Source organism: Paenibacillus sp. J22TS3, assembly GCF_018403205.1.
Classification (GTDB): domain Bacteria; phylum Bacillota; class Bacilli; order Paenibacillales; family Paenibacillaceae; genus Fontibacillus; species Fontibacillus tuaregi.
Map to the genome: position 1 here is coordinate 57672 of NZ_BOSF01000006.1, position 230686 is coordinate 288357.

Below are 230686 nucleotides of genomic sequence, written 5' to 3' on the forward strand. Positions count from 1 at the left end.
CATTAATGAATCGCGGATTTCCGATTATCTCAAGTCGGCAGGGTGCACACGAATTGTCATCGCCCACCGTCTGTCAACCATTAAAGATTCTGACCTCATTGTGGTCATGAAGAATGGGGAAATTGCCGAGCGGGGTACACATGCGGAGCTAATGATCCTGGGTGGTGTCTACTCGGAGTTGTACCGGACCCAAGCCGGTATGGAGAATGAAGCCTTAATGCTAACCTAGAATGGAGGAATTAAGATGCGGACGAAAAAAGGCTTGACGATGGTGGTATGTGTGGCGCTGGGACTCGTGATTGGCCTGATGATAAACCAGTTGTTGTGGGGTCTGCTTGCGGGACTGGTCATCGGGGTGATCCTGGAATTCTCCGCGAATAAGAACGCATAGCTTCGGAAGATGGGGGGATCACTTTGCCTGATTATATATTGAGGACACATCAATTAAGTAAAATATATAAGCAAGATCAAGTACTGAGGGACCTCAACCTGAATATCCGTAAAGGGGATATCTATGGGCTCATCGGCATGAATGGGGCAGGTAAAACGACACTAATCCGCATTCTAGCCGGGCTGATTCCAAGCTCTGGCGGGACGGTAGAGCTGTTCGGCGAGACCGATCCCCGGCGGATCGAACAGCTGCGTGCGAAGATCGGGTGGCTGATTGAGACCCCTGCGCTTTACCTGAATCACACCGCATATGAGAATCTGGAGATGGAACGGATTCATAAGGGAATTCAGGATCGGCGGGAGATTGACAAGGTGCTGGAGATTGTGGGACTTAAGGAAGCTGGCAGCAAGAAGACGGCCGACTTCTCTCTGGGCATGAAGCAGCGGCTGGGGATTGCCATGGCGCTGCTTGGTGACCCGGAACTGCTGGTGCTGGATGAGCCGATTAATGGCCTTGATCCGGTCGGGATCGCCCAGATGCGGGAGCTGCTCCTGGAGCTGAACCATAGATACGGAATCACGATCCTGATATCCAGCCATATTTTGACCGAGTTAGCCCAGATAGCGACTACGTATGGCATTATCAATAAACATACACTGATTGAAGAGATTTCAGCTGAGGAGCTGAATAAGCGCAGCAAGCAGTATTTGGCGATCAAGTCGAGGCCGATGGAGGATACCCTTAAGGTGCTAACTACCAAGCTGAATACCAACCGGTTCGAGGTCGTCGGCAGTACAGTGCTGTTATATGATTATTATGCGGAGTCCGGCAGGGTGGCCTCCGTCCTGTATGAGAACGGAATCTCAGTAGAGGAGATCTCCTGTAAGGGACAGGATTTGGAGCATTACTATATGGGACTGCTTGAAAGGAAATGAAGCCATGGGAAATCTAATCCGAGCTGAACTGTACAAGCTTAAATCGTCCAAAATTCTCTATATTATGGTGATTCTTCTGACGCTGCTGTCGCTGGCGATTTCATATTGGTTCAGAACTTATTCCGGGCAGCGGATGATGCTGCTCGTATTTGAGATTCAGCTCATGTTCCCGCTGATTATTGTGATCGGGCTGCTGGGAGCCAGCTTTATCTCGGGGGAGTACAAGTCGGGCGGGTTTAAGAAATATATTTATTTTGGCCATAACCGGGGGCGGATTCTTCTGTCCAAAAGCATTGTGTACCTGCTGGTGATTCTTCTGCTGAGTGTGATCATGCCTCTGCTCACCACCCTCATTAATTCGGGGTTGAACGGATTTGGGGGAACGGCCCAGGCAAGCGCGGGGGTTATGGTATTCAGAACCTTTGCGCTCAGTCTGCTTGTTTACGTGGGCGTGGGGGCGGTGGCTTTTCTGATCTCTATGCTGTTCAAGAACAGTCTGGCTACCATAGGGGTGTTCTTCGGACTATACAACCTGTATGTCATCCTGCAGGCGGTTGCGATGAAGAGTGAGTTCTTCCGGATCATTTACGAGAAGACGATTCTGGGCCAAATCGCAGTTGCATCATCGCCGAACATTACGGCATATCAAATCTGGCAGTTGATTGTGGTGGCGCTGCTGACCATTGCGTTGTCTTTGCTGCTCAGCGTATATTGGTTCAGACGCACGGAAATCAAGTGAGGGAAATCAGGTGAATGGAAGAAAAGGAATATGAATATGGAATAAGGCCTCTGAACCTATGAGCTGTATGCTGGTTATGGTTCGGAGGTCTTTTTTTTTGCGGCATGATTCCTGCTGAAATCGGGTAATACGGGGTAGGAGAGTACCTCGTCCATTTTAGTAAAAAGTATACAGAAATTAATCCTATAAATTTAGTCGAGATTATGTTACAATAATCCAGCAGTTTCTTCTTCAAGCCATGGGAGGGGCTGAAAGGCCCGGGTTTGAGGACGAATACACCACGAAATGGTGATGGGCTGAGGACAGGTAGACGGAAAGTCCCTGTTACAGTTCACCTTGGTTCAAGCCATACAGAAGATTATATTTGAAGAGGGGGAGCGTAAATATGACTACATTCTGGGTCATTATTAACGTAGTTGTCATGCTGGTTCTGGTCGGAATTCTACTCTGGCTTCAGAAGAAGCACGTATCATTTACCAAGCGGGTATTTACTGGCCTTGGTCTTGGGGTTGTGTTTGGGGTTATTCTGCAGCTCGTATCCAAGCCGGATTCCGACGTGGTTTCGAAGTCTGCGGACTGGTTCAATATAATTGGTTACGGTTATGTCGGATTGCTGCAGATGGTGGTTGTACCGCTGATTATGGTATCTATTATCTCGGCCATTATGAATCTTAAAGGGAAGCAGAATCTAGGTAAGATCAGTGCTTCTATTATCGCAGTGCTGCTGATTACTACAGCAATTGCTGCTTCGGTAAGTATTATAACGAGCCTTAGCTTCAATCTTAAGGCTATCGAGATTCAAAAAGGCGACAAAGAGCAGCAGCAGGGAGTTAAGCTGGAACAGAAGCTGGAGGATGTTAAGGATCTTACGATTCCGCAGCAGATTTTGGAGTTTATCCCTACGAATCCGTTCGAGGATATGACTGGAGCACGCCGTACCTCCACCATCGCGGTGGTTATCTTCTCCGCGTTTATCGGAGTGGCGGTGCTTGGACTGGATAAGAAGAAGCCTGAGCAGGCGGAAACTTTCCGCAAGCTGATTGATGCTGTGTATGCTGTTGTTATGCGGATTGTGACCTTGGTGCTCAGATTGACGCCTTACGGTATTCTGGCGCTGATGACCAAGACGATCGCTACCACAAACGCCGACTCCATTGTGAAGCTGATCAAGTTCGTGGGCGCTTCTTATGTGGCTCTCATTGTTATGTTCATTATTCATCTGATTCTGCTTGCCCTGTTTGGTTATAATCCGGTGCGCTATGTTCGCAAAGTGCTGCCGACTCTGGTATTTGCCTTCACTTCACGCTCCAGCGCGGCTACAATACCGCTCAATGTGGAGACACAGACGAAGAAGCTTGGGGTATCCTCAGGGATTGCCAACCTTTCCGCTACCTTCGGGGCAACTATCGGTCAGAACGGCTGCGCGGGGATTTACCCAGCTATGCTGGCGGTAATGATCGCGCCAACTGTGGGTATTGATCCGTTCAGCTGGGATTTCATCCTGACTCTGATTCTGGTGGTCACCATCAGTTCCTTTGGGGTTGCGGGTGTCGGCGGTGGAGCTACCTTCGCCTCCCTGATTGTGCTGTCCACTATGAACCTGCCGGTAGCACTTGCGGGTCTCCTGATCTCGGTTGAACCGCTGATCGATATGGGACGTACTGCTCTGAACGTGAACGACTCCATCACCGCAGGCGTGATCAGCGGTAAAATCCTCGGCGAGAACGACAAAGATGTCTTCAACAGCGATGTGGATCTTGACGTGGCTCACGCGTAAGAAGATAGTTCGTGTTCCATATAGTATTCCATATTCCATATAGGTAGAGAAATCCCGGTCTGCATTTGCAGGCCGGGATTTTTTGTATTTAACGAAGACAGGAGGAAGCAGTTTACATTTTGTTTTCCATTAATATCTAGCCAACACTACCATGACATGATTAGACAGTATTCGGCCAGTTCCTTCACATAGTCAAGCGACACGCCGTAATCCCAACCGGCATCAGCCGGGACTTCTGGCCACCGTGTCCGGGCCAGACGGAATTTAAGATCATCGAGGGAATCTTGGAGGATGTCAATACGAAATGGACGGATGCCCGTGCTGCCGATCGTGCTGGAGTGTGGATACTTTAACATGGTAAAAAACCTCCTTGAATTCTGGATTGTGATACTTCCTGATTTGATATCAACAGCATAAACCAAGAACCCTGACAGCATATTGTCAGGGTTCTTGGTTTATAAAAAAGTATTTTGGGTACCTCCTCAAATAATATTTGATAAAAACAGTCATAATTATGATTGTAATTATCATTATTATGAACTAATATATCATTAACGAAGGGAATAAGGAGCGTGTCACGATGAACAGAGGGCAATTGACGTATCCGGAAATCGGCCAGCAATCGGTAGCTATAGCCGCTGCCTGGGAACATCTGCAGCGGCAGAAGGATTGGATGAAGCGCTATATCGGAAACCCGGAGTTTGATGAAGTGGTATTCATTGGTTCGGGCTCATCCTATTATCAGGCACAGATCATGGCCTCTACCTTTCGTTCATGGCTTAGGCGTCCGGCGAGCGCCCATCCTTCCTCGGAGGTGTTCCTGTTTCCGGGTCAGACAGTGGCGGCCGGACGCAAGATGCTGCTCGTGGGTGTATCCCGGTCTGGGGAATCCACGGAAATGCTGCTGGCGCTCGATTCCGTTAAAGACCTGACGGATTGGACCACCTGCGGTATAACGTGCTGCGGGGACAGTGGGATGACGCAGCGGACGGAATGCCTGATTTCTCCGCTCGGTCAAGAGAAGAGTACGGTCATGACAAAATCATTCACCAGCATGACCTTCCTCATGCAGGCCGCTATTGCCGAGGCAGCGGGAGCACCCTTCCGCCAGGAGATGGCTTTGGTGATGAATCATTCCGGGAGCAAGCTTGCAGAGGCCGATACGTTCGCGAAGCAGTTGACCGGGAGCCACAGCTTCACCAAGACTATATATCTCGGTATGAGCGGGTTATTCTGGATTGCTCAGGAGGCCTGCCTTAAGCTGAAAGAAATGTCTTACGTCTGGACGGAGAGTTATGGAACGTTGGAATTCAGGCACGGCCCCAAGTCGGTCGTTGAGCAGGGCACGCTGGTCGTTCTGCTGGTGTCTGAAGCCGCAAGGGGATACGAACTCAAGGTTGCTGAAGAGATGCAGGCTTATGGGGCGTTTGTGCTTCTGGTTACGGCGGCCGCAGCTGAGGACACGGCTTTTGCCGATGCCGTATTTGAGATTGGAGAAGCTGGCGTCAGTGATGAGGCACGGGCTGTGCTCTACTTGCCGGTTGTTCAATACTTAGGCTACTGGACAGCGATGAATAAAGGAGTTAACCCGGATGAGCCGCGTAATCTGACCCAGGTGGTTAAAATCTGACGGCGGACGGGGCAATTTTATATCTAATAATTAACGGAGGGATCACATTATGGCATTGGTATCGTCAACCCCACTATTAGAAACGGCCCGCCAAGGCGGCTACTGTATCGGGGCCTTTAACGTCCACACTCTGGAAATGCTGCAGGCTGTCGTTGAAGCCGCGGAAGAGACACAGTCCCCACTCATTCTTCAATCTACCGTAGGCACCGTCAAGCACCTGGGACCGGATTATATTGCGAAGGCTGCTCTTGTGGCATCGAACCGTTCGAGCGTCCCGATTGCACTGCATCTGGACCACTGCTCGGATTTCGACATTATCATGCAGTGTATCCGCGCAGGCTATACCTCGGTCATGATTGACGCCTCCCACGAGGAATTTGATGTCAACGTAGCTATGACCCGGAAAGTGGTTGAAGCCGCACGTGCCGTTGGCATTAATGTGGAAGCCGAGCTCGGACGGGTAGGGGGAGTCGAGGATGATATCGTGGTGGATGAACAGCATGCGAATTTGGCTGATCCGGATGAGTGTGCCGAATTCGTAAGGCTCACTGGTGTGCATACCTTGGCCCCGGCTATCGGAACGGCTCACGGGATCTACAAAGGAGACCCGAACATTGACTTCGACCGCATTGAGCAGATTGCCGCCAGAGTATCGGTGCCTCTGGTTCTGCACGGAGGTTCGGGTATTCCCGATGAGCAGGTCAGACGCTGCGTCATTGCGGGGATGTCCAAGATGAACGTGGCTACCGAGCTTCGGATTGTATTCTCCAATGCGATCAAGGAGGTTTTTGACAAGAATCCGGACGAGAACGATCCCCGTAAATACATGGTGCCCGCTAAACAGGCGCTTAAGGCGGCGGCAATTGAGAAAATGCGGCTCTGCGGCTCCTTCGGCAAAGCCCGGGATTATCTGCAATGACTCCACGTATTCTTACCGTCACCCTGAATGCGGCAATTGACAAAACCTATTATATGAACGGCTGGTCCGAAGGAGAGGTGATGCGGGCGCTGGAGGTCAAGTCCAGAGCAGGTGGAAAAGGGATTAATGTCGCTCGTGTTCTTCACCAGCTCGGGCAGGGTCAGGTCACGGTAACTGGCTTCGCAGCCGGGTATAACGGACAGTTCATTATGCAGGCAGCCAGGCAGGATGGGCTGATCCCGGATTTTATCACCGTGAATGGGGAGTCCAGACTCTGTCTTAACTTCATGAATAAGCAGGATTATAGTTCCACGGAAGTGTTGGAGCCGGGCCCTTTGATTACACTGGATGATGAAGAGGCTATGAAAAAGAAGTTTGCGGGACTCGCCCAAGCGGCAGACTTGGTCATCATCTCAGGCAGTGTGCCGAAGGGCTGCCGTCCTCAGCTGTACACAGAGCTGATCAGCCTGGCCAAGTCCTCGGGGACTGAAGTGTTCCTGGATGCCAGCGGGCAGCCGTTAGTTGAGGGGATGAAGGCGGCCCCGGCATTAATTAAGCCTAATGAGGATGAAATCAATGCTTGGCTATGCCAAACATCCGGTGGAAATGCTGAGGCAGCTGCCTCGAACGAACCGAAAGCCCGTACGGCTCAGCATTATGCCGAGGCGGCACAATTGATGGTCACGAGAACGGGGATATCCCGGGTGATCGTGACCATGGGGGCGCAGGGCGCCTTGGCTGCTGCAGGCGGCAGGCTGTACCGTATCCGGATTCCGCGGGTGGAAGCTGTGAATCCGGTGGGCAGCGGAGATGCGTTTGTTGCTGGGTATGCTTACGGATACGTAAGGGACTGGCCGGAAGAGGAGTGCCTGCGCAGCGCAGCCGCAGCTGGAAGCGCCAATGCGCTGAACCCGGAGGCAGGCTGCCTCACCCTCTCCGATTACGAGCATCTGCTGGGAGAGGTGACCGTGGACATATGGACAGATACAGATACAGAGGAAGCCTAAATCATTAGCTAAATTTAGAGGCTTCCCTGCCTCATCTGCCGATTGGACCAGCGTGCTCCTGAGAGCTGCTGCCCGCATATACCCTGAATCTATCGTCCCGGGCAGGCTGCCTGGCCGGGATACATAGCAGCCTTAAGTGAAATAACACCGGGGTCTGGTGTTATTTTTTGTATTTTGGAGGGATAAAGATGATTGTTATAATTTGCTTCAATACAGTAGAGGTCCTTTCGCAAAAGCGAATGATACACTTCTCCAAAATCACTTCATTCTTTTGTCCATCTCTTAGTCTTTCGGTAGCTCAACCTCTAACCTCTAACCTCTGTAACCAAATTAATCAATCAGCTCTTACTGACAGGGTGAGCGGTCCCCTGGATACGTGGTATCATAGAGATACTATGAGATGGACTAAAAATTAGGGTGCAGGGCACTACCCGATCGGAAAGGAAATATTATGGCGCGAATCGGAAATAAGACGGAACGGCAAAATCAAATACTGAAGGATCTTGAGCAAAAAGGGGACATGACGCTGCAAGAGATCGTGAGTACTTATGGCTGCTCGGAGGCTACAGCAAGGAGAGACCTGGAGGAGCTTGAGCTAAGCGGACTCATTGTCCGGACCATCGGAGGCGGGGCCAAATACTTGAGGCCCGAACAGGTTCGGGAGGTTCCCTTCCGGGAGAAGCAGCAGGCCTTGTACCATGAGAAGATGGCTATCGCCCGAACAGCTGCTTCCCTGGTTCATGAAGGCGATGTGATTGGCCTTACCGGGGGAACAACTACTTATCTGATCGCGAGAGAACTCAAGCATCACCGGAATATTACCGTGGTCACCAATGCGGTTAATATTGCCATGGAGCTGTCGGATAATGAGGGAATTCAGGTTGTTCTTACAGGCGGAGTGCTGCGCAACAAAAGCTATGAGCTGTGCGGGCCGCTGGCGGAGCAGACGGTGAAGGCTGTGAACATCCACACGATGTTCATGGGGATTGACGGCTTCACGGGGGATGGGGTCAGCACCTATTCCGAGCTTGAAGCCAACATTGCCCGGATGCTGATGCAGCGCGCTGACCGGACAGTGGCTGTGTTCGATCATACTAAGATCGGGCGTTCCTCCCTCTTCAACGTGGCTGGTCTTAGCGAACTGCATGGCTGCATTACGGACGGGCCGATGCCCGCTTCTTTGGCCAAAGCCTTGGCGGATTCCCATGCGGCCTTACATCTCGCCGAGCTCGGGTAAGCTGGCGGAGGAGAAGGGGTAAACCACGGGTGGATGGCGTGGCCTAGTAGCTGTTCACCCAGTGATCACTGTTCTATCTCTGTGTAGCAGGCCGAGCATAGACCTGACTGCTAAGCCAGGAAGTGTGGCGGTGGGAGGTTTGCAGTTGGGGTGTACATCTCCCCTGAATAGCGGAGCGGACGTAACGATTCCGAAGAAGCGAAGTGTTCGCCTTTGCCCCCGGATTCCTTCTCTGCATATTTAATCAGGGAATCTGGGGCAACAGCGATCGCAGGAACGTTACGGCAGCGGAGCTCCTCCAAGTAAGCCTTTTAAGCTCTTAGACCCTTCAAGCTCTTGGACTCTTCAAGCTCTTAGGCTCTTCAAGCTCTTAGGCTCTTCAAGCTCTTAGGCTCTTCCGGCTCTTAACGCTCTTCAGCTCTTCAAGCTCTTAAGCTCTTCATGCCCTTAAGCTCATCAAGCCTTTCTTCAATGAGTCACCTAAAAGTATTTATCCCCATATGCCCCAACCTTTTATGCAACAACTCAAAAAAGCGCCTGAAAGCCATCAGCCCAGGCGCTTCTTAATTATCCCCCACCCAACAATGCGATGGGAGGCTTGCAGTTGGGGTGTACATCTCCCCTGAATAGCGGAGCGGACGTAACGATTCCGAAGAAGCGAAGCGTTCGCGTTCGCCCCCGGATTCCTTCTCTGCATATTCAATCAGGGAATCTGGGGGCAACAGCGATCGCAGGAACGTTACGGCAGCGGAGCTACTCAAAGGGTTGTTACGCTTCCGCGGAGCTCCCTTCTTACGCTTCTAAAGAAACCATCGCATTCTCCACCTGGATCATGCCCAGTCCGCTTACAGTATAGTCGCGGTCGTAGATCCGAATTGCCGCAGGAGTCTCAGTTTCGTTGGAAACCGTGATGTCTCGGTCGGATACGCTGACTTTCAGACGGGCACCGCGGAACATAACCTTGAACGAGAAGGACTTCCAGTGGCCTGGGATGAACGGCTTGAGCACAAGCTCGTCATTTTGCACACGCAGGCCGCCGAAGCCATGGACCACAGACATCCAGGTGCCGGCCATACTTGTTGTGTGACAGCCGTCCTCGGTGTCATTGTTGTAGTTGTCCAGGTCCAGACGTGCTGTCCGCAGGTACATTTCATAAGCTTTCTCCTGATAACCAAGCTCACACGCCAGAATAGAGTGCAGACATGGGGAGAGGGAGGACTCATGCACCGTCAACGGTTCATAGAAATCAAAGTTGCGTTTCTTCGTATCCAGATCGTACAAATGTCCAAGGAAGTAGAGCCCTTGAATCACATCCCCCTGCTTGATGAAGCAGGAGCGGAGAATACGGTCCCAAGACCAGTTCTGGTTGATTGGAAGGTTCTCAGGCGCAAGCTCTTTGACTGGAATGATCTCCTTGTCAAGGAAGCCGTCCTGCTGCAGGAAGATTCCGCGCTCTTCGTCGATCGGATAATACATTTTGGCGATAATATCCTTCCATTTAGCTGTCTCTTCCGGCTGCAGATTCAAAGTCTCTACCAGTTCATTGTAACGGGCAGGCTCGTTCTCCTTCAGGTAATCCAGCACCTCAAGCGTGTACTCAAGCGTCCATACAGCGATGCGGTTCGTGTACCAGTTGTTGTTGACGTTGTTCTCATATTCGTTCGGTCCGGTAACGCCGAGCATCACATATTTATCCTTCAGTGGCGCGTAATTGACACGCTCTTCCCAGAAGCGGGAGATTTCAGCCAGAACCTCAAGGCCATATTGGCCGAGATAGGATTTGTCGCCAGTATAATTCACATAGTTATAAATAGCATAAGCAATGGCGCCGTTCCGGTGAATCTCTTCAAAAGTAATTTCCCACTCGTTGTGGCATTCTTCCCCGTTCATGGTCACCATCGGATACAGCGCGCCCTTCTTGAAGCCGAGCTTGCGCGCGTTCTCTTTGGCCTTCTCCAAATGTTTGTAGCGGTAGATCAGCAGATTGCGGGCGATCGAAGAGTCCGCGGTGCTAAGATAGAACGGCACGCAGTACGCCTCGGTGTCCCAATAGGTGCTGCCGCCATATTTTTCCCCGGTGAAGCCCTTCGGTCCGATGTTCAGGCGGTCGTCCTCACCACTGTAAGTCTGATTCAATTGGAAAATATTAAACCGGATCGCCTGCTGCGCGGACACATCACCTTCTATGATAATGTCGCTTTCCTTCCATTTCTCTGCCCAGGCAGCTACCTGCTCGGAGAGAAGAACATCGAATCCCGCTGTTCTGGCCGCCTCAAGTGCCTGGGTACCGGCTTCCACCAGCTGTCCCAGCCCATGGTTGCGGGAAGTGACGTTAGCCACATATTTATAAATGGTTACCTCATCACCCTGCTCAGCCTGGACGGTGATATCGTTGCCGACGTATTTCTCCTTCTCTACAGTAGAAGGGGTGATATCCAGCTTCCCGCCGTTCTTGAATACATCGTAGGTCATTACAGACGTAACGTGAAAATCAAGTTTTTTGGTCTTGAGTGTCAGGTTAGCCGTTCCAACAGCCACCTCTTTGCTGACTTCGCTCCAGAACTTCTCTTCATAGTTCGAGTCTTTGTTCTGCACATCCCCATCCAGATAAGCCGTGAAACGGATAGGTGCGGAGAAGTTCAGCGGGGTTACCGAGTAACGGATGGCTCCAATCTCATGGCGCGTCACACTTACGAAGCGGGTGGAGTCGATTTTGATCATTTTGCCATCTTCCATTTCAGCAACGGCACTGCGGATTAGAAGGCCTTCCTTCATATTGAGCTCACGGCGGAACTCGGTCACTTTACACTTGGCAAGATCCAGCGCGTTTCCCCCTACATAGACATCAATGCCGATCCAGTTGGTGGAGTTCAGGACTTTGGCAAAATACTCCGGATACCCGTTCTTCCACCAGCCTACACGGGTTTTGTCCGGGTAGTAGACTCCGGCCATGTAGCTGCCCTGAAGGGACGGGCCGCTGTACTGCTCCTCAAAGTTTGCCCGCTGGCCCATAAATCCGTTGCCGATACTGAATATGCTTTCGGAGATTTCGTGGTGATTCGGGTCAAAGCTTTCTTCAATGATAGACCATTCGTCAACTTTTAAATATTGTTTCACGTATACCGACTCCTTTTTACGTCGAACTGGAAATTTGTGAACTGATATAGCTATATGGGTTAAGCCGGAGACTGGTTCAGCCAGCCCCCGATCATGCTGCCTATAGACGGTTTACTGGTTGGTTTACAGCTCACCCAACCGGTCGATTGTCATTTGCTGAAGAGAAGGAACAACCAGGTTGGCACGGCTTAAGTTCTCAGGGCTTCCAATACCGACACTGCGCATGCCCGCACGTATGGCGGCCTCGATACCAGCCTCGGCATCTTCGAACACTACGCAGTTCTCAGGAGGCACACCCACTTCTTCGGAACCAAGGACGAAGACTTCAGGGTCCGGCTTGGCAGCGGAGGTTTTGGTTCCGTCGATAATGGCGTCGAAATAAGGCGTAAGGCCGGTATTGTTCAGAATAAGCATGGCATTCTTGCTGGCGGAACCGAGAGCAACCTTGATTCCTTTGCTGCGGCATGCCCTGAGGAAATCAAGGGCACCCGGCAAAATTTCGGATTCGTCCATCCGGCTGATGGATTCGACGTACCAAGTGTTCTTGCGCTCCGCTAGCTGCTGCTTGGCCTCTTCATCCAGCTGAAGTCCGCCGATTCCAAGCAGAATCTCGAGCGAGGCCGTCCGGGATACCCCTTTGAGCCGCTCATTGTCCTGCTCGGTGAATACGAAGCCAAGCTCTTCGGCAAGACGTTTCCAGGCTAGATAATGATATTTCGCCGTGTCGACCAGAACACCGTCAAGGTCGAATAAACAAGCTTGAATTGATGCCATAATAAATTCCTCCCCTTATTAGCGCAAACGTTTGAACAAAAGACCAAAAATAAATGAAGCATTTCAGCTTCAATTATTTTTGTACTCCTTCAGATCACCTTTTTGGAAGTGACAGCATGGAGGATTCCCGTATCATCAGACGGTGTGGAATGATCTGACGGGTCTGGTACGTGGCATCTTCACCATTCTGGATCTTTTGGATCAGCATTTGGGATGCCGTATAACCCAGGTGATAGATCCCGATATCAATACTGCTGATCGGTGGTGTGGAAAGCTCCGATAACGTAATGTTATTGAAACTGACCAGACATATATCATCCGGTACTTTAAAGTTCAGTTCATGAAGGCCCCGCAGTACTCCAAAAGAGACCATATCGTCAACTACCACCAGGGCGGTTGGCCGATTAGGAAGACTCATAATGAAGGACATGGCGCGGTAGCCGCTGTCCTGAAGGAATTCACCCTCTACGATCCAATCGGAGCGAATCTCAAGATTTGCGTCCGCCATCGCGTTCTGGTAACCTTTCATCCGGTCTTGAGAGACCGTAAGGTTAGGGGGACCGCTGACAAACCCGATGCGTTCATGTCCCATGGAAATCAGATGCTTGGTGGCATCATAAGCAGCCTGCACGTTATCCGTATCGACGGATAAGGCATCGGGATGGTCGTTGCTTCTGCCAATAATGACAAAAGGGTATCCGCCCGAATGCAGGAACTCGATAACCGGGTCATCGCTGCGGGAATACAGGAGGATCACACCGTCTACACGACGGCCCTTAAGCAGTCGGGCCACAGCCTCAACCTCTTCCTTCTCGCTCGCGCCGGAACTGATAAGAACATCATATCCGGAACGGTTGGCTTGAGTCACAATCCCTCGAATCAGCTCCATGAAGAACAGATTGGAGAAGAGCTCTTCCGCCGGCTTCGGGAGAATAATACAGATACTGTTGGTTGTCTTCGAAACCAGGCTCTTCGCCATGATATTCGGATGATAACCGAGCTGCTCCATAATCTCTTTGACCTTGTTGGAGGTTTGAGTGCTGATTCGTGGATGGTTGGATAGAACCCGGGACACGGTAGAAGGTGAAACTCCGGCTTTCTTGGCAACATCCTTAATGGTTACAGCCATGGTAACCTCCTTGTGGAACCGTTTGCTTTTTATAGTGTAATCTTAATCGAAAGGTTTTGTAAAGTAAATAGAGAGTCCATATCGCAGCACTAAAAGTGGACAATTTCAGCGAAGTTACAAAAAAAGTTGTTCACTATGGCGAAATTCGTTAGGGTTGACATCCGCCAGGTAACGACACACCGGGCGCTGGAAACGGGGCCGGAGATAGCGCCCATCTGCTGCTTGCCGGATCATTCGCTTGGCGTTAATTAAAGTTTCCATATCCTAAGCCCGCGTCGTCCGGTGTACATATTCATTGGCGTTCATCACCAGCAGGGAACCCGGCTGGTCCGCCTTGCATACTATAAACCATCCGGAGCTGTAAGTGAGCCCATTAAGGAAAATTGCGGCCGCTTGCGGCTCTGCCTGCATAATTTACCCGTGAGGGCGAGTGGGACCGCCGGATTGGCGGAAAGCACGGACTGGGCCAGGCGGATGTCAGGGGGGGGCGGGTTCAGTACTCTCCTATAGCATGAAAAATGCTGATGCTCAGGATTAAATTTCTTACAGGTAAGCGTACTCCACCGCCTGGCGGGGCCGGACAGGATGTGAGCACATGTGGAATGAAAACGTCAATCAATTCAAGCTGCATTATTACCGGTATGACCAGAACCTGGAGAACTGGAACTTGTGGGTATGGTATGACTCTCATGAGGGGAACAGCTATGCCTGGAGCGAAATAGACGGTGACGGTTTCGCCACCGTTTCAATTGAACTTCCGGCTGGGGCGGTCCATGTTATCCCGAGAATGAGTCTTTCTTATAGCGATTGGGCCGATCAGGAGGAGCCCTGGAAGATTGAGCTGCCGGCGGGGCGAGGCGAGGTGGAAGTCTGGCTGCTTCAGGGCGACAAGAACGTATACTTTTCCCGTGGGGAAGTGGACATTTCCCCAAGATTCCACGCCGTACTGGCGGATGCCCCGGACATGCTGACTGTGGTTGCTAGCGGCCCTGTGAACAGGGAGGAGGCAGCTACCCTTGAATTAATGGACCTGGAAAGCAGGCAGCTGGTGCCGGTTGAGACAGAGTTAACCGGAGAGCAGAAACTTACGGTCAAGCTGATTCCTCCGGGCAAATTAGATCCGGCCCGCCTGTATCATGTGTCCAGCAGAACCTATCGTGCTTGTGTGGTCACGATGCGGCATATCCTGGACGACCCACTTTATTATTATGCTGGTAATGACTTGGGCCTGACGTATACACCGTCTGCTTCGGAGTTCAAATTGTGGGCGCCGACTGCCGCCAAGGCAAGTCTCGTGCTATACAGCGATCCCGGGATATATAACGCGGCCGGTTTGGTTAATCAGCATGAAGATGGGCGGAGCTTAAGGATGGAACGTTCTCCCTGTGGGGTATGGAGTGTCCGGGTTAGCGGCAATCTGAAGGGGCGGTACTACTTGTACAGGCTGCATTTTGCGGATGGCACGGCTTCTCTTGCCCCAGATCCTTATGCCAAGGCCGTAACCGCGAACGGGCAGAGAACTGCAGTCATCGATCTGAGGTCTACGGACCCTCCGGGCTGGAACCCACAGGAGAAGCCAGCTCTGCGTCAATGGACGGATGCGGTCATCTATGAGCTGCATGTCCGCGATTTCTCTACGGCCAATGATTCGGGACTCGTGCATAAAGGCAAGTTTAAAGCTTTTACCGAACTTGGAGCATCTACGGCAGGAGGCCTGCCCAGCGGAGTGGAGCACTTGAAGGAGCTGGGGATTACGCATGTCCAGCTGCTTCCGTGCAGTGATTTTGCCACAGTCAACGAGCTGGATGACGAAGAGAAAGGCATATCCGAACAGTCGTATAATTGGGGTTATGATCCGCAGCACTTCAATGTCCCCGAGGGGTCCTATTCCACGAATCCGCATGACCCGGCAGCCAGAATCAGAGAATTTAAGGAATTGGTACAGACCCTGCATCATCAAGGGATTGGCGTAATTATGGATGTGGTGTACAACCACACTTATTCTACGGACGAAGGACCTTTTGACAGGATTGTACCTGGATACTTCTACCGGACAACGGATACAGGCCGCTGTACGAACGGGACCGGGGTTGGGAACGAGATGGCTTCCGAACGGCCCATGGTCAGAAAATACATCCTTGACTCCATCAGATACTGGGCAGCGGAATATGGAATTGACGGCTTTCGTCTGGATCTCATGGGTCTTCTGGATAAGGAAACGGTCAGCGAGGCTGCCCGAATGCTGCATGAGCTGGATTCCGGGATTCTGATTTATGGTGAGCCTTGGGACATGAGCCGGACTCCGCTTCCGCAGGAGCGTAAGACGCTGAAGGGAACGCAGCGCGGCAGGGGGTACAGCGTATTTAACGATAATTTCAGAATGGCCATTAAGGGAGATAGTGACGGCAGTGGTGCAGGGTTTGCGACGGGAGCGCCCGGAAAAGAAGGGGATATCGCTACAGGTGTACAGGGCTCCATCCATACGTTTGCCGCCAGCCCTGTTGAGACCATCAATTATGTTACCGCCCATGATAATTTGATTCTGTGGGACAAAATATTAATAACCCAGGGACTTAAAGACGAGCTTGGTCTGCTTGAAATGCAGGACGGGAAGCTTCGGAATGGAGGTTCGGTTGCGGAGGCTGTTAACTTGTCTGAGCCTTATTGGGGAATCGGCACGGGAGAAGACATGATGCTTCATGAAGCCGTCAGACGCTCGATTCTTGCAAACGCCATCATCCTAACTTCCCTGGGTATTCCGCTGATTCACGCCGGTGATGAGATGTTGAGAACCAAGTTCGGGGACCATAACAGCTATAAAAGCTCCGACTGTATTAATCAGATCAGATGGGGCAATAAGATCAGGTTCCAGAAGGTGTTCGAGTATTACCGAGGACTAATCCTCCTTCGCCGTGAGCATCCGGCCTTCCGGTTGAGTTCAAGGGAAGCTGTGGAGAGCCATCTGCAGATTCTACGGGCAGAAGGAAATATCGTAGCTTTTAGGCTTGGAGAGCATGCAGGAGGAGATTCGTGGCGTAACATTGTCGTAATTTACAACGGAAATCAGGCCGCATGCCGCGTTCTTCTGCCTGCATACTTAGGCCAGTGGAATGTGGTTGTTGATGACAGGGGAGCCGGTACAGAGGTGCTTGCCCGGTTGGAAGCCGCGAGCGACTCGGTGCTGGTATCCGGATTATCCATCATGGTGCTGTATGATGAATAGTGAGGGTGACGACTTTGGCAGCCCGTCAAGATTATTTCAAAAAAAAAGCCCTTCCCTGTACGCCACAGCATGCGGGGAAGGTGCGAAGTTCAGGCCGTATCAGGTGCGGCAACTTCAACTTTTATCCGATCCGGATCTTCAAAATAAACAGCATAGTGCTGAGGACCACCCGCATAAGGATGTTGTCCCCTATAAAGAATGGGAATGTTCTTTTCCTTCAGCTTGGCTGTCAGGCTGTCCACATATTCCCGGGTCGGGGCATGGAATGCCAAATGATTCAGCCCTACCCTGCAGCGATGGTACGGAATATCCAAGAACCTTGTCTGTGCTTGCACAAACACGAGATAAGTCTCATGGTACTTCCAACTGAATCCTGACTCCCACTGTTGGTACAAGGAATAGCCGAGTTCGCTTAGTAACCATCCCCAGAATTCAGAACTTTTGTCTAAATCGGATACATATAGCTCAATATGATGGAGCATTAAAAAATAAGGTGAGGAGCCGTGTCTATTCTCCAGTAGTCGCCAACCTTCGCAAACTTAACCATGATATATTTGGAGCTCACCTTTGCATCCTTAGAAGGCACGTTAACCTTGTATACCCGTTTGGTGTCGGTCATGCTGATCATTTTTGCGGTTGCCCGGTCAAATTCAAGCTGGTTGCCTGCGTCCGCGTTCAGTTGGGCGAGTCTTCCATCATGTTCAATGATGTATTTCTTGATGAAAAATTCACTGGCCTGCTTCGTGTACGTCTTCATCAGATACTTCAGCAATTCTTCCTTGGTATCGATATCCGCGGATAAATAGCGGTATTCCTTCCCGTTGTAATTGAAAGCCTCTTCTTTCTCTCCCGAGCCACCGGCCATCGCGTACAAGTATCTTTTCTCAGCTTCTACCAGCAGGGGGATAGTTGTCTTATGATTAAGACTTTTGATCGAAGTAGGGTCTGTGACTTTTTGGTCTGTAACTTTCTGATCTGCCGCTTTCTTGTCTCCAGCCTTAATTGAAACCGTTGGCGCCTGCTTGGCTGAAGCCTTCGCTCCGCCTGCTGCGGGTGCAGCCATTGCCATACCGGCTGATGTCAATCCGATTGCCAAAGATAGAATGCCAGCTGTAATTTGTTTTGATTTCATGTAAATCGCCTCCATGTAGTTAAACGCAGGCGACTGGTAAAAGTTTCATAAATCGTCATTAAACGACGGGAAACGAGGGTCGTTAGGTGGGCTTCTTTGCGCCGACCTATGAAGGGCTTCGCGGAATGAGGAACAAGGAACAGGGGAGAAGGCTTGTCCAATCGGAGGAGTTTACGTCTGCCTTTGGCAGCCCTTTGCTACTACCTGGTCTAATCCAGGCAAAGGGCGGACAAGAAGCGGCCGGAGATGGACAAGGCGTTCCCCTAGACTTGTTCCACTCTCCCCCCTTATTTCCCGCACCCCAGCCAGCGGTCAACTTCCCGCCCCCTCCCGCCGCAGGCGGACTTCTTTGCGCCAGCCTGAGATGGGTTTGGGGAACAAGGAACAGGGGAGAAGGCTTGACCAATCGGAGGAGTTTACGTCCGCCTTTGGTAGCCCTTTGCTACCGCCTGGTCTAATCAGGCAAAGGGCGGACAAGAAGCGGCTGGAGATGGACAAGCCGTTCCCCTAGACTTGTTCCACTCTCCTTACTCAAAGACGCAAAAAAAGCCGCCCTGCGGCGGCTTTCCACTATTTTGAAGACAGCACAGCGAATCCATAAGCAGGAAGCCTTACAGACAGCTTGCCTCGCTGAGCTTCCAGCGTCTGTCCAGTGAACTCATCCTTCCAGGAGTTCTCATAGACATCCAACTCGATGGATTGGATCGTGCTGTCATTGTTGATCATCACAATGACCGTCTCGCCGTCCAGATAGCGTTCGTAAGCGAGCTTGGACTCACCTTCACCGGCGGAGAGGAACTTGATTGATCCTGACCGCAGAGCCGGGAGGTCTTTTCTGATCTGAATCAGACGTTTGTAGAATGCGAACATGTCATGATCCTGATTCTCCGGCTCCCAGACCATGCACTTGCGGCAGTCTGGATCAGGCCCGCCATCCATGCCGATTTCATCACCGTAATAGATGCAAGGCGTACCCAGGTAAGTGAGCAGGGTAACGGCGGCCAGCTTCATTTTGTCCTTGTTGCCGTCACATAGGGTCAAGAGGCGCGCAGTGTCGTGGCTGTCCAACAAGTTAAAGGCAACTTCGCTGGCCTGCTGCGGATATCGGGACAGCTGTACGGCGAGCGCACTAGCGAAACCGCTGGCATCCAGCGTGCCATTAACGATGAAATCAGTCACAGCGAAGGTGAACGGATAGTTCATGACCGCATCGAATTGATCTCCCTGCAGCCATGGGGACGATTCATGCCAAATTTCGCCGAGGATATAGGCGTCGGGATTGGCTTTTTTCACAACTTTACGGAAATCACGCCAGAAGCTCTGATCCACCTCATTCGCCACGTCCAGCCGCCAGCCGTCGACTCCAACTTCTTTGATCCAGTACTCAGCAACACCCAGCAGATAGTCCCTAACCTCCGGATTCCCGGTATTCAGCTTCGGCATGTGTGGTTCAAATGAGAAGGTGTCATAGGTTGGAATGTCATCTTTGACCTCAAGCGGGAAGCTGTTTACATGAAACCAGTCCTTGTATTTCGACGCTTCGCCATTCTTTTTTACATCCAGGAACGGGGCAAAGGTTCCCCCCGAATGATTAAATACAGCATCCAGCAGAATCTTGATTCCACGCTCATGACACAGCTTTACCAGCTTTTTCAGCGTTTCGGCATCCCCGAACTGTGGGTCAATCTTCATATAGTCCTCGGTGTCGTATTTATGATTGGTGGTGGCCGCGAACAATGGAGTAAAGTAAATCGCTGTGATGCCCAGCTCGCTCAGGTGGTCCAGATGGTCGATGACGCCCTGAAGGTCGCCGCCGAAGAAATTGTCACGCTCCGGTTTACCGCCCCAAGGCAGCGTTCCTTCCGGATCATTGCTGGTGTCCCCATTCGCAAAGCGTTCCGGGAAAATTTGATAAAATACAGCATCCTTAACCCAGGCAGGCGGCGTGAACACATCAGCCGGATTTATGTAAGGAATTTCGAACAGCCGATCCGGGTTAGGCGGCATTTCTGGCGTGAACTCGTATTCAGTCATCCACATCTTCTCGCTGCCCTTTTGCAGCAGGAAGCCGTATTTCAGACGCCGGTATGGAGGTTTGACGTTACATTCCCAGTAGTCAAATAATTCATCTGATGCAAGGACGCGCATAGGTACAAGCTCGCGGGTGCGGTCCCAGGCATATTTATCGCCTGTCCAAGCATATACCTGGGTCAGGTCCCCTTTCTTGGTGCGGATTCGCAGGTGAATGTTTTCCTTGTCGTAGGCATATGCCCAGTTCAGCTTTGGACGGTGATAGACAGCTTCAAGCAACATCCTGATTTCCCCCTCAATAACATAATTAATGTGCAAAATGTACAAAAAAGTACATCCCTGTCTCTACAATCGAGCCGAGGATGTACCTATCGGGTAACAGCGCCTTTTTGTTTTGAAAGAACACAGAGAATCCTTGGGTAGAAAGGCCGCTGTCTTTCAATGCTCAGGATTATAGCATGTCCATATTATTTTAAACAATATGATTTGCTAAGAATCATTCAAACCTTTGCATAAGAGATAGTAAAAAAATCCCTGAAATACCAGGTGGCACGGGCAATTTCAAAGGATAAATCAAAGTAGATTACAATGCTATTATTTTATTTGCACATGAATATAGGGATTTACAGGAATGAATATCAACCATGAATTTAGAGATATACTGTGATATCGAGAGTATTGTGAAGAAAACTAGAGGTAATAAGCAAATTAGCCAGCAAAACGAGTTGTGCAAACGTTTTTACAAAGCCTGACAAGTGATGTATGATGTCTTCAGGGATTAAGCGCTTCCAAGCAAAAGGGCTTGTGAATCACCAAATTCATGTTTAAGGCAAGGCGTGTTATTGCGTTTTGTGGAATCGTTTGCGCTGGCCTTAATTCCTGCAAACTGTTCGCCAAATATGGGAGGGTTATATTTTATGAAGATCAAGAAATTTGCGGTTTTGCTTGCTGCATTCTCCATGGCTGTATCCATTACGGCTTGCGGACCTAAGAAGGCTGCTGAGCAGGTGCAGACACCGGCTGACACAGGTACTTCAACAGAACAGAAAACTACTACAACTGCTGAAGTAAAGCCTGAGGACGGGGCGAAGCTTGTCATTTGGGAAAGTAAGGACGAAAGATCATTCACAGATGAAATTGCTAAGCAATTTACTGCAAAATACAACGTTCCAGTGAAAATTGAAGAAGTGGCACCAACAGACCAGGTAACCAAATTGACACAGGACGGTCCGTCAGGACTTGCGGCTGACGTTGTTATCTTCCCGCATGACAATCTGGGTAGAGCTGCTAGCGCAAACCTGCTTTTGCCAAACGATCTTTTTGCAGAAGAAACCACTAAAAATAACACAGAGAGCTCCATTAAAGGGGTAACCTACGACGGCACACTGTACGGCTATCCAAGAGCAGCTGAGACCTATGCCCTTTACTACAACAAGTCTCTGGTAAAAGAAGCGCCAAAATCGTTCGATGATGTGCTAGCCTTCGGCAAAACCTTTACAGATAAAGCAAAAAAGAAATACGCCTTGATGTGGGAAACGGGCAACATGTACTTTAACTATCCGTTCATCGCTACTACAGGCGGATATATCTACGGTAAAGATGGCACTGACAAGAATGACATCGGTATCAACAACGCAGGTGCTGTTGAAGGCCTGAAAGTATACCAAAGCCTGAAAGAAATCCTTCCGGTGAAGAGCGGTGATATCACTCCAGATATCAAACGCAGCTTGTTCAACGCTGGTGACGTGGCTATGGACATTAACGGTCCTTGGGAACTTGCCGCATATAAGACTGCTCTTGGCGATAAGCTCGGCGTTGCACCGATCCCAAGTATCGGCGGCAAACCGGCGATCAGCTTCTCCGGTATCAAAGCTTGGTATGTCAATGCATACACCAAATATCCAAATGCGGCTAAATTGTTCGCCGAGTTTGCTTCGTCTAAGGATGCCCAGCTTCTCCTGAATGAGAAAGTAGGTTCTGTTCCAACGAACAATGAAGCGCTTGAGTCCGATCAAATCAAGAACAATCCGTTCGTATCCGCTTTTGCTGAGCAAACTAAGAATTCTCAACCAATGCCATCCATCCCTGAAATGGGTAACGTATGGAGCCCGGTTAACGCCGCTCTTCCTGAAATCTGGGATAACGGCAAAGATCCAAAAGCAACCCTGGATAAAGCAGCACAACAAATCAAAGATTTGAATAACGGCGCTAAGAAATAATTGGAATTGTGAATTGGGGATTGAAGTATGACAAGGCCCGCCGCAATAAGCGGCGGGTCATTCCCCGATCGCCGGGAGAGGAGAATTGAAGGCACATGGATCGTCGTCACCGCACCAAAGCCGCTATACTGTCGATACTTAGCTTGGGACTCGGACAAATATATAACCGCCAATATATCAAAGGCGCCATCTTCTTGCTGGTTGAAGTTTTGGGAATTGCCTACTTTATCAATTATTTGAGCTTTGCGTTCTGGGGGATCACCACGTTGGGTGAGACGCCTACAGGATTCGTCAAAGTGAAATCGCCTTCGGGAATTATGGTCTCCAAGCTTATCCAGGGTGACCACTCTATTATCATCATGATTCAAAGCTTGATTACACTGCTCTTCTTTGTACTTTTTATAATTGCTTATTACATGAACATTAAGGATGCTTACCGGACCGGTAAGTTAAGAGACAACGGAAATACACCGAATACATTCAAACAATCGGTTAGATATATTTTGGATTACAAGTTCGCTCAGGTGTTTCTGGTGCTTCCAGCCATTGGGATCCTGTTCTTTACGATCATGCCGATTATCTTCATGGTCCTGCTGGCATTCACGAACTATGCGGCACCAGATCATATTCCGCCAGCTAAGCTTGTGAACTGGGTAGGTTTTGAGACGTTCACCAATCTGGTGTCACTGAGCACTTGGAGTCATACGTTTTATGGGGTACTGACCTGGACCATTATCTGGGCGGTGCTGTCCACGATCACCACCTACTTTGGCGGGCTGTTGGTAGCTCTCCTCGTAAGTCAAAAGGGCATCAAATTCAAGGGGATGTGGAGAACGATTCTGATCATCCCTTATGCGATCCCTCAGCTGATCTCCCTGCTTGTCATGAAGAACTTGTTCAACGGCCAATTCGGTCCGATCAATCAGTACCTCGGGTACTTCGGACTTGGCGGCCTTCCTTGGCTGACGGATCCATTCTGGGCCAAGGTTACGGTTATCGTTGTTAATATGTGGGTAGGTATCCCGGTATCCATGCTCCTGATCATGGGTGTGCTTACGACCATTCCGAAGGACATGTATGAGGCTGCGGAAGTGGATGGCGCGACCGGATTCCAGAAGTTTAGAATTGTCACATTGCCTATGATTCTATTCACTACGGCGCCTACATTGATTACCCAATTTGCGGGCAATATTAATAACTTTAATGCCATCTTCCTGCTGACCGCCGGGAATCCGGTTAACGGGGATTACCAATACGCCGGTTCGACGGATCTGCTTGTGACCTGGCTGTATAAACTTACGCTGGATCAGAATAAGAACAACATGGCCTCTGCGGTAGGCATCATTATATTCGTGATTGTCGCTTCCTTCTCGATATATAACTACCGCCGGACGAAGTCGTTCCAAGAGGAGGATATGATCCAATGATCGGACGTAAACTTGCGAACAAGCTGCGCTTGATTGCCAGCTATATCATACTTGTCATCTTGGCCATCTGTGCCTTGTACCCCGCGCTTTGGGTTGTACTCGCTTCCTTCAGACCGGGTAAATCGCTGTACAGTAAGTCACTGATTCCAGAGACCTTTACACTGGAACACTATAAAGAGCTCTTCACGTCCGATACGTTTATGTTCGGACAGTGGTACATGAACACACTTAAGATTGCCACCTTCTCGATGATTATTGGGGTATTCCTTACCCTGCTGACCAGTTACGCAGTATCCCGGTTCCGCTTCCGGGCCCGGAAGACAGCGTTGTCAACGATACTTGTACTAGGTATGTTCCCTGGCTTTATGAGTATGATTGCCATCTTCCTGCTGCTTAAGGAGCTTAACCTTCTGGATACGCATATTGCTCTAATCATCGTGTATGCCTGCGGGGCTCCGCTGGGTGGAACACTCATCGCCAAGGGCTTTTTCGACACGATTCCAAGATCGCTGGATGAAGCGGCCCGGATCGACGGTGCCAGCAACTTCACGATTTTCCGCCGGATCATCCTGCCGCTGTCCCGTCCAATGCTCACTTACATGGCACTGACCCAGTTTGTAGGCCCTTGGGTGGACTTCATCTTCGCCCGTCTGATTCTGCGGACGAAGGATAACTGGACGCTTGCGGTCGGGTTATGGGATATCGTTAACACAAGCCAGAACAGCAACTTTACGTTGTTCGCCGCTGCTTCGGTATTTATCGCTATTCCGATTATCATTCTGTTCATCTTCCTGCAGCGCCTGCTTGTGGACGGATTGACGTCCGGGGCGAGTAAGGGATAACCCGGTGATTTTGTATAGATTTATAGCGTACTCGGGTTTTACGGTGTAAGAGGAAGTATAACTCCAATTGTATAGGCACAGTCCCGTTTAAGGTACTGTGCCTTTGCTATGAGCAGAAGGTTACATACAATGTAAGTTATTTGCAAATCTAGATAACATTATACAAGTAGATGGAGGGGTCGAATTTGAAGTTCGGAACCAAAGCAGGCTGGAGGTCTGTGGGAACAAAACTATTTCTGGTTGTATTTCTCACCATCGTTGCATTATCTGTGGGTCTTGGCCTGATTTCCTATCAAGTATCCAAAGGCATTATTGAAGACCAGGTTTCTTCAGCTTCTTCAGAGGCTGTTAAGCAGGCTGCGGATAAGCTGGATTTCCTCTTTACCCAGTATGAAGCGCAGTCACGCCAATTAGCGGTGGACCCGATATTAAGGTCTGATCTTGAGACTGTAAGCAAGCCCGATGTTGGCACAGTAGAGAGAACCGGAGCCGAGGAACGCATCAAGAGAAGGCTGGATGGTCTCACGGGGTCGGATGACCGGCTGACCAGTGTGAAGCTGATTGGAAACGGCCAAGGAAACACTTTGTCTTTTCAATCGGGGGCTGCAGGGGTGCGTTCAGACGATGTGGTGCAGGCCAGACTCGACCGGATCAAAAAGGCGGACGGGGAACCGGTGTGGGTTCCGACCTTAAACAAGGGATTCTTCGGGACCACCCGTGAGCCGGAATTTACGATGGGAAGACTGCTCAAGAATCTGCAGCATCCTGAGGCGGAATATATTCTGCTGATCGAGATTAAGGAATCGGCACTGGGTACGGTCCTCTCTAATATGAAGATCGGCAATGCCGGTGAGATTCGGCTTGTAACCCCAAATAACGAGATTGTACATGCCAAGAACAGCAAGCTGCTGGAGAAGCCTTCATTTATTAAGGTAAGCTCTGCCCAGGTTCAAGGGAAAGATAGATCATTCAAGGCAGCGGATGAGCAGGGAACAGAGAATCTGGTTGTATTTCAGCCGCTGGCGACTTCAGGGTGGACGCTTCTTGGCTATGCCCCTGTCAGTGATTTCCTGAGTGCAGCTGACCGCCTGCTAATGATCACCTTAATTGTAGTTATTGCTGCCGTTCTGCTTGCCTTGCTCATTGGTTATTATATGATCCGGATGGTCGGGAAGCCGCTGCGTCAATTGTCCAAGCTTATGGAAGAGGGCGAGAAGGGCAATCTTCAGGTACGGGCCTATTTCCGAAGCCGGGACGAAATCGGTCATGTGGGTCACTCCTTCAATCAAATGATGTCCCGTATTTCCAGCCTGGTGGAACAGACGAATGCGACAGCCCGGAGTGTTCTGGATACCGCTGAGGAGCTAGCGGAGGCTTCCCGAAGCACGTCCCAGGCAGCCGGTGAGATCGCTGCAGCGACCCAGGAGATCGCTCAGGGAGCGGCATCTTTGGCTGCCGAAGCGGACCGGGAGAGTCAAATTGCCGAGGATATAGGAGTGAAGATGAGCAGAGTGGACGCCGCGAACACCTCTATGGAGGCCTCGGCTGGCCGGGCCATTGAAGTCAGCATTAAAGGAACGGAGTATATGAAGGAGTTCGTGCAGAAGACAGGGACCGCTTCTGAGATGACCAGTCTGATTCAGCTCAATTCGGATCGGCTGACCAAGAGCACAGATTCCATCCGGAGCATCTTAGCCCCAATGGTCGAGATGACCAAGCAGACGAACATTCTTGCGATTAACGCATCCATTGAGGCGGCCAGAGCTGGAGAAGCTGGCAAGGGGTTCAGTGTGATTGCGGAGGAAATTCGTACACTGGCCGGACACTCGAATGAGTCCATCCAGTCGGTCTCCCGGATCACCGAGCAAATCCAGCAGGATATTGCGGGTACAGTCGAGGTACTGAACCAGGTCTCCCCGCTCTTTGATGAACAGCTTGCTTCGGTTCAGGAGGCATCATCCTTGTTCACGAATGTTAGAGAAGAGATGGAGCAGTTCTATAAGCATATTGAGCACTCTTCTCTCTCGGTTAAGGAACTAGCCGAGTCCCAGCATATTCTTGGCGACTCTGTCGCCAGCGTAAGCGCCGTGGTTGAAGAGACCAGCGCATCTACCCAGGAGGTCGCTTCCATGTCCTCTGAGCAGTATAGGGTCAGTGAGCAGCTCGTGGCCTTGTCGGCCCGGCTGGAGAGTCTTGCAGAGGAATTAAAAAGATCTCTTGCGGGCCTCACGGTCTAAGTCCAATCAAGTTCCATGAGCGACTATCGGGTGGTATCTGTCTATCTTAACGTCCCCTTGATAAGGGATAACGTGCTCTTTTTGATACTTTTTCCAAGATTACCCGTATATAATGAGTATATTGCGGAAAGGTGGTGGTTCTGCCGTATGCATGCATGGGTATTTTGGCTGATAGCTGCCGGGATTCTGTTTGTGGTGGAAATGATGACGCTGACCTTCTATCTCCTGTGGCTAAGCCTGGGAGCAGCAGCGGCTATGCTGGTGTCCATTGTGGTGCCTGACAACATATTGCTGCAGGTCATCGTAGGGTGTGCGGTCGCACTCGTGTTAACGGTGTTTACCAAGCCGCTGGCCAAAAGGTTTCGCACATCCAGAGGATTCCAAGACACCGGTACCGAGCTTGTCGGCAAGAAGGGGATTGTAATTGAACCTATTGACAAGGGCCAGTACGGCATTGTCAAGATTGGGGGCGACACGTGGAGCGCAGTGTCCGATCAGTTCATCGGCCTGAATGAACAGGTCATTGTAGTGAAGCGCGGCAATGCCATTATTGAAGTGGAACGTTGGGAGGAGACACACTAATGCCTTGGGTAGTAATTGTAATTCTTCTGGTTGTCGTCGTTATATTCATCGCTTTAACAGTCAAGATTGTACCGCAGCAGCGGGTAGGCGTGGTTGAACGGCTGGGGAAATTCCACAGGCTGCTGACGCCGGGGCTTAATATCCTTATTCCGGTGATTGATCATGTTCGCATTTATCATGATTTACGGATTCAGCAGGCGAATGTGCCGCCTCAGACGGTAATTACCAAAGATAACGTGCAGGTACAGATCGACACGATTATTTTCTATCAGGTGGTAGGTCCGGAAGAAGCGACTTACGGTATTTCAGATTATGTCTATGGGGTGCGTAATATCTCGACAGCTACCATGCGCCAGATTATCGGTAAGCTGGAGCTTGACGAGACTCTGTCCGGCCGGGAGAAAATATCTACCGAGATTCGCCTTGCGCTTGATGAAGCCACCGAGAAATGGGGCGTGCGCATTGAGCGGGTAGAGGTTATCGATATTAAACCGCCGCTGGATATTCAGGAAGCGATGGATAAACAGATGAAGGCCGAACGGAGCAAGCGGGCCATCGTGCTGGAAGCGGAAGCGGCCAAGCAGGATATGATCCTTCGGGCTGAAGGGGATAAGCAGAGTAAGATCCTCAAGGCTGAGGGGGATAAGGAAGCGCGCATCCGTGAAGCAGAAGGTCTCGGCCAGGCGCAGGAGCTGGAAGCATTGGGTCAGGCCAAAGCGATTCAGGTGGTTGCCGAAGCGGAGAGAAACCGCATCGAACTGCTGCGGAATGCGGGCTTGGATGAGAACGTGTTAGCCTACTACTCCTTCGAGGCCTTGACCGAAGTGGCCAAGGGGCCAGCCAACAAAGTGTTCCTGCCAACAAGTACAGTGGATGCACTCGGCAGTATCGGAGCAATTGGAGAAGTGTTCAAGGCGGGTAAGAATGAGAAATAAATAACCCTAGGCTGTATTAGGAAAAAGGGCCGGGAAGAGAGCGAACATGGCTCTCTCACCCGACCCTTTTTGTGTATGATGTTAAGCTTGCGATTTTTTGCTCTGCAGGCGGCGGAGTTCTTCCTCAACAGCCGAAGAGTTAACGGCTGGGCTGCTTGTGCCAAATGGGCTGCTGGAAGCCGGATAGGTGCGGCCTGAAGCATCGAGGCTTGCTTCCCACTGGGTAATTTTCTCTTCCATCCGCTCGAAGCCGCGGGCGGCCGTGCCGCTTTCCAATCCGTAGCTGAAGCTTGGACGGATATTCCCGGCTCTTTCTTCCGCCTTCTGAGCCCGTGCGGCCAGCTCGGCCCGTTTCTCTTTGAGGCGCTCATATTCTTCTTTGGCACTTTGGATTTGGAATTCCAGCTCCTGTATGCGTACAGACGCTTCTTGGTGCTGGGCTGTATGCAGTTCAGCCTGCTGCATGAACTGCAGCTTCGCAGCGATCGCTTCGCGGGCAGCGGCTTCATTGCCGCCAGCAAGTGCTTGTTCCGCAGCCTGAGCGGACTGCTCAGCTGAGCGAAGCGCCTCTTCCTTCCGCCATGCCAGCACCTTAACGGCGCCTTGTTGCTCATTCAGGCGGCGCTCGGCGATGCGAATATCTTCCTCCAGATTGCGGAGGTACTGGTTCATCAGCAGAACGGGATTTTCCAGCTTGTTCAAGGCTTCGTGGGCAACAGCTTTGGTCATATTGGCAAGTCTTTCAAAAATACTCATGGTTGATCTCTCCTTTAATATAGTGTTTATGGCTAAGTGAAATTAGTACGTATGGTTGTAGTCATGAAATCCGAAGCCTGCAGGTTCTTTAGGAACAAGAAGACTAGCGATGATGTAGATGGGAACGAAGGTACCGAAGCTGCACAAAGCACCTACCGCTGTCACCAGACGGATTATGGTAGGATCGACACCGAAGTACTGGGCCAATCCGCCGCAAAGTCCGCTGATTTTACGATCTGTTCTGGATCTGTATAATTTATTCATAATGTAAATCTCTCCCTCTCGGTATTGGATTTGGATAGTCAGCCTCAGTTCGTGTGTCGTACGCTGCACCGTTACTGTAACTTATGTCTATATCTTACCTTGCGCACGATTTGTTCAAAACGGCCCTCAGACGGTTTTTGATCTAGACTTAGGTCGGGGAACAGGTTCTGTACAAAGACTGGGTGGCGGGGAGAAATGAAAATAGATTTAATGATTTACCGGGGCAGAATGTTATTGTAATGAAGTGCATAAAGTCGTAGTATATCCATAGGATTATAAAATGGTAATTACTGGAGGTTATTAAAAAATGAGCATTGCAGTACTGCTGGGAAGTACGCGGGCAGGCGGAAATACGGAACAGCTGGTAGATCTGGTGGTAGACGGGGTTAGTCACCATAAGTACGTGCTCAGCGAGAGCCATATCGAGACGATTATCGACCAGCGGCATGACCCGGAGGGCTTTCAGCCGGTACCGGATGATTATGATCGGTTAATCCAGAAGATATTGGAGCACGATATTCTCATTTTTGCCACACCGGTGTATTGGTATGGGGTTTCCGGCACACTAAAGACTTTCATTGACCGCTGGTCTCAGAGTCTTCGGAGTCCGGATTACAACTTCAAGGAGCTGATATCGCAAAAGAAAGCCTATATCGTGGTTGTTGGCGGGGACGATCCACATATCAAAGCGCTGCCGCTTATCCAGCAGCTCAAGTATACCTTTGACTTTGTGAATCTGCCCCTGGAGGGATATCTCATAGGCAAGGGCAGTAAACCGGGTGATGTCCTTCAGGACACCCGGGCAGTGCAAAACGCCAAATGGTTGAACACCCAGCTCAAAGAGCTGTATAGTTAGTCTAAATGGGCAGCGTGCTGGTAAGTTCTTACTAAATTCGGCCGAACAAACCTCCGGGGGTTGACAGCTGCCATGCAACGCCACATCGGGAGCTGGGAGCTTCGTACGGTGTGAAAACTTCTGCTTCCTCAGATTGAAGCAGATCAGGACTTGGAGGCTGGGAGAAGTGGGCCTGCTCCGGCTTGGATGATTAATGACAAAAAAAGAGGTTATCCTGTCATGCCATATGTGGACGGGATAACCTCTTTTATTTTGATGTATGGGACTTGGATTTCCTTCAGCTTAGCGTTTGATTCTCCGGACGAACAGGATGGAGATCCAGAGCGCCGCCAGAGAAACGAGAAGAGCAGCAGCTGACAGGACGATGGAGATCGTCTGGGCGGTGGAAGATCCGCTATTATCTGTTGATGTTGAGGCAGCAGCTTGACCCGTTGCTGCTTCGTTACCGGCGCTGCTTGTGGTGTCCGTGTTGCCCGCCGTGCCGGATGTACCGCCGGACGTGCTGTCTCCGCCTGCGGCATGGTGATCGTCGTGACCGCTGTCTGCAGCGGCGGCTCCTTCCGCCGATTCACTTATCGTGGTCACTGAATGCGGGTTCTCTCCGCCATCACCAGTCCATTCCACTACACTGCCGTCTTTGTAGTATTGATAGGCATCCCAGGCGATGGATGTGTCTTTGGCGGGATTCTTCGCCACAAAGTTGAACTGCTGGAATTGACCTGGCTCAATGCCAGCACCCTCAGCTGTCCAGGTTACCGCTGTAACTTTTCCGGCATTATCCTTCGTCGTCTCCACTTTCCAGCCCGGTTCAGGCTGGTAGTTCTTGAAATCCACATTGGCTGGAATTTTGATGGCAACCTTAGTTGTTGCAATTTCTTTCTCAACCGGAATTTTAATCGTGTAGGTCTCATAAGCTTCCGGCTTCGAGGCTGAAGGCTTAACGGTAACGTGGGCGCTGGCCAGACCGGAGAAGAGCAGGGTTCCGGCTAACGCGGACGTGAAGATGGCAGCAGCTTTGGAGTAGATTCGTTTCATTTTTCAGAAGTCTCCTTATATATGAATTTTCATTTTCACGCAATGGCTGGAGCAGAATCAGCAAATCCTTATTTTGGATTCCCAACGGTGAAGTTAACCAGGCCGTCCAGGGAGTCGAGTGATTTCAACAGTACATGGTATTTGATCTGCCACCGCCCAGCCATAGTGATCAGGTCATCTTTGATAACCGGAGAGGTGTTACCCGGCATATTAATCTCCAGGGTTCCCATCTCCATTTCCAACGAGGTCAACTTAAGCGAGGTCGCCTCAATGCCGTTGACCGGTTTGCCATCAGGGTCTTGAACCGTAACTTTGAACTCGTTCTTGCCCATGATATTCGGGGAGATGTCAATCATTACGGTATGACCGCTTCGTGTCTTATCCTCTAGATGAACAGGGCCCGGATTGGAGAGCGCTGTCGGAAGGTTGGACAGAATGGCAGCAAGGACAAGCGTAACAATCCCCGCCGAGAATTCGATCCATACGGCAGGCCCAAGCTCCCGGTTCATCCGTCTTCCCCGCAGGAATCCGGTCAGGGCAAACACCAGCATAACTATGAACAGTACGATCTTGGCCAGCAGAACTTGACCATAGATCGAGGTGAACAGGGAGGACAGGGTTGGAGTATAAATCTTAATCCCGTATAGTCCGGTTCCGAGCACCAGCAGCACACATACTGCACCGGTAATGGAGAACCGGCGGATTGTCCCCCAATAGAGCTGTTTGCGCGCTGCGGTGTCTGGCTCGCCTGCACCATAAGCAGGAAGCAGGAAAGCCAAGGCAAGCAGCCCGCCCAGCCACAGGGAAGCCGCCGCAAGATGGATGAAGTCGGCTCCGATTGCCACGCTCTCAAGCTCGGCTGCCGCCGCATGTCCCATAAAGGCTTTGGCAACGAACATACAGAGGATAGTTCCGAGGGCAAGCCCTGCAAAAACCGGCTTCTCCCCCTGGCTCCATTTCGGAATCAGAGCATAGGTCAGACCGGCCAGAACAAGCAGAAGCAGCACCTGGGTCCACCAAATCGAACCGAAGCTGGAGTATCTCAAGGCTTCTCCAAGCACATTATTGCTCCACACCTCGCTCCACGTCACCCCTGCGTCAAGCTTGGCTTGAAGAGGCAGGCTAAGGATAACCCCCAAGAAGGTCAGTATAAAGGATACAATGATTGCCGTCTGGCTCCGGCCAAGGTTGTAGGAGTCCTTGCGTTTGGCTTTAGGGAGCAGGAACAGATGGAAAAAGAGTGTGCCCAAATACAAGGACAAACCTGTATACTGCAGCCAGCGGATCAGGGTCTGATCAAGCCCGGGAAGCGCCTTGGCACCGGAATCAGCCTCCTGAACCGGAGCGGTGCCACCGCTTCCTACAATGAACGGAATGACGCCGGATATCGCGTGTCCGTCTGCGGAGACGACCCGCCAGCTCACGGTGTAGATCCCGTCCGGCAGATCCTTCTTGAGTCCGGCGTCAAGCCGTGCCGGATTATTATCATCAATATGGGAGTTGTCGAGATCGACCCTTTCTCCCGCAGTATTCGTCACGGTTAGGGAGTGAAATACCTTCTCGATCGCCTCGTTGAACACAATTGTAACGGTGTCCGGGGATTGATCAAGCGCCTCATTGGCGGCAGGGGTTGATTTGACGATGTAGGCATGGGCGAAAGTACGCCCGGGATACAGAATAAAACACATACAAAGCACAAGAACTGCTGTGATCCATGTCTGTCTAGTCCAAATTTTCAATGCAAATTCACCTTCTCTACAGCTGTAGTTGAGTTCCAAGAAAGGAATGACTGCCTATAAATATCACAAAAAACGGAGGTTAAGCCATTCTGGTGTCGCTACATCCGATCCTTCCGCAGGCTAAACTTCATTCTATCCTAGTATTGCCTAATTAGCATGACTACAACGGGCTATTTATTCTAATCTAGCGGCAGCTTTTTATGTCCAATTTGTGAATCAGAGAATGTGTAAACTATTTAAAATGATTGCTCCTTAAGCTACAATAATAGAAGCTTAATAAATAAGGAGGCTACAAAACTTGTCAGACACTATCAGAGTTGGAATTGTAGGATACGGAAACCTGGGGCGCGGTGTAGAAATGGCTCTGCGTCAAAATCCAGATTTTGAGCTTAAAGCAGTCTTTTCCCGAAGAGATCCAGGGAGCGTCAAGGCCAGTGTGAAGGCTGTACATATGTCTGAAATCAAGAATTACCAAGGTGAGATTGATGTGCTTCTGCTGTGTGGAGGGTCTGCAACGGACCTGCCTGAGCAAGGCCCAGAGCTCGCGGCGCTCTTCAATACAGTCGACAGCTTTGATACCCACGCCAAAATTCCGGAATATTACGCAAGCGTAGATAAAGCAGCCCGTCAGGGTGGCAAGATCAGCGTCATCTCAACAGGCTGGGACCCGGGTCTGTTCTCCTTGAACCGTCTTCTTGCTGAGGCTATTCTTCCTGAAGGGAAGGAATACACTTTCTGGGGCAAGGGCGTAAGCCAAGGTCATTCCGATGCGATCCGCCGGGTAGAGGGTGTGAAGAACGGTGTGCAGTATACGATTCCTGTGGAATCGGCGGTTCAGCGTGTTCGTAACGGGGAGAATCCGGAATTGGCCACACGGGACAAGCACTTGCGCGAATGTTATATCGTTGCAGAAGAGGGAGCCGATCTTGCCCGGATCGAGCGGGAAATCAAAGAAATGCCGAACTACTTCTCTGATTATGATACCACGGTTAACTTTATTTCCGAGGAAGAGTTGAAGGCGAACCACTCGGCCATGCCGCACGGCGGCACTGTGCTGCGCAGCGGGCGGACCGGAGAGAGCAGCACACAGATCATTGAGTTCGGACTTAAACTGGACAGCAATCCAGAGTTTACGGCGAGCGTGCTCGTAGCGTATGCCCGTGCGGCTTATAAACTGTCCAAGGCTGGACAGACCGGAGCCTTAACGGTGTTTGATATTCCGTTCGGTCTGCTGTCACCGAAGTCGCCTGAGCAATTACGCAAGGAATTATTGTAATTTATAAATAGATATAAAAGACCAGGACGCCCGTTCAATTTCTGATTTGAACCAGGCGTCCTTTTGGCATTGACTGGAGACAGAACGAATGGCATACTCACGGTAAGCGGAGATGCCGCTTGAATACCCCTAGGGGGTATGATAAAATAAGCTTACAAACCTGATATGAAGGGTGAGGGACTATGCCAGAACAAGAGAATCCGGTAGTTGAAGACCACTGTTGTGCAGCTGGCGACCATACCCGCCAAAGCCACCATTCTGAGAAGACGAAGAGTAATTTGATTACCCGCCTGAACCGTGTTGAAGGGCAAATCCGCGGAGTTAAGGGAATGATAGAGAAGGATGTTTACTGTGATGATATCCTGAACCAAATCGCGGCGATCCAATCGGCGCTGAACAGTGTGGGACGTCTGCTGCTTGAGGGGCATCTGAAGAGCTGTGTAATCGAGCGGATTCAGGCCGGAGAGACGGAAGTTATGGATGAACTGCTGGTTACGGTGAATAAGCTGATGAAATAACCCAGGAGGAGGAATTGGTATGTCAAGCATTACTCTAAATGTAAAAGGTATGTCTTGTGAGCACTGCGTAAAAGCAGTGGAAGGAGCGCTTCAAGAGGCAGGCGCTTCAGGTAAGGTCAACCTGGCCTCCGGGACAGTTGATGTCAATTACGATGAAAGCAAGGTATCCGTGGATAAGCTGAAGGAAGCGATTGAGGATCAAGGCTACGATGTAGTCTAAGGTATTGAAAAAGCGTAATGCTTACCCCTGAAGCCGTAAGCAGCTTCGGTAAGCAAAACGAGGTTACTCGTTGAAGCTGGGAAGTTTGGGTTGAAGCTGGAATCTTGAAATGGAAGAAGAGGAGCCCTATGTCAAGGCTCCTCTTCTTCTTATTGTTGCAAGGGCGGTGATTCACTGAACCACCTGTCATCAGATTTCAAACTAAGAGCGATTAAGGCTCAATAGCCAGAGCACTGAAGGTGATCGGGCCGATGACCGTAGCCGCTGTGCCAGCGTTCAGAAGCTCAACGGAAAGAACATAGTCATGAGTTCCTGCCGCAACATTGCTATCGATGGCTTGCTGTGTGGTCAAATAGTATTTTTCGAATCCGGCTTCAAAGCCTTGCCGTGCGTAGTAGATTTCACGACCATCACGGAAGATACGGAAAAGTACGCTTCCTGTTCCCGTATCACCACGGAAACCAACAGTGGCCACCAACTCCACACGGTTATTTGCTACTGGAGGAACAGTGATTCTTACCAGGGAGATCCCTTGGCCGGCAGGGGTCAGCGGAATCGTAATTGCCGCGCCATCCGTAATTGGAGTAGGAACGTTTGTACCATAAGCCAATATCTGTGCCATTTAATCTATCAACTCCTTCTTGGAATATACTGCATTGTATGCTAGAAGACAGATTCAGTTTGGACGACTTGAGTGCTGCATTTGCTGATTTTGAAGCAGGCCGGGCCGGTTAAGAGGGAGAGGTGTGCAAAGTAGAAAAGAGAGATTAGAATTTAATTGTTGACAGACCGACGGTCGGTATCGTAAGATCAAATCAGGAACCGACCGTCGGTCTGGTGCCTTTCATCTAGAGAGAAATATCTCCCGAGACCCATCCATTGGATGACATGGTCAAGCTAGCTCAGCAGTTGGTCCTGCTGACTGTGGTTGTGCTGATCACTCACGCATTTTATGGGAAGAATGGAGTTTTAACTCCGGCGGATAATCTTAGAAGATTGTGGGGAGGGAGAGGGGCGCCGCTTCAGCTTGTACAAGAACGGAAGGCAAAAGTTAGGGCATAGGGTAGATGATGTTACCCAATAGTTCGGCATTCCATGCAGAAAAGGAATAAAAAAGTTATAATCCGACTCAGACAAACCGCTGGTCGGTATGGAGTTTGGTTTGAAGAACAATACGATAAACAAGGAGAGATGACAAATATGACACAGCAGCAATGGGATTTAATAGGATATGCGGTATGGGCGTTAATTATCTGGATGACGCTGAAGCAGTTTTTACAAACCAGAAGACCGGTTCAAGGCAGAGGTCTCAAGCTGTTGTTTGGAGACTGGTTGTTGTTTGCCCCCGTGCCTTGGATTGTCTACCGGATGATTGAACGTGGAACCATACAGCAGTTGGTATGGACCTTAGGATTCGGCGTACTGCTTGCACTGCCGTATATTGTGACCACCCGGTTCAAGGCGCTCCCGGATGGCACCGTCCGCTTTCAGTCGAATGTGTTGTTTTATATCTTTCTGTTCACACTGCCTTACATTCGTTACACAGTCCGTGACCGGGTCTTCCACAGTCATCCGATTCTGGATGCGCAGCATCGACCTGATATTGAATTGATGCTTGCGGAGTACGTTGGAGTTCTGGTGCTGCTCACCTTCCTCTGGAGGCTGTATATGTATATAAGCTATCGCAGGGTTGTACGCCGGCAGGGACAAATACAGGAAGATCAGATACCTGCCCTTTAATCAAACCGACCGTTGGTATACAATAAAGGAGAGATAAATTCGATGGATTATGTTTGGATTGCACTTCTGGTTCTGATCATTATGGGCAAAAGACAGCTTGCCCCCCGGCCTGTGTCGGCCCGCATAGTTACAGTTCCCCTGATCCTTGCCTTATACGGCGGATATTTAGCCGCCAAACTCTCGGTTGGCGTGGGTGAAACTGCCTCACTACTGATCGGTCTCGGACTGGGAGCAGCTGTTGGCCTGTACCAAGGAAGATTTGTAAGAGTGTTTGAGCAAGGGGGAGTCTGGATGACGCAGGGCTCCGTGGTGACCCTGGGCATCTGGCTGTTGTCTATTCCGCTGAGGCTGGTCATTAAATACGGATTTACGGAGCTGTTTCATATTCCAGTGAAACTAACGGGAAGTTATATGTTTGTTCCTTATCTGTTCTCACTCTCCGGCATTATGCTGGGAAGAGCAGCTTATCTTATTATCAAATATCCGGATGAATTCCAGCAGGCTGCAGGTATAAGCCGGCAGGAGAAGAATTACATTAACCGCGGTCACCGCTTCTGATTCATCCAATTCTATGGGGGTCATCTGTATGAACGAGTCTACACCACCGAACAGCAGCTTTCAGCTTATTCTTTCCGCGTCAGAGGAACTGATCCGGGAGAAGGGCTGCCGAAAGACAACCCTTCAGGATATTATTGAGCGCTCCGGATTGTCCAAGGGGGCGATTTATCACTACGTATCCGGCAAGGATGAACTGTTCGGTCTGATTTTAAAATCCAAGATGGAGTCGATGAATCTTCAGTTTGAGGAGGCGGTGTCGGAAGCGGGAGAACGGGATGCCAGAACCCCGATCCTCTCGATTACAAAGGGAATGATGGAAAGTACGGATAAGGAGAACGTGACGAACACGATCTTTACCTATTTGCTGAGCCAGGCGGATAATCCCAAAGTCTCTGAAATTCTGCGGGACGTTTATGAATTCTCCCTCAAAACAGCTGAGCGCTGGATTCTGACCGGCCAGCAGGCAGGAGCTATTCCCGCAGGCATCGATGCCGCCAAGATGGCCAGCATGTTCATGATCTTCGGGTACGGGCTCCGCGTCCAGAATGTGGTGGCGGGGGAAGGGGCGGCCTCCTTGGACGCCAAGGATGTATTTGCCCTATTGTTCCGGACCTTACAATAATTGTTTAGCTTGGCGGCAGGGACCTGGATATAATGACAGGAGTAAGATTTCTGACGAATCCGGGTGAATGAATGAATCCTGCTTCCGCTTGGCGGTCATGGGGGCCGCAACTGCTGTTTACACTTCTGCTGAATGCCGTATTGCCTTGGATGGTCTATCTCATCTTGTCCAGCCGTTATTCCAGCTTTACGGCTCTTTCTGTGGCCGCTTTTCTGCCTCTGATTGAAAATGTGATCTATCTGTTCCGTAATCGACGCTTGGACACCTTTGGCGCGCTGATGTTTGGATCATTCGTTCTTGCAGCTCTTCTTGCGCTGCTGGGTGGGGACGAGCATCTGCTGTTAATCCGCGGTTCCTTCGTGACCGGAGCTGTAGGAGCGGTCTTTCTGCTGTCTCTTTTATTCCGCAAGCCTCTGATCTACGGGTTGGCCCGGCGCTTTGTGTCTCCTGATACGGCGGCGCGGTATGAGGCCGGTTTTCAGCATCGGGAGATCCGGCGTGTTTTTAACATGATGACCGCGGTTTGGGGCGTTATACTGCTGCTTGAGGCGGCTGTCAGAACGGTGTTGGTATTTACGTTGTCCACGGCTGTGTTTCTGGGGATATCTAACTTGGTCTTCTATGGCTTCATTGCTGCCGCAGCAGTATGGACTTGGAAATATAGGCGCCGGAGCCGATCTGTTCTAACCAGATTGGACTCTTGCGGAAAGGCTGAATACCGTTGATGGGCAGCCGGTGAGCAGTAGAGTCTGAGCCGGAAGATGTTGTTCCGTGCCAGAATAATTAAATACACCTGAATACGGATAAAAAATGACCTTTAAATCAAGCCAGCAGGCGGATTTGAAGGTTTTTTTGTAAGGTCGCTTGGTTTAGGCCTGCGGTGTCATGCCTCTCCCGATTCCTATGAAGTCATCTCATTATTGAGGGAATGTAAGAAGCTGGCGGCGATTGACGGTGGCGCTAAAGACGTTCAGGGAACGAGGATTAGCGACTGCCAGTCTAGGAACAGACTGTTGACAAGCTTCCTGATTAATGATGGTGATCTTCCTTTGGCGTTCTTTGGTTATATAAGCTGAACTTAAGGATTCCCAATAGACAAGAGGATGAAATGATTCGGGAGACGCGAAGCATTCGCCTTTGTAACTGAACTTCCACCCTTGTACATCTGGTAGCAGCAGCGATCGGATGAAACATTTTCATATGGCTGCCCTACCTTTAAATCAATAGTTAAACTTATTTACATAGCTTGTCCGCTTAAATGACGAACAAGATCAGCCAGAATAGGGATACCCTGCTTCAGCTCTTCCGGTGAGGCATAGGCATAGGACAGCCGGAGACAGTCCGCCGCCTCCGGATCATACAGGTAACCAGGATTCAGAAGCAGCCCTTGTCGGAGGGCTTCTTCGAACAGAACCCTTGGCGCTACTGGCTCAATTAGCCTCATCCAAATATAGAACCCCCCGGCGGGAAGATGCCACTGCGCAAGTCCCTGAAAATGCTTATGCAAAAGAGCCGCTGCCGCATCCCGGCGCTGGGTGAGCTTCCTTCTAAGCTTATCCAGATGCTCTTCGTGCATGCCGCTGGCGAGCCATTCTCTCGCAGCCCACTGGGAGAGCTGGCTGGAGCCGTAATCCGTCAGCATCTTTAAGTCCGCCAGCCTGTCGATTACAGGCTCGGGTCCGGCGATCCAGCCGATACGCAGGCCGGGACTTACCGTTTTGGACAGGCTCCCCATATAGAGGACCAAACCTTTGTCATCGAGGGCCTTGAGCGGCGATGGCGGAGGTGTGTCCAGCCACAGGTCCCTGTACACATCATCCTCGAGCACCGGAAGACTGATCTCGGCACAGGCCTCAAGCAGCTTGCTTCGGCGCTGCTTGCTCATCACGAGCCCTGTGGGATTATGGAACGAAGGGATCGTGTAGAGCAGAGCTCCGCCGGAAGTTTTGGCATAGGGAGCAATCAGCTCGGTGCGTATTCCCTCGGCGTCCATAGGAATTCCGCGCAGCTTTATGCCTGCCGATTGGAAGACGGGGACGGAGTACAAGTAGGATGGACGCTCAAGCAGGACGGACGAGCCAGGTGGCATGAGCCCGATGGAGATGAGCTGCAGAGCCTGCAGGGCGCCCGAGACGATCAGGATGGAGCGGGGCGAGGCTTGAATGCCGAGCCCCCGAAGCCGCGCGGAGAGCAGCTCCCGCAGCTGCGGGTCGCCCCCGGGCTCGCCGTAGCCGAGGCTCGGGCTGGTGCGCCGCGCCATCGTGCGCAGCAGGCGCTGCATCCCGGCCTGCGGCAGCAGCTCTGGCGACAGCTCGCCCGTGCCGAGGCGGATGATCCCGGGCAGAAATTCTGCCCGGTTGATCTCCTGCACCGCCGGCAGGTTCGGGCGGTGGCTGCCGGAGCGCACGTAGGCGTTCCAATCCGGCGACTTCGCCGCAGCCAGAACGCCCCAAGCCCCGCTCACCACCCGCGTGCCACCGCCGCGGTTGCCTTCAAGCAGCCCGGAGGCGGCCAGCTCGTCCAGCGCCGTAACCACGGTGCTGCGATTGACGCCAAAGGCATCCGCGAGGCGGCGCTGGGACGGCAGCTTCGTGCCCGCGGGCCACTCGCCACCGGCGATTTTCTCCCGGATATGCCGTTCAATCTGCACATGAAGCGGGAGCTCGGACTGGCGGTTTGGTTTCCACGGATTTGACTGCATGTTATGCCCTCCATTTCTGATGAGTCTGGTGCGCTCATCCCCTTACGTTTTATTATCGTGGGTTCTTGAGCCTGGTCTTGTTACATCCAGTATACAATTTGGTTGGTATATGTTCCATCCAAATGGATGGAGGCAGGATCAGCAAGAAAGGGTACAATGTGGAGCAGATGGGGGACATACCCGGACATGTATAGTGCCAGGCGGTGTGGCATTGCATGACGGCTGTCAACTAGATCTTGTGTGAGGGTTTGCTCTCAGCTTAAGTATTGGAGGAACAAAAAAGTGATTGAAGCGGTTATTCACGGAATTATTTTGGCTTTGGGGTTGATCCTGCCGCTTGGCGTGCAGAATGTGTTTGTATTTAACCAGGGGGCTGCAGCCGCCAGGTGGCCGTTGGCCCTGCCTGTGGTTGTGGCCGCCTCCCTGTGCGACACTCTGTTGATCCTGCTCTCCGTGTTCGGTGTGTCTTTGCTCCTGTTGTCTGTGGCTTGGCTGAAGCTGCTGCTGTTCGCGGCCGGGGTCATGTTCCTGGTGTACATGGGATGGTCCATATGGAAGAGCGAGCCTAGTCCTTCGGCTTCCCGTGAAGAAAGGCTTCCTGCCCGAAAGCAAATCCTGTTCGCGGTGTCTGTATCTCTGCTCAATCCTCATGCGATCATGGATACAATCGGTGTCATCGGTACGAACGCCCTGGGGTATGAGGGACAGGCAAAGTGGGGCTTTACCCTTGGATGCATTGGTTTATCCTGGATCTGGTTCTCCGCATTGGCTCTGGCAGGACGCTGGGTGGGAAGTCTGGACCGGGCCGGAAAAATTCTTAAGGTGATTAATAAAGTGTCGGCAGTGATTATATGGGCGGTTGCGGTGTACCTGGCGGTTCAATTCATGGAGGCGATCGGGTAAAACAGAGATCCAACTTAGGTTCTCTTGAAATTAGCTCTAGGGCAACAAGAAGCCTGATACATATGCAAATAAATGCGATTAATAGAAGAATGAAAGCTTCGGACGGGGCTCCCCCTTAGTTCCGCGGCTTTTTTTGCTTTTCGGAGGGAATTAAGGTTCCGAGTGTACGTTTTTGCCCATATAACAGAAAAAAAAGATTTGACAGCAGTCGAAATCTGCTCTATATTTTAAACAGTTGTTTTAAATGAATGATTAAAACATATGATTTAAACATTAGATTAAATAGAAACTAAATCATTTATTTTAATCAAATCAAATTTATGTGGAGTAGAGGGAGAGAGTCAATTTATGCTGCAAACTTTCAAGGATTTACTCAAGAAGCCCCAAACGATCGTGGGCATCGTGATGGCGCTGTCGTTCCAGATTATTTTCTGCCTGGTCTGGATGACTGGATATGACGGGGTTAATGAGCGGGTTAAGGATTTCAAAATCGCTTTTGTAAATCAGGATGGGGCATTCGGCCAGTCGCTGGAGAAACAGCTGGAAGGCAAGCTTCCTTTCCGTATTGTGGAGATGGATGGTGTGCAGGCTGCTGATCGTCTGGACCGCCGTGAAGTCCAGATGGTGGTGACTGTACCGGAGCATTTCAGTGCTGAGCTTCAGACACCGGGCAAGAAAGCCGAGCTGAAATACACCATCAATGAATCCAACCCGGTTACGGTAAAGGGCGCCATGCAGAGTGCGGCGAATTCCATTACAGCATCGGTAAATGCAGGAGCCGCTGCCAAGGGAACTCAGGCAGTGCTGGAGCAGCTTAGAATGCCCGCCGAGCAGGCGGGTCAGGCTTCAGCGGCGCTAACAAGCCGCGTAGAATCGCAGATTAATTTTACGAATCCCGTAAGCGGTATGAACAATCAGATGGTTCCTATGATGCTCGTGCTGGCCTCATTTGTAGGGGCTATGATTATGGGTATGAATGTGCAGCAGGGCGTAATGATGATGAAGCCCGGCACTTCCAAATGGAAGCTGTTTGGAGCCCGCCTTTTGCTGAACGTGCTGTCCGCTGTGTTTGTCTCTCTGGTTGGCTCTTCGCTGGTTATGGCCCTTGGCGGGCAGGCTGCTCACGGGTTCCTGACTTTGTGGATGTTCCTTGGTGTGTTCGTGCTGACCTTCATGCTGTTTGCCCAAATGTTCCTGATTGTGTTTGGCATGGCTGGTATGCTCGTGAATGTAACGATGCTGTCGGTACAGCTGGTCAGCTCGGGAGCGATGGTCCCCCGTCAGCTTCTCAGCAGCACGTACCAATCTATTGGAGAGTTTCTACCGGCCTCGTATGCGGTGGAGGGATTGATGAACCTGCAATTTGGCGGGCCGGCTATTGGGCCTGAAGTGCTGGCCCTTCTGGTAATCAGCCTGGTTAGTGTGGGAATCAGCCTGCTGGCAGTTACCCTGAAGCGGGCTCCGAAGCTGGAGCAAAATAAGGAGCTGAGTGCGGAGCCTGCAGTTCCAGCCGTATAAGCTTTCCAGCAAGCCCGAATAGAGTCGTGTCTCCTATATTTGTTAGCCTGTGTTTCTTGGCCGTATTGCCTGGCCAGACGCAGGCTTTCCCTGCATACCGGCCTTGCGAAGGAGGTTTCAAAGTCTCATAATAAGATAAGAATGATTCGAGGGGACTTAAAGTGATGAGCCAAGCGGATAACGATATCAAAACAAGAATTCTATTGTCTGCCAGAAAGCTGTTTGCCAAGCAGGGCTTTGAAGGCACAACGGTAAGGCAGATCTGTGAGGATGCGGGAGCGAATGTGGCTCTCGTTTCATATCATTTTGGCGGGAAGGAGAAGGTGTTTGAGGCGATTTTTCAGCACTTCTTCTCTGGTAATATGATACCCGAGTTAGAGGACCAACTGAGCGATCCGGTGGTCGGACTGCGTACGATCATTGAAGAAACCGTGAACTTCAGCTGTGTGTATGACAAGGAACTCAGCTTTATCATTCAGCAGGAGATGACCATGAATTCGCCGCGTAAGGCAATTGTGAACAAGTATTTGAATCCGGTGTGGACCAAGGTCAAGGAGCTGCTTCAGAAAGGGAAAGATCAGGGAATCTTTCACTTTGACTCCCTGAGCTACACGCTGCTGATGGTAATGGGAGTAGCTCTTGCGCATAAGCGGGAGTACAACTATGACGCAATTATCGGCGAATCGGATATGAATCCGCTGGAGATAGCGGATCAGACTGTAGCGTTTATATTTAAAGGATTGGGTGTGCAGATGACATGAATGAAACGATATCCCTCTTGAAGCGGCACCGTTCTATCCGGAAGTATAAGGATCAGCCGCTTTCCAAAGAGATGGTGGTACAGATTATCAGCGCCGGACAAGCCGCATCCAGCTCAAGCAATGTCCAGGCCTTCAGTGTGATTGCGGTTACGGATACGGAGCGTAAAAGAGTGCTGTCCGAGCTTGCGGGTAACCAAGCGTACATCCGGGAATGCCCGGTCTTCCTGGTCTGGTGCGCGGACCTGCACCGTTTGAAATATACCGCAGAGAAACATCGTCCGGATCAGCAATCCTATGAGGATGTTACCGAGAATTTCATTATCGCTACCGTAGATACGGCACTGGCCGCACAAAATGCGGCTGTAGCGGCAGAGTCGCTGGGCCTTGGCATTGTATACATCGGCGGGGTCCGCAATAAGATTGCGGAAGTGTCCGAGCTGCTCGGCCTGCCGGATCTGGTCTATCCGGTGTTCGGCATGTGCCTGGGGTATCCCGACCAGGAGCCAGGACTTCGTCCGCGTCTTCCAGTGTCGGCGGTACTCCACTGGGACGGTTATGATGCCGAGAAGACGGCTGAGCAGGTCGGCATCTATGATGAGACGATGATCCGCTATCTCCGCGAGCGGACTGGAGGCCAAAAGGACACGGCCTGGTCCGAGCTGATGGCCGAGAAGATGACCCAGCCGCTGCGTCTGCATATGCGGGAGTTCCTGCAGAAGAAGGGCTTTGAACTGAAATAAGCAGGAGAAGCGGTGCCGCCAGGCCCGCTTCTTTGAATTGACAATCTTTTCAAATCCTTCATATAATGAAAGCTGACTTTCAAAACCGCGGATATCGAGGTAGGTACAATGAAAAGTTATGAGACAGAAGAGAATATCCCATTTTACAGACAGTTGAAAGAGATGATTGTTGAGGATATTGAGAGTGGAAGGCTGAATCAGGGGGATAAGCTGCCCTCGGAGCGGGACCTTGCAGAGCAGCACAAGGTCAGCCGCATGACGGCAAGACATGCCTTATCCTTGCTGGAACGTGAAGGGTTCGTTGAGCGCATTGTAGGGGCGGGGACTTTTGTCTCGAACCGTAAGATTCAGATGGACTTCACCTTCAACAGCTTCTCCAAATCCATGCTTGATCTGGGGATGAAGCCAACCACGGAGACTCTGTTCATGAAGGTGGAGAGAGCCAAGCCGTCTGTGGCCAAGATGCTGGATGTCGAAGAGGGCGAGGAGTTATTTTCCTTAAAAAGACTTCGTCTGGCCGACGGCATTCCCGTTGCAATTGAGCTGTCGCAAATTCCCTATCGTTACTGCCGGGGGATTGAGGATTATATGAACGAGAACGTATCCCTGTACAAAGTGCTGGAGGATGTTTATTCCATCAGGCTGCACAAGGCCACGCAGTACACCCGGATTTCCATCAGCGACGAGATGGAGAGCAGACTGCTGAAGATTCAGAATGAAAGCGCCTGCCTGCTGCTAGAGACCGTAGCCTATGATACAGAAGGCCGGAGCATTGAATTCTCCCAGTCCACCACTAGAGGCGATATCGTGAGTTTTTACACAGAATTGACACTGTAAGTCCTTATCCGAAAAATTGGTATATACCAATCACCTGAAAAGTATTGACTTTTTCGGGAGACAGGTACTATACTAAATTCATAAATGGTATATACCAATAAATATGGTATATACCATTAAAGCGATTACATGTAATCTTTATGAATGGATTGATCTATTTAAAGGAGGCAGCTGGGATGTTTAACTTTAGCGAAGAGAATTTCTTGAAGGTCACTCAAGGGGCGGTCGGGCTTAGAGGCCAAATTGAGCAGATTGTGGATGAGGTATCGAAGAAGGGATATAAGAACATCTTCCTGATAGGATCAGGTGGTTCGATTGCCATCATGTACCCGTTCGAATATATGATCAAGACGACATCTACGATTCCTGTTTTTGCCGAGATTGCAGCGGAGTTCGTCCTGTATGACCACAAGCAGTTCGGACCGGATTCCATCGTGATTCTGTCCTCATTGTCGGGAACGACGAAGGAGACGGTGGCCGCCGCCAAGTTCTGCAAAGAGAAAGGCGCCACAACCATTGGTCTTGTTGGGGAGCTGGGCACTCCGCTGGCGGATCTGTCCGATTACAAGCTTGTTAACTATTCGGAAAATGATACCGCTTCCGATTCCATCTATCTTCAGCTCTATCTGTTAGTGTTTGCTCTGATGCATAAGAATGGGGACTTCCCTCAGTACCCGCAGTTCGCGGATCAGCTTCAGACCATGCCAAGAGTGCTGCTTGATGTGAAGGCGGCTACAGAGAAGAAGGCAGAGGCTTTCGCTGAGCAGTATAAAGACGAGAAGTATCATATGCTTGTTGGTTCCGGCAGCGTATATGGAGAGACTTATTCCTATGCCATGTGTGTGCTGGAGGAAATGCAGTGGATCCACACCAAGTCGATCCATGCGGCTGAATTCTTCCACGGCACGCTTGAACTGGTGGAGAAGGATACCAGCATCATTCTGATGACTGGTGAAGATGAGAGCCGTCCGCTGATGGACCGGGTGAAACGGTTTGCGGAGAAATATACGGAGAAGCTTTCAATATTTGATACCAAAGACTATGAGCTTAAGGGGATCGGAGAGGAATTCCGCCAATACTTGTCGCCGCTCATTATTGCTTCCTTGTTCGAAAGAGTGAGTGTCCAGCTGGAAGCCAAGCGCAATCATCCGCTGAGCACCAGAAGATACTATCGTACTGTGGAATATTAAGATCAATTCGTAAATAATGAACTGCACACTCCAAGGGGAACAGCGGGAGCTTCCGTCCTTATCGGCAGCATGACGGTCCACCCCCTGTTCCCGAATGGAGGTAGAAAGAAAGAGGTAGACAGAAAGGGGAATAGACATGCGGGTGATCGGATTTGGAGATAACGTGGTAGATCAGTATCTGCATACCAAAACGTTATATCCCGGAGGCAATGCGGTGAACTTTGCCGTTTACGCCAAACAGCTTGGAATTGACTCGGCTTATCTGGGTGTCTTCGGAAGAGACACCGCGGCGAAAGTAATCCAGGATGCTCTGCGCGATTTGGAAATCGACACTTCGGCTTGTATTAGCCGGGAAGGGGTAAGCGGGTATTGCCAGGTGAATTTGAAGGATGGGGACCGGGTCTTCGTGGACTGGAATGAAGGAGGCATATCGACCGAGCAGCCGATTGAGCTGGATGGGCATTTTCTCAGTTATTTGAGCCAGTTCAAGCTCATTCACTCCAGCTGCTTCTCCCGGCTTGAATCGGAGCTTCCGAAGCTGCGGACTCTAGATGCCGTAGTATCCTTTGATTTCTCGGATGAGGATCAGTTTCATTCGGATGAATACCTGAGCCGGGTGTGTCCACATATCGACTTCGCCCTGTTGTCCTGCAGCGGCCTAAGTACAGAGCAGATTGAGGATATGCTTAAGAAAGTGACTGGATTTGGAGCCAGAGCCGCACTGGTGACACGAGGATCGAAGGGCTCCCTATTCTATGATGGCAGCCGCTTCTATGAAGGCAGCGTTGATTATGTGGTACCCGTGGATACTATGGGAGCCGGAGATGCTTTTGTAACCGCTTTCCTGGTGCATCTGGCAGCTAACGGTTGGACACGCGCCGGTTTTCCGGGAGAAGAAGTGATTCGTGAAGGCCTGCGGAAGGCTTCGAAATTCGCCGCTCAGACCTGTCTGGTCCAAGGTTCCTTCGGATACGGGCAATCTTATCAATAAACGAATTTATACCGGCCAAAAGGGGCGCATATGATGGACAATTCCAAGACGAGAAGGCTCGCTTTCAATAAAAATGCGGTTGTATATTTGGCAATTCTGATTGTATTTATCATCGTAGGCTTGTTTGCGCCGAAAGGTGCGGAAACTTACGGAGCCTGGACTCTGATTCCTCCGGTTCTGATGTTCTTATTCGTGCTTACAACGCGGAAGATTCTTGAGGGATTTCTCTGGGGCAGCATTATGGCTGTGTTTATGAAATATAAAGCACAGACGCTGACCGTCTATAATGACAAACTGGTTGACCAGCTAAAGGACCCTGATAATCTGTCGCTGATTATTATATTTCTGCTGTTCGGATGTCTGATCGCGATCTTTGAGCGAAGCGGTGTTGCGGCGGCATTTGGCGAGTGGGCCTCGAAGAAGGCTAAAGGCAGCAAGATGGGCCTGTTTATTACGTATTTGATGACCCTTGTTCTTTCTATCGATGATTATTTAAGCGCTCTCACCGTGGGCACCTGTATGACCCCGGTTAACGACAAGTTCAAGACGCCGCGTGAAATGAACGCGTTGGTGCTGAGAACCACAGCCGTACCACCCTGTACGCTGCATCCGATTGGCTCCTGGTCGATCTTCGTGGCAGGTCTGCTCGTAGCCAACAAGTTTGCCGCGCCGGACCAGGGCATGGCTGAATATATGAAGATCGTACCGTTTCTGTTCTATCCGATCTTGATCATTATCCTTACGCTGCTTGTTATCATTGGGGTTATTCCGAAATTTGGACCTATGAAGAAGGCTTATGAGCGTGTTGCGGCAGGCGGATCTGTATCCCCTGAGGCAGCAGGAGAAACCGACAGCTCTGTGGAGGCGGCAGATGCCGAAGGGAGTCCTGAAGCTCCCGCAGCCGGGAAGAAGCCGGCAAGAATCATTAACTTCTTCATTCCGATCATTGTGCTGATTGCTTCCACGATTTATTTCGACATGAATATTCAGCTTGGACTTATTACAACAGTCGTGGTTACCGCCATCGTGTTTATCGCCCAGGGCATCTTCAATGCCGAGGAGTATATTGATACGATGATGGTAGGCATGAAGGATATGCTCATGCTTATTATCCTGCTGGTAATTTCGTTTGTCGTGAGCAGCTCTGTAGATGAGATTGGCTTTACTAAATACATTGTGGGCATAACCGGAACGATGGTATCGGCACATCTGCTGCCATTTATTATCTTTGCCGTGTTCGCGGTGACCGAATTCCTCGTCTCTCTGAACTGGGCGCTGTACATTATGGCGATCCCGATTATCATTCCGCTGTGTACGGCAACCGGTGCAAATGTATATCTGACGCTGGGCGCTCTGATCTCAGCTGGGATCTGGGGCAGTAACGCGTGCTTCTACTCGGATGCGGGAATTGTCGTTTCAGCATCAGGCAAAATTGATCTGTACAAGCACGGCATGTCTACGCTGCCGTATGCGATTATCGCGATGGTCTTGTCTGCCGCCGCATTCCTGGTGGCCGGGTTCATATTCTAATAAGGAGCTGACACGGTTATGGAAACTTCAATTTATGCGGATTTTGTTCTAATCTCGAACCATATATTCACCGGTGAAGATGACGCGGTTATTCCAGGATTTGTGGCGGTGAAGGAAGGGCTTATCACAGCAGTGGGACAGAAGGAAGACCGGGGAGCCTGGGTCGGCCCGGACACGGTCGTCAGGGATTTCGAGGACGGTCTGATCACGGCCGGATTCCATGATAATCATACGTTCTTCACCGGCAGTGTGTTAACTACGCTTGGTGTTGACTTGTCTGCCTGCGGTTCTGTTCAGGAAGCGCTGGACATGCTTGAGCAGGAATCCGGGCGTCACGAGGCAGGTGCGGATTTGTATGGCCATGGCTGGGACGCCTCAGACTGGGTGCAGCAGCCGGCTTCCGAGGTTCTGGATGAGCGGTATCCAGACCGTGCCGTTATGCTGTTCAACGCAGACCGGGATTACTGCTGGATGAATACACGGGCGATGGAGAAGTACCACTTCTCGCCGGAAGCCTGCAATCCGGAGGCTGTGGCGGAGCTGCTTCAGGAGCTGGTTCGCCGCAAGGACTTTATCAAGGGCAAATTCACTGAATTCAGCCGGGAGTTGGCCAGCCGGGGAATTACCTCAATCCGGGACATCGCCTTTGATGATTATCTGGGCATGCTGGATGTGCTTGAAGAGCTGGAGGCTGAGGGAAATCTAAAACTGCGGGTTCATTTCTCCTCCCAGCCGAACGCGCGGCCTGTTGATTTTGACTTTGGCGAAACAGCGTCCCAGAAATATCAAGGGGACTTCATACGGTTCGAGGGATATAAGCTGATGACTGACGGGATTATTTCAGCGTTCACCGGAGACCTGCTTGAACCATATACGAACCGCACGGATACAACCAATCTGAAGCCGGTTGATTACGGAAAAATCCAGGATGCTGCACTGGAGGCGGACCGCCGCGGTTTCAAGGTATGCATTCATGCTGAAGGGGATGCCGCTGTGCGTAAAGCGGTGTCGATTCTGGAGGCATGCAGGCAGCAGTCCGGCTGGAAGCTCCGACACTCCATCGCCAATCTGGAGCTCAGCCATCCGGATGACTTGAAGCGGATGGCCGAGCAGGACATCATAGCGGAAGTCTACTCGCAAATCCTGCTGATGAACGATTCTCATGACAGCTCTTATATGAGAGAGTTTGCGGGGGAGGACCGGGAAGGACTGTTTTACAATTACGGATCGATGCAGCGGGCAGGTGTCCGGGTAACGATGGGCACTGATCTGCCGCTGATGTATCCGAGCATTCCTGATTCGCTGTATGCGGTATCTGCCCGGTTGTTCCCGGATGGTTCGCCTGACGGCGGATGGTTCAAGGAGAACGGCATGCCTGTGAAGGATGTGCTGAAGGCCTGGACACTTCATGCCGCTTATCATCATGGCCTGGAAGACAAAGCGGGCAGTCTTGCGGCGGGCAAATATGCCGACATCGCTGTGCTTGATCGAAATCCGCTGGAAGTACCCGAAGAGGACCTGCGGGGGCTTAAGGTGATTTTTACAATGATGAATGGGGAAATCGTGTTTGAGGCTTGAGTGAGCGGGCTGGCCTCATAATATAAGCCCGGCTTCAGCACCGGAATATCCGGCTGAGGCCGGGTTTTGTTATGGGGGCAGCTATAACGCGGGGCCTTCGGGGATGCTGCCGCTCTTATGACAGAACTGTAATCCACCGGATAGGAAGTGCTGCTTCTTCTATGGTATAATCTTTATTATCTCCATAAGGGTTATGGACAGAAGGAGTCTGCCATGAATAAGATGACATCAAATAAGAAGCAAATTCTCAATAAAATATACCGGGCTTTCAAGCTGAATTTCCTTAAGCTGCTTCGTACACCCGGCGGCGTCAAAAAAGTATCTCTCGGATTTTCGATCGGATTCGCTTTAGAGATGATTGTCATCTCTTCGGCTTGTCTGGTGTATCTGATTTTTTACCCTGTAGTTAAGCTTGCAGGCGGCTCGGTCCCAGCTGCAATTATCGGTAATGTGATCGGGAAGCTGACGTTTCTCCCCATCCTGCTGATGCCCTTTGCACGGAAGCTTGGCTCCTGGGTGTATCCGATTCATGGGCCGCGGCATAATAAAGGCGTCATCCATGAGGCTTCGCTGGTGGATATTTTCAAGGGGGATTTCACGGCTGTAAGGGATATTCTGCACGGGGGGCTTCATATTCTGATCGGTATGAGCATTTTCGGGGCGGTGCTTGGGGTTATCTCATATTATGTGATTCAATTCTTGTATAACAAGACAGCCCAGCGCCGGCTGGAGAAACGGCGGAGCAGAATACTGTTATATGAACAAATGGGATCGTGAGCGAGGGCTCCGGTCCTTTTTTTGTCTGTTCTTTTTTGTCATTGGAACATAATGTAAATTCGAATTCATTCGCGCTATAATAGGGGGGACCCTATCCTGGGGCAGCTTTTAATCCCGAGGGTTCTATCAACCTTTCGCACAGAGAGGGAAATAATGAATTTATTAAAAATCAGCCTCGTGCTTCTGTTCATCACATTGCCGCTGTTTGGGTGCAGTGATAGTCCAAGTGCTGCATCTATCTCTATACCAGAGAAGGACCAGGCTTATTTGGCGGATTGGGGTTATGCGGTTAAGGATCGGCTCGGCAACGACTATAAGTATAAACTGTCCCGGAAGCAGTTGGCTCAGCAACCGCAGATGATGATCTGGGGGCTGCAAAAGGCGGACCCCGCAGAGTATGTCGGTAACGAGGTCATCATCAGGCGATACATCGTAAGCAGCCCGGAACAGGAGCGTAAGTTTCAGCTTAAGTCTGGGGAGATGTTGACAGCGGCACTGTTAATTGTCAGGGATAAGATTGTTGGAGGATACATCGCAGCAGAAAGCCAGGGTGAATCTGATAAACCTACTGGAAATGCACTCTATAGCCTAGATGGCCGGACCTTAGAAGAGGTAAGTGGGCAGGATTTCTCTGGGTGGCGTGAAAACTGGCTGACAAAATACAGCGGGAGTGATTAAGGATGAGCATTTATGAAGCGGATGCGTATGTGAGGAGGGTGGAGCTGCTTAGAGACCAGATTCCCACAAATCAGGTGTATCCGTTCAATCTAGGGGCTGTCAGAACGTTAAGCAGCTTGGAGCTTCATCCTAAAGTGACATATATTGTGGGGGAGAACGGAATGGGCAAATCCACCTTGATGGAGGCGGTGGCGGTAGCCTGCGGATTCAATCCCGAGGGGGGAACAAAGAACTTTAACTTCACTACCCAGGCTACCCATTCCCCGCTGCATGAATATATCCGTCTCGTACGTGGGAGGAATAAGCCGAAGGACGGGTTCTTTTTCCGTGCGGAGAGCTATTACAACCTAGCGACGAACATGGATGAGCTGGACAGAGAAGAAGGTAATAGTCCGCCCATCCGGGATTCCTATGGAGGGAAGTCCCTGCATGAGCAGTCCCATGGGGAATCGTTTTTTTCCGCCTTCACCCACCGGTTTGGGGGACGCGGGCTATATATTCTGGACGAGCCTGAAGCTGCGCTGTCCCCGCTGCGGCAGATGGCCATGCTGGCACGGATTCATGAACTGGTACAGAACCATTCCCAGTTTATTATTTCCACGCATTCTCCAATTCTGATGGCCTATCCGGACTCCATCATTTATAACCTGACGGCGGAAGGAATGGAAGTCCGGGCCCTGGAGGAGACGGATCATTATGTTATCATGAAGGAATTTCTGAACAATAAGGACAAAATGATGCGGGAGCTGTTTGACTGATCAGGTCTGGTTCAATTTGCTGAAGGTGGATGAAATGAATTTAACTTCCCTATAATTGGGGTTAGGCCCGGTCACCAGATATCCCCCTGCGTTCTTCAGATGTTTATCGAAGAAATCCAGAACATAACGGTTCACAATCTCGATGGACCGCTCGCCGTCGATGCTTCCTGTAATCCCTAGCAGCCGCGTAATCAACGGGGAGAACAGCTGCTGATCCATAAAATTGTTGTGCTTGGTGCCCTGCACATAGACCACTTCGCCTCCCTGCCGAACGACATGCTGATAATGTTTGAACATCGCCTTCATATTGTCCACATCCCGCTTGTACTGCTCAGGGGTTGTGTCCAGTTCCTTTAGTTCCTGATCGGAGAAATATTGCTTGTCGATCACCCTTTTGTACATGTTGAAGCCCTGATCCGACATCATAAACATAAACGGCTTGTTGAAACCATGTTTGTTCCGGTAATTGAATAGCGAACCATCGAGATCCATTCCCGCCTTGATACGGGGGTCATAGGCAGCATCATAGGAGGCTGCTCCTCCAAGAGAATGTCCGAATACCCCCACATGATTCAGATCGATTTTTCCCTTGAAAATGCTTGGTACGGTGCCTTTATTCATCTTCTCTAGTTGATCCAGCGTAAAAAGAATGTCCTTGGTCCATTCTCCTCCCAGCTTGTCCCTATAAGTGTCCGAAGTATCCAGCATATCCTGCGAAGTGTCCGTATATGTTGTTCTTCCATCCGGAAATACGGTTGCCGCCGTACTATAGGTATGGTCGATGGATGCGACGATATACCCGTGGCTGGCCAGGTTCTCGGCATATGAAGTCTGGTACACCCGGGATGAGCTGAAGCCGTGATTTAGAATAACGAGCGGGTAGGTGCTGTTAATCTTTGCGATGGCCGCATCCTTGTAAGAATTTGAAGGAATATAATTCAGGTGATTAAGTAAAAAAGCTGGCATGCCTATGCTCTGCGCAACGGCCTTGATCATTTTGGACCCGCTGGATATGAAAGGCGCCGGGTCACCAGAGACTGCTTCGGCCGGGTACCACAGCTGGACCATCAGCTCTCTTTTTCGGTTTGGATTTCTGTCGGCCGCAAAAATTTCCTGCCTGGATTTATCAATCAGATGGAGCGTCTGTGTGCCGACACTTAGCTGCCCGGTCGGCTCGGGAAGCTGGAAGAAAGGGAACAGCACCATTAAACCACCGGATATAAAGAGAACGGCGGCTAAAATGCTGCTGATTAATGCCGTATGAACAGGCCGCCTCTTTTTAAGAGGGGGCTTTTTATAGTATTGGTATAAGGACAAGGCCGAGAAGAGCAGAACGATGAAATATAGGGGAAGCAAAGGCCAACGATAGCCTTCGGTAAGAAGATGGACTGCAAGTATGGCCAATGATACCCAGCCCGAAAGAGCTTTGATGGATAGCCTTGTTTTGCCAAAGAAGTAGATTATGATGGAAGAAGCGGTACACAGCAAGAGAATCATCTCAAATAATCTCATATTTGCGCCTCCTAGATCAGGTATATCTTATTAGATATCCCGTATTATTCGGCACTTTTTTAAACTGGATATAAACGGAATCTTACACTGTGTATAAATCGGAGATGGCCAGGACTGAAAAGAAGCCGAATAAGTTGAACTATTGAATTACAAGTGTGACAGCCGTGCGAAATGTTCTTCCGATCATAAAGACGAACACTCCGCTTCTCCAGAATCATTTCACACGCTTGCCTACTGGTAATTCTCAGGTTCAACTTAAATGGGAATGTGAATACCGGCTTCTATGTAATGTCCAGACAACGTTGATGAAGTTGCCACAGCGAATACGGGAAGTGCTATCCGTAAAACCGGCGGGTGTTCTCATACAGCAGCAGCTCTGCTTCTTCCGCAGTCAGTCCATGGATAGCTCCGTAGGCAGCAGCAACATCCCGGGTCATAGCCGGGTGGGTGATCCGCCCTTGGAACGGTCCCTCGAACGGCCACGGCCCGTCGGTCTCAGCCATCACGAGATGGCGGGGATAGACCCTGGCTAGCTCATTAATCTCCTTCTCATACAGGAGATCGGGGGTGAACGAAATGTAATAGCCTGCGTCCGCCATACGTTTGACGGTATGGGAAGCGCCCTTGAACCAGTGGAAATGCGCTTTGCTGATGCCATGCTTCTCCAGAAGATCGCAGACGAGGTCGGCGTCTTCATATACGGCATGGAGCACTACCGGCTTCCCATGCCGGGCGGCAAAAGCAAGCAGGCTGTCCAGCAGCCGGATGTATGGCTCAAGCTCGAAGGTCTCCCCGCGTTCCAACGCCTCCAGGCGGGAATAATAGGGGAGGCCGATTTCGCCGACAGCGGTCATGTCGCCTGCGCGTTCTTCCATCCAGGCCAGCAGCTTGCGGATGTCGCCTTCGGCAGGAACCGGCTGCTCGGGATGATGGCCGTACGCAGGGCGGGCTACGCCTGGATACTGCCTCGCAAGGGCCTCGTTCTCCCGGCACGATTCCAGGTGCATGGATACCGCGATAACGGATTCAATACCACTCGTCGCAAGCTCGCTGAGCAGTCTTTTCCGGTCGGGCTCTTCATATAAATCCAGGTGAATATGGGCATCGATTAGAGGCTGCATCACCCTACGCTCCCTTCGCGCATCTTGCGCTGCTCTTCCCGCATGTAGCCGGTCAGTTCCCGCTTGAGCCGGTTGAAGGCCGGGTCCTCGATCAGCTCCTCCCGGCGCGGCCGGGGGAAGGGAACCTTCACCGAATGCAGGACGGAGGCCGGCCGGCTGGAGAACAAATATACCGTATCGGACAGCAGAAGAGCCTCTTCAATGTTATGGGTGATGAACAGGACGGAGCGTTTGTTCTCCTCCCACATATCCAGCAACCAGTGCTGCATATCGCTGCGGGTCAAGGCATCCAGCGCGCTGAACGGCTCGTCCAGGCACATCACTTCCTGGCGGCTGAGCAGTCCCCGCAGGAAGGAGGCCCGCTGCTGCATGCCGCCGGACAGCTTGTGCGGGTAAGCCTGCTCGAAGCCGCCGAGACCGGCCCGGATGAGCCACTTCTTCGCCTCCTGGCGGGCTTCCTTCAGCGGTACGCCGGCAACTTCAAGCGCAAGAATCACATTGTCCTCGATCGTCCGCCACGGGAAGAGCGCAGGCTGCTGCGGCACATAGCTGATATGCCCTTTGCTACCGGTAACATCGGCCCCTTGCAGCAGAATTTGCCCTTGGTCGGGCTTCGCAAGACCTCCGACAATATGGAATAAGGTGCTCTTGCCGCTGCCGGAAGGCCCCACGATAGATACGAACTCACCCGGAGCCACGGACAGCGAGACATCTTGGAGAACGGGGAGCTGCTGTTTGCGTTCCCGGAAGCTTTTGTAGATGCCCCGGATTTCCAGCGCGGGAGTGTCTGGGCTTCCTTCTTGGATTGTGACATCGCTCATCTTCATAACTCCTTATTTATTTGTTTGGTCGGGTTTGTAACGGATCAGCCATTTCTCCAGCAGAACGATCAGCGTGAACATCAGGAGACTCATCAGGACGATGATCATAATGGCCACAAAGATCCGGTCTGTCCTGAAGGATGACTTCTGCATCATCAGATACTGGCCAATGCCTGTGCCGCTCCCAATCCATTCAGCAATAATCGCTCCCATGACACTATAAGTGGAAGCAATCTTAATCCCGGACAGGATGGAGGGAAGCGCGTAGGGCAGTTCCAGCTTGCGGAAAATCTGTCCCCGGCTTGCGCCAATCATGCGCATGTAATTCAGCATAATATGGTCTGTTCTGGACAGGCCGTCTATGGCGGCCACCGCCACCGGGAAGAAGCAGACCAGAGTGATGATAATCAGCTTCGGGGTGAGGCCGAAGCCGAACCATACAACAAGCAGCGGAGCCAGCGCAATGGTGGGAATGTTCTGGCTGAGAATAATCAGGGGATAGAAGGCTGATTTCAATAACGGAATGAAATGAAGGACAAAAGCAAGAATCAGACCAACCGCCACGCCAATGACCAGCCCTAGAACCGTCAGCTGGAGTGTGGACACCGTCTTCACCCACAGATTTTCGGGATTCACGGCCGCTTCTCTGGCGATGTCGGAAGGAGCCGGGAGCAGCCATTTGTCAATGCCAAGCGTGGAGACCGCCGCCTGCCAGACGATGATAAACAAGATGACCGCCACAAGGGGCGGCCATACAGTTCTAAACCATGATCTCACGGACGGTATTTCTCCGTCAGCTTATCCATACTCGCTCCTTCCGGCGTGTATAGAATCTTGATCTGGGAAATAATGCTTGGGCTGCCGAACTCGATAACAGCCTCATTCATTTTCTTAACGATATCCAGCAGCTCGTCAAGCTCCCCTTCCATCGTCGTCTCCAAGGCGTTAACCTGATGTTTCACACCGGAGGCTTGAATGACTTCAATCGCCCGGTCCACATAGGGGATCACGTCTTCACCGCCTGGAGTCTTCGGAATAATCTGAACACTGAGCAGTGTATTTGCCATTGTAATCTTCCTTCCTGGTTATTTATTTGGCTGCGGGCAGATAATCGTTCGTATAGGCCTTGCTTACCTCAAGCGGCTTGTCGAGCAGCTTGTGCTCATACATCCAGTCGGAATAGTTCTTCCAGACAGATTCCTTCTGCTCTCCCCAGCGCGGCGCATCATCCTTATAGCGGGGGCTGAGCCATTTCTGGCTGGCCATGACCAGCTTCTCATCCAAGTCCGGCGCGGCCTTCAGCAGAATCTTGGCAGCTTCCTCCGGATGGTCAATCGCATATTGATATCCTTTTGAAGTGGCACTCATGAACGCCTTAACCATTTCCGGATCCCCAGAGATCACTTTCTCGCTGGAGGCAATCACCGGAGTGTAGTAATCAAGCTTCTCGGAGTAGTCTTTAACATAGAGCATGTCGAGCGGTTCCCCGCGAAGCTGGGCTTCAATTCCGGTCCAGGCGTAATAAATCCAGGCGAAGTCGATATCCCGCTTCACGGCGGTGAAATAGTCAGCATCCCCCATGTTGATGTTGGTTACCTTGCTGACGTCGGCACCTTGAAGCTCCATAATGGACTTCATCACGGCTTGTTCTACTGGTGAACCCCAGCCGCCGTATTTTTTGCCTTCAAAATCCTTCGGTGACTTGATCTTGCGGTCAACGGGTGCCGCAAAGCCGGACGTATTGTGCTGAATCACAGCCGCCAGGGAGACCAGAGGCACATTTTGCGTTCGGGCCTGGGTAATGCTCTCCTGATAGCTGACACCGAACTCCGCCGCGCCCGAAGCAACCATATTATCCGCAGAGCCGCTTCCCGGCTGAATAATGTCCACATTTAGTCCAGCATCCTTATAGTAACCGAGCTCTTTGGCAACATAGAGCCCTGTATGGTTCGTATTGGGGGTCCAGTCCAGAACCACCTTGATGTTTTTCTGCTTGGCCGGTTCGGTGGATGTTGCGGTCTTGCCGGCGCTGGTGTCCGCATTATCCGTTTGTTTCGAAGCTCCGCAGCCTGCCGCGGTCATCACAATCAGACAGATCAGCAGGAGCAGGCCCCAGGTTTTCTTGTTCAATTGAATCTCTCCTTACCTCAATTTGAATCCCGACTTACTCTCCAACAGCCTAATCAATAACATGAATCTGCATATAGGATTAGAGCGGGGAAGCCGCGTCTAATTCCACATAAATAAAGACAAGGCGCCCTGGACAGGACGCCTTGTATGCGTATGAAAGAATGGGTAACCATACTTTTCTCGTTCCTACGCTGGCATTATCCAGATCAGGTATACGGGTTAGTATCTTTGGGATACACTCTCAGCCGGCCGAATTCCAGCTCCCCGGGTCTATGAAGTTAAGCGGGTGGTACTGCTAGGAGTATTATAGTCCCACCCCTGCGGTCTTGTAAAGGAAGGAAGACGGTTCAGCAGGCTGTGAACAGGGTACACTAACGTTGTGTGGTATATGGATGAAGCTTCCATAGTTATGCCATGTCTTTAATTTACTATAGAAAGGGAGCAGACAATCATGGATCGTCAGCAGTTGGAATCGAAGATCGAACAGGCATTACAGGCTAACAAATTTGGTTCACTGGCAACCGTTGAGAACGGTGGCCCCAAGGTTCGTTATATGGCCATCTACCATGAGGGACTCAGCATATATTTGGCTACTGACCGAAAGACACACAAGGTGGAAGAGCTTAAGAATAACCCGAAGGCAGCCCTGCTGTTAGGCTATGAGCAGGGAGGAACGGGTGACGTGGTGGAGATTGAAGGGGAGGCATCGGTAAGTGATGCTCAGGACTTAAAGTCAAAGGTATGGAGGGATGACTTCAAGCCTTATCTTAGCGGACCGGATGATCCTGATTATGTGGTGATTAAGCTTACTCCATCCAGGATTGAATTTGCAGCCAAGGGTTCGGACAGACAGGTATGGGCAGCGGACAAGTAATACACATAGATCCATCAAGCCCGGGACAATCTCCGGGCTTTTCTTATGTTCTAGCGCTGCAGATCTAGCCTTGAAAAAGGAGGGCTCTGTTCTTAGATTACCTTCGAAAAATAGTTGTCAAGACCTAGGTATTACGTCCTGTGCATGATATAATGAACTCGACATAATTCGGCAAAAAGTGCCAAGGGGGATTTTTATGATCTGTAGCAGCTGCAGCGTTCAGGGGCCAATTGAGGATAAGGGAGTCATTTCACTGCGCCCGGCATCAGCCGAGCTCGTTTCGTTGTTAAGACAAGACGGGTTCACCCCGATCTGTGATCCGGATGCATGCCGGGTGTCTTACTGCTCAAGAGCCGAGCTGCTTCAGCTGCTTCGGTCTGTACGCCGATCTGCGCTGGCGGACAAGACAGAAGTTTACGTGAACATTGAAGGTTCTAGTAAGCAGGGTGACCGATGGGTATGGGCATCCTTGCCTCAAATGGAGGCTCGCTTCAAACATAATGATGTCGTTGATATTATTGTCGGCAAGCGATTCACCAGTCATATGCAGCCCATCGTAAGTGCTGCGGAAGAGGTGATTGGCTTTGAATTTCTCCTACGTCCTTCGCAAATCCAGTATCCATTCAATCCGTTCGAGCTGTTCGAGATTGCGCGGGAGACTGGGCTTCATTCCTTTCTTGACCGGGCCGCCCGTATCTCAGCCATTGAGCTGAGCGCGCAGTATCTTCCCCACGGCTTAAAAAGATTCATCAATTTTCTTCCGTCCTCCATCTATAATCCAAAATACTGTCTTACCCATACCTTTGCAGCAATCGAGAGGCTCTCGCTGAATCCAGCTGACTTTGTGTTTGAAGTAGTGGAGACAGAGCAGATCCATAATATGACGAACCTGCTGGACATTTTCACAGAATATAGGAGAAACGGGATTTCGGTAGCTCTGGACGATGTAGGGTCCGGTTATTCCACACTGGAAGAAATGACCCGCCTTAAACCGGATTACGTTAAGATTGACCGGGGGCTGGTCGGTGGCTGCAGCCGAGATCGCCTCAAACAGCAGGAGATCCTGAATATCATTGAAAGGGCCCAGGATTTTGGCGGTCAGGTGCTCGCTGAAGGAATTGAAGAACGTGAAGATTTTGAGTTCTGCTGTACTTATGGCGCCTCGCTCGCCCAGGGATATCTGTTCGGCAGACCGATGCCGCAGCCCCCGCAGAAGCTGATGCCCAGCTCTGCCTAATCAACGGAGATTCCAGCCGTATGGATAGGATAATCGCACTTCGCTGAAGGGCTCTGAACAGGAGCCTTTTTATTTCCAGTTTTTCCATAAGGTGCGGGTGATTATTTGCTTTTTGCTGGAAAAAGGATTATAATTAGGTTAAGTTAAGTCTTGAAGCGATATTCTCATATTGAAAAGAGTGTCACTTGTTACGGTTGGAACTTTTTTCAATGTGTGAATTTTTTTTTACGGAAAAAAGGAGCATATTAATTTTTTTCTACTTTTAGGGAGGCTACCCCAAATGGAAACAGGTACAGTTAAATGGTTTAATGCTGAGAAAGGCTTTGGCTTCATCGAAGTTGAAGGCGGCAACGATGTATTCGTGCATTTCAGCGCTATTACTGGCGAAGGCTTCAAGACGCTTGACGAAGGACAGCGCGTACAATTCAACGTTGTACAAGGCAACCGTGGACCGCAAGCTGAAAACGTTGTAAAACTGTAACGCAAACCATACTGCCCTTAACGTGTGCGTTGAGGGCAGTTTTTTCTTTTTTTCTTGAGAGGTAGGAAGGAATAAAAGGAGGATAATCATGAATTATCGGAAGAAAACGTTAGAAGAAATTCCTGAGGAGATCACGCCGATTTGGTCCTGTACCAATGATAGTTGCAACGGATGGATGAGGGATAATTTTGCGTTTGACTATACTCCTGCTTGCCCTCTATGTTCGTCTGAGATGGAGAAGAGCACTAAGATGCTTCCCCAACTCGTAAACAACAATGCTGATATGAAATCCCTCAAGAAGGGTGTTCAGATCGATCAATAGGTTATCGTGTGAACACAGCAAGGGGCCGTCAAGTGACGGCCCCTGTTTTTGTGCAGGAGTCCGGTTTGTGTTCAAACGCTTCGAGAGCGAACGTTGCTCCATCGCAGACATGAACGAGACCTGTCAAGCAGTTGGTTTTGGATTTCTTGAGAGCATTCCAGAGCCACCTCGTCTGCGTATTTTAATGTTGTCTCTGTAACTTACAGGTTAACTGCGCTGGAACAGCTCAATCCACTCTCGTTCAGGTCCATAAATAAAGAAGTAGCGGTGTCCGTTGGGTAGAGTTGTTATTTCCGTATCTATAAATTTAACGCCGTCGATCGCCTGAATTCTCCGGAATTCCTCTTCAATATCAGACACTGTGATTGCAAAATGGTGCACGGTTGCCTCCGAAGGCAGCTTGTCGCTATAGCCCTGGATAAGCTCAATTTCGGTCTCCTCACTTCCTCCATAGCCGAGGAAAGCAAGTTTAAATACCCCGTTCGTATGGAGTAATGTGCCCTTTAGCTCCAGCCCCAGCACACTCGTATAGAAACGGGTGGAAGTCTCAATATCCCGCACCACGATTCCAACATGATCAATTCTCCGTTGTCTCATATGTATCCTCCTCCTTGAGCTTATAAATTACTAACGATTATGAGATTTTGAAAGCTTACCTGTCAAGTAGGAATAATCAGATAAGTTTTCCGGTAACCTCTATATACAAAGAGGCGGCTTCTTTTGCTCTGATTTGTTTGTTGTTTGGTGCGGGATTTCGCCAGAGCCGCGGAGAGGCGAACGACCCGCGGTCAAGCGCTAGCGTTCACCTTTGGTTTTGGATTTCATCCGCTGGAAATAATTCGAGAAATCCGAAACCAACAGCGATGGGAGTGGGCGTTCGTTCTCGGAGCCTTTCGAACACAAACAAAACTCCTAAACACAGAACAAGGGGCTATCCATTTAAGGATAACCCCTTGTTTGTATCTATCCGTTACTCCACAGGGATTCGATCCTTGAGGAGGGTCTGATAATGTTTCCACATGAACAAGCGCCAGCGCGTAATCATTCCATAAGCAAGAAGGAAGAAAAGCGCGCCTGTCTGCGGCACCGAGACGTATTGTTCAATAAATTCGTGAAGAAGCATACGGACCGCCAGCAGGCCGAGCAGGACAACGATGAAGCTCCGCGAACGCTGGGCGTATACTTGATCCTCAATAACTTCAAATTTGGTGCTGCGGATGAGTGGGTAAGAGAACAGCAGCCAACCGACGGCAAATGCCGCAATCCCCCACAGCCAAGGAATCCGGACGGCGGGTACAATGAACATGAAGAAACCGGTGGTCATGCCAACCGGAGGCATGATGATCTTCTTAACTGTAACCGGCCGCTTACTGGCCTTAAGCCGGATGAATATAGTTAACAGGGCCATGATTAAAGTGCCCACTGTAGCAGCAATTTGTAAGTATGAAGGACTGAGTTGCATAAATTCAGGCCCCTTTCTCTTTTGGCAAGCTCATGTCTTTATATTATATCACAATCCTATGCCAGGATTGAACTATAAGGAGCCCGGATCATTTCAGATTACTGCGGTTGCTGCGGCATGCGACAGGCCAATCCGGTCACCTGTAGAGGCTTGACTGGCAGGAGCACATGAGGAACGGGCAATTTTCGGGTATATACATTAAGCAGGCAGAAACAAAGACCAGTCCGCTGTAAAGATCAGCTTCACAGCAGCAGGCCGATGGCCCCTAGGTAAGTATCTGGGCACTACTGTAAAAAATAACCTTCTTATATTACAATCACAGAAGGACCTCATGACAAACGCAGGGAAAGCCTAGGGCGGACCAACTGGGGCAGGAGACGTTATAATAGCTTTAATACCCTTGTAGAGTAGTCGAATTTATGTACAAAAAGGAGACTTGAGAAGCATGGCGATTCAGGCGAATGGAAACGAGATTTTGCTGTATGTAGGAAGCTATTCCTCAGCAGAGGATGGCGGAATACACTTGGTGGCCCTGAACAAGGAGAGCGGGGAGCTTCGTCTGGTCCACAGCACAGACGGGATTGAGAACCCTTCTTTTGTCGTGGTCAATGAGGAAGGAACGCGGCTTTATGCCGTTGGTGAGATTGAGGAAGGCCAGATTGCAGCTTACGAAATCGACCAGCAGGATGGACGGCTTCGCGAGCTTAACCGTGAAACGACGGGTGGCCACTCCCCATGTTACATATGCCATGTTCCAGGTGAGGAATCGCAGCTGTATCTGGTCAACTACGGAAGTGCGGAGATCAGCAGCTATCATCTGGATCGGAACGGAGCGATTAAGGGGCTGGCTTCCCGGGTCAAGCACGTAGGCAGGGGGCACCGGGAAGACCGTCAGGAAGCGGCCCATGCCCATTCGGTAGTTGTAGACCGCAGCGGCAAATTTGCATATGTATCAGATTTGGGGCTCGATCAAATTGTGATCTACCGGATTGAGGATGGCAAGCTGGTTACTCACAAGGAAATTAAGCTTCCACCAGGTGCTGGTCCAAGACATTTTAAGATTCACCAAACCGGAAAGTGGGCTTATGGAATTAACGAGCTCAATAATACCGTCACGGTATACTCTCTGAATGAGGCTGGCGGTGATCTGGAGATTCTCCAACACATTTCAGCCGTCCCCGAGGACTTCAGCGGCGAGTCTACCACGGCAGAGGTGGGCATTTCACCTTGCGGGAAATATCTGTATGGTTCCAACCGCGGACACGACAGTATTGTGCGCTACCGGATCGATCAGGAAACCGGTCAACTGTCCGATCCCCAGTGGGTATCCAGCGGGGGAGAAATTCCGCGTCACTTCCTCATTGTCAAAGGCGGTCATCTGATCGCCGCACATCAGAACAGCAACAACCTTGTCAGCTTCCGCCTGGATTCTGAGACCGGTATTCCTAAAAAGACCGGGTATGAGCTTCGCTTAAGCAAGCCGGTGTGTGTGGCTCTCGCGAACAATCCCCAAGTTTAAGCAGCTTTAATTGGCCGCATGGAATTATGGCTTTTGATGTGAAGGTGAATTATAAAAAACACAGTCAGACAATTCTGGCTGTGTTTTTTTGCTGTAGGAGAAAACCTGAAAATATTTTAGCGGATTGACGTAAAAAAGGTTTGACAATGAATGTGTAATGCAATTACAATTACAAACATAACTTACTAAACAGGTAGGAATAATTAAATTAGGTTCTAACCGTACGAACGGAGGAACGCTCTAATGGCCTTGCAGGCACGGGCAGTCGCTCGGTTTGACTTATGGCAAAGAGCGTTTCTTTGTCGTTCATATAACTATCATGAATGGGCAAGGTGACGCGGGTCGAGGTCATTTTTTTAGTAGAGAAGAATACAAGATTACCAAACTAAAGGGGAGTGATGGGATTGAAAAAGGCGCTGAAGAAGGGGATTGTTGTAAGTCTGGTCTTGGCTATGTCTATGGTGACAGCCGCTTGCGGCTCAAGCTCAGGCAAGGGCTCGAATACTGTGGAATTAATGAACGTGTCTTATGATCCGACCCGTGAGCTGTATGAGAACTATAACAAGGCATTCTCTGCCTATTGGGAGAAGGAGAAGGGCCAGAAGGTTACGATTAAGCAGTCGCATGGCGGCTCAGGCAAGCAAAGCCGGGCGGTAATCGACGGCCTGAAGGCCGATGTGGTTACATTGGCCCTCGGATATGACATTGATGCGATTCAGAAGAAGGGCTTGATTAAAGAGGGCTGGCAGACCAAGTTCGAGAAGAACAGTTCGCCTTATACTTCTACGATCGTCTTTCTGGTGCGTAAAGGCAACCCGAAAGGGATTAAGGACTGGAACGACTTGATTAAAGGCGACGTCAAGGTGATCACGCCGAATCCTAAGACTTCAGGCGGGGCGCGCTGGAACTACCTGGCCGCATGGGGGTATGCCCTGCATCACAACAACAATGACACGAACAAAGCGAAGGAGTTCGTCCAGGAGCTGTTCAAGCATGTGCCTGTTCTGGATACGGGAGCCCGCGGGGCGACAACAACGTTCGTGGAACGCGGAATCGGCGACGTGCTCATCGCGTGGGAGAATGAGGCCCTGTTATCGATCAAGGAGCTTGGTCCTGACAAGCTGGATATCGTGTACCCGTCGGAGAGTATTCTAGCGGAGCCGCCGGTTGCTGTGGTTGACACCAACGTGGATAAGAAGGGAACCCGTGAAGTGGCCGAAGCTTATCTCAAATATTTGTACTCTGAGGAAGGTCAGACCATTGCAGCAGAGAATTTCTACCGTCCGACGCTAGAGAGTGTGAAGGAGAAATTCAAGAACAACTTCAAAGACCTGAAGCTCTTCTCCATTGATGAATTTGGCGGATGGGCCAAGGCACAACAGGAGCACTTTAGCGATGGGGGCGTATTTGACCAAATCTACGTGCCCAGCAAATAATACCGACCGGACAACGGAGGGGATGAAACGATCATGAAGACGATAGCTGCCAAACGGGGAGTGCTTCCCGGCTTTGGGCTCACTATGGGTTATACTGTGCTTTATCTCAGCTTGGTGGTCTTGATTCCACTATCAGCCCTGCTGCTGAACTCTACGGGACTAACCTGGGGGAAGTTCTGGGATATTGCCACAGACGCCAGAGTGCTGGCCTCATTTAAAGTCAGCTTCCTGACAGCTGCGGCTGCGGGACTGATTGATGCGGTGCTTGGCCTGCTTCTGGCCTGGGTGCTGGTTCGATACGACTTTCCGGGCAAAAACATATTTGACGCTATGATTGATCTTCCTTTCGCGCTGCCAACGGCCGTAGCCGGAGTTTCGCTGACCGCGATCTACTCCGACAAAGGCTGGATCGGCTCCCTCTTGGAGCCGCTGGGAATTCAAGTGGCCTATACGCCGATCGGCATCACGCTTGCGTTAATGTTCATTGGAATTCCGTTTGTGGTAAGAACGGTTCAGCCAGTTCTTCAGGATCTAGAGGCCGAGGTGGAAGAAGCCGCAGCCACGCTGGGGTCTGGAAGGGTGAGAACCTTTATGTCCGTGATCCTTCCGCAGCTGTACCCGGCTCTGCTGACCGGGTTCGCTCTGGCCTTCTCCCGGGGCATCGGTGAGTACGGCTCGGTGGTGTTCATATCGGGAAATATGCCGATGAAGACCGAGATTGCCCCTCTCCTGATCATGTCGAAGCTGGAACAGTTCGATTATGCGGGAGCTACTGCCGTAGCTCTGCTGCTGCTGTTCATCTCGTTCCTGCTGCTGCTTATCATCAATACGCTGCAGCATCGGCTTCGTAAAACCGCACGTTAACCGCAAACAGACTAGGTGTATAGTCGTCCAAGAGAGGGCAGGCATACACTTTCGAATGAACATATCTGATAAAGGAGGAAGGTAATATGGCCGGTTCTGTACCTATGAGTCCCGCAGGCAGTACCCAAGTAAGAACCCGGTCTCTGAAGGAGACAGGCTGGGTAAAGTGGACGTTAATCGCTCTCGCTTCTCTGGTCCTTCTGTGGCTGATCGTTCTTCCCCTCATTGTTGTCCTGACAGAAGCTTTGAAAAAGGGCTGGGATGTGTATCTGGCGGCGATTGTGGACCCGGATGCGCTGTCTGCGCTAAGGTTGACCTTACTCGTTGCCGTGATTACTGTGCCTTTAAATACAATTTTTGGTGTGGCTGCCGCATGGGCCATTACCAAGTTCCGCTTCCGCGGCAAGCAGCTGCTGATTACCTTGATTGACTTACCCTTTGCGGTATCTCCGGTTATTGGAGGGTTAATCTATGTGCTTGTATACGGGGAACATGGATGGCTTGGCGGATGGCTGGATAAGAACAATATCGAAGTGATCTTCGCTCTGCCGGGGATCGTGCTGGCCACCCTGTTCATTACCTTCCCGTTTGTTGCCCGAGAGCTCATTCCGCTCATGGAGGATCAGGGGCAGCATGAGGAAGAGGCGGCAGTGACCCTCGGTGCCAAGGGATGGCGCGTATTCTGGAAGATTACGCTGCCTAATATCAAGTGGGGACTTCTCTATGGAATTATTCTGTGTAATGCGAGGGCGATGGGCGAATTCGGTGCGGTATCGGTCGTATCGGGACATATTCGCGGAGAGACAAACACCCTGCCGCTGCATGTGGAAATTTTGTATAACGAGTACCAGTTCTCGGCATCTTTTGCCGTAGCTTCGCTGCTGCTGATTCTGGCCTTGGTGACTTTGGTGTTAAAAGGCTGGTTCACACGCAAGAACGCACACTGATAGAATCAAGCGGTGATTGATATATATATATAACGAACTTTAAAAATTAACCCCTCTCAGCTTCGATCCCGAGTGATTCTGTAGAAGCGGAGCGTCCGCCTTGGTCTCCGTAATGCCTCACTGGCTACCTTAGTTCAAGCATTTCGGAGACAACAGCGGTAGTAAGAACACTCGGCATCGCAGCGCCCCATAAGGGTAACCTTTATTAGTTCATTTTATATTGAGAGAAAATTTATCGGGATTAAGGAGGCGCAGGCCATGGCTAAACCATTAAAAGTCGACGATGTGTGGCTGAACCGGATTGCCGATTTGCTAAGCGACATGGAGTTTGGGTCCCTGAATATCGTGGTTCACGAGGGACAGATTGTACAGGTGGAACGCACGGAACGTAAGCGGTATGAGTCGAGTGCCTCCTCTGGAGCGAAGGCTTCGGCAGGAGCTAAAGCTTCCAACAGAGCTTTGCGCGAGTCCGGTCCCGGTAGATAGATAAGCCGTATGAGGGACTAATTAGAAATCTATATAAAATGAACTTTAGAATTCACCGATCACAGCTTCGATCCCGAGTGATTCTGAAGAAGCGGAGCGTCTACCTTTGTCACCGAAATGCCCCTACTTGGATATCTAGTTCAAGCATTTCGGAGACAACAGGGGCCTTAAAGAACACTCGGCCTCGCAGCGCCCCTAAAGGGAAACCTACATAAGTTCATTTTATATAGCGAGCGATGAGTTCCTGATATGAGCAGATATGAATAAAGGGAAATGAAAAGCCCCGCAAGCTTCGAAGAGCCTGATTAGAATCAGGTTCCCGGAGCTGCGGGGCTTTTATGCGTTCTGACAAGTTAACTATATAAAATGAACTTTAGAATTCACCGATCTCAGCGAAGAGGACGAATGGTTCTGAAGAAGTTGAGCGTCCGCCCTTGTCACCGAAATGCCCCTACTTGGATATTTATTTCAAGGATTTTGGAGACAACGGTGGTCATAAGAATACTCGGCATCGTAGCGCCCGAGCCCGAGAAGGTAACCTTCATAAGTTCATTTTATATAACAATCCAATAATTAAGCGGCATGCTGCGCAAAGATATTATAACAATTATGGCATGCCTCAGTTCCTGCCGGTAGGCTCTTCGCTGGAAGAATCAGCCGTATCCGGTTCGGGCAGCTCATCTGCGGCTCCGGCTGAGCCGCCCGAAAGATGGGCTTGTACCACATCATCGTCATAATGGCCGGCGAAGGGCCTGGCTTTGCGGGGCTTCTTGCCGGTGAGGCTGAAGCCAAGCCCGAAGAGCATCAGCTGTACAGCAAGCACGTACAGCGCGGTCTCCAGGCCTGCGAGATGAATCAGCGCCAGCAGGGCGATGAGGATGGAGAGCAGGCGCAGAAGAGCGCCGCCCGGCTCGGGGCGGCGGCTGCCCAGCAGCACGGGGTCAAGCAGCAGCAGCGAGAACAGGATGGAGGCGAAGCGGGCCCAGATGGCCGCGCGCAGCCATCCAGCCTCACTGCTGCCGTCCGCGGGCGCGCTGCCGAGTGCCTGAAGCAGCCAGGCGGTCAGCAGGACCGCCGCGGCTGCGAAGGCGAAGGGCAGCATCGCCCGAAGCTGCAGCCACAGCGAGAGGCCCCAGCCGGGCTGTTCGGTACGGGCCAGCAGCCTGGCGCGCTCGTCCATTAGCCGGGCGGCTTCGCGATCGAACGCCCGGTGCAGCAGGAGCAGACGGGCCTCGTCCCCGTCTGCCAGGTAAGCGCTGATCTGGGCCTGCAGATCAGCGGTCAGGTAGGGCGCAGCCTTGCAGGCCTGCAGGCGGTCCTGAAGCTGCGCCCGCGCTTCCTCGGACAGGCCGCGTCCGCGCTGCTCCGCGGCCCGCTGCAGAGGACTGAGCGCGGCGGCGCTGAGCTCCAGGCTGTGCTGGAGCCTTTCCAGCCGGGCCTGTTCCATACGCCAGGTCCGGTTGCGGAACGCGGAATAGAGTGCTATGTAAATAACGACGGTCAAGGCGGACAGATAAGGCCCTGCGGGATGCCCGGTCACCCATGACCAGACTTGCGTAAGAGACACCAGAGGATCACTCCTTCAACCGGTATAGGGGACATGCTGCCATCGTCCCTCCCATACCCTATTTCTCTACCTCCACTATTGCACAAGACCGGCACATAATACAAGCGGTTCCGCATGTCTCCGTGGGTATATATATAGCAAGTACCTTGGGCCAAAAGTACACCCGGTATTCAAATAGGCTATAATGGAGGAGATCTTGTGGGTATTGAGCATATTACTTTGAAGCTTGTGATCGGTTTTATCGGACTTTGGGCCATGACACGGATTCTGGGCAAGAAAGAGATTTCCCAGCTTACCCCGTTTGATTTTGTTTCTTCGCTTATGCTGAGCGAGCTTGTAGGTAATACCGTTTACCAAGAGGATGTGAAATTCTCTTACCTGCTGTATGCGCTGGCACTGTGGGCCGTGCTTTCCTTTGCCTTTGAGAAAATCACCCAGATCTTCAAGCGGGGCCGCGGGTTTCTGGATGGCAAAGCCTCCATATTGATCCGCCACGGCGAGGTTGATTTGAAGGAGCTGCGCAAGAACAAGCTGGATTTCGACCAGCTGCGGATGCTGCTGCGCCAGCAGAATGTCTTTTTCATGCGTGAAGTGGCTTATGCTATCTTTGAAGCCAACGGTACGCTTAGTGTAATGAAGAAGTCCGACTATGAGCAGGTGACTCGCCAGGATTTGAAGCTGCCCGAGCAGGATGCCTTCTTCTCTTATTGTCTGATCGAGGACGGGGAAGTGGACAAGGAAGGGCTGAAGCTGCTGAAGAAGGACGAAGACTGGCTGCGGGCTGAGCTGCAGCAATGCGGTTATAACAATTTTGACGAGATTGCTTATGCCGAATGGACCCCGGATGAAGGTCTGTATGTGCTCGAGCACCGGTCCAAATCATTTAAGCTTCCGAATGAAGTTAGTTAACGGGAAAGGAGTGAACCGGCATTGAACATGAACTTGAGCTTATCAGAGCTGGAGGTTCGCGAACAGCCGCCCGGGGTGGAAGAGTATCTCGCACTCCGGGCTAGCTGCGGGTTGAGTCCGCGGAGTGGGGAGGGGGCCGCCATCGGCCTTGCGAATTCTTACTTTGCGGTCACGGTCTATGCGGAGGGCGAGCTGATCGGGATGGGAAGAATCATCGGTGACGGAGGCTGTCATATGCAGATTGTAGACGTTGCGGTGAGACCTGACTACCAAGGCAAGGGCATTGGTAAAATGATCTTTGCACGCCTGGTGGACCACCTGAATCAGTCAGCTCCAGACAAAACGTATGTGAGTCTGATCGCCGATGTCCCGGCCGATCAGCTTTACCGGCAATTTGGCTTCGCTTATACCCAGCCGGAAGGCCAAGGCATGTACCTCAGGATCCGGCCCTAGCTTGCCCAGTTTAAAAGCTTGGACCGCAATGCTATTACATACAAAGGAGCTGCGGAATTGACAAGTACAGTAATCGAGATCTTTTTTATTGCTATTCTGGCGGGAGTCGTAGGCTCCATTCTGGGGCTTGGCGGCGGAATTGTGGTCACTCCGGCCTTGACCCTGCTGTTCGGCGTGGACATTAACCATGCGATTGGAGCCAGTATTATTTCTGTTATCGCCACCTCCAGCGGTTCGGCGGTTGCTTATATCCGGGACCGCATCACGAACCTGAGGGTGGGGATGTTTCTTGAAATCGCTACTACGGTAGGGGCGATTACCGGGGCGTTCCTTGGAGCTATCGTTGCTCCCAAATTTCTTTACGTCATCTTTGCTGTTCTTCTGCTCTATTCGGCTTATGCCATGATTAAGAAGGGCAAGCAGGAGGTTCCCCAGAATGTCCCTCTGCATCCGGTGGCCAAGAAGCTGGGGCTTCAAGGGGAATACTACGACAAAGCTATGGGTACAACCGTGGCTTATAACGTGGATAAGGTGCCGCAGGGCTTCAGCGTCATGTACGGTGCAGGGGTTATCTCAGGGCTTCTGGGAATCGGCAGCGGCAGTTTTAAAGTTATGGCGATGGATGTCTTTATGAAAATGCCTCTGAAAGTATCCACCGCAACCAGCAACTTTATGATGGGGGTTACGGCAGCGGCAAGTGCGGGAATCTACCTGCTGCGCGGCGATATTAATCCTGTAATCTCTGCGCCGGTGGCTCTTGGCGTCTTGATTGGAGCTACCATCGGTTCAAGGCTGATGCAGCGGATGAAGAGCAAGACGATCCGTAAGCTGTTTATCCCGGTTATGATTTATGTGGCCGGGCAAATGTTATATCAAGGTTGGAGGGGTTAACATGACGGTTGAGCATCCACATCACGAAGAGACGCCCAGCCGGATTGCCGATGTAGAACTGGCGATAAGCAAAATCTTGAGAATCGGCGTGGTTGTGGCCGCGGCGGTTATCATTGCCGGGCTGGTGAAGCTGCTGGTCACTGGGGTCAGCGGATACCCGGATGATACTTATCCGCTCGGCTTCGCCGCAATCTGGGAGGGGCTGCTTGAGCTTAAGTCGGTGGCGATTATAGAGACAGGACTGCTGCTTCTGATTATGACACCGGTTCTGCGGGTATTCGTCTCTTTGTTTGTCTTTTGGCAGGAGAAGGATTACCGGTTCGTGGCGATTACAGCCACCGTATTTATTATTCTTATTCTCAGCTTTATGCTGGGGAAGGCGGGTTAAATTTAGACCTCGCACCGTATGCCGAAAGCAACGCCCACGGTGTTGCGCTGTATGACGGACTATAGAGATCCAAGCTGTAGGAAAGTAAGAAAACGACTATATCAAATGAACTTTAGAATGTACCGATCTCAGCGGAGAGGATGAGTGATTCAGAAGAAGCGGAGCGTCCGCCTTTGTCTCCGAAATGCCCAACTGGATAGCTAGTTCAAGGATTTCGGGGACAACCGTGGTCGTAAGAACACTCGCCATCGCAGCGCTCTGAATAGGGTAACCTTCATAAGTTCATTTTATATAGATGCACTGTGACAGCTCTGAACCTGGGAGGCAACTGGCACAAGCGGAGAATGGCTCGAAGTCTAATATTAATCACGTAAATGATTAAGAACATGATCCTTTTCCAAGTGGAGAGGGATCTTCTTATTTTGGGGAAAATGAATGGTATGCGTTTTGGATTCACTCTGGGGGATAATTATAATAGAAGGACTCTGCACATGGGTCTGGCCGTGAACAGTGCAGAAATTCACCTGTAAGAAAATAGAGAAGGAGAGATTACATATGCTTAAGATCGCTTTGTTTGGAGCTACGGGGACAATTGGCAAAAGCATTCTGGAGGAGGCGCTCCGCAGAGGCCATGAGGTAACTGCGGTACTGAGGGATATATCTAAGCTGGAGGAGCTGTCCAAGCAGCATGAGAAGCTGCAGCTCAAGACCGGGGATATCCTGGTTCCCGATTCCGTGACGGAAGCGGCGGCTGGCAAGGATGTGGTAATCAGCGCGTTCGGTCCTAAATTCGGGGAGGAAGATGAATTGTCCGAAGTCGCGCGGACCCTGGTTGAAGGCGTAAGACGCGGGGGCGCCGGGCGGCTGATTGTTGTGGGCGGAGCAGGAAGCCTTGAGGTGGAGCCAGGAGTCATGCTCATGGATACGCCCGCTTTCCCGGAGGAATGGCGTCCAATTGCCAGAGCTCATGCTGAAGCCTATGAAATCTACCGGAATTCTGATATTGATTGGACTTATTTCAGTCCGGCGGCAGTTATTGAACCCGGTGAACGCACAGGCAACTTCCGGATTGGAACGAATCAGCTCGTTACCGATGAGCTGGATAACAGCCGCATCTCGGTAGAGGATTACGCGGTTGCCCTGCTGGATGAGGCGGATGAGGGACATTTCATAAGAAGCCGGTTCACCGTAGGATATTGAGCCTGAGGTAGGCTGCTGCCGATAGCAGTGGAATCTAAAATATAGGAACTGGCCCGGGGACTAGCTCCCGGGCCTTTTTAGTTTGCCATATCGGCAGCCGGAGGCGCTCATATTTCACTTGGAAAGGGTATGGTACACTCAAAGAGACAAGAACTACAGGCGGCTTGCAATTTTGTGCAAGAACTGCACGGCTTGGATGAACCGCTTCCGTTATATTGAGAGTGAAAGGGGTCTTACGGTAGATGAGCTGGATTGCGAGAATGAACGAGGCTATTGATTATATTGAGCGTCATTTGATGGACGAGGTGGACTACGCAGAAGCGGCCAGGGTGGCCTGTTGTTCCGTGTATCATTTTCAGAGAATGTTCTCTTTCATTGCGGAGGTCCCGCTCGGAGAATACGTCCGTCGCCGTCGCCTGACTCTGGCGGCATTTGAGCTCCAGCATCAGGATATCAAGATCGTCGATCTCGCTTTGAAGTATGGGTATGACTCCCCAGAAGCGTTTACGCGAGCGTTCAGCAGCCTTCACGGCGTTACACCTACAGCGGCGAGAAAGGCGGGGACAACGCTGAAGGCTTATCCCAAGATTACCTTTCACATTTCGATAAAAGGGGCTGTGGAAATGAATTACCGGATGGTTGAACTTAAACCGTTTCGTATTGTTGGGATTTCAGAGCGGGTAAATACGGAGAATGCATTTAGTATCATTCCTCAAATATGGGACAATGCCCGGAGCCAAGGGGTGTTCGAAGAACTGTGGAACATCCGTCAAGAGGGTCATGAGGTCGGAGGCATTCTTGGCGTATGCGCGAACGGGGAATTCGGGGAGAATGAAGAATTTGATTATATTCTGGCAATTACGTCTGAACATGAGCCAAGGGAGGGCATGGTCAAGTTCGAGTATCCTGCCAGCACCTGGGCGGTGTTCGATGCGCCGGGTCATCCGGGAGGGATTCAGGAAATTTGGAAACGCCTGTATACGGAATGGGTGCCTTCCTCCAGCTACGATCTAGCCTACTTGCCAGCTATTGAGAACTACCTGCCGCCTGAGGAAGGACGTAATGAGCTTTGGGTTCCGGTGGTGGCTAGAAAGGAAGCAACGAGGGACTAACGGAAATTCAGCCTGGCAGTCAATCCGTTAGTCCATCAAATAAATTGGCCGAACTGCTCAACTCAGTTAAAAGAGGAGGGCTTGCGATCAAAGCTTCTAAGGAAACGAGTCTACAGAGAGAATCAGATGGCCAGCCCCTCAAACCCAACAAACCAACTGGGCAACCAGCCTGGTAAATTACCAACTAATAAACCAGTAAGCAGACAAACCGGTTGTACCAGAAGCACTGGGATCATAAACCAATAAGCAGGCAAAACGGTCGTACCAGAAACAAAGGGATCATAAGTCAATAAACTTTTTACCAATAAACCGATCGTATTAAAAACACCGAGATAAAAGGCTAATCCGTGCTACAAATCAGTTATAGCAAATTGTTCCCCTGTCACTGGGCAGCCAGAATGATAGAATCAAATCAAACGAAGATGGGGGACTACAAGATGAGCTGGGAAATTCGCGGGTTTCAAGCTGATGATATGGGAATGCTGGGTCAACTTTATCACACGGTGACCACACATAGTGATGCGGTCTTTTGGTGGGTAGGGGAGGAGTCTAACTGGGATAATGTGATCTGTGCCGTGGAAGATGGCCTCATGATTGCCAAGGGACAGGTGGGAATTATTAGTGTGGTTCCTTCGGACTTTGGCGGTGAGAGCAACCACAGTATCTATGTTAATATCAAAACGCTGCCGGACAGGCAGGAGGATTACGTCCTTCTGGATGCAATCTATACGAAATTGTATCAACGTGCCCTTGAGCTAAAAAGCACCCTGCCGCCGGAACATGGGACACATATCTGTGTGGGCAATTATGATGCGGAGACGGCCAATCTGAAGTTTTTTGAGGAGTACAAAGGCTTCGAACCTTTAACCCGGTTGTACTTGATGGGCTGCAATCTGCAGGAGCCTTCTGCTTCTGCCCCGGCTGATCTTGCGGAGGGCTTCGCCTTCTTCTCTTTATCAAAGCTGGAGAACGGTGAGGAAGAAGAGTATCTGCGTGTGGAAAGCGAAATATGGCCGGATGCCCCTCTCCGGGCGGAGAGACTCGCGGAAGTGATGAAGTATCCGCTATGGACCATGCTGAATGTGCGCCAGCAGGGCGAGCTGGCAGGCAGTGTGATGGTCTGGCAGGACGGGGACAATGGGCGGATAGAGGACGTATTCGTCCGTGAGCCATGGAGACATCAGGGAGTCGCCAGATTTCTGCTGAACCAGGCAGTTCAATATTTAAGGGAACACGGACTTGGTTACGCTGAGCTGGATGTCTTAACAATGAATGAGCCAGCCCTGTCCCTGTATGAGTCTGTTGGATTCCGGGTTGTGAAGGAAGAAATCCGGTTGTATCGGGACTTGCTCTAATGGCTTGTCTGTCAGTGAAGTTACAATTAAAATGTGAGAACCTTTATACAATGAAATGACTCATCAGCATCTAAAGACTAATCTTAGTAGCACTAGGTGATTTAGAAATAAATTTATAAGACCAGAAAGGCCGATGTTCTCTCGAATAGAGAATCGGTCTTTTTACATTTATGAAGCTTGAAAATCGATTACAGCCGTAGATTAGACAAGTTTATTATAAACACGAAAGAATATAAAAAGTTTGGTCAATGGCATGTTTAGGGATGCCTGCTAGATAATAAGGGTGACAGGCATCATTTGCCTGCTGCCCCTGTTTGCCTTGTTATATTCTGTCTTAGACGAATCAAACCCAAAGTTAAATGATGGTGAATTAGCGGGCTTGGTTCTGACGGAAGGGAAGGTTAATATACAAGTAGTGAAGATTATAGATGCTGAGAATAAGCTGTGTTCAAGTGAGAGGGGGAAGAAATTGTGCGCATCGTAAACGCGAAACAGATGAGGGAACTGGATGAGCGAGCCATTCAGGAGGTTGGCATCCCGGCGGTATCTCTGATGGAGAATGCAGGGAAGGCCATTGCGGATGAAGTGATTAGGTGGTGTGTTCGGCAGAGCTTAGGAAGGGAAGAGGCGGGTTCCCGAATGGAACAGCAGGCTTACGGGGAGTGGTCAGCCTTAGTGGGGAATGGGATCGAGGGAGTCGTGAATATCGGGTAAAAGATGACGGAGATGCTTTCCCGGGAGCACTGGCTCATTCTGGTCGGCAAGGGCAACAATGGAGGGGACGGACTTGTGGCCGCCCGGCACCTCATGAACAGCGGGGTTCGGGCTACTCTGCTGTATGCCTCCCCGCCTGGGCAGCTGACGGGGGAGGCAGAGGTACAGTACAAGATTGCAGAGGCGCTGCGCCTTCCTTCTTTCGTATTTGGTCAAGAACCGATCGATTACAGCCGGTATACCGGGATTGTGGATGCGCTGCTTGGAACAGGCTCTTCAGGGGCACCCCGGGGGAGCTATGCCAAGCTGATTGAAAAGGCTAACGCTTCCGGTCTGCCCATCATCTCCGCGGATATCCCAAGTGGACTGGATGCGGATACGGGCGAGGTTTACGAGCCGTGTGTCCAGGCCCGGATGACGGTGTGCCTGGCCTTTCTGAAGGCCGGGCTGACCCAATATCCGGGCGCTGGAGCAGCGGGCAATGTCATCGTTAGAGACATCGGCATCCCGCGCAGTCTGGCAGCAGATCCTGAGTCGCCAGGCAGTTACCTGCTCACGGAGGAAGTGCTCTCCGGTGAGCTGGGGGTTGATCTCTTGCGGAGGCGCGCCCCGGATGGGCACAAGGGCACCTATGGCCATGTGCTGCTTGCCGCCGGCCATGCCCAGATGAGCGGCGCCGGGCTGCTGGCCGCCAAGGCCGCACTGCGGGCTGGCTGCGGGCTGGCCACCTGGGCGCTGCCCGGCGTGGTTGCTCCGCACGTGCTCGGCGCGGTGCCCGAGCTGATGCTGGCCCCTGCCGGCGACGGGGCCGATGGCTGGAGCGCAGCCGCAGCAGAAGAGGTGCTGCGGCTGCTCGAGACGCGCACCGTGCTCGCCGCCGGGCCGGGGCTTGGCCGCTTCAGCGGCGAGCAGGCTTTCCTGCGCGCCCTTTGGGAGCGCGCCCAGCGCCCGTTGGTACTAGACGCTGATGCACTGAACATTCTTGCTGCGGCCGGTGGCCCCGCGGCAATGCCAAGACGGGATGCGGCGGTGGTGCTTACGCCGCATCCGGGCGAGATGGCGCGCCTGGCGGGCATCTCCACGGCCGAGGTCCAGCGGGACCGGATCGGCCTGGCCCGCAGGTACGCCCTTGAGCACGGGGTGACGCTCGTGCTCAAGGGCGCGCGCACGGTCATCGCGGCTGAGGATGGCCGCGTTTTTGTGAACATCACCGGCACCCCGGGCATGGCCACCGGGGGAGCCGGAGATGTGCTGACCGGCATCATCGCCGGTCTGCTGGCCCAGGGCCTTAGCGCCGTGCAGGCTGCGGCGTTCGGCGCATATCTGCACGGCTTGGCCGGAGAACGGGCCGCCGCCGCGAGAAACCACCCGGCATCGCTGCTCGCCGGGGACATCATCGAGCATCTATAGCGGCGGAGGTTGCGGCGCTGCATGGCGAAGCACAGACATGGCAACGGACAGAGGCTATTCACATGCGGTCAACGCTTAATAATCAGGCCAATGTGTAGCCTATCTTGCCTATCTATCTCCTACTGTTGGTTGGGCATTCGGTTAAACTTTGGCTTGAGATGAATGGGCGGAGTGAGAAGTTCCTAGGTTTTGGAGTTAGCGATTCGGTCAACTCTTAACGATCTTGTCTTACGTGTCTTGCCTGTCCTTCATGTTTTCTGCTGTTGGTTGGGCGTTCGGTTAATCATAGACTTGAGGTGAAATGCACGAAGTGAGAGATCTTAAGTTGCTGGAGTTAGCAATTCGATTAACTCCCAACGTTCTTGTCCCACGTGTCTTGTCCATTTAACCTTCATGTCTCTTGCGTGGTAGTGTCCGGATAATCGCAAGCATAAAGTAACCGGGAGTGAGAAGATTTGATAAGGCCTTGCAGATCCTCTGCCTGCTCTCTCGTTTTGCCTAGCAGCAGCCGCTCCTCAGCACTTTTCTCCACCCCGCAAGATGAGCCTGCAGGCGGAAGTGGAACTGAATTGTTCCACGGGCAACAATTAATTAATGGTATAAATTATTAATTCGAGAAATTTTCTTATTCATTAAGCCTGCATTCAGATAGAAGAGGAAAGAGGAAGCTTTGCGGCCTTCGATTGTATCCCTTTACTCTGGATGCGGGCTGTTTGATGCGCATTCTATACCTACAGGTCCTCCGTTTAGCACCGCATAGAGGTGGGCCAAGCCTGGATTTTACCTTCGAAGCTAAGCCACAGGCAGGGGCCTGGAGCTTAGCGTTAGGTTGACATGAGGAAGCCAGAAGTATTACCCAGAAGTTTTACATGGAAGACGGATGGCTTAAGAGGGCCGATCTTAGTTTGGCCTTGCTCTTCGAGGTGAGCCCACCCGGCGGATGCCGTTGGTACAATGTACAGCCTGAGCCATTTACATAAGCGAATCACCCGATCTGTGAGCTTTATGATAGGTTTTTGGTTTTTAACAAGGTCCCCGGTCTGTGAGTTTTATATGGGTCTTTAACAAGGAGATAGGATCATCCATGATCAGGTAGTGACCATATCACCGCCATTGACATGAATAGTCTCGCCGGTTACGTAAGAGGAATCCTGGCTGGCTAAATATACATAGGCCGGGGCAAGCTCATACGGCTGACCGGCCCGCTGCATTGGAGTCTTCGTGCCGAAGGTGGATACCTCCTCCGCAGAGAAGCTGGATGGGATAAGCGGTGTCCAGATCGGACCCGGTGCTACTGCGTTGACCCGGATGCCCTGGTCTACAAGAGATAGGGCCAGGGAACGTGTAAAAGAGACGACTGCCCCCTTGGTAGATGAATAGTCGATAAGCTCCTTTTGCCCCCGATAAGCCGTGATGGAGGCTGTATTAATGATGGCTGCCCCCCTGCGGAGATATGGCAGGGCCGCCTGCACCAGGAAGAAGAACGGAAAGATATTCGTCTGGAACGTATGGTACAGCTGCTGCTCTGTAATATCCATAATGCTGCTTTGAGGGTACTGTACCCCATGGTTGTTCACAAGGATATCGAGCTGGCCAAAATGCAGGATCGTCCCGTCAATAACCGAGGAGCAGTTGCTTTTAAACCTTAAGTCGGTCTCCATCAGAATACAGCGTCTGCCGAGCTGCTCAATCCGGTTTTTTGTTTCCAGCGCATCAGAGGTTTCGTTTAGATAGGCAATGACAATATCGGCTCCTTCTTTGGCAAAAGCATACGCTACGGCACGTCCAATCCCGCTGTCTCCACCTGTGATTACAGCCACTTTACCGAGCAGCTTGCCGCTGCCGCAGTATTCCGGGATTTCGGAGATGGGCCTTGGGTTCATCAGGCTCTCTATGCCTGGCTGAACGGGCTGGTGCTGGGGAGGGAAGCTCAGTTTCTGGTCTATGCACACCGTCTTTTTTCCGTAATAGGGATATACGGGGTTTATCATAGTCAAATAATCTCCTCTACAATTCGTTATTCTCTTGCTCATCCATATGCATCTGCCCATCTGAAGGTTCCTTGGAAAAAGGGAACCAAGCAGGTACAATGGGGAGGTGAAAAGTGATTTTATTGACAATCCGGAGAAAGCTTGATAGCATTTGTTTAAATCATAGTTTGTATGTCGGAATTAAAAAACAGGAAAAGAAAGGAGCATGTTATGATGTTCAAAGTCACGATTATTAACGGAAATCCGTCGTTAACTTCCCGTTTATCGGCAATCATCGGACTGACTGAGGAGATTTTGAAAAAAGAGAACATTGAGGTCCATCACGTTAATGTTGCGGAGCTTCCACCGGAGGATCTGATACATACGAAATTTGAGAGCGAGGCCATCGTTAAAGCCAATGCCCTGGTGGCTCAGGCCGATGCGGTTATTATCGCAAGTCCGGTGTATAAGGCCTCCTATACGGGAGTGCTTAAGACCTTTATTGATTTGATTCCGCAAAAGGGTCTGGCCGGCAAAGTTATCCTGCCCCTGTTCATCGGAGGCAGCCTTGCGCATCTGCTGTCGATCGACTACTCCTTGAAGCCAGTGCTGGCCGCGCTGGGCGCACGCCATATTCTGGGCGGTGTGTATGCTGTCGATAACCAGGTTGCCCGCACAGAGGCTGGCGGCTTTGATATTGCTGAGGATTTGCGTATCCGGCTGGAAGATAACGCGGCTGAGCTCATTAAGGAAACCCGTCTCCGCGTGGAGAACAACCAGCTTCCGAAGGGTCTGGCTTAAGCTGATTTTAAAGCAAGGTGTGAGGTTCTACTGTTAGGGTAGCTCATTTCCTGGGGGTTCCGGGGGCCTAGGATACCAGGGCGAGGTATGGTGTTGATGGTGTGAGGTCTTGCTGTCCGTTTGCCCGAGGCTGTAGCTCCCAGCACCCACGGTGTGCTGTTTGCGATGAGGTCCACAGCGTACCGTTGCAATAATGGTAGTTTTGTGAAGATACAGTGCAGATGTTAAACAGCAGAATGTTCTGAGGGATTTAGCAGGTAATGCTGCACAATTGAAAGGCCCCTGACTTATGTTGGAGTGCATTTCTTAGAATTGATATTCGGAAAAGCCTGGTTATTCCAATGAATTCTAGAGAGGTTCTTGAACATATGAAGACAGGGGCTTTTTGACCCTTTACAAATATTTGGACTACGTCTATGATGATGTTAGTAATCACTAACATCTGTTGCTGACCGGAGGAATTTAAATGGATACTAAATCTTGGTCCAGTAGTGACAGACTGCTTCTGGCAGCTATTGATCTGTTCGCGGAAAAAGGCTACAACGGGGTTACCACTAAGGAGATTGCGGCGGCCGCAAATTTAAGCGAGATGACCCTGTTTAGGCAATTTGGCTCCAAGCAGAACCTGCTGGAGGCTGCGGTGGACCGTTTTCATTATGGACCAGAGATGAAGACTCTGTTTCAGGAGAAGCTCGTTTGGGACTTGCAGACAGATTTGCTTTTGGTCAGCAGGACCTATCACGAAATTATGAACCGTAATACAAAGCTGATTCAGATCGGGGTGAAGGAATCCGCCCGGATTCCGGGCCTGCACGAGAGGCTGCATCAGCACCCCCGGCAGCTTAAGGAGTTTCTTACGAGATATTTCGAAGGGATGTATGAACGGGGCAAGTTGATTCAGACCTCGCCTGAGCATCTGGCACTTGCGTTTATGTGGATGAACCACGGCGCTTTTCTGGATAGTCGTAGACCGGAACGGTCGCTTAGTACGGCACCGCTGGATGAATTTATACAGGAGAGTGTACTGGTTTTCGCTAGGGGATTAACCCCCTAGATTTTTTATCGTATTGATGTTAGTTAGTACTAACTAACAGACAGATGGAGGTCCCTGATGGCTAAGGAGTTGGAGCTTTTGCCCTGAGCCTGGCTGGAGCTGTACGGAGAAGCGAATACGCTGCTCTATAGTCTTAGCCTTCCATTTTAAAGCAGAAAGAAGGAGAGAGAATGAATACTGAACTTAAGCACTCAGCGGGAGAAAAGCTGATTCGGATTTTGGCTTTTACTCTGGTTATTTCGGTTATGAATGCCTCAATATTCAATATTGTCCTGCCGGAAATTGCGCGTGATTTCCAGCTGTCCACTGCCCAGGTAAGTTGGGTAACCTCGATCTATATGCTAATGTATGCGATAGGCTCGGTGATTTATGGGAAATTAGCGGATAAATATAAATTTAAAAACCTGCTCACCTTCGGACTGATTGTATTCGCTCTGGGTTCAGCCATAGGATTGACCGCCAATTCGTATATTATGATTCTGCTTGGGCGTTTGTTCCAAGCGGCCGGTTCCTCGGTAATCCCTGCTGCCGCCATGATTATTCCAGTCAGATATTTCCGGCCTGAGGTCAGGGGGCGGGCCTTGGGTATCTCTGCAATTGGAATGGCCATGGGGAATGCGGCTGCCCCTGTCGTCTCCGGTGTGGTGATGAGTGTAGGGGACTGGCGCTGGTTATTCAGCCTGTCATTGCTGACGCTGCTGACACTTCCTTTTTACCGAAAATACTTGGATGATCAAGGTGGAGTGGTGAAGAAGATGGATCTGCTGGGCGGTGGTCTGCTTGCCGGAATGGTGGCCCTGCTGCTGCTTGCGATCACAAATGGGGGATGGATGTTCGGGATTGGAGGATTGATCCTGCTCTTGTTGTTTATTCTGCGGATTGTTAGTGTATCAGAACCCTTCGTGGAGCCCCGCCTATTCCGGAACAAAAATTATGTATTTGGCTTGTTGATGGTCGTACTTGTTAATGGTTGTGCGATCTCACTGCCTTTCCTGATTCCGCAGCTCTTCTCGCGGGTTAACCATGTTGATCCGGGAATTATCGGATTTCTGATGGTTCCGGGTGCAGCAGCTTCAGCCATCTTGGGACTGAAGGGAGGACGACTCGCGGATCAGAGGGGCAACTCCTTCGTAATCTATGTTGCCTTTGGATTGCTCATTCTATGTTATATGCTGTTGTCCTTCACCGCTGGGAGTCTGCCTTGGCTGATTGGGGCTATAATAATATTTGGAAATGTCGGGGTTACATTTATGCAGATTGGGCTGTCGAATACAATTTCCCGCACGCTGCCCCCTGAACAGACGGGGGTTGGCATGGGACTGATGTCCATGCTGAATTTTATTACGTTTGCCGCAGTCTCTGCGATTTTAAGCCGAATCCTGGATCAGGGGGCTGCAGGCAGCTGGAATCCGCTCCATCCTTACCCCGGGGCGGCGGTGTTCAGTAATATTTATTTGGCTGCTGCAGGGGTAAGCCTAATCTTAACTGTAATTTACACACTACGTAATAAACAAGCCCGGGGCATGGTCAAGGTGGCAGAAGATAAGCAATTGACTGGACGTGGATTGGCAGATTAGTGACCTAGTGACCTTCAGCTTGGGCACCGCGCTACACTTGCTTCCTTCATTGTGTTAAAATGTACAAATGAATATATCAGAACTGGAGGCATAACCATGCAAAAACTGGTTTTCTTTGTAGGAGTAGCAGGTACAGGCAAAACTACGGTGGCCCGCAAGCTGTCCGCACGGATTCAGGCTGCCTTTTTAGATAGAGATACAGTAGGTGGAAGATTTGTGGAAAAGATTTTGGAGATGAATCATCTCGATAAGAATGACCGGGACTCGGAGTTCTACAAAGAGCATCTGCGTGATTTGGAGTATGACACAACCAAAGATATTTGCATTGATAACCTGGCCGCTGGGCAGAGTGTATTCATGATCTCACCGTTCACCTCCGAGCTGAAGAACAAGGCCTGGATTGAGGAAGTGCTGTCAGCTGCCGGACTCAGCCTGGATCAAGTGGATGTTAAGGTGGTTGTGGTGACACTCAGCGATATGGACGTGCAGAAAGAACGGATTATCGAAAGAGCCACGGAGCGCGACACATGGAAGCTTAACCATTGGGATAATTTCAAGAAACGTGTGGAGTTTGTGCCTGAGGTGAACTGGAACATTCCAGCCTCGTCTATCCTGGTGTTTGATAACAGTGGCGACCTGACCGATGAGAAGGTTGAAGGGCTGTACCAATTCATCACTGTCGACCCTAAACAGGACTAGATAGCTCTAATCTCTAGCCTCTGGCTTTTGTACAATAGATTTATTTACAAAAGGCTATGTGCAAAAGGCTATGTGCAAAAGATATACTTCACATAGGTACAAAACAGTAGAGATTATACCGGTAGGTTCTATAACAGAAAGGTTATAAACAAGGGCATACAAAAACTGCATGCACAAAGTACACAAAATGCATACAAAAACTGCATAAACAAAGTCATGCATAAAATTGCATAAACAAAAAAGGCGTACAGCTCTTGCAAGCTGCACGCCTTTTTCTTTATCTATTCAGATCTGTTCAGGAGTTCATACTCCTTCTTACAGATCGTCAAATCCGTTGTCGTCACCAACTTTACCGTAGTTACGGGACTTGGCTTCGAAGAAGTCCGTCTTGGTTGCATTGAGAGCCTCATCGGAGAAAGGCTTGATCCAAGGCATGCAGTTCACATCCACACCTTGATAAGCTTTATCCAGACCCATCAGGGTCAGGCGCTTATTCGCGATGTATTTGATGTAATCAGACAGCTCGTTCAGATCGATGCCTTTTACTTCTTTGAGGGTGTAATGCGCCCAGTTGGTCTCAAGCTCAACCGCACGGTTGATAGTACGGTATGCGTAGTCGATGTTCTCCTTCGTATTCAGCTCCGGATAGTCCGCAAGCAGCTGCTTGAATACCTCTGCGAAGAAATAGCAGTGCTGGTTCTCGTCCCGCTGGATGTAAGAGATCATCTGGCTTGTGCCCATCATCTTCTGGTCGCGTGCCAGGTTGTAGAAGAAGGCAAAGGTGCTGTAGAAGAAAATACCTTCCAGGATCAGGTCGGCAACCAGGGCTTCGAAGAACGTCTGCGGCGTAGCGTTGTCACGGAAGTTCTGATAGATGTCCGAGATGAACTTGTTGCGCTCCAGCAGCACCGGATCATGTTTCCAATATTCGAAGATTTCCTTCTGCTCCTGCTCGGATACGATAGAGGACAGCACGTAGGAGTATGATTGGTTGTGCACAACCTCCTGCTGGCCGATAATCGCGGAGATCGCCTCCAGCGAGGAGTCAGTGAAATAGCGCTTCACGTCGCCCACAAACATGGTCTGCATGGAATCCAGCACAGCCAGCAGAGAGATGTTGATCTTGAACGTGCGCTGCTCTTCACTATCCAGGCGTGCGAACTGCTGCGCATCCTTGGACATTGGGATCTCATCTGCAATCCAGTGGTTGAGAAGAAGAACCTTATACAGCTTATACATATGCGGCATCCGGATATCGTTCCAGTTCAGGATACCCGAGCATTCTCCGCCAATAATGCGCGTAGATTTGTTAGGTGCCTCTGTATTAAAAATTGTTTGTAATTGCATTACAATCATCTCCTTAAAATATTGCGTTCAGCCAGCGAGATAGTGCTTTGGTGCGAGGAGGGGCTCCTTAGCAGCTTGCCACTTTGTGCGTGGTAAACGCTCCGAGAGCGTAACGATCCTCCGATCGCTGTTATCTCCAAGTTTCCTGATTGGAACCACCGCAGCGGTAGAAACTCGGAGATAAAGGCAACCGCTGCCGCTTCTCCAGATTCGTTCTGCCCTCTCCGCTCCCGCTGCAATTGAACCAACAAAACCATTCTCCGCACAGATTCGTGGGCCAATAAGTAGGCGCAGGATTTGTACGTGGTAGACGCTCCGAGAGCGCAACGATCCTCCGATCGCTGTTATCTCCAAGTTTCCTGATTGGAACCGCCGCAGCGGTAGAAACTCGGAGATAAAGGCGACCGCTGCCGCTTCTCCGGATTCGTTCCGCTCACTCCGCTCCCGTTACAGCTAAACCAACAAAACCATTCTCAGCTCTTGCTCTTGCCTCGCACAAACCTAAGCGAATCCGCAGGGAGAGCGCCTCTCAGCACATCCTCAGATCGCCCTGCACTAAGCCTAAGCGTATCCCGCAGGGAGAGCGCCTCACAGCACATCGTCTCAAGCTAAACACAAAAGCAACTCCCAGGCCGCCCTGCACCAAGTCTAAGCGTATCCCGCAGGGAGAGCGCCTCACAGCACATCGTCTCAAGCTAAGCACAAAAGCAACTCCCAGACCGCCCTGCACTAAGCCTAAGCGTATCCCGAAGGGAGAGCGCCTTGCAGCACATCGTCTCAAGCTAAGCACAAAAGCAACTCCCAGACCGCCCTGCACTAAGCCTAAGCGTATCCCGAAGGGAGAGCGCCTTGCAGCACGCCGTAAAGTAAACCCGCCCGCATTCACACCAACATCCAGCCAGGAGCTCTCAAGTAGAGCGTGCCCCGCAGGGGCGACAAGCGGCTCCTAGCACGAATCTCACCCGGGTCATAAAAGCCTGGCTCCCAAGCGATTGAAACAGGTAACTAGACACATCCAATCCGAAAGCGGGTCCCGATAGGGACGGCAAGCGATCCCAGCACGAATTCCCCACACAACCGTCTCTCACACTCTTACGTTCGCCCACCCGGGTGTCCAGAGGGCAAAGCCCTTGGGGCCCTCCCTTGGAAGGGAGGGTTTGGGTGGGTTGGAAAAAGCCTTCAAAGGCTCTTTCGGATTTTACGATGCACACGACTCACATTCTTCAATCGTCAGCGCACGGCTGCGCACATAATACGTCGATTTGATGCCCGCTTTCCAGGCATGCAGGTGCAGACTGAGGAATTCAGTAGCTTTGATGTCAGGGCGCACATACAGGTTGAAGCTTTGCGCCTGGTCCACGTGACGCTGACGGGCCGAAGCCATCTTGATGGACCAGTTCTGGTCAATCAGGAATGCGGTTTTGTAATACCAGATCGTCTTCTCGGACAGGTCCGGAGCCGGATTGGCAATTTTGTAAGTTGTCTTCTCTTCATAGGACAACAGTTCATACAGCGGATCGATACTTGCTGTAGATCCGGCAATGATTGAAGTGGAGCCATTTGGCGCGATAGCGAACATCCAGGCGTTACGCACGCCATGCTCATGCACTTCAGCCTGAAGAGCGCGCCACTCTTCAGTAGTTACATATTTGCCTTCACGGGTTCCGTCGGTGTAATGACGGTAGGTGAAGTAGTGGCCTGTATCCCAGTCGGAGCCTTCGAATTTGGCGTAGCGGCCTTTTTCCTTGGCCAGCTCCATGCTGGAGCGGACAAGCAGGTAGTTGATTTTCTCATATAGAGCATCGTTGTAGGCCACGGCTTCGTCGGACTCCCAACGGATGCCTTCCAGAGCCAGCAGGTGATGCAGACCGAACGTTCCCAGACCGATGGCGCGGTACTGGCTGTTCGTGTATTGAGCCTGCAGCACTTCGATGTTGTTAATGTCGATGACGTTGTCCAGCATGCGGACCTGAATCGGTACGAGACGCTCCAGAACGCCGGCAGGAACCGCACGTGCCAGGTGAATGGAGTTCAGGTTGCAGACTACGAAATCACCCGGAATTTTGGAGATGACAATGCGGGTCTGGCCGTCTTTGGTTACAAGCTCTTCTTGTTCAACCACCGTAGCGGACTGGTTCTGCATAATCTCTGTGCAGAGGTTGGAAGAATAGATCATGCCATGCGCACGGTTCGGATTGGCCCGGTTCACTGTGTCACGGTAGAACATGTACGGGGTACCGGTCTCCAGCTGGGATTTCATAATCCGTTTCATAATATCGATAGCCTGTACGGTAATACGCGGAAGCGTTGGATGAGCCACCGCTTCTTCATATTTCTCACGGAAGGAGCCTTCACCGAAGGACTCATCGTAGAAGTCTTCAAGTCCCAATGGGCGTCCGTTCGCGTCTTTCCAGCCCATGGTCTTCTTCACTTCATGCGGGCAGAACAAGCTCCACTCGTCACGGTTCTCTACTGCCTCCATGAACAGGTCGGGAAGGCAGACCCCGTGGAACACGTCATGCGCGCGCATCCGTTCGTCCCCGTTGTTCAGCTTCAGATCAAGGAAGGCCAGGATGTCCTTATGGAACACATCCAGGTATACGGCGATCGCGCCTTTACGTGTGCCGAGCTGGTCAACGCTGACTGCGGTATTGTTCAGCTGGCGGATCCAAGGGATAACGCCGGAGCTGGTGTTCTTGTGGCCGCGGATATCCGATCCGCGGGCCCGGACTTTGCCAAGGTATACGCCGATACCGCCGCCCATTTTGCTCAGACGGGCCACATCGGTGTTGGAGTCGAAGATGCCTTCCAGGGAATCATCGACCGTATCGATGAAGCAGCTGGAGAGCTGTCCGGCTACTTTTTTACCGGCATTGGACATGGTTGGCGTCGCTGCGGTCATGTAGATGTTGCTCATGGCCCAGTAAGCTTCTTTGACCAGTTCCATACGCGTCTCAGCCGGTTCCTTGTGCATCAGGAACATCGCGATAACCATATAGCGTTCCTGCGGAAGCTCCATAACTCGTCCGTCAAAATCGTTGGCGAGATAGCGCTCAGCAAGGGTAAGCAGCCCGATATAGTCAAACAGCAGATCGCGCGAAGGATCAATCGTTTCGCCGAGTTCTTCAATCTGCTCTTTGGTATAGACTTCGAGCAGTTCCTCTTTATAAATGCCAGCCTTGGTCAGCTCGCTTACGAGGTGATAGAACGATCCGTACGGTTCTTCCGGATACGCTTTGTAGCGGCGGTTGAACGCAGCTTTCTTATACAGTGTCGTAAGCAGGGAACGCGCAGCGGCGAACTTCCAGTCCGGCTCTTCCTTGGTTACAAGCTCCAGCGAGGACATGGTAAACGCGTTGCTGATCTCCTCAGCGGTGACTTCATCACGGCGCAGCTTGGAGGTCACTCCGCGCAGCAGGCGTTCTTTATCCAAAGAAGGGAGCCCTTCGAGAATGCGGTCCGCATAAATACCTAGACGGTTGTTGTCGAAAGCGAGTTGACGGTTGTTCGGTTTAGTGACAAAGGATGGCATAGAAGTAAATCCCTACTTTCTTATTGAAATATAAATTTATAGAGTAAAATTGCAGATTACATCGTTTGAAACTGGCTGCAATGGATCGTCTGTTTTTGGCTGGTTAGGTTTGCCGCTCAAAAAAGGACCACAAGAAGCAATTATACTAGAAAGAGTCATGGCGATAAAGAAAGAATTAAAGACTTTGCTGCCGTTATTTGTATTCATTTCAAGGTGAAAATGGCTCTAAGCCAGAGCTGAAGCGGCTTTTCCAGAGAACAGCTTTTTCTTGGGCAAGACTCTTCGGAACATCAATCAGCCGCTGATTGGAGCTCCCGCAGTAACGCAGGGAAGGATCGCGCAGCTCCTCCATGAAACGCCCGTCGACAAGCACTTCGCAGCGCGACAGCAGTGCGTATTCGGCCGAATCGGGCTGGGCGGTTAACTCCTCAAACGTATAACCGCTGTAAATCCATACCGGGATGGGACCGGCTTTAAGGCGCAGCAGATCCAGAAAGGCGCTGACCTCCTCCGCAGAGAAGAAAGGATCTCCGCCAAGAATCGTGACTCCATTCAATAACGGATTGTTCTTAATTTCATCGATGATCTCAAGCTGCCTGGCCTCCGTGAAGGGCTCGCCGTAATTGAAATTCCAGGTCTTCGGGCTGAAGCAGCCCGGGCAGTAATGCCGGCATCCGCTGATGAAGATGGCGGCCCGGAGGCCCTCGCCCTCATTAATGGACTCCGGGGAATATCCGCAAATATTCATGGGGTATGCTTAACCCGGTCTCTGACTTCGGCCTGCTTGGCCCCGTTGAACCGGGTCTGGAAATCCCCGGTTAGGTAGCCGGTGACCCGGCGAAGCCTGCGGATATGTACATCATTCTCATGGCTTCCGCAGGAAGGGCAGGTGGCCCCGATAATGCCTTCATGCCCGCAGGCGGAGCAGCGGTCAATCGGATGATTGATGCTGAAGTAGCTTACCTGCTGATCCAGGGCATATTGGACGATGCGCAGGAACGCTTCCGGGTTGGCCCGGGCATTCCCGTTCAGTTCAATATAGGAAATGGCGCCAGCGTTGCACAGGTCGTGGAACGGGGCCTCAAGCTTAATTTTGGTGGCCGCGGTCACCGGATAGTACACAGGCACGTGGAACGAATTCGTGTAATATTCCCGGTCCGTTACACCGGGGATTGCCCCATAGAAAGCACGGTCACGCTTGGTGAATTTGCCGGACAGCCCTTCAGCCGGTGTGGCGAACAGGGTGATGTTCAGGTTCAGCCTGTCGCTGTGGCGGTCACAGTAGCTCCGCATGTATTGGATCAGCTGCAGCGCCTTTTGATAGACCTGCTCATCCTCGGCATGATGTTTGCCGTACAAGGCTTTCATGCACTCTGCCAATCCGATGAACCCGATGGACAGGCTTCCGTGCTTGAGCAGATCTCCCACAGGAGCTTCCGGATCAAGCTGCTCGCCGCCCTCCCATACCCCTTCACGCATCATGAAGTCGGATGCCTTGGCTTTCTGGGAGGACTGAATCTCAAAGCGGTGAAGCAGCCCTTCCAGGGCGATATCCAGGCAGCGGTCCAGCTCCCGGTAAAAGCCCGCTTCATCGGCTTTCTTGCGCCGCCCGAGCGCTATGCCATGCTCAATCCCCATCTTCACCAGGTTCAAGGTGTTGAAGGATAGGTTGCCTTTGCCGGACAAGTGATTGCGGCCGAAGCGGTCGGCCAGCACCCGGGTGCGGCAGCCCATCGTGGCGAACTCGGTATCCGGGTTGGCCGGATCGTAGTAAGCCAGGTTGAGGGGCGCATCCAGATTGGCGAAATTCGGATACAGACGATGTGCCGAGCATTCCGCCGCTTTCAGGAAGAGCGGGTAGTTCGGTTCTCCAGGCGCCTGGTTGATGCCTTTTTTACACTTGAAGATTTGGATAGGGAAGATCGGAGTCTCCCCGCTGCCAAGTCCTCTTAAGGTAGCCGCCAGGATGGAACTGATGACAAGCTGCCCTTCAGGTGAAGTGCAGGTGCCGTAGTTAATGCTCGTAAAAGGGATTTGCCCTCCTGCCCGGCTCGACATCGTATTCAGGTTATGGATAAGGCTTTCCGCGCCCTGCAGTGTCTCAAGCTCCGTCTCCTTGAGAGCATAACGGAAGGCCTTTGGATAACGTTCCTGGAGATCCAGGCGGCTCATGTGGACTTCCCCAAGCTCTGCGCCTGTAATGTTTGGATCCTGCTCCTCGAAGTAATCCAGGCCTTTAAGAAAATACTTCGAGAAGGACTTGGCCACATAAGGAGCCAGGTCATGGTCCAGCTTGTTCGCAGATACGCCGCCATACTGGGAGTTCTGCTGGGACTGGAAAATAATCGCCACCAGCGCCATAGCGGTCATGATGGAATTCGGCGGACGGACACTTCCGTTGCCCGTATTGAAGCCCTGCCGAAGCAGTTTAGCAAATGGGATGAATATGCAGTTCGTTGTGCCAATGGCGTATTGATCAAGATCATGAATATAGACCCAATTGTCTTCATAAGCTTGCACAAGCGGTGTTGGCATCACAAAATGCTTTGCATACCACTTGGCATATTCACTGCCGAATTTGCTCATTTTCCCTGAGAAGCTCTCTCCGTTCAAATTGGCATTCTCCCGCAGCATCTCCAGATCGAGGCTGCCCCGAATGTCATCTCCAAGCTGTATAACTTCACTTAGCATACTTTCTTGTCTGCCAAGAACCGGATTCAATAGTGCCATTTACAACTTCTCCCCTCGATATACTTGTATATACGGATGCGAAAGAAGCTCCCATTCCAGCAACACTGCTGATACTTATCGTGCAGGTAGGAAAGCAATCGGGCTTTCGAATTGTTGTATGTAGTGCATCCGGACTCCCGTGTCTTCCCAAGAGAAGGAGGGCGTCGTGAAAACAGGCATATCCTGAAAGCCGAACACTTGCAGAAGAAGTCGGGGAATACGTGGTTTCGGGTAGAATCATGAGATCCTCCAGAACAATAAGCCCACAGAAGCGTCTGGCTTGCCAAAAGCCTGTTCACACTATATTTGGTTTCGATTTATTTACATTACCACAATATATAGTGTTTGAATAGGGTTTGAAAATCCAAAACGCCAAGAAAAAGGGGCTTGACTTTTCGAGAGATAACCGCCTTCCCGCACCCTGCTTGGGATGAGCCGATTCAAAGAAATTTCACAAAAATTTTTTGCGGGATTTTGAAGAAAATTGGTTGTATTTGGGGTGTAAATTTTCATGGTTTTCAGCTTGGTCTTTGGAAAAATGAAAGGGGGATGTTAAAATTAAATAAGAACAAATAGCGGGATAATTCAAATGAGAAGGGAGAAGTTGATTGTGGCTATTGCTGAGGTAACTATTATTCCTATAGGCACAGGTTCCACCAGCCTGAGTGCTTATGTGGCTCAGATGCAGCGGGTGCTGCAGAAGCAGGAAGGGGTAGAGTATCAGCTCACATCCATGAGCACGATTATCGAGGGACCGCTTGACCGCATCCTTGCGGCCATAACGGCGCTTCACGAAGCGACTTTTGAGGCTGGAGCCGGTCGGGTCTCCACATCCATCAAAATCGACGACCGTCGCGATAAGCCTTCCTCTTCAGAGCAGAAGCTGCGTTCGGTGAGAGAGAAGCTGTAAGGGCGGCTCTCTCCTTTGGTTCATCCCTAATAAGGGTTGAAAAAAGGAAGTCGAAGTATATAATTATAAACATAAGCTGGTGTAGCTCAGGGGTAGAGCAACGCACTCGTAATGCGTAGGCCGGGGGTTCAATTCCCTTCACCAGCATGCTTAGCAAGCCTTACAGGACGCGGATTTCCCGGTTTCGGGAACCGCGTCTTTTTGGTGATTTCGGCTGATGTTTTACTATTTTTCTAACCTTTAGTCAAGTGAAAGTGGGTTTTTCGCCATCTCGGGTGTTCATGATGTTTATAAATTGATTACAGTTTTCTCGGGCTTAAGAATGCTAAATGAACGCGTCTAAATATAAATTAACTTAAATAAAGAGGAACAGCTTTCTATAAGCTTGTTCTTTTTTTTGTAAAAAAACAGAGGAAGTGTAGTTGATATGAACATCAGAGTCATACCGATAGATCAAATTAACGAAGCACCATACAACCCTCGGGTGAGACCTTCAGCCCGGAGATCCGAAGGACGAGAAGCTAAAACGTAGTATTGAGGAATTCGGTTATGTGGAGCTGATCGTTTGGAATGAGCGTACAGGGAACATGGCCGGCGGCCATCAGCGGTATAAGATCATAGTTCATGAGATAGAGGTTCTATGGTCACTAATCAAAATGTGAGAGAGCTCCGTTGTTACAGAGGTGGTTCATTTGAGGAAATTGAGCGATTTGATCAATCATTTGTCCATATCCATTAAATTCAGGGACTCATATATATGTTAAAGATTCGTTGATAAAAAAGGAGGAGGCATGAAATGCCCAAAAGAACAGGACTAGGAAAGGTAAATAATACGCTCAAACAACTACGAACAACTAGAAGACAGAACGGAATCCGGGCGAGTAGCGTTGCAAAGGTAATGAGAATGATGATTGCCGCACAAAGATCATTGAATGCACAAAATCAGGTTGTTATTAGTCAAAGAACTAGGAGAATAAGTACGAATCGAAATTGGGTAAATGCACTAGAAATCGAGCGAAATCCGGAATGGGTGGCGCCGCAAGCTGGTGAATCGTACGTTTGGGGAAGGAATGACCCTAACGGTCCTGCTGCTGTGGTCGCCAGAAGATTTACGATTAGAAACGATATTGAGAGAGCTAGTTTGTTCCTGTCCGTGGATAATTTTGCAATCGTTTTAATCAATGGACGGCCGGTAGTTATAGACAATCCGCAAGGCAATGTTTCATTCTTTAATCCGGGAAGAACTTTTAATATTAGACGCTTCCTTCGGAGAGGTAGAAATGATATTGTGATCGCCGCTTTTAACTTCCCGTCAAATGCAAACAGAAGCGGAAATAATCCAGCTGGTGTCCTTGCACGTATCGAAATTGAACTAGAAGATTAGTCCCTTAGTAGCTCTAAGTTCAATCGGTTGCGAACTCGATAACGTTGCCGACGTCGCAATCATCACCGTATTCGACTTTAATTCGCCTTCTGCAGTATGAGCTCGCACTCGTAATGCGTAGGCCGGGGGTTCAATTCCCTTCACCAGCATGCTTTTAAGCCTTTTTCTATTGGCTTTTTCAATTAAAACAGACAGCCGTCTCCAAATTGGAGGTGGCTTTTTTGCGTTCGCCCCTTGGTTGCTTAGGCAATCCCATTGCTAGAAATAGTCATTCTTAGAATTTATAGGACTAAGGAAAGACGGATCTGCCAACCGCTAAAATAGAATCGTTTTAAAACCTAGGACAAAGGTCAGATTAAGCGGATTTATTCGTTGACAAAAACCGACTAAACCTATAAGATATTAAAATAACTGACTGACCAGTCAATCTGGAGGGAGTGATTTCCATCGCAAACGCAAATCAGTCTAGTCTCCGGGATACGAGAAAATCTCAATTAATGGATATAGCGGTTGAGAGATTTGCTAGATATGGATATCAGAACACTAAAATTTCGGACATTGTTAATGATGCCGGAGTTGCGCAGGGCACATTCTATTGGTATTTCAAGAGCAAGGAAGCGATAGCCCTTGAGATCATTGAGGCTGGCCGGGAAGATTTGCTTGCAGTGATCAAGAGAGGTTACCGGACTGGGGGCGGCTCTGTCCAGGAGATGGTTCAGGGTTCGCAGCGCCTGCTGGCGGACATTTTTAGATTTGCACAGGAACACCGGTATTTCATGCAGCTGCTGCTCATGGATAACGGGGAAGAGGAAGCCATTCGAAATGCGTTCCGGGAAACACGCATCGAAATGGAGGATTCGTTCAGGCGAAATATTGAACGGGCGGTCGAGCTGGGCATGCTGCCGAAATCGTCAGACATACATATACGGGCAGCGCTCCTGATGAGTTTGATTGAGGGAATTGTTGCAAGGTGGCTGTTCGGACCTAACCCTTCGGATTCCAACCTGCCTGAGCTTGCGGTGGATGAATTGGCAGCGCAGGCCGTTCATTTTGAGTTTTTTGGATTGCTTGGGATATGACAGGTTGAAGACAGCTGAGAAGGAGGATCATGTGAGTTGTTAAAGTATGCGCTTCGACGATTAGCCATGATGATCCCAAGTATCGCGGGGATCGTCATGATCACGTTCATCTTAACAAGAATTTTACCAGGGGACCCGGCGCTTATGATAACAGGGGAACAAGCGCTTCCCGAGTTTGTGAACAAGGTACGGGAGGAGTACGGATTCAATCAGCCGCTTTATATTCAGCTCTGGGACTATATCAAGCAGTTGTTCAGGGGCGATTTAGGGTTTGCCTGGCATACGGGGCACTCGGTCGTATCCGATTTTGTGTCCCGTTTCCCGGCCACCTTGGAGCTTACGCTTGCAAGCATGCTCGTAGCTTTAATTATAGCGATTCCTCTTGGCATTGCAGCAGCCTCCCGGCAGAACTCTATTTTTGACCATATCGCGAGAGTGCTGTCTTTCATTGGATCATCGGTGCCTATCTTCTGGCTTGGATTGCTGCTTATTACGTTATTCTACTCCAAGCTTGGTTGGTTGCCCGCGCCAATCGGCCGCATTACCGGTGACCTGAATCCACCGACTCACATCACAGGCTTGTATGTGCTTGACAGCTTGCTGAGCTGGGATATGGCCGCTCTGAAAAGCTCACTGCAGCATTTAATCCTGCCAGCGGTCTGCATGAGCATGGGCACGATGGCTATAGTCACGAAGATGATCAGGGCGAGCATGCTGGAGGTCATCCGGCAGGATTTCATGAGAACGGCCAAATCCAAGGGATTATCGCACAGAGCGGTCATTTACAGGCACGGTCTTATTAATTCCTTAATACCTTCCCTGACGGTAATCGGACTGCAATTTGGCGCACTGCTTGGGGGAGCGGTGATTACGGAGACGATCTTTGTATGGCCGGGAATCGGAAATTACGTAACGGAATCGATTCTCTCGGCAGACTATGCGCCTATCCAGGCGATGACCCTGATTAGTGCCGTATTGTATGGATTCATTAATCTTATTGTTGAGTTGTTATATGGGGTGCTTGATCCCCGGGTGAGATATGAATAGATCATTAAGGCAGCCATGGATAAGCTTCGTGAGGAAGATTACAGCGAAGAAATTGTTGTTAGTCGGTTTAATCATAGTTTTGGCATGGGTTATATTGGCGTTGGTAGCCCCATGGATTGCTCCGTTTGGACCTGATGAAATACGAACAGAAGACAAGCTGCAGTCCCCGAATATGGTGCATTGGTTCGGTACGGATAATTTTGGCCGGGATATTTTCAGCCGGATTCTGTACGGGGCGCGGGTCACAATCTGGACCGGGATGGTGGCGATAGGCATAGCAAGTGTGGTTGGAATACCGCTCGGCGCTATCGCCGGTTATTTTGGAGGTAAGACCGGGAATCTCATCATGAGATTTATGGACATTTTGCTTGCTTTTCCATCGCTGATCCTGGCCATGGCGCTTGCAGCATCGATTGGACCCGGTTTATTTGGCGCCCTGCTGGCGGTCGGCATCGTGGCTATACCGGAGTTCGCCCGTCTGATGTACGGTCAGACTGTTGTGATCAAGGAGAAGGAATTTATTGAAGCCAGCAAAGCGCTGGGGGTACGGCAGTCTGCGATTATTTTTCAGCATATTCTGCCGAACGCCTTGGCGCCGGTCGTGGTACAAATTACGCTTGGCCTGGGATCAGCCGTGTTGATTACCTCAAGCCTGAGCTTTCTTGGTCTGGGGGTCAAACCTCCAACAGCAGAATGGGGAGCCATGATCTCCTATGGCCGTGATTATATTATTTCGGGCGAATGGTGGATGACGGTGTTCCCGGGAGCTGCGATTGCTACAACGATTTTCGGATTTATTTTACTTGGAGATGGACTGCGCGATATTCTTGATCCGCACCGCCAATCTTCCAGACATAAATAGAAATATAGCGAAGGAGTGGAAGACATGATTAAAAGTAAATTTCTTATTCTTATTTCAGCATTGCTGGTACTGGTGCTTGCATCGGGCTGCGCGCAAAGCTCCAATCCGAGCGGAACCGCAAGCAGCAATACGGCGTCTAAGGCTGATTCTGCGGCTGGAAAAACGATTGCGATCGCTTATTCGCAAGGTGCAGGCCAAACGATGGACCCGCATGATGCCGGAGATTTGACTTCAGCCTCCTATTCATTTGCCCTGTATGATCAGCTGGTAACAAGCGCAACGGAGGAAGCCGGTGGCAAAACGGTGGGACGTACCGACAAAGTCGTTCCTTCACTGGCTGAATCCTGGAAGGTTTCCGATGATTTGAAGACTTATACGTTCACCCTCCGGGATGGGGCCAAGTTCCAAAGCGGTAAACCTGTCAATGCCGATGCGGTTGTATACTCATTTGAGCGGGTTCAAACCAAAGGCGAAGGCGGAAGTCTGTATAAGCTGGCAAATATTAAGTCTGTGACCAAAATCGATGATAAAACGGTTGAATTTAAGCTTGGTGCTCCTAATCACTTGTTCTTGAAATACCTGGCTACCTTTACGTTCTCGATCGTCGATCCATCTGTTGCTAAGGGCCAACCGGATGATTACCTGACTCAGCATTCCGCAGGCTCCGGGGCGTTTAAGCTTGAGAAATGGGACCCTGCTACCGAAGCTGTCTTTGTAGCTAATAAAGACTACTGGAAGGGTGCTCCAAAGGTTGACAAGGTGATCGTTAAGTACGTGGCAGAAGCTTCTAACCGTGAATTGTTCCTTGAGAAAAATGAAGTTGACGTAGCGCTCGACATCCCGGCTAAAGACGTGGAAAGCTTGTCGAAGAAAGACAACCTCACGATCAGCTCGGAATCCTCCAACCGGATTGTATACCTTGGCATGAATGCGAACTTCAAGCCATTCGACCAGCTGAAGGTGAGACAAGCTATAAACTATGTGATTGATCAGAACAAGCTGATTAAGGATGTGGCCTTCGGACAAGCCTCACCGCTGAAGAGCTCCATCTCCAGCAAATCTCCGGATTTCACATCCGAGGGATATGAGTATTCCCACAACCTGGACAAAGCTAAGCAGTTGATTAAGGAAGCGGGTTATGAGAAAGGATTTACCTTTGAATTAACCGTAAACTCATCAACTCAGGACTATGAAGATATTGCCGTCCTGCTTAAATCGGAGCTTGAGAAAATTGGAGTCACCTTGAACATTAACAAAGTAGCTCCAGCACAATACCGCGAGCTGATTAACAATAAAAAAGCAGCAGCTTATCTGGGCAAGTATACTTCGCTGGTCAATGACCCATCGTATCACTACGGTTTCCTGCTGGACAGCAAAGGTGCTTCCAACTATACAGGTTACAACAGTAAGGTCGTTGATAATCTGTTAGCACAGGCTAATGTCGAACCAGACGATGCGAAGCGTTCGGAGTTGTACAAGCAGGTCCAAAAACAGGTTACGGCGGATTCACCGTGGGCGTACCTGTATGAAAGCAATTTGATTGTTGGCATCAGCAAGGATGTAAAAGGGTACATCTTCTACCCGGATGAGATTATTCGCTTTAGTTCATTGTACAAATAAGAAGAAGGACCTCCGAGCCGAAGGGCGCAGGGGGTCTTACCTACTTTAATTCATCATGGGAGGCCGCTATGACCAAGCTCTTGGAAATAGATCAATTGTCTATCGACTTCTCCAGTGGTTCCGGTCCGATTCGGGTAGTAAACGGGGTGCAATTGGAATTGGAGGCAGGAGAAACGCTTGGCCTTGTCGGGGAATCCGGCAGTGGAAAAAGTGTGACCTCGCTGTCCATTATGGGACTGCTTCCCCAGGGGCTGGCCAAGGTGGCGGAGGGAGATATTCGTTACCGTGGACAGAGTCTGCTGAACATGTCCGAGTCCGAAATGCAAAAGGTGCGGGGCAATCAGATCGCCACGATCTTTCAGGAGCCGATGACGGCTTTGAACCCAGTCTTTAAGATCGGCCGCCAGGTTCGCGAGTCGATACGGCAGCATTCGAAAAAGAGTAAAAGAGAAGCCCATCAAGATGCGGTTGCCCTGCTCGGGGAAGTAGGCATATCCGCACCGGAGCAAATTATGGAGGCCTATCCGCACCAGCTGTCCGGAGGCATGCGGCAGCGTGTGATGATCGCGATGGCGATGGCCTCCAATCCGGATATTCTGATCGCGGATGAGCCGACAACCGCCCTAGACGTCACCATTCAGGCGCAAATTCTTGAGCTCATGAAGAAGCTCCAAAAGGAGCGGGGAACCGCAATTATTTTTATCACGCATGATCTTGGAGTTGTGGCTGAAATGTGTGACCGGGTGGCCGTCATGTATGCCGGTCAAATTGTGGAGCAGGGGGATGTCCGGACGCTGTTCAAGGAAGCTAAGCATCCTTATACAATCGGCCTGTTGAACTCGATGCCCAAGTTCTCGGGTGAGATGAAGCGTCTGAAGGCGATACCCGGCCAGGTTCCCCATCCTTCGGAATATTTGCCTGGCTGCCGGTTTGCCCAGCGCTGCCCTTCCAGAATGGATTTATGTGAGAACATAGAGCCGGCGCTTTACGACTTCGGCAATCAGCATTTATGCAAGTGCCATCTCTATAGGGGGGATACGGATGCAGCCCATTCTTGAGGTTAACGATTTAAAGAAGCATTATCCTGTAAAAACGGGTCTGTTCGGCCGGATTACTGGCGCCGCCAAATCACTCGATGGGGTATCCTTTGCAATTGAAAAAGGGGAAACGTTCGCTATCGTGGGGGAATCGGGTTCAGGGAAAACCACTCTAGGCAAAACCGTGCTCAGGTTAATAGAGCCTACCTCTGGAGGCATCCTGTTCGAGGGAGCAGATATTACAGAGCTCGGTAAGGAGGCCATGAGAAGGCTCAAGACGGACATGCAGATGGTATTTCAGGACCCGTTCGGCTCCCTTGATCCGAAATGGACCGTTCGTCGCATTTTGGAGGAGCCGCTGCGTACCCATTATAAATTGGCGCCTGCAGAGCTTATGGCAAAAGTGAATGATATCCTCGAGGTTGTAGGGCTGACCGCCAAACATGCTTCAAGGTATCCGCATGAACTGTCGGGCGGTCAGCGGCAGAGAGTAGGAATCGCCCGGGCACTGATTCTTGAGCCTAAATTCATCGTTTTTGATGAACCGGTGTCGGCACTGGATGTATCGATACAAGCCCAAATTCTGACCTTGCTGGAGGATCTGCAGAGCCGGCTCTCCCTTACCTATCTCTTCATTTCCCATGATCTGTCGGTTGTCCGGTACATTAGTACCCACGTAGGGGTTATGTACCTGGGGAAAATGATGGAGATCGGCCCCTCGGAGGAGCTGTTCACGAATCCGCTCCATCCCTATACACAGGCGCTGATCTCAGCCATACCCGAGCCGGATCCGGACAATCGAAGAGAGCGGATTGTTCTGTCCGGGGAGGTGCCGAGCCCGCGCAAGCCGCCTTCAGGCTGTGTATTCCATACCCGCTGTCCTCATGCCATGCCGCAATGCGGCAGCGTAGAGCCAGAATGGCTTAAAGTATCCGAGAATCGTTATACAGCTTGTCATTTATATCAAAAATCGTAATAGGAAAGTAGGTTATCCATATGCAAGTAACCACAACATGGCAGGGTAAAAAGTTTTTTCAAGCAGCAGGTCCTTCCGGCTACAACGTGAACATGGACGCAACTCCGCAATGGGGAGGGGAAGGTAATGGCGCTTCGCCCGTGGAAGTCCTGCTGGCAAGCTTGGCGGGCTGTATTGGTATTGATGTAACCATGATTCTGGAGAATTTCCTGTCTTCCATCGATAAATTGGAGATTGTAACGAACGGAGTCCGCAAGGAGGAACCTCCAAAGGGATTTGAATCCATCGAGCTGATCTTTAAAGTGGACGGCGATATTCCCGATTACCGGATTTGGAAGGCCATTGAACTTGGAACGTTGAAGTATTGTTCCGTATCGGATTCGTTGAGTGCGGCCATTACACACAGACTTATTCTGAATGGCGTAGAGGTGTTTAAATAAGAGAGAGGGCGCAGGTTCCGGTTGTGGGACCTGCGCCTTTTTCTAGCTAACAGTTCAAGTTACACTTCAACTTGTTTTATAATTCTAGCCGGGTTGCCGCCAACAATCATGTTGTCCGGAATATCCTTAGTCACCACCGCTCCAGAAGCAATAACGACATTATTTCCAATCGTTACGCCTGGATTAATAATGGCCCGGCCACCAACCCACACATTGTTGCCAATGGTTACTGGCTTGCCGTATTCGGGTCCTTGTATCCGTTCATATGGATTCACAGGATGTGTGGCCGTATACACGTGAACACCGGGTCCGAACATACAATGATCCCCGATCCGTACTTCACACACATCCAGGATGGTGCAGTCAAAATTAGCATAGAAATTCTCGCCAACGTGAATGTTGGAACCATAGTCAAACCGGATATTCGGCTCCATGCTGACGTTTTCTCCCGTGGAGCCCAGCAGCTCTTTGAGGATCTGGCTCCGGCGTTCTTCATCCATCTCGGTGGTCAGGTTATAAAGACGTGTCATTCGTCTGGCATAGGCTCGCTCACGTGTCAATTCAGGGTCGGAAGCAAGGTACAGTTCCCCATCCAGCATCTTTTGTTTTTCTGTTTTCATGGTATCTCTCCAATCCTCTCTTATCATGGCAATCCGTTGTCATATACTTCAGGTTATCTCCGTTTCTCCACAAGCTGAAGGGAATAGGAGAGACTTTCCAGTGTCATTGTGATCAACCCGTACATATAGTCCTCTTCTGGATGCTCCAGCAGTGTAAGGTGAGGCATATGCATCTCTGGAATATACTTCAGACATTCCAACCGGATCATCTGTACGTCAGGCGGCTGGATAAGGCTTCCCGTCAAGGCAATGGTCTCCGGGTTCATAACTGCAATTAAACTGGATATGGCCCAAGCAGACAGATGGGGGAACGTGTCGCGATTGTGCAGTTGTCGCAGTTGCTCCTCGCGTGACATGCCAAACGGCAAAAAAGAGATCTCTCCTGCAAACCGCGTATTCCCTCTGTGAATATGCCCATCGACCATAATCCCTGCTCCCGGAAAAGAGCCTTCGACGAATGTTGCAACGGCTACGGACTTCTCCTCATCGTATTCCTGTTTCCGGTAGAAGCCATATACCGTTGAGTTCATGTCGTTCTCTATAAGGACTCCGATATTATGTTTCTCATGAAGGTGGTCCATCAGAGGGACATTGACCAATTCCGGAATATCACAGAGATTAATAACCCCCTCATATACAGCTCCCGGGACACCGATTCCTACAGCGCGGATCTGCGGATAAAGTGAGAGGAGTCTATCAACTTCCTTTTCAATCACTCCTGCGTTCATTTGGGCCGCTTCCAGGCTGCCTTCCGAGATGGTCTCCCCCGCCAGATTGGCCACTCTATAGGTGAGGGAATGTGCCTCCACTCCAGCTTGGATCATCATGCAGGCAATATAACTAAAGTTCACATTATATTGGTACAGCTTGGCCGGACGGCCGCCACTAGATTCCTCCAGGTCCAGCTCGAACAGTTCACCGGTATCCAGCAGCTCATTAAGCATGTTCCCACAGGTGGCTACGCTTAGGCCCGTAGCCTGTGCCACCATGGATTTCGTGCCCTGCTTCATCGATTTAAGCGCCTGCCGAACCAGTTCCAGGTTCATCTGTTTCACTCGCATTGTATTGTTTGTAATTGGACTCATTTAGTTTGTTATCACCCCAGAGCACTTGTAATAATACTTTTAATAAGTAATAAAATATATGATTTATGTCCTTTTGTCCACCCTGAGACTGGGCAGCAGAACGGTGAGTCCGATTATGTTAAGGGGAGCAGCCTCATTATTCCTCCTGGAACTCAAGAGTCCAATCGTTTCCATAAGTCTCTCATACTATGCAAATATAGAAGGGAGGTAGTAATCATGGCAGTTATAATAGACAGAGGAAGTTCAGTTGCGTCCACGGGCACTGAGACACTCAGCATCCCCATTCTCAGTCCATCCGATCCGGTGGGACTGGCTAACTTTGGACTGTATACCATCAATGGAGGCAGTGCGCTGTTGAATGCAACGGTAGGTTTCCAGACCACTTTGGGAGTCCCTAATGTGGTATTTACGATCTATAGAGACGGACAGCCTATTTTTAATGTGGGTGCTTCCGGGTTATCCGCTCTGGCCATAACTCCGGTAAACATATCTTATTTGGATAACGCCCCTCAGGGATACCATTCCTATCTGCTGGTGGTCACAAACAACAGCACTAATGTTCTGCTGAATACAGCAAGCGTTACAGGACCGGTATCGTTCTCTGGAGTGTCGTTCGGAGACTTTTAAGAAAAAAAGCAGCCCTGAATGGCGATACGAACTGTGATCCAGATGGTGGACAGTTCAATATCCCAGCAGGGCTGCTTTGATCATCAACATGGGCCAACGCCGCCGACCTACGGGTTTGCTAGTTTAGTTCATTTGGATCTTTAAAGTTGGAGCGGCTCATAGAAGACGTTTAAACCGGATTTTAAAATAGAGGGCAGAACAGAGCAGGTAGGAAGCCAGCTCTATCATAATACCGTAGGGTGGGACCAGCCATTTATAGCTTCCTATACAGAGCAAGGCGAGGGCTGCAAAAAACACAATGTCCCGAGCATATAACGCTAAGCGGGTTTTAATATAGCTGAAAAGCTGTAGTACCTTAAAGTTCCACAAGGTGGATACCAGCTCAAGGGTGATTGTTCCAAGAGCTATGCCCGCATAACCCATCCCCGGCACTGCGACAGCCGCATACAGGATCGTAAAGTTAGCTGCAATTCCTACAGCCAGTCCCAGAAATGGGGCTTTTTTTTGATTTTTGGCCCATAATATGCTGGTGGTCACCTCTCTAAGCCCTGCCAGAAGCGGAATCACCGCAAGCATCTTGATGGACGGCTCGGCACTGGGAACACCAAATAGCAGCGTGGATATTTCCGGTGAAAAACAAAAAATAAAACAACTGGAGGCCCATCCCCATACCCAGGCCAAGTCTATTGTATAGTTCCTTCTTTTATTGAACTGGCGGTACTTCCGGTTGGTCCAGTCCGATGAGATTTTCATCGTGGAAATATGTGTGATTGCCCCGGTGAACAGCGTGGGCATATAAGCGACCACAAGAGCGATTCCAGTGAACACCCCGAGCATCTGCACCGCTTCAAGTGAAGAATAACCCGCAACTCTCAGCCGCTGGGGAATCAGGAGAGAGTCCACAAAATCAGAGGCGGGGACAAGCAGACGGGTCAGACTGATTATGCATGAAACCTTGGCGATAGTCATAAATCCGGTTCTGTAATCCATTGATGGTGAAGGGGACTTATCCGGAAATTTGAACAGGATGGCTGCGGTAAGAAACGCAAAAGCAGCTATAGCTCCAAGCGCGGTACCCAGTACTGCCGCACCTACAGCCAACTCCAGGCCTGAGGGAATGAACAGGGGGATGAGCAGCATTAAAGAGCCAATGCGTACGGATTGCTCAATAATCTCAGACCAGGCAATGATCCCGTAACGTTCAAGCCCTTGAAGATAACCCCGGAGCAGACCGAGTAACGGGACGGCAAATAAAGACGGGGCCAAGCAGCGGATGACCACATCCAGCTGGGGATAACCGAGCAGGGAAGCGATCCAAGACGACTCCAGAAAGGTTATAAGGCTGGCCCCGCCTCCCAGAAGCAGCAGAACCATCGAGAAGCCCTTAAATTGGCCCCAGCCCGCATTAGGGTGACCGGAAGTGTAAATGGCAAGTGCCGTGGGCACTCCGCCAGAGATAATCATTAAGATCAGGGCATAGAAGAAGTAGGACAGTTGATAAAGTCCTAATCCTTCCATCCCCAGGCTTCTTGTGATGAAAACTTTACCAGCCAGGCCAATAGTTTTGACAGCTACTAAGGCTCCGGCCCTCATCAGGGTTTGTTTAACAAGCAAGGGTAATTTCAACTCTTGTCCTCCCCACCCAAAAGGCTGTCCAATAAATCTTATGACAGCTGTAGGACGGTTAAGAACAAGCTATAGCTATTTAATCGCGAATGTGAATGACTTGGTATTTGGTATACTTATCCCATCCTAAGTCAAAGGGGACACGGTAACGGTCCGCGGTATGTGAGTTGACTAGCGGATAACCGCCTTGATCAAATCCGACAATGACCGAGAAGTGGTCGATATCCCCATTTAGTTGGTAGGCAATAAGATCTCCCGGCTGAAATTTATACACTTCAGTTCCATGCTGCTGAAGCTTGTTCGAAAATTTAACAATTTTCGTGAAGTCTCCATGGGCAACAACCGTTCCATATCCAGAGTGAACCAGGAAGCTTTTGAAGCTGTCCGTCCTTACCCATGCCTGACTGCCGCCATTACCATAGAAGTAACGCCAATCCCTCCACATGCGCAAGCCTCCACCTTCCTCCTTGTCGCCAATGACCTGGGAAGAGAAGTTGGTGCAGTCTCCACCCTTGGACGTATAATCCAAGTACTTCCGGTTGTATCGATGCTCATTTCCGGCTCCCCAAGCGAGGCCGGCATATTTGTTAGCATATTCAACCGCACGGAGCCGGTTGTACTTCGTATGGGACCGTACGCTTACAGGAGCCTTTCCGGGAACGAAATCAGTATCGCATTGCTGGATGAGCTTCGGATTCTCTTCAAGAGGATCCGAATACCACTCACGTTCCAACAGCCAGTTTTGGTTTACTTTCTTAAGCCGGATCGCGTGCCGGGTTCCAATTCCGAAGTCATGCTGGCCAGGATATTTCCCCTTATACTCGTAACTTAATTTTAGGGACTGCGCCAGGGAGACTTTAGCTGTGTCCCCGGTAACGTTGAGGCGGATAATTCGGATTGAACATTCAGCGTTCACGAACTTCATTCGCCGGTGATGAGCCCAGGTCTGCAAATATTCAGCCCGGTCAAGCTCATGTTGAAATGCGTGACGGCTGTAGCGGTCACTTGGAAGATAATGGCCCTTAATAAGCTCTTTGTTCTGATCCAGAAGCAGCTTGGCCCGGCTCTCAAATAAATTCTGAAGCATCAGGGTTATCGGTTCTTTCTCAGATGATTCCGCACGGGCAGCTGGCAGGTTGCTGATACCATAATTGTGACAAGTAACAATTGCAAAAATGAGGAGAGATTTCAAAATCCTATACACGATGTCTATTCTCCCTGGGTATTTATTGGGTTAGGTTTCAAAGTCCCTTTAGTGTCTCCGGTTTGTTGATTGCAGGCGGCTTCCACCCCGGACAGTTCCGTATAGACCACAAGTCTTCCCTCATGCTCGCGTCGGCTTCTGCTGTATCTTCCTGCACAGGTAATCAAGTTGAGTTGACGTTTTAACGATGGCCCGAATATAGCTTCAGTGGGTGCCTCCGAAGTAGCATAATAGTTCACGGATTTAACGATAAAACGGATTTTGCACCCTCTGTTATTTTTTATATATACAAAGTCCCCCTGCTTCAGCCTTTTCAATGGAAAAAATACGGCGGGGCCTGTATAGGTATCCACATGGCCATCCATAACAGCATTTCCCACATTGCCGGGTAATACTCCTTTTAGGAAGCCGACCCGGTCGGTGTTGTGGGGAACTCCCATTTGTCCGTTTTTCAAAAAGCTTACGGGTTCGATCCTGGCCTGCAGTTTTACAGAGGGAATGCTGATCTCGTAAGGAACAATTCCCTTAAAGGATTCAAAATTAAAGTCCCGGGTATTATCCGGTTTTGGAATAGGCAGCTTAGTCTCGGTTTGTACCTTAATGGGTCTGGGTTCAGATTGAGATTGAGAATTCGGTGTAGTGGAACAACCCGCACAGCACCATACATAAAAAATTCCGGTCAAGAAACGAGTTATTCTGATCTTATTCATTTTTAAAAAAAGAGAGGACTAACCAAAATCCTCTCTTCCGTCCTTCCTATTCCATTTGTTCGCTTGCGCCGCCAAAGCCTGTTTTAGGCATTTGTGTACCTTTGGCTTTTATGCTCTTGGTGTGCATCCCACCAATTTTTTTGGCGTGGCTTGAACTTTTACCGTGAAGTGTCCCAGCTTTGCCATGAGAGCTTTTGTGCAGAGTATGCTTCTTGTGGGTGCTTTTAGCATGAGTCTTATGGGTGCTCTTTGTCTGGGTCTTATGTTGTGCCGGTTTTTTGTGCCCATCTGTTTCTGCGGAAGCTGAAGATACAGCTAGACCTGCATTAAGCATCAAGGCAAGGGATGCGACTGCCACGATAATCTTTTTCATTTTGTACTGCCTCCTTGAGTTGTGTGTTTTTTTTGGGTACGATACTAAAATGCGCGTTTTGGAGACAATTATTTAAACATTTCTTACCATCACCCAAAAAGGAAATGAGGGGGAAGGGATTTCACCCAAGAATCTGTGAACCTCTGAACATATACAGAAAGACCAACGTAACTAGAAGAGTCCTTAGCCGCTTCCGCGATCTTATGAAACTAACGGAATCAGCTGCCCAGTACCCAAGCTGGAGTGGATGCACGCAGATGAATGGGGGGCTTCGGCTCTCATGGAGATCTTACTTTCTCTGACAGCGACCTGGGGCCTTGTTATTCAGGTTAATTTTCAGATGTTCAGTGATCACACAGGTATTCCTGCCTGTTTATCCTAAAGAGTGATGGTTAAATACATAGTACAAAATCGTATGAGCCCTTTATCTCATAACTGGTCCATACTGGAGGGGAAATATACTATGACACAGAAAGTTGTAGGTGTATTTGGCAGCGAGGGCGAAGCAACAAATGCGATAACACAATTGAAGGACATGGGCTTTAAGGCAGAGGATATCTCGATTGTTGCAAAAGACACAAGACACGCCGCATCAATCTCCGAGGAGACGGGTACGAATTCCTCTGAGGGTGTGGCTGTCGGTGTGACCGCAGGCGGGGTGCTTGGGGGAGTGACCGGGCTGTTTGCCGGACTTGGCGCACTGGCTATTCCCGGAGTTGGTCCGCTTCTGGCAGCCGGACCGATTGCGGCAGCTTTAACGGGAGCTGCGGTTGGAGCGGGAGCCGGGGGCTTGGCCGGAGGGCTTATTGGTCTTGGTGTGCCTGAGACAGAGGCCAAGGAGTACGATACCCAGGTGAATGAAGGCCGCATTCTGGTGCTCATTGACGCCGAGCCGGAGCAGATGAACGATATTTATCACGTGTTCCACAGCAACAATTCCTTGAATCCACAGTATTTCAGCCGTAATGACGAGGCCGACCAGGTAGGAGATCAGGACGTTCTGGGCACGCACGTAAGTGCAACCGATCAGGGGACCCTGCCTTGGTACAATGAGAAGGACGTTCCAGCCGAACCGGAGGATACTGTCTCTATTGCCCAGAACAAAGAGACCGAGCTTCGCCGTCTGCATGATGAGCAAGTAAGCAGACACAGATAAATGTTAGTGGCATAAGAGCAAGTGACAAGTGAAAGGAAAGTGAATTGGAAGCAGCTTATCGAACGAGGCCGCCTCAACCGGGTGGCCTATTTGGGTTGTTCAAAAGGCTGTGGGAGGTCCTATAAGCAGGGTTGGAAGTGTCAGAAAGGGAATTTACATAGAGTCAGTTCAACCCACCTGGGAATAACTTCATATTCTCAAAACATACGAATATCCTGTTTATCCATCAGGGGGCTGGTTAATTACATATTACGTTTCGCAGGATGAACTACAACATGACGAACAACTTGGAGGGAATCAACATGACTAAGAAAATTGTAGGCGTATTTAGAAACGAACAAGAAGCTACGAATGCGATCGAGGAGCTGAAGCGTCAGGGTTTCAGAGCAGACGATATCTCCATCGTGGCCAAGGATAAGCGTGATGTGTCGGCAATAAGCGATGAGACAGGCACTAAGGCTCCTGAAGGTGTTGCAACAGGTGCGGCAACCGGCGGAATTCTGGGCGGTGTTACGGGACTGCTCGCGGGGCTTGGGGCGCTGGCCATTCCCGGCATCGGCCCTATCGTAGCAGCTGGTCCTATTGCCGCCGCGTTGACCGGGGCAGCCGTTGGTGCGGGCACAGGCGGACTGGTAGGCGGGCTTGTTGGACTGGGCATCCCAGAGGATGAGGCTGAGGAATATGACACCATGATTAACGACGGCCGCATTCTGGTTATGGTTGATGCGCAGCCGGGCCAGGCAGGCCGAGTGTATCAAATCTTCCGTGACAATCATTCGCTGAATGCGCATTACTACAGCCGATATGATCAGGCGGACGCTGAGGTACAGACTCAGGACAGAGTAGGAACACACTTAAGCGCCACGGACACAGGTACATTGCCGGTATATAATGAGAAGGATACAGTTGGGCCTTCCTCTAGAGCCGATTCTGCATATCCGGACAAGGAAGCCGACAAGCTGCAGCTTCGTGAGGAGCAGCTGTCTGTGGACAAGAACCGGGTTAAGACGGGAGAGGTTCAGGTCCGCAAGGAAGTTGTGGAGGAGCAGAAGACGATCAATGTTCCTGTGAGCCATGAAGAAGTTGTGATTGAGCGCAAGCCTGTCCAGGATGGTGCGTCTGATCAGCCGATTGGCAAGGAGGAGACCATCCGCATTCCGGTGACCGAGGAGAAGGTGGAAGTGAACAAGAACGCGGTTGTAACGGGTGAGGTAGAGGTCCATAAGCGTGATGTTCAAGAGACGCAGCAGGTTCAGGATACCGTTAGAAAAGAAAAAGCCCGCGTCGAGCGCAGCGGCTCTCCCGAAGTGAGGGAGGAGCAGCTGAACAGCCGCCGCTAATTATATAATTACTGGCAGAAGCCGCCCGGCTTAGGGGCGGCTTCTTTAGCATATTAAGCGGTCTGCTGATTGGTTTGTCCGCTATAAGCTCAAGGAAATGAGACCGGGGATAACCCAGACTTGAGGGGGCGGAGCGATTCAAAAGTGTACTCAGAAGGTAATAAAAGGGACAAAAGAGTACATAACGAGAGGTGATAGGTATGGAACGGAAGAAAGCGTCAAGCTGGCTCTACCAGCTCATATTTGTCGGACCTTCCGCGGTGTTTTTCCTCCTGATTGTGGCGGTCCCTTTCTTTCTGGGACTCTACTATTCGTTCACAAGCTGGAATGGAATTTCCAGACATGCCACATGGGTTGGGCTTAATAACTACATTCATATTTTCACAAAAGACCCCGACTTTCTAAATTCCTTCTGGTTCACCGTGAAGTTCACGGTGCTCGGCGTGGTGCTGACGAATGTGGTCGGTTTCGCGCTTGCCTACCTGCTTACGAAGCCGCTGGCCACCCGCAATGTGATGCGGACGGTCTTCTTCATGCCGCACGTTATTGGCGGTCTGCTGCTCGGTTTCATTTGGCAGTTCATCTTCGTCCGGGGCTTCCAGTCCATCGGGGGACCGTTCTTCAATCTCCCGTGGCTTGGAACGGAAAGCACCTCCTTCTGGGCGATCGTGATCGTATTTATTTGGCAAAATTCGGGGTATCTGATGGTGATTTATATCTCCTCGCTTGGGGCGATCCCGGGTTCTTTAATTGAAGCCGCCAAGGTGGACGGGGCGGGCCGCAAGCAGGTGCTCCGGCATATTATCGTACCGCTCATTATGCCAGGGGTGACCGTGTGTCTTTTCCTGGCCATTTCCTGGTCGTTCAAGCTGTTTGATCTAAATCTGTCACTGACCAAGGGCGGACCGTTCAAGTCTACGGAATCCGTGGCGCTCAATATTTATAACGAGGCCTTTAACATCAGCCGTTTCGGAATGGGGTCTGCGAAGGCGATCATCTTCTTCATCATTGTCGCGATCATCTCGATTCTTCAGGTACGGGCTACGAAGAGCAGGGAGGTGGAGGTCTAATGAATACGATTAAGCGCTACCGCTCTTCCTATGTGGTGATTGAGGTCATCCTCATCCTGCTTGGCCTTCTGTTTCTGGTGCCTTTTTACTTCCTGCTGGTGAACTCGGTGAAAGAGTTCGGTGAGATTCTGACAAATTCCGCAGACTGGCCAAGCGCGTTCAAGTGGAGCAACTACTCGGAGGCATGGACCAAAACCATGTTCCCGCAGGCGTTTGGCAATTCACTTCTGATCACCGTGCTCAGCAATCTGCTGCTCGTGCTGACTTGCTCCATGGCAGCATACCGGATGGTGCGCAAGCCCACCCTCTTCAACCGTCTTCTCTACGGGGCGTTTGTGGCGGCGATGGTGATTCCGTTCCAATCCTTGATGATTCCGCTCGTCAAGGTGGTCAGCCTTCTTGGCGTGATGGATACACGCACCGGGCTGATCCTGTGTTATCTAGGATTTGGCGCTCCGATTACGGTGTTCCTGCTGCATGGTTTTGTTAAGACTGTGCCTATCGACATCGAGGAAGCCGGCAGGGTGGATGGCAGCTCCACCTTCGGAATCTTCTTTCGTCTGGTGCTTCCTCTTATGCAGCCGATTATTGTGACGGTCATCATTCTCAATACGCTGTGGATCTGGAATGACTATCTGATGCCGTCCCTGATCCTGCAAAGTCCAGAGATGCGGACGATTCCTATTGCAACCTACGCCTTCTTCGGCCAGTTCACAAAGCAGTGGGATCTGGCCCTGCCTGGGCTGGTTCTGGGCATTGCGCCAGTTGTAATTTTCTTCCTGGCGATGCAGAAATATATTATCGAGGGAATTGCCCAAGGCTCCGTCAAAGGATAAGCCGCTTCACGATTACAGGATAGGATGGTTGAAAAGGAGGTTGTTACGATATGAAATCATGGGCGAGGGGTCTTGCACTTCTGCTTCTCACGGCCTTGACGGTCACCGGTTGTGGCCGCAGCGGGGCGGAGAGCGGCGGGGTCAAGACCGTACACATTTTTCAGTTCAAGGTGGAAATATCTGAGGCCATGGCCCGGCTTAAAGCAGAGTATGAGAAAGAACATCCTGGCGTGAAGCTGGACATTCAAACTGTAGGTGGAGGCAGCGACTATGGAGCTTCGCTCCGGGCGAAGTTCTCCTCCGGTAAGGAGCCGGATATCTTCAATATCGGCGGATACCGGGAGCTGGATATGTGGCAGGATTATCTGGAAGACTTGTCGGATGAACCATGGGTGAAGGACGTAAAGCCGATTGCCAAGGAGCCGATGACCAAGAACGGGCGGTTATACGGTCAGCCGATGAACCTGGAGGGTTACGGGTTCATTTATAATAAAGATTTATTCAAGAAAGCCGGGATCGAGAAGCCACCGGTGACCTTGAGTGAATTGGAAGAAGCGGCCAAAAAGCTGAAGGCGGCAGGTATTGTTCCTTTTGCCAACGGGTATCAGGAGTCGTTCGTGCTGGGGAATCACAATATTAATCTGGCTTTTGCTTATCAGAAAGACCCTGCCGCATTCATCAAGGGGCTTAACGATGGAACCGAGAAGTTTGCGGGGAACAAGGTGGTTAAGATGTGGTCGGACCTATTCGATCTGACCTTGAAATACGGGAATGATAACCCGCTGACCACGGACTACAATACCCAGGTGACCATGCTTGCCAGCGGCAAGGCGGCCATGATGCAGCAGGGGAACTGGACCCAGGTGCAAATTGACGGGATCAATCCGAAGCTGAACCTGGGCATCCTGCCCATGCCGATTAACAATGAGCAGGGTAACGATAAGCTGTTCGTAGGAGTGCCGAATAACTGGGTGGTAAACAAAAACTCGCCGGTCAAGAAGGAAGCGAAGGAGTTCCTGAATTGGCTGGTATCCTCGGAGACGGGCAAGAAATATATCACCAAAGAGTTCAAGTTCATCCCGGCCTTTGACAATATTAAAGGCAAGGAGGAGGATCTTGGGGCGCTGGGTATGGAGGTTCTCCGGTATACAGATGCAGATAAGGCGCTGACCTGGAACTGGTTCCGGTTCCCGAACGGCATGTCACCTGAGTTCGCAAGCAGCATGCAGGCTTATATTGGCGGCAAAATCAATAAGGAAGAGATGTATGAGCAGTTCCAGCGAAACTGGGACAACCTGAGTGCGCGGTAGACGCCAAGTCATCCATCACCAGGGTAAGCATCAAGAAGGGTGCCCCAAGGTCTCGATAGACCTTTGAGGCACCTTTTGTCTGTTGATTTCCGGAGGCGGGTATGCATGGTGATTCTAGAATCTTACGAACGGTTGGCACAAGCATGAGTTCGCAAGGGGCGATCTCTTTTTTGCGAAATGGTAAGATTGGGTAATTTGGTAGTGATCAAATAAGTAGGAAGTAGGAAATTACGTTCGCTATGTTAATTGTCATTGTGCTTGCCTATTAAATCAACTCTTCCACCTATATAGCCATTTATATAATCCCTTGCAGCGAATGCCGACTGCCCATAAGGGATTTTTTTATGCTGAATTTCTGGTAGTCGACTATTTACTACAAAATCCAACATTACTTAATATATAAAATATGTTACTTATTAACTATTTACGCAAAGATTAGATAGAGTTATTGTGTAAATGGAAATGATTGGATTCATGAAATTTCCAAATTGATTCAAAGAGTGTTGAGAAAGGAGGGATAGGGGAGCCATACAGTATACAAATTGTATCTTCTTTGTCGGCGGATTGTGGAGCAAAATACTAAATTTAGAGGAGTGAAAACAGTGAAAGCAATGAAGAAGTTATTTGCTGGATTGATGATGTTTACTCTGATTTTTGGTATGTCTCTTACTGGATCGGCATTTGCCAGCAGTAATGAGGTCAAGCTTATCGACTCGGATGTTAGCGTTATTTATAAACCTGGATATGTCGGATTCAGCGGCAATATTGAGGTTGCTAATCTGGGACCCGTGAAGAAGGTGACTGTTCATTACACAACAGACAACACAACTTGGTATGATACGAGTGCGTCTTATGTAGGACCAACGGATGCAAACCATGAGAAATGGCGTTTTAGCATTTCCACAAATGATGCTACTGCAGATCACTCCGAGTTGAAGAATCTGCATTTCATAAAGTTCGCCATTAAATACGAAGTGAATAACCAGACCTATTGGGATAACAACGGGTCAGCGAATTATTACAATGAAGTGAATAATTCATATCCCCTGACCTCCATCATTTTGGGCGCACCCAATGTGCTTAACGCCAATAGTGCTTTAAACAATGGTACATTCAGCGGCAACATCTATGTGAAAAACCTGGATCCGACGAAGACAGTAAAAGTACGGTACACTACGGATAACTGGGCAACGAGTCATGACGGCTATGCCACTTATACTGGCCGCTTGAATAATTTCAATACTGTTGAGAACTGGAGCTACAGCTTCAACGTTCCAGGTGCTACAAATGTCAAATATGCGATTTCGTATACAACTGGCGGGCAAACGTATTGGGATAATAACTATGGTCATAATTACGAGGTACAATAATCTATTTTAAATATAAAATGGACGCGAGCGCCGAACAGGGAATCCTGCGGCGCTCGCTTTGGTTGTGCGTAAGTTATATTGTAACCTATGCCTTTATGTACACGGTAAAGACATGGCAATGTTCCTGCTCAGATCATAACTGACATTTTCCAAAACAACAAAAGCCCTACCTCTCTCTTGTCCTTGCGGCTCCAATGACCGCGCCAGTGTGAATCAGAATTACTCCAAAATTCTTACTCTTAGGGTTAGTTCAAATAGGAATTTCTACCAGGTTATAAGGAGAGTTATCATCTTTCTGAGGAACTACATATATGAGGATTTGCAACTCAAATATATATTATACGTCATTTGAATGGAAAATGCAAACTCACTTATGAAAAGCGGCTTTTTAGGTTAGAAATAGACTAGGATGTTTATTTAATCATACGGTGTTTTTTTAGCTGTCGTGGAAACTTGGAAAGGGGAGAATGATGGTGTTCAATATGACAGAAGACGAGCTGTATACCATTGGATTCTATATTCTGTTGGCGGTAGGTATCCTTGCCCTTGGCGGTTGGCTGCTGTGGCTGAATAAGAAAGCCAAGAGTAAAAGATAAGTTGATCGGGGGGGGATAATTCCCCATAAAGATAGGGTATTTTTCAGCGTAATTAAAATAAGCCCACCCCGGGGGTTTCCCTTAGGATGGGCTTATTTGCTTTCAGAAAGTATTATTCAGTATCCCTGGAGTCTGGAGGCTTAGGCGGGCTGTTATCCACCTTGCCTGGCTCGGGGTGGCCCGGAATCAGCTCGGGTTCTGGTGTCGCAGGTGCCAGCGGCATTTCACGGAACCGGAAGACCTTCTTGATGCGCTCTCTGTCTGCCTTTGGACCGAGAATATAGAGGGTGTCCCCCTCCTGGATTACAGTATTTCCTGTAGGAGTAACAATATCTTCGCCGCGGATAACTGCGGTGACAAGAACATTGGGTGGAAGATTCAAATTACGGATTTCCTCCCCTACGCAGACCATGCCTGCGTGAACATGGATATGGTTGATCTCGGATTTGGTCTTGCCAAGCGAAACAAGCTCCAGAAGTGAATGAGACTGCTCGCTCCGTTCATCGACAAGCCCGAGCTTCACCGCAAAGGGGGTTATGGTTGCACCTTGAATCAAGGCGGAGGTCAGAATGACAAAGAACACTACGTTAAAGAACATCCGGCCATCGGGCAGGCCGCTGATCAGGGGATAGGTGGCCAGTACAATCGGTACGGCGCCCCGAAGTCCCGCCCAAGACAGAACGAGCTTCTCCTTGAAGCTGAACTTGGCTAGAAGTGTGCTTGCGAACACGCCAACTGGACGGGCAATGAACATCAGAATGAGGGAAAGTGCGAGTCCGTGGAGCATAATCGCAGGGAGCTCTCCCGGAAATACCAGCAGCCCGAGGAGGGTGAACATGGTGATTTGCATAATCCAGCCGAAGCCTTTGTTGAAATGAAGAATAGACTGGCGGTAGGTTAAATCACTGTTCCCAAGCACCAGAGCCATGACGTAGACAGCGAGAAGTCCGCTGCCGTGCAGGGCTGAGGTCAATCCGTATGTCAGCACGGCAAAAGCAATAGCCATAACCGGATACAATCCGGACGAGTCAAAGTTGATTCGGTTAATAACTTTAACGGAAATCCAGCCCAGGAGCAGGCCGAAGAGAAGTCCGAGCCCCATCTCCATGACGAACGAAAAGACGAGTCGGAGAAGATTGTGCCCCTCCGGATGCTGAATCCACTCGATCAATGTGACGGTCAAGAAGACGGCCATCGGGTCATTGCTGCCGGACTCGGCCTCCAGTGTGGAAGTGAGCCGCTCCTTGATGTTCTTGCCACCCAGGACAGAGAATACTGCGGCGGCATCCGTCGAGCCGACAATTGCCCCGAACAGGAGACCGTCTGCAAGAGGCACATTCAAAATAAGCATAGCGCTGACGCCAATGATTGCCGTTGTGAAGAGCACGCCGACCGTTGCCAGCGACAGGGCGGCTGGAAGAATTGGCCTAATCGTAATGAATTTGGTCTGCATGCCGCCCTCGAACAAGATGACAATCAGGGCGAAGGTGCCGACAAGCTGGGTAATAAAGGCATTGTCGAAATAGAGGAAGTTGCTAAGGATCATCCCCGCGGCAATGAAGAAGACCAGAGCGGGCAGGCCGAAGCGGCTTGAGAATTTGGTGGCAAATACGCCGATCAACAATAGGCTGGCCAGCAGGATGATGATTGAGCTGGTTAAGGCAGTGAGTTCCATGGCCACCTCCTAAAATGTGTTGCCTCGCGGTTTAGTTTACTTAATTCCTACTAAATTTATTAGACCATCTCCCCACCTCTTGAACCAGCCGGATTCTGACCAGGGGGTCAGGGAGTGCACGAATGAATAAGTCAAATGCTGCTGTCAATTTGTTGGCAGAATATGCCGATAATGACTTAGTAGTCCTTTGAGATGAGAAAGGAGCGGCGAAAGTCTTGACGATATACAGAACGTTCATTTCACGTCTGATGCTCAATTATTTTATTGGATCTGTTACGGCCGTCGCTGGAGTTGGAGGTCTGATAATCTTTACCACGCTGGAGATCTCCCCAAGAGAGTACCTCTGGTTGGTTATTGTTCTGGGGGTTTCCCTATGTTCCATGGTCAGCTTGGAATGGACGTCCTTCTCCAGGCACATCCGGCCGATCAAACATGTGTTTCATCAGGATGTCGCTAGCCACAATGAGCTGCAGCAGGTGTATATCCGCCTTCATCAGCTTCCTTCCCTGGCAGTCAAAAGAATACTGGGGCCGCATTTTTTCGGATTAACTGTGCCAGCGGTACTGCTAACCTTGTGGCTGATTCATACCAGAGTGCTCTCGTTTCCACAGGGTTTTCTTGTCCTTGCTGTTCTGGGCGCGCTCTTGGTGGCGGCGATGCACGCGATGATCGAATTTTTCCTGACCTCCTATGCCATAAGACCGGTGCTGGAGGAGCTTCAACGGAGAAGCATAGGTAAATTCGGCAAGGAGTTGTCGCTTGGCGGGCAAGTGCTTATCTCGATCAAGCAGAAGTTCCGCTGGGGCGCATTTCTGATTGGGGCTTTCCCCTTGCTGCTGTATGGACTTGCCGTACAGCTCAGAATCGGCAATCTGGATGGGGCTGGGGGAGAGTATTGGAGATGGGCAGGATATATTTTGATCGTGGCGCTAGGCTTCGCCTTTTTTGGGGCCTGGCTGCTGACAAGGGATGTGGAAATTCCTATCCAGCACTTGTATGAGCGTATGGCTGAAGTGAAGGAAGGCAACTTAAATACGCATGCAAGCGAAATGTTCTCGGATGAGTTCTCCAAGCTGGTGTCCGGCTTCAATCATATGCTCAGCGGGATCAAAGAGCAGTCGGCGCTGAACAACCAGCTGATCGAGAGTTATTTTGCAACACTGGCGGCTGCACTCGATGCGAGAGACCCTTACACGGCAGGCCATTCTCTACGGGTTGCGGACTATGCGGTGCAGATTGGAGTGCTTGCCGGCCTGTCTGTGGAGAAGCTGGATGCGCTGCGTAAATCGGCTCTGCTGCACGACATCGGCAAGATCGGGACACGGGATTCAGTTCTGCTGAAGGAAGGGCGTCTGACCGAGGAGGAATTCGATCAGATCAAGCAGCACCCTGCCATGGGAGAGAGCATTCTACGGCAGATCGAACCCGCTGATGCCATGGCACCGTTCCTTTCCGGAGTAAGATCCCATCATGAACGGTATGACGGGAAAGGTTATCCTGACCAGCTTAAGGGGGAGGAAATCCCGCTGTTTGGACGGATTATTGCTGTGGCGGACGCTTTCGACGCGATGACCTCCAATCGTCCCTACCGGAGAGGGTTGGACGTGGAGAAGGCCATTCAGATCCTTGAAGAGGGCCGGGGAACCCAGTGGGACCCTTATTATGCCGGTTTGTTTGTGGAGGACTATCGAAACAGGCAGAAAGACAAAACTGAATTTGCGGGTTAATGAACAGGGGCTCCCATGTATGGGGCCCTTTCTTCATGTTGACCTAAGCAAGCCAAGGATTCACAGCTATGCTGCGAGGGTAATAAGTACATAGATTTTTCATCTCTAAGATAAGGCCGCGAGCTAGATAAACAATAGATGATTAAGGAGTTGATTAAGATGGATAGCAGCGTATTTAAGGGTAAATGGAACCAACTGAAAGGTGAAGCCAAAATCCAGTGGGGCAAGCTGACAGATGACGATCTGGACAAAATTGAAGGCGAGAAGGACAAATTGGTCGGGAAGCTTCAGGAGCGGTACGGCCACACCAAGGATGCGGCAGAGCGCGAGTTCCATGAATGGGCCCGGGGCCGCGAGTAATTAGGGGCAAAAGTTGCATAGCCTGAACGAAAGGCGCAGACCATCTAGGTCTGCGTCTTTATCTGGCGCTGTGAGCTATCTCTAAGTCTAATCTTCATGCTATGATAGACAGGAAATGACAGCGTATTCCCAGCTATATTATTCTAACTTTGAAGGTCTAGCACCAACAGGAGTGAGCAAATGGGCTTTAGGGACATGTTCCTGATGAATTTGGGGATGTTGATTAGCGTAGCGTACCTGGCCAATATCGTGTATAAGTATTTATTTAATCGGACCTCAAGCAAAGTTAAATATGTCTCTTCGGTAGTTCTCATGATCCTGGCTGGCTGGATTTGTATGCGGTTCGGATTTCGGCTAAGCGATAATGTAATATTCGATCTCCGGTTTGTGCCTCTGCTGATATCAACCGTTGTATACTCTCAGCCCTGGACAATTATGATTATCGGGATAGGAATCGGCCTGGTCCGGCTCACCTTCGGAGTGAATGAGGCGGCACTAGCAGGGCTTTATAATCTTGCGCTGCTGGGTGTCATTTGCGCGGGGCTTAATATATGGATGCGGCGGAGTACGGTTCGACTGGTGGTTAAAGCTACAATTACGATTCTGATAGTGAACATATTCAATACAGTGAATGTGAGTATTTTTGGCGTTATTCCTTTTAAGAAGTACATGCTGGAATTAGCGCCGCTGCTCTTTCCGCTTGGGGTCATTCTCAGTGCCTTGTTCGCAGTAATGCTGAGGGACTTTCAGTTGGAGCAAAAACGGAAGTTGGAATTGGAGTATACCAATGAACTATTGAAGAAGCAGACAGAAGAGCTGCAAAGAACCAAGATTAAGCTGGAGGAGCGGGCCAATCAGCTGCTGCTGGCCTCCCAATACAAGTCTGAATTTCTTGCTAATATGTCCCATGAGCTGCGTACACCCTTGAACAGCATTCTGAATCTCGCCCAAATTATTAAGGAATCCGAACCTGCGCATGAGGAAGACGAGAATCCCTCCTATGGCGCTATTATCCATAAGTCAGGCGAAGAGCTGCTGCAGCTGATTAATGATATTCTTGATTTATCCAAAGTAGAGGCCGGGCGTCTTGAGATCGTGATCGATGAGGTCAGCATCCATGAAATTGCCGAGGTGATGGAACTGCAATTTCAGCATCTTGCGCAGCAGAAGGGGCTGGATTTCGAAATCCGGTTTGATCAAGACCTTCCGGAGTCGATTCAATCGGACTCTCTGCGTTTGCAGCAGGTTCTGCGGAATCTGATCGCTAACGCGTTTAAATTTACAGAAGCGGGTAAAGTTAAGCTGGAGATCCGCAAGGAGCGGGGAAATGGCCAGGACCCTGGACATTGGATTGTATTCGCGGTGACCGATACTGGAATTGGAATTCCGGAGGACAAGCATTCCCTCGTTTTTGAAGCCTTCCAGCAGTCTGACGGGTCAATCAGCCGCAAGTACGGAGGGACGGGACTCGGTCTGTCCATCAGCCGTGATCTGGCGGCACTGCTTGGAGGTTGCATCCGGCTGCAGAGCAAGCAGGGAGTTGGAAGCACATTTTCACTGTATTTACCCGTTAATTATGAAGCAGAGAGGGAAGGGAGATTATCATGAACAAACAAGTGGTATCCACTACAAATGCGCCGGGCGCCATCGGCCCGTATTCTCAGGCGGTTGAGGTCGGAGACTTCATCTACACTTCAGGGCAGCTTGGTCTTGATCCGGCGAGCGGGGAGCTTGCCGAAGGGGTTGAGAGACAGACCGTGCAATCCCTGCGCAATGTTCAGGCGATCCTGGAAGCGGCGGGAACCGGAATGGACAAGGTAATTAAAACGACTGTGTTTCTTAAGGATCTCGGTGATTTCGTTAAAGTTAATGAAATCTACAGTTCCTTCTTCACAGAGCCTTATCCGGCACGCAGCGCGGTTGAGGTAGCCCGTCTGCCCAAGGATGGACTGGTTGAAATTGAGGTTATTGCACTCAAGAAATAAGCTCAGGAAGACAATAAGACAGCCCGAAGATCCGGGCTGTCTTATTTAAATTGGATGGAGCTTCGGGTTCTGCTTGGATTAGAGGCTCGGACTTGGATGAATGTGCCTTGTACATGGGAGCATTCTGAGGAAATGGTTCATTGGGGCCAAACCCAAACCCAAACCCAAACCCAAACCCAAACCCAAACCCAAACCCATCTCCTGGCCTGTGGCCGGTGATTTTATCTACTACCTCATTTAAGACTTTCCGCGAATCCCGAGCGCCAGCTTGGATATATTGGCTGCCACCCGTAGTGCAACCGGGCTTTGGTATTCAGAGCTCCCCGTTCTCCGCGGGCGCTTCCGGGTTCATAGGTGGGGGCCGGAGCGCCTAGAAGATCAGCATAGACCGGCAGCCATTCGCGGCTGGATGCAGGCTCATCGTCAACAATATTGACGGTTCCCGGGGGCCAGTCCAGCGCAAGCACGGCAGCCCGTGCGGCATCTTCGACGTGGACAAAGGAAGTAATCCCGTCTTGGGCAGGAATCTGCCCGAGGCGGACTTGCTCCGCCATCCATTCATTCTGCTCAAACCAAGTGCCTGGTCCATAGAACTTACCGTATCTGAGAATGACCGGTTCCGGCATCCTGGACACTTCCTCTTCCAAGGCTGCTACCCCCTGGATGGTTCCCTGTCTTGGCAGGGGAGCATCCAGATCTAGTGGAACTTCTTCAGTGGCAGGCGAAGGACCCGGTTCATAGGCCCAGGCAATACTCTGGGCAATCATTTTACGGGTTCCCGCCTTGAGGGCTGCATCCACAAGGTTCCGCGTGCCTTCGATCCTGATCCGTGAGTTCGCTGCGAAATCGCGGTTCCCCAGTGAGGTAAGCTGATGGATTACACAATCGGGCCGGGCTTTAAGGACCTCCGTCTCAAGCTGCTCCCGGTCGAATACATCAGCCACCACGGGCTGTGCCCCCAGCTGCCGGATCGTGTCAACGTGCCCGGGGCTTCGGGTCATCCCCACGACGTCATGTCCGGCCCGGACAAGGGCGGGCACCATCAGCCGTCCAATCGCTCCGGCTGCCCCAGCTACAAATATACGCATAACAACTACCTCCGCTTCCTAGGATCATAGGAAAATTCAGAAACTTATGAAATTTCCAATATATATAAAACGAACTTTAAAAATTAACCTCTCTGGGCTTCGATCCCGAGTGATTCTGAAGAAGCGGAGCGTCCGCCTTTGCCTCCGAAATGCCCCTACTTTGATATCTAGCTCAAGCATTTCGGAGACAACAGCGGCCTTAAAGAACACTCGGCATCGCAGCTTCCCATAAGGGTAACCTTCATAAGTTCATTTTATATACATAAAGACAGGATAGGAGACGGAATTGTGACGGTATCCGCGTACAGGAATGTAGTTAATCCCGTTCCCGTGCCCGAATGAACAGAAGCCATACCGCATATACAAAGAGGATAAGGGACAATGTGCCTGCGGTCAGATACACATTGCTCGTATCCTGCTGCTTAATGGCAATGGCAATGTAAGCCCAGACGAAGACCAGCGGGAGCATGCCATCCCGGGGCCGGTAGCTGAGAATGACAGCCAGCATTGCCCCGACAGCCAGCATAATAATGGCACGTTGTGGACTGGATAGACCAAAGCCATTCCATTCGTTTTTTGAGAGAACAACCATGATATTGACCAAGGTAGCAACACTGATCCAACCGAGGTAAATGCTAAACGGAAGCCGGACGAACCAGGTCTCTCCAGGTGTAGGAAACGTAATGGAGCGGGTTCGACGGTAAATGATAAACAAGCTGATGAATAGACCCAACATGGCAATTAGAGACCATTCTATGTACAGATTGTGCCATAATATAATCCAGGCCATATTAAAAAAACATGACACCGCAAACCATATGCCTATAGCCTGCACGGAGTCGCGTGTCTCAAACGTGCGCTTTGCCTGATAGAATATGAACCCGGCAAGAAGAAGATAGATGACGGACCAGATGGCAAAGGCGTACCCGGCTGGAGTGATCGGAGTAGGATACATATCTGAGATATCCCCGGTGGTGTGGCCACCAAGAGGAAGCGTCTCGGCAAGGAAATTCACAGCAAGAACGCCTATGAAGAGCAGGATGTTCCACCATTTGTACTGATTTCTTGTATACATGAAGGGCCCTCCTGTTAAATGGTTACTATAATGAATATACCCAAGTAGGGAAGAAGCACACGCCGGGATGCTCTTGTCCCGTAAGATTGTGTAGGATTTGCTCTTGTCCCCTCTTCAGATTCATATGCGGGGCTTCACCCGGCAAGACGGATTTCATGACAATTTTTACAAGAGGAGTAGTCAGGATCATTTTTAAAACTATGGTTTTTCGTATAATATGTTAGTAATGCAGGTGTATCGGTTATGCAATCGTGAACAGACAGGAGAAAGCAATGAATCAACCTCTGTATGGAATTTGGCTCGGTGATATATTCTTCTGCTTCTCGGGAGAGGCATCGGAATCAAGGGTGGATGCGTGGACGGCTTCGCTAAGAAGGCTGGAGCTGTCCTATGGGGCGCGTCCTTTCCAACATGCCGCACTGCGGCTTGCCGAATTGCGGTGGCCCGCGCCTGCCCTTCGCGGTGCTGTACGCCGGGGAGAGCGGAAAGGGCTGTTCGGCAGAACGCTGGAGGGTCTTGCGTTATCGCCGGAAGAGGCTTGGCCGATGCTGTTGAACTATGAGGAGGCCGAGCTGATATCAAAAGGCGTAACTCCAGGGGCCGAGATGAACTATTGGAGCGGTGCAGCGAAATTCGCGCTGGAGCTCATGCTCCGCGGCGCTATCGCTCCGTCGGCGAGACCAGCGGTGGTTCCTGGGGCACGGAGGCGGGGTACCCAGTCAGCGCTGCGGGCCGTATGGGCCCCTTGTCTTGATGATGCAAGGGACGAGGAACGCTTCAGGCTGCTGGCTGGCGCAATGCCGCCTATCGGGCTGACCCCGGTCCAGCATGGGGCTCAAGAAGAGCTCTCCGCTGAGGGCCGGCAAATTCAGGTGCTGTACTCGTTTCTCACCGCTTTTATCGATTATGAGACCCGCCAAGGGACCAAAGAGCTTGGCAAACAGCTGAATGCGGTCAAGGGCAGATACCGCAGAGGGGTCTCTCCACTGACAGAGTTATGGTGGGAAGGACTGCTGAGCGGCGACCGGGCTGTGGACATTCAAGGGACTGCACCGGAAATCGAGCAGCTGACTGGCGAGATCATTGAGGTAGGCGGCGAGCTGCCGAGCGCTTCGGCCGAAGACGAACCCGCCCCGGGAGGCGGATTCCGGCTCTGCCTAAGGCTGGAGCCGCCTCATGAGCAGGCTGCGGCGGACAGCTCCAGCTCCCCGGGCGAATGGAAGCTCTCCTTCTGGGCGGAAGTGCCAGAGGATGCTTCCTTGCAGCTCCCAGCCGCATTGATCTGGAATCAGCCGGATCATGAAATGGTTATTCGCGGGAGAACGTACAGCGGGGTGCAGGAGAACCTGCTGATCAGACTGGCTAAAGCCGCAGAAGTGTCTCCCGAAATTACAGGAGCTATGCAAGGCCCACGTCCGGATTGCGCCCGGCTTCGTCCGGAAGAAGTATATTCGTTCCTGAGCAAGTCGGTACCGCTGCTCCGCAAACAGGGAGTAACTGTACAGATGCCATCCCGGTGGACCAAGGAGGGCCGGCGGAGAGCGGGAGTACGGTTGAAGACCGCAGGCTGGGACCCTGCTGAGGCAGGGAGCACAGAGAAGCCGCAGCTTGGGGTGGAGCAGGTGGTCCACTTCGAGCTGGAGGCGGTGCTGAACGGACATAAGCTGACTCCTGAGGAGTTAGCGGAGCTGGCTTCTTCCCGGGCCCCGCTGGTTCTGTTCCGCGGTGAATGGATCGAGATCGACGTGAAGGAGATCAAGCAGGTTCTCCGTTACATGAAGAAGAATGAACAGGGAGCCATGACCTTCAAAGAGCTTATGCACTTGACCAACGACGGGTCTAAGGAAGGGCGGTACGAGGGGTTATATGTGGAAGAGGTCGAGACGACCGGCCTGCTGGCCGCCTTGATGGAAGGCGGGATTCTGAAGACTCTTAAGACCCGCCCAGTGCCCCCTTCTCTAAAAGGAACCCTTCGTCCTTATCAGGAGAGAGGTTATCAGTGGCTCACCACAATGAAATCACTGGGGTTCGGCGCCCTGCTGGCCGACGACATGGGTCTGGGTAAGACGGTTCAGGTCATCACCACCCTTCTCAGCGATCATGTGGAGGGAACCAGGCTTATCATATGCCCAACTTCGCTGCTGGGGAACTGGCAGCGGGAGCTGCGCAGGTTCGCGCCCCAGCTTAGCTTATACATTCATCACGGGACGGGCAGGCTTCATGGCGAACCGTTCCAAAATGCCTGCCGGGAGCACGATGTTGTGCTGACAACCTATCATCTTGCCGGAAGGGATGCCAAGGAGCTGCGGGAGACGCAGTGGGAATCGATTATCCTGGATGAAGCCCAATATATTAAAAACTTCAGCACCAAGCAGGCCCAAAGTGTAATGAAGCTCAGTGCGCCCCACCGGATCGCCATGACAGGCACACCGGTGGAGAACAGGCTTAGCGAGCTGTGGTCGATTTTCCAATTTCTGAACCCTGGATATCTCGGAACCTATGCTTCATTCCGCAGACAGTATACGGGGGGTGGGGAGGAGCAGGCAGTTGAACTGCTGCGGCTTAGAAAGCTGGTGGCCCCTTTCCTTCTGCGCCGTCTCAAGAGTGATCCGGATATCCGCAAGGATCTTCCGGAGAAAATCGAGATCAAGTCTTACTGCCCGCTGACCGTGGAACAGGCCAATCTGTACCGGGCGGTAACCGAAGATTTGATGGCCCGGATTCAGGAGAGCACCGGCATCGCCCGCAAAGGGCTGGTGCTGTCTTCGCTGACCCGGCTCAAGCAGATCTGTGATCATCCCCGTCTGGTGGGTCCCGCTGGAACGGGCGCCGCCTCGGTACGGTCCGGCAAGCTGGAACGCCTGCTGGAGCTGCTGGATATTATCCGGGAGAATGGCGAAGCGGCACTGATCTTCACCCAGTATGTGCAGATGGGTGAATTGCTGGTGAAGCACTTGACTGATCAGTACGGAACAGCCCCGTTCTTCCTGCATGGCGGGGTAGCCAAGAACGAACGGGATCATATGGTGAACATGTTCCAAGAGGGCAAGGGGTCTCCCGTCTTCATTCTTTCTTTGAAGGCTGGGGGTGTTGGGCTGAATCTTACCCGCGCCAACCATGTGATCCATTTCGACCGGTGGTGGAACCCGGCCGTCGAGAACCAGGCAACAGACCGGGTGTTCCGGATCGGGCAGGAGAAGAATGTGGAAGTCCATAAATTAATCTGCCAAGGGACGCTGGAAGAGCGGATTGATGAACTGATCGAGAGGAAAAAGTCGCTTTCGGAGCAAGTTGTGGGTTCTGGCGAACAGTGGCTGACCGAGATGACAAGCGAGGAGCTGCAGAGCTTGATTACACTGCAGGCTGGAGACTGGGGTTAACAACGGCTGGATTCCAGGACTTAGGCTGAGTGAGTTGCCGTGGGCGGAAAGAAGCTGGCAATGAAACCAGCAAGTATCCAGCAGGAGACTAGCAAGAGATTTGCTAAGAAACCTGTCTGCCTGGGCGAAGCTCTGCCCACATGATCTTAACACCGGATGAGATTATAACTTGGCATACAGCTAGAGTCCGTTGACCGGAAGGAGGGGGTTCTGATGAAGAAGGCGTTACAGCAGGAAGATCGGGTAGAAGCTTCAGAAGGCGAGCTCCGTGTGATATTTCCGGCTGAGGAGCAGCGGGAGAATAAGAAGGCGGCGGCTTCCAAAGGCCAGGAGCCCTGCAGGGTTACGCTACCGCTGGAGGCTTCGGGAGCTGATCTGGAGGAGACGCTTGTGAACTATTTCAGCTCACATCCGCTGGAGCTGGCTGTCCTGCTTCAGGGAGGCGAGCCCTCCCTTGCGTCGGACCTGCTGCCGCCCGAGCCGCCTTGGGCGCAGGGCCGCGCTCCCGAGTGCACCTGCGGCGAAGCGGGCTGCACCCACGCTGCTGAGGCAGCAGCACTTGCCGCGGTGCGCTGGAAGGCCTCGCCGTCCCTGCGGCTCACGGCGCTCGGGCTGCCGCCGCAGCGCCTGCGCAGCGCCGTCTTCGCGGCCTGGGCAAGCTCCGCCCCAGCCGGCGGCGCCGAGCTGCCCGCGCCTGCAGGCCGCCGGGGGCAGGGCGGCTCCCCGGCGGAGCATACGGGCCCGGCCTTGGCCGAATGGCTGGCCGAGGCAGCGGAGCAGGATCGGCTGCATGTGCCCGGTCCGCAGTTTCATGACGTCAAGATCACCTTGACGCCAGAGAAGGACGCTGCGCCTGAGGCATCACCGGATGCCGGGGCTTGGGCCCGGCTGCTGCCGGGTATTCCCGGAGCGGCCGAGGCGGTGCAGCGAATCCGCAGCCATACGGCGGAGCGGGCCCGCGGCCAAGCGGCTCATTTGTCCGGCAGCCGCAGGCTTCGCTCCTAGGGAAGCCAGGAGGGAAATGGAATTTCCCGGACATGCAAATCACCGGGTCCACTTCAACTACTATTGAAGGTGACCCGGTGATTTGCATTTTTTAATATATGGCTTACTTATTCGTCGGGGAACCCTCGCCGTATCCCGGATGGTCATAGTCCGCGTTCTCGAGCTTACCAAGCACCCCAAGACTTTCAATAGCCTTCCGTGTCCGCTCATCCCCGATCTCATGTAAGAATGTATACACGTCGATAATTTTGTCATTGTAGTCATCGGTTGCTTGGTCCTTGTCAGCTGATTTATACGGGACAGGCGCACGTTTGAGCGTATGCTCGTCCTCCTTGGCCAGATCATCCAGCTTATCCCGGAGTATACCAAGCTGCTCGTCGCTCAGATCCACTTCATACTCGGCCGATTCGTTCGGCACGTCTTGGATTAAATTATGAGTGACCGATACATAATAACGGGTTTTAGCATGATTCATCGCATTCACTCCCGGCATTTTTATACTTTAATACACTCTGCCCGCAGCTTTTGAATCAGCCGTTTTCCCTGAATGGGGGAAATCTGGTATGATATACGGGATGAATGATATACTGGGTTAATTATTTATAATTTAATGTAATTAACGGTTTGAATGAAGTAAGTTCCTGGAACAATACGGATAGGTGGGATGAGGAGCCGGAGCAATTACTTCGGATGAAATTTGACATGGATATCCGTTTCATTTCATAGTGAATGATATAAGACATTCAGGTACCAAATGCCGCCTTTCAATTCGGGAAGGTTTAAAGGGAAATGGGAGGAGAAACGTTTATGGATTTTTTGCAGCGGATTAAAAAAGGTGCTGGCAAAGCGACAGAAAAGGCCCAGAACGCGGTTGAGATCAGCAAGCTGAATAATCAAATTTCTAATATTGAGCGTGAAATGGGGATATACTTCCAGCGTATGGGCCAGGTTTTCTACGAAGGATACCGCGATTCGGACATGTCGAAGGCAGAGAAGGAAATGATGGATCTGGCCAAGACCTGTGATCTTCTTAACGAGGAGAAGGATGAGGTCAGACTGAAGATCGCCGCTCTGCGCAATGAGCGTCTCTGTGTGTGCGGGAAAGTAGTTCCTGAAGAAGCGGTCTTCTGTCCGTTCTGCGGGAAGAAACTTGAGAATCAAGAGCAGGGAGCTCCAGCCCGGAAATCGGCTGGGGAGACAGAGACGGCTGCCAGTGAAGAAGTAGCTTCCTCGTACCAAGAGAAGGCGGTTCATATCGATCCGATTATTCTTGAGCCGGAATACGCTCCCAAGCAGGAAGTGATCAGTCCTGAAGAAGAAGAGCGCCGCCGGCGCGAGCTTGAGAGAGAGCGCGAGCGACAGCTTGAACTCGACCGCCGCATCCGGACCTGGAAGGAGAATGTTCTGAGTTCCGAGCCTGCGGAGGACCCACGCCTTGATGTGGAAATACCGGTTCAGCAGGCGAAGGAGCGCTATCCGGATACCGACGAGATGACCAAATGTCAGATCTGCGCTGCTCCGCTTGCCAAAGGGACCAAGTGGTGTCCTCACTGTGGATCTGAACAGATCTAGGTTAACCGGCTGGAGCCCTAATAGGCTCAGCCCATTTGTTCAAGTTCAAGCTATAGAGGATAACGGTTAAGGAGTGTTAGCCATGGAATGTATCGTACATTTTGATGTGATTCATCCGGAGAAAACAAAGGAACTGCGTGGACTCATCCTGCTTGCTGAAGGCAAAGCGCCGACGGAAGAGGATTTCCTAAGCATGTTCTCGGACATGGGGTACCAGCTTAGGCTGTCCGACCGGGAAAAATTGATCTTCAAGCCGGTAAATGGAGATGCTGATTATTCAGAAATCCGTATCCGGAGCCTGGATACTGGGGAGGAGACCTACGCGGATGATCGGAATTTGAAATCGGTGATTTCCAATCTGCTTCCTCCGCAGTCGAAGCCTCTTTAAGCAGCGCAGCTTCTTTAGTGGCTGGGTGCAAAATAATCAAAAAAGTCTGTCCGCGGGCATGGTATGCCTGCAGGCAGACTTTTTTTGATTCTCCTGTTCCTTGATCTTGATGACCTAACAGTTAACGGTCCACATGCTGCCCCTCTGCCTCAACGATGGAGGTACAGTGCGCGCATCGCGTAGCCTTGGCGGGAATATCGGACAGACAGTAAGGACATTCCTTTGTCGTCTTTTCCGGCTCGGGCTTAGCCTCTTCCGTGCGACGGATGAAGTTGATGCCCTTGACCAATAGGAAGATACAGAAGGATACGATCAGAAAATCGATTAATGTATTAATAAACTGTCCGTAGGCAATGACGGATTTGCCTTTTGCGGTGACCGCAGCCAGGGATGGCCAGGGAGAGCCTACGTCATCCAGCGGATAGTAGAGATCCTTGAAGTTCACGTTGCCCAGGATTCTGCCGATTGGAGGCATAAGCACGTCATTAACCAGGGAGGTTACAATTTTGCCGAAGGCGCCCCCGACAATGACCCCGACAGCCAGATCAATGACATTGCCCCGGACAGCGAATTCCTTAAATTCCTTGATAAAACCCATAATTCTTTTCTCTCCTTTAGCAATCCAATGAGATAATGTCGTTTATAAGGTATAATTCCGGTTCACGCTGTCTATTGTACATGAATGCAGGACAAGGGCAACAGTTTTTCTATATGGAAGAATGCGGCTGATAAGAATCAGTTTGTCGAAATTTGATTTTTTTTGGGATCGCCACGAAATACCTCTTTATTTCTAGGCGGTCTTTAGTTATACTTTTTAACATTGAATGAAACCAAATTACTATTTTCATTTCCCTTTCATTAGGGGATGATGGATATCTTCTCGTATATGTGCAGGAATGGGCCTGCACGTTTCTACCAGATCACCGGAAATGATCGGACTACGGGGAAAAACGTTGTATCTATTCCTTCCATATGGGTGGAATGGATCATTTCGTTGATTTAACGGCCCATTCCCCAACTGCGGGGGATGGGCTTTTTGGGTTCAACCGGAGAAAGATGGCTTGCAGTCCAAAGAACATGAGGGGGAAGTGGAAATGAAGCTGTTGAGAGATAAGGTTATGCAGGAAGGGATTGTTCTTAGTGACCAGGTGCTGAAGGTGGATTCATTCCTGAATCACCAGATGGACCCGGTCTTGATGAAAGAGGTGGGGAAGGAGTTCACGCGCCGGTTCTCCGGTGAGCGGATTACTAAAGTGCTGACGATTGAATCCTCAGGTATAGCTCCGGCCATTATGACGGCTCTTGAGCTGGATGTGCCTATGATTTTTGCACGAAAGCATAAGTCGCTCACCCTGCGGGACAACATTCTGGTCGAGAAGGTGTACTCCTTCACCAAGCAGGAGACCAATGAAATCACGGTGTCGAAGAAGTTTCTTTGCCCCGAAGACCGGGTGCTGATTATCGACGATTTCTTGGCTAACGGGGAAGCCGCCTTCGGTCTCGCCCGCATTGTGGAGCAGATCGGCGCTACCGTGGCCGGCATCGGCATCGTTATTGAGAAGGCGTTCCAGCCGGGGGGAAGACTGCTTCAGGAGGCGGGATATCAGGTGGAGTCGCTCGTACGCATCGCTTCGCTGGAGAACGGAACGGTCACTTTTGCAGAAGAGGTAATTAATTCATAGGGGGAACTTGGATCATGGCAGGAGAACGGATTTTTCAGAAGAACAGACACCCGGTTCAGACACTCTCACTGGGTATTCAGCACGTGCTGGCCATGTATGCCGGAGCGGTCATCGTACCGCTGATTGTTGGACATGCACTCAATCTCTCGCAGGAGCAGCTGACGTATCTTATCGCTATTGACTTGCTGGCGTGCGGGGTGGCATCGCTGCTGCAGGTATGGGGAAACAAATATTTTGGCATCGGGCTTCCGGTGATGCTCGGCTGTGCATTTCAATCCATCTCGCCAATGATTGCGATTGGGACCGAGAAAGGGATGGGCGTGTCGGCCATTTATGGGGCGATTCTCGCTTCAGGGCTGTTTGTGTTCTTGTTCGCAGGCGTATTCAGCAAGCTGATCCGCTTCTTTCCCCCAGTGGTCACCGGCTCTGTGGTAACGATCATCGGGGTAACGCTGATCCCTACTGCGCTTAGTGATCTCGGTGGCGGAAGCCCGGGTCAGAATCCAGAGTTTGGGAGTCCTCTGAATCTCGGACTTGGCTTCGGCGTATTGCTGCTGGTCATTCTGCTTAACCGCTTCGCCAAAGGCTTTGTCCGTTCAATCTCTGTCTTGCTGGGACTGATTATTGGAACGGTGGTTGCCGCGATTGCCGGCAAGGTTGATTTCACGGCCTTGAAGGAAGCCAGTTGGTTCCATGCGGTTCAGCCGCTGTATTTCGGAGTTCCAACCTTTCATCTGTCCGCGATCCTTACGATGATTCTGGTCGCTATTGTCAGTGTGGCGGAATCAACAGGCGTATTTCTGGCCCTGGGCAAAATCGTGGGTAAGGACGTTACTTCCAAGGACCTTGCCAAGGGCTACCGGGCCGAAGGCTTGGCTATTATGCTTGGTGGATTGTTCAACTCGTTCCCGTATACCACGTATTCGCAGAACGTAGGTCTTGTCCAGATGAGCCGGGTCAAAACCCGTGATGTGATTGTGGTGGCTGGCGGCCTGCTGGTGGTCATCGGTTTCGTTCCGAAAATTGCCGCCCTGACTCAGATCATTCCAACCTCAGTGCTGGGTGGAGCCATGGTGTCGCTGTTTGGGCTCGTGCTCTCCTCCGGCATCCGGATGCTGGGCGATCAGGTCGATTTGAACCGGTATGAGAATCTTCTGATTATTGCCTGCTCCGTGGGTATGGGGCTGGGCGTGACCACGGTGCCGACGCTGTTCGATCAACTGCCAAGCTGGCTTCGTATCCTGGTGGACAACGGGATTGTTGCCGGCAGTGTGACGGCAATTATTATGAATCTGCTTTTTAATGGACTCCGTAATCCAGCAGATCGTAAGTCCAGTGCCCAGAATGAGCCGGGGGATCAGGATATTTCCGCCGCGTAAAATGCAGTACAATAACGCTAAAGGCCGCATTATCCCATATTCGGGATGATGCGGTTTTTTGTGTTTGGCCTTGGTCTGGGAGATAAGCCTGTTTTGCATTACAGCTTGGTACTTGCTGATACTGCCGGTCCTCCCGGTACATATGAATGGTAGATGAAGGGAGCGAGGTGAAGGGACGAATGCTCAAGACCAAGGTCACAACCTACAAATATAAAATAGGAAAGAATCGCTACATCGTGATCAACATATCACAAGCGGCGCGGGCCTCCGCGGACAGTGGAAATGTGCTTGCCAGCAATGCGCTGAATGTAAAGATTTTCGAGGGCAAGGGTGATAACAAGACAAAGGCAGGTCAGAAAAAAAGGAGGTGAGCCAAGATGGGTCAGGTGAAACGGAGTTTTAAAAACAAACGGATTTCTGTAACTGTTCGTCAGTCCTCTTCAGCCAAAACCGGGCAAGGAGGGAATCCGATTGCGATTAATGCCTCGGATATCGGCGTAGTACGTACGGATGTCCGCAGCGGAAAGTAATCAAATAGGGGCAAGGGTACTACATCTGGAAGTCCGCCACAGATTTTATGGTAGCTCACAACTTGCGCATTTGATCTTCAGCGAAGTCGCCAATATAAGGAACCTTATAGAACCTGCCCTGCAGGGAAGCCAGCATCAGAACAATCCATAAGACTACGCCGGTGAGCTGCAGGATCAGGATAGCAAAGGCTCCGATTAAGGGAACGAATCCCGCTGCTGTACAGCCGACAATAAGAGAACCAAACAGCATAATGGACTGAAGCGCGTGAAACATGACGTAGCGGCTTCGCTTCTCCAGTGCGAGCATTACCGCGCCGCCAACCAGTGGGATGAAATAACACAGAAAGCCGGCCAAATTCTCGGGTATTCCGGTAGAGGATCTGAATGGTGACAAGGCAACGCACCCTCTTCCATAGTCAGTGAAGGAAGCAGCTACCGCCACTTGTCCTTCCCTCTACAATGTATGCAGCTGCGGCAAATCCAGAACTTGGGGGAGAGAAACCGTGTCTAAATGCACACGAAGCCGTTAATGGGCCCCAACAGGCAGAGGCCTGGTGTCGGATGGAGCCCAGGTTGTCGTTCTGGCGTCCGTAGAGAACCACATCTCCAGAATATCGCCTACAATACGTTCCGCGGAATTGGGTTTACGGAGAGCATCGATCTTCAGCTTCCATTCTTCAAGCTGCTCCTCGCCCGCAAATAGCGATTTGATCTGTCCGGTTAAGGTCTTCGGATCATAGGAGATCGAGGCAATGCCCTTGCTCTCCAGATACAGCGCGTTGTTCCGCTCTTGACCTGGAACCGGACGATACAGGAATACAGGAAGCCGGCTGGCAAGCGCCTCTGACAAGGTAATGCCTCCAGGCTTCGTAATAATGCAGTCGCAGATCTGCATCAAGCGGGCAACCTGATGAACGAAGCCGTATACCTGTAGTCCCGGGTGTCCGCCGAACATGCTCTTCAGCCCCCGCTCCAGCTCGGTATTCTTACCACAGATCGCGATGACCTGAAGATTCGGACTATCCAGCAGCGGTTGGATAATGTCCCGGATGCCCTGCATAACCCCATAAGCTCCAGCCATAAGAAGAACGGTCTTCTTCGTGGGGTCCAAGTGCTGAATGACTTCAGGATCGGGCTGATGGGTCTGGTCAAAATCAGGCTTGATTGGAATTCCAGTGGCAATAATCCGTTCAGCAGGAATGCCCCTCTCCATTCCCTCCAGACGCAGATCCTCTGTAGCAACATAATACCGGTCGATGTCGGGGTGAATCCAGCGGCCGTGCAGATCGAAGTCAGTCACGATATTTACGATCGGGAGGGAAAGCCCGGTCTTTTTCATTAATTTGGGCATGGCCAGCTGTGGGAAGGTGTGAATAATCAGGTCTGGCTCATGTTCCCGGATCATTTCCTCAAGCTTGCGCATACCGAAGGAGTGCAAAATATTAGCAAAGGGCTTATCCGGCTGCATATCCTTGGTGATGTTATACACCCAGCCATAGACCGCCGGGAGGGTTCTGAAGCTTTGAATATATATAAAACGGGTCAGGTTGTTAATCAGAGGATGGGCTAGCGCCATAAGATCAATGAGTACGACATTGTGGACCCCTCTATGATGAAAACAGGCTTCGATCGCCTTGGATGCCTGATAATGGCCATCCCCGTAGCTGGCATACAGAATCATAATTTTCGGTGAAATTGAATCCATGACGTTCATTTCCTCCTCTTGGCATCTGGCAGCTTATTTCCCTTGGCGGCTCATCTTCATGGCTGGAAGCACATAGCTTCCAAGCAGCTGACGCGGGTTCCTGAAGCGGCTCACTTTACTGTCGGCTGTAAATACGACCACGGCATCCAATTACGGGGATCAGAATGATCTGCTGTCCCCCATGTCCATGGGCGTAGATGAAGTCTACGCCTTTCTCGGTGTCGGTCCACCATTGATAGCCATAACGTCCATAACTGTAGTAAGGCTGCGAACGGGGGGTCCAGGATTCCTGAAGCCAGGCCCCGGGTACGATACACCTGTCTTCCCATGTTCCGCCCCTTAAGCACATCAGTCCGAACTTGGCCATGTCACGTGAGGTGAGCGACAGACCGATATGGCCTGTAGTATGCCCTTCGGAACAGGCCGACCATCCGGCATGCTGTATGCCGAGCGGTCCGAACAGATGGAACCGGGCATACTCAAATGCGCTGATTCCGGTATGTTCCGTCAATAAGATGGACAGCATGTGGGAATCCGGGCTTCGGTATATAAACTTTCCCAGCAGATCCTCCTGAACGGGAAGGCGCAAAATGAATTTGGCCCAGCTTCGGCTCCGGTGGAAGCGGTGGATGAATTTCTCCCCAAGCTTAGAGCCGGTCTGCCAATAGAGCCCCGAGGTCATGGTTAAAAGCTGACGGAGGGTAATGTTGCTCCACAGCGGGTCCGGCCGGTTGGGGGCGAATTTGCATATTTGATTCCATACGGGATGGTCTAATTCCTGCATTTCTCCCCGTGAAATTGCAATTCCTGTCAAAATAGACATGAAACTCTTCGTTGCGGACCTGAGATCGTTCAGGGAAGCGGGATGATAATTATTATAATATTTCTCATAAATCAGCCTGCCGTTTCTAACCACGAGAAAGCTGTGCATCCGCGGAAACTTTCCACATATCGCCTGATGTGCTGCATCAAGGAGGCGTGTGTCCGTATCAGTCTCCTCTGGCTCCCCGATGGGGAAGCTTGGAATAGAAGCTGCGGCCGAAATTAGAATAGGGGTATGCTCAGTATTCAAAGGGCCCTCCACGGTTAGACGAGATTAGGTTAGACAAAAATAAGTTAAATATATTTTTTCTTACCCGTTTAGTCTTATCTTAACCCAGTGCTTGCCCGATAAATAAACTATATGGAATAAACATTAGATTTAAACACTTCGTTATATTAAGGGAGTGTAATAAATATTGTGTGGATACAGGGAAAGCTGAAACGCTTTGGTGAATATGATACAATGGAAACGGATAGGAGGTAATTCGATACCCGGATCCATTACCAGACAGACCGCCCTAAAGCACCCAAGGGGCTGCCCAGCTTGTTTCAGCAGGGTTGTGATCGGGTATTTAAAGTGTCAGATGCCTGCCGGAAGGCAGAGTTATGTTCCTGTGAACCGCGGACGGCTGGGGCTTATTTTTTTTAGCCAAAGCTTGCCTGGTGGCTGTAAGATTCACCTTATGACCACAATCGCCGGCGCACACTAACCACCATATGATGTTACTTGCAGATCTTTTCGGCATTCTCAAAATCGGAGCATTAACTACAAGCGTTCTGGGAGGGAATTACTATGGCAACGAAAGGTCATAACGAAGTAAAAGAAAGTCTGCTGGAGATGACACGGATATTCCGGCCCAAAGATCCTAAGAAATTTGTGAAGGAATATGTCCGCAAATACCGCATAATGGGTGGATATGAAGAAGAACTGACACATCTGGTTGAGCACGAAATGGGAAAATTGGATTCGTCCGTTTCGTAACAACCGGAGTTAAATGAAGAAATAAAGCCTTACCAAATATAAGCTTAAGCCTAAAACCGCCTGCAGACAGGCGGTTTTTTTTCATGTCCGGCATACATATAGATAAGTGCTCCCAAGAGGAGGCTGGTAAGGGAGGTTGTTCATTGAAGGGAAAGCTGAAGACGGATGAGGAAATTAAGCGGATACGTGAAGCAGGCAGGATCCTGGCCGAGTGCCACCGGGAAATCGGGAAGCTGCTCGCCCCCGGTATTACCACACTGGAAGTGGATGCTTTTGTGGAAAGTTTCCTGAGCAGGCATAAGGCCACACCGGAACAAAAGGGGTTCCAGGGATTCCCATACGCTACCTGTGCATCGGTGAATGATGTGGTATGCCACGGATTCCCGGATAAGCGTCCTTTGGAGAGCGGTGATATTGTGACCATCGACATTGTAGTGAATAAGGATGGCTGGCTGGCCGATTCCGGCTGGTCTTATGCCGTGGGACGCCCGGCGCCGGAAGCCGGGAACCTGCTGGAGAAGGCACGTGATGCTCTCTTTGCAGGAATACACGCAGCCCATGCCGGAGGCCGGACAGGGGATATTGGCTGCGCGATTCAGCGGGTAGCCGAGGCTGCGGGACTTGGAATAGTGACGCCGCTTGTGGGCCACGGAATAGGTCGGCATCTGCACGAGCCCCCGAATGTGCCGAGTGTCGGCACACCGGGAACCGGGACACTGCTGAGGCCCGGTATGGTGATTACCGTGGAACCGGTGCTGACCATAGGGGAGACAGGGGCGGTATTCTGGGATGATGACGGCTGGACGATCCGAACGGCCGATGGATCCTTAGGGGCTCAGTTCGAGCATACGATTGCCATACTCAAGGACGGGGTTCAAATATTGACCGATTAAAAGAGGGGCAACTCTCTTTTTTTCATATGTTTTCATAGTCTAAGAGATGAAATTTTAAAAAATATGTCATAATTTGAAACTAGCAATTTCAGACCTTGAATATGGGACGAGACTCCCTGTCAAATCATAGACATGGGCAAAAAGACAGAGCTGAAATCGCTTGCAAACCCAGCAGCGGCGCGACTTTTCTCAATTTTGAACATTCTGTGAACTACCCTTGAATCATTGACAAAAGTGTGTACTAATCATATATTTAATTAGTGATTGTTCGAATTGACAGGATAGCAGTTTCCGTGATAAAGCAGGTCGATTGGTTCCTGATTTTGGGGAAGAGGTACTTGTGATGAATCGGAAGACAAACGTTAAAGTGGGGTAGATCAATGATGAAACGGTGGCAGGCTGTGAAACGGCTCCTTCCTTTGTTTGCGGGGCTGATGCTGTTGTTGTCCGCTTGTGGTCGCGAGGATTTGTCGGCACTTAGACCTCAGGGACCCGTGGCACAGGGGCAATTTGATTTAATGAAGCTTTCCATAACCATTATGATTGTCGTTCTGCTTATTGTATTCGGTATTGCGGCTTATGTTTGGATACGTTTTCGCCGCAGATCCGGACAGACAGACGTCCCGGAACAGGTGGAAGGCAACTTCAAACTTGAGGTGCTCTGGACGGTAATCCCTTTGATTTTGGTTTTGATTCTGGGGATCGCAACCGTGCAGAAGGTATTCGCGTATGGGGAGAACTATTGGAATGACAAGAACGCGGTTAAGGTCAAAGTAACTTCGCACCAGTTCTGGTGGGAGTTCAACTATCCTGAATACGGGGTAACCACCGCACAGGAGCTTGTGATTCCAACCGGCAAGAAAATCGCATTTCAATTAAAGACCGCTGACGTGCTTCACTCGTTCTGGGTGCCGTCACTTGCGGGCAAGACGGATACGAATCCGGAGGGAGCCATCAACAATGCTTGGTTTACTGCGGATAAGGAAGGCGTGTACCTGGGCAAATGTGCCGAGCTTTGCGGACAATCCCACGGTCTTATGGAATTCAAAGTCAAAGCGGTTAGTCAGGCTGCCTTCGACAGCTGGGTGAAAGCGATTAAGGAACCGGTGGCTATGCCTGCTGAACAGGCAACTGCCGAAGTGCTCAAGAACCAATGTCTGACCTGCCATGCGATTGGCAGTGAGGGTGGACCTTCCGCACCGAATCTGACAGGAATCGGCGGACGCGAATCGGTTGCCGGGATTCTGGTCAACGGTGTGGACGGAACGGTCAAGGAGAATCTGAAGACATGGCTCGAAGACCCTCAGGCTGTAAAGCCGGGGAACAAGATGCCAAATCCGAAGAAAGACCTGAAGCTGACCGATGAACAAATTGACGCCATTGCCGATTACTTGGCAAATTCTAAATTAAAGACCCAATGATTTACCGCACGGCGCATTTCGGATAGGAATTTTTAAAGGGGGTACAAACCTTGGCTCACGCTCACAGTGTCAAGCGCCATACAGGGCTGATGGATTGGTTAACAACGGTTGACCACAAGAAGATCGGTATCCTGTACTTAATTGCCGGGGCTTTATTCTTCGGAATCGGCGGGATCGAAGCCTTGATGATCCGCTGGCAGCTTATTAAACCAATGAACGATTTTGTATCAGCTCAGACCTTTAATGAGTTGATTACCATGCACGGTACGACCATGATCTTCCTTGGCGTAATGCCAATCATCTTCGCGCTGATGAATGCGGTTATCCCGCTTCAGATCGGGGCGCGTGATGTTGCTTTTCCATTCTTGAACTCGCTTGGCTTCTGGACCTTCCTGTTCGGGGGACTTCTGCTCAACATCAGCTGGATCATGGGTGGGGCGCCGGATGCCGGCTGGACGGCTTATGTGCCACTGTCCTCTACCATGTACAGTGAATCGCACGGGGTAGACTTCTATACGGTAGGTCTGCAGATAGCAGGTCTCGGCACACTGATCGGGGGGATTAACTTCCTGGCCACGATCATTACGATGCGCGCACCTGGCATGTCCTTCATGCGGATGCCAATGTTCACCTGGACGGCCTTTATTACTTCCGCTATCATTCTGTTTGCATTCCCTGCTGTTACAGTAGGTCTTGTACTTCTAAGCTTTGACCGGATACTCGGCGCCAACTTCTTTGAAGTAGGCAATGGGGGTAACCCGGTACTTTGGCAGCATATCTTCTGGATTTTCGGACACCCTGAAGTGTACATACTTATTCTTCCGGCGTTTGGTGTCATCTCAGAAGTTATTCCGACGTTCGCGCGCAAGCGCCTGTTCGGTTACAGTTCAATGGTGTTCGCAACGATCCTGATCGCCTTCCTGGGCTTCATGGTATGGGCTCACCATATGTTCACAACCGGTATGGGACCGGTGGCTAACGCCCTGTTCTCCATATCAACGATGTTGATCGCGGTTCCGACAGGGATCAAGATCTTCAACTGGCTCTTTACGCTGTGGGGTGGACAGATCCGCTTCACCGCAGCGAATCTCTATGCTTCCGGTTTCATTCCTACCTTCGTTATGGGTGGGGTTACCGGGGTCATGCTGGCATCCGCCCCGGCGGACTATCAGTTTCATGATACGTATTTCGTAGTAGCCCACTTCCACTACGTTATTGTAGGGGGGCTGGTGCTTGGTTTGTTCTCGGGTCTTCATTATTGGTGGCCTAAAATGTTCGGACGTGTGCTTGATGAGAAGCTGGGTAAGGTTGGGTTCTGGTTCTTCATTATCGGCTTCCATATGACCTTCTTCGTGCAGCATTTCCTGGGTCTTCTCGGAATGCAGCGCCGGATCTTTACGTACCGGGGGGATCAGGGCTTCGATACGATGAACCTGATCAGTACGATCGGTGCGCTGTTAATGGCCGTTGGGGTATTGGTATTCCTGCTGAATGTCATTATTACATCAACCAAGCCGGCAAATGCGCCTAACGATCCTTGGGAAGATGGCCGTACACTGGAATGGTCGATTCCTTCACCTCCTCCAGAGTATAACTTCAAGCAAATTCCGCTTGTTCGTGGTCTGGATGCATACTGGAAAGAGAAGATGGCTGGACATACGGAGATGACGCCAGCCGAACCGGTTGGTCCAATTCATATGCCATCCGCATCCATACTGCCGTTTGTGATGTCGGTAGGTATCTTCGTAGCTGGTCTTGGATTTATGTATCATCAATATGTTGTATTAGGCATCGGTCTTGTGGTCACTTTCGGTTGTATGGTGATCCGTTCGCTGTACGACGATCATGGCTGGCACATTGATCCGGAGGAAACTACTGAGAAGAAGGGGGTTAAGGCATGAGTGCACCCCATGCTGAGCAAGTAACGTCGGCACTTCCCCATGAGCCGGAGAAAGCTACGCTGGAAGGCCGCAATAAGATTCTCGCATTCTGGTTGTTCCTGGGCGGTGAGTCCGTTCTCTTCGGTACATTGTTCGCGACATTCCTTGCTCTACGTGAGCAGGCCGCGGATGGGCCAACGGCTAATGAGCTGTTCCAGCTGCCTACGGTTGCCGCAGCTACCTTCATCCTGTTGGTAAGTAGTTTGACAAGTGTATTTGCTATTCAAGCCATGCACAAGGGAAATAGGAAGGCCCTCTCCCTGTGGCTCGGAATTACTGTGCTTCTTGGACTTGGATTCTTGGGACTCGAAATTTACGAGTTCTACGAATATGTGAATCATGAGAAGTTCGGTATGACCACAAGTGCATTCAGTTCGGCGTTCTATACGCTGGTTGGGTTCCACGGAGCCCACGTATTGTTTGGTGTCGTATGGATATCCCTGCTGATCGCACAGCTTGCGAAGAAGGGCCTTACGGTGGTTACTGCGCCTAAGGTGTATGTGTCCGCTATGTACTGGCACTTTATCGACGTGGTTTGGGTATTTATCTTCACCGTCGTATACCTCCTTGGAAAGGTGGGTTAAGACATGTCGCAGCATAACACGAACCAGGGGAGCGCGGTAAGACACAGACACCGCACGGAAGGTCCCCAGAAACATATTATCGCGTTTATTTTCTCCATCGTGCTAACTCTGATTGCATTCGCTACGGTCGCTGCTGGTGGTGTGAATACATCGTTCACCATCATTCTGCTTGTGGTCATGGCCATCCTCCAAGTTCTTGTCCAGCTTGGATACTGGATGCATATGAAGGATAAGGGACATCTGATTCCAATCCTGTTCCTGGCATTTGGATTCTTTGTAGCCGGGGCAACAGTATTAACAGCTTTATACTTAGTTTGGTGGTAAAATAGAGGGGAGGCTGGCAGACAGCCCCCTCTTTTTTGTACGGTGAGACATTTGTCACACAATCGACAGTAAATACGTGCCAGCAGAGATGGAGGGTTTGGTATGCTGGGATTAGAGTATTTTAACTTCAGAGACTTATGGAGCCCGTTGTTCCTGGCTGTAATTCTCTTAATAACCGCAGGATATCTAATGTTGGTGGGGCCACTTAGTGAACGCTTTAAGGACGCCAAACCCGTTCCTGTGGGCCGCAAGATGGCCTTCGCAGCCGGAATGCTTGTTCTGTATCTGGCTCAGGGCGGACCGATTAGCCTGCTCGGGCACATTATGTTCAGCTTCCATATGCTGAGCATGGCGCTGACTTATCTGATCGCTCCGCCGCTCTTGATGCTGGGAATTCCAGATTGGTTGTGGAGAGCAATCCTGAGGGTGAACCCGCTGAAGGGCTTATCCTTTCTTGCGCGCCCGATTGTAGCCGCTGTGCTGTTCAACGGATTGTTCTCGTTCTACCACATCCCGGCTGTACATGATTATGTCATGCTTCATTTTGGTGTTCACCGGCTGTATTATGTGGTTCTGTTCATTGCTGCGGTATTGATGTGGTGGACACTGGTAAATCCGCTTCCGGAGCATTCCGAGATCAAAGGTCTGCGGAAAATGGCTTATATCGCAATCAACATGGTCTTGCTTACGCCTGCATGTGGTCTGATTATTTTCTCTTCAACCAGCCTGTATGCAACTTATAATGATCCGGCGGTATGGGCGAAGGCAATGGGCTATTGTGTAACGGGAGATCCATCTGCTCTGCTTAAGACCTTTGGAGGCCCGGGCTATTTCGCCTACCTTGACACCCACGTGGATCAGCAGGTTGGCGGGATACTCATGAAGTTTATTCAGGAGATCATTTTTGCCTCGATGCTGGCCTACGTGTTCCGGAGCTGGTACAAGCAGGAGAATAAAGATGATGGGGAAGACGAGTTGGTATCCGGTCCGCAGGGAACTGTAGGACAGGGCCAGCCGTAAGTCGAACAGGAGGATGAACTTAAGATGGATATGTTTACACTGTTTCCAACAATCAGTACTTCCTTTATCGTAATTAGTGCGATCTTGGTGGCTATTGGTTGGGGACTGATTATTAAGGGCCGCAGGGAGGCCCATAAGAAGGTGATGATTGCGGCGGCGGTCGCAGCGTTAATCTTCTTCATCATCTATGCATCACGAACAATTTTTGTCGGGAATACGAACTGGGGTGGCCCGGCTGATCTGGAGATCTACTACCGGGTGTTCCTGATCTTCCACATTGTGCTTGCAACGGTGGCCGCTGTATTCGGCTTGACCACTCTTGTGCTGGCCTTTAAGGAGAAATTCGCCAAACACCGCAAGTGGGGAAGAACGACTGCTGTGATTTGGTTTTTCACTGCTATTACAGGGGTAGCTGTATATATCCTTCTGTATGTGATGTATCCAGGAGGCCACACCAAACCGATGATTGATGCCATTTTTGGGACCTAAAATGAGTAACAAAGAGAGTTAACGGATTTGAAGAGACCGACGGGTAACCGCCGGTCTTTTTTTTATTTTTTGGCGGCATGCCGTTGACATGGTTAATTATGGACATTATACTGTGTATAAAGACATACACACTAAGCACACATGAGACATGTGTATACACACTCAGACAATCACTATTGAATCAACATAGAGAGAGGTTGATTAACCTTGGGTACTTGGAGAGACGGTTGGTATATTTTCTTAAAGGATTTGAAGACAGGGCGGTATTACCTCATATGGAACGTACTCTTCATGCTGTATATGGGACTAACTACGAGCTTTATCTTTAGCTCAGATGATCGCGCCAAACACGTTATAAATCCGCTGGGTGATTTCATGCTGCTCCTGCTTGTTCCGCTTGCGGGATTCACGTTTTGCAGGCGGTCTTTCCGGTATCTGAAGGATGATTCCTATACTCAAATGCTGTACTACTACAGAATGCTACCGATTCCCCTTAGCGCTGTAATTAAGGCCAGGCTGCTTCAGACCATCTTTGCCTTCTCGTTTAACAGCTGCTTTTTCTTCGGGCTGATGTTATGGCTCTCCGCCCCTTTTTGGGGAGATGCAAATTTCAGTGCATACCTTGCCTTCGCCTTAACCTGGATAGGATACGGGTTAATGATCACGAGTGGATACATGTACTTTGAGTTCTTGAAGCGCGGCATTGTATATATGTGGGTGAGCTTTATTGCTAACGGCATTATAGCCAGCCTGGCCTTTATTGTTGAAGCATTTAGCGGTAATTTGGTCAGATTTGTGATGGACTATGCAAAACAATACGGGTTACTATCTCCGGTGATGTGGGGAAGCTTGATCATAGGAGGCTTGCTGATTGGCATCAACAGCAAAATCATACTTAGAAAGCTGGCAGTTCGAGACTTGGCATAAGACGTAAACGGGATGCTGAATAGATCAGCTTACCTTGGAAACCCGCTGTCAGCGGCTAAGAAGTGCAAAATGGACATAGGGATGAACCTAAGGAGGCTTTATCGTGCACGTATGGATTGACCTTAATCCGGATTCGCATCATATAGAACTCTGATAAGAAGAGAGATTACAGTAATCTTTGGTTCACTCCAGTTGATATAGAGAACTGAAGGTGAGGTGCGGAAGGTGTGGATTCCCATTCAAATTAATGAAAATAGCGCTGAACCCCTGTACCACCAGATCAAGACACAGCTCCGTTCTCTCATTGTCAGTGAGCAGATCGAGGAGGGTACACTGCTGCCTTCCATCCGGGAATTTGCCGGCAGCTTGAACTGCAGTGTTATCACCATCCGGCGGGTGTATCAGGATCTGGAGAATGAAGGCTTCCTGCGCACCAGGCAGGGAACGGGCACGTTCGTAGCTAAGGTGGATCAGGGGGAACGGACGGAGTACCGCAAAGCTGTGGTGCAGGAAGCGGTGGAAGCGGCGGTAGATGTCGGACTTTCCGTACAGTATGGGGAAGATGAGCTGAGAGCGTTATTTTTACAAATATTGAAGAGAAAATATCACGGTGAATCTGGAGGAGGAGAGGGCAAATGACAGAAGGCTTGGCGGTACAGCTGAACGGAATCCGCAAGAAGGGCAGAAGGAAGCCGATCGGTCCTCTGAATCTGGATATCCCCTGCGGCTATGTGGTGGCGCTGGTAGGGCCCAATGGGTCAGGCAAAAGCACGATTATGAATCTGATCTTGCAGACACTCCACCCGGATGAAGGGGAGATCAAGTGGTTCGGAGAGTCGGTCGCCGGGGTACTGCCCACGCAGCTTAGGCAGTCCATTGGGTATGTCCCTGAAGCCCCGATCGTTGATGAAAATTCCCAAACCGTAGAGGAAGCTGCCGAATTCCGGGCACGCTGGTATCCCAATTGGGATCAGTGGAAGCTTGAAGACCTGCTTCGGAAGTTTGAGGTGCCGGAGAAGGGCAAGCTGAGTAAAATGTCCAAGGGGGAGCGCCGCAAATTTGAAATTGCCGCCGCAATGGCCTGCCGGCCGAAGCTGCTGCTGCTGGATGAGCCTTCATCTGGACTAGACCCCTTTGCCTGGAAGCATATGATCGAAGTGCTTCGCAGTGCGATGGAGGAGGATGAGCTGACGATTCTGCTGTCCACGCACATTGTAGATGAGGTCAAGCGGCTCGCGGATTACATCGCACTGGTCCACCAAGGCCAGGTCAAGGGCATGGTGGAGAAGGATGTCCTCTTAGGAAATTGGCGGGAGATCTGGGTCCGGGGAGACAAGGAGAACTTTGAGGGACTTAAGGATATCCTTGAGGCTGAGGAAGATGGGCCATCCACCTGGCGGCTCCTGGTTCAGAACCAGACCACGCTGGAAGATCAGCTTGCAGAGCGCGGCATCACTATCGTGAGAAGCCGGGGGCTGGAGCTTGAGGATATTTTGTCCTTATGGATGAAAGGCAACCTGCCTGAAGAGATCAAATGGAAGAGAGGAGATTTATAATGGCACAACCACTAGTTATTGATAATCTGGTTAAGCAGTATGGGGAGAAGACAGCGGTTAACGGGGTGTCCCTGGATGTGAAGGAAGGCGAGATTTACGGGCTGCTCGGCGGCAACGGGGCAGGCAAGACGACGACCATGCGTATGGTGCTTGGTATTATTTATCCGGACGGGGGGCGTATTCAATATCACGGGAAGGACTACAGCAGCGAGCTTCAGCACGGCATGGGTTATCTTCCGGAGGAGCGCGGTCTGTACCCGAAGGTGAAGGTGAGCGACCAAATTATTTATCTGGCCCGTCTTCGTGGAATGTCCGCCAAGGAGGCTGACAAGAGCTTGCGTTATTGGCTGGACCGATTCGAGGTGCCTGAGTATTACGACAAGAAGATAGAGGAACTGTCCAAAGGGAATCAGCAGAAAATGGGCTTTATCGCAGCGGTGGTTCACTCTCCGAAGATTCTGATTCTGGATGAGGCATTCAGCGGTCTGGACCCAGTCAATGTGGAAGTGCTGAAGTCCACGGTCAAAGAGCTTCGGGATAACGGCACCAGCATCCTGTTCTCTACTCACCGTATGGAGCATGTCGAAGAGCTGTGCCAGCGGATCACAATCCTGCATAAGTCTAACACCGTGCTGCAGGGGAATATCCGGGAGATTAAGAAGCGTTATCCACGGGAGCAGATTGTGCTGAATACGATTGGCGAAGTTAGCGGGCTGGAGAGCATTGCCGGTGTGAGAAAGGTGGAGAAGAATGAACGCGGTTATCTGATCCATATCACCGAGACAACTGCCGCGCAAGAAATTCTGTCCCATGCCATGCGCCAAACTGAAGTGGAGCATTTCGAAATCAAGGAGCCAACACTAAATCAAATCTTCATTAAAGAGGTGGGTGAGTCCAATGAATAAGCTGGGTACGGTAATTGGCTTTACATTTTGGAACAAGGTGAAGACCAAAGCATTTGTCGTCACAACGCTGATCTTAGCCATATTAATGACAATCGGGATTAATTTGCCTTATTTGATTAAATTGTTTACCGGGGATGATGGCGGCAGCAGCCAGACCAAGATCGGGCTGGTCTACGGCAGCCAGTCGGAAATCGCGTTAAGATTTGAACAGTATGCTTCGCAGCAGAATAAAATCGGCTTTAAGATTGTTAAATACGAAAAGGCTGATGAGAAGCAGTTGAGCAAGGATATTCAGGATAAAAAAATTGACGGATACCTGCAGTTCAAGGATGCACCGGCAGGACAATTTCCTGAAGCCGTGTACACTTCCAAGGACGGCGAGCTGGGCATGAGCCTCCAGTCCGCGCTGCAGGGCGGGCTTCAGATCGTGAAGACCCAGTACATTACCAAGGGATTATTGACTGAAGACCAGGTAGCCTCGCTGAATCAGCCGATTCAGATTGACACCCAGCAGGTCAAGAGCGAATCCGGCGGGTCACAGGCAAGCTCTGGTAAAGGGAAAATGAACACAGCAAATTATATTTTTGTATACATCATGATGGTCTTGTTCTGGATGACCACTGTGACCACAGGCAATATGATCGCATCCGAGGTCACCTCTGAGAAAAGCTCGCGGATCATGGAGATCCTGATTACCAGTGCAGCCCCAGTCACACAGATGTTCGGTAAGATTATCGGCATGTTCCTGATCGGCATTCTGCAGATCGCTGTTTTTGCAGTAGTAATTACCGTGAACATCATGCTTCCACACAATAAAGGGGCATTCAGTCAATTTGGCATTAATATTAACGAACTGGATTTGAGCGTGCTGGTTTACGGGCTGCTGTTCTATATACTGGGCTATCTGCTGTTTGCAACCCTCTTCGCGGCGATTGGTTCCATGGTCAGTCGTACCGAGGATTTGGGTCAGGCAGTTATGCCTATCACCATGATCAGTCTGGCCTCCTTCTACATCGGAACGTTCAGCGCTTCATCGCCGAACTCGATGATTCTGAAGGTAGCGTCCTATATTCCGTTCACCTCCCCGGTATCGATGCTGGTCCGGGCAGGACTTAGTGATACACCTATGTGGGAAGTCGGTCTGTCGCTGCTGATTCTTCTGATCTCGATCTTCTTCTTCGGATGGCTGTCCGCAAAGATCTACCGTACCGGTGTACTTATGTACGGGAAGCGCCCGACTTGGAAGGAAGTCCGCAAAGCTATGCAGGCTTACAAGTTCTAAGGGCGAGTGTGCGACGGACTTGACTAGCTACCAGGAAAGGGAGAGCAGTATAGTGAAGCCGTTTGAGGGGTTCATAGGCTAGGTACCCAATCGCTGGAAATAAGGAGGAGCACCTATGAAAAAGACCTACGGAAGCGGGCTCGCTTTAGGGATTGCAATTGGAGCCGCACTCGGAGTATTGATGAAGAATATTGCAGCCGGAATAGGGATTGGTGTCGCTGTAGGAGCGGCACTCGGGGCTGCTTTCGACCGGAGAAACAAGAGATAGTAGCACTTAGTATAAACTGGCGTGACCACAGTTTTATGGGTTAAGCTGATATGCTCCTCTTGCAGCAGGAAGGTGAAATACAGTAACCTGACTCTGTAAGAGGAGTATTTTTATGCGCAAAAAAGCCTGTTCTGCGCTTCCAAACCAAGGAGGGTCTAGAAAATCCATACGTCAGTGTGGTATAAGGGACAAATCCCTTATTTACAGTTCTGCCCGACCTCTTCCATGCCGTTAAGTCGTCCCCGCTGCCCTATTGTGCGGCGAATTACGGATATGCTTAAATAACAGAAAAGGTTGGAAATCCGATCGCCGAGAAGCTCGGTAGAAAGAAGGAGGGAGGGCAATGGCCCAGCTGGATTTTGATCCAAGCGGATACACGGTCAGCTACGGGGAAGAGCGTATTCCTCTGCTGGCCAAAGAATATGCGCTCCTGCAATTTTTATACAGCCACCGCGGTCAGGCCTTCAGCCGGGAACAGCTGCTGGACCGGGTATGGCCGCTGGAATATCCGGTGGAGCGGACGGTCGACGACCATATTTACCGTTTGCGTAAAAAGCTGCGTCCTTGGAGCACCCGCATCTTTCTGAACACGGTGCGCGGTTATGGCTACAGCCTGACAGTCAAAGAACCGGATCTCCGCAATCCTTCGATGCAGGATACCGAGCTGCAGGCTCAAATGCGGGAGCTGATGAACAAATACCTTCTGTATGGCCAATGTAAATCGATGATTACGATGGCGGGCCAGCAGGACCTGCTCGGCTTTGAGCTGCCGCCGTCTCACCTGATCTTTATCCGGTACGTACAGGCGGATATCGCCTGGTTTTTGAACGATACCAAATATCCGCTATCGAGCAAGCTTTACTATTTGCTGCACTTTTATTTGTATTTTTACCATGAGCCGAAAAGATGTCTGGAGTACTTCGAGCGCACCATCGCTGCAAACATCGGTCCGGAAGACCATCAGCGGGAGCTGAAGCTTCTGAATATTATCGGGTTGTACACCGACAATGGCCGGGTCGAAGAGGACTTGGCCCGGGTTAAGGCGGCATACGAGGCTGTTCGGGAAGCTGAGGGAGACCTGGACATTTTCAACGTCCATATTAAAATGTCGGAAATATATGTCCACCTGGGGGCAGACAACGTGCCTGAAGCCGAACGCTGCGCGGACGAAGTCGAACAGATGTTGACTGAAACCCCGTATTTGCGGGAAATCTGCGCGTATCACGGCCTTAAAGGGCGGCTGCTGCTCCGGCAGGGAAAACACTCCGAGGCCGCGGTTGCCCTGAACTACGGCATTGAGGTCGGTGAGATGACACATAACGTGCCGCTGATCGTCGGCTCGATCCGGGAGACGCTGGTTTTTCTGGAGCAGCGGGTACAGGAGCCCAGGCTTCAACGCCAATTTGCCGCGAAATACGCCGAATATAACCGGAATGTTCAACTGGATACTTATAAAGCGCTGATTGAACAAAAAATTGAAAGCATTCTGGACGCTGTCTGATGTTCCTCTGATATTCCTTCGTTACAGTGAGAGTACCACACTCTTACTTAACGGAGGAATTTTTGATGTCTCAAGCCCTTGTTACTGAGCCGCAGCCGTCCGCCAAATCGGTTTGGGCCAACCGTATCTATGCCAAAATGTTTACGGCTTACGCCATCTCCTCGTTCGGCGAATGGTTTGATGCTTTTGCGATTGAGGTTCTGGTCGCCTACCGCTGGCAGGCGGACCCCTTAATGATCGCGCTGATTCCAGTGATGATGGCCCTTCCGGGCATCCTTCTCGGATCGCTAGCTGGGGTCGTCGCGGACCGCTGGAAAAAGGTCAACCTGATGCTGTTCACCGATGCTGCCGAGACTGTCCTGACGGTCCTGCTGCTGTTTGCTCCCGGCATGTCCTGGCTGCTGCCGCTTCTGGCGCTGCGTGCCGCCATGGGCGTATTCCGCGTCCCGTCACATCAGGCGCTGACACGCCAGGTGGTCCGTGAAGACCAGCTTTTGAAGGCGACTTCCTACAATGGCCTCGTCAACCAATTTTCCAAAATCGCCGGCCCGCTGCTGGGGGCAGTCGTCCTGACCGTGCTTTCCCCGCAGCTGTGCATTCTAGTGAACGCTGTGACCCGCCTGATATCCTGTCTGCTTCTGTTTACGCTGCGCCGTATTGAGGAGAATCTTACGGCTCCACAGGCAGCAGTCGGTTCGGATGAGGGTGCCGGTCCGGAGCACAGACTCAGCTTCATGGAACAATGGAAGATGGGCTGGGCGGTGCTGCTGCAGCGCCGGATTCTGCTGAGCACGCTGATCGTGAATATGACCGTTATCCTGGTTATTCTTATGATTGATTTTCAGTTTCCCACGCTTTACAGGGAAATTGCACCGGATAACGAATCCCTGCTGGGGTGGATGGTCGCTTCCACCGGAGTGGGTGCCGCAGCCACCATTATGATTTTGAACCGCCGGAACCGGATCAGTTATGGCACTGGGATCGGAGGTGGCATTGTCCTGATAGGGATTGCCATCGGCGCAATGGGGCTGCTGAGTCCCGGCTCCCCGGAGATCTGGAGCCTTGTGCTGGGTTTTGTGATCGGGATCGGCAACGGTCTATTTATGGTAACCAACAATTACGTGCTGCAAAAAGAAACGCCGGAAGACATGACTGGCCGGATTTTCGGAATCCAGAACATGATGTCCAGCACGATCATGATCGCGGCTCCATTGACCGGTGGTTTACTGATCAGAGGATTCGGCGTGGAAGTAGTGTTCTTTGTTCTCGGTCTCCTCGTTCTGCTCTTTGGTCTTGTCTGTCTTCTTCTGCAGCGAGTTCTTTGGCCGTCTGGCACCAAGAAATGCGCTCATGAAGAACCTCTGCAGCAGGTATCCGGGTAGACGTGCTTTCTTGAAGCGAACAGCTCGTTCAAGAACTTAGCTGTACTTGTCCTATGGGTGGAGAGTCTTGCAGCGGGCAAGGAATCGGTGCCGCCATTAGAGCGGCATTCGGGGCTGCCTAGGACAGTAAGAACAAGGGATAGGAATATGAATAAAGCGTGACCCCAGTATGATTGAGGTCACGCTAATACACTCCTCTAACAGCAGTAAGGTGAAATATAACAACCTGACGCTGTTAGAGGAGTGCTTTTATATAGAGCATTCGTTAAGCAAACGGGTAATCCATAACGACAATCCCTTCAACAAGTGGTCCAATGGATTGCAAAAAATCTTGATGCAGAGGGTGCTGAATATAATTTCGGCAAGCCTGCTGATTTTCAAAAGTGACTCTAATCCCTAGCGTGAAGCCCTGCATGTGCTCTGTTTCCTCTGTCATGTTAATCCCGGCGCTAAGATCTACGATACCCGGAATGTTCTCTTTAAAGTCCTGCGCGCGATTCACTGCATTTTCTTTCTCCGTATCGGAAGCCTCGGGCTTGAACTTCAAAAGCACAATATGCTCAAACATCTTTCTTCCTCCCTGTCTTATGTTTATACTTGATTTTCCAGCTGTTTCATCTGGGAAATTTCCTTCATCCATTTCACGAAATTTTCAGCTACGAGGTCAAGGTACTTAATGGTAGGCTCATCTGTCAGCTCACCCGACTCATTAAACTTCTCATGAACAAGGCCGATGTACACTTCATTTCCCGGCAGTAGCGGTGAGGAAATGCCGGATGCAAACAGAATGTCGCGCAGATGGCCCTGCGCTTTTACCGATCCCAACAATCCCATGGAGGACCCTACAATCCATGAGGGCTTCCCGATCATGACCTGGTTGACCCGGGATAACCAGTCAATCGCATTTGCCATCACCCCGGGAATGGTCGAATTATATTCCGGAGTGACCCATAAAACTGCGTCGGCAGCAGTGACTTTGTCCTTAAAGTCGATAACTGGCTGCGGCGGAGCAGACTCTATATCCTGATCGTAGAAAGGTAGATCCCGAATATTTAATACATCCAACTGAAACAGGTGCTTATAACGGTTTTGAATATAATAGGCTAACTTTAAGTTAAAGGATTCTTTGCGAAAGCTTCCGACAATTGCAGCTACTTTCATTTTCATCACCTCAGTCATATTGGTTAGAATGGATATGAACAGGCTTTAGCCGATCACCATTGTCTCATCCATTCTTGCTATTCTCCCTAAGGAGAACATAGACTAGTGTATATGGACCTGACGAGGCTAGGAAGAGATCTGGTTATCGTAGGATTGCGAATCCTATGTTCATCAATAGATAGGAGGCATGGGGATCATGTCGAACAGATTGGACCGTTATGAGGAATTGTCCCGCTTTTTACGCATGCGCCGGGAACGAATGACTCCTGAGGAAGCGGGACTGCCGGAGAACGGGCGTAGACGGACACCGGGGCTTCGCCGCAGCGAGGTGGCTTATCTTGCAGACGTGGGGTTGGATTGGTATACCTACCTGGAACAAGGGCGCCATATCAACGTATCCGCTGAGGTTCTTGATCGAATTGCAGAAGTGCTTCGGCTTGATGAACCGGAACGCAGGCATTTGTATTATCTCGCCCGTAAGCAAATCCCCTTGATCGAAACAAAGCAAACCTCTGAGGTAACACCTGAGCTTCAACGCTTTTTGGACAGCCAAAATTTGTCCCCGTCAAATGTCATGGATGCACGGATGAACATTATTGCTTGGAATGATGCTTATTGCGCGCTGAATGGGGATCTCGCGGCTATGTCTGAAAGGGAGAGGAATTTTGTGTGGATGACGTTTACTTCTCCCCGTTTTCGTTACATCAAAGGGGATCAATGGGAACTGCATGCTAGGCGGATCGCCGCAAAATTTCATGCTGAATATGCCAGGCACGCTGACGACCCTTGGTGGTCTGGGCAGTTCGAGGCGTTGTGCCAAGCTAGCAGCGAGTTTCAGGAATATTGGGATTCTCAGGAGGTTCTTGATGCCATCGATGCACCAAAAGCGCTGCAGTGTCCGAATCTCGGGATTTTGAATTTTGATTTTGTTTCATTTCAGGTTTTGAACGATACAAGTTTGACCGTTTCCCTTCATGTTCCCCATCAAGACGGCACGGTGGAAAAAATGCAGCAGCTGGTAAGTGATTATCAGACCGGGAACTTGGAACCTTTTGGATCTTTCCAAGGAGTTTAGGGTGCTAAATAGGACAAGAAGCCAGGGTGGGCTCTAATATTTGGCTGTCCAATTATTCAAGGAGACCAAGTTCTTCATATACTTTGGATGAGATGACTCCGTTCTGCACAAGCTTGTGATCCTTTTGGAACTTTTTGAGGGCTATGGTTGTATCCGAGCGAAATTTGCCATTACAAATACCGGTAAAATATCCGGCACTTTTCAGTCGGGATTGCACTAATTGAACGTCTGCGCCGACGTCTCCCTCCGCAAGTGTTCTTGCATCCTGCAAGGGATCACCCAGGACATGACCATAGATCGTGACTTTTGTTCCGACAGGAACCATATCGAATAATTCCATGATGTCACGGTTACGCATACGTATGCATCCGTGACTGAGGTGTTGTCCAATGGAATAAGGCTTGTTCGTGCCGTGTATGCCATAGGTTCCCCAAGGAACATTCAGACCCAGCCAGCGTGGCCCGAACGCAGCACCCCAGTCCTTGCCTTTGTATACGATCTGGTATTCTCCAATGGGGGTTGGAGTTGATGGATTTCCGACTGCGATCGTATATTTTTTAATTGTGCGGTCTTTCATCCTTACAACCAAACGGTGGTTAGAAGGATAAACCTCGATAGCGAAATCCCCCTGATCTGCCACGATAGGCAGGGAGGGATCGGGAAATGAGTTTTTATTTTCAAAGGGGTTAAGTGTGAGCAATAATACAAACATATAAAAACGGAGCATTTTCCACAGCCCCCCTTTTCGTTAGTTTTGGCTATTTTATAACGATTAAGGGCATTTTATACGTGGGTATACGTCCGATAAGTATGTCAAAAAGGAGCAGCATGCCATGAGGCAACTGCTCTTTTTCGTGGTTTTCTTTTATTGACGAGCAATGGTTGTTGTAGCTAAACATATCTGTATGTTTGGGAGAGGTGTAAAGAAAGCTGGGTTAACTGAGCTGGTCCACTTTTTCTCAGGAAAATATAACCTTTTAGGGATCTCATCCATCTAATCTTATGGAGGGATCTATCGTCCTTCCAGAGTTCAACGGAAAGGAGGTATTTCTATGGCAATTAGCGCCGTTGTTGATGGAAAATTTACACCTGAATTTGCCGCGTATACGAAATTGACAATTGTGAATCGGGTACAGAATGAAGAGAGGGGAATCCCGACTCGTTCGTCCCAATCTATGAGTTTTGAGCAGTTTATGAGCGCGATGGAGAGAAATCAAGTGCTTCACGCTAATCTGGCCCGCCGCACACCGTCTGAGGAAGTGGACTATAATAGAATCTACGAGCAGCAAAATGGGGCGAGCCTATTCGCGCGCCAACGTTATGAAGCGATACAAAAAGCCTATCATTTAGGCTTGGTGGATCTGAATGGGGTTCTTAACTTTAATTAATTTACAGCTTACGTCGTTTTCGTCTAGTAACTGGAGCCGCAGAGTCCTTATATAAGGAGCTGCGGCTTTTCGCATGATTCCTTCCAACTCCCGCCCAGTTGACTTGAATTTAAAGGTATACTAAAATGGCACTAAGTAAACTTATAGTTTACTTAGTGTACTTAGAGTTACTGAGGAGGTGTTGGTTATAGGTACGAAAGAACGGAAAGATAGAGAGAAACTGGTTCGCAGGAATGAAATTATCGATGCGGCGGAGAGAATCATTTTTAGCAAAGGATATCATTCAGCCACGATGGACGATATTTCTAAAGAAGCAGAGTTCAGCAAAAGAACGGTTTACGTTTATTTCAACAGTAAGGAACAGATTTATTTTGAAATTATGACCCGGGGCTACAAGCTGCTGGATCAGATGCTGCTCCCACATACGACAACCAGCAGCGAATCAGCTTTGCAGCAGCTGCGGCAAATTGCCAGCACTCTGTATGAATACAGCAACAAGTATCCGGCGTACTTCGATGCCATTATGGAATATGAGAACGGGGAGATGGATTTCGACCAGAGTGTCCCAGAGGATTCCAGGGAGGAGTGCTATCGGCTGGGAGAGCGGATTCTCGGTTATTTGACCGGCATACTTCAAGATGGCAAGAAACAAGGTGTGATCCGTGCTGATATCGATCCAGTGAATACAGCTCTCGTTCTGTGGGCCTGTGTGCTTGGTGTCTTTAGAACCGCGAAGAAGAAGCGTCGCTATATCAAGACTTACCACCAGGCAGACCCGGAACAGCTTGTATCCGGTGCTTTTGATCTGTTGATCCGGTCTATTGAGCGATAGATCCAGAGGAAGTGAGAATGATTAATAAAGCGGTGAACAATAAAATGTTAATGATCTTGATTATAATTCTGTCCGTGGCTGCCATCTGTATGGCTGTCCTGTTTATTACAAGTGGGATTTTTGCCCCATCCCGATATTTGGAGCCCTGGAACAAAAGCTATTCCAAGCAATTCGGCGACCCAAGGGTCAAGCTTGTCTCTCATGGCATCTTGGCTGCCAACGGACACAATATGCAACCATGGAAGGTGGTCCTTGATCCGAAGGATCACATGGTCTTCCGGCTGTATGCTGATGCGAAGCGTTTAACCCCTGAAGTAGACCCCTTCGCGCGTCAGACGATGGTCTCCCAAGGGACTTTTCTGGAGTACATAAGGATCGCGGGGGCCGAGCTTGGATATAAGACTACCATTGCCCTATTCCCAGAAGGGGAATATGATGAGCGGGACCTGAAGGCAAGCATGAGCGCCAAGCCCGTTGCCAAAATCACACTGGCGAAAGCTCCGCCGCAGGAGAATCCGCTGTACCCGTTCATGTACCTGCCTGACACGAACCGGGAGCCGTACGAGGCCACCCCGTTATCACCAGGGCAGGCGGATGCTCTGCAGAGGGCCCGGCAAGAAGCAGGCGTTGCTCTGCATATTTTCCAGGATTCAAGTAACGTAGAGCGCTTAGGACAATACGCTGTAACAGGAGCAGCGATTGAGGCCGGTGTACACCGGATTAACGAGGAATCCCGCCGGATATTCCGGGGGAATGAATATGAGAAGAACCGATACCGTTATGGTTTTTCCCTGGAAGGACAGGGAACGACAGGTTTTATGAAGCACATGATGCAGGGCTTGATTACGATATTCCCTTTTCTTAATAATGAGCAGGCCTCTTCGGATATGATAATCAGATCCACCCAAGCCGCTGCCGGGCATACTCCAGCCTATGCCATGATCCTTACCGAAGGCAACAGCCGAACCCAGCAGGTTCTTGCTGGAATGCTCTACAGTCGTCTAATTCTAAGTGCACACAGTCTCGGCCTCGTCATGCAGCCGGTCAGTCAAGTGCTGGAGGAATACCCGGAGATGGAGCGGCAGTACTACAGCATCCACCGGGATTACGCTGCCCGTGGGGGCACGATCCAGATGCTTGTGCGTGTGGGCGCACCCACCAAATCAGCCGCACCAACGATGCGGAGGGATGCTCTAGACTTCCTTACCCAGTGACCATTCCCAGTCTTTTTGTTGAGCCATATAACTTTTGCGAGTACACATCCATCTAATCTTATAGAGGGCCCTCAGAGAGAAGAAGTACTAACCATTAGGAGGAACTATAAGATGAAAACCATATATAAAGTGATGACTACCGCTGTACTGACTGGAGCTCTTGTGGGAGGTGGCGTGTGGGGTGCGGCGCAAGCTGCGCCAGCTCAAAAATCCACGGCCAAAACTGCTCCCGCCTCTGTCAACACGAACAAGGCTGGGGTTAAGAGTGTCAGCCACCAGAATATTTCACTTGGAATTTCCAAGGTAACATATGACGGCAACGTGGTGCTTCTTGAAGTGCAAAGGGATGGAAAAGGACTCATTGGCGGTATCACCGATTCGAAGTGGGATGATCAGAAGGACGAGCGCATCCTGGAAAAGGGCGCAATTTCAACAATTGAGTTGTTTATTAACGGAGTATCGGTAAATACGTATGGCGGCAGCAATCTGTGGGAGCGGCCAAGCTTAAGCTGGGAAGCCGGTTCCACAAAGGACAAGGTGCTGATCAGTATGGCGGATGCCACCTGGCTTGGAGAGAAAGCCAGCCTTAAAGCGCTGCCCGATCAGTTCAAGCTTACAGCGAAGATTAAGCTGGAGGGTGTGAACGAGTTATATACCCTGGACATTCCGGTGCAAAAAGAGGCCGGAAGTGCCCTGAAGCTAAGCCCGAATCTGACCAAAAAGTCAGGCGACCTCTCCATGACACTCAAGAAAGCCAGCGTAACCTCTCAATCAACACGCCTACAGTTGATCGTAAAGGGGCAGGAAGCGAACTCGACTATCCTGTATGATTTCTATGATGATCAAGGCAAGCGGCTCGACACGATCTCCGGCGGAAGAGGCACCGATGAGAACGGAGCTAAGGGAGTGATGTACAACGACTTCCTTCTGAATACGCAAGGAAAAGCCCTGAAATCCATTACGGTCAAGCCGTTCAAGCCAGTCTTTGCTGAGCCGGGGGCCACGAGTGGGCAGTTCAAGGTAGATGACAAGGGTGATGTGGTGAAAGAGTATATCCAAGACCTGGAGATGAATCTGAAGATAAAATAAGCAACTAAATGAACATCCCGCTGCGAGGGGATTCCGCAGCGGGATGTTTTGGGTCTTTTAAATGAACTGCTGCAGTTGATTCATGTAGAAGGAAAGCTCGCTTTCAGCTTCGAGATCGCGTATCAGAGCCCGCAGCAGGAAGCTCCTCGGCTGCTCTTTGGCGAGTTCGTCCTTCAGCATGGAGGCAACCTCAAGCAGTTCTTTTTTTCTCTGATTCGGTGCTGCTATATCAGGAATGATGGACAAGACCATATCTATAAGGGCCTCACTCCGAACTTTTAAAGAGATATACAGCCTCTTAAGATCAACTTGGAGATATTCCGTCATAAGGTTGTCTGTCAGTATGGGGGTGGACGAACGGGCTTGCAGACCCTGCATAAGATCGTCCATCCTTTCGGCAATAAACAAAGCGAGCTGTTTCTTCTTCATCGGTTTATGGCCAAACAGTAAATGAAAGGTATACTCCCGTATCAAACCGCTCAGCATAGCGGTCATATCCCATTTCCAATCCTCGATAACCGGCCCGTAGTGGCGGCTCAGAATGTCGCCGTAATACAGGAACATGTTTCTGCGGATCTGATTAATGACGGTTTCGATCCTTTCATTATTGACGGGTGGAAGCTCATTGTGATCCCTTGATATATAGTATCCGTGCTCGACATAGAAATCGAACTGATATGCGATTTCCTCCAAGAAGGTGTCTCTTGGAGCCAGCTGCATTCTCCTGATCCGATCCACAGCCTCAACCATCGCCTGTTGGCGTTTCTCCAATATATTAATGTACAGTTCCTCTTTCGAGCTAAAATGCTTGTACAGAGAGCCTTTGGCGATGCTGCAATCATCGGCGATATCCTGGATGGACGTGGACTGATACCCCTTCTCGGCGAAGAGGCGGATGGCGGATTGTAGAATCTTTTCCTTCAGCATACTCATGTATTGCTGCCTCCTTTGAAAATCGTATCTATCATACAGCTTTTTGCCACAGCCATCCACCATAAACATATCGTCTTCTAAGATGAGTACTATTTTCCGCTGGCGGTCTGAGTCAGATGAATTTCCGGGTATTTCTTGGACAGGTCTGACATGGATATAGCGCTGCCGCCCTTCACATATCGATCAAAGAAAGCCAAGCTTACCTCATTGACGATGTGATGAACCTCCCGCGGCTTCTCGCCTTTCTCTTGCAGAAGAGGGGAGAACAGATGGAAGTCCGTATAGCTCATATGGGAGGTATGTGGAATAGTCATAGAATACCCTCCGCCTTTTAAGGCATTAGTCCTGCGTTTCACCGTCTCATTCCACGAGTTTTCATACGATTCCCGGCTTCTTCCACTCTTGGCGACAGCTTGGTCCAGCGAGCTTTCAAACACGGCTCTATCGATGCTCTTGGCCCCACTCATCTGCAAATAAGGCTTACCCAAGCCTGTCTCCGGCATCGGCTCCCCATATAGCGTCCCGTCCATATTAAGAGCAGCCTGGATGCGGGAATCCTTCATCAGCATTTGTGCCGCCGTTGCCCCCCCGAAAGAGTGCCCGAACATACCGATACGGCCCAGATCAAGGCGGCCGGTAAACCGTCCTGATGTATCCTTCTTATTCAAAAGCTCAAGTTGATCCAGCACAAAAGACACATCGCCTGTCCATAACGGCATATGTCCGTCAAGCTGATCGAAGCCCGTCAGGTTGTTTGGTTTCAGCAGGACTTCCCTTCCATCGGGATAGACTGTCGCCGCTGCGTCATAAGCATGGTCGATGCCCACCACGATATATCCATGGCTGACGAGCTCCTCGACCTGGAACGTATTCTGATTGCGGAAGCCCGTCATGCCGTGGGAAAAGATCAACACTGGATAGCGCTTCTCGGCATTGGACAGAACGGCATCGTCATAAGCATGCGTTTTGACCAGGCCCAAGTGGCTAAGCGTCCATGCCGGAAAAGATAGTGCGTTCTCGAGGCCTTTCGTAACTGCTCCCACATGGCGGCTATAAGGCTCAGTCGGTCCAGCGGTAGCTGGGCTGGCAGGGTACCAGATCTGGACCATCAGCTCGCGGCGGGCCTTCGGATCGGACGAATATTCATCGGCCCGCTGTGAATCAACCCAGTGATATACCGTGGTTCCCACTGGATAGGAGCCGGTCGGCTTCTCAAAGGTGAACACGGGCAAAAGCACAGGCAGTGCAGTCATCAGTGCGGCATAGATCAGGAATAGAACAGACCCCAGGGAGGCAGCTCCAATTCTCCGGCTGCGTTTGGTTCCTTCCGGCTTCCCCCATAGAATGCAGGCGGCCAGCACGACTGCCCCCACATAGGCGGGGATCATCTGCCATCTGCAGCCTTCGACCGTCACTTGTACAATTCCCGCAGCACCGAGAAGAGGGGCTGCGTACATCCGCAGGCTTCGAATCAGCCTGGGTCTCCATATGAACATGAATGATAAACCTACAATAAGCAAAATAAGAACGAACTCCCACAATCTCAAACAAAAAACCTCCTAAATATTCTCTGTAACTTTATAAGTTTGCCTTCAAATTAATGCATTGTAAAGCAGGTAGAGATGGAGCGCGAAACAGATATATACTGCCCAGGCCGCTTTGTATTTCATCTTGTACAGTGCCAGCCCCAGGATCATCAAGACTGGAAACAGGAACAAGCCGAGATATTTATTGACGAATCGGTCCGCTTGTCCCCCATTAAAGTGAATGGGAATGTTCATGGGACATAACCCGACTGCGATAAGTGACAGCAATAAGGACAGGACAAGGATCAAGACCAGTGTATTGGAATGAAATAGCCACTTGATCATGGGGCTTCCTCCTATAAATCAGTGATGAAGTTACGCGCGAGCGGATTCTTGAACCTCAGGTTTGGGCTTGCGGATAAAAAAGCTCAGCACAAGTCCCGCGCAAGCAACACATGCAGCAAGGAGAAAGGTATCTCCAAAGGCGGCTATCCCGGATTCCAGCGGATTTATCTTTGCGCCAACACTATGCATTTGTGTAGTCATCCGGGACCCCAGGTAGCCGGTAAACCCTGCGATGGCAAATGAAACCACCACCTGCTGCAAAGCGCTGGTAAGCGGAGTGACCCTGCTCACCAGATGGCGCGGAGTCGCATTTAATACATGCGTATTCAAAGACATCATGGACAGCCCCATGCCGGAGCCGAGCAGAAATAAGATGACCATCAGAATCGCAAGTGGCGTGTCGGACTTCAGGCAAGACATAGCGAACAACCCGCCGGTGATGAGTGTCATTCCGGCGATAAGTGGCGGGCGTGCCCCTACTTTATCGAAGAGACGGCCGGCCAAAGGCATAAAGATCATGGATCCTGCCGCCTGTGGCAGCAGGATCAGCCCTGTGGACAGCGGCGAGTAATGCTTGACCTGCTGGAGCAGGAGCGGGAACAGCAGCACGGTGCCGAACAAAGCGGCCTGCATAATCCAGGATGTCACAATGCCGCGTGTGAAATCGGAGGATCGGAATACCCTCAGCTCAAGCAGAGGCTGCTTCTTCCACAGACAGGAAAGCACGAACAAGATGAGTGCGGCTCCCCCAGCGATCAAGCCGGTTAGGGTCCGGGTTGAAGTCCAGCTTACGCCCCCTTCGCTAACGCCAAAGGTAATCAAGGCAAAGGCAAGGGGGCCCAGAATTATGCCTGTAATATCCAGGGACGGAGCCTCGTGTCCTTGGAACGAGGGCAGATGTTTTTTTCCAATCCATATGCCTAAGATGCCGATGGGAAGGTTGATCAGAAATATCCACGACCAATTCACATATTCCACCAGCCAACCGGAGAGTACTGGCCCCAGTGCTGGCGCAAGCAGCATAGGAATGCCGAACATTCCGATAATGGAGCCCCGCCGATCGGCAGGAGCAATACGATAGACCATGGCCATTCCAATAGGGGATACCATACCGCCTCCCAGACCCTGCAGAATCCGGAAAAAAATCAGCTGCTCCGGAGTTTGGGCGAATGCGCATAGAACCGATCCAATGGTGAACAGGCCAATCGAAACCAGGAATACCCGCTTTGAGCCAAATTTATCTGACATCCAGCCGGCCAGGGGAATTACGGCGGACAGTGAGAGTGTATAGGCGGTTACAGACCATTGAATCGTATGGAGCGAACTATGGAAGTAATCAACCAGCGTGGGAATCGCGACATTAACGACAGTGCTGTCCAGAATGACCATGAAGGTCCCAATAATGACAGCAAAAAGCGGGGCCATGACATCCTTCATAGAGAATGGCTTGTCTTCATCGTTGTTGGGTGCTGCAAGAGCGATAGACATGTTGTTGCAACCTACTTTCTTAGAAAATATGAACACAAATGACCAATTAGTTCTTGAAAAAACCATATGGTCATTTTAGAATACATCATAACTAGGCCGCTCCCGTGTGTCAATGATTCAACTTGTTTGTTTAACCCGGGAAGTCTTTCGGATTATCGGTTTGCACCGAAATATAACATTTCAGGCTGCCAAACCATCTAATCCATAGAGGGCCCTTCTAAAGGAGATGAACGCAACAGTGTGGACGATGGAACTTGAAGTCAAGAAAGCGCAGCGGGGAGACCTGGATGCATTTGTCCGGATTATACGGGAATTGGAGCCCCGGCTGTACAGCTTGGCAAAGTCCATTCTTAGACGTGATGAAGACTGTGCAGACGCTATGCAGGAAGCAACACTTAAAGCATATAAGTCGCTGACCTCATTGAAAAAACCGGAATTTTTCAGAACCTGGATCATCCGGATACTCATTAATGAATGCAATCAATTGCTGCGGAACCGGCAGCGTACCGTAGTTATGGACGAGCTTCCAGAGGCGTCTGGCGAAGCTGGTGCTTATTATCAGGACTATCAAAAGATAGATCTTGAGGAGGCGGTCAACCGGTTGGACGAAAACCTGCGGATCGTCATCCACTTATTTTATTATCAGGATCTGCCGATTAAACAAATTTCCGAGGTATTGGGTATTTCGGAAGGCGCTGTAAGGGCCAGGCTGCACCGGGCACGAGGCATCCTGGCGGACTGGGTGAAGAAGAGAAAGGAGGGCGGTTTGTCCTATGAGTCTATTTGAAATGGAGAGGGAGCTGCGGGAATCAGCCAAGGCTCAGCAGAAAACCCCGGTTCCTGATATTATCCGCAAGCGGCAGGATCAGGTCTATGCTTCTTTAGCTGAGCTTGCCCAGCCTGCCGGACAGAGAACCCGAAAGCTGGTACAAAGACCAGGAAGGGTCGCAGCGGCCGTTACGGCAGCAGCGCTGATCGCCATCCTAGGCAGCGGATTCGTATCCCACGCGATGGCTCAGGCATTCAAGCAACTCCCTGTGGTTGGGGGAATCTTCAAGCTTGCGGATGAATTAGGATTGCGGACGGCCGGGGATCAGGGGCTTGTCGCGGTTTCCAATGCTTTTGATACCCATGAGGGGGTTACCTTGAATATTCGTGAGGTAGTGTTTGACGGAACCCTGTTGTCGTTTCCTGTTGAGCGGGAAGGCGGAAATTTCCAGGCGGGAATTACCGGATCGAAGGATACATCTAGTGATAACTCACAGGAGTCAAGGAATAAGGCAGGAGCTATCCAAGATGTGGACCTGCTCGTGAACGGTGTTTCCACAGCGGATTATCCAGGAGGATACAGGCCGGAGATCCAGTGGGGGCCGTCCTCTAATCCGGATGCAGCGTTGTTTCAAGTGTTAAACAACAGTGATCTGTCTAATGCGAATTCGGCACATCTGCCTGATGAATTTGATCTAACGGTAAAGATCGCTTTGAAGGGCATCAAGGAGCCGTATGTCATTTCGCTCCCTGTCCACAAAAATTCCAATCGGGTCACAGTACAATCCGGAGATACGAAGCATTTGAACGGGCTGGATGTAACTCTTGAACAGATAGAGTTCTCCCCAATCTCGACCATTCTCAGAATGAAGATTCATGCCGATCATGAACTTACTGCAGCGGAGAAGAACAGTCTGTTCTTTGAGGTTGAAGGGAATCACGGAGAGAAAGCACATCTTATCGGAGGTAAAGGTATCTATCCGGACCGAAAGACAGAGACCGTGGAACTGGTGCTGGACCGCTTCAAGGAGGCGCCGGATTCAATTGCGATAAGGCCGTTTAAAACGGTACTCGAAGACTCTTCGGCTTCTTCGGGCAAGTTCGCAATTGACAAGAACGGAGAGATTCTGAAACAATACATCGATGGATTGAATATCAAGGTTCCGGTGGACCGTTCACGAATTGAGAAGTTATACAACCCATAAACGTGTGGAATGGAGATGAAGCAGAGTGATTTTAGAGCTGCACACTAACAGATTAATGCTGAGAAAGATGGAGCTATCAGACTCAGCGCATTTATTCGAAATTTGGTCTGATCCTGAAGTAACCAGGTTCATGAACATTGAACCTTTCACGAATGAAGCTCAGGCCAAGCAGATGATTGCACTGCTTGACAACCTGGCTAAGGAGAACCAGGCGATCCGTTATTCTATCATCGAGTCCGAATCGAATACAATTATTGGATCTTGCGGCTTCAATGCCTTGGACTTTGAGAATGCTAAAGCCGAAATCGGCTATGACCTTCATAAAGATTATTGGGGCAAGGGTTATATCCCGGAGGCTCTATCATGCCTAATCGAATATGCTTTCCATGGCCTGAGCCTTCATAGAATGGAGGCCAAAGTCGAACCTGAGAATGTCAACTCGATTAAGGTGCTTAAGAAATTGCATTTTACTTATGAAGGAACCCTAAGACAGTCGGAGAAATCCAAAGGGAAGTTCATCGATCTCAATCTCTATTCGTTGTTGGCTACGGATTGAAGCAGAACTTGGGCTCCATTCATTCAGAGGGTGATTGTACGGAGCCTTTGTTAATTCACTTTTTTATATTTCTTGTATGCTAGTGGTGTCATATTCATCGACTTTCGAAACTGATCAATGAAATAACTTGTGCTGTTAAAGCCTACTTGATAAGCAACATCTGTGACACTAGATTCGGATTGCTGCAGTAGAATTAAGCTCTTTTGAATTCGGTAATCGGTTACGTAGTTTAAGGGTGTTTTCTTCAAAATTCGTTTAAAATATCTACAGCATTCGGAACGGCTCAGCTGACCGGCACGTGCAATATCGTCCAGGAGAACCTTCTCGGCGTAATGTGCGTGTATCCAATTTAGCATTTGTTTCATTCGATGGTTCTTTAACACTTCCGCTTGCTCGTACTCTAATTTAACCCCATTGATTATTAAGTTTTTCCAAATTAACGATAACTGAGTGCTTACGTCGATTTCATAGTAGGGTGGCTTTTGCTGTATCAATTGATTGATCTTTACAATAGCCTCTAAAATGTTTATCTCCCAGTTGTCCTCTGCGCCTAAGTGTAAGAAGGGGAAATTGGTCGCTTTAATATAGGGATTCACATAGGTTGTATAAAGCTCTTGTGATAAAACAAAATGTGGAGAAACATTTAGACAAATATAAACACAGCCCGAATCACCTTTATCTATGGCCATGTGCAGGCAGCCGCTGTTTATGAACAGTCCCTCGCCTTCTCGAACCGTGAGTTTTTCTTCATTGATTTGAAAGATGGCTTCTCCTTTTACAACTTGAACAAATTGAATTTCATCATGCCAGTGAAGGGGGATATATCCACTAATATTATGGTTAATCCTTGTTTCGTAACACGCAACCGGTAACACAACTGTGCGGTGTTCTGTTAATTCTTTTAAACTTTGGTCAATCATAAAATCTCTGATTTGCATAATGCTACCTCAATATTTTTATACTTTTTGATTCGATTCAAGTATCGGTTCGTGGTTGTTCCACTTAATATTACAATATCACAACACGATATTTATATTTAAGGTGGAGAAATCAATCATGAACAGAGGAAAAGGTTTATTTCTTGTTATTACAGGAGCGATATTTTGGGGGATTGGGGGTACGGTTGCAAAGAAGCTTTTTCAACAATACTCAATTGATGTAAATTGGCTTGTAACAACCCGGTTACTCATTGCAGGTATATTACTCTTAACGGTTCAATTCTTTGGCAAGGACCGCTCCCAAATCCTTGGGGTCTGGAAAAATAGAAGATCAGCCGTTCAATTGTTGATTTTTGGATTGATCGGTATGCTTGGGGTTCAATACACCTACATGGTCTCCATAAAAAGTGGCAATGCTGCGGTGGCAACGCTGTTACAATATTTGGCACCTGTCATGATTATTATTTACTTAATATTAAGCAAGAAATCTGTTCTAACAAGAAAAGATGTATTAACTGTGTTGCTTGTTTTAATTGGCTGCTTTTTGTTATTAACCAACGGCTCTTTCTCTCAGCTGTCTGTGCCGTTACTTGCAATCATATGGGGAATACTCTCTGGCGCTGCATTGGCATTTTACACTTTATATGCCGTCCGCTTATTAAAGCAATATGATTCACTTGTCATTGTTGGCTGGGCTATGATTATCGGTGGTTCTGCATTAAGTTTTATTCATCCGCCTTGGCAAATGGACTTTAATAGCTTAACGCTAGAAGCGTATTTATTATTAGTTTTTGTTATTATTTTTGGCACGATGATTGCATTTTGGTTCTATATAGAAAGCTTACAGAGCCTTTCACCTCAAGAATCAAGCCTTTTAGGAAGCGTAGAACCGCTAGCTGCCGTTATAACAACAGTCTTTTGGTTAAAAGTATTCTTTGGAATTTTCCAATGGATAGGTACCGCTTGTATCATTGTAATGATTTTATTATTGGCTTTGAATAAAGACTCTTCTTCAAGGACTAACCAACTTTCTAACAATGAATAGCTCATCAGCTGGTCGGAGATAGAAGTTTTATTGCCTAATCTAAAAAGCTGGAGCCACACGAAGATTACCAGAAGCATCAAACATCACTGATATCGAATTTCAGGTAAATTCGTTCAACTAAATCTTTGCTGGCCCCTTATCCAGCCCTCATTTTACTGTTAGAATTTACATTAGGCATTCCATATGCTGGAACAAACCTCTAAGATTCACGTAATAAACTTTAAGAAGTTTAACGTTCATTTATTTATGAGGAGCTGGAGTAAGATGGGGTTATTTGATAAGATCCGCGAGAGCTTTACCGGGCAGAAGAAGTGCCCGATCGAACATCTTGAGAGTTACAAAAGATTGGGTGAACAGGTCTACGAGCTTCATGTTGAGCTAGCAGGCTGTACATCCCCGCTTGCCTTGGCCTATATGCAGGCCGCCCGAAGCAAACAGATGATGGCGGATGCTATGCTGGGGGACGCCCTGTCCGGCCCGGAAGGGGCGCGGAAGGCGATTCCCGTGATTACTCATGACCAGGCGGACATCTGGTATGGGGCGATCCCGGATCTTATCATAGCTTCAAGACAGGAAGCAGCCTTCCCGGGCTCCAGCCGTGTACTGCTGCCGATCCGGCTGGGTGGGCAGCTGGAAGGGCCGAGTCCCTGTCCAGTTGAACACTTAGCAGGTCTGCGCCGTGCCGCAGCTGTGATGGAGGAGTTGGTCGCTGATGAGGTCGAGGCGGTGCGTAAAGAGAAGGACCGCTTCAAGAATGTAATCCTCCTGTATGAAGAGGCCCGTACCCGCAAGCAGTCCGGTGATGCAATTGTGGGCATTATCTCTGGCGGCAGGCGGGTATCCGTGGAAAGCCATGAAGATGCCGAGAAGCAGTATTGGATGGCTCTATCCAACTATATTGTGATCGCTCAGGGACTGAAAGCCCCGGAAATTATTCAGGATACTCCTATAGAAAATTACCGCACCTGCAAGCTCGATTCCAATGATATCTGGAAGGTGACCTCCAAGAGGGCGATTCCAGAAATCCGCCGGGCCGGTGAATGGGAGCAGGCAGTTGAGGATTTAACCGAGCATTGGCAGGGTTGTGTGATTACGGAGATCGAAAGAGAATATGAAACAACCGTGGAAGATCTGCTCAGCAAAGGGCTCATCCAGGAGACCTCATACTGGTACTGCTGTCCGTTTCCTTCTGTCTACCAAGTCGGGGCGCACTCCGTCAAGATTCTTGGGCGGGTCATTCCGAGCGGTCATCACTTTGTATACGAGTATGGTGATGATGGAGCCCCTGGGGAATTTCTGACCAGTCCTTCCTTCGAGAAGGCGTATGAACGTCAGTATTGCGAAGATTAATATAGTTGAAGGCGGGTAGCGGCATGGAAGTGTTTAGGCATCTTAAGGGTCTTTTCTCCAATCAAAAGTCAGAGGACAGCCCAGAGGAGATGAGTCTCAGGTATATTGAGGCGGTCCAGGAACAACTGCGGGAGCTGGACATTCACGTAAGCCGTTGGGAGTCCGAGCTGTTAACGCTGACGGAGCGCCAGAAAAGGCTTGCTCTTGAACGGGGACTGGCGAGGCAGCAGGCGGAGCTGGCCGTGCAGCAGGACAATCTGGAACTGGCACGCAGGCTTCTGGGCGAGGCACACGAGAGTGAGCGGAGAATACAGGAAGCGGCCGAGGAGGCTGTGTCTCTCAAAGGCCGCTTGGATGGGCTGAAGGCACGGTATGCACGTGCGAACCAGGAGTTGAGAGCCGCGAAGGAGAAGCGCGATGAGCTCATCTCCCGTTCAAGGGCGGCGCTGACCCAACTGAACACGAATCGGACCATGTCCGAGGACCGTGACTTCGTAACAGCGGTAGACCGCATCAAAGACAGGGCGATTTGGGCCGAGGCTGAGCGGGAAGCGAAGATGGGGCGCCAGTCGACAATCGACGAAGAGATCGAGCTTATGTTGAAGAACAAGGAGAAGGAAGAGAGCAAGGAAGAGGGCAAGGAGCAGAAGTAGTGAAGGTTTGGTGTTAGCCTCAAATGCCTGAGGCAATTATCCCGGTAGAACTAGGTGGTTCCTGGTTCCTGGTTCCTAGGAACGCTAGGCCTCCTTAGCCTCCTTCTAACACTAAAAGATAATTCATATTATCCAGAGATAACCACGATGGGAAGCTGCATCTATCCAGAAGTCATTTAAATACAAATAGTACTTTTAAGATAAAGTCATAAAACAAAGTGAGAGGCCGTTCGGCAGGAACGGTCTCTTTATCTTTTGTAAGATTACCTTTCCAAATTCCAAATCCTCAATCCAAAATCCAAAGAGTCAAAATCTCAGGCCCTCTGATCTCAGCTCCTCCAAGATCAATCTCACCTCAGACAAAAGAAGGTTTCTTAAGCGAGCAGTTCATCGCCACATTCCGCAGCTCGGGAGCGAACGCGCTAAGCTGAATAATGAAATAACACGTTTCCGGAAAATGGTGCTCCAGAAACCGTAGGGTTGTTTTATTCAGCACCTCCGAGTTTTGATAACGGGACACCACCATGCTGATGAAGCTGTTCATCTCCAGCACCGTGACCCCCACTTCATGAGCCATGAGCTGCTGCCGCCGGATTCCGGGCGGGGAGAACCGCAGATAGCCTTTCATCTGATGATTCTGAACTATGAAGCTCTCAAACTTAGCCGAGTATAGGTCGATGCGCTGGATGATCTCCTGCTCGATAGGATCAAGGGAGTTCCGCAGCAGAATCGCATGGCCTAGCTGATCATCCAGCCACAGATCAAGCAGTTGTACAAGGGATAGGGGAGGTGCGGTTTGGCCTTGCATATAATAAGACAGCAGGCGAAGATACTCCTGGTTCTCATTTAGGGTACCGTTAAAGTAGGTGGGCGACAGGCTGACTTGAACCGCATTATTAATCCGTTGGCTCTGAAGGTTTCCTTCCAGGTCGTAATAACCTTTGGCGACCGGCCAAGCCTCCTTGGCAAAAGCGATCATCCGCTCGGATGTGACATCCTCGTCCTTCGGAATTTCATTCAGCCTGTCGATCAAGCCTCCAAAGGACCTGATGTAGTGCTCGGCCGCTGAAATCCACTGCTGCTCGTAAGGGGCTAGATAATCAAACACAAATATAGCATGGTCTTGTAGAATGGGAAGCCAGAAGGCATGCTCCTCCCACACGGTAATGGGTCTATTCACGGTCAAATTGATTCACTCCGATCCGGCAGTATCCTGCTTATGATGAATCCGTCTAAAATATATGCGGCCCCATCCGAATAAAGAACGTCCGGTTTCCCAAGATTCACCTTTACACCGCACTATAGTACTTGCTATAATGACCATGAATTTTATAACGGAGATTAACCGGAGGAGCCTGCCAACAGCGGGCTCCTTTTGTCTTCTTTTGTATCGGTGCAGACCCGCTGTGACCTGGCTCCAAAGCGGCAGGCTTGAACTGCCGCAGACTTGGTTATGATAAAATATACCGTTCCTTGCCAATCGCTTTCCGTTTGCAAGCAGGGAACAAGGGGGCTCTCATATGCATATGTTCAATGAAATTTTCATCCAGCTTCTTATTCTGCTGGCTATTTCCATGTTCGTTATTGCCATTGCGAAGAAGATTAATATTCCCTATTCGATTGCTCTCGTGATCGTGGGTCTTCTGCTTGGGATGACACATATTCCCGTGCTGGAAGAGGCGGAGACTTACGTGACGCAGTCTCACATTTTCCAGGCGATCATTATTTCGCTGTTTCTGCCCATTCTCTTAGGAGACGCTACGCTGAAGCTGCCGTTCCCCCACCTTAGAGAACAGAGCAAGCCTGTGTTGGCGCTTGCGTTTGGAGGCACGCTGCTCTCTTTTCTAATTATCGCGCTATCCAGCTATTATCTGCTGGGCCTGCCCCTGATAGTAGCTTTCACCTTCGCTTCCCTGATGAGTGCGACCGATCCGATCAGTGTCATCTCGATCTTCAAGTCACTGGGAGTGCCGAAGTCCGTTGTCACCATTATCGAAGGGGAATCTCTGTTCAATGACGGGATTGCGGTGGTGCTGTTCCAGATTTCCTCAGTATACCTGCTTTCTTACATGGAGATGGGGTGGGCTGGTCTCGGAAGCGGCCTGCTGCTCTTTTTGAAGTTCTCACTCGGTGGCATCGCGGTGGGAGCCATCCTGGGGTATCTGTTCTCCCAGCTCATCCGGTTCTATGACGACTATCCGCTCGAGATCGGATTCTCCATGCTGCTGTTCTTTGGAAGCTACTTCATCGCCGAGCATTTTCATGTATCCGGGGTTATCGCTGTGGTGGTCAGCGGGCTTATCTTTGGCAGCTATGGCGCGAGAATTGGCATGTCGGAGACGACTGAGACCAATATCAACTCCTTTTGGGATGTCGTGACCTTGATTGCTAACTCCCTGATCTTCCTGATGATTGGTCTGGAGATCAAGAATATAAATTTCTCGGACAAATGGGGCATGATCGCTCTTGCGATCCTGATCGTACTTGTGGGAAGAACCTTGGCGTTGTACACAAGTGTCTCTATGATGAAGAGCTTCCCCAGAGCCTGGAAATCGGTGCTTAACTGGGGCGGTCTGAAGGGCAGCTTGTCTATCGCATTGGCCCTGAGCTTGCCTCCGGGCTTTGAGGGACGAGACAGCATTCTGGTGCTAACCTTCAGTGTGGTCTTATTCTCCTTGCTTGTGCAGGGTCTAACGATCAAGCCGCTGGTCCTGAAGCTTGGTCTTGGAGGTCCGAAACAAGAAGCTGCGCAGGATTAACCTTTACAACTTCAAGCTGCCCTTGTTATAATTACGGGGACTTAAATATCGGAGATCACCGGAGGAGCCTGCCAACAGCGGGCTCTTTTTGTCTTTTTTCGGTATAGGAGAGCTCAAGAAGACAGGGAACTACTCTACTCCGTGGGAGGGAATTATGGATCAGCAGGCTTATTGGGCAATTGGCATTTTTCTAGTTATTTATGCACTGATTATTTCAGAAAAGATTCACCGGACCATCGTCGCCATGCTGGGCGGCGTGCTCATGGTCGGGTTTGGGATTGTCAACCAGGAGACGGCCCTGCATCATATTGATTTCAACACACTGGGACTGCTGGTAGGTATGATGGTCATGGTCAGCATCACCGCAGAGACCGGGTTGTTCAGGTATATTGCCATTTGGGCCGCAAAAAAAGTCAAAGGCGAGCCGGTGCGCATCCTGATTGTACTCGGCCTCATCACCGCATTTGGCTCCGCCTTCTTAGACAACGTTACGACCGTTCTGCTTATGGTGCCGGTCACGTTCAGCATCACCCGTCAGCTCAAGGTGAATCCGGTGCCGTTTCTATTCACCGAAATTATCGCTTCCAATGTTGGGGGCACTGCAACGCTGATCGGGGACCCGCCGAATATTATGATCGGTTCTGCGGTGAAGGAGCTCACCTTCATGTCATTTATCTCCAATCTGACCCCGATCGTGGTCATCATTATGCTCGCGTATATTCCAATTCTGGTCTGGATGTTCCGCAAGAAGATCCAGACCACACCGGAACTGAAGGAAAGTCTCATGAAGCTCGACAATTCGGAGCTGATCACCGATCATAAGCTGCTCCGCAAGTGCCTGGTCATTCTCGGGCTGACGATTCTCGGATTCTTCCTGCATCAGTCCCTGCATCTTGAATCTGCTACGGTAGCTTTGGCTGGCGCATTTCTGCTCCTGCTGCTGACCGGAGAGCACACGATGGAGAAGGCGCTCAGTCGGGTGGAGTGGACAACGATCTTCTTCTTTGTTGGTTTGTTCGTGCTCGTATCTGGCCTGGTCGAGACGGGGGTCATTGCACAGCTGGCGGCAAGCGCGATCAAGTGGACGGGGGGAGACCCGCTGGCCACCTCCATGCTGATCCTGTGGCTCAGCGCCATAGCGTCGGCGTTCCTGGACAATATCCCATTTGTGGCCACCATGATTCCAATGATTCAGGAGATGGGGCAGATGGGAGTGCAGAACCTGGAGCCGCTCTGGTGGAGCCTGGCGCTGGGGGCATGCCTCGGGGGCAACGGAACCTTGATCGGGGCGAGCGCGAACCTGATCGTAGCTGGCCTGTCCGGCAAGGAAGGGCATCCGATCCGGTTCATGGACTACACCAAGATGGGGCTGCCTTTAATGCTGCTGTCTATTGTGCTGTCCAGCATTTACATTTATCTTCGTTACTTGATGTAAGGAAGGGAGTTGTGTCTAATGATAAATTATCAATTTGATGCTGAGGTTCTGGATATCACGGAGACTCGGGACGGAAGTGACACCGAGTTCAACATCAAGCTTCACCAGGAGCAGCCGTACCTGGATCGGCTTAGATTGGTCCAGCATGTGTTCGATGATAACAAGGATTATACTGATGTGCTGTTTTACGCTTACGCGGGCCATGAATACAAGGTTATTGTACGCCAGGAGCATTATGTGGATTTCGTGACCGAGATGTGGAAGGCACGCCTGCTCCGGAGTCTGGAATGGAGGGAAGATTAATTCGCCGGTCAATTGATTAATTTCAACTTCGGCGCAGGGATTAGGTGTTGAGATATGTGGAATAACCTCATTTAGAGGAAGTCATTAAAATTTTATATGTATTGCCTGGAGGAGCCTGTCACCAAGGGATACCTGTGTCTATTCACAGTTCCCGTGGTAACGGGCTCTTGTTGTATCCGCAAGGGACTGTATGCTGCAAAATGTTCAATACTGTGCTCGATGATAGGGAGGAATTTATCATGTTAATTTTTGAAATTGCGTTAATCCTGCTGGCCTCCAAGCTGGCTGGAGATCTGAGTGTGAAGCTCAGACAGCCGGCTGTGCTTGGGAAGCTGCTGGTCGGCATTGTGTTAGGCCCAGCCGTATTGGGGCTCATTAAGGGAACGAATATTTTGGAGGAAATCAGCCAAATCGGCGTGATCCTGCTCATGTTCATCGCGGGGCTTGAGACAGATACCGACGAATTCAAGAGAACGGGGAAGGCATCGGCCTACGTGGGGATAGCCGGAATTGCAGCCCCGCTTGCTCTGGGCTATGGAGCCGGATTGCTTCTTCATATGGCTCCCCTTCATGCTATATTCCTCGGTCTGCTCCTGTCGGCGACAAGTGTAAGCATTTCCGTACAGTCCTTGAAGGAGATGGGCAGGCTACAGACCCGGGAGGGAACTACGATCCTTGGGGCGGCCGTCATTGATGATGTGCTTGTCATTATTGCGCTGGCTTTTCTGATGAGTCTGGCGGGCGGGGATGTGAACTTGAGTCTCGTCATATTGAAAAAGATAGCGTTCTTTGCAATTGCTATTCTGTGCGGTTGGAAGCTTGTCCCATGGGTTATGCGCCGCTTTGCGAAGCTCAAAGTCTCGGAGACGGTCATCTCCGCTGCGCTAATTCTCTGCTTCGGCTTTGCCTATTTGGCCGAATATGCCGGAGTAGCCGCCATCATTGGAGCCTATATCGCAGGTGTATCCATCAGCCTGACGGGCTTTAAGCATGAAGTTACCGGGAAAGTGGAGACGATCAGTTACGCCTTTTTTGTACCGGTTTTCTTTACAAGTATCGGGGTAAATGTGGATTTTGACGGAGTTTCCTCTCAGCTGGGCCTTATTGCGGGATTAAGTGTGTTGGCTGTCCTAACCAAGCTGGGAGGGTCTGCTTTGGGTGCCAAGGCTGCCGGCTTCGGCTGGAGAAGCGCGCTGGGGATCGGGGCAGCTATGGTCTCCCGCGGTGAAGTCGCCCTCATTATTGCGGCAATTGGTCAGGAGGCAGGGCTGCTGGCTCCTGAGATGATGTCGGTTCTCGTGATTGTGGTGCTCGTTACAACCCTGGTCACACCCCCGCTGATGAAGCTTTTCTTCCGTGAGGAGAAAAGTGTCCGGCCCCTCAGCAGCCGTGCTAAGGAGACGGGAGCCAGCTGATTCTAATCATCCGAGACCAATTTAGATGGAGCTCTGGTCAATTTATAGGGGGAGGCTTGTGTGGGAACGGCATTTTGTGCACCTGTCCTGTCTGAATCTGTCTCTGCTATGAATACCGCAATGCTTCCTCCAAGTCTTGAATCAAGAGCTGTGCCGGCTCATGCCCGGCAGCCAGCCGGACCAGCGACAACGGCATTTGCTGTTTCGTTAACGCTGATTCATTGTAGCCGTAATTTGGTGAGATAATCTGGCTCTCCATAGCTCCCCACGATACACCGATTCGGAACAGCTTGAGCTTGTTCATGAAGGAGCGTATCCCCCCATAGCCGGGCGCTTTCAGCTCGAAGCTGAACAATCCCGAATAACCACGCAGAAGCTTGCGTCCTAGCTCATATTGCGGGTGGGAGGGGAGACCCGGGTGATTTACCCTGGAGACAGCTGGATGGCTGTCCAGGTAACGGGCAATTTCAAGCCCGTTCTGTTCATGGGCCTTCATCCGGAGCGGAAGCGTACGCAGTCCCCGAATCAACAGCCAGGCTTCAAAAGGAGCCATAGATGCCCCCATCAGCTGGAATTCTTCAGTGAACATGCGGCTAATGATGTCGCGGGAGGCGATCATGGCCCCTCCAACCAGATCATTATGCCCGCCAAGATACTTGGATACCGAATGCACCACAATATCAACACCGAGCCGCAGCGGTTTCATATAGAGCGGGGTGGCCCAGGAGTTGTCAATGATGGTTCGAATGTCTCTGCTCCTTGCCAGCTGTGTGATCTCTGGGATATTCACTAAATCAAAGGTGTATGATGTAGGAGATTCCATCAGGATAACCTTAGTCCGGTCCTCGATAGCTGAGGCAACCGCCTCAACTGACACGGAGTGGATTGTCGTATATGTGATATGGAATTTGGCCAGATATTGGACGAGCGTCGCCGAAGTCTCATAGACATGTCCAATCAGGATTACATGGTCTCCGGCACCGACACTGCACAGCAGGGCAGCGCCGATCGCGGCCATCCCTGATGCAAAGCATTTGCCAGCTTCTCCGCCTTCCAGCTCAGCCAGCATATTCTCGGCAATTTGGACCGTTGGATTCGTTCCCCGCCAATAGACATAGTGATTCATCTCATTATTGGCTGCTTCGGCGTAAGCATCATAGGAGTCAAAAAAGAACGGGCCTGTCTCGTAAATGGGAGGTACGGCGGCATGCAGGAAGCGGTGTTCCTCATCTGTGAATCTTAGGCACGTCATTATATCATCCGGGTTTTCCATAAGCGTCACCTTTATCATAAGCTGGACCGTAGCGGTCTTATTTTAGTAAGAGTGTCAGCTTATTCCACGTGAATTATTCGGGGGTATTCATCCATTTGAGCAGAACCGTGTCAAAAAGCACCGCCTCCTCAAACATCGGGTTATGGCCGCTTCGCTCAAAGACCACTTTGGTAATCTGCCCCAGCTTGTGCTCGATTCCATCCCAAAGTGTCAGTGGAGCGACCAGATAATCATACCTGCCAAGCCCAAGGAATACAGGCTTAGAGATCATAGGCAGCCGGTCATACAGATTGATGTTCGCAAAGGCTTCTCCCCATAAATGGTCAATTACCGGCATATTGGTGTATACACCTTCCCACATGTAGGACGCGTCAAAGTGGTAGTCATAGAAGCTTTGAGCCCCCATTCGGATCAGAAGGTGGGCAAAGCGTCTTTCCGGCTCCTGTTCCAAATCCTTCGCGAGCAGCGCCATATCCTTCTCAAATTTGCCCAGTCTGCCTGGATCGGCAGTCTGCAAGAAGAAGGATTGGCTCTCTTCCTGCCGCGCCGGGCTGTTCGTCGGGGCCGAATTCAACAAGATAACCCTATCGATATACTCAGGGTATTTAACTGCATACTCCGCAGCCAGAAAGGCATGTCCAGAATGGCCAAGAATGCTGAAGCGCTCAAGATCAAGCTCCTGCCTGAATCGTTCGATATCATCCAGGATGCGGTCTATTCCGTAATCTTCAGGTTTCATATCCGCCGGGGGCTTCACAAATCCACGGTGGTCGACAAAGATCAGCTTCAAGTGCTCACGGATAGCTTTGGAGAACAGCCGGGGATAATACAGACTGCTTCCGACTACGAGCACGGGATGGCCGCTCCCCTCAATACGGTAGGCAAGTTCAAACCCATCGGCAGTAAGGATTCCGTTGTTTTTCATATGTATAGCCCTCTCCTTTGGCAGATCAGCTTGTTGTGATCTTCCGGTATTTTCAAATTGATCTTAGCAGATGAGAGACAGGGCGTACGGGAATATTCAGCTATAACCGATTATTCCGCTTCCGTACTAGGTGAGGCAGCTAGCACAGCAGCTTTAGAGCAGCTGATCTTATGACACAGGAACATAAAGAGAAGGGACCGCCATTGAAGACGGCCTCCTAATTCTGTTCAAGAGTTCGGTTTGCGATCGAAAAAAAAAGCTCCGGGAACGAGCGCCCGCTCCCACCAGCCTCTAAAGTTCAATTCATCTGCACGCAAATGGCCTCAATCCCGGATTGGCGCGCTTGGATATACTCAAGCTCCCTGTCGTCCAGGCTTAGAACTACGCCAGGGGCAAGCTCCCGGTCTTGTCCTCCGATCTTTGCAAGCCCTGCCCCAGATAAGATAATCCACAGGTGTTTGGCGCCGGTCTGATGTCCTGGAAGAGACTCGTAGGTATACCGGCAGCCGGGTAGAATCTTCAAGCGGTAAAGGTAGCGTTCAGATTGCCCATCAGTCTCCTCCGGGCTCAGCAGTTCAAGATTTCCCCAGCCGAAGGGCGTCCCTTTTCCGTGTGCTGAGTCTCCCGGAAGAATTTCTTTAATGCGGCTGCTGTCCGCTTTGGAGGAGACGAGAATGCCAGCTTCGCTTGCGGCCACGATAAGGTCGGATAGTCCGATAATGTGGATCGGCCTGTCGAGCTCGCTAACCAGATGTGTATTCAGGGAATCAGTAGAAACGCTCCCGATACCGAGCTGCCTGCCGCCCAGATGCCGCGTGAACGCTTCCCAGCTTCCAAGGTCTTCCCAGCTTCCCTCGTACGGAACAACAATGGAGCCAGGTGTATGCTCTACAATCTCCTTATCGAAGCTGGTCTCAGGCAGGCTCTCATACCGCTCTAGCAGCTGCTCAGGGTCGATGGGAAGCCCGTATTCCTGCAAGGTTCGGGTGATAAATCCGAGCGTAAAAGCAAAGATACCGCAGTTCCACAGCGCCCCCTCCTGGAGCAGCTGATCTGCACGCTCAGGCTCCGGTTTCTCTACGAAGCGGGCAACCGGATAGTAGGGGAGACCGGGCTCCCCAGCCTGCGGCACGATATATCCGTACTGTGTTGAAGGAGAAGCTGGCCGCGTTCCGAGAAGGGCCAGGCTTGCGCCGGAAGTCCGCAGAACGGTAGGAAGCTCCCGAAGCCGGTCATAGAAGGAGGCTTCCACATAGGGGTCGACCGGCATAAACAGCAGGACCTCCTCCGGGTCGGCCCCGGGCTGAGCTTGCAGCTGCGCACAGGCCAGGGCAATCGCTGTCAGGGTTCCTCGTTTATGGGGTTCGGTCAGGATGGGGACCTTGTCCCCGGTCTGGCTTCGTATGAGCTCAAGCTGACTGTAATGTGTGATAATATGCGTAGATTCCAGCAGGCCCGCAGCCGTGAGCTGCCGGACCACCCGCTCCAGCATGGATTCCCGGCCCCCATCCGGGGCAGGGAGCAGCTTCAGGAAAGCTTTGGAGCGGACTTCACCGGACAAAGGCCAGAGTCTTTTGCCGGAACCGCCGGAGAGCAGGATTAGCTTCAAGTGTAAGCACCTCCCATAGTTATAGTTGAAGAGGTAGGATAGGCGGCCTTACAGTTTGTTTGGTCGCTTTGGAACGCAGGGAGTACCCGCCTCGCTTATGAAAAGACAGGGATCGGTACGATCCGGACAGCTGCTGCCGAAGTGAGGCGGGAACGGCATGAATGGACTTTTTGAACTCTTTGTTCAATGAGGGCTTTAGCAGGACCGTTCCGGGATAGTTGGTATATACGAAATTGCCGTAAGTCTCAAATTCCGAGAAGCCGAACTGCTTCTTCCGGTTCAGCTTAGCCAGAATGGCTGCGTGCCAGCTTACGCCGCACTTGGATTCAATCTTTCTTTTCATACGGGCCAGCTTGACGGAATCATACAGCATATAGTGATTGACAAAGGACTTCGGTGAGGCGGCCTTCTGACCGAGCAGCCGGGTATGAATGCGGAAGTACTCGGGGTGGCTCCATTTCCGGTAGTAGAATACGGTCTTTCCGTTGTGGAAGAAGGTGTGGGGACGGATCAGTACCGTGTCCGCGTCAGTCACCAGGAAGTGCCGGTTCCGGCAGATTTTATCCCCGCTGAGCTTCAGCAGCTGCTGGAAGAGCCAGCCTGAGCGCTCCCAGGTTTTGGAGCGGTAATGAATATCCTTCTTTGTAATTGGCAGGACGGTGTTCTCATTTACGAAGGTGCAGTTCTTCTTCCGACACAACTGGCGGATGGCAGTGCTGGATGGGGACACGATGTAGATGGTGCCGATCGGATGGTTAACATATTTACGCAGGCCATCAATGACAAAAGGCAGGGTACCCAGATCCTTCTCAATAGCCGGGATCAGCACATCGATGTGGGTCTGCGTGTCACGCAGGGCAGTAGTCACTCTAGCTCATTCCCTCCTAAAATTGGATGTGGGACTTTGGATTTCATATAGTCCAAGATATGCGGCGAACCCGCCCCCCGCTTGTGTATTTGTCTGCCGGGCTGCCGGATATTCATCCAATTCTCATAATTCTCTCATCTGGCTATAAGATTGGGATGATAGGCTTATCTTTGCGAAATGAGTGAATTAGAAAAGAGGCGGCTACCTGTGAATTTGGATTATACCGTTTTTGAGAAGATCAACCATTTGGCCGCAAGTGCGCCTATGTTTAACCCAATCATGAAATTTCTTGCGGAGGATGCGCAGTATATATTAATCCTGGGGGTAATTGTATATTGGTTTATAAGGGTGGAATCGAACCGGAGAATGATCACGGAGGTGCTTCTGGCGGCTTGTATGGGCGTGGGGATCAGTGCGGTGCTCGGGCATTTTCTGTACCGGGACCGTCCATTTGTCAGCCACCATGTCATCCAGCTCATTGCCCATCCTGCCAATGCTTCGTTTCCAAGTGACCATGCCACGTTGGCCTTTGCTGTCTCGGCCGCAATATGGGGCTACCGGAAGAAAGAAGGGGCCATATGGCTCGCTCTGTCCGCCCTTATTGCAGTGTCAAGGGTATGGACGGGGGTTCATTACCCAACGGATGTTATTGCAGGAGCTGCTCTAGGTATAGGGTTGGCGGCATTTGTTCACCTGATTTTCCGTAAATTCAAGCTGATGCAGGCTCTTCAGACTTTAGCCATTCAGGTCTATGAAAGGTTTGAAATAAAAGTCTGGCCCAAACCGGCTTCGGACAAGCCGTCAAGCAGAGCCCAGATTACGCGGTAAAACCCAAGGAGGATGATGGCCGGAAACGGCCCGTATCTATGACCAATAAGCGTAGTATAAAAATGATCCTGTCATTGCGCGGGGATTCTGCCCGGCAAGTACTCAGGTAATGTCAGCCACTACCGTGTGCTGCGCACCATAGAGGACATGTATGGTCTGTCTCCACTTGGGGAGAGTAAGAATGTGAGCGCCATTACAAATATATGGAAGCATTAAACATGGATCAATCAGCATGGACCAATCGAATAGAACCTCACATACCATCCTTCCGCTCTCAAGGCGGAGGGATGCTTGCACATGTATAGATATAATGCAGCTATTCCAGGGTAAAGGATGACGGTTGATGAAAGAGACAGTGTTGATTGTTGAGGATGAGGACAAAATTGCCCGTCTGCTCGAAATGGAGCTTGGTTATGAGGGGTACGAGGTGGCTAGGGCCTCCACAGGCCGGGAAGGTCTGGCTCTTGGGCTAAGCGGCACCTGGAGTGTCATTCTGCTGGATATTATGCTGCCGGAGCTTAGCGGGACGGAAGTCCTGCGGAGATTTCGCCAGACAGACGAGGTTACCCCTGTTATATTGTTAACCGCACGGGATGCTGTGCCGGACAAGGTGAGCGGGCTTGATTCCGGGGCCAACGACTATATTACCAAACCCTTTGAAATTGAGGAGGTCCTTGCCCGAATCCGGGCCTGTATCCGCAACCGGAGAATCGGGGAGCCTGCCGGGCAGACAGATGCTCAGGAGGAGTTCCCTGAGATCTCCATCGGGGACCTTACAGTAGTCCCTTTGATGAGAAAGGTGACCCGCGGGAAGGACAGCATCGAGCTGACCCCGAAGGAATACGAGCTTCTTGTATATTTGATGGAGAACCGCAATCAGGTTCTGACCCGGGAGCAGATTATTAGCAAGGTGTGGGGATATGATTTCGTGGGAGACACGAACGTGATCGACGTGTATATCAGGTATTTGCGCAAAAAAGTGGACTACCCCTATAGCAAAAAGCTGATCCATACCCATCGCGGGGTAGGTTACTCTATCCGGGAGACGGAAGAATGAGCATTAAAAAGAAGGTTGTTCTGCTTACCACCTTATGGCTGGTGGGGATTCTGCTGGCTTTTAACGTAACGGTATTCTACTCTTTTATGCGGATTACAACCCAGAACGAAAAGGAACTATTGATGGAAAGGATTGAGAATATACTGAGCAAGGCGGATGCGGCGGAGCTTCTCAAAGGCGGGGAGGGCGGCTGGCTGGAAAGCTATTTGCCTGACAAGGGACTTGTCCGGGTATTGGACAATGAAGGGAAGCAGCGCCAATTGATTCAGAACGATAATGACATTCTTCCCTTTGAGAAAGAGGCTGTAGGCCAGCCGGAGTCCGAATTGTATTATCAGACCACAGGGATTGTCCTTGCAGTTCGTACTCCCATCATATCTGCTGGTCAGGTGGCCGGTACAATAGAAATGGCCGAGAATCTCAGATCAATTCAGAATAACATCAGTATTCTGATTTGGATTTTGGCGCTTGCCAGCCTGGGGGCGATAGGCTTGAGCCTGGTGGGAGGCAGCTACTTGTCCAAGTGGATATCCAGGCCAATCTCCGGAATGGTCTCCACTATGGAAGTGATCGAGCAAAGTCTGGAGTTCCGCAAAATTCCCGTTAAGCCGGAAGCTAGGGATGAACTGAGCATGATGGGGCGTACATTCAACCGGATGATCGACCGGCTGGAGACGAGCTTTATGCGTCAACAGCAGTTCGTCTCGGATGCATCGCATGAGCTGAAGACACCGCTGACGATTATTGAGGGATATGCCAATATGCTTCGCAGGTGGGGGCTGAAGGACGAGGCCAAGGGCAGGGAAGCGGCGGATCATATTTATTCGGAAGCCGTCCGAATGAAGGGATTGACCCAACAGCTTCTGAATCTCGCTTCAACCGAGAACAAAACCGGACATGCTCCAGAGCGGATGGACCTTGTGGAGCTGGCCCAAAGTACGGCGGGTCATCTTAACAAAGTATACAACCGGCGAATAAAGGTGGAATACGAGGCAGAGGATCTTATTCTTGAGGCCGATCCTTCCCAAATTAACCAGCTGCTGCTGATCCTGCTCGATAATGCGCTGAAGTACAGCAGGAATGAAGTGGACTTGAAACTCGCAGCCCATACCGAATCCGGCACAGGCAGGGCGGGTTGTCTGATCACGGTACAGGATTATGGCATAGGGATTCCCAAGGAGGAGCTTAACAAGGTATTCGAAAGGTTTTATAGAGTGGATTCCTCAAGACACCGGAAAACAGGAGGAACAGGACTCGGCCTGTCCATCGCCAAAAATTTGGTTGAACGCCACAACGGGACCATCTCGATTCATAGTGAAGAGAATATAGGCACTGTAGTTAACGTGTTTCTTCCGTTGGCTTCACAGTCGCAGTCATAGGCCAAAGCCCCAGCCCCTATTGTATTGACAATACGGGGCTTTCTCTTTTATAATTACCTTCGTAATAATGAGAATCATTATCATTTAAATTTTGGAAATCGAACGATTGCTATAAACGGGGAGCTGGGGACATGAAGGACACAGGATGGCGCATACATAGAGTACTTCTCATGGTGTTCAGTGTCTGTGTTGTATTGGGAAGCGTACTGCTGCCTGTGCATCCGGTATCGGCCGCAGCCGCTGGAGCCAAGACGGGAACCACGATTGAGGATGTGCTGAAGCACACGGATGATCTTAAGACCTATCTTGAAAAGGGAGATCTGGAGCAGGCCGCAGCCGCTTTCAGTCCCATCAAGAAATGGTGGAATGCGAACAAGGCTGAGGTGAAGGGTAATTCGCTGAATATGTCTCTGGAAATTGAAGGGCAGATCGCGGGGATCTCGCTGGCCATTCTGAGCAAGGACAGCGGCAAAGCGCTGGAGAAGGCGGGAACCTTGGAGTTCTCCCTGATCAACTACCGCGATGGGGCTTATGTTGGCAATGACGGCAAGCAGAAGATGACCTTAAGCGCGTATATTTTGAAGCTTAGAGGGGCCGCGGATCTGGTAGAAAAGCAGAAATGGACGGAGGCCGCTTCGGAAGTGAAGCTGCTTCAGCAGCAGTGGCTGACGGTTGAAGGCGATATCGTCAGCAAATCGGCCACGGTGTACAGCAACACCGAGAGAGATCTGGTTCTGCTGGACGCTTATATCGCAAGCCCGGAGCAGCGGCAGCAGGTGAAGACCGTCATCGACCGTATGATCGATGGACTGGTTCCGCTTGCGGATGCCCAATATACGTGGGTTGATGCGGCGTTGATCCCGATCCGAGAAGGCCTGGAGGCGCTGCTCGTAGTAGGAGCGCTGCTGATGTACTCGAAGAAGGCAGGGTCCAAACAGGCGGGCCGCTGGGTTATCGGCGGATCGGCCGCCGGGCTGCTGACCTGCATCGGCGTTGGCTTCGCCGTTGCTTTCTTCCTGACTTCCAGCGCATTCGGGAGAAATAACTCCCTGATCAACGGCTGGACCGGGGTTCTGGCCAGCTTCCTGCTGCTCTATGTGAGCTATTGGCTGCACCGGAATGCCGATGTGCAGCGCTGGAAGCAGTTCCTGGCGGGCAAGAGCTCCAAGGCTCTATCCGGAGGGAAGATGTTCTCCATAGCCTTGCTTGCGTTTTTTGCTATCGTGCGTGAGGGCCTGGAGACGGTCATCTTCCTGATCGGCATGGTTGGCAAGATGCCGGGCACGGCCCTGGCTGGAGGGATAGCCGCTGGCTTTGGGGTACTTGCACTATGTGCCGTGGTGATCGTAAAGGCGGGAACCCGTCTTCCGGTAAGACCGGTTTTTCTGGCTTCAAGTGTGATTGTCTTTTATCTGTGCTTCAAATTTATGGGCTCAGGCATCCACAGCCTGCAAATGGCGGGCGTTCTGCCATCAACGGTGCATGAATATCTGCCGGAGTATGCAGGCATCAGTCTGTATCCTTCCTGGTACAGCACATTTCCACAGCTGATCTTTGTGCTGGTTGCCGTAGTAGTGCTTCTGGCTCATCGCACATCCAGTAAACGCACAAAGGTTCAAACTATATAATCGGTGCTTCAGACACCACTAATAACGGGGGATTCTAATTATGTTCAAACGTCTTACTACAGCAGCTTCAATTTCAGTAGCCAGTGTGCTCCTGCTAAGTGCTTGCGGCCAGGCCGACACGAAGGAAGCCGCACCTGCAGCACAGGTTGCGAGCCAGCAGCCAGCAGACAATTCTGACGGCAAGAACGCGGTTGCAGGGGATGCCGGGAAGCTGCAGGAGGAAGTGGCCAAGCTTCAGGAGGCGATCGGGAAGAAGGATGCCGCTGAGGTTAAACGGCTTGGTAAATCTATTAACGACCTGTGGCTGAGCTTTGAGAATACGGTCCGCCAGACCTTTCCACTCGAATACACCGAGGTGGAGAAGTATGAAATGCCGATTTTCTCAGCCTCTGCTTACGATAAGATTGACTTTGATTCGCTGAAAGGTAACGCCGACAAGCTGAACACAGCACTTGAACAGCTTAAGAATGCCAAGCCTAGCACAGCTAATACGTCCGAAATTTTGAACAAAGCTGTAGATAATTATAAAGCATTTGTGGATGAGCAGGCCGACAACCTGGCCGCAGGTACCAAAGCGTTCGCTGCTGCAGTGAAAGCTGGCAATGTGGAACAGGCCAAACAGGAGTATATCAAAGCACGTGTCTACTTCGAGACCATTGAGCCGATTGCGGAGAGCTTTGGCGATTTGGATCCGAAGATCGACGCGCGCCTGGCTGATGTTGAAGATGAGAAGACATGGACAGGGTACCACCGTATTGAGAAGGCGCTGTGGAAGGATGGTTCCTTGGCCGGTCAGGACAAATATGCCGATCAATTGATCAAGGACACGGAAGAGCTTCAGAAGAAGATTAAGGAATTGAAGCTTGAGCCGAAAATGATGGTTGCTGGAGCAATTGAGCTGCTTAATGAAGCGGCGACCTCGAAGATTACAGGGGAAGAGGAAATCTATTCCCGTACCGATCTGGTCGATCTTGCCGCCAATGTGAACGGGTCCAAGACCGTATACCTGGCTATTATCCCGGCTTTGAATGAGAAGAATCCGGATCTGGCCAGCCAGATTGATAAGCAATTCCTCGCTACGGAGGAGCTTCTGCGCGGGCACCAGAAAGACGGACAATATGTAACTTACGACAAGCTGTCCACGGAACAAATCCGCAAGATCAGTGACCAGCTGAGCCAGCTCTCAACCTTGATGACCCAGACGGCAAGCATTCTGTAAGCGGCGGGGGAGAGAATATGAAACACAAACCAAAGCAGGAAGGTGTGTCACGGCGCGATTTCCTGAAGCTGTCGGCAATCGCGGGGACAGGAATTGCTCTTGGCGCGGCCGGTGTAGGGGCGATCGCAGGAATCGTCAAACCGGATCAGGCGAAGACTGCTTCCGCCGAGGGTGAGCGTATCCCCTTTTATGGAGAACATCAAGCCGGAATTGTTACACCTCAGCAGACATATATGTACCTTGCCAGCTTCCAGCTGACGGGATCGGACCGTTCATCCGTGATCCGTCTGTTCAAGGACTGGACCAAGTTCTGTGACCTCAGCACCTCGGGAGGAACGATGAAGACGGGGGACAATGCCCTGCTTCCGCCAAGCGATACGGGGGAGACGCTGGATCTTCCGGCGGCGAAGCTGACTATTACATTTGGCTTTGGCCCTTCCTTCTTCCGGGAAGAGGGCAAGGACCGTTTCGGCATCGCAGCCAAAGCTCCGCGCTATCTGAAGGATATTCCGCGCATGCCCCGCGAGAGCCTGGATGCTTCCCTGTCCGGCGGTGATGTGTGCATTCAGGTCTGCGCGGAAGACCAGCAGGTGGCGTTTCACGCTGTGCGTAATCTGATCCGCATGTCCACCGGATATGCGACGGTGAAATGGCTGCAGGAAGGCTTTATCAGCGCCACACCTGGCAAGACTCCGCGCAATTTGTTCGGCTTCAAGGACGGCACAGCCAATAGTGAGCATGATTCATCCTCAGGCTATGATGAGGTTATATGGGCCGGAGAAGGGGAGCCTGCCTGGATGAAAGGCGGATCGTATCTTGCCTACCGGAAGATCCGGATGCTGCTGGAGGTGTGGGACCGCACTTCTCTGAAGGACCAGGAGGATACGTTCGGAAGATACAAGGAGTCCGGTGCAGCTTACGGGAAGTCCGGTGAGTTCGACGCTGCCGATGCCTCACAGATGCCGGCTACTTCCCATGTTCACCTGGCTAAGATGAGCAAGCAGCGCATTCACCGCAGGGCATATTCCTATACCAACGGGATCGACCCGCGTACAGGGAATGTGGATGCAGGGCTGCTGTTTCTGAGCTACCAGAAAAACCCCGATCAGCAGTTCATCCCAATGCTGCGCATGATGCAGTCCAGCGACAAGCTGAACGAATATACATCCCATGTCGCAAGCGGGATGTTTGCCTGCCCGGGCGGCCTGCGCGAAGGCCAGTATATCGGGCAAAGCATTCTTGAAGGATGAAGATTATCTCCTATCCAGGAAATGGGTAGGGGATTTTTTTTGAGTGAATATTGACAAAGAGAACGAACACGATTATATTCTAGGTAAGCGTTTACGTAACAGGCTGCAACCCTCCTAGCTTTAGCCATAAAAAGCGTGGAACTGGTTAGATGCCATTTTTTTATTCGTTAAGAGTAAACGTTTACTTTATTAATCCATGAAGGCGGTGTTGGATCAAGGCAGCTTCTGCTCTTAATTTGATGAATACGATTTGAGCCCTGGATAGACCGTCTTTTCAAAGCGAGTTGTGAAAGCGGTTTAAGTTCACAAGCTGGGGAATAGGAACGAATGTTAATAAAGGGAACACAGGTAGGACTTCCGAGTATTATTTTTTTAAGTATAAGGTAAACGTTTTCTCTGTCACACTCTCAGTCATACATCAACTATATACAGGGGGATCTCATGATGAAAATGAAAAAGGTAATTTTACCACTGGTAGCTAGTGTTCTAGCTGTGTCTATGCTGAGCGCCTGCGGCTCCAAGAGCGATGACGGAGCCTCCGGGGGAACGGTCAAAATTGAGTTCTTCCAGAATAAGACCGAGGCCAAAGCGACCTTTGACAAGCTGATTGCAAAATTCAATTCTGCGAATCCAACCATTAAGGTAACTCAGGTTAATCCCCCCGATGCGGAGACCGTATTGAAGACCCGCGTGGCCAAAAAGCAGGTCCCGGATGTAATCGGACTGGGTGCGACGGATACGTATTCCACACTGGCTAAGAGCGGTCAGTTTGAAGACTTTACGAGTGATCCATTGACCAAGAACATTCAGCCTGCCTATCTTGAAATGCTCAAGGCTCAGACCGGGCTAAGCACGCTGAACGGAATTCCGTTCTCAACGAACGCGAACGGGGTCATCTACAACAAAGCTCTGTTCAAAGAGCTTGGTCTAGAGGTGCCTAAGACGTGGGATGAGTTCATGGCGGTGGCTCAGAAAGCCAAGGATGCGGGCAAAACCCCATTCTACCTGACCCTGAAGGATTCCTGGACAACGCTGATCCCATTCAACGGATTGGAGCCGGGGGTTGTTGGACTTGATTTCTTCAAGCAGCGTAAAGAGGGGACGGTAACCTTTAAAGACAAATTCCGCGAAGTGGCTGACAAGCAGCTGCAGCTGATCTCCTTCGGTCAGAAGGATATGTACGGTAAAGGCTACAACGACGGTAACGTGGCTTTTGCTAAAGGGGAGTCTGTCATGTATCTGCAGGGCGTATGGGCCATTCCGGAAATTCAGAAGGCGAATCCTGGCATTGAGCTTGGCGTATTCCCGTTCCCGGCTACCAATGATCCGGCCAAGAACAAGCTGGTGTCCGGCGTGGACACTTTGCTGACAGTATCCAAGAGCTCAAAGCATAAGGAAGAGGCCAAGAAATTCATCGACTTCCTTCTTCAGCAGGATAATGTGAAGCAGTACATCACGGAGCAGAAGGCATTCCCGGCTGTGCAGGGTGTGACCCAGGATGACCCAAGTGTGGCCGATCTTAAGCCATCCTTCGAGCAGGGCAACCTGGCCGACTTCGCCGACCACTATATTCCGGGTGCAATGAAGGTGGATACGATTATCCAAGGCTTCCTGCAGAAGAAAGACGTGGATGCGTATCTGAATTCCCTGGATACCGAGTGGGACAAAGTCGCTAACCGTAAATAATTGAGCATACATGAGCGGAGAAAGGTTTAGCAGTTCCTTTCTCCCGTTTTTTCAGGGGAGGGTCCTACTTATGGCAAAGCGCCGAATTGCTTTTTATCTGATGACTATACCGGCTCTCGTGCTGTTCTTTGTCTTTCACACGTTCCCGGCCATCCGTGGGATTTATTACTCCTTCACGAACTGGGACGGCTTCAGCGACAGCTTCGATTTCGTCGGCTTTAAGAATTATGCGAACATCTTCAAGGACGAGAATGTGCTGAACTCCTATCTGTTCACATTCAAATACGCCATTGTGGTTACCATTCTGATCAATGTGCTGAGCCTGCTGATTGCGCTTGGGCTGAACGCCAAGATCAAGTTCAAAAACTTCTTCCGCGGTGTCTATTTCCTGCCGAATATCCTGAGCGTCCTGATTGTCGGTTTCATCTTCAACTATATCTTTGCGAATGTGCTGCCTGTTCTGGGCAGTAAGCTGGGAAGCCCATTCCTATCCAGCAACATTCTCGGGAATGAGAATTGGGCCTGGATCGGGATCGTCATCGTAGGGGTATGGCAGGGAATCGCCTTTAATACGATTCTGTACCTGGCTGGCCTACAGACCATACCCAAGGACTTGTATGAGGCCTCGAGCCTGGATGGTGCAAGCCGCTGGAGAGAGTTCTGGAGCATCACCTTCCCGCTGCTGGCTTCCTTCTTCACCATTAACATGGTGCTGGCAATGAAGGGAGCGCTCATGGTCTTCGACCAGATCGTAGCGCTGACAGGCGGCGGCCCGGGCCGGGCAACCCAGTCTATCTCGCTGCTGATCTATACAGGCGGATTTCAGGGCGGAGAATTCGCTTATCAGTCCGCGAACGCGGTAATCTACTTCATTGTGATCATCGTTATCTCCGTACTGCAGCTGAAATTTCTACAAAAACGGGAGATGGAAATGTGATGAGAAAATCAACGAATTGGCCGGTAACTGCCCTTATTGCGCTGGGATCTCTGCTCATTCTATTCCCGCTCTATATTACCGTCAGCATTGCACTTAAGAACCCGGAGGAGATGGCCCGCTCGCTGTTCGCGCTGCCGACTGGGCTGCACTTCGAGAACTTCAAGAACGCGATTGAGGCAACGGATTTCTTCACAGCCTTTAAGAACAGCGCTGTGGTTACAGCTGTCTCGGTTCTGTTCATCCTGCTGACGAATTCCATGGTCTCGTATGCTATTGCGAGAAACATGAACAAGAAGTTTTTCAAGGGCTTGTACTTTTACTTTATCAGCGCGATGTTTATCCCGTTTCAGATCATCATGCTTCCAGTTGTGAAGGAAACCACTGACCTTAACATGAACAACATCCCGGGCCTGATTGTTCTGTACGTGGTTTATGGTTTGGCTTTTAACGTATTTGTGTATGTAGGTTATATCCGCTCCATTCCTTATGAGCTGGAAGAAGCGGCTACGGTAGACGGGGCATCGACCTGGGGAACGTTCTGGAGAATTATTTTCCCGCTGCTGGCTCCAATCAATGCCACCATCGGAATTCTGTCCTGCCTGTCCTCCTGGAATGACTTCCTGCTGCCGCTCGTTCTGCTGGGGGATCAGGAGTCGTATACCCTTCCGCTTGTGCAGTATGTATTCCAGGGACAGTTCAGCACCGACTTCAACCTTGCATTTGCTTCTTATCTGCTGGCACTTGCGCCGATGGTGATTGTATACTTATTTGCCCAGAAATGGATTATCAACGGAATTACCCAGGGGGCTATCAAATAAGCCTGCTAGGGTGTTGAGAGAGACAACTATATATGGATAGAGGAGAATGAACGATGGAGAGACAATGGTGGAAAGAAAGCGTTGTGTATCAAATTTATCCCCGGAGCTTCATGGACAGCAACGGAGACGGGATCGGCGATCTTCAGGGGATTATCAGCAAGCTGGATTATTTGAAAACGCTGGGAATCGACGTGGTATGGCTCTCCCCGGTCTATGAATCCCCGAATGACGATAACGGCTATGATATCAGCAATTATCAGGCTATTATGGATGAGTTCGGCACGATTGAGGACTGGGAGGAGCTGCTGCACGGGCTTCATGAACGCGGTATGAAGCTGATTATGGATCTGGTAGTCAATCACTCTTCCGATGAACATAAGTGGTTTGTGGAGTCCCGCAAGTCCAAGGACAACCCTTACCGTGATTATTATATATGGCGCCCCGGCAAGGATGGACGGGAGCCGAACAACTGGGGCTCTTTCTTCAGCGGCTCCGCCTGGGAATATGACAAGACGACGGATGAATATTATTTGCACTTGTTCTCCCGCAAGCAGCCGGACTTAAACTGGGAGAATCCGAAGGTCCGCAAGGAAGTTTACGACATGATGACCTGGTGGCTGGATAAAGGCATCGACGGCTTCCGTATGGATGTGATCAACCTGATCTCCAAAGTGCAGGAGCTGCCGGATGCCGAGGGGCCGGAGGGACAGTATCATTTTGGCGGCAAAAACTTCGTCAACGGTCCGCGCATTCATGAGTTTCTGCAGGAGATGAACCGTGAGGTGCTCTCGAAATATGACGTGATGACCGTCGGAGAGACGGTTGATGTTACACCGGAAGATGCGGCCTTGTTCGTGGGCAAGGACCGGGGAGAGCTGAACATGGTGTTCCAGTTCGAGCTGATGGGCATCGACAGCGGGCCGACCGGCAAATGGGAGGTCACTCCGTGGACACTGGCCGACTTCAAGCGGGTAATGACCAAGTGGCAGACCGCCCTGCAGGGCAACGGCTGGAACAGCCTGTACCTGAACAACCATGACCAGCCCCGGATGATCTCCCGCTTCGGGAATGATTCAAATCCGCAGCTTCATAACGTGTCCGGCAAGATGCTGGCAACCCTGCTTCACACACTCCAGGGCACCCCTTATATCTATCAAGGGGAAGAGCTTGGGATGACCAATGTGCGTTTTGAATCGATTGAGGATTACAAGGATATTGAAATTCTAAATATGCACAAGGAATATGTCGCGGCTGGCAAGGATGAGAAATCGATTATGGAATCCATCTACAGCAAAGGCCGGGACAACGCACGAACTCCGATGCAGTGGAACGGCGGGCCTCAGGCTGGATTCACTACAGGTACTCCATGGATTATCCTGAATCCGAATTACAAGGAAATTAATGCGGAGAAGGCTATGGCTGATCCGAATTCGATCTTCCATTATTATAGAAGGTTGATTCAGCTTCGCAAGCAGCATGAGGTCATCGTCTATGGCGATTACCAGATTCTCTGTGAGGAGGATAAGCAGGTTTATGCTTATCTTCGTACGCTGGGAGGCGACAAGCTGCTGGTTGTGTTGAACTTCTATGAAGAACCGGCTAAATTCGAGCTGCCTGAGCAGATCACCTTCTCAAGCCAAGAGCTGCTGATCAGCAACTATGATGTTCAACCGGGTGCAGATATCCGGCAGTTCGAGCTGCGTCCTTATGAAGCCAGGGTCTACAAGCTTCAGGGATAGAAATGGTTGACTTATAGCTGATACGCCTGCGCCTTTAGATGTCTTCGGATGGATAGGGCGCAGGCTTTTTTTATCATAGAAATTCTACCGATCCAAATGCAGAATAGGGATAGTCTATTCTCGTTTATCACAAAATGAGGTATGCTGAGTAGAACAGGAGAATTCAGGGTTTAGGCCCGTATCATCGCTGGCTGGGATGAATGAGATGAATAGAGATGAAGTAAGAAGGAATGCATATATGAATCCAACGATTAAAGATGTGGCCAAGAAGGCGAATGTGTCTATTGCGACGGTATCCCGGGTTCTGAACAACTTGACAGGATACTCGGACAAGACCAAGCAGAAGGTGCTGCGTACTATTGAAGAAATGGGCTATCAGCCGAACGCTATTGCCCGGGGGCTTATCAATAAACGCACCCAGACGATTGGTGTTCTGTTCCCTAACGTATCCAGCTCCTTTTCCTCTGCAATTTTGCACGGGGTGGAGGAGTTCGCCCATATTCATAATTACAGTGTTGTGGTATGCAACACAGATGAAGACGGAAAGCGGACACTGAAATGTCTGCAGGTGCTTCGGGAGAAGCAGGTGGACGGAATTGTATTCTCTAGTGAGGTGCTTAAGGAAGAATATTATCAGGCTATGGAAGCGATGAGAATTCCTGTGGTGCTGGTCTCCTCGGAGACAGAGATCCCTTCTGTGCCCTATGTTAAGGTGGATGACCGGCGTGCCGCTTACGAGGCTGTGGAATATCTGATTCATAAGGGCCATAAGCATATCGCCATGATCAGTGGCAGCGAGGCTGACCCTATTGCAGGGCTTCCCAGAATTGAAGGATATATGAAAGCGCTAGCAGACTACAATATCCCATTCCGGCAGGAATATATGTTTTATGGGGATTTCGGGTTCGACAGCGGATGCGCAGCTGCGGAGCAGTTGTTCGTTAAAGCGCCCGGCTGCACGGCGGTGTTTGCTGCGAGTGATGAGATGGCTATTGGGGTGCTGTCCATGGCTGCCCGGCATGGGGTCCGGGTTCCCGATGATTTATCGGTAATTGGCTATGATAACGTAAAACTGGCGGAAATGGTTGTTCCGCCGCTTACAACCGTGAACCAGCCGCTTATTGAGATGGGAAGTGAGGCCTGCCAGAAGCTGATTTATATGATCGAGACCGGGGAGGCTGCCAAGCATACAACGGTTTCTCACCATATCGTGGAGCGACAGACTGTGCGTGCGCTTGATTAAAAATACCCATGCTCTGGTACTGGCCTAACCTGCCCTATTGGTGTATGGTTGTTACCAGAGGTGTTTAATATCATGAATTATTTAATTGGTCTCTTATGTCTGATTTGGGGTTACAACTGGGTATTTATGAAGCTGGCGGGGGATGTGTTCCCTCCGGTGCTGTTTGCAGGCTACCGTTTTGCCCTAGGAGCCGCAGTGCTTCTGTTGGTATGCTGGTTCAAGAAAGTGCCGCTTCCGCGCGGGAAAGACATGCTGTGGTACTTGATCTGTGGTCTGCTGCAGACGATGTATTTCAATCTGGCTATCCAGCTGTCTCTGGTAGATCTCAGCGCAGGCTTGACTTCTGTGCTTACGTACAGCATGCCGCTCTGGCTGACGCTGATGGCTCACTACTGGCTGCCCGGCGAACGGCTGCAGCTTCGCAAGCTGGTGGGCGTTATCGTGGGGATTGCCGGTCTGTTCATCGCCATGGATGCGCATCTCGGGGGAACCACGGGAGCCATGCTGCTCGCGGTGTCTTCCGGATTGTCCTGGGCGCTGTCCAATCTGATCATCAAGAAAAAGCTGAGCCAATGCGATATGCTTCAGTTTACGACTTGGCAGATGGTGGCTGGGGCCGCAGGGCTGCTGCTATATTCCTTCGCTTTCGAGCATGGAGAGAGCCATTGGGGTCTAATGCCTGTCGTATACGTTGCGTTCGCTGGGGTGATTGGGTCCGCTCTCGCTTTTGTCATGTGGTCGTATATTTTGTCCAAGGTTGAAGCGAGCAAGGCTTCTATCTCGCTGCTGCTGGTTCCGGTCGTCGGCGTTATCTCCGGGTGTCTGGTGCTGCATGAAAGCCTTACCTGGTTTATGGTGGCTGGCATGGGGATGGTGCTGATGGGCATCTGGCTTGTTAATGGTAAATCCAAGAAAGCTGCAAGCGCACTAGCAAGTATCGCGGATTAGCCTATAGGCAGATCCAATTGGTGCAGGGTATATTGAATGTACGAAAGAAGCCTTCCTTTGTCATGGTTGCCAGATACCTCCATGTTCCCAAGGACGGCTTCTTTTTAATTCAAGAAATCGTTAAACCAACAGCTCCTTATTTTTTTAAATCCATATTGTGGGATGCGCCAGTGGAGTGTTAAGGTTAAAAGAGCGGGTATTCCATAGGAACAGGACGGGGAAATATTGAGTAACAAAGTGCTTTTAGTTGAAGATGACCTGTCGATTAGCGAGATGGTCAGAGACTATCTGCTGCGGGAGGGGTATGACGTTACCGCAGTGTTCGACGGGATTGAAGCCGAGACTGCCTTTAAGCAGGGCAGCTATGATCTCATTCTTCTGGATCTGATGCTGCCGGGGCGTAGCGGTACAGATGTGCTCCAATTGATCCGGAACCAGAGTCTGGTGCCGGTTCTGATCATGTCTGCTAAGGATGGCGATGTGGATAAGGCCCTCGGTCTCGGTTTTGGAGCCGATGACTACATTACCAAGCCGTTCTCGATGATTGAGCTGGCGGCAAGAGTGAAGGCGGCCATTAGGCGGGCAGGCTACCCTGCTGTGGCGGAACGGCAGAACGCGGCTGCTGGCCGGCTCGTTCATCTGGGGGAGCTTACATTGGACCTGGACAATTTTGCAGTAACGAAGAAGGGGCAGGAAGTCAAGCTGACCGCCAAGGAATTTGGCATTCTTAAGCTGTTCGCGACAAACCCTGGCAGGGTCTTCACGAAGTCCCAGGTCTATGGATTTGTCTGGAACGAAGACTACTACGGGGATGAGAACGTCATTAATGTACATATGCGGAGACTGCGGGAGAAGATTGAAGACGATCCTTCACATCCGAAATATATCGTGACTCTGTGGGGAATCGGCTACAAGCTGGGGGAATTCTGAGATGGTGGCGCTGCTATCTGTATTTGTGGCGCTTCTCTTAGCCGGGCTTGTTCTGCAAATGATGAAGAACAGGCAGCGCTCCAGGGATTTAGTCAAGATTCATGAAGCGCTTAGCAGCCTGAAGGAGTCGGACAGTAATTCGAGTCTGCTTGTGTTCACGAACGATAGGCATCTTCAGCAGCTTCTTAATGATATGAACCGGCTGATTAATGACACCTATCAGGTGAGCATCACCCAGAGAAAATTGGAGCAGTCTATGCGCAAAATGCTCTCCAACATTTCACACGACCTGAAGACACCGCTTACGGTCGTACTCGGCTCCATTGAGACTGTGATACAGGACGAGCGGTTGACTGATGCAGAGCGGGACAAGCTGCTGCGTAAGGTCCATGGCAAGGCAGAGGAAGTGCTGGAGCTGATCAACAAGTTCTTTGATCTGGCCAAGCTTGAATCGGGAGACAAGCAGCTGCCGTTATCCCTGGTCAATGTGGGAGAGCTGTGCCGACGGAGTATTCTCTCCTTCTACGACCTGATTGTGACGGAAGGGATGGAGGTTAGTCTTAAGATTCCTGAGAATCCGGTAGTCGCATTGGCTAATGAGGAGGCCCTGAACAGGGTCATGAATAACCTGATCTCCAATGCAATCCGCTATGGAAACGAAGGAAAGATCATCGGGCTGAATGTGGAGGCTCTGGAATCTGAGATTGTCATTGAAGTATGGGACCGGGGAAGGGGCATCAAGGAGAGCGATCAGGACAAAGTGTTCGAGCGGATGTACACCCTGGATGATTCGAGAAACAAGTCCTATGAGGGAAGCGGATTGGGACTGACAATCACGAAGCGGCTGGTGGAACAGATGGAGGGGAGTATCTCCCTAAGGAGCAGACCGTATAAGCGCACAGTATTCAGTATCCGAATCCCCAGGATGAGAGTGTAGCTACCTATACTTAAGAATTATGTAAGAATCGATTAATAAAAAAGAGAATTCCGCTCCTTAAAATGTAAGTATAGAGACCGGCGGCTGCGGTGCTGCTACAGTCTAAGAGAATCAACGAAGGAGACAGGAAAATGACATATATTCTTAAGACCAGCCATTTGACCAAAACTTTTCAAGGCAAAGATGTTGTCCAGGATGTGAGCATGAAGCTTACACAAGGGGAAATCTACGGATTTCTCGGGCCTAACGGAGCAGGCAAAACAACCGTTATGAAGATGATTACGAACCTGATCAAGCCGACAGGGGGAGAAATTGAGCTGTTTGGGGAGAAGCTAAGCGAGGACTCTTTCCAGGTTCTTAAGCGGCTCGGGAGCATTATCGAGTATCCGTTCTTCTATGAGCGGTTAACCGCTCAGGATAATCTGGACCTGCACTGCGAGTATATGGGATTCTACGACAAGAAAGCGGTGAAGGATGCGCTGGAACTGGTGAACCTGCAGAACCTGGGGAAGAAACAGGTCAAGGATTTCTCTCTAGGGATGAAGCAGCGTTTGGGTATTGCCAGAGCGATTATTACCAAGCCTGATCTGCTGATTCTCGATGAGCCAATCAACGGATTGGACCCGGTGGGAATTAAGGAAATGCGTGATCTATTCAAGATGCTCAGCCAGCAGTTTGGAATAACAATGCTTGTATCCAGCCATATTCTGGGCGAGATTGAGCAGATTGCCGATACGATCGGGGTCATCCGTTCTGGAAGGCTCGTAGAGGAAGTGGCGATGAGCTCTATCCGGGATATGAATACGGAATATATCGAGCTGACGACGAGTGATTCCAGAAAGGCAGCCTATGTGCTGGAGAGCAAGCTGAACATTCTCAATTACAAAGTGGTTAACGAACAGCTTATCCGTATTTATTCGGACGGAGTGTCCCGCGGGGAACTGGCCAAGGGATTGGTGAACGAGAATGTGGATATAGAATCCCTGACTATAAAGAAGAATTCACTTGAGGATTACTTCATGGAGCTCGTTCAAGGAGGTGAGGGCGTTGCTTAAGCTGATCCGATTAGAACTGAAGAAGAACAAAATGGGCGGTTATATCAAAGGTGTGGTTATTGCTAATCTGGTGATCATTGCTTTTCTCTCCTTATTCTATTATGGTGAAATTGAAGAGATGGACCCCTTCTTCCATACGTATAAGGGAGTGTTTGACATGGTGGGGACCTTGGTCAAGGTAACCTTTGTGGTGTTCGCATCCGCAATTATGTCACGGATGATTATCGACGAATATAAAGCGAAGACGATCCAGCTGATGTTCATGTATCCGATCAGCCGCAAGAAAATTCTTGTCGCCAAGCTGATGATCATATTTGTCTTTACGGTGGTTACCATACTTCTGTCCACTGCATTTATAGATGCCCTTATCATTGTAATAGACCAGTTCTTCAATATTATTGAAGAGCCGCTAACGTCCACTTTACTTGTCCAAACCTCAGTGAAGGCATTGATCACTTCGTTGTCTGCTGGCGGGATCAGCCTGATTCCCCTATTCTTCGGGATGAGAAAGTACTCTACTCCGGCGACAATTATCTCATCTGTTCTGGTTGTGGGATTAATCTCTTCAAACAACGGCGGTTTAACCCTTAGCGATATTATTGCGATTCCTATAACTCTAGGGCTGGTAGGGGTGATCACAGCGTTTCTGACAATCAGGAATGTGAACACCAAAGATGTTATATAAGAAAGGAACACCTGGATGGTTAATAAAATAAGCGGTTATAAGGGCCTGATTCTGCTGTGCCTGATGAGCCTGCTGCTGAACTATCTTATTCTATACCCGCTTGGGCTCGGACAATATGACGGGCCCGAGCATCCTTATTTGTTCGGGATTATTAATCTTGCGGCAGGTCTGCTTGAGCTGGGCCTGATTACCTTGTATCTGAGGAGGGTCGAGCGGATGCCTGTGCGCTTGGTTGGGCTTGGGTGGAACCGCAAGCATCTGATCTATTCGGTAACAGCGGTCGTTATGACCCTGGTGCTTCATTTAGTTTATTTAAAAAGCCTGGACGAAGGCGGTGTGCTCAAGGCCTACTTCAATGTGCATTATTTCGAGAATGCCCAATTGGTGCCAATGCTTCTGTGTACCGGAGCAGGCTGGTTCGTGAATGCCTTCTATGAAGAACTGCTGCGTGGATATTTTGCCATTAAGCTAAAAAGTCTCGGGCCTCTCCCGATGTTTCTGATCACCGGTCTGACGGCGATCCTAATGCATGCAATTAACGGACTGGATTGGATATACGCGATTCTGATCTTTATCATGAATTCCACGTTCCTTTATGTATACCTGAAGAGCGGATCGATTTACCCGGCGGTTGCCGCTCATTTTATTTATAATTTCACTTTGGGGCATTTATTCGGCAGCGGTGCGGTGGCCTTCCTCATTGTTGAAGGTGAACTTCCGCTGTGGTATACTCTGACGCCAATTGCTCTGTATGTGATTCTCATCCTTGTCACAGCCAAGCTGATCTATGGGGACGCCTCTATAACCCACTGCCTGGGCAATCTGGGCCGGGGAGACGTGGGTTCAGCCCATGCGCAGAGTTCCAGGCGCTCCAAAGTCATGTGACTTAAAGCTATTCTTGACTATAAAAAGCCATATGACCATAACTATACCAGAAGCCCGCGAGCCATCTTGGCCGCGGGCTTCTGGTATGAAGTGATTAGAAATTAACTTTGAAGCTGCTCAGCCTTGGGAACAGAAGGCTTCCGCTTCAGCAGCTGCCGGAGTGCCGGAGCATTTACAAGTATGAGACCGGTCAGGATGACAAGTACGCCTATGAGCGTAGTCAAGGATACCGGTTCCTTATACAGAACGGCACCAATCGCCAGTGCGATTACCGGAGAGATATAGAGCCATGTGGAAGGGAAGAGCGGAGTGGTCTTCACAACCAGCCAGTAAAAGAGGCTGTGAGCCACCATAGAGCCAATGACAATCAAGTAGAGCAGGGAGTACAAAGCATGGGGATTCAGCAGAGAGTCTCCATGAACCTTTTCAGTAAATAAGGAGATCAGCAGCAGACCTGCCCCCCCATACATCATTTGGGCTGCATTCAGCGCAATGGGGGACACCTCCTTAAACCGGTTCGCAACCTGCTTGGAATAGAGCGCCCCGCCCGCATAGAACACCTCGCCAACCAGAATGATAAGACAAGCTGAAATCCAGAGCGGGCCAATCGGGTCCGCCACTCCGGGAAGCAGCAGAAGCAGCACCCCTCCGAATCCAAGCAGGCAGCCGGCTAAGGCGAGGGGATTGACCCGGGTACGGAGGGTAACGGACCCGAGTAGCAGAATCATGATGGGGCCTGTAGCGGACAGGACGGCGGCTATTCCTGAGGACACATACTGCTCTGCCCAATACAGGGAAGCGAAGGTGCCGAAGGTTAGCCCAAGTCCGGTCAGCATCATCTCTTTGCGCAGCAGCAGGGACAGGGTGGCTCTTCCTCTCCACAGCATGAAGCTGTACAGGATCAGACCGGCGAGGAAGAATCGTAGTCCCCCTCCGAAAAATGGGGGAAGTCCAGCATCAATCCCCCATTTGATTGCGAGAAAAGTAGTGCCAAAGATCAGGCACATAACCGAAAAAGCCAAATAAACCATAAACATATCCTCCTTTTGTTTTATTATAGAAGACAAAAGATAGAACAGATTGAGATGAATAGACCAGATGTAGGCTGGCGTAACGTTAGAATATTCTCTAATGGAGGGAGGAGAGGGAGCGTGACATCTAATTCTCAGAGGGGCAAGCCGTCGGAATTGTTACGGAGCCGGGTATCAAGAGCTTCAAGCATTGAAAAGTCTGAACAAGGCCGTATACCCGACGATTTAACGAATCGGGCGGCAGTTATCGTGGATGCCGGGGCTAAACCGCGCACCCAAACCGGTGCCAAAGCTCCTGCGACAGAAACCAATGCTATCTTGGCAGGACCAAACGTATGGCAGGACCAGCTTCGTATACAGGCGGGGGAGCGTTCCCCACAGCTGTTTCGGCAGGTGCACGATTACCTGCTGGGTAAGCTGTCCACCGGCTTCTGGGGGGAGCATGAGAAGCTTCCATCGGTTCGATTGTTGGCCGAAGAATTGGGAGTGCACAGATTAACTGTGCTGCGGGCTTACCAGCTGCTCAAGGATACCGGCCGCATTTATGTGAAGGAGAAATCAGGTTATTATGTACTCCCGGTGAATCAGCGTATACATCAGGCGGGTTCAGGTGAAGGGGAGCAAGTCTCCTCAGCCTCCTTAAGGCAAACGCCTCCTTCCTTCGCACAGGCCCTCGTCGATCCGGGACTGCTGCCGAACCGTTATTTCTCAGAGTACGCCAAGAAGGTGTTTGACTTATACCCGAAGGTGCTGGGAACCTATTCCTCGGTTCAGGGGGATGAGGAACTGAGGTCAATCCTCTCGGCTTACTTAGCTGGAACCCACGGGCTGCATATGGCTGCCGAGGATCTGCTGATTACAACCGGGGCACAGCAGGCGATTGACCTGGCGGCGCGGGCTTTTGTGGATGCGGGGGACTACGTGCTTATGGAACGGCCAACCTACCATGCGGCCATTCCCATCTTTGAAGGCCGGGGTGCTCAGATTGTCCCTGTCGATATCCGTTCGGATGGATATGACTTATCCCGTCTTGAGGATCTGATGCAGCGCTATCACCCCAAGGTATTTTACATGAATCCGACCTTCCATAACCCTACCGGATACACGGTACCTGTATGGCAGCGCAAGCTTCTGGTCGAACTGGCAGAGAGGTACCGGTGCCTGATTGTAGAGGATGACCCGTTCCGTGATATCTATTTCGGTGAAGCTCCGCCGCTGCCTGTTGCAGCCTATGATACGGAAGGATGGGTACTGTACATTCGAAGCTTCAGCAAATACGCGGCGCCGGGCCTCCGGATCGCCGTGATGTGTGCGCAGCCGCCCCGGATGGACCTGATGCTGCGGTACAAAATGCAGATGGATAACGGGGCTCCGCTGCTCAATCAGAAGGTGTTTTTGCTCTATCTGGCTTCTGAGCGGCTGACCGGCCATTTAGAGAAACTAAGAATAGCCCTGAATATACGTAAGACTGTCATGGAGGAAGCCTTAGGCGCAACAGATTGGCAGTGGGAGAGCCCGCTCGGCGGATTAAGCTTATGGGTACGGCTTCCTGAGAAGGGAATTACGGTGGAGAAGCTCTTGTCGCGATGCCGACGGGAGGGGATCGTCTTCTCACCCGGTAGCGCCCATGACCCGCTGGGTAAGCTGCGAAGCCATATTCGGCTCAGCTATTCCTTCGTCAATGAGGGAGAGATTCGCGAAGGGATTCGCCGCCTCATCCAGCTTGCCCAAGCTTTAGAACCACCTGCATCCGGGTAATTGTGGAAGTCATCCCACCTACAAACAGAATCAAGATTGAGAAGAAATGGCAGGGCGGGGTTCAAGGCTGGGTTATCTATATAAAATGAACTTACGAAGGTTACCCTTTAGGGGCCTGCGATGCCGAGTGTTCTTTAAGGCCCCTGTTGTCTCTGAAATGCTTGAACTAGAGATATCAAAGTAGGGGCATTTCGGAGACAAAGGCGGTCGCTCCGCTTCTTCAGAATCACTCGTCCCCTCCGCTGAGAGAGGTTAATTTTTAAAGTTCATTTTATATAGTTTGAAAAGTTTGAAGCCCTCTAACTATGAGGCTGTCTGTGCAGGTTTAGTACCCTGGCAGGCGGCCTTCTTTTGTTCCCGCATATTCCCACCCAGTAGGCCCTTGTTTCAGACCAATCCGTACAGCTCCGCATACGATACTTTTGATATTGATTTTGCTCTGTACGAAATTGATGGGTAGGGCAGCCGGCAGGACGCGGATGTGATCCGGGCAAAGACAGAGGAGGATGGCAAGATGAGTGGTAAGAAAAAACTGATCCGGGCGATAAAAAGTAAGTGGGTCAAGACCCAAGTGCTGTTGAAGAATCCCCAAGTAAAACCTTTCGTTCCTGATACCCGGAGATTTAACGAGAAGAATCTGAAGAGTATGTTAAGCAGCTTTCATATGGTCTATGTCAAGCCGGAGAGCGGTACTCAAGGGAATGGGGTCATCCGGGCCGAATTGGAGGGGGCAGGACGGTATAAGTACCAGTACAATTTCTCTACCAAAAGCTTTAGTTCATTTGACGCTTTTTACAAGAGTCTGAAAAAACTCGTCGGCAGCCGCAGCTATCTTATCCAGAAGGGGATTCATCTGCTCAAGCATAACAAGAGAAGGTTTGATATCCGGATTATGGTTCAGCGGAACCCATCGGGCAAGTGGGAGACTACAGGGCAGATTGGAAGAGCCGCACATCCAGGTAAGATCGTAACCAATTATCACAGCGGCGGAACGCCGATGCCGACGAAGGTGCTGCTTGCCCAGCATGTGTCGGGACCGAAGCTGACTTCGCTTATTCAGGAGCTAAATCAATTTGGGGAGAAGGTGGCTAGAGCCTACAACTCCACATACCCGCATTTCAGACAGATTGGCGTGGATGTCGGACTCGACAAGTCATTGAAGCCTTGGATCATTGAGGTAAATACGAGCCCGGACCCATATATCTTTAATCAGCTTAAGGACAAAACGATGTTTCGTACAATTATGCGGTACAGAAGGGCCCAAGGGATTGGGGTTAAGTAGCTTCTGTAAGGGCTTAGGACTGCCAGTACCGGCAGTCTTTTTTTATTTTCCGAATCGGTCTAAAAATGAAAATATTGAAACTTTGATTCTCGGCTTTTCGTCTATTATGATGAAAAAGAACATATTTCCAAAAAAAATAGATAGGATGCATAGAGAGGAAGAATTCAGGTGGAACCAAGAACATTACCCAGCCGTTCCAGTGCACGTGTACAAAAGAAGGCTGCGGGCAAGCGGAGGAAGAAGAAAGCGGGCTTTTTCCGTGTGTTTTCAAGAATTGTGTTGGCTCTGCTAGTACTGATGATTGCAGGGGGAAGCTGGTTATATTTTGCCCCATCAGCCCAGAATCTTAGATATATGATTGCAGATACCCTGATCACCACCCAACACAGAAGCTGGGCCAAGTTTATTATTGGTGAGGATGAACTGAAGAAGCGCGTGGCGGAGTACAACAGCCGCTTCGAGCACATGGGGGATGAGAAGGACACGCACCAGATCGTCCGTACAGGAATCGACAAGAACAAGCCGCTTGTGGAGATTGAGAATATTTCGGGCAGCGGCTACAAAGGTTACGTCATGATTGTTAACGATCCGACTAAGATCCGGCTAGGAGTACCCGGGAAGGTTGGTTCAGGGGAGAAGGTCTCCAGTATGGTGAAACGCACAGGAGCCATTGCCGGCGTGAACGGCGGCGGATTTGTGGACCCTAATGGACATGGCAACGGCTTCAAGCCCATCGGTGTTGTCGTGGTGGATGGCAAGCTGTATTACAATGGCAACGGTTCGAAGTCCACGCAGATTGTGGGTATCGACAAGCAGGGCAAAATGATTGCGGGCAACTATACTTTGAAGGAATTGTCCCGTCTGGGCCTCCAGGAGGCGGTAACATTCCAGCCACGCATGATTGTTAACGGTAAGGGCCTGATCAAGAATGCGGCAGAAGGCTGGGGGATTGCCCCAAGGACGGCTATGGGCCAGCGCAAGGACGGAGCAATAATTTTTGTTGTCATTGACGGTCGCCAGCCGGGCTACAGCATCGGGGCGAATCTGTACGATGTGCAGCAGATTATGCTGGAGCATGGGGCAGTGATTGCCGCGAATCTGGATGGCGGCTCCTCCTCGGTGCTGGTGAAGGACAATGAGGTTGTGAACAAGCCTTCGTCCCAGTATGGTGAACGCTATCTGCCGACGGCATTTCTGGTGTTCGAGCATCCTGAAGACGTGGAGATGCCGAATATCTGGAAAGGCCTTGATGTGGACAACATCAACGCCGGGAAGAAGCGCTCCCGCTGAAGGCGAATGTCCGCTCACCTTTCTTTAGGATTACTTATCCCTTATGTATTTAATATGGAGCGAAAGCAAATAAGCAAGCCGTCTTGAGATGATCAAGGCGGCTTGCTTATTTGATGATAACGCCCCCGAACGGAATGACCTCACGCAGGATGCGCTTGATGAGGCCATCATCCTTCAGTTCCTGTTCCAGGCGGTGGCTCTGGCGTCCGGCCTGGAGGATGACCTTTCCTAGGCCGGTCATTTTCCATTGGTAGCTCATATGCTGGCTGGCCAGATGGTTGCCATACACGGACAGCTCCAACTTGGCATTCTCGGGATACGCGATCACACTGCCCGCATCCACATACAGCGGCTCAACGGGGTCCAGGGCTACTTCGCAGACCTGGCCTTCCGTCAGAATGCCGATCTGTCCGCTGCCGGAGAATTTGATTTTTACCGCATCCCGGGTAATCAGCATATTCTTAACGTTCAGAATCCGGGTCTGCATCGTAATTCCTTCGGAATAAAAGAAAAGGTGGCGGAAGTCATACAGCAGATCGTCCCCCTCCGCTAGGGCAATGGGCTTCATGCTGTAACCGGTGGGAAGGGCCGCAATGAATTCACAGGTTCCCCGCAGGTCGGCCTGGATCAGCTTCTTCTTCCGGTACATGCCTTTCATATTCATCAGGCGGTCACTCCGGTTCGCGGAAGGCCCCTTAAAAGCAATAATCTGCTGGGGATGAAGCACGTGTACCTTCTCATCCTCTTCAAGCACGAACCGCACGGCTTGTCCACCGGAGTGTCCGGTCTCGGTTTCATTAATCAGCTGCATGCCACCTGGGCCTCCTCTTATCTATTGTAAATGGCGCGGCTGCTGGCTGCTCTGCTGCACCTTGGCTTTTCTATCGCCGGAGAACCACCCGCAGAACACGCAGCAGAATGAAGTAGCCCAGCAGCAGAGCGGCTCCTGTGATTACCAGAATGCGAATCCGTTTGGAACTGGCCTCCCGGTCCTTTTCTGCCTCAGTCAGGGCTTGTACGGTCTGATTGAGCTTTTTGTTCTGCTCCATTAACGCTTCGTTCTGCTTTCGGTAAGCCTCCACCGTACCCTGGGCCTCTTCAAGCTTATTCACTGTTTTCTTATATTCCTGCTTCAATTGGTTGACTTCGGCTGGGATTTCAGTAATTTCCTGAACGCCGCTGAAGAAGTCATCAAGATATCCGGCATGGGCGGAAGAAGGGCTGTAGAGAGCTCCTAAGGACAGCAGCAAGAATAGAACAATAGTTATTTTAGTATGGGGCAGGGATCTCTTCACCGGATTCACCACCTCTGAATTTGTTGGTTGACAATCTCTAATACGTACAGATGGCAGATAAAGTTTCCAAGGTCTCCCTCTTAGGAAATGCGACTGTATAAGTTCAACTGCTGGATTGAGAAGTAAGGCAGCTGGTGTAAAAGGCCCTTTAAGGCCGCTGTTGCTCTACTGGCAATCCTTAAGTCCACTTATATAGATAGTATTACCCGATATCTTAATTTTCGCATAAGAGATGGAGGCTGCTAAAGCAGCTGCTCAGGCAGATGTAAAGGTTTGGAAAATATAAAATATATCAGGAGAAATGCTGCCTGAATTTACGCGGCGACAACCCCTCCTGCTTGACAAAAGAGGAGGTGAAATAGGCGGGGTGGTTAAATCCCACCTCTTCAGAGATCCGTGTAACCGACAAGTCGGTCTGCAGCAGCAGCAGCTTGGCCCGGGCAATCCGGTACCTGAGCAGGTAGGCTGCCGGGGAGCAGCCGAACACCTTTTGCATGCAGCGTGCGATATATACCGGGTGGAAATTCATAAACTCCCCGAGCGCTTTGGATGTAATCTCCTCCTGGTAATGAGCTCTTAGAAAAGCGGCGGCGCGTTCAGCACAGGCTGTCTGGGGAGACGGCGCCTCCGTCGTAAGGGTGTCCGAAAGCTGCTGGATGACGTCCTGGAAAAGTGCCTGCTGGCGCAGTCTTACACTGGGCAGATGAATGCTTTGGTTCATCTGGGTAAGCTCCTGCATCGTAGCATACAGCTTATCCGGCTGAAGAAGCTCTGTGAACTGGGGGACCCGGATCGAAAAGGGTGTAATGGAATAGAAGGGGAGAAACAGAGGAGGCTCTGCGCTCTTGTCCTTCATATCCGCCCCGCCCGTCTCATCCGCGGCGCTCCACTCCCCGCTGGTATGAAAATGAATCCAGTAATAGCGAGTCACCTCGGTACAAGCCATGGTGGGGTAGTGATAGGCGTCAGGCCGGAGTATAAGCGAGTGGCCTTCCTTAATTTCATAGTGACGACCCTCCTCGCCCACATACAGACAGCCCTCCACCACAACGAGCAGGTCGAATACACCGATGCTGCGTCTTGCCGGATGCTTGCTGCCCGGAGCCAGCTCGGCTAGTCCGCTGACGATGAAGTAGGGAAGCGGAGGTATATTAAATTGCAGAAGCGGCATATAGAGCACCTCATCTCGGCAGAAATTCAGGTTGGAAAATTGATACTTTGAGTTTGAATACTGATACTTCCATCCCAGTATACCATCTATAATTTTGTTTACATACAGAACTTACCGGGAAGGTGTTAACACAGTGAGCAGTTTGCAAAAAGACAAATTTACCCTATGGGCCCTTTCATGGCCCATATTTATTGAGCTGTTTCTCCAGTTTCTGCTTGGAGCCGTGGATACGCTGATGGTCAGCCGACTGTCGGATGACGCCGTGGCAGTGGTTGGATTCTCGAATCAGCTTTTCAACGCGCTGACCACTCTTTTTGCGACGGTGGCCGGCGGGGCAGGAATCCTGATTGCCCAGAAGCTGGGCTCCGATCGGGAGGAAGAAGCGCGTACCGTTTCCATCATTTCATTAAAGGTGACCGCTTTAATCGGTGCTGTGCTTAGCGTGATCCTGATTGTTGTGCCGGGACCGATCGCCCGCGTGCTGCAGATGCCGGAGGAACTGGTCCCTCTTGCGAGAGTGTATATTTCCATAGTGGGCGGAGGCATGGTGCTAACGGCGGTTATGTCTACGCTCAGCACAGCAATCCGTAATACCGGGAACACCAAAGGGCCCATGTATACGGCTGTTGGGATGAACATCATTCATATCGTGATGAACTATGGGTTTATTTTTGGCGCGTTTGGCTTTCCGCAATGGGGACTTACCGGAGTGGCCATTTCAACGCTGGTCAGCAGATTGATCGCCACCCTGGTACTGCTGTTCATCTATGTAGGGACCTTTCAGCGTCAAATTACCGTTTCCGACCTGCGGATTTTTGACCGGAGGCTGTTTAAGGAAATTATGCAGATCGGATGGCCGCTGGGTGTGAATATGGGCTGCTGGGTATTCTCCCAGCTGGCGATTTTCTCTTTCCTGGCAATGCTCGGCACCCAGGTGCTGGCGGCCCGGACTTACATGAATACGCTGGAGTCGTTCTGCTTCCTGCTTGGTTATTCGGTTGCGCTCGCCACCCAGATTCAGATCGCCCATCTGTTCGGGGGCGGGCGTACGAAGGAAGCCTACTCAGCGGCATATCGTGCCTTGAAAATTGGTATGCCCCTCGTCATGCTGAATGCTCTGGTGCTGCTGTTGGCTGGCAAGTACTTGTTGAGCCTTTTCACCTCAGACCCGGAAATCTTAACGATCGGCGTGTCCCTGCTGTGGATGAATTTGCTGCTGCAGCCGGGAAAAATGCTCAATATGGCGCTGGGCGATGCGCTTAACGCACTGGGTGACACCCGCTTTGTCATGAATATCTCGCTGATATCCATGTGGCTGATCGCGACAGGCTGTTCTTACTTGCTTGGCGTGTCCCTTGGCTGGGGTGTCGTTGCCATCTACGCCTGCATGATTACGGATGAGTACTTCCGCGGAGCCTTGTCCCTTATCCGCTGGAGGGGCCGTAAATACCTGCGCAGCAAGGAAGCGGAGATGGAGCGGGAACGTCTGAAGGAGAGCCCGGCTTGCCATGCGCTGCACCCGGAGGAAGGCTTAAGCTTCAGTTAGGTTTCTTCCGGGTTGACTGAGGCAGAGGTTGCTGTTAAATTATAGGAGTAGGATGGACGCTGGCGAAAGCTAGGCGTGTATTCTACTCCATTCTCTAAAATAAGGGGAAATCTTGATGTTGGTGAATGTTCTTAACTAATTAATTTCATAAGACTGTGAGAAGAACGATCTGGCCCGGCTTTGCTCTAAGCGGGGGCCTGGTTTCCTGCACCCTTCTGCGGTCTGTGACTTAGTTAAGAACACGCGGTACATCAAACGGCGCCTTATGGCTGTTTATTTCCCATGTATGTGAACCGTGCTGTCTTTCAGCACGGTTTTTTTGGCTTTACACACAGGGGAATAAACAGGTATTTACCGAGGGCAAAGAATGACACACGTGCATTCTTTGCCCTCTTTTTTTATTTTATAAAACATTAGGAGGTACACTCATGGAAGAGTACACATTGACCACACTCGAGTATGATCATATCAAGCAGGACATTATGGGCTATGCGGTATCCTATGCGGGGAGGGAGAAGGTCAGCGGGCTGCAGCCGATGAGCCAGCTTCCCCAGATTTACAGGGCGATGCAGGAGACTCAGGAGGCCAAGAACATCCTTGAGAAGGGGGCGAGCATTCCGCTGCCTTCGCTGGAAGGGATTGAGTTGGTCATGTCCCTGATGGGAACGGGATACCTGTTCAGAGAAGACGACCTGACGGCTGTGTACACCTTTCTGCACAGCTGTACACAGCTTCGCAAGTATATGGCGGGCAAGGGGGATCTGGCTCCAACGATCAGTTCCTATGCCGCCTCGCTCAGAGAGCTTCCCGCCGTGCAGAGTGAGATACTTCGCTGTATCCGGCACGGGAGGGTAACCGATGAGGCCAGCCGGGAACTGGAGAAGGCCCGCAGGCGCATCGGAGTTGTGAAAGAGCGTATCCAGAAAAAGATCCAGGGCATCATGTCCAGGCATCAGGCGATTCTTCAAGAGAACCTGATCAGCGTAAGAAACGGGCGTTATGTAATCCCGCTCAAGAAGGAGTACTACCGTCAAGTGAAGGGCAGTGTTCTTGATTATTCAACCAGTGGGCAGACCGTGTTTGTGGAGCCCTACGAAATTTCGGGCCTTCAATCCGAGCTGGAGGCGCTTCAGGGAGATGAGGCCCGTGAAGAAGCGAAGGTGCTGAGCCTTCTGTCTGAAATGGTCGAGAGGGAATCCGCGGAGATCGGCATGAATATTGAGATCACAGGCACGTATGATTTTATTTTTGCCAAAGCCAGGTTTGCTGTGTCGATTGGCGGCATTTCGGTAGAACTGAGTGAAGAGCGGCATACCCGGATTCGCGGCGCTAAGCACCCTAAGCTGCTGGAGAGCATGATTCCGTTGGACATCGAAATTGGACGAAGCTTCAGAACCCTTATTATTACCGGACCCAATACCGGAGGTAAGACGGTTGTGCTCAAGACTTTGGGGCTGCTGACGCTGATGGTGCAGTCAGGTCTGCTCATTCCCGTAGAGCCCGGAAGCCGGTTCGGCATCTATAACCGGATTATGGCCGTAATTGGAGACGGCCAGAGCATTGAACAGTCTCTCAGTACCTTCTCGGCTCAGATCAGCAGCCTGGTCCGGATGCTGGAGGCTGCTGACCCGGGAACACTGCTGCTGATAGATGAGCTTGCCGCCGGGACTGATCCGGGGGAAGGCATCGCACTTTCGACTGCGATCCTGGAGGAGCTCAGCCGCAAAGGCGCTTCGGTGCTCGTGACTACGCACTTTAACGAACTCAAGACCTTTGCCGCGGGCACTCCGGGATTCGAGAACGCGCGGATGGAATTTGATCCGTTGACGCTCCAGCCTCTATATAGGCTGACCATCGGCCTGGCCGGTCAGAGCTACGCAATTGAGATTGCCGAGAAGCTGGGCATTGCTTCCCAGGTTCTGAAGCGCTCCAGAGAGCTGCTCCTAAGCCAGCCGATGCGCCAAGAGAGCCCGGAGACCTTTGCGCAAAACGTGCCGTCGATAGAGCCTGCCAGCTTTCAGAATGCTGATTGCGCGGAATCGGAGGGGCAGGATGACGTGGGAGCGAAATTGGGCCAGCAGGAGGAGTTGGAGAAGCGGCTGGAAGGACGGACAGGGGAAGAGGCGGATTGCATAGGGGAGATACAAGAGCATTCCCCGGATGAGCAGGCTGTGGACGATGAGGCCATGGCTGGTTCCGCAGGAACCGGTGCCCATGTGTCAGAGAACGGTGTGGGCACAGCCCATGCAGGGGAGAGCGCAGAGGACGATCAGGGTCGTTCCCAATTCGCCCCCCAGGAAGAACCTGCCTCCGAAACGCAGAAGCCGCCTGTTTTGAATGCAAGGAAACCTTTTGAAATCGGAGATGCGGTCATGGTGACCTCCTTGGGCCGCGTTGGTATTATCTGCGAAGCCCAGGACGGACGCGGGATGCTAGGGGTAATGGTGCAGAAGCAAAAGCTGAGGATCAACCATAAACGCCTGAAGCCTTACATTGCCAAGGAGGAGCTGTACCCGGAGGAGTACGACTTCGATATAGTGTTCGAGTCGAAGGAGAACCGGAAGAAGAAGAAAATCATGAGCAAGCGCCATGTCGAGGGATTAACGATTACCCATCGTCCGGATGATTACAGCTAGCTTAGAAGGGATTGAGTCTGTAGGCTGCTGCAAGGATTCAAAAGATTAGCGCAGTGCTGTCCGTTGGCCCCCGGGAGGCACGGCTCGATTGGAGATAAATATACGGTCAGCGGTCGGCTGCCTGAGCAGCGATGCCGACCATTGTTGCGTTCGTTCTCGGAGCTTTTCGAACACAAACTGAATTCCTGAACAAAATCAGGGGCCGTCCTTTTTGGGGACGGCCCCTGATGAATAGGGATGTCAGCAGCACCGCCGCAAAAGCAAGGACTGGTTGCTGTTAGATGAAAGGTGATATAGCTTCAATTGCTTTAGCTTCAGTCAGGCTTAGAGTGCGATTTGCAGCTCCCCGGCCAACACTTGGACGAATTGCTCCAGGTATTCGCGGTCCGTATCATCAAATCGGCCTTTAAGCGGGCTGTCAATATCAAGTACGCCGATAAGCTGACTATTTTTGATAATGGGCACCACAATTTCACTATTGGAAGCGGCATCGCAAGCGATATGGCCCGGAAATGCATGGACGTCCTCAACAACGAGCGTTCTTCGCTCCCCGGCGGCGGTTCCGCATACGCCTTTGCCCAGCGGGATGCGGATGCAGGCCGGAAGGCCTTGGAACGGCCCGAGCACGAGCTCGGTCCCGTCATAGAGATAGAAACCTACCCAGTTCACATCTTTCAGAAATTGGCCCAGTAGAGCCGAGGCATTGGCCAGATTGGCGATATAGCTTGGCTCTCCTTGAATGAGCCCTTTAAGTTGGGTAAGCACAGCTTCGTATTGTTCGCGGCGTGTGCCGCTGTATTCACTTGTTTGAAACACAGGAACCCCTCCTTTGTGCACATCTGATCATATAATTAGAGCTTTTTTGAGCTTGATTGTCAAGGCTGTCTGCAGCCTCAGAGTGCAGGCCCGGTAAGGCTTAAGCCGCAGTGGCGTGTTTCCAATTCCTCAATTGGGGGTAAGTACAATCTGAATTATCTCACACCGGAAGGAGAGGTACATATGCGCGCAGATGTGCAAAATTTATTTATCCGTATCCATATGCTCCATAATGCCAGTCTGGAGGATATTAATATGGGGGATACGCTGCTGATCCTGGAGAAACACGGTTATAAGGTCGCCGAGCGAGAGGTGAAGCAGGAGTTGGAGCGTCTGACGGAGGAGAACTTTCTGACCCCGCATGATGATCAATACTCCATTACCGGTGCCGGACTTGAGGAACTGAAGGAGATCAAGGGCGTGCTGAAGGAGCTCTGCAGTGAAGTTCTCCAGCCTGAGGCGGAGCAATCAAGATAAGTTTGAGCCGAGGAGCCGAAGGGCATCAGAAAATTTTTTCGATCTGAAAAAGACATCCCGTTTATTCTAAACCGGAAGGATTTCCTAATTTATCCGGTGAATAACTAGTAGGGATGGCTTTTTTTTGTTTTTAATTAACCAATTGTCAAATATATGTAATTTTGCTATTATTATCAATACAAATCACAGGAGGTGTGGAATGGAGTCTATGAATGCAATTCGTTCAGAGATCAAGGATCATCTGCTCAGCTCCGGTTATACACTCACCTCATTTGGACATCTTTCCGGAATGAACAGGGGGAGTCTAAGTGCGATTCTGCACGGGTCTCCCCCTAAGCCTATAGCTATAAGACAGTTGGATATCATCACAGAAACGCTGGGATACCCGGAAGGGTGGTTCTATCATTTATATTTGGATGAATGCTTTGCGGGTGGCAAGGTATCACGACGGCGGCTTGAGCCTTACCTGCTCCGATGTGCAGAGCTTGGTAAACGGGACTGTATCGATGCCGCGATATCCAAGCTGCTTGAGACCGCTAAGCCCCTTGCTCTGTTATTCGAAATAGGTGAGAAGCTGTACCATCAAGGCAAGATTAAAGAATCTGCCTTATTCTATGAAGCTGTTGCGGAGATGGAGAAGGACAGTCACTCCGAGCGTCTTGCCATCAGTCAATACAGATTGTTCATGGCTCATCAGGGACCTGATGCGGAACAGAACTGGAGAGCGGTTATCCGGTTCGAGCCCTTTCGCAGGAGACTTCCGGAGAACTATCAGCTCGATGCGATTCTGAAGCTTGCGAACGTTTGCTTTACCCTCCATAAGTGGAAGGAGGTTGAGAAGTATGCCGATGAACTCAGAGCTCTGGCACAAGCTGTATATCGCGAACAGTTACAAAGGAAGGTCCGTGAGAGGGAGCCGCAGGTGCTTGGCACCGAGCGACATTTGGTTGTCTACTACGGACAAGGCTATCTCTTGAAGACGATTGCACTTCAGAAGCAGGAACTGTATGACAAGGCAAAAAAATACGTCACCGGTTACGCCGATTTAAGCTGGTTCGAGGATCTGAATGAAATTGGCTGGATGGAAGTGAAGAAGTTCAGGTTATGGGCACAGGCCAATGCCTATACACTCGAAATGCTGACAGGCAATATTTCCATTCTGCCTGAGTACTGCAGCTTCCTGCTCGAACACCCGGGCGAGATTCTTCCAGGCATGCTGACCATTATTGAGTCAGCTAACAAATATGGCTTCTATGCAGATGATATTATCGAGCAGATCTTTCAGGTCATCTATGATTTCAATGAACAAGATCCGATTGAAGTGGACAGGCATTTCTCACTCCGTTACGAGCTCGCGGTATACCAGTTCAGGAAGAATCAATACGCCGAAGGCATATCTAGCACCTTATTCGCACTAAGACTGGCCCTTATTCTGAACAATGACAGGGACGTTATTCAGTGTATCACCCTGTTTGAAGCGTATAGGGCGTACGCTTCCGAGCAGCATAAAAGCGAGTATCAATATATGATGGAGGAATTAAGAAACAAGGACAAGAACAATCCCTTTAGCACCCGCCATTTCAGGATTGTATAAGGACCCTATGAAATTTGCTTTACAAAAGTAGAGTCTACTTGTATGATGATCCTATCAGGGAATATTATCCATTTTAGTAAACCCTGATCTTCCATCTTTGAGAGCTAGTCATCATTTGCTAACTTAATAAGGTGTTAACCGGGGGAGGTGAGTCAGGATGAAGAAGATTATTCTGTCATTGATCTTGGCCGTTGGGGTATTTAGTGGCGTTGCTGCTACTGAACAAGTTTCCCAAGGTGGCATTCAGGCTTTGCACAACCATGGTGTTGGCGGATAGACCTTACATGTCTAAAGAGCACTCGAGAGAGTGCTCTTTTATTTTTGTATATGTTTAGATACAATTATGTGATAGTCTGACATTTACTTGAAGTTAAAATATACCGACAAAGAATGCTAATTTTTTTGAATTTTGTAAAATATGTTTTTTTGGCATCATGGGGTATGATAGTTTTGTAATGATAAGAGAGAAGGTGAGAATTATGGCATCCAAAGCTTATCAACCGCATGAGCAGCATAACAAAGGAAGCGGCAGGGTAAACGAGGAACTTCTCGCGATGATCGAGAATCTGAGATATGAGTTGGCGTCCATGGCTGGAGATCGGGACTTTACCAGCGCGAATGTGCTGGAACTTAGCCAAAGATTGGACAAGTATATCGTTATGGCCCAGCACCAAATGATCCGTGGATATGCTGTTGAGTGACCACGAATGGAGAATAGAATTCATATAAAAGCCGCCCTGAGCTTGGATATCAAGCAGCCAGTGCGGCTCTAAGTCGTTTTTCCTCATTTAGGAATGGTGTCAGCGGGAATGTGTTAGCGCGGAAGTCTCCCTTTCGGTAGGATACGCCTCCGGGGCGGGAGCGGCTCTTAGAACCTCATCGATGAAGTGCTGCACCTTCTCGGTATAGCCTTTGGGATCAACCCCGTAAGCGTTGGCATGTACAGCTCCTCTTACAATAAGCAGGTCCTTGGGACCTGGCTTGACCGCATACATATCTTCACTCATATGAGTAGGAACATAGGTATCTTCAGAGCCATGAATAAATAAAACTGGTAGAGAGCTTGATCTTACCGCCTTAATCGGGCTCACCTGGGCCAGCCGGAATCCAGCCTTGCGCTCCAGCTGCTGATCAATGAGCGGCATGAACGGGAATGCCGGAACTTTGTTCAGAACCGTCATTTGGTGGCGGATAAGCTCGGTTAGATCAGAATAAGGGCAATCGGCGATAACGAATTTGACGTTGGGGTGGGCGATGCTTAAGTATTCCAATACGGTACCCCCACCTAGGGATTGGCCATGCAGCCCAATGGTGATATCTTCCCCGTAATGATCGGTGACCCATTTAACCCAAGTCTCAATATCATACTTCTCCTGATACCCGTAGGTGGTATAGCTCCCTTCGCTCCGGCCGTGACGGCGCTGATCAATCAGCAGAATATTAAAGCCTTTGTCCTCGAACATTCCGATGAATTGCGCCGCAACCTCAAGTGAGGCCGTATAGCCGTGAACAATGATCATCCAGCGCTTGGAGTCCGGATGCGGCTCAAGCACGTAGCCATGAAGAAGCAGGCCGTCGCGGGAGGTCACCCGCGCCTCTCTTTTCACCAAGGCATGAAATTTCTCTCTTGAGTACACCCCCATCTGTTCCATGAAGCCAAATAAGCCATCTGAAGTCTGAAGCTTCATCTGGGTAATCTGGCGGAAGCCGAACCGGGTTATGCCGCTGACGGCGAGCAGAATAATCAGCAGCACAATAATTAATATTGTGTATACCATGATGGTCCTCCAAACTATTGTTCTTTATTGAATTAGTTGATGCCCGAAGTCCTAATTTGCTGTGACTCTTGTCCGTGATACTCTGACTTTCACCTGGATTCCACCATAGTATCTCCGTATAGTGTCTATAGTATCACCTAAATTGTTCCAAGCAAATCGCAGCTTGAATATTGTTGTTTGTTTCATGAAAAGGCTTTGACTTCTTGCACCGGAATATGGTTACCTTATGGATAATAAATGGTGAGAACGTTCGGGTGAGGGAGGTAGTCAAGCCGTGTACAGATGTAGAGGGGAAATCCCTGATTTAGAGACAAGCCGGCTGAGGCTGCGGAAGCTGGAAGATCGCGATGCCTCAGCTCTTTTCCAGATTTGGGGAAATTCCGATGTGGTGAGGTTCTTGAATATGGCCCGGCTGGAGAGCATTCAGGAGACCAGGGAGATGATTGATCTGCTCAACGGATTGTCTGAAAGCGAGGATACCCTAAGATGGGGAATTGAACTGAAGGAAACGGGCGGATTAATTGGGAGCTGCGGTTTCAACATATGGCAGCTGTCCGGGGCAGACCGGGGGGAAATCGGTTATGACCTCGGCAAGCCTTATTGGGGACAGGGTTATATGCCTGAGGCACTGTCAGCCAACCTGAAATTTGGTTATTCCGTTATGGGACTGAACCGGATTGAGGCGCTCGTACTGGAGGAGAATAAGGCCTCCCAGCGGGTACTGGACAAGCTGGGCTTCAAACCGGAGGGGCTGCTGCGGGAATATCAGAGAAATGAGCAGGGAGAAGGTTATATTGACCTGCAGCTGCATGCTTTGCTTAAGAGGGAGTATAGAGAATGGGGGAGCAATTAGCTAGATAAAATGAACTTTAGAATTTACCGACGATAACCATCACGTGATATTCTACTGGATGGTTTTTTTGTAATTGGGGCATAGACGTACTTGCGATCGTTGCTTATAATTAAATTTTATAGGTTTCACACAGAAAGGAAGAACTAGCCAGTGCCATCTTCATTAAAACGCAGTTATATTCTGGCCGGTCTGCTGCTCTCGACATTTCTGGCGGCAATTGAGGGAACGGTTATCGGACCTGCGGGTCCAAGAATTGTTGGGGAGCTGGGCGGTGCGCAGCTGCTGAGTTGGGTGTTTACAGCTTATCTGCTCACGATGTCCGTAACGACTCCTATTTTCGGGAAAATGAGTGATTTGTACGGCCGCAAAATGGTATTTGTGGTAGGATCGGTCCTGTTCCTGGGTGGCTCGCTGCTTTGCGGCTTCGCCACAAGCATGGAGCAGCTGATTATATTTAGAGCGATTCAGGGAATTGGAGCCGGAGGGCTCATTCCGGTGACTTTTACAATTATCGGGGACATCTACTCTATTGAAGAAAGAGCCAAGGTTCAGGGCTATATCAGCTCGGTATGGGGAATTTCCTCCCTTGTGGGTCCGCTGCTCGGGGGCTATGTGGTGGATGCGTTCAATTGGAGATGGGTGTTCGGTTTCAACATCCCTTTTGGACTTCTGTCCGTGGTCTTTATTATTAAATATTTGGATGAGAATATTGAGAAGAAGAAAGTCAAAATCGATATAGCGGGCGCGATCACCTTCACCATCGGGGTGGCCGCACTGCTGTTTGGGCTTGCGGCCGGGGGACAACAGCTGGCATGGGACTCCCCTTTGCTTATCGTGATTTTTGCGGTTGCGGTAGTGTCGCTCGTGCTGTTCTTTGTAGTGGAGAAGCGGGCCGAAGAGCCGCTTGTTCCGCTTAAACTGTTCAGGTACAGGGACATAGCTTACTCCAACATTGCCAGTCTGCTGGCGAGTGCGCTGTTGATCGGTCTTACCTCATACTTCCCGCTATGGGTTCAAGGCGTGCTCGGGGAGAATGCAACGCGCTCCGGTCTGCTGCTGGCACCGATGTCGGTATCCTGGCTTGTTGGATCGGTGATCGGCGGACGCTGGATCGTCAGCCATGGCTCACGTATTACCTCCATCATCGGTCTGCTGTTCATCGTGGTTGGAGCCGGGGGAATGGCGTTTGTTACGGATGAGACTCCTGAGTATGTGCTGATGCTGTGGAATGCGCTGTATGGGCTTGGATTCGGCTTCTCCTTTACAGTGTTCACCATTATTGCTCAATCCTCCGTAGGCTTCAGCCTGAGAGGGGCCTCTACGGCTCTGAATTCCTTCGTGAAATCGCTAGGGCAGACGATCGGGGTGGCGGTGTTCGGTGTGCTGATCAACCAGCACATTGCCGATGCGGCAGAAGCCAGCCGGAAGCAGGGGACCATGGTCTCTCAGAACGATATCAATAAGCTGTTGTCTCCGGAAAAGGTGGCTGACCTGCCGAAAGAGCTGTGGAATACACTGAGACACTTCCTGGAAGGTGGTCTTCATCTGCTCTTTATCATTATGGCGGTGATCGCCATCATCGGGACGATCAGTGTGCTAGGGCTTCATAACAAGCCGCCGGGCTCCGAAGAGTCTGAGGCAAAACCTGCCCGCTCAGCTAACTAAAAATTGTACCATCTGTGCAGCCTCTGGATGACACCGGAGGCTGTTTTTTTATCGGGAACCAGATATGAATGCCGATCGTTGCACCAATCTTTATCGGTTTGACTGTGTAAATGTCATGGCGAGTCATATGACGTTTTGTAACTGGTAAGCTGCTGGAATGCTAAGCTATACTACATGGAGAGCTGTCGGTGTATTGGAGGAGATGGATGTGTACAACCTTGTGAAAAAGTGGTTTTGGTTTGATTGGATGGTCTTTTTGCTGCGGATCATTTTCTTTGGATCGATATTAATTACAGCCTGCTCGCAATATGGGGGGGCTGCTCCGATTCCCTTATGGGTAACTTTGTTGTGGGGAATACTGGCTTTTTCGGCTCCCTGGTTCTGTCTGCAGCTGCACTATATTTATTATTTAATCGCAGAAATCGTGATCACCGGAAGTTTGTGTTTGTTTCTGGCGCACCTCTTTCCGGCGTCCTACTCGATCTTTCTGGCCCCCGCGTTCATGATTGCCACCAACAGCGCACACAAGTCATACCGCTGGAGCGGCCCGGTGGTTATTGTTGTGTTTCCGTTTTTATTGAATGAAATTGCCCATGAAGACGGTGTTCTGCCCCTTTCGATAACTTTTGGACTGGCGTATACACTGGGCTTTGCCTTTCAGCTGCTTGTCGTGAATCACCGGCAGAGCGGGATTATCCGGGATCAATATGCTGTTCTGGAGCAGTACACTTCCCAGATGGAGCATGTGACTCAACTTGAAGAGAGGAACCGTATGTCCAAGGATTTGCACGACACGATGGGACATGCCTTCACGTCCATACTGATGGGGCTTGAAGCCTTGCGGCCGGATGTGCAGTCTGAGGAAGGCAGGAGAAGGATGGATTCCCTGCTGGGGCTTACCCGGAAAAGTCTTGATGAAGTCCGGCAATATTTGCACCGGGCTGGAAGCTCGGGAGACAACCTGACGCTAGTGCAATCACTGGAGAAGCTGGCCGGTGATTTTCAACGCTTCTCGAAAGCGGAGGTCCGGTTTAGAAGTTATGGCGAAGATATCACACTGCCCAAGCAGATGGGAATGACATTATACCGCTGTCTTCAGGAATCCTTGACGAATGCGGTGCGGCATGGGCAGGCAAGCCGCATTGAGGTGAGCCTTCATGTGGAAGACAGGCAGATCCGGCTGGAAGTGAAGGATAATGGACTTGGAGCCGACGATCTGCAGGAAGGCTTCGGACTTCAGGCTATGCGGGAGAGAGTAACCAACCTTCGGGGCCAGCTTTATATCTATTCCAATCAGGGTGAGGGAACTACAGTTACGTGTAATCTGCCAAGGGATTCAGGCTCCATGGAGGAGTTGATCCGGATCGTAATTGTCGACGATCAGACATATATTCAGGACAGTCTAAAGATGATCTTGGGAAGAGAAAAGGACTTTGTCATCGAAGGAGCTGCTGAGGACGGTCAATCCGCGCTTGAGCTTTGCGGGCAGGTAATGCCTGATTTGGTTCTAATGGACCTGAATATGCCAGGAATGGATGGAGCTGAGGCTACCCGGAGGATTAAGACGGCTTGGCCACATATGAAGGTGTTGATTCTAACGACCTTTGATGAAGCCGGGAAAGCTATAGAGGCTCTGCGCGGGGGAGCAGATGGTTATATGATGAAGTCTGTACAGCCGCTGGAACTGTTTGAAACGATCCGTCTTGTATACCGTGGGAGTAAGATTATTGCCCCCGATATTACCAATGAGTTGATTGACCGGTACCGGTCACAGCCAGATATCCCAGAACAGCCTGGTAAGGATGGGCAGGGTGGCGAATACGGGCTGACAGACCGGGAGATGGAGATTCTGGAGTGTTTGGCTAAAGGCCTACGCTACAAGTCGATTGCTGCCAAGCTTTATTTGTCCGATGGAACTGTGCGGAATTATGCGTCCACCATCTATGCCAAGCTTGGGGTACGCAACCGGGAAGAAGCGGTGCAGAAGGCGTTCAAGTTAGATGGCTAGAGACTGTGCAGGATGAACTGAACTGCATAAATGACGATGCAGGTAATTTAGTCTCAAGGGACTTATACAGATGATCTATAAGACGGTGCAGGGAATTGTCCCTGACACCGTCTTTTTGCGTGCGCAAAAGCCCGGATTCCGTAAAAGAAAGTTGTCATATGACATAACGGCACTGTTCAGTTTGACACCGGCAGAGCTAACATGGGTTCAAAGCTGATAAGTTCCAGGCTATTACACAAGATGAACTAGGCCATAGAATTTAACCAAGGCAACCATGAACATTTTATGTGCTTACTTCGCCAAAATTCTATAGTTCAGCTTATATGGACTTCAGGAGGAGTGATGGTTATTAATATGTCAGTTCACAGGCATGTCCGAAACTTCACTTATTTGATGCTCATCTTTGTGAAGGGCGTATTCTATTTCTGTTTCTATCTGATGGGAATTACGGCTGGGATTGGATTCTCCTTCACTTTGGTAGGTCTGCCTATTCTGTATTATGTGATGCAGTCCCGGTTTATGTTTGTAAGGCATGAGAGAGTTTTGGCTAAGGTCTATCTTGACCTGACCATCGACCCTGTGCCGGAAAACCTCCCTGCTCAAGGGGGATTATGGGAGAAGGTCAGGGACGATGTCACGGATGCGCGCAGCTGGAGGGTCATCCTGGGATTAATGTTTATGTTTGTGCTAGGTGTGATTAGCTTGTTTGTCGGGGTTCTGCTCTACATCACCCCTTGTTTGATGGTGGTGTTACCTGTGCTGGGTGAGCTGTTTGGATTCAAAGTTGGTACGCTGGGACCGAGCATCTATACGATCCTTGCCGGAATAGGTCTGGTATGGGTTGGCCCAAGCCTGGGCGGCAGGATGGTCAAGCTCGTGGGAGCTCATATCCGGCGGCTTTCTGCCATCTTGGCGGGCAAATGACCATGGATTAGGGATTAAGAGATTTAAGAGATTTAAATTAAAATTGAACAAGAAGGCAGGTATAAAAATGACGGCAACTTATATCAAAAATTCGTTTCAAACCCTGTGGATGGTATGGGAAGATTTCTTTGATGTGCTGACCAAGTACCGCAGCGAATCTGTCAGAAGGTATGGCATATGCAAGCTGGTTATCCGGAAGCACCAGGGCAAGCCAATAGAATGTTACGATGGCCAGCGCATTGACAAAGGGGAGTGGATTGGAGAGCTTCACCTGGATAACCGCCAGGTGCTGCAGATGGTACGTACCCTTGGCTCCGACCGCGCCGGGCTGAGGATTGCCCGTATGTTCAGGAAGGCTGTAGAACAGATTACTCTGGATATGATCGGGCAGCCGGAGCTGCAGAAGATTAAAGCTTTAACCGGGATTACTCTTCTGCACCGGGGGATTATTCATGGAATGGGCTTTGAACAGCATCCTATAAAAGCACGTTTCCAGCGCAGCTTTTTCAAACTGTATCTCCGGCTTCTTCTAAGAACCATGCACCCTGAAGGAAACCGGCGGATTCAGGCAGGCTCGGAGAAATTATCCCCAGTCATGCTAATCATCAGTCAGGCCTCTCTGAAGGAGCGTGCTGCTGATCAAGCTGCATGTATCACTGGCCAAGAGGCGGTATCCTGATGCCGGACATTATTATTCTCCTATTAGCTGCATCGGGTTTCTATATGCTGCTCCCTTTTATTCTGACCCGGATATTCAAGCTGGGGGTAATTGCCGAAGGTCCGTCCAATAGAGGGGTAGCATTTACGTTTGATGACGGGCCTCATCCCGCTTATACACCAGAGCTCTTGGACCTGCTGCGTGAGCATAATGCCAAGGCAACCTTCTTTGTCCTTGGCAGCAAGGCGGAGAAGTATCCGGAATTAATTGCTCGAATGCACAGGGAAGGACATCAACTTGCAATTCATAATTATGTCCATAAGACCAATTGGCTGATGTCCCCTTGGACAAGCCGGCACAAGCAGGCTGACCGGACAGCAGATATTATCGAGCAGATCACAGGGGAGCGGCCAACCTTCTACAGACCACCTTGGGGCCTTCTTAACCTGGGCGATCTTTTTATCCTGAAGAACTCTTACCGGATCGTATTGTGGTCGGTTATGGTAGGGGACTGGAGAGCCTGTACAAGCGCGGATCAGCTGAAAAGCAGGCTGATGGGCAGAATAAGGGAAGGATCAATTATTGTGCTGCATGATAGCGGGGATACGCTGGGTGCGGATATCGAAGCGCCGGGTGAAATGCTTAAGGGGCTCAAACAGGTATTGGTGGAGCTTTCATTTACAGGGCTTAAAAGTATCCGGACAGATGAACTGCTTGGCAAGAAGGAGCTGGACTGTGGGGAGATAACACCTGCGGCGGGGAGGTTAACCAAGAGGGAGTATAAAAAAGGGTACGCCTCCACACCTTAACAGTAAGGGGAGGTGTATTAGATGAATGAACCGCTGAAGGTGGATCAGAATATCCTGGTCAATGCCTGGCAGCAGCAGCTGCCCGAGTTCCTGAACCCGGGGGACAGCGCACAGGTACAGGCGGATGCGAAGGAACCCCAAAGTCTGCGGATACATATCGATGCAGCGGGGCATCAATTTTATTCCTTTGACTTCCAGTGCTCTTATATGGATCCGCGTGAGATCAAGGTCAGTCTTGTGGACGTTGAGAGAGACGGGGATCACGTGGATGTCGGCAGAGACGTGATTCAGAACATGGTGGAGGATTATTCCCGCCACCTGCATGAATGTGCTCAGGCACTGCACCATATTACGAACCCATCATAACCAGAAGAAGGGCAGGCTGCCTCGATAGAGGAGCCTGCCTTTCTTTTGGGTCTGCGGGGAAATTGGATCTTTTATAGAAGAGTACACGTATATTCCTATATGATATAGATATTCAAGGAGATTGACAGATTCACAATTAGTTATACATAGGTGGTGCACAATGATGGACAACAAAGAGGAGCAGGACTATGTGCTTCAGGCGCATATTGAGGAGGCTGGTTATGAGGATGGCAACCCCAAGGTTCGGGATATGGATATTTTGGTACGGCCTGGAAGGCTGACGGGGCTCATTGGTCCGAATGGGGCCGGGAAAAGCACAACGTTGAAGACGATACTCGGGCTTCTTCCACACTCCAAGGCGAAGATTGAATTCGGCGGTTCCACCGGGAAATATGCGTATGTTCCTGAACAGCCCGTATTCTATGAAACATTGACGTTATGGGAGCATCTGGGGCTGGCCGCTGCTGTTTATGGGATCGAAGAGACGGTTTTTGAGCAGAAGGCGAATTCCCTGCTGGACAAGTTCAGAATGCAGGAGGTCCGGCATCATCTCCCGGCCAGTTTCTCCAAAGGCATGCAGCAGAAGATGATGCTGATGATTGGGTTTCTGACCCGGCCGGACGTATATATTGTCGATGAGCCATTCATTGGTCTGGACCCCAGAGCAACCAAGGATTTCCTTGGACTGCTGGAGCAAGAGCGTCTGAGGGGAGCCGGAGTGCTGATGTCCACACACGTGCTGGATACTGCAGAGCGGATCTGCGATGACTTCATCCTGCTCTCGCAGGGGCAGGTCGCAGCCAGCGGCAGCCTGCAGGATATCCGGAACACGAGCGGCCTGCCGGAGGGAACGCTGTTCGATTGCTTTGACAAATTGACATAGAGGAGGGAGTGACGTGTCCTATACACAAGTAAGCTGTAGAAGTACTGTCTGGGGGATATTTAAGCGCAGGTGGATAGACCACATCCGGAAGCAGATCGGAGTGATCCGTTCAGTTGTTGATCTTACTGTAGCGCTGTATATCCTGATTCCAGGTATTCTGCTGCTGGCGAAGCTTTACTATGAGCTGCTGTCGAGCCCTCCGGCATGGCTGGTCCACCTTCCATTTCTGCTTATCCCTTTGATTTTAATGATGTTCGTAAATGTGTCGGGAGGACTAATCTTATATCAGGAAGCTGCGGATATGCTGTTTCTCAGGCAAAATAAGCGATGGCAGATGGGCATCCTGCGTCTTGGCTGCACAGCTAGTCTGCTCATTCAAGCACTCGTAACTGCGGTGGCTGTGTTAGTGGTGACCCCTGCGCTGCTCGGAATTTTTCATCTGAAATTAACGGAGATCGCTCTTTTGTACATGCTGACAGCAGCTTTCAAAGCTGCCCAGATGCTGGTGCAGCAGATGGTTCAGGTTGTCTTGTCAGGCTGGACCAGGAATATTGTCAAATACGCGGCAGCCGGGCTGCTCGCTGCGGGATACATGACGGCCAGTATATTCCTGCAGGCTAGTCCGGTGTGGACATATCTCGGAGCTGCCATATTCACAGGACTCTTAGCAGGGCTGATCATCGTGAGATTCCGAATGTCCGGCACGTTTCTTGCTGATGTCCGAGAGGATATGCGGCAAATGACCCGGTTGACAGCGTTCGTTCTCTCAACATCTGTAGACAAGCCTCGTACCCAAAAGGCAAAGCCGTTTATCTTCAGAGCCTCAAACCGGTTGTTCCGCTCGCGGAAAGCCTCCGTCCGGGTTGCTGAGGCGGTTGTTAAATCATTTTACCGAAGTGGAGTTTATCTGAGGATGTATGCTCAGTTTGTGTTATTCAGCATAGTGGCCTGTGTTCTGCCACCTTTTCCAGTAAACGTGTTCGTCTATTTTGCCCTTATTGTTCTGTTGGCTTATTGGATGAACGGGTACTGCAGGCAGTTCTTCTCTTCCCGGCTGATGAAGATGCTGCCTGTTGAGGACGGAATGATATATCAGGCCATGGCGCCCTCGCTAAGATGGCTGATTCTGCCCTGCATGCTGGTTATCAGTGCCGCTTTAGGAGTTGCGCTGCTTCATGTCTGGTGGGCTGCACCGCTGTTCCTTGTACTTGGTTTTGGTTTCGGCTGGTGGGTGGCTGCTGAGCTGTGGATGGTGCTCGGTACGGGAAGGAGAAGATCCTTCTGAAGATAGAGAGCCAGCAGGACCTTATTCAACTTGTAGAAGATGACCCGTGGATGATGGAGATACTCAGACATGCCAAATCGCTGAATCTGCCTGACTGGTGGATCTGTGCGGGTTTTGTCCGCTCTAAAATATGGGATACACTTCATGGGTTTGTGGATAGAAGAACCCCACTGCCTGATGTGGATGTCATCTACTACGATAAATCGAATCTCAATGAAGAAGTTGAGAAACTGTTGGAAATGAGGCTTAAATGCATTCATCTGGATATTCCTTGGTCTGTTAAGAATGAAGCGAGAATGCACTTAGTAAATGGTATCCCGCCTTATTCGTCGTCCGTGGATGCGATCTCTAAATTCCCAGAAACGGCCACGGCATTAGGGCTAACATTAGATGAGCATAATAACGTGGTTTTAGCCGCTCCTTGGGGAATTGAGGATGCCATAAATCTGATCTTAAAACCAACACCTTATTTTACAGAAGAGAAAGACAGAGCCAGAGTTTACGAGGAGCGTATCAGCAAGAAGCATTGGCAGGGCATTTGGAGCAAGCTAACGGTCTATCCTATTCAGCGGACTTCCTAATTTCATGTGAAAAGAAAACAAGCCGGCGTGTGAATCGCTGGCTTGTTTGAATTCTCGGTTTCAATTAGCGTGTGCACTGCTTCCCGCATGATATCCCGCCGTATACCCAGTTGTGAACGCGGCGGTGATGTTGTAACCGCCTGTGTAGCCGTGGATATCAAGGACTTCGCCGCAGAAATAAAGGCCGGGCATCAGCTTGGACTCCATCGTGCGCGGCTCGATTTCCTTGAGGTGAACGCCGCCTCCGGTTACGAAAGCTTCTTCAAAAGGCCGTGTGCCGCTGGCTTTGACCGGGAACGCTTTAAGCACTGTAATGAAGGCGGCCCAGGGCTCCTTCGGCAGGTGTTCAAAGGTGGTGTCCCCGTTCAGTCCGGCGCGGCCGAAGAGAAGCGGGAGCAGCCGCTCGGGAATTTTGCCCTTGAACACATTCTTAAGGGCCTTCTTGGGCTCAGCAGCCGCTAGGCGGCGAAGCTCCTGCTCCAGTGCCCCGGCAGAATAATCGGGGAAGAGATCGATTTGCAGCAGCGCTTCCGGCACGCCAAACTTCTTCTTCACCTGGCGGATGAACTGGCTGCAGCGAAGCGCGATCGGCCCGGACAGTCCGAAGTGGGTGAAGATCATGTCCCCGCGGTGGGAGATCACCGCCTTGCCTTTGGGATTCATGACAGATAACTCGACATCTCTGAGGGAGAGGCCCTGCAGCTCCCGGCTGGCAATGAAGGGTTCCTTGGATACGATAGGCACTTCTGTTGGATAAAGTTCGGTTATCGTATGTCCCGCCGCCTCGGCCCAGGGATAACCGTCTCCTGTAGATCCGGTATGCGGAACCGATCTGCCGCCGGTGGCCACGATAACGCTTGAAGCGTTTAGGGTTTGGCCTGAGATCAGCTGAACGCCCTTCACACCCTCGGATCCGTACAGAATTTCTCTGACCGGTTCACGGGTGCGCATCTCGACACCTAGGGAGGAGGCTCGTCCGATCAGGGCATCGACCACGGTCTTGGCTTTATCGGAGACCGGGAACATGCGCCCATTGTCCTCTTCCTTAAGGGCAATCCCGAGATCTTCAAAAAAACGGATGATATCCCGGTTGTTGAAATTTGCGAAGGCGCTGTACAGAAACCGGCCATTGCCGGGAATGAACCGGATCAGCTCGTCAATCTCCTTGGCATTGGTCACGTTGCATCGCCCGCCCCCGGAAATGCCCAGCTTACGGCCCAGCTTGTCCCCTTTATCCAAAAGTAGAACAGAGGCGCCCTGCATAGCCGCCGCAATCGAGGCCATCAGTCCAGAGGGTCCTCCTCCTATAACAATCACTTCATAACGCTTCATGTTGTCTTCCTTTCCGCAATTTTTCCTGAATCTAAGTATACCCTAAACAGGCCGGAGGCGAATAACAAAACGTGGGGAATCACCAAATAGGAAATCCCTATAATACACAAACTTCTCCTGCCTAACATGTTATTGTAAAATATTGTCGCCTATGATTTAATCAATAGCAGAGTCTGCACTGCTAAGGGGGGAGAACGTGGTTGCTGTAAAGGAAATTCTGCTTCAAGTGCTCATTGCGTGTTCGCCGGCTTTTCTCTTCCCGCTGATTTTTGAAAGATGCAGACCGTACCCTGTGCAGAATGCCGGACCCGAGAGGAACTCCTATTACAATATTCTTCTGTGCTCTTGTCTGATTAGTATTCTGATATGCTCAACCTTCTCAACGTACTTATTCGGTATTATACCTCTAAATTACTTTTTGCCTTCCTTATTTATTGGCATGCTGTACGGCAGACTGCGGGACGGACTTATATTGGCCGCAGTCCAGTTGATCATCTATATTCTAATTACTCCTTTCAAAGGGATCGGCTTTCTTCTTGATACCGGTCTTGTTTTATATCCAATGGTTCTCCTGTCATCCGGGAGATTCAAACGTGGAGGAAGGCAGGCCAAGCTGATTACGTTATCCTTCTTCCTCCTGGTCGGACAATATTTATCAACTTCCCTGTCCTTTCTGACATGGCCTTTATCCCACAAGATGGACCTTACGGTTATCTTGTTTGGCATCGTCAATATAGCTGTAGCTGTCGTTATTGGAGGGCTGCTGCTGGTTGTTATAGAGAGCTCCCTCGACAAGGAACGTTTGCAGATGCAGGTTACTCAGCTGTCCCGGCGGTATTTCCGCGAGGCGGAGAAGCTTCAACAGATGATGGATGCAGCCCCGGTCTCCATTCTTTTATTGGATCAGCAGGGGCGTATTGTATCGGTCAACGATACATTTCTGAACTTCTACCGGACAGAGCATCCCGAGGCGGTTAAGGAAGAATTGGTCGGCAGGATGCTGAATGAGACGCTTAAGGGCCTTGATATCGAAATTTTTGGCGCCAGGGCTGAAAGGACGCTCCGCAACCGTGAAACTACGAGTGAGCTTGTGCAGGTGGGAGAGCGGATGTTCTACACCAGCACTTCTCCTATTAAGCGGGGGCACACGGATGAAACGTTCGGTGCTGTCATCATCATTCAGGATATCACGGAGCTTGAGACGCTCCGGACGGAGCTTGGCAATGTGGAGCGTCTGAGTCTGGTTGGTCAGATGGCGGCAGGCATTACTCACGAAATCCGCAATCCGATGGCTGTCGTCAGGGGATTCCTGCAGCTGATGAAGGAGAAGAGTCCGCCTTCACTCGATCATTATTACCGCATTGTGATGGACGAGCTGGACCGGGCGAACGGGATTATTAACGATTTTCTCTCGTTGGCTCAGAGCCGGAGTGTGAATAAAGAAGAGTGCCAGCTCCACGATATCATTCATGAATTAAGTCCTTTATTGTGGGCGGACGCGAATCTCCGCGGGCAGAGCATAGAACTTAAGCTGGCTCCGTATCTTCCAACACTTCCGCTTAACAACAAAGAGATTAAGCAGGTGATTCTCAATCTGTCCCGCAATGCGATGGAGGCGATGGAGGACAAGGGGCAGCTGACCCTGGAGACCCGGAATATTCCTGGAGGAGTAGAGCTTCGCGTTACGGATACGGGGCCAGGGATTCCGCCGGCGAAGCAGGAGAAGCTGTTTCAGCCTTTTTTTACAACAAAAGCCCAGGGTACAGGTCTCGGTCTGGCCCTCTGTCTAAGCATTATTGAGCGTCACAACGGTAAGATCTCAGTGGAGTCCGATGAGGGCAGGGGAACCACATTTTCGGTTAAATTTATGAAGCCCTTGGGCCATAACGCGGGGGACGCCTGAAAGTGTGCTGTATTAACGTAAATTTGCTTTCCTTGGTCCGGGATGTATAATAAAATTATCTTTATCAACAAACACTTATTTTAAGATTAGTGAGCTAAGGAGTGAAAGAACGTGTCCATGTCTTTTGACCAATATATGAGAGATATGGTTCAGCCTATGAGGGATGAACTGACTCGCCTGGGAATTCAAGAGCTTCGTACGCCAGAAGAAGTGGAAGCAAGCTTTCCTGCCTTGAAAGGGACGTCACTGGTAGTTATTAACTCGGTTTGCGGATGTGCTGCGGGACAATGCCGTCCTGGAGTAGCCAAGGCGCTTGAGAACGACCTTACGCCGGATCACCTGTTTACGGTGTTCGCAGGTCAGGATAAAGAAGCAACTACGAAAGCGCGTGAGTATTTCGCACCTTATCCGCCATCTTCGCCGTCCATCGCACTTCTCAAAGACGGAGAGCTCGTTCATTTCATTGAACGCCACCAAATCGAAGATCGTTCTGCGGAGGAAATTGCGGCTGATTTGACCAGCGCGTTTGATCGTTTCTGCCGGTAATAATTCATATGTACGCCCTGCAGATCGGATAACCGATTTTGCGGGGCGTTTGGTTTACTTGGAAGCCGATTGGTTTACATAGTGAGGGAATGGATCGTTAATGATAGCAGAGAGGTGAGGAATTATGAGTTTACAACAGGAAATTATTGAACGTCTCGGGGTACAACCAAGCATTGATGTGGATCAGGAAATTCGCAAGCGTGTGGATTTTCTAAAGAAGTATGTAAAGAATTCGGGCACGTCCGGCCTGCTGATTGCTATCAGCGGGGGTATTGATAGTGCAGTAGCCGCTGGGCTCTGCAAACAGGCAACGGATGAACTGACCAAGGAAGAAGGCAAGGAGTATATCACTCTGGGAGTGTACCAGCCTTATGGCACACAGGAAGATATCGCTCACAGCTACGCCGTTTCCGAGGCATTTGGGATAACCAAAACGATGGAGACCAATATTGAAGAAGCCGTAGATGAAATCGCACTTGAAGTGGAGCATGGATTGAAGAATATTGGATTGTCCCGGCATATAAGCTATCAGGGGAAAGGGAATGTGAAGGCCCGTACCCGTATGGTGGTTCAGTATGCAATCGCCTTTGAACTGAATCTGCTTGTCGTTGGTACCGACCATGCCTCGGAAGCCCTGACTGGCTTCTATACCAAATGGGGGGATGGCGCGGTGGATATTACCCCGCTCAGCTCGCTGAACAAGCGGCAGATCAGACAGCTTGCAGCTAAGCTTGGCGTGCCGAAGAGCATCCTGGACAAAGCTCCGACTGCCGGACTTTGGGAAGGTCAGACTGATGAAAAAGAGCTTGGCGTCAGCTATGAGGACAACAGCGACTATCTGGAAGGCAAACAGATCAGCGACGAGGCCCGTGAGCGTCTGGAAAAGTTCTACCGCAGAACGGAGCACAAGCGCAGCCCGATTCCGGGTATTTGATGATATGAAAGACTTTGATTTATAACATAAACAATCCGGTGCATGATATGCCGGGTTGTTTTTTTTATGCAGTTAACTTCTAAGCATATAACAAGATTGTTATATCCGTATAAAAATATAGACTAAAATAATTCTAAATCACCCATTAATTGGTCGATTGTGGCTTGTTTAGATAATTATATCCCTCCTTTGTAAGAAAACATCCCTAGAAGGTCACTGTAATTCGCATATAATTACTACTAAATGGATGGAACGGTATGAAATGCAATCCGTCCACTTACACCCTCAAGAGACATAACCACATTAGAGAGTTTCCTCGAGTATCTTCTAAATCCCTGATCGGTTTATTTAACAATTTCCTTTATGAAGTGCCGCTAAGTATGGTTTAAATTCATTTCCTATCAAAGGAATGAATTTATATACACAATGCCGCTAGATTCTATAGTGGAGGTGAACAAGCAGCAGTGTTTATTATATGGCATTGTACAAAAATGATAGATTGGGGTGTATTATGAAAGCGCTTCAAAAAACTAGGGCATGGCAGTTAATCGTTTATTCACTATGTTCTGCACTCATTTTCTCATCGTTTGCATTAACAGGAAAAGCATCGGCTCAATCATCAGATATTAAAGGACACTGGGCCGAGACTCAACTTGCTGAATGGCAAAGTCATGGCCTTCTTAAAGGATACGCTGATGGTTCATTGAAGCCCGATAATTCGCTTACTCGCGCAGAGCTTATTGCGCTTATTAACAGATATTTTAATTTTACAGAAGAGAAAGCCATTAGCTTCACCGATATAAAGGGCGATAAGTGGTACCATTCGGAAATTGCTAAGGCTGTTCAGGCTGGTTATGTCAACGGCTACAGCGATGGGACGATTCGTCCTGACCAAAAGGTAAGCAGACAGGAAACAGCTGTCATGCTGGCTAGAGCACTTAAGCTTGACGCGGCGGCTTCTACGGGTAACTTAAACAGCTTCAAAGATGCCGCTGCTATCGCAAGCTGGAGCA

Annotated in this window: 216 protein-coding genes, 1 tRNA gene, 2 pseudogenes and 2 riboswitches (2 of these 221 only partly in view); of the genes and pseudogenes, 158 read left to right on the forward strand and 61 right to left on the reverse strand. The window is 50.5% G+C overall.

All coding sequences use genetic code 11. From position 1 onward, the window contains the following. The 5 genes from KJS63_RS18570 to KJS63_RS18590 form a co-directional block, all read left to right on the forward strand. Positions 1-229, forward strand: partial view of a peptidase domain-containing ABC transporter gene (locus tag KJS63_RS18570; RefSeq protein ID WP_213620505.1) — the 3' portion only. The gene continues 1940 nt to the left of window position 1, outside the view; the window shows 229 of its 2169 coding nt (coding positions 1941-2169); its start codon lies off the left edge, out of view; the stop codon is at positions 227-229. A gap of 15 nt (positions 230-244) precedes the next feature. Then, on the forward strand, positions 245-391 hold the full coding sequence (locus tag KJS63_RS18575) for a hypothetical protein (protein WP_157692451.1): 147 nt from the start codon (positions 245-247) through the stop codon (positions 389-391). 23 nt (positions 392-414) lie between these two features. Beyond that, the gene (locus KJS63_RS18580; RefSeq protein WP_213620506.1) at positions 415-1326 is read left to right on the forward strand and encodes an ATP-binding cassette domain-containing protein; all 912 of its coding nucleotides are present in this window, start codon (positions 415-417) and stop codon (positions 1324-1326) included. 4 nt (positions 1327-1330) lie between these two features. Continuing rightward, complete coding sequence (locus tag KJS63_RS18585) at positions 1331-2065, forward strand: ABC transporter permease (protein WP_213620507.1); 735 nt, start codon at positions 1331-1333, stop codon at positions 2063-2065. Positions 2066-2450: 385 nt separating this feature from the next. Next, positions 2451-3842: an L-cystine transporter gene (locus KJS63_RS18590; protein WP_213620508.1), complete on the forward strand. Its 1392-nt coding sequence runs from the start codon at positions 2451-2453 to the stop codon at positions 3840-3842. Positions 3843-3988: 146 nt separating this feature from the next. Here the strand turns inward: KJS63_RS18590 and KJS63_RS18595 are convergent, their stop codons facing one another. After that, positions 3989-4198 (reverse strand): epoxide hydrolase N-terminal domain-containing protein, encoded by a 210-nt coding sequence (locus KJS63_RS18595; protein WP_213620509.1) that lies wholly within the window; start codon positions 4196-4198, stop codon positions 3989-3991. Between the two features lie 224 nt (positions 4199-4422). Here KJS63_RS18595 and KJS63_RS18600 point away from each other — a divergent pair, with 224 nt between their 5' ends. From KJS63_RS18600 to KJS63_RS18615, 4 genes are all read left to right on the forward strand, one after another. Continuing rightward, positions 4423-5472, forward strand: coding sequence for an SIS domain-containing protein (locus KJS63_RS18600; RefSeq protein WP_213620510.1), 1050 nt, complete (start codon positions 4423-4425; stop codon positions 5470-5472). 49 nt (positions 5473-5521) lie between these two features. Further along, a complete protein-coding gene (locus tag KJS63_RS18605) occupies positions 5522-6391 on the forward strand; it encodes a class II fructose-bisphosphate aldolase (RefSeq protein ID WP_213620511.1) in 870 nt (289 codons plus the stop codon). Further along, positions 6388-7398 carry a 1-phosphofructokinase family hexose kinase gene (locus tag KJS63_RS18610; RefSeq protein WP_213620512.1) on the forward strand — a complete coding sequence of 337 codons (1011 nt, stop codon included), beginning with the start codon at positions 6388-6390 and terminating at the stop codon, positions 7396-7398. Before KJS63_RS18605 ends, KJS63_RS18610 begins: the two co-directional genes overlap by 4 nt. A 451-nt stretch (positions 7399-7849) precedes the next feature. Then, positions 7850-8635: a DeoR/GlpR family DNA-binding transcription regulator gene (locus KJS63_RS18615; RefSeq protein WP_213620513.1), complete on the forward strand. Its 786-nt coding sequence runs from the start codon at positions 7850-7852 to the stop codon at positions 8633-8635. Between the two features lie 792 nt (positions 8636-9427). Here KJS63_RS18615 and KJS63_RS18620 read toward each other — a convergent pair. The 3 genes from KJS63_RS18620 to KJS63_RS18630 form a co-directional block, all read right to left on the reverse strand. Next, entirely contained in the window at positions 9428-11752 is a 2325-nt protein-coding gene (locus KJS63_RS18620; protein WP_213620514.1) for a glycoside hydrolase family 65 protein, read from the reverse strand. A gap of 123 nt (positions 11753-11875) precedes the next feature. Then, a complete protein-coding gene (gene pgmB / locus KJS63_RS18625; RefSeq protein ID WP_213620515.1) occupies positions 11876-12526 on the reverse strand; it encodes a beta-phosphoglucomutase in 651 nt (216 codons plus the stop codon). 94 nt (positions 12527-12620) lie between these two features. Further along, positions 12621-13655: a LacI family DNA-binding transcriptional regulator gene (locus KJS63_RS18630; protein WP_068613707.1), complete on the reverse strand. Its 1035-nt coding sequence runs from the start codon at positions 13653-13655 to the stop codon at positions 12621-12623. A 595-nt stretch (positions 13656-14250) separates the two neighbouring features. Here KJS63_RS18630 and pulA point away from each other — a divergent pair. Further along, positions 14251-16878: a type I pullulanase gene (gene pulA / locus KJS63_RS18635; protein ID WP_213620516.1), complete on the forward strand. Its 2628-nt coding sequence runs from the start codon at positions 14251-14253 to the stop codon at positions 16876-16878. 89 nt (positions 16879-16967) lie between these two features. Here the strand turns inward: pulA and KJS63_RS18640 are convergent, their stop codons facing one another. The 3 genes from KJS63_RS18640 to KJS63_RS18650 all read right to left on the reverse strand — a co-directional run bounded on the left by KJS63_RS18640 (position 16968) and on the right by KJS63_RS18650 (position 20323). Beyond that, on the reverse strand, positions 16968-17360 hold the full coding sequence (locus KJS63_RS18640; RefSeq protein ID WP_068613712.1) for a VOC family protein: 393 nt from the start codon (positions 17358-17360) through the stop codon (positions 16968-16970). Beyond that, complete coding sequence (locus tag KJS63_RS18645) at positions 17360-18010, reverse strand: IseA DL-endopeptidase inhibitor family protein (RefSeq protein ID WP_213620517.1); 651 nt, start codon at positions 18008-18010, stop codon at positions 17360-17362. Before KJS63_RS18645 ends, KJS63_RS18640 begins: the two co-directional genes overlap by 1 nt. A 570-nt stretch (positions 18011-18580) precedes the next feature. Next, on the reverse strand, positions 18581-20323 hold the full coding sequence (locus tag KJS63_RS18650) for an alpha-glycosidase (protein WP_213620518.1): 1743 nt from the start codon (positions 20321-20323) through the stop codon (positions 18581-18583). 635 nt (positions 20324-20958) lie between these two features. Between KJS63_RS18650 and KJS63_RS18655 the strand changes: the two genes are divergently transcribed. From KJS63_RS18655 to KJS63_RS18680, 6 genes are all read left to right on the forward strand, one after another. Further along, a complete protein-coding gene (locus tag KJS63_RS18655) occupies positions 20959-22260 on the forward strand; it encodes a sugar ABC transporter substrate-binding protein (RefSeq protein WP_213620519.1) in 1302 nt (433 codons plus the stop codon). A gap of 95 nt (positions 22261-22355) precedes the next feature. Beyond that, positions 22356-23687 (forward strand): sugar ABC transporter permease, encoded by a 1332-nt coding sequence (locus KJS63_RS18660; protein ID WP_213620520.1) that lies wholly within the window; start codon positions 22356-22358, stop codon positions 23685-23687. After that, the gene (locus tag KJS63_RS18665; protein WP_187386101.1) at positions 23684-24529 is read left to right on the forward strand and encodes a sugar ABC transporter permease; all 846 of its coding nucleotides are present in this window, start codon (positions 23684-23686) and stop codon (positions 24527-24529) included. Before KJS63_RS18660 ends, KJS63_RS18665 begins: the two co-directional genes overlap by 4 nt. A gap of 185 nt (positions 24530-24714) precedes the next feature. After that, positions 24715-26766 carry a methyl-accepting chemotaxis protein gene (locus tag KJS63_RS18670; protein ID WP_244862676.1) on the forward strand — a complete coding sequence of 684 codons (2052 nt, stop codon included), beginning with the start codon at positions 24715-24717 and terminating at the stop codon, positions 26764-26766. 147 nt (positions 26767-26913) lie between these two features. Further along, positions 26914-27348 carry an NfeD family protein gene (locus tag KJS63_RS18675; RefSeq protein ID WP_213620522.1) on the forward strand — a complete coding sequence of 145 codons (435 nt, stop codon included), beginning with the start codon at positions 26914-26916 and terminating at the stop codon, positions 27346-27348. Continuing rightward, positions 27348-28283, forward strand: coding sequence for an SPFH domain-containing protein (locus tag KJS63_RS18680; protein WP_213620523.1), 936 nt, complete (start codon positions 27348-27350; stop codon positions 28281-28283). Before KJS63_RS18675 ends, KJS63_RS18680 begins: the two co-directional genes overlap by 1 nt. Positions 28284-28364: 81 nt before the next feature. On the opposite strand, the gene KJS63_RS18685 is transcribed toward KJS63_RS18680, so the two are convergent. Together KJS63_RS18685 and KJS63_RS18690 are read right to left on the reverse strand one after the other, a co-directional pair. Then, a complete protein-coding gene (locus tag KJS63_RS18685) occupies positions 28365-29039 on the reverse strand; it encodes a PspA/IM30 family protein (RefSeq protein WP_213620524.1) in 675 nt (224 codons plus the stop codon). A 42-nt stretch (positions 29040-29081) separates the two neighbouring features. Further along, positions 29082-29303, reverse strand: coding sequence for a PspC domain-containing protein (locus KJS63_RS18690; protein WP_213620525.1), 222 nt, complete (start codon positions 29301-29303; stop codon positions 29082-29084). Between the two features lie 307 nt (positions 29304-29610). Between KJS63_RS18690 and KJS63_RS18695 the strand changes: the two genes are divergently transcribed. Continuing rightward, positions 29611-30159 (forward strand): flavodoxin family protein, encoded by a 549-nt coding sequence (locus tag KJS63_RS18695; RefSeq protein WP_213620526.1) that lies wholly within the window; start codon positions 29611-29613, stop codon positions 30157-30159. A gap of 282 nt (positions 30160-30441) precedes the next feature. Here the strand turns inward: KJS63_RS18695 and KJS63_RS18700 are convergent, their stop codons facing one another. Both KJS63_RS18700 and KJS63_RS18705 read right to left on the reverse strand, forming a co-directional pair. After that, the gene (locus KJS63_RS18700) at positions 30442-31194 is read right to left on the reverse strand and encodes a YcnI family copper-binding membrane protein (RefSeq protein ID WP_213620527.1); all 753 of its coding nucleotides are present in this window, start codon (positions 31192-31194) and stop codon (positions 30442-30444) included. A 68-nt stretch (positions 31195-31262) separates the two neighbouring features. Then, the gene (locus KJS63_RS18705; RefSeq protein WP_213620528.1) at positions 31263-32933 is read right to left on the reverse strand and encodes a copper resistance protein CopC; all 1671 of its coding nucleotides are present in this window, start codon (positions 32931-32933) and stop codon (positions 31263-31265) included. A 298-nt stretch (positions 32934-33231) separates the two neighbouring features. On the opposite strand from KJS63_RS18705, the gene KJS63_RS18710 reads away from it, so the two are divergent. The 3 genes from KJS63_RS18710 to copZ all read left to right on the forward strand — a co-directional run bounded on the left by KJS63_RS18710 (position 33232) and on the right by copZ (position 34947). Further along, a complete protein-coding gene (locus KJS63_RS18710; protein WP_213620529.1) occupies positions 33232-34209 on the forward strand; it encodes a diaminopimelate dehydrogenase in 978 nt (325 codons plus the stop codon). 182 nt (positions 34210-34391) lie between these two features. Next, positions 34392-34727, forward strand: a complete 336-nt coding sequence (locus KJS63_RS18715; protein ID WP_213620530.1) for a metal-sensitive transcriptional regulator — start codon at positions 34392-34394, stop codon at positions 34725-34727. A gap of 19 nt (positions 34728-34746) precedes the next feature. Next, positions 34747-34947, forward strand: a complete 201-nt coding sequence (gene copZ, locus KJS63_RS18720; protein WP_068613754.1) for a copper chaperone CopZ — start codon at positions 34747-34749, stop codon at positions 34945-34947. 211 nt (positions 34948-35158) lie between these two features. On the opposite strand, the gene KJS63_RS18725 is transcribed toward copZ, so the two are convergent. Beyond that, positions 35159-35569, reverse strand: coding sequence for an exosporium protein C (locus KJS63_RS18725; protein WP_213620531.1), 411 nt, complete (start codon positions 35567-35569; stop codon positions 35159-35161). Between the two features lie 578 nt (positions 35570-36147). On the opposite strand from KJS63_RS18725, the gene KJS63_RS18730 reads away from it, so the two are divergent. The 4 genes from KJS63_RS18730 to KJS63_RS18745 all read left to right on the forward strand — a co-directional run bounded on the left by KJS63_RS18730 (position 36148) and on the right by KJS63_RS18745 (position 38592). Next, positions 36148-36687, forward strand: a complete 540-nt coding sequence (locus tag KJS63_RS18730) for a CcdC protein domain-containing protein (RefSeq protein WP_213620532.1) — start codon at positions 36148-36150, stop codon at positions 36685-36687. Positions 36688-36729: 42 nt separating this feature from the next. Further along, entirely contained in the window at positions 36730-37245 is a 516-nt protein-coding gene (locus KJS63_RS18735) for a hypothetical protein (protein ID WP_213620533.1), read from the forward strand. 28 nt (positions 37246-37273) lie between these two features. Beyond that, a complete protein-coding gene (locus tag KJS63_RS18740) occupies positions 37274-37867 on the forward strand; it encodes a TetR/AcrR family transcriptional regulator (RefSeq protein ID WP_213620534.1) in 594 nt (197 codons plus the stop codon). A 71-nt stretch (positions 37868-37938) separates the two neighbouring features. Next, entirely contained in the window at positions 37939-38592 is a 654-nt protein-coding gene (locus KJS63_RS18745) for a VC0807 family protein (protein ID WP_213620535.1), read from the forward strand. 512 nt (positions 38593-39104) lie between these two features. Here the strand turns inward: KJS63_RS18745 and KJS63_RS18750 are convergent. Then, positions 39105-40568: an aminotransferase-like domain-containing protein gene (locus KJS63_RS18750; protein WP_213620536.1), complete on the reverse strand. Its 1464-nt coding sequence runs from the start codon at positions 40566-40568 to the stop codon at positions 39105-39107. Between the two features lie 282 nt (positions 40569-40850). On the opposite strand from KJS63_RS18750, the gene KJS63_RS18755 reads away from it, so the two are divergent. From KJS63_RS18755 to KJS63_RS18810, 12 genes are all read left to right on the forward strand, one after another. After that, entirely contained in the window at positions 40851-41471 is a 621-nt protein-coding gene (locus KJS63_RS18755; protein ID WP_213620537.1) for a LysE/ArgO family amino acid transporter, read from the forward strand. Between the two features lie 348 nt (positions 41472-41819). Then, positions 41820-42989, forward strand: coding sequence for a YhgE/Pip domain-containing protein (locus KJS63_RS18760; RefSeq protein ID WP_213620538.1), 1170 nt, complete (start codon positions 41820-41822; stop codon positions 42987-42989). Positions 42990-43153: 164 nt separating this feature from the next. Next, positions 43154-43750: a TetR family transcriptional regulator gene (locus KJS63_RS18765; protein ID WP_213620539.1), complete on the forward strand. Its 597-nt coding sequence runs from the start codon at positions 43154-43156 to the stop codon at positions 43748-43750. Further along, positions 43747-44490, forward strand: coding sequence for an oxygen-insensitive NADPH nitroreductase (gene nfsA, locus KJS63_RS18770; protein ID WP_213620540.1), 744 nt, complete (start codon positions 43747-43749; stop codon positions 44488-44490). Before KJS63_RS18765 ends, nfsA begins: the two co-directional genes overlap by 4 nt. A 108-nt stretch (positions 44491-44598) precedes the next feature. Next, positions 44599-45327 carry a GntR family transcriptional regulator gene (locus KJS63_RS18775; RefSeq protein ID WP_213620541.1) on the forward strand — a complete coding sequence of 243 codons (729 nt, stop codon included), beginning with the start codon at positions 44599-44601 and terminating at the stop codon, positions 45325-45327. A gap of 176 nt (positions 45328-45503) precedes the next feature. After that, positions 45504-46517: an SIS domain-containing protein gene (locus tag KJS63_RS18780; protein ID WP_068613785.1), complete on the forward strand. Its 1014-nt coding sequence runs from the start codon at positions 45504-45506 to the stop codon at positions 46515-46517. A 136-nt stretch (positions 46518-46653) separates the two neighbouring features. Continuing rightward, positions 46654-47508 (forward strand): PfkB family carbohydrate kinase, encoded by an 855-nt coding sequence (locus KJS63_RS18785; protein ID WP_213620542.1) that lies wholly within the window; start codon positions 46654-46656, stop codon positions 47506-47508. 30 nt (positions 47509-47538) lie between these two features. Further along, positions 47539-49038, forward strand: coding sequence for a Na+/H+ antiporter NhaC family protein (locus KJS63_RS18790; protein ID WP_213620543.1), 1500 nt, complete (start codon positions 47539-47541; stop codon positions 49036-49038). A gap of 18 nt (positions 49039-49056) precedes the next feature. Beyond that, positions 49057-50616 carry an amidohydrolase gene (locus KJS63_RS18795; RefSeq protein WP_213620544.1) on the forward strand — a complete coding sequence of 520 codons (1560 nt, stop codon included), beginning with the start codon at positions 49057-49059 and terminating at the stop codon, positions 50614-50616. Between the two features lie 213 nt (positions 50617-50829). Continuing rightward, positions 50830-51393, forward strand: coding sequence for a DUF2062 domain-containing protein (locus KJS63_RS18800; RefSeq protein ID WP_374706299.1), 564 nt, complete (start codon positions 50830-50832; stop codon positions 51391-51393). 153 nt (positions 51394-51546) lie between these two features. After that, a complete protein-coding gene (locus KJS63_RS18805) occupies positions 51547-52071 on the forward strand; it encodes a hypothetical protein (RefSeq protein ID WP_213620545.1) in 525 nt (174 codons plus the stop codon). A 2-nt stretch (positions 52072-52073) separates the two neighbouring features. Further along, complete coding sequence (locus KJS63_RS18810) at positions 52074-52829, forward strand: AAA family ATPase (RefSeq protein ID WP_213620546.1); 756 nt, start codon at positions 52074-52076, stop codon at positions 52827-52829. Here the strand turns inward: KJS63_RS18810 and KJS63_RS18815 are convergent, their stop codons facing one another. The 6 genes from KJS63_RS18815 to KJS63_RS18840 form a co-directional block, all read right to left on the reverse strand. After that, entirely contained in the window at positions 52830-54341 is a 1512-nt protein-coding gene (locus tag KJS63_RS18815) for an alpha/beta hydrolase family protein (protein ID WP_213620547.1), read from the reverse strand. Between the two features lie 335 nt (positions 54342-54676). Then, positions 54677-55462 carry a TatD family hydrolase gene (locus tag KJS63_RS18820; protein ID WP_213620548.1) on the reverse strand — a complete coding sequence of 262 codons (786 nt, stop codon included), beginning with the start codon at positions 55460-55462 and terminating at the stop codon, positions 54677-54679. Further along, a complete protein-coding gene (locus tag KJS63_RS18825) occupies positions 55462-56283 on the reverse strand; it encodes an ABC transporter ATP-binding protein (protein WP_244862677.1) in 822 nt (273 codons plus the stop codon). Before KJS63_RS18825 ends, KJS63_RS18820 begins: the two co-directional genes overlap by 1 nt. A 12-nt stretch (positions 56284-56295) precedes the next feature. Beyond that, positions 56296-57060 (reverse strand): ABC transporter permease, encoded by a 765-nt coding sequence (locus KJS63_RS18830; RefSeq protein ID WP_213620550.1) that lies wholly within the window; start codon positions 57058-57060, stop codon positions 56296-56298. Then, positions 57057-57350 (reverse strand): thiamine-binding protein, encoded by a 294-nt coding sequence (locus KJS63_RS18835; RefSeq protein WP_068613814.1) that lies wholly within the window; start codon positions 57348-57350, stop codon positions 57057-57059. The genes KJS63_RS18830 and KJS63_RS18835 overlap by 4 nt, the downstream gene beginning before the upstream one ends. 22 nt (positions 57351-57372) lie before the next feature. Further along, complete coding sequence (locus KJS63_RS18840) at positions 57373-58365, reverse strand: ABC transporter substrate-binding protein (RefSeq protein WP_213620713.1); 993 nt, start codon at positions 58363-58365, stop codon at positions 57373-57375. A 214-nt stretch (positions 58366-58579) separates the two neighbouring features. Then, positions 58580-58690: riboswitch (TPP riboswitch) on the reverse strand. A 174-nt stretch (positions 58691-58864) separates the two neighbouring features. On the opposite strand from KJS63_RS18840, the gene KJS63_RS18845 reads away from it, so the two are divergent. The 4 genes from KJS63_RS18845 to KJS63_RS18860 all read left to right on the forward strand — a co-directional run bounded on the left by KJS63_RS18845 (position 58865) and on the right by KJS63_RS18860 (position 61327). Further along, on the forward strand, positions 58865-59287 hold the full coding sequence (locus KJS63_RS18845; protein WP_213620551.1) for a pyridoxamine 5'-phosphate oxidase family protein: 423 nt from the start codon (positions 58865-58867) through the stop codon (positions 59285-59287). A gap of 196 nt (positions 59288-59483) precedes the next feature. After that, entirely contained in the window at positions 59484-60524 is a 1041-nt protein-coding gene (locus KJS63_RS18850) for an EAL domain-containing protein (RefSeq protein ID WP_213620552.1), read from the forward strand. 280 nt (positions 60525-60804) lie between these two features. Beyond that, on the forward strand, positions 60805-61005 hold the full coding sequence (locus tag KJS63_RS18855) for a cold-shock protein (protein ID WP_009223993.1): 201 nt from the start codon (positions 60805-60807) through the stop codon (positions 61003-61005). An 88-nt stretch (positions 61006-61093) separates the two neighbouring features. Next, positions 61094-61327, forward strand: coding sequence for a cold-shock protein (locus tag KJS63_RS18860; RefSeq protein ID WP_068613823.1), 234 nt, complete (start codon positions 61094-61096; stop codon positions 61325-61327). A gap of 207 nt (positions 61328-61534) precedes the next feature. Here KJS63_RS18860 and KJS63_RS18865 read toward each other — a convergent pair whose 3' ends face one another. Continuing rightward, positions 61535-61924 (reverse strand): VOC family protein, encoded by a 390-nt coding sequence (locus tag KJS63_RS18865; protein WP_213620553.1) that lies wholly within the window; start codon positions 61922-61924, stop codon positions 61535-61537. Between the two features lie 373 nt (positions 61925-62297). Continuing rightward, on the reverse strand, positions 62298-62789 hold the full coding sequence (locus KJS63_RS18870; RefSeq protein ID WP_068613829.1) for a CcdC family protein: 492 nt from the start codon (positions 62787-62789) through the stop codon (positions 62298-62300). A 445-nt stretch (positions 62790-63234) separates the two neighbouring features. Between KJS63_RS18870 and KJS63_RS18875 the strand changes: the two genes are divergently transcribed. The 5 genes from KJS63_RS18875 (at position 63235) to KJS63_RS18895 (ending at position 68041) form a co-directional block, all read left to right on the forward strand. Beyond that, the gene (locus KJS63_RS18875; RefSeq protein WP_213620554.1) at positions 63235-64308 is read left to right on the forward strand and encodes a lactonase family protein; all 1074 of its coding nucleotides are present in this window, start codon (positions 63235-63237) and stop codon (positions 64306-64308) included. 404 nt (positions 64309-64712) lie between these two features. After that, positions 64713-65744, forward strand: a complete 1032-nt coding sequence (locus tag KJS63_RS18880; protein WP_280520835.1) for a sulfate ABC transporter substrate-binding protein — start codon at positions 64713-64715, stop codon at positions 65742-65744. 33 nt (positions 65745-65777) lie between these two features. Then, on the forward strand, positions 65778-66608 hold the full coding sequence (gene cysT / locus KJS63_RS18885; protein ID WP_089153525.1) for a sulfate ABC transporter permease subunit CysT: 831 nt from the start codon (positions 65778-65780) through the stop codon (positions 66606-66608). Between the two features lie 86 nt (positions 66609-66694). Beyond that, complete coding sequence (gene cysW, locus KJS63_RS18890) at positions 66695-67555, forward strand: sulfate ABC transporter permease subunit CysW (protein WP_213620556.1); 861 nt, start codon at positions 66695-66697, stop codon at positions 67553-67555. Between the two features lie 258 nt (positions 67556-67813). Continuing rightward, on the forward strand, positions 67814-68041 hold the full coding sequence (locus KJS63_RS18895; RefSeq protein WP_068613841.1) for a YezD family protein: 228 nt from the start codon (positions 67814-67816) through the stop codon (positions 68039-68041). Between the two features lie 619 nt (positions 68042-68660). Here the strand turns inward: KJS63_RS18895 and KJS63_RS18900 are convergent. After that, complete coding sequence (locus tag KJS63_RS18900; RefSeq protein WP_213620557.1) at positions 68661-69608, reverse strand: hypothetical protein; 948 nt, start codon at positions 69606-69608, stop codon at positions 68661-68663. A 198-nt stretch (positions 69609-69806) separates the two neighbouring features. Between KJS63_RS18900 and KJS63_RS18905 the strand changes: the two genes are divergently transcribed. From KJS63_RS18905 to KJS63_RS18945, 8 genes and pseudogenes are all read left to right on the forward strand, one after another. After that, complete coding sequence (locus KJS63_RS18905) at positions 69807-70517, forward strand: DUF421 domain-containing protein (protein ID WP_089153526.1); 711 nt, start codon at positions 69807-69809, stop codon at positions 70515-70517. Positions 70518-70544: 27 nt separating this feature from the next. Continuing rightward, positions 70545-70970 carry a GNAT family N-acetyltransferase gene (locus KJS63_RS18910; RefSeq protein WP_213620714.1) on the forward strand — a complete coding sequence of 142 codons (426 nt, stop codon included), beginning with the start codon at positions 70545-70547 and terminating at the stop codon, positions 70968-70970. A gap of 57 nt (positions 70971-71027) precedes the next feature. Next, entirely contained in the window at positions 71028-71861 is an 834-nt protein-coding gene (locus KJS63_RS18915) for a sulfite exporter TauE/SafE family protein (RefSeq protein ID WP_213620558.1), read from the forward strand. A gap of 1 nt (position 71862) precedes the next feature. After that, positions 71863-72249 (forward strand): DUF1634 domain-containing protein, encoded by a 387-nt coding sequence (locus KJS63_RS18920; RefSeq protein ID WP_213620559.1) that lies wholly within the window; start codon positions 71863-71865, stop codon positions 72247-72249. A gap of 555 nt (positions 72250-72804) precedes the next feature. Continuing rightward, on the forward strand, positions 72805-73449 hold the full coding sequence (locus KJS63_RS18925) for an NAD(P)-dependent oxidoreductase (RefSeq protein ID WP_213620560.1): 645 nt from the start codon (positions 72805-72807) through the stop codon (positions 73447-73449). A 242-nt stretch (positions 73450-73691) separates the two neighbouring features. After that, the gene (locus tag KJS63_RS18930; RefSeq protein ID WP_213620561.1) at positions 73692-74561 is read left to right on the forward strand and encodes an AraC family transcriptional regulator; all 870 of its coding nucleotides are present in this window, start codon (positions 73692-73694) and stop codon (positions 74559-74561) included. 437 nt (positions 74562-74998) lie between these two features. Continuing rightward, on the forward strand, positions 74999-75916 hold the full coding sequence (locus KJS63_RS18935; RefSeq protein ID WP_244862679.1) for a GNAT family N-acetyltransferase: 918 nt from the start codon (positions 74999-75001) through the stop codon (positions 75914-75916). Positions 75917-76387: 471 nt separating this feature from the next. Further along, positions 76388-78040: pseudogene (locus tag KJS63_RS18945) on the forward strand (NAD(P)H-hydrate dehydratase). 1088 nt (positions 78041-79128) lie between these two features. Here the strand turns inward: KJS63_RS18945 and KJS63_RS18950 are convergent. Next, complete coding sequence (locus tag KJS63_RS18950) at positions 79129-80031, reverse strand: SDR family oxidoreductase (RefSeq protein WP_213620564.1); 903 nt, start codon at positions 80029-80031, stop codon at positions 79129-79131. Positions 80032-80244: 213 nt separating this feature from the next. Between KJS63_RS18950 and ssuE the strand changes: the two genes are divergently transcribed. The 4 genes from ssuE to KJS63_RS18970 all read left to right on the forward strand — a co-directional run bounded on the left by ssuE (position 80245) and on the right by KJS63_RS18970 (position 84141). Continuing rightward, on the forward strand, positions 80245-80811 hold the full coding sequence (ssuE, locus tag KJS63_RS18955) for an NADPH-dependent FMN reductase (RefSeq protein ID WP_068613861.1): 567 nt from the start codon (positions 80245-80247) through the stop codon (positions 80809-80811). A gap of 466 nt (positions 80812-81277) precedes the next feature. Continuing rightward, positions 81278-81865 (forward strand): TetR/AcrR family transcriptional regulator, encoded by a 588-nt coding sequence (locus KJS63_RS18960; protein WP_068613864.1) that lies wholly within the window; start codon positions 81278-81280, stop codon positions 81863-81865. 170 nt (positions 81866-82035) lie between these two features. Then, positions 82036-83442 carry an MFS transporter gene (locus tag KJS63_RS18965; RefSeq protein ID WP_213620565.1) on the forward strand — a complete coding sequence of 469 codons (1407 nt, stop codon included), beginning with the start codon at positions 82036-82038 and terminating at the stop codon, positions 83440-83442. Positions 83443-83538: 96 nt separating this feature from the next. Then, positions 83539-84141 carry a P-loop nucleotide/nucleoside kinase family protein gene (locus KJS63_RS18970; RefSeq protein WP_213620566.1) on the forward strand — a complete coding sequence of 201 codons (603 nt, stop codon included), beginning with the start codon at positions 83539-83541 and terminating at the stop codon, positions 84139-84141. A 315-nt stretch (positions 84142-84456) separates the two neighbouring features. On the opposite strand, the gene KJS63_RS18975 is transcribed toward KJS63_RS18970, so the two are convergent. The 4 genes from KJS63_RS18975 to KJS63_RS18990 form a co-directional block, all read right to left on the reverse strand. Beyond that, positions 84457-85488 (reverse strand): ribonucleotide-diphosphate reductase subunit beta, encoded by a 1032-nt coding sequence (locus KJS63_RS18975; RefSeq protein ID WP_213620567.1) that lies wholly within the window; start codon positions 85486-85488, stop codon positions 84457-84459. Between the two features lie 1198 nt (positions 85489-86686). Continuing rightward, on the reverse strand, positions 86687-89020 hold the full coding sequence (locus tag KJS63_RS18980) for a ribonucleoside-diphosphate reductase subunit alpha (protein WP_213620568.1): 2334 nt from the start codon (positions 89018-89020) through the stop codon (positions 86687-86689). A 208-nt stretch (positions 89021-89228) separates the two neighbouring features. Then, positions 89229-89768 (reverse strand): anaerobic ribonucleoside-triphosphate reductase activating protein, encoded by a 540-nt coding sequence (nrdG, locus tag KJS63_RS18985; RefSeq protein WP_213620569.1) that lies wholly within the window; start codon positions 89766-89768, stop codon positions 89229-89231. Next, positions 89765-91750: an anaerobic ribonucleoside triphosphate reductase gene (locus KJS63_RS18990; RefSeq protein WP_213620570.1), complete on the reverse strand. Its 1986-nt coding sequence runs from the start codon at positions 91748-91750 to the stop codon at positions 89765-89767. The genes nrdG and KJS63_RS18990 overlap by 4 nt, the downstream gene beginning before the upstream one ends. Before the next feature lie 610 nt (positions 91751-92360). Here KJS63_RS18990 and KJS63_RS18995 point away from each other — a divergent pair. From KJS63_RS18995 to KJS63_RS19040, 10 genes are all read left to right on the forward strand, one after another. Beyond that, positions 92361-92660: an MTH1187 family thiamine-binding protein gene (locus KJS63_RS18995; RefSeq protein ID WP_213620571.1), complete on the forward strand. Its 300-nt coding sequence runs from the start codon at positions 92361-92363 to the stop codon at positions 92658-92660. Positions 92661-92735: 75 nt separating this feature from the next. Beyond that, positions 92736-92807: transfer RNA gene (locus KJS63_RS19000), tRNA-Thr, on the forward strand. 649 nt (positions 92808-93456) lie between these two features. Then, complete coding sequence (locus KJS63_RS19005; RefSeq protein ID WP_213620572.1) at positions 93457-94044, forward strand: hypothetical protein; 588 nt, start codon at positions 93457-93459, stop codon at positions 94042-94044. A 497-nt stretch (positions 94045-94541) separates the two neighbouring features. After that, the gene (locus tag KJS63_RS19010) at positions 94542-95123 is read left to right on the forward strand and encodes a TetR/AcrR family transcriptional regulator (RefSeq protein ID WP_213620573.1); all 582 of its coding nucleotides are present in this window, start codon (positions 94542-94544) and stop codon (positions 95121-95123) included. A gap of 36 nt (positions 95124-95159) precedes the next feature. Further along, on the forward strand, positions 95160-96170 hold the full coding sequence (locus KJS63_RS19015) for an ABC transporter permease (RefSeq protein ID WP_213620574.1): 1011 nt from the start codon (positions 95160-95162) through the stop codon (positions 96168-96170). Next, positions 96163-97032 (forward strand): ABC transporter permease, encoded by an 870-nt coding sequence (locus KJS63_RS19020; RefSeq protein WP_213620575.1) that lies wholly within the window; start codon positions 96163-96165, stop codon positions 97030-97032. The genes KJS63_RS19015 and KJS63_RS19020 overlap by 8 nt, the downstream gene beginning before the upstream one ends. Positions 97033-97056: 24 nt before the next feature. After that, complete coding sequence (locus KJS63_RS19025) at positions 97057-98652, forward strand: ABC transporter substrate-binding protein (RefSeq protein ID WP_213620576.1); 1596 nt, start codon at positions 97057-97059, stop codon at positions 98650-98652. A gap of 68 nt (positions 98653-98720) precedes the next feature. After that, positions 98721-99710, forward strand: coding sequence for an ABC transporter ATP-binding protein (locus tag KJS63_RS19030; protein WP_213620577.1), 990 nt, complete (start codon positions 98721-98723; stop codon positions 99708-99710). Further along, complete coding sequence (locus KJS63_RS19035; protein ID WP_213620578.1) at positions 99694-100665, forward strand: ABC transporter ATP-binding protein; 972 nt, start codon at positions 99694-99696, stop codon at positions 100663-100665. The genes KJS63_RS19030 and KJS63_RS19035 overlap by 17 nt, the downstream gene beginning before the upstream one ends. A 20-nt stretch (positions 100666-100685) precedes the next feature. Further along, positions 100686-101105: an OsmC family protein gene (locus KJS63_RS19040; protein WP_068613902.1), complete on the forward strand. Its 420-nt coding sequence runs from the start codon at positions 100686-100688 to the stop codon at positions 101103-101105. 59 nt (positions 101106-101164) lie between these two features. Here KJS63_RS19040 and KJS63_RS19045 read toward each other — a convergent pair whose 3' ends face one another. Next, on the reverse strand, positions 101165-101725 hold the full coding sequence (locus KJS63_RS19045; RefSeq protein ID WP_213620579.1) for a sugar O-acetyltransferase: 561 nt from the start codon (positions 101723-101725) through the stop codon (positions 101165-101167). 53 nt (positions 101726-101778) lie between these two features. Further along, positions 101779-102810 (reverse strand): ROK family protein, encoded by a 1032-nt coding sequence (locus KJS63_RS19050; protein WP_213620580.1) that lies wholly within the window; start codon positions 102808-102810, stop codon positions 101779-101781. A gap of 216 nt (positions 102811-103026) precedes the next feature. Between KJS63_RS19050 and KJS63_RS19055 the strand changes: the two genes are divergently transcribed. Then, a complete protein-coding gene (locus KJS63_RS19055; protein WP_213620581.1) occupies positions 103027-103437 on the forward strand; it encodes a hypothetical protein in 411 nt (136 codons plus the stop codon). 156 nt (positions 103438-103593) lie between these two features. On the opposite strand, the gene KJS63_RS19060 is transcribed toward KJS63_RS19055, so the two are convergent. From KJS63_RS19060 to KJS63_RS19075, 4 genes are all read right to left on the reverse strand, one after another. Beyond that, a complete protein-coding gene (locus tag KJS63_RS19060) occupies positions 103594-105063 on the reverse strand; it encodes an oligosaccharide flippase family protein (protein WP_213620582.1) in 1470 nt (489 codons plus the stop codon). Between the two features lie 79 nt (positions 105064-105142). After that, a complete protein-coding gene (locus KJS63_RS19065; RefSeq protein ID WP_244862681.1) occupies positions 105143-106267 on the reverse strand; it encodes an amidase domain-containing protein in 1125 nt (374 codons plus the stop codon). 5 nt (positions 106268-106272) lie between these two features. Next, on the reverse strand, positions 106273-106977 hold the full coding sequence (locus tag KJS63_RS19070; protein WP_213620583.1) for a class F sortase: 705 nt from the start codon (positions 106975-106977) through the stop codon (positions 106273-106275). A gap of 46 nt (positions 106978-107023) precedes the next feature. Continuing rightward, a complete protein-coding gene (locus KJS63_RS19075) occupies positions 107024-107350 on the reverse strand; it encodes a hypothetical protein (protein ID WP_213620584.1) in 327 nt (108 codons plus the stop codon). 463 nt (positions 107351-107813) lie between these two features. Between KJS63_RS19075 and KJS63_RS19080 the strand changes: the two genes are divergently transcribed. The 7 genes from KJS63_RS19080 (at position 107814) to KJS63_RS26465 (ending at position 115028) form a co-directional block, all read left to right on the forward strand. Then, on the forward strand, positions 107814-108506 hold the full coding sequence (locus KJS63_RS19080) for a general stress protein (protein WP_213620585.1): 693 nt from the start codon (positions 107814-107816) through the stop codon (positions 108504-108506). Positions 108507-108808: 302 nt separating this feature from the next. Beyond that, entirely contained in the window at positions 108809-109846 is a 1038-nt protein-coding gene (locus tag KJS63_RS19085) for a YsnF/AvaK domain-containing protein (RefSeq protein WP_213620586.1), read from the forward strand. Positions 109847-110046: 200 nt separating this feature from the next. Then, entirely contained in the window at positions 110047-110916 is an 870-nt protein-coding gene (locus KJS63_RS19090; RefSeq protein ID WP_213620587.1) for a carbohydrate ABC transporter permease, read from the forward strand. Further along, positions 110916-111752 carry a carbohydrate ABC transporter permease gene (locus tag KJS63_RS19095; protein ID WP_068613931.1) on the forward strand — a complete coding sequence of 279 codons (837 nt, stop codon included), beginning with the start codon at positions 110916-110918 and terminating at the stop codon, positions 111750-111752. The genes KJS63_RS19090 and KJS63_RS19095 overlap by 1 nt, the downstream gene beginning before the upstream one ends. Positions 111753-111802: 50 nt before the next feature. After that, positions 111803-113062 (forward strand): ABC transporter substrate-binding protein, encoded by a 1260-nt coding sequence (locus KJS63_RS19100; protein WP_213620588.1) that lies wholly within the window; start codon positions 111803-111805, stop codon positions 113060-113062. A gap of 611 nt (positions 113063-113673) precedes the next feature. Further along, entirely contained in the window at positions 113674-114432 is a 759-nt protein-coding gene (locus KJS63_RS19105; protein ID WP_244862690.1) for a carbohydrate-binding protein, read from the forward strand. Between the two features lie 467 nt (positions 114433-114899). Further along, complete coding sequence (locus KJS63_RS26465) at positions 114900-115028, forward strand: hypothetical protein (RefSeq protein WP_280520837.1); 129 nt, start codon at positions 114900-114902, stop codon at positions 115026-115028. Between the two features lie 112 nt (positions 115029-115140). On the opposite strand, the gene KJS63_RS19110 is transcribed toward KJS63_RS26465, so the two are convergent. Continuing rightward, positions 115141-116703: a potassium/proton antiporter gene (locus KJS63_RS19110; RefSeq protein ID WP_213620590.1), complete on the reverse strand. Its 1563-nt coding sequence runs from the start codon at positions 116701-116703 to the stop codon at positions 115141-115143. A 215-nt stretch (positions 116704-116918) separates the two neighbouring features. Here KJS63_RS19110 and KJS63_RS19115 point away from each other — a divergent pair, with 215 nt between their 5' ends. The 4 genes from KJS63_RS19115 (at position 116919) to KJS63_RS19130 (ending at position 120775) form a co-directional block, all read left to right on the forward strand. Continuing rightward, the gene (locus KJS63_RS19115) at positions 116919-118430 is read left to right on the forward strand and encodes an HD-GYP domain-containing protein (protein ID WP_213620591.1); all 1512 of its coding nucleotides are present in this window, start codon (positions 116919-116921) and stop codon (positions 118428-118430) included. A gap of 159 nt (positions 118431-118589) precedes the next feature. After that, on the forward strand, positions 118590-118790 hold the full coding sequence (locus KJS63_RS19120; protein ID WP_213620592.1) for a CsbD family protein: 201 nt from the start codon (positions 118590-118592) through the stop codon (positions 118788-118790). Between the two features lie 180 nt (positions 118791-118970). Next, positions 118971-120398: a sensor histidine kinase gene (locus tag KJS63_RS19125; protein ID WP_213620593.1), complete on the forward strand. Its 1428-nt coding sequence runs from the start codon at positions 118971-118973 to the stop codon at positions 120396-120398. Then, the gene (locus KJS63_RS19130) at positions 120395-120775 is read left to right on the forward strand and encodes a RidA family protein (RefSeq protein WP_213620594.1); all 381 of its coding nucleotides are present in this window, start codon (positions 120395-120397) and stop codon (positions 120773-120775) included. Before KJS63_RS19125 ends, KJS63_RS19130 begins: the two co-directional genes overlap by 4 nt. Before the next feature lie 233 nt (positions 120776-121008). Here the strand turns inward: KJS63_RS19130 and KJS63_RS19135 are convergent, their stop codons facing one another. Both KJS63_RS19135 and KJS63_RS19140 read right to left on the reverse strand, forming a co-directional pair. Further along, the gene (locus KJS63_RS19135; RefSeq protein ID WP_213620595.1) at positions 121009-121863 is read right to left on the reverse strand and encodes an NAD-dependent epimerase/dehydratase family protein; all 855 of its coding nucleotides are present in this window, start codon (positions 121861-121863) and stop codon (positions 121009-121011) included. A gap of 316 nt (positions 121864-122179) precedes the next feature. Then, positions 122180-122938 carry a tryptophan-rich sensory protein gene (locus KJS63_RS19140; protein ID WP_213620596.1) on the reverse strand — a complete coding sequence of 253 codons (759 nt, stop codon included), beginning with the start codon at positions 122936-122938 and terminating at the stop codon, positions 122180-122182. A gap of 272 nt (positions 122939-123210) precedes the next feature. Between KJS63_RS19140 and KJS63_RS19145 the strand changes: the two genes are divergently transcribed. Then, entirely contained in the window at positions 123211-126318 is a 3108-nt protein-coding gene (locus KJS63_RS19145) for a DEAD/DEAH box helicase (RefSeq protein WP_213620597.1), read from the forward strand. A gap of 747 nt (positions 126319-127065) precedes the next feature. Continuing rightward, positions 127066-127323 (forward strand): hypothetical protein, encoded by a 258-nt coding sequence (locus KJS63_RS19150; protein WP_213620598.1) that lies wholly within the window; start codon positions 127066-127068, stop codon positions 127321-127323. A gap of 103 nt (positions 127324-127426) precedes the next feature. Here KJS63_RS19150 and KJS63_RS19155 read toward each other — a convergent pair whose 3' ends face one another. Continuing rightward, positions 127427-127798, reverse strand: coding sequence for a hypothetical protein (locus KJS63_RS19155; protein WP_213620599.1), 372 nt, complete (start codon positions 127796-127798; stop codon positions 127427-127429). Between the two features lie 332 nt (positions 127799-128130). On the opposite strand from KJS63_RS19155, the gene KJS63_RS19160 reads away from it, so the two are divergent. Together KJS63_RS19160 and KJS63_RS19165 are read left to right on the forward strand one after the other, a co-directional pair. After that, complete coding sequence (locus tag KJS63_RS19160; RefSeq protein WP_213620600.1) at positions 128131-128895, forward strand: zinc-ribbon domain-containing protein; 765 nt, start codon at positions 128131-128133, stop codon at positions 128893-128895. An 82-nt stretch (positions 128896-128977) separates the two neighbouring features. Beyond that, entirely contained in the window at positions 128978-129283 is a 306-nt protein-coding gene (locus tag KJS63_RS19165) for a hypothetical protein (RefSeq protein ID WP_213620601.1), read from the forward strand. Between the two features lie 121 nt (positions 129284-129404). Here KJS63_RS19165 and mscL read toward each other — a convergent pair whose 3' ends face one another. Then, positions 129405-129881 (reverse strand): large conductance mechanosensitive channel protein MscL, encoded by a 477-nt coding sequence (gene mscL, locus KJS63_RS19170; RefSeq protein ID WP_068613968.1) that lies wholly within the window; start codon positions 129879-129881, stop codon positions 129405-129407. A gap of 262 nt (positions 129882-130143) precedes the next feature. Next, a riboswitch (purine riboswitch) is annotated at positions 130144-130244 on the forward strand. Between the two features lie 133 nt (positions 130245-130377). On the opposite strand from mscL, the gene KJS63_RS19175 reads away from it, so the two are divergent. From KJS63_RS19175 to KJS63_RS19190, 4 genes are all read left to right on the forward strand, one after another. Then, a complete protein-coding gene (locus tag KJS63_RS19175; RefSeq protein WP_213620602.1) occupies positions 130378-130965 on the forward strand; it encodes a xanthine phosphoribosyltransferase in 588 nt (195 codons plus the stop codon). Positions 130966-130979: 14 nt separating this feature from the next. Continuing rightward, positions 130980-132344 carry a nucleobase:cation symporter-2 family protein gene (locus KJS63_RS19180; protein WP_213620603.1) on the forward strand — a complete coding sequence of 455 codons (1365 nt, stop codon included), beginning with the start codon at positions 130980-130982 and terminating at the stop codon, positions 132342-132344. A 179-nt stretch (positions 132345-132523) separates the two neighbouring features. Then, complete coding sequence (locus tag KJS63_RS19185) at positions 132524-132715, forward strand: hypothetical protein (RefSeq protein WP_213620604.1); 192 nt, start codon at positions 132524-132526, stop codon at positions 132713-132715. A 6-nt stretch (positions 132716-132721) separates the two neighbouring features. Further along, complete coding sequence (locus KJS63_RS19190) at positions 132722-132874, forward strand: hypothetical protein (RefSeq protein ID WP_213620605.1); 153 nt, start codon at positions 132722-132724, stop codon at positions 132872-132874. Positions 132875-132929: 55 nt separating this feature from the next. Here KJS63_RS19190 and KJS63_RS19195 read toward each other — a convergent pair whose 3' ends face one another. The 3 genes from KJS63_RS19195 to KJS63_RS19205 form a co-directional block, all read right to left on the reverse strand. Next, on the reverse strand, positions 132930-133268 hold the full coding sequence (locus KJS63_RS19195) for a DUF4870 domain-containing protein (RefSeq protein ID WP_068613979.1): 339 nt from the start codon (positions 133266-133268) through the stop codon (positions 132930-132932). A 132-nt stretch (positions 133269-133400) separates the two neighbouring features. Beyond that, entirely contained in the window at positions 133401-134579 is a 1179-nt protein-coding gene (locus KJS63_RS19200) for an MGDG synthase family glycosyltransferase (RefSeq protein WP_213620606.1), read from the reverse strand. Positions 134580-134694: 115 nt separating this feature from the next. Next, a complete protein-coding gene (locus KJS63_RS19205; RefSeq protein WP_244862682.1) occupies positions 134695-135651 on the reverse strand; it encodes a serine hydrolase domain-containing protein in 957 nt (318 codons plus the stop codon). A 543-nt stretch (positions 135652-136194) separates the two neighbouring features. Here KJS63_RS19205 and KJS63_RS19210 point away from each other — a divergent pair. The 16 genes from KJS63_RS19210 to KJS63_RS19285 all read left to right on the forward strand — a co-directional run bounded on the left by KJS63_RS19210 (position 136195) and on the right by KJS63_RS19285 (position 150875). Next, on the forward strand, positions 136195-136383 hold the full coding sequence (locus KJS63_RS19210; protein ID WP_213620607.1) for a hypothetical protein: 189 nt from the start codon (positions 136195-136197) through the stop codon (positions 136381-136383). 143 nt (positions 136384-136526) lie between these two features. After that, the gene (gene map / locus KJS63_RS19215) at positions 136527-137276 is read left to right on the forward strand and encodes a type I methionyl aminopeptidase (RefSeq protein WP_244862683.1); all 750 of its coding nucleotides are present in this window, start codon (positions 136527-136529) and stop codon (positions 137274-137276) included. A 380-nt stretch (positions 137277-137656) separates the two neighbouring features. Next, positions 137657-138697 carry a cytochrome c oxidase subunit II gene (gene coxB / locus KJS63_RS19220; protein ID WP_068613993.1) on the forward strand — a complete coding sequence of 347 codons (1041 nt, stop codon included), beginning with the start codon at positions 137657-137659 and terminating at the stop codon, positions 138695-138697. An 89-nt stretch (positions 138698-138786) separates the two neighbouring features. Next, on the forward strand, positions 138787-140598 hold the full coding sequence (gene ctaD / locus KJS63_RS19225; RefSeq protein ID WP_068621908.1) for a cytochrome c oxidase subunit I: 1812 nt from the start codon (positions 138787-138789) through the stop codon (positions 140596-140598). Next, the gene (locus KJS63_RS19230; RefSeq protein WP_068613996.1) at positions 140595-141221 is read left to right on the forward strand and encodes a cytochrome (ubi)quinol oxidase subunit III; all 627 of its coding nucleotides are present in this window, start codon (positions 140595-140597) and stop codon (positions 141219-141221) included. The genes ctaD and KJS63_RS19230 overlap by 4 nt, the downstream gene beginning before the upstream one ends. Before the next feature lie 3 nt (positions 141222-141224). Continuing rightward, entirely contained in the window at positions 141225-141545 is a 321-nt protein-coding gene (locus KJS63_RS19235; protein WP_068613999.1) for a cytochrome C oxidase subunit IV family protein, read from the forward strand. Between the two features lie 102 nt (positions 141546-141647). After that, positions 141648-142565, forward strand: coding sequence for a cytochrome c oxidase assembly factor CtaG (ctaG, locus tag KJS63_RS19240; protein WP_213620609.1), 918 nt, complete (start codon positions 141648-141650; stop codon positions 142563-142565). A 24-nt stretch (positions 142566-142589) separates the two neighbouring features. After that, positions 142590-143054, forward strand: a complete 465-nt coding sequence (locus KJS63_RS19245; RefSeq protein WP_068614005.1) for a DUF420 domain-containing protein — start codon at positions 142590-142592, stop codon at positions 143052-143054. A gap of 207 nt (positions 143055-143261) precedes the next feature. Beyond that, the gene (locus KJS63_RS19250) at positions 143262-143981 is read left to right on the forward strand and encodes a hypothetical protein (protein WP_213620610.1); all 720 of its coding nucleotides are present in this window, start codon (positions 143262-143264) and stop codon (positions 143979-143981) included. Positions 143982-144206: 225 nt separating this feature from the next. Beyond that, on the forward strand, positions 144207-144620 hold the full coding sequence (locus KJS63_RS19255; protein ID WP_213620611.1) for a GntR family transcriptional regulator: 414 nt from the start codon (positions 144207-144209) through the stop codon (positions 144618-144620). Further along, a complete protein-coding gene (locus KJS63_RS19260; RefSeq protein WP_213620612.1) occupies positions 144617-145537 on the forward strand; it encodes an ABC transporter ATP-binding protein in 921 nt (306 codons plus the stop codon). The genes KJS63_RS19255 and KJS63_RS19260 overlap by 4 nt, the downstream gene beginning before the upstream one ends. Then, positions 145537-146442 (forward strand): ABC transporter ATP-binding protein, encoded by a 906-nt coding sequence (locus KJS63_RS19265; RefSeq protein ID WP_213620613.1) that lies wholly within the window; start codon positions 145537-145539, stop codon positions 146440-146442. Before KJS63_RS19260 ends, KJS63_RS19265 begins: the two co-directional genes overlap by 1 nt. Further along, positions 146435-147724 (forward strand): ABC transporter permease, encoded by a 1290-nt coding sequence (locus tag KJS63_RS19270; RefSeq protein ID WP_213620614.1) that lies wholly within the window; start codon positions 146435-146437, stop codon positions 147722-147724. The genes KJS63_RS19265 and KJS63_RS19270 overlap by 8 nt, the downstream gene beginning before the upstream one ends. Before the next feature lie 115 nt (positions 147725-147839). Continuing rightward, positions 147840-147992, forward strand: a complete 153-nt coding sequence (locus KJS63_RS19275) for a glycine zipper domain-containing protein (RefSeq protein WP_213620615.1) — start codon at positions 147840-147842, stop codon at positions 147990-147992. Between the two features lie 343 nt (positions 147993-148335). Continuing rightward, the gene (locus KJS63_RS26470; RefSeq protein ID WP_213620616.1) at positions 148336-149493 is read left to right on the forward strand and encodes a winged helix-turn-helix domain-containing protein; all 1158 of its coding nucleotides are present in this window, start codon (positions 148336-148338) and stop codon (positions 149491-149493) included. 65 nt (positions 149494-149558) lie between these two features. Next, positions 149559-150875, forward strand: a complete 1317-nt coding sequence (locus KJS63_RS19285) for an MFS transporter (RefSeq protein ID WP_213620617.1) — start codon at positions 149559-149561, stop codon at positions 150873-150875. 265 nt (positions 150876-151140) lie between these two features. Here the strand turns inward: KJS63_RS19285 and KJS63_RS19290 are convergent, their stop codons facing one another. Beyond that, on the reverse strand, positions 151141-151443 hold the full coding sequence (locus KJS63_RS19290; protein ID WP_213620618.1) for a Dabb family protein: 303 nt from the start codon (positions 151441-151443) through the stop codon (positions 151141-151143). Positions 151444-151466: 23 nt separating this feature from the next. Next, the gene (locus tag KJS63_RS19295; protein WP_213620619.1) at positions 151467-152036 is read right to left on the reverse strand and encodes an NADPH-dependent FMN reductase; all 570 of its coding nucleotides are present in this window, start codon (positions 152034-152036) and stop codon (positions 151467-151469) included. Between the two features lie 196 nt (positions 152037-152232). Here KJS63_RS19295 and KJS63_RS19300 point away from each other — a divergent pair, with 196 nt between their 5' ends. Continuing rightward, entirely contained in the window at positions 152233-153111 is an 879-nt protein-coding gene (locus KJS63_RS19300; RefSeq protein ID WP_213620620.1) for a helix-turn-helix transcriptional regulator, read from the forward strand. Positions 153112-153163: 52 nt separating this feature from the next. On the opposite strand, the gene KJS63_RS19305 is transcribed toward KJS63_RS19300, so the two are convergent. Next, a complete protein-coding gene (locus KJS63_RS19305) occupies positions 153164-153823 on the reverse strand; it encodes a L,D-transpeptidase family protein (RefSeq protein ID WP_244862691.1) in 660 nt (219 codons plus the stop codon). 340 nt (positions 153824-154163) lie between these two features. Between KJS63_RS19305 and KJS63_RS19310 the strand changes: the two genes are divergently transcribed. From KJS63_RS19310 to KJS63_RS19325, 4 genes are all read left to right on the forward strand, one after another. After that, positions 154164-154499 carry a hypothetical protein gene (locus tag KJS63_RS19310; RefSeq protein WP_068614031.1) on the forward strand — a complete coding sequence of 112 codons (336 nt, stop codon included), beginning with the start codon at positions 154164-154166 and terminating at the stop codon, positions 154497-154499. A 181-nt stretch (positions 154500-154680) separates the two neighbouring features. Next, entirely contained in the window at positions 154681-155331 is a 651-nt protein-coding gene (locus KJS63_RS19315) for a TetR/AcrR family transcriptional regulator (protein WP_244862684.1), read from the forward strand. Positions 155332-155348: 17 nt separating this feature from the next. Next, positions 155349-156545 (forward strand): Acg family FMN-binding oxidoreductase, encoded by a 1197-nt coding sequence (locus KJS63_RS19320; RefSeq protein WP_213620622.1) that lies wholly within the window; start codon positions 155349-155351, stop codon positions 156543-156545. A 111-nt stretch (positions 156546-156656) separates the two neighbouring features. Further along, a complete protein-coding gene (locus KJS63_RS19325; protein ID WP_213620623.1) occupies positions 156657-157634 on the forward strand; it encodes a DUF5643 domain-containing protein in 978 nt (325 codons plus the stop codon). Positions 157635-157691: 57 nt separating this feature from the next. Here the strand turns inward: KJS63_RS19325 and KJS63_RS19330 are convergent, their stop codons facing one another. The 4 genes from KJS63_RS19330 to KJS63_RS19345 form a co-directional block, all read right to left on the reverse strand. Then, on the reverse strand, positions 157692-158567 hold the full coding sequence (locus KJS63_RS19330; RefSeq protein ID WP_213620624.1) for a TetR/AcrR family transcriptional regulator: 876 nt from the start codon (positions 158565-158567) through the stop codon (positions 157692-157694). Positions 158568-158656: 89 nt separating this feature from the next. After that, the gene (locus KJS63_RS19335) at positions 158657-160114 is read right to left on the reverse strand and encodes an alpha/beta hydrolase family protein (RefSeq protein ID WP_213620625.1); all 1458 of its coding nucleotides are present in this window, start codon (positions 160112-160114) and stop codon (positions 158657-158659) included. 45 nt (positions 160115-160159) lie between these two features. After that, positions 160160-160438 (reverse strand): DUF1648 domain-containing protein, encoded by a 279-nt coding sequence (locus KJS63_RS19340; protein WP_213620626.1) that lies wholly within the window; start codon positions 160436-160438, stop codon positions 160160-160162. Positions 160439-160468: 30 nt separating this feature from the next. After that, positions 160469-161926: an MDR family MFS transporter gene (locus KJS63_RS19345; RefSeq protein ID WP_213620627.1), complete on the reverse strand. Its 1458-nt coding sequence runs from the start codon at positions 161924-161926 to the stop codon at positions 160469-160471. 247 nt (positions 161927-162173) lie between these two features. Here KJS63_RS19345 and KJS63_RS19350 point away from each other — a divergent pair, with 247 nt between their 5' ends. Genes KJS63_RS19350 through KJS63_RS19360 form a run of 3 tightly spaced genes read left to right on the forward strand, consistent with a single transcriptional unit; the run spans position 162174 to position 164455 of the window. Further along, positions 162174-162713 carry a sigma-70 family RNA polymerase sigma factor gene (locus KJS63_RS19350; protein ID WP_213620718.1) on the forward strand — a complete coding sequence of 180 codons (540 nt, stop codon included), beginning with the start codon at positions 162174-162176 and terminating at the stop codon, positions 162711-162713. Further along, the gene (locus KJS63_RS19355) at positions 162700-163899 is read left to right on the forward strand and encodes a DUF4179 domain-containing protein (RefSeq protein ID WP_213620628.1); all 1200 of its coding nucleotides are present in this window, start codon (positions 162700-162702) and stop codon (positions 163897-163899) included. The genes KJS63_RS19350 and KJS63_RS19355 overlap by 14 nt, the downstream gene beginning before the upstream one ends. Before the next feature lie 25 nt (positions 163900-163924). Beyond that, complete coding sequence (locus KJS63_RS19360; RefSeq protein ID WP_213620629.1) at positions 163925-164455, forward strand: GNAT family N-acetyltransferase; 531 nt, start codon at positions 163925-163927, stop codon at positions 164453-164455. Positions 164456-164505: 50 nt separating this feature from the next. Here KJS63_RS19360 and KJS63_RS19365 read toward each other — a convergent pair whose 3' ends face one another. Beyond that, positions 164506-165393 carry an AraC family transcriptional regulator gene (locus tag KJS63_RS19365; RefSeq protein ID WP_213620630.1) on the reverse strand — a complete coding sequence of 296 codons (888 nt, stop codon included), beginning with the start codon at positions 165391-165393 and terminating at the stop codon, positions 164506-164508. A gap of 118 nt (positions 165394-165511) precedes the next feature. Between KJS63_RS19365 and KJS63_RS19370 the strand changes: the two genes are divergently transcribed. The 3 genes from KJS63_RS19370 (at position 165512) to KJS63_RS19380 (ending at position 168441) form a co-directional block, all read left to right on the forward strand. Continuing rightward, complete coding sequence (locus tag KJS63_RS19370; protein ID WP_213620631.1) at positions 165512-166438, forward strand: EamA family transporter; 927 nt, start codon at positions 165512-165514, stop codon at positions 166436-166438. Positions 166439-166702: 264 nt separating this feature from the next. After that, positions 166703-167788 carry a hypothetical protein gene (locus KJS63_RS19375; protein ID WP_213620632.1) on the forward strand — a complete coding sequence of 362 codons (1086 nt, stop codon included), beginning with the start codon at positions 166703-166705 and terminating at the stop codon, positions 167786-167788. Positions 167789-167811: 23 nt separating this feature from the next. After that, positions 167812-168441, forward strand: a complete 630-nt coding sequence (locus KJS63_RS19380) for a PspA/IM30 family protein (RefSeq protein ID WP_213620633.1) — start codon at positions 167812-167814, stop codon at positions 168439-168441. 355 nt (positions 168442-168796) lie between these two features. On the opposite strand, the gene KJS63_RS19385 is transcribed toward KJS63_RS19380, so the two are convergent. Next, the gene (locus KJS63_RS19385) at positions 168797-169621 is read right to left on the reverse strand and encodes a DUF2935 domain-containing protein (RefSeq protein WP_213620719.1); all 825 of its coding nucleotides are present in this window, start codon (positions 169619-169621) and stop codon (positions 168797-168799) included. A 340-nt stretch (positions 169622-169961) separates the two neighbouring features. Here KJS63_RS19385 and KJS63_RS19390 point away from each other — a divergent pair, with 340 nt between their 5' ends. From KJS63_RS19390 to KJS63_RS19405, 4 genes are all read left to right on the forward strand, one after another. Next, positions 169962-171200: a cation:proton antiporter gene (locus KJS63_RS19390; RefSeq protein WP_213620634.1), complete on the forward strand. Its 1239-nt coding sequence runs from the start codon at positions 169962-169964 to the stop codon at positions 171198-171200. 154 nt (positions 171201-171354) lie between these two features. After that, on the forward strand, positions 171355-172635 hold the full coding sequence (locus KJS63_RS19395; RefSeq protein WP_213620635.1) for an ArsB/NhaD family transporter: 1281 nt from the start codon (positions 171355-171357) through the stop codon (positions 172633-172635). Between the two features lie 18 nt (positions 172636-172653). Further along, entirely contained in the window at positions 172654-172938 is a 285-nt protein-coding gene (locus tag KJS63_RS19400; RefSeq protein WP_213620636.1) for a hypothetical protein, read from the forward strand. 239 nt (positions 172939-173177) lie between these two features. Further along, positions 173178-174353, forward strand: a complete 1176-nt coding sequence (locus tag KJS63_RS19405; protein WP_213620637.1) for a cation:proton antiporter — start codon at positions 173178-173180, stop codon at positions 174351-174353. Positions 174354-174459: 106 nt separating this feature from the next. Here KJS63_RS19405 and KJS63_RS19410 read toward each other — a convergent pair whose 3' ends face one another. From KJS63_RS19410 to KJS63_RS19425, 4 genes are all read right to left on the reverse strand, one after another. Beyond that, complete coding sequence (locus KJS63_RS19410; protein ID WP_213620638.1) at positions 174460-175626, reverse strand: trans-sulfuration enzyme family protein; 1167 nt, start codon at positions 175624-175626, stop codon at positions 174460-174462. Positions 175627-175699: 73 nt separating this feature from the next. Continuing rightward, positions 175700-176551: an alpha/beta fold hydrolase gene (locus tag KJS63_RS19415; RefSeq protein ID WP_213620639.1), complete on the reverse strand. Its 852-nt coding sequence runs from the start codon at positions 176549-176551 to the stop codon at positions 175700-175702. A gap of 298 nt (positions 176552-176849) precedes the next feature. After that, positions 176850-178160: a sugar phosphate nucleotidyltransferase gene (locus tag KJS63_RS19420; protein ID WP_213620640.1), complete on the reverse strand. Its 1311-nt coding sequence runs from the start codon at positions 178158-178160 to the stop codon at positions 176850-176852. A 19-nt stretch (positions 178161-178179) separates the two neighbouring features. Next, a complete protein-coding gene (locus KJS63_RS19425; protein ID WP_213620641.1) occupies positions 178180-179028 on the reverse strand; it encodes a DUF6492 family protein in 849 nt (282 codons plus the stop codon). A 207-nt stretch (positions 179029-179235) separates the two neighbouring features. Between KJS63_RS19425 and KJS63_RS19430 the strand changes: the two genes are divergently transcribed. The 17 genes from KJS63_RS19430 to KJS63_RS19510 all read left to right on the forward strand — a co-directional run bounded on the left by KJS63_RS19430 (position 179236) and on the right by KJS63_RS19510 (position 198252). Further along, on the forward strand, positions 179236-179856 hold the full coding sequence (locus tag KJS63_RS19430; protein ID WP_244862685.1) for an undecaprenyl-diphosphatase: 621 nt from the start codon (positions 179236-179238) through the stop codon (positions 179854-179856). A gap of 343 nt (positions 179857-180199) precedes the next feature. Continuing rightward, the gene (locus tag KJS63_RS19435; RefSeq protein WP_213620643.1) at positions 180200-180913 is read left to right on the forward strand and encodes a response regulator transcription factor; all 714 of its coding nucleotides are present in this window, start codon (positions 180200-180202) and stop codon (positions 180911-180913) included. Next, positions 180910-182292, forward strand: coding sequence for a HAMP domain-containing sensor histidine kinase (locus tag KJS63_RS19440; protein ID WP_213620644.1), 1383 nt, complete (start codon positions 180910-180912; stop codon positions 182290-182292). Before KJS63_RS19435 ends, KJS63_RS19440 begins: the two co-directional genes overlap by 4 nt. Before the next feature lie 131 nt (positions 182293-182423). Beyond that, positions 182424-183920, forward strand: coding sequence for an FTR1 family iron permease (locus KJS63_RS19445; protein WP_213620645.1), 1497 nt, complete (start codon positions 182424-182426; stop codon positions 183918-183920). Between the two features lie 40 nt (positions 183921-183960). Then, entirely contained in the window at positions 183961-185139 is a 1179-nt protein-coding gene (gene efeO, locus KJS63_RS19450; RefSeq protein ID WP_213620646.1) for an iron uptake system protein EfeO, read from the forward strand. Between the two features lie 17 nt (positions 185140-185156). Next, positions 185157-186389, forward strand: a complete 1233-nt coding sequence (gene efeB / locus KJS63_RS19455) for an iron uptake transporter deferrochelatase/peroxidase subunit (protein ID WP_213620647.1) — start codon at positions 185157-185159, stop codon at positions 186387-186389. Between the two features lie 444 nt (positions 186390-186833). Continuing rightward, entirely contained in the window at positions 186834-188075 is a 1242-nt protein-coding gene (locus KJS63_RS19460) for an ABC transporter substrate-binding protein (protein ID WP_213620720.1), read from the forward strand. Between the two features lie 70 nt (positions 188076-188145). Next, a complete protein-coding gene (locus KJS63_RS19465; RefSeq protein ID WP_213620648.1) occupies positions 188146-189012 on the forward strand; it encodes a carbohydrate ABC transporter permease in 867 nt (288 codons plus the stop codon). After that, positions 189012-189830, forward strand: coding sequence for a carbohydrate ABC transporter permease (locus KJS63_RS19470; RefSeq protein WP_213620721.1), 819 nt, complete (start codon positions 189012-189014; stop codon positions 189828-189830). The genes KJS63_RS19465 and KJS63_RS19470 overlap by 1 nt, the downstream gene beginning before the upstream one ends. A 53-nt stretch (positions 189831-189883) precedes the next feature. Next, positions 189884-191569: a glycoside hydrolase family 13 protein gene (locus tag KJS63_RS19475; RefSeq protein WP_213620649.1), complete on the forward strand. Its 1686-nt coding sequence runs from the start codon at positions 189884-189886 to the stop codon at positions 191567-191569. Positions 191570-191807: 238 nt separating this feature from the next. After that, entirely contained in the window at positions 191808-192812 is a 1005-nt protein-coding gene (locus KJS63_RS19480) for a LacI family DNA-binding transcriptional regulator (protein WP_213620650.1), read from the forward strand. Positions 192813-192884: 72 nt separating this feature from the next. Next, a complete protein-coding gene (locus KJS63_RS19485; RefSeq protein ID WP_213620651.1) occupies positions 192885-193760 on the forward strand; it encodes a DMT family transporter in 876 nt (291 codons plus the stop codon). Positions 193761-193985: 225 nt separating this feature from the next. After that, positions 193986-194690, forward strand: coding sequence for a response regulator transcription factor (locus KJS63_RS19490; RefSeq protein ID WP_213620652.1), 705 nt, complete (start codon positions 193986-193988; stop codon positions 194688-194690). A gap of 1 nt (position 194691) precedes the next feature. After that, positions 194692-195627, forward strand: coding sequence for a sensor histidine kinase (locus tag KJS63_RS19495; RefSeq protein WP_213620653.1), 936 nt, complete (start codon positions 194692-194694; stop codon positions 195625-195627). A gap of 131 nt (positions 195628-195758) precedes the next feature. Continuing rightward, positions 195759-196682: an ABC transporter ATP-binding protein gene (locus KJS63_RS19500; protein ID WP_213620654.1), complete on the forward strand. Its 924-nt coding sequence runs from the start codon at positions 195759-195761 to the stop codon at positions 196680-196682. Next, complete coding sequence (locus KJS63_RS19505) at positions 196675-197367, forward strand: ABC transporter permease (RefSeq protein ID WP_213620655.1); 693 nt, start codon at positions 196675-196677, stop codon at positions 197365-197367. The genes KJS63_RS19500 and KJS63_RS19505 overlap by 8 nt, the downstream gene beginning before the upstream one ends. 15 nt (positions 197368-197382) lie before the next feature. Continuing rightward, entirely contained in the window at positions 197383-198252 is an 870-nt protein-coding gene (locus KJS63_RS19510; RefSeq protein ID WP_213620656.1) for a CPBP family intramembrane glutamic endopeptidase, read from the forward strand. 101 nt (positions 198253-198353) lie between these two features. Here the strand turns inward: KJS63_RS19510 and KJS63_RS19515 are convergent, their stop codons facing one another. Then, positions 198354-199283, reverse strand: coding sequence for a DMT family transporter (locus tag KJS63_RS19515; RefSeq protein WP_213620657.1), 930 nt, complete (start codon positions 199281-199283; stop codon positions 198354-198356). Between the two features lie 354 nt (positions 199284-199637). Between KJS63_RS19515 and KJS63_RS19520 the strand changes: the two genes are divergently transcribed. The 3 genes from KJS63_RS19520 to KJS63_RS19530 all read left to right on the forward strand — a co-directional run bounded on the left by KJS63_RS19520 (position 199638) and on the right by KJS63_RS19530 (position 203613). After that, positions 199638-201041: an aminotransferase-like domain-containing protein gene (locus KJS63_RS19520; protein ID WP_244862693.1), complete on the forward strand. Its 1404-nt coding sequence runs from the start codon at positions 199638-199640 to the stop codon at positions 201039-201041. Between the two features lie 514 nt (positions 201042-201555). Next, on the forward strand, positions 201556-202323 hold the full coding sequence (locus KJS63_RS19525) for a YheC/YheD family protein (protein ID WP_213620659.1): 768 nt from the start codon (positions 201556-201558) through the stop codon (positions 202321-202323). Positions 202324-202491: 168 nt separating this feature from the next. Further along, on the forward strand, positions 202492-203613 hold the full coding sequence (locus KJS63_RS19530; RefSeq protein WP_068614161.1) for a phosphodiester glycosidase family protein: 1122 nt from the start codon (positions 202492-202494) through the stop codon (positions 203611-203613). Between the two features lie 106 nt (positions 203614-203719). Here the strand turns inward: KJS63_RS19530 and KJS63_RS19535 are convergent, their stop codons facing one another. The 3 genes from KJS63_RS19535 to KJS63_RS19545 all read right to left on the reverse strand — a co-directional run bounded on the left by KJS63_RS19535 (position 203720) and on the right by KJS63_RS19545 (position 206079). Then, positions 203720-204424 (reverse strand): AIM24 family protein, encoded by a 705-nt coding sequence (locus KJS63_RS19535; RefSeq protein WP_068614164.1) that lies wholly within the window; start codon positions 204422-204424, stop codon positions 203720-203722. Positions 204425-204494: 70 nt separating this feature from the next. Next, a complete protein-coding gene (locus tag KJS63_RS19540; RefSeq protein ID WP_082926766.1) occupies positions 204495-204908 on the reverse strand; it encodes a hypothetical protein in 414 nt (137 codons plus the stop codon). A gap of 292 nt (positions 204909-205200) precedes the next feature. Beyond that, positions 205201-206079, reverse strand: coding sequence for a helix-turn-helix transcriptional regulator (locus KJS63_RS19545; protein WP_213620660.1), 879 nt, complete (start codon positions 206077-206079; stop codon positions 205201-205203). A gap of 142 nt (positions 206080-206221) precedes the next feature. On the opposite strand from KJS63_RS19545, the gene KJS63_RS19550 reads away from it, so the two are divergent. Then, positions 206222-207625 carry an MATE family efflux transporter gene (locus KJS63_RS19550; protein WP_213620722.1) on the forward strand — a complete coding sequence of 468 codons (1404 nt, stop codon included), beginning with the start codon at positions 206222-206224 and terminating at the stop codon, positions 207623-207625. A gap of 428 nt (positions 207626-208053) precedes the next feature. Further along, the gene (locus KJS63_RS19555; protein ID WP_213620661.1) at positions 208054-210261 is read left to right on the forward strand and encodes an endonuclease MutS2; all 2208 of its coding nucleotides are present in this window, start codon (positions 208054-208056) and stop codon (positions 210259-210261) included. A 324-nt stretch (positions 210262-210585) separates the two neighbouring features. Here the strand turns inward: KJS63_RS19555 and KJS63_RS19560 are convergent, their stop codons facing one another. Then, complete coding sequence (locus KJS63_RS19560) at positions 210586-211077, reverse strand: GAF domain-containing protein (protein WP_213620662.1); 492 nt, start codon at positions 211075-211077, stop codon at positions 210586-210588. 183 nt (positions 211078-211260) lie between these two features. Here KJS63_RS19560 and KJS63_RS19565 point away from each other — a divergent pair, with 183 nt between their 5' ends. The 3 genes from KJS63_RS19565 (at position 211261) to KJS63_RS19575 (ending at position 213849) form a co-directional block, all read left to right on the forward strand. Next, entirely contained in the window at positions 211261-211554 is a 294-nt protein-coding gene (locus KJS63_RS19565) for a hypothetical protein (protein ID WP_068614184.1), read from the forward strand. A 199-nt stretch (positions 211555-211753) separates the two neighbouring features. After that, positions 211754-213148: a DNA-binding protein gene (locus tag KJS63_RS19570; RefSeq protein WP_213620663.1), complete on the forward strand. Its 1395-nt coding sequence runs from the start codon at positions 211754-211756 to the stop codon at positions 213146-213148. Between the two features lie 479 nt (positions 213149-213627). Beyond that, the gene (locus KJS63_RS19575) at positions 213628-213849 is read left to right on the forward strand and encodes an aspartyl-phosphate phosphatase Spo0E family protein (RefSeq protein ID WP_213620664.1); all 222 of its coding nucleotides are present in this window, start codon (positions 213628-213630) and stop codon (positions 213847-213849) included. Between the two features lie 99 nt (positions 213850-213948). On the opposite strand, the gene KJS63_RS19580 is transcribed toward KJS63_RS19575, so the two are convergent. Then, positions 213949-214926: an alpha/beta hydrolase gene (locus tag KJS63_RS19580; protein ID WP_213620665.1), complete on the reverse strand. Its 978-nt coding sequence runs from the start codon at positions 214924-214926 to the stop codon at positions 213949-213951. 274 nt (positions 214927-215200) lie between these two features. Between KJS63_RS19580 and KJS63_RS19585 the strand changes: the two genes are divergently transcribed. The 10 genes from KJS63_RS19585 to KJS63_RS19630 all read left to right on the forward strand — a co-directional run bounded on the left by KJS63_RS19585 (position 215201) and on the right by KJS63_RS19630 (position 224958). Next, positions 215201-215779, forward strand: coding sequence for a GNAT family N-acetyltransferase (locus tag KJS63_RS19585; RefSeq protein WP_213620666.1), 579 nt, complete (start codon positions 215201-215203; stop codon positions 215777-215779). Positions 215780-215929: 150 nt separating this feature from the next. Then, entirely contained in the window at positions 215930-217444 is a 1515-nt protein-coding gene (locus KJS63_RS19590; protein ID WP_213620667.1) for an MDR family MFS transporter, read from the forward strand. A 220-nt stretch (positions 217445-217664) separates the two neighbouring features. Next, the gene (locus KJS63_RS19595; RefSeq protein WP_306432918.1) at positions 217665-219452 is read left to right on the forward strand and encodes a helix-turn-helix transcriptional regulator; all 1788 of its coding nucleotides are present in this window, start codon (positions 217665-217667) and stop codon (positions 219450-219452) included. 342 nt (positions 219453-219794) lie between these two features. After that, positions 219795-220376 (forward strand): sensor domain-containing protein, encoded by a 582-nt coding sequence (locus KJS63_RS19600; RefSeq protein WP_213620669.1) that lies wholly within the window; start codon positions 219795-219797, stop codon positions 220374-220376. Positions 220377-220443: 67 nt separating this feature from the next. Next, entirely contained in the window at positions 220444-221055 is a 612-nt protein-coding gene (locus tag KJS63_RS19605) for a YkoP family protein (RefSeq protein WP_213620670.1), read from the forward strand. Continuing rightward, entirely contained in the window at positions 221055-221843 is a 789-nt protein-coding gene (locus KJS63_RS19610; protein WP_213620671.1) for a polysaccharide deacetylase family protein, read from the forward strand. The genes KJS63_RS19605 and KJS63_RS19610 overlap by 1 nt, the downstream gene beginning before the upstream one ends. Before the next feature lie 21 nt (positions 221844-221864). Next, a complete protein-coding gene (locus tag KJS63_RS19615; RefSeq protein WP_068614217.1) occupies positions 221865-222209 on the forward strand; it encodes a hypothetical protein in 345 nt (114 codons plus the stop codon). Positions 222210-222372: 163 nt separating this feature from the next. Beyond that, a complete protein-coding gene (locus KJS63_RS19620; protein WP_213620723.1) occupies positions 222373-223092 on the forward strand; it encodes an ABC transporter ATP-binding protein in 720 nt (239 codons plus the stop codon). Between the two features lie 13 nt (positions 223093-223105). Further along, entirely contained in the window at positions 223106-224377 is a 1272-nt protein-coding gene (locus tag KJS63_RS19625; protein WP_213620672.1) for an ABC transporter permease, read from the forward strand. Then, positions 224374-224958 carry a nucleotidyltransferase family protein gene (locus KJS63_RS19630; protein WP_213620724.1) on the forward strand — a complete coding sequence of 195 codons (585 nt, stop codon included), beginning with the start codon at positions 224374-224376 and terminating at the stop codon, positions 224956-224958. Before KJS63_RS19625 ends, KJS63_RS19630 begins: the two co-directional genes overlap by 4 nt. Positions 224959-225018: 60 nt before the next feature. Here the strand turns inward: KJS63_RS19630 and KJS63_RS19635 are convergent, their stop codons facing one another. After that, complete coding sequence (locus KJS63_RS19635; protein WP_213620673.1) at positions 225019-226290, reverse strand: BaiN/RdsA family NAD(P)/FAD-dependent oxidoreductase; 1272 nt, start codon at positions 226288-226290, stop codon at positions 225019-225021. Positions 226291-226486: 196 nt separating this feature from the next. Between KJS63_RS19635 and KJS63_RS19640 the strand changes: the two genes are divergently transcribed. The 5 genes and pseudogenes from KJS63_RS19640 to KJS63_RS19655 all read left to right on the forward strand — a co-directional run. Next, complete coding sequence (locus tag KJS63_RS19640; protein WP_213620674.1) at positions 226487-228193, forward strand: two-component system sensor histidine kinase NtrB; 1707 nt, start codon at positions 226487-226489, stop codon at positions 228191-228193. A 111-nt stretch (positions 228194-228304) separates the two neighbouring features. Further along, positions 228305-228739 (forward strand): BrxA/BrxB family bacilliredoxin, encoded by a 435-nt coding sequence (locus tag KJS63_RS19645; protein WP_213620675.1) that lies wholly within the window; start codon positions 228305-228307, stop codon positions 228737-228739. A 124-nt stretch (positions 228740-228863) separates the two neighbouring features. Further along, positions 228864-229673, forward strand: coding sequence for an ammonia-dependent NAD(+) synthetase (nadE, locus tag KJS63_RS19650; protein ID WP_213620676.1), 810 nt, complete (start codon positions 228864-228866; stop codon positions 229671-229673). A 511-nt stretch (positions 229674-230184) separates the two neighbouring features. Continuing rightward, positions 230185-230355: pseudogene (locus tag KJS63_RS26655) on the forward strand (hypothetical protein); the annotation flags it as partial. Between the two features lie 21 nt (positions 230356-230376). Next, a protein-coding gene (locus KJS63_RS19655) for a glycosyl hydrolase family 18 protein (protein WP_244862696.1) crosses the window boundary here: on the forward strand, positions 230377-230686 show its start. 3509 nt of this gene lie beyond the right edge of the window; the window shows 310 of its 3819 coding nt (coding positions 1-310); it begins with the start codon at positions 230377-230379; its stop codon lies off the right edge, out of view.

Excerpts from the sequence above, each read along its gene's own strand:
- KJS63_RS18645 (WP_213620517.1), bottom strand. The coding sequence starts at position 18,010 with ATGAAATCAAAACAAATTACAGCTGGCATTCTATCTTTGGCAATCGGA.
- KJS63_RS19330 (WP_213620624.1), bottom strand. The coding sequence starts at position 158,567 with ATGAGTATGCTGAAGGAAAAGATTCTACAATCCGCCATCCGCCTCTTC.
- KJS63_RS19435 (WP_213620643.1), top strand. The coding sequence starts at position 180,200 with ATGAAAGAGACAGTGTTGATTGTTGAGGATGAGGACAAAATTGCCCGT.
- KJS63_RS18700 (WP_213620527.1), bottom strand. The coding sequence starts at position 31,194 with ATGAAACGAATCTACTCCAAAGCTGCTGCCATCTTCACGTCCGCGTTA.
- KJS63_RS19290 (WP_213620618.1), bottom strand. The coding sequence starts at position 151,443 with ATGTTTGAGCATATTGTGCTTTTGAAGTTCAAGCCCGAGGCTTCCGAT.
- nrdG (WP_213620569.1), bottom strand. The coding sequence starts at position 89,768 with ATGAATATTTGCGGATATTCCCCGGAGTCCATTAATGAGGGCGAGGGC.
- copZ (WP_068613754.1), top strand. The coding sequence starts at position 34,747 with ATGTCAAGCATTACTCTAAATGTAAAAGGTATGTCTTGTGAGCACTGC.
- KJS63_RS19285 (WP_213620617.1), top strand. The coding sequence starts at position 149,559 with ATGTCTCAAGCCCTTGTTACTGAGCCGCAGCCGTCCGCCAAATCGGTT.
- KJS63_RS19040 (WP_068613902.1), top strand. The coding sequence starts at position 100,686 with ATGCAAGTAACCACAACATGGCAGGGTAAAAAGTTTTTTCAAGCAGCA.
- KJS63_RS18665 (WP_187386101.1), top strand. The coding sequence starts at position 23,684 with ATGATCGGACGTAAACTTGCGAACAAGCTGCGCTTGATTGCCAGCTAT.
- KJS63_RS19055 (WP_213620581.1), top strand. The coding sequence starts at position 103,027 with ATGGCAGTTATAATAGACAGAGGAAGTTCAGTTGCGTCCACGGGCACT.
- KJS63_RS19395 (WP_213620635.1), top strand. The coding sequence starts at position 171,355 with ATGGATCAGCAGGCTTATTGGGCAATTGGCATTTTTCTAGTTATTTAT.
- KJS63_RS19535 (WP_068614164.1), bottom strand. The coding sequence starts at position 204,424 with ATGCAGCTGATTAATGAAACCGAGACCGGACACTCCGGTGGACAAGCC.
- KJS63_RS19370 (WP_213620631.1), top strand. The coding sequence starts at position 165,512 with ATGAACAGAGGAAAAGGTTTATTTCTTGTTATTACAGGAGCGATATTT.
- KJS63_RS18660 (WP_213620520.1), top strand. The coding sequence starts at position 22,356 with ATGGATCGTCGTCACCGCACCAAAGCCGCTATACTGTCGATACTTAGC.
- cysW (WP_213620556.1), top strand. The coding sequence starts at position 66,695 with ATGGCCGGTTCTGTACCTATGAGTCCCGCAGGCAGTACCCAAGTAAGA.
- KJS63_RS18895 (WP_068613841.1), top strand. The coding sequence starts at position 67,814 with ATGGCTAAACCATTAAAAGTCGACGATGTGTGGCTGAACCGGATTGCC.
- KJS63_RS18610 (WP_213620512.1), top strand. The coding sequence starts at position 6,388 with ATGACTCCACGTATTCTTACCGTCACCCTGAATGCGGCAATTGACAAA.
- KJS63_RS19265 (WP_213620613.1), top strand. The coding sequence starts at position 145,537 with ATGGCACAACCACTAGTTATTGATAATCTGGTTAAGCAGTATGGGGAG.
- cysT (WP_089153525.1), top strand. The coding sequence starts at position 65,778 with ATGAAGACGATAGCTGCCAAACGGGGAGTGCTTCCCGGCTTTGGGCTC.
- KJS63_RS19230 (WP_068613996.1), top strand. The coding sequence starts at position 140,595 with ATGAGTGCACCCCATGCTGAGCAAGTAACGTCGGCACTTCCCCATGAG.
- KJS63_RS18810 (WP_213620546.1), top strand. The coding sequence starts at position 52,074 with ATGAGCATTTATGAAGCGGATGCGTATGTGAGGAGGGTGGAGCTGCTT.
- KJS63_RS18820 (WP_213620548.1), bottom strand. The coding sequence starts at position 55,462 with ATGCAGCCTCTAATCGATGCCCATATTCACCTGGATTTATATGAAGAG.
- KJS63_RS19300 (WP_213620620.1), top strand. The coding sequence starts at position 152,233 with ATGTCGAACAGATTGGACCGTTATGAGGAATTGTCCCGCTTTTTACGC.
- coxB (WP_068613993.1), top strand. The coding sequence starts at position 137,657 with ATGATGAAACGGTGGCAGGCTGTGAAACGGCTCCTTCCTTTGTTTGCG.
- KJS63_RS18805 (WP_213620545.1), top strand. The coding sequence starts at position 51,547 with ATGAATTTATTAAAAATCAGCCTCGTGCTTCTGTTCATCACATTGCCG.
- KJS63_RS18760 (WP_213620538.1), top strand. The coding sequence starts at position 41,820 with ATGCTGCAAACTTTCAAGGATTTACTCAAGAAGCCCCAAACGATCGTG.
- KJS63_RS19045 (WP_213620579.1), bottom strand. The coding sequence starts at position 101,725 with ATGAAAACAGAAAAACAAAAGATGCTGGATGGGGAACTGTACCTTGCT.
- KJS63_RS18775 (WP_213620541.1), top strand. The coding sequence starts at position 44,599 with ATGAAAAGTTATGAGACAGAAGAGAATATCCCATTTTACAGACAGTTG.
- KJS63_RS18815 (WP_213620547.1), bottom strand. The coding sequence starts at position 54,341 with ATGAGATTATTTGAGATGATTCTCTTGCTGTGTACCGCTTCTTCCATC.
- KJS63_RS19575 (WP_213620664.1), top strand. The coding sequence starts at position 213,628 with ATGGCATCCAAAGCTTATCAACCGCATGAGCAGCATAACAAAGGAAGC.
- KJS63_RS19005 (WP_213620572.1), top strand. The coding sequence starts at position 93,457 with ATGCCCAAAAGAACAGGACTAGGAAAGGTAAATAATACGCTCAAACAA.
- KJS63_RS19475 (WP_213620649.1), top strand. The coding sequence starts at position 189,884 with ATGGAGAGACAATGGTGGAAAGAAAGCGTTGTGTATCAAATTTATCCC.
- ssuE (WP_068613861.1), top strand. The coding sequence starts at position 80,245 with ATGTTCAAAGTCACGATTATTAACGGAAATCCGTCGTTAACTTCCCGT.
- KJS63_RS19050 (WP_213620580.1), bottom strand. The coding sequence starts at position 102,810 with ATGAGTCCAATTACAAACAATACAATGCGAGTGAAACAGATGAACCTG.
- KJS63_RS19410 (WP_213620638.1), bottom strand. The coding sequence starts at position 175,626 with ATGGAAAACCCGGATGATATAATGACGTGCCTAAGATTCACAGATGAG.
- KJS63_RS19605 (WP_213620670.1), top strand. The coding sequence starts at position 220,444 with ATGACGGCAACTTATATCAAAAATTCGTTTCAAACCCTGTGGATGGTA.
- KJS63_RS19375 (WP_213620632.1), top strand. The coding sequence starts at position 166,703 with ATGGGGTTATTTGATAAGATCCGCGAGAGCTTTACCGGGCAGAAGAAG.
- KJS63_RS18750 (WP_213620536.1), bottom strand. The coding sequence starts at position 40,568 with ATGCAGTCAAATCCGTGGAAACCAAACCGCCAGTCCGAGCTCCCGCTT.
- KJS63_RS18930 (WP_213620561.1), top strand. The coding sequence starts at position 73,692 with ATGAGCTGGATTGCGAGAATGAACGAGGCTATTGATTATATTGAGCGT.
- KJS63_RS19495 (WP_213620653.1), top strand. The coding sequence starts at position 194,692 with ATGGTGGCGCTGCTATCTGTATTTGTGGCGCTTCTCTTAGCCGGGCTT.
- KJS63_RS19180 (WP_213620603.1), top strand. The coding sequence starts at position 130,980 with ATGGCAGGAGAACGGATTTTTCAGAAGAACAGACACCCGGTTCAGACA.
- ctaG (WP_213620609.1), top strand. The coding sequence starts at position 141,648 with ATGCTGGGATTAGAGTATTTTAACTTCAGAGACTTATGGAGCCCGTTG.
- KJS63_RS26465 (WP_280520837.1), top strand. The coding sequence starts at position 114,900 with ATGATGGTGTTCAATATGACAGAAGACGAGCTGTATACCATTGGATTC.
- nfsA (WP_213620540.1), top strand. The coding sequence starts at position 43,747 with ATGAATGAAACGATATCCCTCTTGAAGCGGCACCGTTCTATCCGGAAG.
- KJS63_RS18685 (WP_213620524.1), bottom strand. The coding sequence starts at position 29,039 with ATGAGTATTTTTGAAAGACTTGCCAATATGACCAAAGCTGTTGCCCAC.
- KJS63_RS19190 (WP_213620605.1), top strand. The coding sequence starts at position 132,722 with ATGGGTCAGGTGAAACGGAGTTTTAAAAACAAACGGATTTCTGTAACT.
- KJS63_RS19610 (WP_213620671.1), top strand. The coding sequence starts at position 221,055 with ATGCCGGACATTATTATTCTCCTATTAGCTGCATCGGGTTTCTATATG.
- KJS63_RS19200 (WP_213620606.1), bottom strand. The coding sequence starts at position 134,579 with ATGGATTCAATTTCACCGAAAATTATGATTCTGTATGCCAGCTACGGG.
- ctaD (WP_068621908.1), top strand. The coding sequence starts at position 138,787 with ATGGATTGGTTAACAACGGTTGACCACAAGAAGATCGGTATCCTGTAC.
- KJS63_RS18675 (WP_213620522.1), top strand. The coding sequence starts at position 26,914 with ATGCATGCATGGGTATTTTGGCTGATAGCTGCCGGGATTCTGTTTGTG.
- KJS63_RS19345 (WP_213620627.1), bottom strand. The coding sequence starts at position 161,926 with ATGTCTATCGCTCTTGCAGCACCCAACAACGATGAAGACAAGCCATTC.
- KJS63_RS19155 (WP_213620599.1), bottom strand. The coding sequence starts at position 127,798 with ATGAATCATGCTAAAACCCGTTATTATGTATCGGTCACTCATAATTTA.
- KJS63_RS18990 (WP_213620570.1), bottom strand. The coding sequence starts at position 91,750 with ATGGCACTATTGAATCCGGTTCTTGGCAGACAAGAAAGTATGCTAAGT.
- KJS63_RS18725 (WP_213620531.1), bottom strand. The coding sequence starts at position 35,569 with ATGGCACAGATATTGGCTTATGGTACAAACGTTCCTACTCCAATTACG.
- KJS63_RS18860 (WP_068613823.1), top strand. The coding sequence starts at position 61,094 with ATGAATTATCGGAAGAAAACGTTAGAAGAAATTCCTGAGGAGATCACG.
- KJS63_RS18715 (WP_213620530.1), top strand. The coding sequence starts at position 34,392 with ATGCCAGAACAAGAGAATCCGGTAGTTGAAGACCACTGTTGTGCAGCT.
- KJS63_RS19020 (WP_213620575.1), top strand. The coding sequence starts at position 96,163 with ATGAATAGATCATTAAGGCAGCCATGGATAAGCTTCGTGAGGAAGATT.
- KJS63_RS19245 (WP_068614005.1), top strand. The coding sequence starts at position 142,590 with ATGGATATGTTTACACTGTTTCCAACAATCAGTACTTCCTTTATCGTA.
- KJS63_RS19405 (WP_213620637.1), top strand. The coding sequence starts at position 173,178 with ATGTTAATTTTTGAAATTGCGTTAATCCTGCTGGCCTCCAAGCTGGCT.
- KJS63_RS18875 (WP_213620554.1), top strand. The coding sequence starts at position 63,235 with ATGGCGATTCAGGCGAATGGAAACGAGATTTTGCTGTATGTAGGAAGC.
- KJS63_RS18855 (WP_009223993.1), top strand. The coding sequence starts at position 60,805 with ATGGAAACAGGTACAGTTAAATGGTTTAATGCTGAGAAAGGCTTTGGC.
- KJS63_RS19635 (WP_213620673.1), bottom strand. The coding sequence starts at position 226,290 with ATGAAGCGTTATGAAGTGATTGTTATAGGAGGAGGACCCTCTGGACTG.
- KJS63_RS18870 (WP_068613829.1), bottom strand. The coding sequence starts at position 62,789 with ATGCAACTCAGTCCTTCATACTTACAAATTGCTGCTACAGTGGGCACT.
- KJS63_RS18740 (WP_213620534.1), top strand. The coding sequence starts at position 37,274 with ATGAACGAGTCTACACCACCGAACAGCAGCTTTCAGCTTATTCTTTCC.
- KJS63_RS19110 (WP_213620590.1), bottom strand. The coding sequence starts at position 116,703 with ATGGAACTCACTGCCTTAACCAGCTCAATCATCATCCTGCTGGCCAGC.
- KJS63_RS18575 (WP_157692451.1), top strand. The coding sequence starts at position 245 with ATGCGGACGAAAAAAGGCTTGACGATGGTGGTATGTGTGGCGCTGGGA.
- KJS63_RS19160 (WP_213620600.1), top strand. The coding sequence starts at position 128,131 with ATGGATTTTTTGCAGCGGATTAAAAAAGGTGCTGGCAAAGCGACAGAA.
- KJS63_RS26470 (WP_213620616.1), top strand. The coding sequence starts at position 148,336 with ATGGCCCAGCTGGATTTTGATCCAAGCGGATACACGGTCAGCTACGGG.
- KJS63_RS19100 (WP_213620588.1), top strand. The coding sequence starts at position 111,803 with ATGAAATCATGGGCGAGGGGTCTTGCACTTCTGCTTCTCACGGCCTTG.
- KJS63_RS19500 (WP_213620654.1), top strand. The coding sequence starts at position 195,759 with ATGACATATATTCTTAAGACCAGCCATTTGACCAAAACTTTTCAAGGC.
- KJS63_RS19210 (WP_213620607.1), top strand. The coding sequence starts at position 136,195 with ATGGCAACGAAAGGTCATAACGAAGTAAAAGAAAGTCTGCTGGAGATG.
- KJS63_RS19080 (WP_213620585.1), top strand. The coding sequence starts at position 107,814 with ATGACACAGAAAGTTGTAGGTGTATTTGGCAGCGAGGGCGAAGCAACA.
- KJS63_RS18735 (WP_213620533.1), top strand. The coding sequence starts at position 36,730 with ATGGATTATGTTTGGATTGCACTTCTGGTTCTGATCATTATGGGCAAA.
- KJS63_RS18965 (WP_213620565.1), top strand. The coding sequence starts at position 82,036 with ATGAATACTGAACTTAAGCACTCAGCGGGAGAAAAGCTGATTCGGATT.
- KJS63_RS18950 (WP_213620564.1), bottom strand. The coding sequence starts at position 80,031 with ATGATAAACCCCGTATATCCCTATTACGGAAAAAAGACGGTGTGCATA.
- KJS63_RS18640 (WP_068613712.1), bottom strand. The coding sequence starts at position 17,360 with ATGCTCCATCATATTGAGCTATATGTATCCGATTTAGACAAAAGTTCT.
- KJS63_RS18695 (WP_213620526.1), top strand. The coding sequence starts at position 29,611 with ATGAGCATTGCAGTACTGCTGGGAAGTACGCGGGCAGGCGGAAATACG.
- KJS63_RS19145 (WP_213620597.1), top strand. The coding sequence starts at position 123,211 with ATGAATCAACCTCTGTATGGAATTTGGCTCGGTGATATATTCTTCTGC.
- KJS63_RS19515 (WP_213620657.1), bottom strand. The coding sequence starts at position 199,283 with ATGGTTTATTTGGCTTTTTCGGTTATGTGCCTGATCTTTGGCACTACT.
- KJS63_RS19415 (WP_213620639.1), bottom strand. The coding sequence starts at position 176,551 with ATGAAAAACAACGGAATCCTTACTGCCGATGGGTTTGAACTTGCCTAC.
- KJS63_RS19350 (WP_213620718.1), top strand. The coding sequence starts at position 162,174 with ATGGAACTTGAAGTCAAGAAAGCGCAGCGGGGAGACCTGGATGCATTT.
- KJS63_RS19235 (WP_068613999.1), top strand. The coding sequence starts at position 141,225 with ATGTCGCAGCATAACACGAACCAGGGGAGCGCGGTAAGACACAGACAC.
- KJS63_RS18840 (WP_213620713.1), bottom strand. The coding sequence starts at position 58,365 with ATGACCGCGGCAGGCTGCGGAGCTTCGAAACAAACGGATAATGCGGAC.
- KJS63_RS19305 (WP_244862691.1), bottom strand. The coding sequence starts at position 153,823 with ATGTTTGTATTATTGCTCACACTTAACCCCTTTGAAAATAAAAACTCA.
- KJS63_RS19120 (WP_213620592.1), top strand. The coding sequence starts at position 118,590 with ATGGATAGCAGCGTATTTAAGGGTAAATGGAACCAACTGAAAGGTGAA.
- KJS63_RS19555 (WP_213620661.1), top strand. The coding sequence starts at position 208,054 with ATGGAAGAGTACACATTGACCACACTCGAGTATGATCATATCAAGCAG.
- KJS63_RS19085 (WP_213620586.1), top strand. The coding sequence starts at position 108,809 with ATGACTAAGAAAATTGTAGGCGTATTTAGAAACGAACAAGAAGCTACG.
- KJS63_RS18795 (WP_213620544.1), top strand. The coding sequence starts at position 49,057 with ATGGAAACTTCAATTTATGCGGATTTTGTTCTAATCTCGAACCATATA.
- KJS63_RS19615 (WP_068614217.1), top strand. The coding sequence starts at position 221,865 with ATGAATGAACCGCTGAAGGTGGATCAGAATATCCTGGTCAATGCCTGG.
- KJS63_RS19325 (WP_213620623.1), top strand. The coding sequence starts at position 156,657 with ATGAAAACCATATATAAAGTGATGACTACCGCTGTACTGACTGGAGCT.
- KJS63_RS19165 (WP_213620601.1), top strand. The coding sequence starts at position 128,978 with ATGGAATGTATCGTACATTTTGATGTGATTCATCCGGAGAAAACAAAG.
- KJS63_RS19565 (WP_068614184.1), top strand. The coding sequence starts at position 211,261 with ATGCGCGCAGATGTGCAAAATTTATTTATCCGTATCCATATGCTCCAT.
- KJS63_RS19275 (WP_213620615.1), top strand. The coding sequence starts at position 147,840 with ATGAAAAAGACCTACGGAAGCGGGCTCGCTTTAGGGATTGCAATTGGA.
- pgmB (WP_213620515.1), bottom strand. The coding sequence starts at position 12,526 with ATGGCATCAATTCAAGCTTGTTTATTCGACCTTGACGGTGTTCTGGTC.
- KJS63_RS19025 (WP_213620576.1), top strand. The coding sequence starts at position 97,057 with ATGATTAAAAGTAAATTTCTTATTCTTATTTCAGCATTGCTGGTACTG.
- KJS63_RS19380 (WP_213620633.1), top strand. The coding sequence starts at position 167,812 with ATGGAAGTGTTTAGGCATCTTAAGGGTCTTTTCTCCAATCAAAAGTCA.
- KJS63_RS18975 (WP_213620567.1), bottom strand. The coding sequence starts at position 85,488 with ATGCAATTACAAACAATTTTTAATACAGAGGCACCTAACAAATCTACG.
- KJS63_RS18765 (WP_213620539.1), top strand. The coding sequence starts at position 43,154 with ATGAGCCAAGCGGATAACGATATCAAAACAAGAATTCTATTGTCTGCC.
- KJS63_RS19470 (WP_213620721.1), top strand. The coding sequence starts at position 189,012 with ATGAGAAAATCAACGAATTGGCCGGTAACTGCCCTTATTGCGCTGGGA.
- KJS63_RS19090 (WP_213620587.1), top strand. The coding sequence starts at position 110,047 with ATGGAACGGAAGAAAGCGTCAAGCTGGCTCTACCAGCTCATATTTGTC.
- KJS63_RS19035 (WP_213620578.1), top strand. The coding sequence starts at position 99,694 with ATGCAGCCCATTCTTGAGGTTAACGATTTAAAGAAGCATTATCCTGTA.
- KJS63_RS19340 (WP_213620626.1), bottom strand. The coding sequence starts at position 160,438 with ATGATCAAGTGGCTATTTCATTCCAATACACTGGTCTTGATCCTTGTC.
- KJS63_RS19510 (WP_213620656.1), top strand. The coding sequence starts at position 197,383 with ATGGTTAATAAAATAAGCGGTTATAAGGGCCTGATTCTGCTGTGCCTG.
- KJS63_RS18585 (WP_213620507.1), top strand. The coding sequence starts at position 1,331 with ATGGGAAATCTAATCCGAGCTGAACTGTACAAGCTTAAATCGTCCAAA.
- KJS63_RS19270 (WP_213620614.1), top strand. The coding sequence starts at position 146,435 with ATGAATAAGCTGGGTACGGTAATTGGCTTTACATTTTGGAACAAGGTG.
- KJS63_RS19545 (WP_213620660.1), bottom strand. The coding sequence starts at position 206,079 with ATGCCGCTTCTGCAATTTAATATACCTCCGCTTCCCTACTTCATCGTC.
- KJS63_RS19480 (WP_213620650.1), top strand. The coding sequence starts at position 191,808 with ATGAATCCAACGATTAAAGATGTGGCCAAGAAGGCGAATGTGTCTATT.
- KJS63_RS18865 (WP_213620553.1), bottom strand. The coding sequence starts at position 61,924 with ATGAGACAACGGAGAATTGATCATGTTGGAATCGTGGTGCGGGATATT.
- KJS63_RS19320 (WP_213620622.1), top strand. The coding sequence starts at position 155,349 with ATGATTAATAAAGCGGTGAACAATAAAATGTTAATGATCTTGATTATA.
- KJS63_RS19465 (WP_213620648.1), top strand. The coding sequence starts at position 188,146 with ATGGCAAAGCGCCGAATTGCTTTTTATCTGATGACTATACCGGCTCTC.
- KJS63_RS19175 (WP_213620602.1), top strand. The coding sequence starts at position 130,378 with ATGAAGCTGTTGAGAGATAAGGTTATGCAGGAAGGGATTGTTCTTAGT.
- KJS63_RS18800 (WP_374706299.1), top strand. The coding sequence starts at position 50,830 with ATGAATAAGATGACATCAAATAAGAAGCAAATTCTCAATAAAATATAC.
- KJS63_RS18605 (WP_213620511.1), top strand. The coding sequence starts at position 5,522 with ATGGCATTGGTATCGTCAACCCCACTATTAGAAACGGCCCGCCAAGGC.
- KJS63_RS19485 (WP_213620651.1), top strand. The coding sequence starts at position 192,885 with ATGAATTATTTAATTGGTCTCTTATGTCTGATTTGGGGTTACAACTGG.
- KJS63_RS18790 (WP_213620543.1), top strand. The coding sequence starts at position 47,539 with ATGATGGACAATTCCAAGACGAGAAGGCTCGCTTTCAATAAAAATGCG.
- KJS63_RS18970 (WP_213620566.1), top strand. The coding sequence starts at position 83,539 with ATGCAAAAACTGGTTTTCTTTGTAGGAGTAGCAGGTACAGGCAAAACT.
- KJS63_RS19445 (WP_213620645.1), top strand. The coding sequence starts at position 182,424 with ATGAAGGACACAGGATGGCGCATACATAGAGTACTTCTCATGGTGTTC.
- KJS63_RS18925 (WP_213620560.1), top strand. The coding sequence starts at position 72,805 with ATGCTTAAGATCGCTTTGTTTGGAGCTACGGGGACAATTGGCAAAAGC.
- KJS63_RS19075 (WP_213620584.1), bottom strand. The coding sequence starts at position 107,350 with ATGAAAAAGATTATCGTGGCAGTCGCATCCCTTGCCTTGATGCTTAAT.
- KJS63_RS19390 (WP_213620634.1), top strand. The coding sequence starts at position 169,962 with ATGCATATGTTCAATGAAATTTTCATCCAGCTTCTTATTCTGCTGGCT.
- KJS63_RS19185 (WP_213620604.1), top strand. The coding sequence starts at position 132,524 with ATGCTCAAGACCAAGGTCACAACCTACAAATATAAAATAGGAAAGAAT.
- KJS63_RS19355 (WP_213620628.1), top strand. The coding sequence starts at position 162,700 with ATGAGTCTATTTGAAATGGAGAGGGAGCTGCGGGAATCAGCCAAGGCT.
- KJS63_RS18850 (WP_213620552.1), top strand. The coding sequence starts at position 59,484 with ATGATCTGTAGCAGCTGCAGCGTTCAGGGGCCAATTGAGGATAAGGGA.
- KJS63_RS18845 (WP_213620551.1), top strand. The coding sequence starts at position 58,865 with ATGGATCGTCAGCAGTTGGAATCGAAGATCGAACAGGCATTACAGGCT.
- KJS63_RS18595 (WP_213620509.1), bottom strand. The coding sequence starts at position 4,198 with ATGTTAAAGTATCCACACTCCAGCACGATCGGCAGCACGGGCATCCGT.
- KJS63_RS18650 (WP_213620518.1), bottom strand. The coding sequence starts at position 20,323 with ATGTTGCTTGAAGCTGTCTATCACCGTCCAAAGCTGAACTGGGCATAT.
- KJS63_RS19525 (WP_213620659.1), top strand. The coding sequence starts at position 201,556 with ATGAGTGGTAAGAAAAAACTGATCCGGGCGATAAAAAGTAAGTGGGTC.
- KJS63_RS19125 (WP_213620593.1), top strand. The coding sequence starts at position 118,971 with ATGGGCTTTAGGGACATGTTCCTGATGAATTTGGGGATGTTGATTAGC.
- KJS63_RS19030 (WP_213620577.1), top strand. The coding sequence starts at position 98,721 with ATGACCAAGCTCTTGGAAATAGATCAATTGTCTATCGACTTCTCCAGT.
- KJS63_RS19070 (WP_213620583.1), bottom strand. The coding sequence starts at position 106,977 with ATGAATAAGATCAGAATAACTCGTTTCTTGACCGGAATTTTTTATGTA.
- KJS63_RS19460 (WP_213620720.1), top strand. The coding sequence starts at position 186,834 with ATGAAAATGAAAAAGGTAATTTTACCACTGGTAGCTAGTGTTCTAGCT.
- KJS63_RS19010 (WP_213620573.1), top strand. The coding sequence starts at position 94,542 with ATGGATATAGCGGTTGAGAGATTTGCTAGATATGGATATCAGAACACT.
- KJS63_RS18835 (WP_068613814.1), bottom strand. The coding sequence starts at position 57,350 with ATGGCAAATACACTGCTCAGTGTTCAGATTATTCCGAAGACTCCAGGC.
- KJS63_RS19620 (WP_213620723.1), top strand. The coding sequence starts at position 222,373 with ATGGACAACAAAGAGGAGCAGGACTATGTGCTTCAGGCGCATATTGAG.
- KJS63_RS18615 (WP_213620513.1), top strand. The coding sequence starts at position 7,850 with ATGGCGCGAATCGGAAATAAGACGGAACGGCAAAATCAAATACTGAAG.
- KJS63_RS18960 (WP_068613864.1), top strand. The coding sequence starts at position 81,278 with ATGGATACTAAATCTTGGTCCAGTAGTGACAGACTGCTTCTGGCAGCT.
- KJS63_RS19105 (WP_244862690.1), top strand. The coding sequence starts at position 113,674 with ATGAAGAAGTTATTTGCTGGATTGATGATGTTTACTCTGATTTTTGGT.
- KJS63_RS19570 (WP_213620663.1), top strand. The coding sequence starts at position 211,754 with ATGGAGTCTATGAATGCAATTCGTTCAGAGATCAAGGATCATCTGCTC.
- KJS63_RS18780 (WP_068613785.1), top strand. The coding sequence starts at position 45,504 with ATGTTTAACTTTAGCGAAGAGAATTTCTTGAAGGTCACTCAAGGGGCG.
- KJS63_RS19095 (WP_068613931.1), top strand. The coding sequence starts at position 110,916 with ATGAATACGATTAAGCGCTACCGCTCTTCCTATGTGGTGATTGAGGTC.
- KJS63_RS19310 (WP_068614031.1), top strand. The coding sequence starts at position 154,164 with ATGGCAATTAGCGCCGTTGTTGATGGAAAATTTACACCTGAATTTGCC.
- KJS63_RS18655 (WP_213620519.1), top strand. The coding sequence starts at position 20,959 with ATGAAGATCAAGAAATTTGCGGTTTTGCTTGCTGCATTCTCCATGGCT.
- KJS63_RS19135 (WP_213620595.1), bottom strand. The coding sequence starts at position 121,863 with ATGCGTATATTTGTAGCTGGGGCAGCCGGAGCGATTGGACGGCTGATG.
- KJS63_RS18920 (WP_213620559.1), top strand. The coding sequence starts at position 71,863 with ATGACGGTTGAGCATCCACATCACGAAGAGACGCCCAGCCGGATTGCC.
- efeB (WP_213620647.1), top strand. The coding sequence starts at position 185,157 with ATGAAACACAAACCAAAGCAGGAAGGTGTGTCACGGCGCGATTTCCTG.
- KJS63_RS18980 (WP_213620568.1), bottom strand. The coding sequence starts at position 89,020 with ATGCCATCCTTTGTCACTAAACCGAACAACCGTCAACTCGCTTTCGAC.
- KJS63_RS18730 (WP_213620532.1), top strand. The coding sequence starts at position 36,148 with ATGACACAGCAGCAATGGGATTTAATAGGATATGCGGTATGGGCGTTA.
- KJS63_RS19140 (WP_213620596.1), bottom strand. The coding sequence starts at position 122,938 with ATGTATACAAGAAATCAGTACAAATGGTGGAACATCCTGCTCTTCATA.
- KJS63_RS18600 (WP_213620510.1), top strand. The coding sequence starts at position 4,423 with ATGAACAGAGGGCAATTGACGTATCCGGAAATCGGCCAGCAATCGGTA.
- KJS63_RS19600 (WP_213620669.1), top strand. The coding sequence starts at position 219,795 with ATGGTTATTAATATGTCAGTTCACAGGCATGTCCGAAACTTCACTTAT.
- KJS63_RS18745 (WP_213620535.1), top strand. The coding sequence starts at position 37,939 with ATGAATCCTGCTTCCGCTTGGCGGTCATGGGGGCCGCAACTGCTGTTT.
- KJS63_RS18785 (WP_213620542.1), top strand. The coding sequence starts at position 46,654 with ATGCGGGTGATCGGATTTGGAGATAACGTGGTAGATCAGTATCTGCAT.
- KJS63_RS19365 (WP_213620630.1), bottom strand. The coding sequence starts at position 165,393 with ATGCAAATCAGAGATTTTATGATTGACCAAAGTTTAAAAGAATTAACA.
- KJS63_RS18630 (WP_068613707.1), bottom strand. The coding sequence starts at position 13,655 with ATGGCTGTAACCATTAAGGATGTTGCCAAGAAAGCCGGAGTTTCACCT.
- KJS63_RS19130 (WP_213620594.1), top strand. The coding sequence starts at position 120,395 with ATGAACAAACAAGTGGTATCCACTACAAATGCGCCGGGCGCCATCGGC.
- KJS63_RS19400 (WP_213620636.1), top strand. The coding sequence starts at position 172,654 with ATGATAAATTATCAATTTGATGCTGAGGTTCTGGATATCACGGAGACT.
- KJS63_RS19440 (WP_213620644.1), top strand. The coding sequence starts at position 180,910 with ATGAGCATTAAAAAGAAGGTTGTTCTGCTTACCACCTTATGGCTGGTG.
- KJS63_RS18825 (WP_244862677.1), bottom strand. The coding sequence starts at position 56,283 with ATGAGCGATGTCACAATCCAAGAAGGAAGCCCAGACACTCCCGCGCTG.
- KJS63_RS18590 (WP_213620508.1), top strand. The coding sequence starts at position 2,451 with ATGACTACATTCTGGGTCATTATTAACGTAGTTGTCATGCTGGTTCTG.
- KJS63_RS18910 (WP_213620714.1), top strand. The coding sequence starts at position 70,545 with ATGAACTTGAGCTTATCAGAGCTGGAGGTTCGCGAACAGCCGCCCGGG.
- KJS63_RS18690 (WP_213620525.1), bottom strand. The coding sequence starts at position 29,303 with ATGAATAAATTATACAGATCCAGAACAGATCGTAAAATCAGCGGACTT.
- efeO (WP_213620646.1), top strand. The coding sequence starts at position 183,961 with ATGTTCAAACGTCTTACTACAGCAGCTTCAATTTCAGTAGCCAGTGTG.
- KJS63_RS19580 (WP_213620665.1), bottom strand. The coding sequence starts at position 214,926 with ATGGTATACACAATATTAATTATTGTGCTGCTGATTATTCTGCTCGCC.
- KJS63_RS18935 (WP_244862679.1), top strand. The coding sequence starts at position 74,999 with ATGAGCTGGGAAATTCGCGGGTTTCAAGCTGATGATATGGGAATGCTG.
- KJS63_RS19260 (WP_213620612.1), top strand. The coding sequence starts at position 144,617 with ATGACAGAAGGCTTGGCGGTACAGCTGAACGGAATCCGCAAGAAGGGC.
- mscL (WP_068613968.1), bottom strand. The coding sequence starts at position 129,881 with ATGGGTTTTATCAAGGAATTTAAGGAATTCGCTGTCCGGGGCAATGTC.
- KJS63_RS19295 (WP_213620619.1), bottom strand. The coding sequence starts at position 152,036 with ATGAAAGTAGCTGCAATTGTCGGAAGCTTTCGCAAAGAATCCTTTAAC.
- pulA (WP_213620516.1), top strand. The coding sequence starts at position 14,251 with ATGTGGAATGAAAACGTCAATCAATTCAAGCTGCATTATTACCGGTAT.
- nadE (WP_213620676.1), top strand. The coding sequence starts at position 228,864 with ATGAGTTTACAACAGGAAATTATTGAACGTCTCGGGGTACAACCAAGC.
- KJS63_RS18680 (WP_213620523.1), top strand. The coding sequence starts at position 27,348 with ATGCCTTGGGTAGTAATTGTAATTCTTCTGGTTGTCGTCGTTATATTC.